Source organism: Natrialba swarupiae (assembly GCF_008245225.1).
Taxonomy (GTDB): Archaea; Halobacteriota; Halobacteria; order Halobacteriales; family Natrialbaceae; genus Natrarchaeobius; species Natrarchaeobius swarupiae.
Genome location: NZ_VTAW01000004.1, coordinates 1 through 193345, shown reverse-complemented (window position 1 = coordinate 193345; position 193345 = coordinate 1). Strand labels below are relative to the sequence as shown.

Here is a 193345-nt window from a genome sequence, read left to right as displayed (position 1 = left end):
AGTCACCAACTACGAAAGAGGACACAATCCCGGACGTACGAAGCTCAAAACCCTGTGATCGATTCTATGACACGCTCTATTACAGCAATCCGTCTCAGTGGCTGCTATCCTCCTCGTCTTTCACACGCCGGTCGTCGACGAACATCCGTACGCCCATGACGGGAATAAACAGGAAGAACGCGAGAAGCACCGCCGAGATCATAGCGGCGTTTACGAACCGGGGGGTGAGTTCGGGCGTCATCAACAGCGACGCGAGTACGACGCCGCCCAGTACCGAGACAGCGGTCAGGATCACGATGTCCGTTCGGTTCACCGGCACTTCCTCGGGCATGGTCGGTCGTTGGGTCGAGGGGATAAAGTCCTATGAGGTTTCGGTCGGCCGTCGATAGGTCCTTTCCGCTCCCCCTTGTATGTGCCTCGTATGTACGACTCGATCCTCGTCGCGACCGACGGAAGCGACGGTGCGGCCGACGCGACTGATCACGCGGTCGAACTCGCCGGCCGGTTCGACGTTCCGCTGTACGGCGTCGCCGTCCTCGAGACGCGAACCGAGTACGACAACGCGATCGTCGATCCGGAGGAGGTCGAACGCCGGCAACGCGAACGGGCAGAGGATGCGCTCTCGAGTCTCGAGGCCGCAGCTACCGATGCGGGCCTGTCGGTCGAGACCGTGATCCGGTCGGGCGTCCCACACGAGCAGATCCTTGCCGTCGCCGCCGACCACGATGTCGGCGTGATCGTCGTCGGCGCTCGCGGGCGGTCGTCGCTTAAGGGTGTCCTGCTCGGTAGCACCGTCGACGGGGTCGTCAGGCTCGCAGACCGACCAGTGTTGGTCGTAAGCGACGAGTCGTCTCAGTCGGCTACGGAGGACGAGCCGTTTCGGTAATCGTCGTCCGGGCCGTCCCTCCGACCGAACATTTACCTCCCCCTGTCATGTGAGTCAGGGGTATGACGCTACTCGTTCCGTTCGACGCCTCGCCGCTTTCGACGACGGCGCTCGAACGAGCAGTGACGTTCGGTGACTGTCTCGACGAACAGGTCGTGGTCCTGACGGTTATCCCCGACGATCCGGAGTACGCTCGCGGTCGAGGGTGGATCACCCGCGGCGAACCGTTCGATCCGAAGACGATCGAAACAGGACTCCGGTCGCGCGCCACCGACGTTGCACCGGACGCGACGTTCCGGACCGAGCTGGTCGATCCCGACGAGCCGACCGCGACGTCGACGACCGAAGTCGTCCGCGAGATCCGCCGCGTTGCGAGCGAGATCGAAGCCAGCGTCGTCTTCGTCGGTTCGGAGAACGCGGGATCAGTCATCGCACCGCAATCGAGCGTCGGAAAGCCGGTCGCGAGCGATCACCGCTACGACGTCTACGTCGTCCGCCAGCCTGGCGGATCCGTCGACCAGGAGGAACTCACAGACGTCGACTCGACGACGGAGTGATACGGGCTGTCGTACGTCAGTACTACCGTACCAGGGACCTGTCCTCCGGGTACGGCGGTAAGCGGTTACAACAGCCCGTCTGACGCGGGGCGGACCTCGCGTTCGGATCGTCGTCGTGTGACGCCGGTGTCTCACTCAGGCTTTCGAGCGAGGGAGCCATACTGCGTCAGCGAGAAGAACGTCCCGCCGGTCGCCTCGAGCGCCCGGAGATCCTCGGTCCACGCCTCGGCCGTTTCAGGGCCGACGACGTCGCGGTCCACGACGTAGTTCGCGACGCCCACCATCAGGTGGTACGCGAACGTTCCCTCCTCGAGGCGGGTGTCGAGGAGGCAGGTCGGTTCGACGCCAGGCCGCCCTCGCGAAGCGGCTCGGCGAGTTCCGATCAAAGGTGCGGACGTGGACAGTGGTTGGAAACCGCCTCGAGGACCCGATTTGCCCGCGACCGGTTCGTCGATCGCCACACGAGCGAGTCCCAGTCGGTGTGATAGACCACCGCCCGACCGCCGGGGCGGAGCACGCGGGCGAGTTCGTCGATCGCGGCCTCGAGGTTGTCGACGTCGTACTCGACGCCGTCGGGGATCGGGAGCGTGACCTCTTGCTCGCCTCGGCCCATCGGTCGGCCTCCGTGTCTCAGCGGACGGTGATGGCGCTCTGGACGAGTCGCGTGTCGTCGCTGGTGCGCTCGAGCGGGTCGTGGATCGTGACGAGTTCCCAGCCGTCGGACTCGACGACTGCGGTCGTCACGCTCGCCGTGAGACGGCCACGGTGGGCCTCGTTCGGCGCCCAGGTGTCGAAATAGATCCGAACGCCTCCGCGCCCGTCAGGGCTCGCAGAGACCTCGACGCCCTCGGTGCTCGATCGGCGGAGGTTGCGCTCGACGTCGGCGAGCTCGTGCATGACTTCGCGGTCAGTAGCCGGTTCATCACTTCCGAACTGGTAAGGGGTTGCCATAGAGTCCCGGACCGGAGTCGAACCGGGAGCCGCGCTGATCGGGGCCGACCGCGCCGCGTCGTCAGTATCCGCGCTTGTGGTACGCTCGAGCGAGTCGCAATGCCTTCTCTGGATCAGTCTCGGCGACCTCGAGGGCGAACTGCTGGGTTGTCGTGTCGGGCTCGACGTGGTGCTCCTCAACCTGTCCGTCCTGTTCGATGAGTCCGTCCCCACAGCGGTACGTGAGGACGTCGACGGTCTGATCGTCGATTCGGTTGATAGCCCAGACAGTCGCGTGCTGGCCGTCGTCCGCGTAGGCGTAGACGTCGGCCGTCGTCGGGACGTCGCTGTCTGTCTTGGTGCCGGTCTCGATCTCGTCGTCGGCTGGGTTGGGTGCCATACCCTATCGTTCCCCAGACTGCCGCATAAACTCATTGGGGAATTCCCCACTATTCGTAATCGACGGGATCGGGGTCCTCTACGGTCAATTCCCGAGCGTCGTCGGAGGTGAGAACGGCGATGTAGACGTCGCTGTCGGCGTACTCAAGGGTGTCAGCGTTAGCACCTCGCATTGTGAATGAAGGCGAATGCTTTCGTCCAGCAGTCAACTGACTGCCACGAACTTCGATACGGAAACCGATCGAAAAACCGCCGTATTCGGAGTTTGAACGGGCTGAACCACGATTTCACGGTCGAACGATCACCCCACGTTTCTCGGCGTGACTCACACGGCAAATCGAGATCGTCGAGGCCCCAGTTGTCCCAGGGACCGCGATCGACGACGACTTTTGTCTCGTCGACGACCACTGTACCGTGCTCGCCAGGTTCCGGCTCGAACAGGTCAGCCAACGCGGTATACCACTCGTGGACCGCCTAGTGGGAGTGGCCAAGCCACTCCCCCACCCAGGCGGTACGAAAGCCCCAGATGGTACAGAAACGCCGCTTCAACCCGCTGTTCGTCGGTGTGTCCTCGCGTGAAAACACTCTTTGCTCGCGTGCTTGTTTGACTAGCTGGTCAAGCATTGAGTTCACCAACTCCCACTAGCTCGACCATTTCCATACTCCCATCGCTGACACCCCTTATGTACCTGCCCGCCGTCTCTTCGCACAACTCGAACGCCCCCTCACGCGATCGGCGATGACAGTAGCCGCGCCGACGCTCCCCGTCGACGATCCGATCCTCGTCTTCGGGATCGCGACGTTCGTCTTTCTCACGGCACCGCTCGTCCTCCAGCGGTATCGGCTGCCTGGGATCGTCGGCATCATCCTCGTCGGCGCGGCGATCGGTCCGAACGGCCTGTCGGTACTCGACCGGGGCGAGACGATCGTCTTGCTCGGCGAGGTGGGGCTCGTCTACCTGATGTTCGTCGCCGCCCTCGAGATCAACCTCACGCAGTTCGTCGAGTACCGCGACCGGAGCCTCGTCTTCGGGCTCCTTTCGTTTGCCGTTCCGCAGGTGATCGGGACGGTCGTCGGCTACGCACTCCTCGATCTCTCGCTCGGAGCGGCCGCGCTGTTCGCCGCGATCTTCGCCTCCCATACGTTGCTCGCGTACCCGATCGTCACCCAGCTCGGGATCGCGAAAGCGGAGAGCGTGACGGTGACGATCGGCGGGACGATCGTGACGGACACGCTGGCGTTACTCGTCCTCGCGGTCGTCGTCGCCGCCGAGGTCGGCGATCTGGGACCGCTGTTCTGGCTCGAGCTCTCCGCCGGCCTGGTGATATTCTTCGTCGGCGTCTGGGTGCTCGTCCCGCGGATCGGCCGCTGGTTCTTCCGATCCGTCCGCCGGGAGAGTTACTTCGAGTTCCTGTTCGTGATGACGATCCTGTTCGGCTGTGCCTACCTGGCAGAGCTCGCCCAGGTCGAACCGATCGTCGGTGCCTTTCTCGCCGGACTCGCGCTGAACAGACTGATCCCCGAACGCGGCACGCTGATGAACCGCATCGAGTTCGTCGGAAACGCGCTGTTTATTCCCTTCTTTTTGCTGTCGGTCGGGATGCTCGTCGACGTCCGCGTTCTCGTTGCGGGCCTCGAGACCGTGACGCTCGCGGCCGCGTTTCTCGGCCTCGTCGTGGCGACGAAGTATCTCGCGGCTCGGCTGACGGCGAGGCTGTACGGCTACTCCCACGCGGAGACGATGACGATGTTCGGGCTCTCGGTGGGCCAGGCCGCGGCGGCACTGGCGATCGTCCTCATCGGGTTCGACGTGGGGCTGTTCGGCGACGCCATGTTGAACGCCGTGGTCGTGATGATACTGGTCGTCAGCGTCCTGAGTCCAGCGGTGGTCGACCGATTCGGGCGACGGCTCGTTCGCGCCACCGGTCGGCTGGACAGTCGGCGGTCGCTCGCGCCCGAACGCATCATGGTTTCGTTCTCCCGGGACCCACAGTACCGGGACCGGCTACTCGATCTCGCCGTGATCGTCCGCGAACCCGAGCACGAACAGCCGCTGTACACGGTTACGGTCGTTCGGTCCGCCGCCGACGTCGATCCGACTGCAATCGAGACCGAGGTCGCCGATGTCGAAGCCGTGCTCGCGGACGCCGAAACCTACGGTGCCGGCTCCGAGGTTCCCGTCGAGGCCCGAACGAGCGTCGAGCGCGACGTCGCATCGGGGATCGTCCGAACGGCCATCGAGAACCGGATCACGACGTTGATCGTCGGCTGGGATGGCCGCCCCTCTCGAACCGGCGGAACGTTCGGTACCGTGATCGACCGCGTCGTTCGGCGGAGTCGACAGCTCGTAATGATCTCACACGTTCGACAGCCGCTCAACGCGACGAGCGAAATCGTCCTCGCGCTCCCGAGGGGAATCGAACGAAACGCGGGATTTTACGGCACTCTCCGGACGATCGACAGGATCGCGACGCAACTCGGCGCACCGATTCGGATCGTCGTCGTCGGCGACGACCCGGCCCAGTTCGAGCGCCTCGTCGAACTCCTCGAGCCCGACGTCCCCGTCTCGTTCGAGCGCGACGCGGACTGGACCCAGGCGCTCGATCGGCTTCGAGACGACGTCGACGAGACCAGCCTCTTCGTGACGCTGTCGGCGCGGCGGGGGACGATGGGGTGGGACCCGGAACTCGAGGCGCTGCCGAGGCGCCTCTCCGAGCGGGTCGACGGGAACCTCCTCGTCGTCTATCCGGCGGTCAGAGATCGCGACGACGACCGACAGTTCCTCCGATTCGACTGATTCGGAGTCGCTCGACCGGAGATCTCCCTCCGCTGGCGAGTCGGCATCCGATTCACCGGTGCAGGAACGTTTATTCCGCTGACCGACTTCGGTCGGAACGAGATATGGTCGATCGGAACGAGCGGGAGACGGATCGACCGATCCCCGCCGATACGTCTCGCAGCCCACCGGAGCAGTTCGTCGAACAGGCGAACGTTTCCGATCCGGCGATCTACGACGAGTTCGAGGACAGTTGGCCGGCGTGTTGGGAACGTGCCGCCGACCGCCTCTCGTGGCGCGAGGAGTACGACACCGTCCTCGAGGACGAGGACGCTCCCTTCTATCGCTGGTTCACCGGTGGGACGCTGAACGCCTCGGAAAACTGCGTCGACCGCCACCTCGAGTCGGGACGGAAGAATCACGTCGCGATTCGCTGGGAGGGGAAACACGGCGAGCGCGAGACATACACCTATCGCGACCTGTACGTCGCGGTCAACGAGTTCGCCGCGGCCCTGCGCGAGCTGGGCGTCGAGGCCGGTGACGTCGTCACGGTCTACCTGCCGATGATCCCCGAGTTGCCGATCGCGATGCTCGCCTGTGCCCGGATCGGTGCGCCTCACAACGTCGTCTTCGCCGGTCTCTCGGCGGATGCGCTCGCGACCCGGATGGACGCTGCGGGAAGCGAGATCCTCGTCACCTGCGACGGCTACTATCGGCGTGGCGACGCGTTCAACCAGAAGAGCAGGGCCGAAAACGCCAAACTCTCGCTCGAGGCCGACGTTCGGACCGTCGTCGTCGACCGTCTCGGGGCGCAACTCCCCCACGTTCTCGGCGAGGACGAGTGGGACTACGACGACCTCCGCGAGGAGTTCTCGGGCGAGACCGTCGACCCGGTCGCACGTGAGTCGGAGGACATGCTGTTTCTGATGTACACCTCGGGGACGACCGGCGATCCGAAGGGCGTCGTTCACTCCACGGGAGGCTACCTCGCACACGTCGCCTGGACCACCAGGGCGGTCCTCGACGTCGAACCCGAGGACACCTACTGGTGTGCGGCCGACATCGGCTGGATCACGGGCCACTCCTACATCGTCTACGGCCCGCTCGCGCTGGGGACGACGACGGTGATGTACGAGGGGACTCCCGACTACCCCGACCGAGACAGGCTCTGGGAGATCGTCGATCGGAACGCAGTCGACGTCTTCTATACGGCGCCGACGGCGATTCGCTCGTTCATGAAGTGGGGGGAGAAGTACCCCGACCGTCACGATCTCTCCTCGCTTCGCCTGCTCGGGACGGTCGGCGAACCGATCGGGCCGCGTCCGTGGAACTGGTACTACACGCACGTCGGCGGCGAGGAGTGTCCGGTCGTCGACACCTGGTGGCAGACCGAGACGGGCGCGGTGACGATCTCGACGCTCCCCGGAGTCGATGAGATGAAACCCGGCGCAGCGGGTCCCGCGCTGCCCGGAATCGGCGTGGCGGTGGTCGACGAGAACGGGGTGTCGGTCGATCCCGGCGAGACGGGGTATCTCACGCTCACGCGGCCCTGGCCGGGGATGCTCCGAACGCTGTACGACAGCGACGACCGGTTCGTCGAGGAGTACTGGGCGCAGTTTTCCGATCCGGACGCCAACGAGTGGCGCTACGCGAGCGGTGACACGGCGACGGTCGACGAGGACGGCTACGTCACCATCCTCGGACGGGTCGACGACGTCATCAACGCCGGTGGGGGGCGACTCAGCACGATGGAGATCGAGAGCGCGATCACGGACGTCGACGGCGTGGCCGAATCCGCAGTGGTCGGTCGCTCGAGTGACAGCGGCGACACGAAGATCTACGCCTACGTCAGCACCGGCGGCCGGTCGGAGGCGAACGCCGAGTTGCGCCGACTGATCCTCGAGAGCGTCGAGTCGGCGATCGGGCCGATCGCAAAACCTCACGAGATCGTGTTCACGCCGGAGCTGCCGAAGACGCGCTCGGGCAAGATCATGCGCCGACTCCTCGAGGACATCGCGAACGACGAGGAACTGGGCGACACGAGCGCGCTTCGAAACCCCGAGATCGTGGGTGAGATTCTCACCGATCGCGACGGCGGATAGCTGATTTCGCACGATATAGAAAACCGAAACAGATTTTCGAGGGAGTTCGGTTCATTTCCGGGTATAGTGTGAGTCTTCGGATAACAAACGGCCGAAAGGCGACGATCTTCCACGGTGCTCCCCCGACTACCGATACAATTATGTTCGCAACTCTTGAATAACCGAAAGATGGGCGTAAGGTCCGACCAGTCGCCGCTCTCGAGTCGGGCGTACGAAACGCTGCTCGACGGTGCCGAGACGTACCGCGAGGCGCTCGTGGTTCGCCTCTGTGGCGAAGTCGGGTTGGGGCCGGCGGAACTCGTCCGGCTGACGGTCGACGACGTCGAACAGGTCCGGATCGATCCGCCGCGGTATCTCGTTCGAGTTCCTGGCGACGACGACCGCGAGCGACGCACGGCCTACCTTCCGACTCACGTCGAACGAGAGATTCGGCGGTACGCCCGCAGCAACGGACTCACCGCCGACGACCGGATCTTCTCCGTGACGCCGCGTCGCCTCCAGATGCTCGTCTCCGACGTCACAGATCGGGCGAGTGAGATCCACGACGAACCCGCCCTCGCCGACGTCTCGACGAACGATCTCAGGCGATTCTTCGCTCGACGTGCGCTCGTCGACCACGACGTCAACCCGCGGGCGGTGAAAGCCGCCGGCGGCTGGCGGAGCTTCGAGGCACTCGAGTCCTACCTTCGCGAGCCAACCGATTCAGAACTCGTCGATGCCTTCGAGGCCGTCGAACGTCCGTCGCCCGCACGCTCCGGGGAGAACGTTGGGCGGCCCGGTTCGGTGGTCAGCGACGACAGCGTCGTCCGCCTGTTGCTCGCCGCGAGCGATCGGTACGCGCTCGTCCGTCTCGACGCCGAGGGGTACGTCGATCGCTGGAACCGCAGCGCGGCCGCGCTGTTTGGCTACCGTGCCGGCGAGATCGTCGGCACGCACGTCTCGACGTTTTACACCGACGACGCCGTCGACGACGGCGTTCCCGACCGCGTCCTCTCGTCGGCCATCGCGGAGTCCGGCCACGAGGTCGACGGCTGGCGCGTCCACGAGGACGGCTCCCGGTTTCGGGCGACGGAAGTCGTCGTCCCTCTCCGGGGCGAACGTGGCCGTCACAGCGGGTTCGCCGTCTTCGTTCGAGACGTCTCGCGGACCCACGACCGCCTCGAGGAACTCAGGACGGAACGCGAGGAACTCGAGCGCCGAACGGCAATCGCCCGTTGTCACCGCGAGATCACCCAGGCACTGCTCGACTCGGCGAATCACGAGGAACTCGAGACCAACGTCTGTACCGCTCTCGCAGCCGGTGACGCGTACTCGTTCGCCTGGATCGACCGGTCGACGCTGACGGACGGCCGCCGAGAGTGGCGCGCCTCGAGTGGAATTCCGCCCGCGTCGGCCGACCGGATCATCCCGGAGGAGTGGCGAGGCGACGGGGCGAACGAGGTTAGCGAGCCCGAACGGCGGATAGCGATCGTAAACGGCGTCTCGGATACGCTCGAGGGCGAGGAGTTCGACGGTTCGCTCGCGCGAGTCGCGCTGTCGACGGGCGAGACGACGTACGGAACGCTGACAGTCGGCACCGATCGCACCGGCGCGTTCGACGGGGACGAACGCCGGTGGCTCGAGACGGTCGGTCGTCAGATCGGCGCGGCGATCGGCGCGATTCGGCGGCGAACGCACATGCTCTCGGATCGCGTCGTCGAACTCGAACTGGCCTGTCGCGACGCGGGTTCGTTTTTCGTCGACGCGTCGCGCCGACTGGGGTGTCGGTTCGAACTCGATTCACTCGTTCCGGTCTCCGAGTCGACACAGCTCTACTACCTCCAACTCGAGGGGGCGTCCCCCGGCGAGGCGTTCGATCTCGCGGTCGAAAACGCAAGCGTCGAGGAGTTCCGGCTGATCGACGCCGGCGAAGGGCGTTCCCGCGTGGAGTTCGTTCTCGACGGTCGATCGCCGGCGCTGACGCTAACTGGGTACGGTGCGACGGTCACGGATGCTGTCTTCGACGACGGGGTCGCGACGATCACCGCCGAGTGTGGCGTCGACGCCGACATTCGAACGATCGTCGACGGCCTCCGGGCCGTCTACCCGGACTCGAGTTTGATCGGTAAACGCGAGACGGAGCGAGCCGTTCGGACGGCACGCGAGTACAGAGAGGGGATCGCAGATCGACTTACGGACAGACAGGAGGCCGCACTCCGGGCAGCGTACTTCGGCGGCTACTACGATTGGCCCCGCGAGAGCACGGCCGAGGAGGTGGCGGATGCGATGGGGATCACGTCGCCGACGTTGCACAGCCACCTGCGGAAGGGCCAACACGAACTGCTGCGAACGTTCTTTGACGATCCCGCAGCGACCGAGACCGACCAGTCGTGACGGCCCGTTGCGGAACTAACCGTCTAGAGTTCGATGACCGTTCGTCACCGACTGTACCCGTGGTATCTCGCGATAGAAAACGTCTCGAGCGATAGCCGGCGATTCTGCGGCGAGTATGGTCGGCGAACGGTGTCCCGCCTGGCCCGGCAGCGCGATCGATTTTGTACAACTAGAGGTCAGTTTTACTATCACGGTTGTGCATTGAGTGAACGGAACATGACACAGGAGGATGCCAGCCTCGAGGCGAGACTCGAAGAACAAGAGCAATTCGAGCCGCCCGAATCGTTCGTCGAGCAGGCGAACGTTTCGGATCCGGGGGTATACGAGGAATTCGAAGAGAACTGGCCCGAGTGCTGGGAACGGGCGGCGGATCTGCTCTCCTGGGACAGCGAGTACGACACCGTCCTCGAGGACGGCGATGCGCCGTTCTACGAGTGGTTTACGGGTGGGGAGCTCAACGCTTCGTACAACTGTCTCGACCGCCACGTCGAGGAGGGCGCGAAGAATCGGGCGGCGATCAAGTGGGAGGGCGAACTGGGCGAGACGCGCACCTACACCTACGGCGACCTGTTGAACGAGGTCGAGGCGTTCGCGGCGACGCTTCGAGACCTCGGCGTCGAGGAAGATGACGTCGTCACCCTCTACATGCCGATGGTTCCCGAGTTGCCGATCGCGATGCTCGCTTGCGCCCGGATCGGCGCGCCACACAGCGTCGTCTTCGCGGGCTTCTCCGCGGACGCGCTCGCGACGCGGATGAACTCGGCCGACAGCGAGTATCTGGTCACGTGCGACGGCTACTACCGCCGCGGCGACGCGCTCGATCACATTTCGAAGACCAACGAGGGCCTCGAGGACGTCGACCACGAGGTATCGGACGTCGTGGTCGTCGATCGTCTGGGAGACGCACTCGATCACTCGCTGTCGGCGAACCAGCACGACTACGACGACCTGGTCGACGAACACGCGGGTGCGTCGGTCGAGCCGGTCTCACGCGACGCGGAGGACATGCTGTTTCTGATGTACACGTCGGGAACGACGGGCCAGCCGAAAGGCGTCAAGCATACGACCGGCGGCTATCTCGCGTACACCGCCTGGACGAGTCAGGCGGTTCTCGATGTCAAACCCGAAGACACCTACTGGTGTTCGGCGGACATCGGCTGGATCACGGGTCACTCCTACATCGTCTACGGGCCGCTCGCGCTCGGGACGACGACGGTGATGTACGAAGGGACCCCCGACTACCCCGAAAAAGACCGACTGTGGGAGATCGTCGAGAAGAACCGGGTCGACATCTTCTACACCGCGCCGACGGCGATCCGGGCGTTCATGAAGTGGGGCAAGCAGTATCCCGAACGGTACGACCTGTCTTCGCTTCGGCTGCTCGGGACCGTCGGCGAACCGATCAACCCACGCGCCTGGAAGTGGTACTACCAGCACATCGGCAACGAGGACTGTCCGGTCGTCGACACCTGGTGGCAGACCGAGACGGGCGGGATGATGATCACCACGCTTCCGGGAATCAACACGATGAAACCCGGATCCGCCGGGCCACCGTTGCCAGGCATCGGTGCCAAGGTGGTCGACGCGAACGGCGAGGAAGTCGACGCTGGCCAGGCAGGCTACGTAATGGTCGACAAACCGTGGCCAGGGATGCTTCGGACGCTGTACCAGAACGACGACCGGTTCATCACGGAGTACTGGCAGGAGTACTCCGATGAGGACGCTGACGAGTGGACATACTTCCCCGAGGACGGCGCAAAGATCGACGACGACGGCTATATCACCATCCTCGGGCGCGTCGACGACGTGGTCAACGTCTCCGGCCACCGGCTGGGAACGATGGAGATCGAGTCGGCGGTCGTCGGCGTCGAAGGTATCGCCGAAGCCGCCGTCGTCGGCGGCGACCACGAGATCAAAGGCGAGGCCGTCTACGTCTATGCAATCCCGGAAGACGGCTACGACGCCGGTGACGAGTTAGCGGAGCGCGCGATCCAGGGGGTCGTCGACTCGATCGGCCCGATCGCTAAACCCGAGGAAGTGATCTTCACGCCGGAGTTGCCGAAGACGCGCTCGGGCAAGATCATGCGCCGACTGTTAGAGGACATCGCGAGTGGCAACGAACTCGGAAACACCTCGACCCTGCGAAACCCCGACGTCGTCGACGACATCGCGGAACAGGCCGAGAGCAACTGACCCCGGCTTCTTCCTCGTCTAACAGCGGAAGACCGGATATCGAACAAAACATGTCAAATGACTGTTTAAATAATGGTAGATGATAACAACCACGATTCGACGGACGCCGTCGAAACCGATGGCGGCGCAACGACGGAAGCGTACCTCGACGAGGAAATAAATATATTCAAACCGGCCACCCCGTTCATGCGGGATCACTTGCGGGTAATCTGGCTCTCGTTTTTCGCGTGGGTGGTCGTCGTCTTCGGACCAACGACGGCGATCCTATTTGCGAGCGATTTCATGGTCGAGACGACCGTGCTCGGAGGGTTTCCGCTTCATTTCTTCCTGGCGGCGATCGTCACACCGCTCGGTGCGCTGTTGCTGTCCGTCGCCTACGCGACCCAGCGTGACAGACTCGATACCAAGTACGGCATCAGCCACGAGGCGGATACCGACTCGAGCGGAGCCGTCGCGACCGACGGGGGTGACGACTGATGCTCGGGACGATAGCCGGGGCGCTCCCGGGAATACTCGAGCCGGTCGTTCTCCAGGAGACGGCACTCGACGTGGGCGAGTTCAAGCTCGTTCCGGCGCTGATGGTCGTCGTCATGCTGGCGGTGTTTCTCGGCGTCGGCTACTTCTTCCGGGTCGCAGCGGTCGACGAACTGTGGGTCGCGGGACGGTCGATCGGAAGCATCGAGAACGGGATGGCGATCGGCGCGAACTGGATGAGCGCCGCGTCGTATCTCGGCGTCGCCGCGCTGGTCGCGACGCTGGGCTACTTCGGGCTCGCGTACGTCGTCGGCTGGACGACCGGCTACTTCATCCTGCTCATCTTCATGGCCGCGCAGTTTCGCCGCTTTGGCAAGTACACCGCCCCCGACTTCGTCGGCGATCGGTTTTACTCGGACTGGGCCCGCGGCATCGCCGCGTTCACGACGCTCGCGATCGCCTTTACGTACGCGATCGGTCAGGCAAGCGGTATGGGGCTGATGGCTCAGTACATCTTCGGCGTCTCCTACGAGGTGGGCGTCATTCTACTCATGGCCGTCACGATCGGCTACGTCGCACTCTCGGGCATGCTCGGAACGACGAAGAACATGGCCATCCAGTACGTCATCCTCATCATCGCGTTCACGCTCGGACTCTACGCCACGGGCTGGGCGGAGGGGTGGTCGATCGCGTTACCGTACCTCGAGGCCGGCCCGCAGGTCGCAGAGGCGGCGAGCCTCGAGGCGCAGTTCGTCGAGCCGTTCGCGAACGTCGGCTACTACGGCTGGATCGCGCTGGCCTTTAGCCTGATCGTCGGTACCTGCGGACTCCCGCACGTCCTCGTTCGGTTCTACACCGTCGACAACGAACGGACCGCCCGCTGGTCGACCGTCTGGGGGCTGTTTTTCATCTGCCTGCTCTACTGGGGGACGGCGACGTACGCCGCCTTCGGCGGATTGCTCTACGACCGCGAGGTCACGGACGGCGGCGGATTCACCGGGATGTCCGGGGAGGAAGCCGACGCGCTCGTCGTGTTGACCACCCAGCTCGCCGGACTGCCGGAGTGGCTCGTCGGACTGGTCGCAGCGGGTGCCGTCGCAGCGGCGCTCGCGACGACCTCTGGGCTGTTCATCACGGCCTCTTCGGCGGCGGCACACGACATCTACACGAACCTCTACAGGGAGAACGCGACCCAGCGCGAGCAGCTGATCGTCGGTCGAACGACGATCCTCGGGATCGGCGCGCTCGTAACCCTCATCGGACTCAATCCGCCAGCGCTCATCGGCGAACTCGTCGCGATGGCGTTCGCGATCGCCGGCACCATCTTCTTCCCGGTGTTCTTCCTCGGTCTCTGGTGGGAGAATACGACGAGAGAAGGCGCAATCACGGGGATGCTCGTCGGGATGCTCGTCTCCTTCGGCGCGATCGTCAACGATACCGTCGTTCCGATGTACACCGGCGTCGACGAGGCGATGATCCCGGCGCTTGCGACCTGGGTTCCGGGAACGTCGTCGGCGTTGGTCGGCGTCCCGATCGTCTTCGCCGTCATCATCGTCGTCTCGATCCTCACCGACGACCCACCACGGGACGTCAAACGTCTCGTTCGGCAGTGTCACAGCCCCGAGCCGATGCAACAGATGGAAACAGCGGAAGACGTCGCCACCGACGGCGGCACCACGGATGAGTAACCATGTACCATACGATCCTCGTTCCGACGGACGGAAGCACAGTGGCGGAGAACGCGATCGAGCACGCGATCGACCTCGCGGCGACCTACGACGCCGACGTACACGCGCTGTACGTCGTCGATATCAGCGCCATGGACGTCGCCATCGGCACCGAACAGGTCGATCGTCTGCGACAGGGTGATCTGGACGACCTCCCGGAGCTCCGCGAACGGGCGACCGAGGCCGTCTCTGAGGTCAGCCAGGCGGCGGCCGAACACGACCTGAACGTCACCGAGGCCATCGTCGCCGGCAACCCCCACAAGCGAATATCGACGTACGCAGACGATCACGCCGTCGATCTGATCGTCATGGGCTCTGCGGGCCGCGGCGGCGTTCGACGCGCCCTCCTCGGTAGCGTCGCCGAACGAACGCTCAGGACGACTGACGTTCCGGTACTCGTCGTCGACGTCCGCCAGGACGGCTGATCGACTCCCTCGAGGAGAACGGATACGGTTGTGCGTTCGGCCTCGAGAAGCGAACGCAAACTTAGTTCTCCGGTCGGTCGCGTTCGCCCGTCGCGTGCTCGAGGCTCGTGACGAAGCCGAAGTAGGCGACGATCCCCGCGAGCATGAACATGTAGTAGGCCCAGTCGGGTCCCTCGAGCACCGCGAAGAGCAGATGAACCATCGTCACCCAGCCGACGGCGAACACGAGGTCGACGAACATCCCCCACCGCTGGGCTCTGGCCTCCTCGAGCCAGTCGCGAACCGTCGTCACGGCCGTCCTCCACCCGTTCGCTCGGATTCGGTCATCGACCGATCGATTCGGCGGGGTCGCGAAAAAGCCTGTCGGGAAAACGAAACCCCCTAACCTCGCCCCCGTCTGGGTCCTGGTATGCACGAGGAACCCGAGGTCGCCGTCCTCCGACTGGGTCACCGCCCCGGACGGGACGAACGGATGACGACCCACGTCGGGTTGACCGCCCGCGCCCTCGGTGCGGATCGCGTCTACTTCCCCGACAACGCCGGCCAGTCCCTCGAGACGGTCGCGGACATCACCGACCGCTTCGGCGGGCCGTTCACCGTCGAACTCACGGACTCCCCGAACGCCATCATCCGGGAGTGGGACGGTCGGGTCGTCCACCTGACGATGTACGGCGAGCAGGTCCAGGACGTCGAGGAGGAGATCCGAACCGTCCACCAGGACGAGGGCGCGCCGCTGTTGCTCGTCGTCGGCTCCGAGAAGGTCTCCTTCGACGTCTACGAGGCCGCCGACTGGAACGTCGGCGTCACGAACCAGCCCCACTCCGAAGTCGCCGGTCTCGCCGTCTTCCTCGACCGACTGTTCGAGGGCCGTGAACTCGAGCGCGAGTGGGCCGACGCCGAACACCAGGTAATTCCGATGGAGACGGGCAAACGCGTCGAACCCGTCGACGACGATCGGTAACGCCTCGAGTCACCCCCACGCCGGTGTGTCAGGCTGTCTTCGCGTCATACGGTTTACTGTAAGTCAGTACCGCCGCTCCCGGAGAACGGGTCCCGGGCGCGGCGGTACACAGTTACAGCAATCCGTATCAGGCTCGCCGCCCCGGTCGAAGCACGCGAACCGGCCGGAGAAGCCGTCGTCCGATCGTCCGCAGGATGCCCGTGAGACCCATCTCCCGCTCGTCGAGTCTGTAGCCGGTCCCCAGGCGGTCGATTGGACCCGACTCGCCGTGGATCTCGCGCAGGCGGTCGAACTCTGCCGGAGTGAGGTTCGCGCGGGATCGGATCTCGTCGGCGGACAGTGGACGGTCGGCGTCTCGGGGCGTCTCGGCCAGCCGGCAGTTGCACTCGTTCAGTTTCGCGAGTTCGGCTCTCGGGAGGTCGTCCGTCTCGTCGGACGTGGCTCTCACGTCGTCTATTCGACCACCACCGGCGTCGTCGGTTCTATCGTCACGAACGAACCGATCGAGTCCCTCGAGACAGAGCCATCCGCCGAGCGCGAGCAGGAGCCAGCCGAGCCAGCCGACGCCGTCCTGAAGGTGGCCGTACCCTCCCCAGCCGACGACCACTCCCAGCGCGATTACGAGGAGACCGAGGTCGATGTCGACGCCGGAGCGCTCTACGAGGTATCCGAACAGTGGGGCGATGACGGCGACAGCCACGACCGTACGGACGACGTCGGTCGAGGATACCTCGAGACCGGGCAGGGAGAGGGCGGCCACGACGAGTACGGCGACGACGACGCGTCCAGGGTCGAACCGGTCCCGAATCCGTCGGGCGACTGAACGGGACATCTGTCGGCGGTACGACAATTTCCCAGGTAAGCGTACCGGTCGCCCACGTTCATCTCATCACCGCATCGCCCACGTTCATTTCATCACCTCGGTATGTCGTGCCGTGACCGGGTCTGCTGGCCGGACGGCGGTTCCGCCGAGCCCGTTCGATCGACCGTCGTCGAACCGGGGTACTTTTTCATCGATCCGGACCGCACTCTAGGTATGAGTTCGATCGCGTCGTTGCCGGGAACGGCGATAGAGTGGTACATGCTCGGGGCGATTCTCGTCGTCGTAAACGTCGTCGGCCTGCTCGTAACCGGGCACACACTGCCCGCCGCGTTCGCGATGGGGCTGACGTCCGGGCTCACGCTGGCGCTCGTGGTCGTCTTTCTCGTCATCGGGTGGCGAACGATCCGGGACGGAGACAGTACCGAGTAGCGGGACCAAGATCCGTTCCGTAACCGCAGTCCCGACCGACCCGAGAGGGCGACGCGGGCCGATACGGAGCGGTGGCCCACTGCCCCGGCGTGACCGCCCCAGGGGTCGCGAGTGGGCTGGAACTGACGGACACCAGACCGGCTGACGGGGGCCTGGCGCTTCCCAGCCAAGCTATTTGTGTGCGTTCGGTGTCGCTCGATCCATGGCCGAGACCACCGCCCACGACGAGGACGTTTCGCGAGACGAGGCAGCCGACTTGCTCCAAGAACTCGCACGGGAGCTCCGAGGCGACACTCACGCCGAGGTTCGCGTCGGTAACAAGACGTTGACGCTCTCGCCGAGTTCCGTCCTCGAGTACGGAATCGAAGTCGACGAGCGCTCGCCGATGCTCGGCGGCGACCGCGAGGAGGTCACCGTCTCCCTCGAGTGGGAGGTACACGCCGGAGACGAGGCCTGATCGGCGGGGAGTGGGTTCCTCGCAGCCGTCGACGGAGGTCCACGCCGCGACGCGACGTCGGTCGACGAACGGTAGTCGCCCCAGGCGTCCCTCAAAAGACTTAATGGCGATATGGCGCTACGGGTAAGTAATGGCTTTTGAGGACCTGCTCGAGGATCCGGTCATCCAGAAGTACTTACACGAGCTGGTCGGTCCAAAGGGGATGCCCGTCGCGGCCGCACCCCCGGACGGAGAAGTGACCGACGAGGAACTCGCCGAGGAGCTGGATCTCGAGTTGAACGACGTACGCCGGGCGCTGTTTATCCTGTACGAGAACGATCTCGCCACCTACCGCCGGCTGCGTGACGAGGACTCGGGGTGGCTCACCTACCTCTGGACGTTCGAGTACGACAACATCCCGGAGAACCTAGAAGAGGAGATGTACCGCCTCCACGACGCCTTAGAGGACCGTCAGGAGTACGAACGCAACCACGAGTTCTACCTGTGTGAGATCTGCTCGATCCGCTTCGAGTTCGGCGAGGCGATGGACTTCGGCTTCGAGTGTCCCGAATGTGGCTCGCCGCTCGAATCGATGGACAACGACAGACTCGTCACCGCGATGGAAGACCGCCTCGCAGCGCTCGAGGACGAACTCAACATCGACGAGAGCGCGGACGCCTAATGGTCGTACTCGCAACGAAGCTGTACGTGGAAGGCGACGCCCGCGAGCGCGCGCTCGATTCGCTTCGGTCGCTGGTCGACAACGAGATCGGCGACCTGGCCGCCGAGTTCGACCTCGGCGTGCGACACGACGAGTTTCCGTCGGTGACGATCGAGGGCGACGACGCCACCGTCGCGCGCAACGTCCTTCGCGAGGAGTTCGGCGAGATCGTCCCCGATCTCGAGGCCGGCGAGACTTACGTCGGAACCCTCGAGTCGTGGGACGACGACGGGTTCGTCCTCGACGCCGGTCAGGGTGACGGCGTTCGAATCCCGACGGACGAACTGGGGCTCGGTCCCGGTTCCCCTGAGCAGATCCGCGACCGGTACGGCCTGGTCCAACACGTCCCGTTGCAGTTCGTCTACGGCGGCCCGAACGGCGACGGGAGCGAGCCGTCACGGCTCGCGGACGCCGAACGCGATCGCCTCTACGAGTGGAGCCGCGGCGACGGTCGACTCAACGTCAACAGCGCGACGCGCGCGGAGGTGCGTGCGACGCTCAACCGCGCGGGTCACGCCCAGGACTACGTCACCGTCGAGCGACTCGGCCTCTTAGAACAGAGCGTGGTCTGTACCGAGGGGACCGATCCGCCGGGCTTGCTCGCGAGCGTCGGCGAATATCTGCCAGCGGAGCTCCGCTGTGTCGTCCCCTAGTATGAACAAACGGCTCGTTCTCGCGGTCGTCGCGGTCGGATTCCTGGTCAGTTTAGCCGGCTGTTCGATGATCTTCGGCGGCATCTCCGACGAGGAACTCGACCGCGACCAGGAGTACGACGACCTCCGCGATCGGGACGCCGACGTCGCCGTCGACATCGAAGACGGCGGAATCATCGGAAGCGGCGAGTTCCGGGCGGTCTACGACCTGAACGAAACCGAGGAGCTGTCGATGCATCGGTCGAACATCTACCGCGACGAGGCTCTGGACATCCACAGCGTTCGCTACTGGTACCCAAACGGGACCGAACTCACCGGCTCGGAACTTGAGGTCGATCAGAGTCGCTCGAGCACCGAGGTTCGAGTCCCGGACGGGAACGGGACGCTCGCGGTTTCCGGCGATGCAGGGTCACGGACGTTCCAGCTTCCGGCGTACGTCGACGGCTCGTACGACGTCACGATTCCGCAGGGGTACCGAACCTCGAACCTGCTGTTCGGCGACGTCAACCCCGGCGGATACGAGCGGGACATCGTCGACGACCAGGAACGGCTAACCTGGGAAAACGTCGACAGCACGGTCTCGGTCCGGTTCTACCGAACGCAGGATATCCCACTGTTCGCGGGGCTCGTCGCCGTCGCGGTGTTGCTCGGGGGCGCGGGGATCGGCTACTACTACCGCCAGGTGAAACGCCTCGAGGAACAGCGGGAGGAACTCGGCCTCGACATCGATATCGAAGACGACGACGGGCCGCCGCCCGGCCTCCGGTGAACGTGTGGGAAAACCTGTGAAAGATCCTAGTCGTCGGCCGGGGCGAGCGGCTCCGTCTCCGTCGCGAGCAGTCTATCGAGAGCGTCGACCATCGCCTCGACGCTCGCGCGGGTGATGTCAGCCTCGCTGCGGGCGACCGTGACCGAGCGATCGTCTTTGGCCATCGTCACTTCGACCGTGACGACGGCGTCCGTCCCGCCGGTGACCGCATCGACGTGGTAGGACTCGAGTTCGGCGTCGGCGGCCGAGCCGAGCGCCTCTCGCACCGCGGAGACGGCGGCGTCGACCGGTCCGGAGCCGGTGCCGCTTGCGACGCGTTCTTCGCCGTCGACGGCCAGCCGGATGCTCGCGGTCGGGACGGCCCCGCCGCTGGTCGCAGAGAGGTCGAGCAGTTCGACGACGCGCTCGCGGTCGTCGCCGGTGACGTCCTCCGCCACCGCCAGCAGGTCAGCGTCGGTCACCCGACGGCCGCGGTCACCGAGTTCCGTCACGCGTTTCGCGATCTCGGCGATCTCGTCGTCGTCGGCGTCGACGCCGTGTTCTTCGAGCGTCGCCTTGACGCCCGCACGGCCGGTGTGTTTACCGAGTGCGAGCCGGCGTTCGCGTCCCACGGTCTCGGGTGCGTAGGGCTCGTACATCTTGTCGTCTTTAAGCGTCCCGTCCGTGTGGATCCCGCTCTCGTGAGTGAAGGCGTTCTCGCCGATGACGGCCTTGTTCGGTGGGAGTTGGACGCCCGTCGTCCGCGAGACCAGCTGTGCGAGATCGTACAGTTCCTCGAGGTCGACGGTGTCGACGTCGTAGACGTGGTGGAGCGCGATCGCGACCTCCTCTAAGGCGACGTTTCCGGCACGTTCGCCGAGCCCGTTTACCGTACAGTGAACGAGGTCGGCACCGGCGGAGACGGCTGCGATGGCGTTCGTGACGCCGAGTCCCAGATCGTCGTGGGTGTGGGCGCTGACGGGGCCGAGCTCCGCGAGCCGGGAGACCGCCTTCGCGGTGCGCTCGGGACCCGTGTGACCGACGGTGTCGGCAAAACAGGTTCGGTCGGCACCAGCGTCGAGGGCGGTTCCCATGAGATCCTCGAGGTAGTCGAGGTCGGCCCGGGAGCCGTCCTCGCCGATGACCTCCACCCAGAGGTCGTGGTCGGTGGCGTACTCGACGAGTTCGGCCGTCGTCTCGAGGTTGTCCTCGCGGGACGTGCCAACCTTCCCTTCGACGTGGCGGTCACTCGCCGGCACCACGATGTGGACGCCGTCGACGCCGCAGTCCAGCGCCAGGTCGATGTCCGACTCGAGGCCGCGACAGAAACTCGTCACGGTCGCCTCGAGGTCGAGGTCGGTCACCCGCGAGATTGCCTGCCGTTCACCCGCGCCGGTACAGGCGCTTCCGGCTTCGATGACGGCGACACCCGCCCGCTCTAACGCGCGAGCGATCTCGACTTTCTCGTCGGGCGACAGCGAGACGCCCGGGGCTTGTTCGCCGTCACGAAGGGTCGTATCGAGAAGGCGCACTGTACGGTCGGATGGAATCGTCTGGTCGGCGGAGTGTTGTACAGGCAAGAGTGATGAACTGCGATCAGTGTCGTCGCGGAATTTCACGCCCAGCCGGGTTGCCCCGACTTCCTCTATCCTCGTCCGGCGTTGAGAACGAATCTCGTGGCATGTACTTCTCCCTATCGAACAGCCGTAACTTAAAGCCGCCGGTTCCAACGCTACGACGCTGACGGAATCGAACGGGTTCCCGGCGACGGCGAGTCCGATTATATAGTAACAACTGCAACGATTTACACACTGATCGCCGACCCGTCTGGCGATCAGGTGTGCAATGACTTGCAGTGGCTACTATAGCACACGTTGAAACGAGTACTATCGGACATCTTCGTCCTCGCGACGCGAACGTTCCTCTCGCGGTACCGACGTTCGTCCTCGAGGTACCTGTCCAACATGTTGGACGAAAACGTATCGGCGATGGGACGAAATCGCCGACGATGATCGAATCGAACGGCGATATGGACTCGTCTCTGGGCGACCGAACGCCCGGGTCAAAAAGCGTCGATCGCAGGCTTTACGCGTTGCTCGGACTCGCGACGATCCTCGGTGTCGGACATCACGTCGACCACGTCGTCAGGGGAAACCACGTCGGTTGGCCGTTGATTCCGGAGGTGACAGGTTTTACCGTGAGCCTCCTGATCTATCCCCTGATCGCCGTCGGACTGTATCTAACCCTGACGGAGCGGGTTGGGGCTGGCTACTGGGCGGCCGTCATCACTCCGGCCGTTCTCTACGTCACGGCCGCCCACTTCGGCCCGTGGGCGCTCGAGCCGCCGGCCGACGTGATCGGTCCGTACGAGAACGAGGTGGTCGGATACGCCGCTTTCGCGTGGCTTCTCGCCCAGGTGGCGACGATGTTCGTCACCGCGGTCTACGCGACACACCGGTGGTGGCTCGCTCGCGAGGCGGCGATTCCGCAGGGCAGGGGAAACGATCGCATCGACGGCTTCGACCACGAGCACGATGAACGCTGACGAGCCATTCGACGGAGAGGCGACGATAGAACTGATCACGGCGGGTGCCGTGACGACGCTGACGCTTCTCGTCGGCTTCGGATTGCTATTCGCGGGCGTCCGGTTCTTTTGGATCGCCTACGTCGTCGGATTCGCCGGCGTGCTTCCGCTGGCGGTGGGCTATGCGAGAGCGTATCGGCTTCGGGCGCATCGAGCGAATACCGACACCAAAACGCGAGAGAACACGGAGCCGCTCGAGGAACTGCGTGAACGCTACGCACGGGGAGAACTCACCGACGAGGAGTTCGACCGACGAGTCGAACGATTGCTGGCGACCGCCGCCACCGAGAACGCGGGGTGGAACGGCGGGCGCGGACGCGGCGAGCGACGGACGCCCGACGAGGATCGCGAGCGGGAAGGTGGTGTCAAAACCGGATCGTACCACCCCTGAGTGCTCGATCGAGACGGTGGCCGAGACCGGTTACTCGAGGCGGCCGTTGGCGCTTCCCGTCAAATGCCACTTGACCAGGCGGCTCTCCCCCCGGCGGATCACGACGCTCGCGGTGGACGTGTCCACGCCGAGGTCGTCGGCTAGTTCTTCGAGCAGACACTCCCGCGGAACGTCGAAGTACCCCTCCCGAACCGCCGCCTCGAGAACTTCTCGCTGACGGTCGGTCAGGGGTCCCTCCGATTCGGCGGACCCGACGAGCGAGAGCAGTTCGTACGACAGCGAGGCGGAGTCGAGCACCTCCTGAAGCCGATCGAGTTCTTCGCGGGTCCCGGTCAGGTCGAATTCGAACCAGCCGTTTCGGACGTCGACGGGGAACTCGATCGTCAGCGACGACAGTTCGACGAACTCGTAGAGATCGGTGTCGCTCGTCTCGTACTTCGTCAGCGCGCGTCCATCTTCCGACTGTAGACGGTCACAGTCGTCTATCGAAGGGTGTGAGCGAATCGCCTCGACGACGTCCGCTGGGCGTTCGGCGGTCACCTCGCCCAGTTCTAGGGCGGTGTCGTCGGTCCGGTATCCCGAGAGTAGCCTGAACGTCGCCCGAGGGAACTCGTCGGAAACCTCGGCGATCCACACCGTTTCCGGTAACTCGATGCGAAACCGTGCGTTAATCATCCGTCTCCACCATGTTAGCGCGTTCATCCGTTACGGCCGTCACGGTATCAGTCTACCGTGCTCGAGCGTTCCGCGGTACACGCCTCACACCTCGGAACCGACGCCATCCCCACCTCGAGCGCTCGAGGGTGGGCCCTCGATTCCATCGGCTGGGCACACCCGAGTATCGGAGTCGACAGTGGTTCGACCAAAACGCCCATCCTGTCGGTCCGTGTACGGAGCGTATGGACCCCACCCTCGAACCGCTCGCCCGGTCACTCCGCGAAGCGCCAGTCGTCGAGCGAAACGGGTACGACTACTTCGTCCACGGCGTCACCGACGGAATCCCGCCCGTCGAACCCGACGTGTTGCGCGCGATTGCCGACGCGATCGCAGAGCGGATCGATCCCGCGTCCGTCGATAAACTGGTCGCCCCCGAGGCGATGGGCATCCACCACGGGACGGCACTCGCGCTCGCGGTGGACCTTCCGATGGTCGTCGTCCGCAAGCGCGAATACGGATTTCCCGACGAGGTCGCGGTCCACCAGGAGACCAGTTACGGCGACGACGAGCTCTACCTGAACGGTGTCGACGTCGGTGACCGCGTCGTCGTGATCGACGACGTCTTCTCCTCGGGCGGCACGGTCGAGGCGGTCTGCGACGCGCTCGAGACCGTCGAGGCCGATATCGTCGACGTCGTGACGGTCCTTCGACGGGTGGACGCCGCCGACGACGATATCTCACACGAGGTCACGAGCCTGCTCGACGTCCGCGTCGAGGACGGCAAGGTCGTGATCGTCGACTGATCGGCGATCCGACGCCGCTGGCGTCAGCCCGATCGGGGGCCGTCCTCGAGCGCCAGCCGATCTCCCGGTTCGACGTCAGCGGCGCGTCCAGCGGGGAGTTCGACGACCAGGTCGGCCGTCTCTCTGGCGATCCCGAGCCACGGGCGAAGCCGCTCGACGCGCTGGACGGTTCCGTCGACGATCCAGACCACGTCGATCGGGAAGAAGACGAACAGCATGTGGACGTCGCGTTTTTTCGCCCCGCCGAACCGGAACGCGAGCGCGTAGTCGTCCGGAATCGACCGACGAAACATGAGCCCCCGCATCTGGGCTGGGATCGAGTCGGCGAGGTCGACGCTCGAGGCGAGCACCCGCGGGTCGCCGCTGTCCGGTTCGTGGACGAGTTTCACTCCCTCGAGTCGAGGGCGGGTCGGCAAAAACCTCACGACCGAGGCCATCCCCCTGGGAGTTCCGATCTCGAGGGCGAAGCACCTCGTCCTATTCGTCCCGTTTTTGGTCGGGCGATGCGGGATCGATCCCCGTCTCGTCGGTGTCGTGGACGTCTGCGTCGTCGAACTCGAAGGGCGTCGACTCCTCGTCTTCGGGAACCTCACTTCCGCCGTCGGATCCGTCGCTCGCATCGTCGGAATCCTCCTTCGAGTCACCACTGGAGCTGGAGCCACCCGGAGCGTTCCCCTCGGAATCCGATTTCGACGAATCGCCGTCCGTGGGCTCGGGTTCCGGGACCCGACCGAGGTCGGCGTCGGTCGCCCTCGAGTTAGTCTCGAACCGATCGAGCGCGGCCGAGAGCGCGTTGGCCTGCTGGGAGAGATCGTCCACCGATCCCGACACCTCCGTCAGGGCGCTCGTCTGTTCCTCGGCAGCAGCGGCGACCGACTCGGCTTCCGCCGTCGTCTCGTCGGAGATCGTCGCCACCTCGTCGACCATGGCGGCGACCTCCTCGCTCGAGGCCGCCTGTTCCTCGGTAGCCGCCGAGATGTCCTCGAGACCGGCGTTGGTCGCCTCGGCGTGATCCGCGATCTCCGTCAGGGCCGTCGCCGCCTCGGCGACGAGGTCGGTGACGCGTTCGACCTCCTCGCTCGTCCGATCGATCGTCCGCGCGGAACGCTCGGTCTGGCCCTCGACCGACTCGAGGCGGTCGTCGATCCGGTCGGCGGCGTCCTTGACCTCCTGGGAGAGTTCCTTGACCTCGGCGGCGACCGTGGCGAACCCGTCCGTCTCGTTGTTCCCCGACGAACGGGCCGCTTCGATGTTGGCGTTCAGCGCCAGCATGTTCGTCTGTTCGGCGATCTCGGCGATGGTGTCGGTCAGTGACGTGATCCGGTCGACTTCGGTTCGGAGATCCTCGAACTCCTCGACGACCGCGCCGTGTTCCGCGACGAGGTCGTCGCAGGCGTCGATCGCTTCCTGGGCGGCTCGGTTCCCCTCCCGGCTCGCTCGCGCGGTCCGATCCGCGACGCCTGCGACCTCGTTCGAGGAGGCGGCGATCTCCTCGGTCGTCGTCGAGAGGGCGTTCGTCTCGGTCTCGATCGACTGCAAGGCGTCGTTCTGGCGGTCGGCGCCGTCGGCGATCTCCTGGATTGATCCGCTAACCTCCTCGCTTGCGGCCCGTACTTCCTCGCTCGAGGCGGTGACCTGTTCTGCGGCCGTCGCGACGTCGGTCGCGAACCCGGACAGTCGGCCGACCGTCGCTTCCATCTCGGCGAGCATCTCGTTCGCGTCGGTGGCGATCGCCGCCATCACCTCGTTCTGGCTCTCGGGGTCCATCCGCGCGGTGAGATCACCCTCGGCGGCCGCCTCCATCGCGTCGCTGTACTCGTCGGCTTTCGACTCGAGATGTCGATTGAGTCGCTCGAGACGATCACGCTCGGCTTCGGCCGCCGCCCGCGCGTCTTCGGCCTCGGCGATCGTCGCTTTCAGTTCGGTCCGCATCGCGTCGAACCCGTCGTACAGCCGACCGATGTTGTCGATCCGGGATGACTCGAGGTCGACGTCAAGATCCCCTTCCTCCATCCGGGCGGCCTTCTCCGTGAGCCGGTCGATCGACGCCGCCGTCGTCCGGCCGATTGCCGCGCCGAGAACGCCGACGAGGACGACACCGACGAGCGTGGCTAGTGCGCCGACCTGGGCGATCGAGTCGACCAATCCGAACGCCTGCTCCTCGGCCGTGTGGACGAGGACGATCCATCCCTCGTTGGTCGTCTGGTAGCCGACGATGTAACCCTCCGGCGTAAAGTCGTACGGCTCCCCTCTCAGGAGGTCGCCCGGCGGTTCCGCGATCCGCATCGCACCCGGCGTCCCGTCCCGGACCGCCTCGAGTACGCCGTCATTCTCGTACGGTTCCTCGAAGACGACCGTCTCCCTGTTCTCGCGGTAGCCGAGGTAGGCATCGTCCGCGACGAGCCACCCGTCCTCGTCGAGGATCGTCACTGTCGTCCCCGAGCGGGTCGCAACCGGCATCTCGCTCGAGCGCTCGGCGAGATCGAACGTGAAGACGAGCGCTCGATCATCCCCATCGACGCCGATGTAGTAGGATCTGACCGCTCGGTGATCGAACGCCAGCGACGTCTCGTCGGGCATCGCGTAGGCATCCGTGCGCTGGACCACGTACTCCGAGAGATCGTCGTCGAGTTCCTCGCCGTCCGGGAACGCCATTCCCTCGAGTGTATCGGGGTCGTCACCAGCCCCCGCGAGCACCTCGCCGGTCTCCGTATCCACGTAGAGGGCGTTCGTCCGAGCGTTGTCGGGTAACTCGCCGTAGACGTCCGCGAGGTAGGTTTCGACTTCGCTTTCGTTTTCTTCGCCGCCGAACACCGGTGCCTGGGCCGCCGAGAGCAGAAGCTGGTCGTTTCGATCGTTCCACCGCTCGAGTGCCGCCGCCTCCTCGACAGCGCTCTGGCGTTGGTCCGCCAGCACCCGCTCCTCGACGCTGTCGGCGACCATCGCCGTCTCCACGAGGCCGATAGCACCGACGGAGAGTGCGATCACCAGCAAAACCAGTCCGAACTTCAGCGCGTACCGCCGTCTGAGAGCGGCCGGGACGAGTCGTCGGATCATAATATATGATGAAATAATTCTTCTAACTATTATTTTTACTGGCTCGTCGATCGTCCGCCGAGGGGTTGAAGCCGTTCGCGGACGAGAGGTCGATCGACGATGGAGCGAACGCCGAACGGGACGGCCGTCGGGGTCGACGACCCCTACGAGTTCGCCGGCCTCTGTGACTATCTCACCGGCGACGGACAGTGTCGGTACGCCTACGACCACTACGAGCACGATCCGGCGTTCGCTCGAGAGCGTGCACAGGAGGGGTACGCCTGTCCGATCGTCGATCCGGACCCCGACGCCGAGTCGGATCCAACGTGGAGCGAGTGTCCGCACTTTCGCTCGCGCAATCGCGACCGGGAGTGTGTCCGCTGTGGGCTCGAGGAAAAACGGATGGCCCAGTCAGAGGAGCGTCCACTGCTCGAGGAACACCACCTCTCGTACGCCCGCGACGGCGAACAGTTGAGCCACGAGATCACCGTCTACCTCTGTCGGTGGTGTCACGCGAAAGTCCACAACTCGTGGGCGAGGATCACCGACGACGTCGCCCCCGATCCGGAAGCGATCGCAGCACTCGAGAACCGACGCGGGCGCGAGTTCGATGAACTGGGATTCCAGTCGGCGGCGGAACGCTACGAGAGCGACGACGCGTGACGACGGACGGCTTCGCCACCCGTGTGGCGGTTCGGCGACACAGACGGACAGGAAACTGAATTAGTCGAGGATGTCGCCGACTCGACGTGGTTCGCCCTGTAGATTCGGCTGTTCGGCGACGATCTTCAACACTTCGTGGTCGGTGACGTCGTGGTAGGATTTCTCCGTTGCCTCCTCGATCAAGTCCCGCTCGAGGCGGAACTCGGTTCCTTCGTAGACGACGTCGACGCCGTCGTCGTCGAACGCGAGCGTTGTCATAACCGGCCGTATGCGGCGGGGGGGTAAAAGGGAGACGCTCTGGCTCCTCGAGTTCCGCCGTGCGATGTCGAAGTCGGTGTCGTCAGACGGGCGACAGACGGTCTGGAGCCAACGACGAAGTTTATTACGAGGGGGTCACATTGGATCGGAGTGTGGCCGTACGCAGGGACCCGCTCGACGAACTCGTCGTCCCCGACGGGACGGAAGCGAAGGAAGTCGCCCTCGAGACCGACGGGGACGTGCTCGTCGGCGCGCGCTCGACGATCGAGTTCGGCGTGCGCGGTCGGAACGTGATCGCCGGCGAGAGCGTCGAGTTCGGCGGCGAGATCGAAGCCGGCGCGGACTGTCGACTCGACATGTGGTGTGACGTCGCGGAGAACGTCCTCGTCGGCCAGGACGCCTACATCGGCGAGCGCGTCCACATCGGCGGACGGTTGAAAGTCGCCGGCGATCTGGACATCGGCGACGACGTCGACATCGAGGAGGGGTTCGAAGCCAACGGCTGGATCGTCATCCGCAATCCGATGCCGACGATCGTTTTCTTATTCGTCTACCTCAAACACCTACTTCTGATCGGCGAGGAAGACACCGCCCAGCGGCTCATCTCCGAGATGGTCGACGACGAGGAGGGCGAACCCGACGCCGAACCGCTCGTCATCCCGCGAAACGCGACGGTCGGTGACGACGCCTGGCGGGTGTCGACCCCGGCGACGATCGGCGACGGCTGTCGGCTCCACGGCAACGTCAGAGCCGAGACGATCGACGTCGGCGACGACTCCAACGTCTTCGGGAGCCTCCGCGCTCGAGGCGAGGTGTCGGTCGGCGACGGCACGCGGATCCACGGCGATCTGACGACGCGAAACGGCGACGTCGTCGTCGGCGAGGACGCCCGAATCCTCGGCGACGTCTCCTGTGACGATCTCGAGCTCGGGCCCGGCGCAGAAGTCGACGGCTCGATTCGGGCCAACGGCGAGATCACGATGGGAACGACCGAGCGCGACCGCGAGTGACTGCCCGACGAACCGCGCACCTTCTTGCGGTCGGGTCGAAGTGACTGACACCGGACCGTCTCGGCCAAACCGGTTCGTACTCGAGTCTGCCCGGCTCAAGATCCGTCGCTTCCGCTGGCGATTTTTACCCCTATTCTTAATAGATGTTGTCACGTTAGGGAAAGACAGGCATGAGAACGATAGACACATCACGACGATGGAGGTGGCCATGCGATCGATCGCGCTGACCAAAGGCGTTCCCGACTTCTCGGAGGGGGCAGTCTCGTTCAACGAGGAGGGACATCTCGAGCGCGGGAAGACGCCGACGGTGATGAACCCGAACGACGCGTTCGCACTCGAGGCGGCCCTCCAGACGAAGGTCCGCCACGGCGGCCACGTCACTGCCACGAGCATGGGGCCGCCCGGATACGCGAGCGTGCTCGAGGAAGCAATGGAGGAAGTGTACGCCGACGACACCTACCTGCTCTCGGATCGCGAACTCGCCGCCTCCGACACGTGGGCGACGGCGATCACCTTGAGCGCCGGCCTCGAGAAGTACATCGAGGAGGTCGCGGAGATCGATCTCGTCTTCGCGGGGTTCAAGACGGCCGACGGCGAGACGGGCCAGACCGGCCCTCAGACGGCCTGGGCGATGGACTGGCCGATCGTCACCCACGTGATCGCACTCGACATCGATCCGGACGAACGCGTTCTCCGGGCGAAGCGACTCGTCGAGGGCGATATCGACGAGATCGAGACGGTCGAGGCACCGCTTCCCTGTTTCGTCGTCACCGACCCCGAGTTCGAACCGACCTACCGCAAGGCTTCCCACCGGCTGACGCACAAACAGCTCCGGGCGGACACCCAGGAGCGGGCAGCCAACCACGAAGACCACCTCACCACGTGGGACCACGTCGATCTGAATCTCGACCCCGACTACATCGGGCTCGACGGCTCCCCGACGATCGTCTCCTCGGTCGACCCGATCCCGAAAGCGCCCTCCGAGCGCGAGGCGACGATGATCGACGCCGACGACGAGGAGGGTATGACCGAACTGCTCGAGGAGATGCAGCCGTTCGCGGCAGGTGAGACAGGATGACTGATTTCGATCCAACCGAACACACCGTAGACGAACTGGACGACCACCTCGAGACGGTCGACGACGAGGAGATTCTGCAGACGATTCTCGAGGCCGAACAGGCCGGCCAGGACCGCAAGACGGCCCGCGAGGCGGTCCACCGCCGGCTCGAGGCGATCGGTGCCGTCGACGACGACCGCGAGGGCGTCGAGGAGGGAACCGAGACGGAAGGCGAGTACGAGGAGACGAGAGAGGACGTCGGCGAGGAGGCCGAAGGTGAAGACGAGGCTGCAGAAACCGCCGCCGAGGGCGAACCGGACGAAGATGCAGACCAAGAAGCCGAAGAGGACGACGACCTCTCCCATCCGACTCGAGACAAACGCCACGTCCGCGCCCTTGAGGACGGCCACTACGAGGACATGTGGGTCTTCTGTGAGACCCAGGGCGGCGAGTTGCTCGAGGTCGCAAAGGAGATGCTCGGCAAGGCCCGCGAGCTAATGGATGGGTTCGCCGAAGACCACGACGAGGAACGCGTCGTCGCGTTCCTGATGGGCGACGACTGTGAGGGACTCGCCGAGGAGTGTATCGCCTACGGTGCCGACGTCGCAGTGTATCACGACGATCCGCGCCTCGAGCGGTTCCTCCACAAACCCTACACCGAAATTGCGTCGCACATGGCCCGCGGCGAAGGGACCGTCGAGAGCACGGACTGGCGCGAGTACGACAAGCCCCGGTACGTCCTGTTCCCGGCGACGAACAACGGCCGGGATCTCTCGGCGAAGGTCCAGGCGGAACTGGACTCCGGGCTCGCCTCGGACTGTTCGGATCTGTTTATCCAGGAAGAAGAAGTCTCGAACCCCGTCAAGACGGGCGAACCCGGCGTCAAGAAGACCTTCGAAAAGGTCTTACACATGAAACGGCCGGACTTCTCTGGGTTCGAGTACTCGACGATCCTCTGTCTCGATAACCCCGGCCGGGAGTTCCACCCGCAGGGGGCGTCGATCATCCCCGGCAGCTTCGAGCCGATCGAACCCGATCCCGATCGGGAGGGGCTCGTGATCGAACACGACATGGATCTCGAGGACGACTGGTTCCGCGTCGAGATCACCGAGTACGACCAACTCGAGGCGGGGATCGACCTGACGGGCCACGAGGTGATCGTCTGTCTCGGCCGCGGCATCGCAGACGACCCGACCGAGGGGATGGAACTCGGCCTCGATCTCGTCGACGCCTTCGCGGACGCCGAGTTGGGGATCACCCGCGGGATCGTCACCTCCTCTTACCAGTTCGAGGGCCACGTCGAGGAGTACGCCAAGGAGGAGCGCCAGATCGGCGAAACCGGGCAGGTCGTCGCACCGGAGCTCTACGTCGCCGCCGGCGTCTCCGGAGCGGTCCAGCACAAGGTCGGGATGGACGAGTCGGACACCATCATCGCGATCAACACCGACACCGACGCGCGCATTCGCGATTTCAGCGATTACTTCGTCGAGGGCGACCTGTTCGAGGTCCTCCCCCAGCTAACCGACGCAGTCGAATCGGGCGAGGTCGAACTCGAGGCGATTGCGGATGGAAGCGGCGACGGAGGTGACGACTGATGGCAGCCGACTCGAGCGAACACGAACACTACGAGGCCGTCGTCGTCGGCTGTGGGCCCGGCGGCGCGGCCGCGGCGGCGCGTCTCGCCGACCACGACATCGAGACGCTCGTCTTAGAGCGTGGCACGGAGGCGGGTTCGAAGAACGTCTCCGGCGGGCTGATCTACGGCGAGGAGTCCGCGCCGTACACGATCGACGACCTCTTCGAGGGCTTCCGCGAGGAGGCGGCCGAACGGCCGGTCACCGACTACCGAATCCACAACGTCGCCGGCAACAGCGTCAAAACCTACGACCTCAGGGACCTCCACGAACACGACACCGAGTGGTGTGACGCCGTGCTTCGCCGGACGATGGACTCCTGGCTCGAGAAGCGCGTCCACGAGAAGACCAGCGAGACCGGCGGCGGCGTGCTGACGGACGTCCGCGTGAACGGCTTGCTGCGCGAGAACGGCGAGATCGTCGGCGTTACCTGCGACGAACTCGATCCGATCGAGGCGGACCTGATCGTCGCGGCCGACGGCGTCAACTCCGAACTCGCCCGCGACGCCGGGTTGATGGACTGGGCGGAACCCGACGAGTGGTTCCAGGGCGTCAAAGCCACCGTCGAGATGGATCCGGACGTCATCGACGACCGGTTCGGACTCGAGTCGGACGAAGGGGTCGCCCACCTCTTCTCGGGCGATCTCTTCTCCGACGTCCGCGGCGGTGGCTTCCTCTATACGAACGAGGACTCACTGTCGATCGGCACCGTCTTCCACCTCGATAGCCTCGTCGAACAGCGGGCGGAACCACACGAACTGCTCGACGCCTTGCTCACCCACCCGTTGCTGGCCACCTGGCTCGGCGACGAGTACGACGAGCGCGAGTACGCGGCGAAACTCGTCCCCGACTCGAAGAAGGTGGCCCATCCCGAACCCCACCAGGGTCGGCTCGTCCTCGTCGGCGACGCCGCCGGACAGATGCAGGCCCAGGGCCCGATCATCAAAGGGATGAACCACGCCGTCACGGCCGGCGCGCTCGCTGCCGATGCCTTCGCCGTCACCCGCGGCAACGCCGATCCCGCCGCGGCCGGACGACGGTACGCGAAGATGCTCGAGGACTCGGGGACGATGGACAAACTCCGCCCCCGGCGGTACGACCTCGCGCGGACCGTCGGCGAGCGCGACGTGGTGACGAGCGTCGTCGACAGCGTTCTCGAGTCACCGATCGGTTCGATCGCGGTCGGCAACCCGATCGCCGACCGGCTGCTCAAGCGGGCGTACAACTCCCCCTTCCTCGTCTCGATGCTCCCCGACACCGCCACGGGCTACGTCACGCTCCCGAGTGTCATCGGCGAGACCCACGGCAAGACCATCCACTGGGAGAACGAGGTCGACCCGCCGTCACTCGAGGAACGGATCGGCGATCTCACCTACAACACGGACGTCGGCAACCCCCACATCGAACTCGTCGACGAATCCTACGAGGCCAGCGGCGCGGCGGTCGCCGCTTGTCCGGTCAGCGCCGAGGAGTTCGGCGGCGGCTGTTATCGCTCGGAAACCGTCGAGACGAACGGCACCGAAGAGACGCTGGTCAGCCTTGACACCCAGCCCTGCGTCGAGTGTGGCACCTGCGCCGTCGTCGCCGACACCGAGTGGGAACACCCCCGCGGCGGCAAGGGCGTCGAGTACCGGGAGGGATGACCCGACGAACCGCCGGTCGCCTCCTACCGTGACCGTGAGCCGATACGGGCCGCGAATCGCCGCCCTCGAACGCCGGGCCGAACGAGACCGGAAACGACTCGAGCCCGAAGACGAGCAGCCAGAGCCAGACGACGCCACAACCTACCTCCGGGAGGGTGCTGGCCGCGCGATCTGGCTCTACGTCGAGGGGCGAACCGGCGGGCGGATGGTTCGTTTCTCGCCCGCGGAGTTGGACGCACTCGAACGCGCGATGAACGCCTGGCTCGAGTGCTATGCCCGTTGTTACGGCGTCAAACTCGAGGCCGACTTCTCGATTCGCGAGGCGGCCGAACTGTTACTCGAGACGCGAAACGTCGACGACGTCGGCCAGTTGCTCACTGACGTTCCCTCGCGGTGACCGCCGGCGTAAACGGGGTCGTCACCGGCGACCGAACGCGGAGATAGAGCGGAGGCAAACGATAACGGTCTCGAGGTGGTACCGAACGCGTGAGTCTCATCGTCGAGTTCGAACTGGAGACGCCGATCCTCCGTGTTGCCTCGGGTGCGATCGACCGCATTCGGTTCGAGGAAGTGTACGAAACCGAATCCGGCGAGTCGAAGCTCCTGTTCTGTGCGTTCGGGGAGGGGTTCGATCAGTTCGAATCCGCACTCGCGGACGATCCGACCGTTCGGGAGTTTACCCGCATCGAGGAGGCACTGGATCGGCGCCTGTACAGCGTTATCCTCACCGAGGAGGCGGCGGGACGACTGACGTATCCCGTCGCCGCCGAGTACGACGTCTCGATCCTCGAGATCGTGGCGACCGACGAGGCGGTCGTTCGCGCACGCGTTCCGTCCCGGGAAGCGCTTACGGCCTATCGCAACCGCTGTCTCGAGAAAGGTGTCGGGTTTCAGGTGCGACGCCTCTACCGGGAACAAAACGCCGAGACCGAACGCTATGGGCTCACCGATCCTCAACACGAGGCGCTCCGTCTCGCCCTCGAGGCCGGCTACTTCGACGTCCCACGCGAGACGACGCTGTCGGTGCTGGCGTCGGATCTCGAGGTGTCCTCACAGGCGCTGTCGGCACGCCTCCGCCGTGGCCAGGCGTCGGTCCTCGAGCGCGCACTGGGTGACGACCCGACTTAAATAGTTGACCACTCAACGCGGTTCCTTTCCGGTGTCAGTGGCGTTCATCAAGCATGAACACAAACCAGCGGATCGCTGACGAGCATTCGCCCACCGGGGTGGAGGGCAACGATTGCGAGCCGTTCGTTCACCAGGGGGAGCCGGATCGACCACTCAGCGAAGCCGTTACCGTCGCCGTCGCGGAGAAAACGGGACTCGACGACCCACTCGCCGTCGCCAGCGAGTTCGGACCGTTGTACGACGCGGTCGATCCCGCTGCTCTCGATGCGCTGTTCGAACCCACCTCGACGGGCAACCGCTCCGCCGGGACGATTACGTTCACGTACGCCGGCCACGACATCGAAGTCGACACGAGCGGTCGGGTACGGCTCTCCCGACTCGAGTAAACGCCCCGCGAATGGGTCGGCGGAAACTCAGTAGATCAGTTCGTCGTCGTTTTCGACCATGTAGAGCGTCCGCGCGGCGATGTTGACCGCGTGATCGCCGACCCGTTCGAGGTCACGGATCGTCAACAACAGCCGCGAGACGTCCTGAAGCAACCGCTCGACTTCGTCCGCCGACTCGAGTTCGCGTTCGATCAGGTCCCGGACGACGATCTCGCTCGCTCGTTCGGCGAACTGATCGAGATCGTCGTCGCGAACGGCGAGTTCCCGGCAGGCCTCGACGTCTTCGGTGTCGTACGCCTGCATCGCGTCCTCGACCATCGCGAGCGTCAACGTCCCCATCTCCTGGACGTCGACGTCCGGAAACAGGTCGTGTTCGGCCTCGAGGGTGTACTCGCCGAGGTTGACCGCGAGGTCGCCGATACGCTCTAAGTCGGTGATGATCTTGAAAGAGGCGGCGATAAAGCGAAGGTCGGACGCGACCGGCTGTTGGAGTGCGAGCAGTTCGACACAGTCTTGCTCGAGATCGAGGTACATGCGGTTGACCTCGCCGTCACCCGTGATCACCTCGTGGGCGAGATCCTCGTCTTTCTGCTCGAGGGCGTCGAGGCCCATGCGAAGTCGCTCCATCACGACCTCGCTCATGTAGAGGATATCCTCGCGGAGTTCCGCGAGCTTCTCCCGATAGGATTTTCTGGCCATAGTTCAGCCACCCGTCCGGGTAGGGATATAGCTTGTGTCCACTGCAAAATGATCGTCTCCAGCCGCGTAGTAGGGCAGTGTACCGATTTTCCGGACTCTCCGGAGACCTGTCACGACGGACGGTACTGATAGACTGCACTCCGCTGGGCCGGTTCACAGGCGAACGACTTCGTGACGCCCACACCAGAACTGATGGGCGAAATCGACACCAACCGCATGATTTCGCCCCTCAGTCGACTCGAACCAGACCATCGAATTCGACCCTGCAGTGCAGGCTTGCCAAAGCACTAGAAAAAGTCGTTTAGGCCGGACTGGCCGTCGTCGGTTTCGTCACGGTTCCCGGTTTCGTCATCATCGGTCGTTCCGTCTGACGCAGCCGCGGCATTCGTCCCTGACGTCGACTCATCGCCGTCGGCTGTCGATGCGAGCGTCGCTTGTCCGTCCCGTTGTGCGGCCTCGGACTCGGTACCCTCGTCCGGTTCGCCCCCCACACTCGAGTCCGTGTCTCCCGCGTCGAAAAACGCCGACCCGGAGTGTTCGACCGCCTCCTCCTCGAGCAGGTCCTCGGCGTCTTCGACGATCGACTGGACCTTGTTGGTGTCTTTGCCGCTGCCGGTGACGAACGAGAGCTCCGACTCGTCCAGGTCGTAGGTCGCCGCCATCCGAACGGTGAGGTCGCGATTTCGGCAGTGGTGAGTCATCGCGGAGAGATACGGGAGCACTTCCCGCCGTGCGGTCGCGACGCTCGTTCCCTCCCGTTCGGCGATACGCTCGGCGATGGCGTCACGAGTGTTTCGCGTCCCCTTCGTGCGCCCGAGTTTCGACCAGTAACTCGGCGGGCCGTACCGGGTCCAACCCCCCTTCTCCTCGCGCCGCGAGGCCGCGACGCCCGCGGTCATGTTGTCGGTCGCGTACCGCCAGAACGAGTAGTTTTGCGTGGCGCGAACGCGGCCGAGCCAGCGGTCTGCGTTCGAGAGGTAGCCGTAGGCGTCGGCGAGTTCCTCGCCCGCGTAGTCTTTCGGCACGTTGTCTTCGATCCAGTTGAGCAACTCGTCGGGCGTCTCGTCGACGTCGTAGGACGCCCGCAGCGCTCCCTCGGCGTCCTCTTCTTTGATGAGCGCGTCGAGGAAGTCGAAGATCCCCTCAGTCCGGTCGCGTTCACTGGTCACGACGTCGTCGGCGGTCAGTCGCTCGGCTTCCTCCGCGACCGCCTGCAGGTCGTTGACCGCAGACCGCAGGTCGCCGCTGGTCGACTCCGCGATTTTCTCGAGGGCCTCCTCCTCGAACTCGACCCCTTCGCGCCGACAGATGTCCCGCAAAACGGGGACGATCGAGCGCTTCGAGACGTCGCGAAACTCGATCGTCTCGCAGGCGTTGCGAAGCGAATTGCTCATATCGTAGAACTCGTTGGCCACGAGGACGACCGGCTGGTTTGCCTCCTTGACGACGCGGGTGACCTCTCGAGAGCCGCCGTAGTCGGCGTTACCGTGGAAGTTGTCGGCCTCGTCCAAGATGACGAGCCGTCGCCCCGATTCGCCGCCGGTGAGCGTCCCGCTTTTCGACGCTTCGCCGGCGACCCGTTCGATCACGTCGGCCCCCCGGCTGTCGCTGGCGTTGAGTTCCATCACCGGCCAGCCCATGTCGTTCGCGAGCGCGTGGGCCGCCGAGGTCTTCCCGACTCCGGGGCTGCCGTGGACGATCACCGCCTCCCGGTGGTCGTCCCACGTCTTCGCCCACTCCTCGAGGTTGTCGCGGGCCTTGTTGTTCCCCCGGACCTCCGACAGCGTCGTCGGCCGGTAGGTCTCGGTCCAGTCGCTCATTGGCGGTGATAGGGAGGAGCGGCGTTTAGTGGTTGCGGAGCGTCACTCCTCGTCGACGGTGTTCGGGTCGAGTCGAGACGTGGACGACCGCGCGGCCGAATGCGTCGGTGCCGACGACCTCGCCGCTGCGCTCGAACGCGCCGCCGGTGCTGCGGGATTCGGTCTCGAGGCGGACAGCAGTCGAAACTGGTTTTCGACTAGACCGGCGCTTTCGGTGCGAATCGAGCGACTCCGAAATCGCGCGGTCACGGAATCCTCTCTGGAGTGATCGTCTCGAGGACGGAACCGGCCGCCTCGGGCCTGTCGCGTTCGACGCGCCTCCGAGAACGGTTCTGGGCGCCGCGGGGAGGGGCTGCGGTCGGACGACGATCCGAGGGAGGCGTCACCGGTAGAGCGAGAGATAGAGCATCCCGAATCCGACGATGAAGGGGACCGTCTCGGCGATGTAGAAGACGGTCATCGGGTCGGAAAGCTGTGAGACGATCGTCGTCAGCCCCACACCCATGCTGAGAAACGCGAAGCCGATAAACGCCGACTCGAGCCGTTTCGACGGGTTTTGTCGGTAGGACTGAAAACTGATGAGGGTCAGGCCGAGCGCGAGCGCGAAGACGATCATCTGCATCAACATCAACAGAACGTCTATCAATTCATTCATACTGAGACCCGTTGGGTAGCGTTCGCATCGGCTCTACTTAACACCAAGCTCGTCCCAGAGCTGGGTAAACCGGTCCGGGAGGTTCTCCTTTCGAAAGATGCGAACGTCGTACTCGTCGTCCTCGAGCGAGATTACCGTGCTGTCGAAGTTACACCGGTACTCCTTGTAGTGGTTCCCGTCGTCGGCGACGAGCGTTCGCTCCTTGACGAGGTCGTGTTCCTGGAGAACGTCGAGACGTCGGTAGATCGTTGGCTGAGAGAGTTCGAGCCGCTTGGCCAGCTCCTTTGCGGAGCCGGATTCACGGCTGATCGAGGCGAGCACAGTGCGTGCGTGCTTGTCCCCGATCGTATTGAGGATCTCTTCGATGGGGGTTTCATCCTCCATGTATATTCGATACTGTAATTCCCATGCAAAAGGTTTTCTGGGTTGTGAAAATACTCGTTGCGTCTTGCGATTTCGTTGACGAGTTCCGATCGAGACGCCACCAGCAACTATCGTAGCCACTGCACGTCTTGCACACCGGATCGCCAGCCGGTTCGGCGATGGGTGTGTGAGACGGTTTGCAGTCAGTCGGTACCGGCGAACCCGCAGACAGGTCGCGGGTTCGCCAGTACACAGGGGCAGCAATCCGTATCAGTGGCTCCGGTAGAACGGTACCCCCGGTGATACCAGCCTTGATTTCGCCAAGGAACGTCTCAACGAGTCGGGCGTTCTCACATCGAGAAAATACCTTTATATAGTAATTATCCGCGAACGAAGTCACTGACCGTGATATATGATGGGTGGGTGTGATACATCGGTATGGCAACGACTAATGACGTCTCAAACGGGATGACCGAACCATGTGAAGTGTGTGAGATGGATACGTTACACGAAGTGACGGTCCAACTCGTAACCGAGGGCGACGAAGGGGAAAACGCGCGGTACTCCCGCGAACCCTACCGCGTTCGGGAATGTCAGCGGTGTGGGAACCGCGAGAGTCAGCGCATGAACAACGCCTGATACGGATTGCTGTACCGATGGACCGGCGAAACCCGCAGACGGATCGCGGGTTCGCCGGTACCGACTGACAGTAAACCGTATCAGTATCGACTCACGGACGGCCGGCGGCCCCCTGTCAGCGGCCAACTGCCGCCGGTGTCGTCCGGAGGAAAACGCTCCATTGCACCCATCGGTCGTCCGCGCACTCGCGCGGGTGGCCGTTTTTCCGTTACCCGACGTTCGAGTAGCGACGCTTACGTTCGCGACTCCGCTCGAGCAGAAATCACAGGTCTCACTCGGGTCGAGACCCGCCACCCGTCGCGTCCCGATTGTAATCGGAACGTTGACACTCGAGCAGACGCAACGTTTTTGAGAGAAACAGCCGTGAGACAGTCGAGAGCGAATCGCGTGATTGTCGCGGGAAGAAGCACTTTTCGCCGGTTCTGGTCGCTTCTCGTAGCAGTCGCGATGGGGCTGTGCGCGATCGCGTTCGTCCGCGTCGAGCCGGTGTTTTCGCTGCTGTACGGCGTCGTTGCCGTTCTGTCGGCCGCGGCGTTTGTCTCCGGGCGATTTCAGGCGTTCGTCGACGACAACCGAGCGGCCGTCTTCGGTTCGCTCATCGCGTTCGTCGGGATCGTTCTCGCCGCCATTGTCGTCCTCAGGTAGCGTCGTCTACCCGGTCGTTCGAACGAATGGGAGCTAAACACCGAACACCCAACTGGTGGTGTCGGCTCCGATCCTCTCGTTTCCGCAGTCGGATCGGAACGCTCGAGACGGGTAACTCGAGGGGTACAATCTTTCCTCGCCTGCGTACGGTCGAATCGAACGGACGCCCCCGTTGACGAACACTTGGCCGGGTGTGGGACGGCACGACGGACGCGATATGGTCGGAGCGACCGCGGTTTCCGATCACTCCTCGCTACGCAGATCCTCGGCGATCCGAAAGAGTACGGTCCCAAAGCCGGCAACCGTGAGGACGAACCGCTCGCCCGTCCCCGCGATCGGGAAGATCCGCTCGACGTCTTCAGGCGGTTCGTCCCGCGTCGGATCGAACCCAGTCGAGTAGTGCATCTCCTCGGTCGTCCCCCGGGTCGTCGACTCGGCGACGCCGCCCGTACTCGAGTCGAACTCGACGAACGTCTGGACGAGTCCGCGCTGGTTGGTGTACATCAGCTTCCCGGAGAGGTCGTAGAACCGGTCGTGGACCGGCCAGAAGAGGTTGACGCCGTTGAAGAAGGCGTCGAGTAGGATGTGTGCGAACAACACCGCGACGAGTGTCACCCACGCGACCCGGTAGCCGTAGGCACCCCATCGATTCAACACGTACGACTCCTCGCGAAACTTGACGTCCCAGAGGAGGAGCGCACCCGGAATCAGGACGACCCAGACGTTGTGGAACGCCGCCCGGTGTGTCCCCGGCACGTATATCCCGATCAGCGTATCGAGGTCGATCAGTGCCGTCGCCCCCATGACGACGAGGATCGCCCTCGTGTCGAACCGATCTCCCAGCAGCGCAACCCCGAGCAGGCCCGCGATCGCGACGTGGACCACTGTCGATGGCATACCAACCGTCTCGAATCGAGACGGCTTGATTGTTTGCTCGAGCGTCGGTCGTGTTCGTCCGATGACGCTCCGGTAGCTACTTGAGGTGACCGTACGACCGCTCCCTCATGGGTGGACGTGGACCGAAACGGGAGCTCGCGGAGAAAATCGCCGGCGAAATCACGCTCAGCGACGACCCCGGTGCGACGCTGCGCAAGTGGCGGACCGACTTCGACGTCTCACAGACCGATCTGGCCGCCGAACTCGAGGTCTCCTCGTCGGTGATCTCCGACTACGAGAGCGGCCGACGGGAGAGTCCCGGCATCGGCGTCGTCAAACGACTCGTCGACGGCCTTCTCGCGATCGACGAGCGCCGCGGCGGCGATCGCATCCGCCAGTACGGTCGCGTCCTCTCGGCGGGGTTCGAGAGCGACGTCGTGTTGGACCTCCGCGAGTACGCGACGTCGATCCACCTCACTCAGCTGTACGACGAGATCGGCGCGAGTGAAGTCGCCTCCGGGAGTACGGACCGGATCAGCGGTCACACCGTCATCGACAGCATCGAGGCGATCACCCGCCTCTCGAGCGAGGAGTTCTTTCGGCTGTACGGCCAGAGTACGAACCGCGCGCTGATCTTCACGAACGTCACCCGCGGCGAGGGCGTCGGCATCGCGCTCAGAGTCCTGAACCCGACGCCCAACGCCGTGATCCTCCACGGAATCGAGGAGGACGAACTGTGGGAACACGCCCGCGATCTCGCCCGGATCGACGACTACTCGCTCGCGGTGACGAACGATCCGCTCGACGACGTCCTCGAACGGCTCGTCACCCTCGAGTGAAGACGCTCGCAGAATCGACGATGACACCGACGAGTCTCGAACCCCGACTGAATCGCACTGAGTGGCGCACGCTCGGACTGTTCGTCGTCTACGTGCTCTCGCTGTCGGTCGTCTACGCCGTCGGTGACGTTCGCCTCTGGCTCGCGTGGGCAATCGGGGCGGTCATTCTGGTCGCTCTCGTTCTGATCGCGTACAATCGGTCTCCCCCACCTGAGTGACGACCGATTCACCGAGACGTTTCGACGCGAGGGAGAGCTGTACGCCGACCTAACCCGGCGGAGAGCCAAACGCTGACATCGACCATCCGTCTCAGGCGATCTGGTCCTCGTACTCCTCGGCCGAGAGCAACGCCTCGAGTTCGTCCGTATCGTCGGCGTCGATCTCGAGCATCCAGCCCTCGCCGAAGGGGTCGTCGTTGACGAGTTCGGGCGAGTCGAACAGCGCCTCGTTGACGGAGACGATTTCGCCGCCTGCCGGCGCGTAGAGGTCCGAGACCGCCTTGATCGACTCGATGACGCCGAACTCCGCTTCCTGTGTCACCGAATCGCCCTCGTCGGGAAGTTCGACGAAGACCACGTCGCCCAGTTCGTCCTGGGCGAACTCCGTGATCCCGACGCGGACGACGCCGTTCGTCTCGTGTGCCCACTCGTGCGATTCCAGATACCGTCGATCCTCGGGTACGTCGAATGTCATTGTTATACAGTTTCGATGAAGGGTGTGGTTTCGACTCGCGTCTTTTTCGACTGGCCGCGGACGACCACCTGCAGGGTCGTTCCGGGCTCTGCGTACTCCGTCGGCACGTAACCAAGCCCGATCGGCTGTTCGAGCGACGGGCTCATCGTCCCGCTGGTCACGGTGCCGACGACGCGACCGTCGGTGTTCGTGATGTCGTAGCCGTGGCGGGGAACGCCACGGTCGATCAACTGGAAGCCGACGAGTTGCTCCTCGTGGCCCGCCTCCGTCGCTCTCGCGAGGGCGTCCCGGCCGACGAACTCGGTCTCGAGGTCGACCGTAAAGCCGATGCCGATCTCGTAGGGGGTTCGGGGATTCGACTCGTGATCGAACTCCTGGCCCGCGAGGACGAGGCCGGCTTCGATCCGGAGCGTATCCCGGGCACCGAGCCCGCATGGCTGGCAGTCGTAGAGCGACCAGACCCGCTCGGCCTCCGCCTCAGGAACGAGTAGCTCGAAGCCGTCTTCACCGGTGTAGCCGGTGCGTGCGACCCAGCAGTCGACGCCGTCGACGGCCGCGTCGGTAGCCTCGAACCGGTCGAGTTCCGTCACCGGTTCCTCGGTGACCGCGTCGACGAGGTCGGCTGCGTTCGGTCCCTGGACCGCGAACATGGCGTACTCGTCGGTTCGGTTGTCGACGGTCGCCTCGAGATCCCACCCGTTTCGGTGGCTCACCCAGCGTTCGTGGGTCGCTTCGTCGGTCCCGGCGTTGGGGACGAACAGGTAGGTCTCGTCGCCGTCTTCGTCCGGCAGCCGGTAGATCACGGTGTCGTCGATGACGACGCCGTCCTCGTCGGTGATCGCCGCGTACTGAGCGTTGCCGACGTCCAGCCTCGTGACGTCGTTCGTCGTGAGCCGTTGCATCAACGCCGTCGCGTCCGGGCCGGTGACGTGAATCTGGCCCATATGCGAGACGTCGAAGATCCCCGCGTCCTCGCGGACGGCCGCGTGTTCGGTCCGAATCGAGTCGAACTCGACTGGCATGTCCCAGCCGCCGAACTCGGTGAACTTCGCACCGCGTTCGTCGTGGATCCCACGCAACGGCGGCGTCTGTAACGGCATACTCGGCTCCACACCCCGGGAACAGTAATGTCTTTTGTCGCGCCTCCGGCGGGAACCACGAGAGTGGGCTCGAGGCGGGCAGTTATCGACTGAGGTAGCCGCCGTCGATCGCGACTGCCTCGCCGGTCGCGAACGATGCCTCGTCCGAGCAGAGCCAGACGATCGCGTCGGCGATCTCCTGTGGTTCGCCGAGACGACCCTGTGGATGCTGTTCGCGAAGGTTCTCGACCGTCTCCTCGTCGTCGTACAGTCCTGCTTCCTCGAGCATCGGCGTCTCGATGTAGCCCGGACAGACGGCGTTGACGCGGATGTCGTCGGTCGCGTAGTCGAGCGCGGCGACCTTCGTGAGACCGACGACGCCGTGTTTCGAGGCGGTGTAGGCGGGCGTTGCCTCCGTTCCGACCCGGCCGAGGATCGAGGCGGTGTTGACGATCGCGCCGCCGCCGTCCTCGAGCATGGCGTCGATCTCCGCGCGCAGACACCGCCAGACGCCGGTTAGATTCACGTCGATCACCATCTGCCAGTCGTCCGCCGACAACTCGGCCGTCGGCTCGAGTTGGCCGCCGACGCCGGCGTTGTTGACGGCGACGTCGAGACCACCGTACTCCGAGACGGCGGTGTCGACCATCTTCTCGACGTCGTCGCCGTTCGTGACGTCGACCTCGACGAACGTCGCTTCGCCGTCGGTTTCGTCTTCGATCGCGTCCACGGTCGCTTCGCCGCCGTCGCGATCGAGGTCGGCGACGACGACGGTCGCTCCCCCGTCTGCTAACGTCTGGGCCGTGTTACGTCCGATTCCCGATCCGCCACCGGTGACGATCGCCGTCGTGTCTTCGAATCGTGCCATCTGAGATACCTCGGTTATACCGTCACCCCGACTGACCAAAAACGCACGCCTCGATTACGGGTGACGCGAACGCAATCGTACGATGCGATCGACGACCCGAGACGGCGATCCGATCCGTCACATCTATTTCGTTACTCGGGAAAGAACGGACATGTTCGAACGCGTTTGTGCCCGCTTTTCGAAGTCCGTCGACGGTCGGACCGGTGAGGCGAGCGTCGGACTGTTCGTCGACGGGCCGAACGTGTTCCGCGACGAGTTTGACGTCGACTTAGACGACCTCCGGGACGCCGCCCGCGATCTCGGTCGGGTTGGCGTCATCCGCCTCTATCTCGACGAACACGCGACGCCGGGGCTTATTCAGGCGGCCGAAGCGCGCGGCTTCGAGGTCGTCATCACGAGCGGCGACGTCGACGTCAAACTCGCCGTCGACGCCACGGCACTCGTCAGCGACGGTGCCGTCGACCGCCTGGCGATCGCCTCGCGGGATACGGACTTCAAACCCGTTCTCGAGCGCGCCGGCGCGGCCGGCGTCGGCACCGTCGCGATCGCTCCCGGTTCCCACGGTCGCTCCGACGCCCTCCAGAACGCGGCCGACGACGCGATCACTCTCGAGACGTGACTCGGGACCGGTGACGTGGCGGTCGCCGGTATCCGCGCCGGTTCGAGGAACCGCTCCGACTCCCCGCGTTTTTCCGTTTCGGGAGACGGTCATCGCCGTATAGTACAATCGTACGCTCGAGGAGATACGAGGCTTCCCCGAGGATCGCTGATGAGCTCCTGAGCGTTTCGATGACCTTTCCTGACTCCCAGGGCTAGCAGCGAGTATGATCGACGACGAGACGCCGGTGCTCGACAATCACCTCCACCTCGATCCGGACAACCACCGCGGGATCGACGCGGTCTCGGATTTCGCCCGGCTGGGCGGCACCCACCTGCTCGTGGTCAACAAGCCCTCCTGGCACCTGGGGGTCGAGGCCGAAACCGGCGAGGACTTTCGCCCGGTGTTCGAGCGGACGCTCGAGATCGTCGAGGCGGCGAACGAGGAACTCGAAGGACGAGCCTGGCCAGTGCTCGGCGTCCACCCCGGACTGATCTCCCGACTCGTCGACGACCGCGGTTACGACGCCAACGACGCCCGCGAGATCATGCAGGGCGGGATCGACGTCGCGGCGGAGTACGTCGCAAACGGTGAGGCGCTGGCGCTGAAGTCGGGCCGGCCACACTACGAGGTCGACGACGCCGTCTTGGAGGCCTCGAACGCCGTCATGCGCCGTGCGTTCGAACGCGGAGCCGAACTGGACTGTGCGGTCCAGCTCCACGCCGAGGCGAGCGAGGAGATGACGGAGCTGACCGACTGGGCCGAGGACGCCGGCCTCCCCGCACACAGGGTCGTCAAACACTACGCTGGTGGCCGCCTCGAGGGGCCGATACCGAGCGTGATGAGCGAGAAAGATCGCCTCGAGGTGGCGGCCGAACGCGGCGAGCCGTTCCTGATGGAGACCGACTACGTCGACGATCCCGATCGACCCGGTGCCGTCCTCGGACCGAAGACCGTCCCGCGACGCGTCGCCTGGATGCTCGAGAACGGCCTGGACGACGCGGTCCGGATTGCCCACGTCGAAACGCCGAAGACGGTGTACGGGATCGACACCGTGGAGACGCTGGAACGGCCCTGAACGCGGGAGCTCGGGTTCAGTTGGATCGTCGTACAGGTAGAGAAAGGCATTTCAAGCGGCCGGTGTAGGTGTTCGTATGAGCAATCCGCCGACCGAGTTCTACTCGGAGGAACGTTGGCAAAACTGGATCGGTCGAATCAAAGACGAGGAGATCGATCCGGAAGACGAGTCGTCGGCTCGGCTGCTGTTGAATCTGCAGGACGATACGGCGATCGCCATCGCGAAGATCGTCGCGGCCTACGACGACGGCGAACTCGAAGACGAGGAGGCGCTCTCGGAGATCGACGAGGTCCGCGAAATCGTCCTGGGGGAAGTTGACATCGAAGACGAGGAGAAGCTCATTCTGGTCGACGGCGTACAGACGAGCCTCGTCTGCGTCTTCTTCGCGGCCGAGGAGTACGTCGTGGGCGGACCCGCAGAAGACGGAAGCGTCGGCGACTACATCGGCGCTGCAGCCGACGCCGAAGCCGAGGAAGACCTCGACGCGGCACTCGGCTACGCGGCACAGGCCGGGACGCTCATCATCGACGGCGAAGAACTCGACATCGAAGTCGCCGAAGACCTCGAGTACGGACTCGTCACCGAGTGGATCAACGGTCTGGACAGTCTCCAGAGCGCGATGAGCGACCCCGAAGTCGTCGAAGAGGACGAGTAGCCCTCGAGACGCGCGAGTAACCCCCGGCACAAACCAGAACGTTTTCCGTCCGATACGCAGACGGGGTAGATACTTCACCGGACCTGTCATGATACGCTCCTCTCTCCCGGAACCCAGCCGTTCGATCCTTCTAATCGCCGTTCTCTCGTGTGTCGTCGCCGGCGGGCTCCTCGCGTCCACCGACTCGGTCGAGGCGACCGAACCGATCGTCCTCGAGGAGGGCGATGACTTCGTCTACGAGGGACAGGACGTCGAGATCGACGTCGCCGATCGGTTCGACGTCTCCGAGGGCGACGAACTGTACCTCTACGAACTCGACGGTGGCGAGATCGAGACGGTGGCCGAGCGTCCGACAGTCGACGACGACGGGCGAATCTTCCTGGAGACGGGTGAGATCGACGAGGACGGACCGCAGTTCGCGGTCACGCCCGACTCCGGGTTGGACGGCGACGAGCTCGTACTGACGATCGACGAACAGGAGTTCGACGTCGAGTGGGCAAGCGAGACGGTGACGAGCGGAACCAACGCCGTTTCCCTCGAGGTAGACAGCACTCGTGCGGGCGGCTACAACGTGACGATCAGCGCCGACGACTTCGAGTACGAGGAACTCCGTGCGACGTTCGTCCACGAGGGCAGTGACGTCGAGGAGGTGACCGATCCGGCACACCTCCCGCTCGAGGAGCTCGGCTACGACCGGGACGATGGCGACGACGTGACGGATCTTCGGGGCGACGACTACATCACGCTGAACGTGGCCGACTCCGAGGCGTTCAGGGACGACGGCGAGATCGTCGCGAATCTCATGAGTCTGGACGAACGAGAGGGGCTCCCCGACGAGGGCGAGTACGAGTTCGACGTCGTGGTCGCGGACACGGGCGTCGAGGACAGTTCGACCCTCGAGATCGGCGAGACCGCGGCCTCGTTCGACGAGGACATGTACGTCAGGCCGGCCGGCGACCTCCTCGAGATCACCGTCGAACTCGAGGCGGCCGACGAGGCGTGGCTCCAACTCGGCGACGAGAACGTCGGCTTCGTCGACGTGCTGTACGTCGAAGACGACTCCGACAACGACGAGGTGACGTTTACGATGAACACGCGCCTCGCTGGGATCGACCACGGGGAAGTCGACGGACTCAGGCCGGCTGACGCCGATGCGGTCTACTACGCCGAGGACGACGTCGTGGAGAGTCACATTCACCACGAGGACGTCGCCGGCGAGGAGACTCGCGTCTCGGATGCGAGTTTCTACGACGGATCGGAGCTCGAGACGGCCTCCCAGCTGTCGTTTTCGGAGTATCTCGAGCGGCTTGGGACGATCGACGCCGGTCAGGAGCCCACCGAACAGATCGATCGGCCGATCCAGCCCGGAAACTACGATCTCGTGGTCGACAGGGGACAGAACTTCGTCGTCGAGGACGGCGAATCGAGCGCAGACGACACCATCGGCTCGGCGGAGTTAGGGCTGATCCAGCCGTCGGTCGACGACGTCGATACGTGGACCGCCCCGCAAGCGGAGGCAAACGCCGAGGACGACGTCGAAGAGCTACCGGACGAACTATCCGAACGCGACACGGTCGCGATCGGTGATCGCGCAGTCGCCCGGTTCGAGGCGACCGGGATCACCGGGGGGCTGGCGACGATCGACTACGCCGAGAACGGTAACGATATCACGGACGGGACGGAATCGGGATTCTCGGCGAACGTCCTCGCCGAACTCACGAGCGACGAGAGCGACTGGCTCGGCGAGGGCGTCGAGTTCAGCTTCGACGGCCCCGACGTTCCCAATCAGGAGCCCAACGCTGTGGCGCTCGAGGACGCCGCGAACACCGAGGCGTACGTCCTCGCGTCGCCGCCAGAGTCGGACGACGACGACGGCGAACTCTACGTCGTCGTCGACACCGAGGACGGATTCGTCCAGGACGTCGACGACGGGGACGAGTTCACCGTCACCCTTGCGTACGAGGGAAGCGAACACTGGTACCAGTTCGACGGCGAAAGCGGATCGCTCGGCGGTGCGGATGGCGACGCGGACGCCCCCGCCTACCCGTACTTTTCCTCGGAGCGAACGGAGAGCGCCACGACGACCCTTACGTTCGAACGGGCGTCGATCACGTTCGACCGGACGGACGACGGCCTCGTCGCCCTCCCCACGGATTCGGACGGGAACGTGTCGGGAACGACTAACGTCGCACCGGGAACCGAGGCAACGCTCAACGTCCGGAGCGGGCCGCCCGAGGAGGTCGCGTCCGACGGCGACTCGAGCTATCTCGATCGCCAGTCGATAACGATCGAGGAACGCGGCTCGTTCGCGACCAATCCGGGTTTCGACGAGTACGGCTCGTTCGAGGTGAGTCCGGCCGTCGACAGCCGTACTGAGGGGGAACGGGCGTACGTCGAGTTCCGCCTCTGGGGGGAGATCGTCGCCGAGGGAGATGCCGTCTTCGCCGATCTTTCGGACGATCGGCCGGCGTACTTCGAGCCGACGATCGACGTCCCCGCGTCGGTCTCCGCGGGAGACACGTTCGACCTGAACGCGACGATCCGAAACGCGGGCGACGAACACGGCACCCTCGAGGTACGGACGACAGTCGGATCGGCCGTCGAATCGAACGACGAGATCGAACTCGGCCCTGGCCAGAACGAGACGGTAGAAGAGACCGTCGGGGCGACGAACGAAACCGAGGAACTCCTCGTCACGATCAGCACGCAAGACGAGGTCGCTTTCGCGACGGTGGGCGTCGACGACGCCGACGAATCGGCGTCGAACGCGAGCGAGAAACCGGGCGAAGCGAACGAGACCGACGACGAGAACGCGACGACTGGAGTGTTCGACGACGGAACCGACTGGAACGACTCGAGCGACGAGGGAGGGTTCGAAACGGACAACTCCTCGAGCGACGACGAATCGCCCGGGTTCGGGTCGGCCGCCGTAGTGGTTGCTCTCGCCGCGTCGCTGGCCGCGCTGACGGCGCGGCTCGGCGACGGAAGAGCGGAGCGGAACCAGCAGTCCTGATGCCGGAGCCAGCAGAAGTATACGTCGCCACGATCATTCGAGAGTATGATGCGTCGCGGGGGCGACCGGGCCGTTACGGTCCAGATCGGGGCAGTGTTACTGCTCGCGATCCTCTTTTCGGCGTTGGCGCTCTACCAGGTCAACGCGGTCCCCGCGGAGAACGAGGTCGTCGAGATCGAACACAACCAGGAGATTCACGACGAGATGCAGGACCTTCGCAACGCCGTTCGTGCGGTCGGCGCGGGCGGAGGCTCTCAGCCGACCACGGTGACCCTCGGCACCCAGTACCCGACGCGCACGCTCACCGCGAACCCACCGCCACCGGCGGGAACCCTCGAGACGAGCGAAGCCGGGTCGCTCGAGATCGAGAACGCCGAAGTGAGCGAACGCGTCGGTGAGTACGACGAGAGCCAACTCGAGGCGCTCGTCCTCGGAACACACGACACCAGAACCCTGTCCTACGAACCGGGGTACAACGAGTACCGGGGCGCGCCGACGACACGGATCGAACACTCCCTCGCGTTCAACGACTTCGGGGATGCGACTGTCGTCCTGCCGGGGGCCGACCAGCGACTCGTCGACGGCGACTCGATCACGGTCGTCTTACTCGAGGGGAACCTCTCGGCGACGTCGACCGGCTCGGTGACCGTCGATCCCGTCGCCGACGGGCCGACGGATCCGGTTCCGATCGAGTCCGACGGTGGACCGATCACGATCACGCTCCCGACGGAGACCCCCGCGGCGTGGAACGAGACGTTCGCCGACGAGTCGGACGTCACTGTCGACTCCTACGACGAGACGGCGGGAGCGCTCACGATCGAACTCGACGGGGACGAGTACGACCTCCAGGTCTCGAGGGTAGCCGTCGGCGACGGCGATCCGGGAAGCGAGTTCGGCGGGGTCGAGGACAGAGCCCCGTCGACTGGCGGCGACGAAACCCTGCCGGGCCCTCGAGTCAGCCCAACAGTCGACGACGAGGTCGAAAAAGGGGACGACGCGACGGTCACAGTCGAACTCGACAATCGCGGCGATCCGAGTGATCCGGACGACCGCCGCGGCGGCGTTGCGCTCCTCGAAGCCGACTGGGACCTCGAGGGGGAGCCCCAGGGTGAGACGGTCGAGATGACCGATCCGCCCTCCGACGGTTCGCTAAGCGATAGCGTCGAGTTGATCGAGCCGTCGGGCGGCGGAAACGAGATGTCGTACGCCGAGCTCTCGATCGAGGTCGACACCAGCGGACTCGAGGTCGGCGAGACGTACACGGTGTCCGTCGGCGCGGCCGACACGCGTGGCATCGAAGAGGCACGCGCACTCGTGTCGTTCGAGGTCATTGACGACGAGGACGATGGCGACGACGGTGATGATGGGGACAATGGCGATGACGGCAACGGTGACGATGGCGATGACGACAACGGTGACGATGGCGACGACGACAACGGCGACGACGAGGAACCGAGCAATCTGGAAGTCGTCGGTTCGCCGTGGACAACGGGAGACGACCACAGCGAGGTCGTATTCACCGTTCGAAACGTCGGCGAGGAGTCTGCCGAGATAGACGCGATTTCGTTCGATTCGACGTCCTCGAACGCGGAAAACGTCAACAACGCTGGAAGCAACGAGGTGACGTTCTCCGTCGGTGGCTCCCTGAACAAGGGCGGAAACGATCGGATCCCTATCGACGGCGAACCGGCCAGCCTCGACGAGTCCGCGACGCTCGAGCCGGGCGAAATGACCGACGTGACAGCCGAGGAGTTCGAAGCCGACCAGGGGCAGGGCCAGGGTCGCGGTGACCGGATTGATATGCGCGAGCACGATCTGACGCTGACGTTGTACGTCGGCGATGAGAGCCACCAGTTCGAACTCGAGATTCCGAACTGGACTGCCGGCGATGTAACGCTCAGTGACCACTGGCAATCCGATGATATTTACACTACCGGTTCCGTCGACATCGATAATTCGGATATCGAAGCCGACGTTCACGCCGTTGAGGAGATATCAATTACTTCGAGTTGGATTTCAGGACACCTCGAATCGGGCGATTCAGTCGATGTCGACGATTCGGACGTCGGCAGTGATATCCATGCTGTTGGGTCTGTATCACTTTCCACAGCCTGGATTGGTGGGACCCTCGAGTCAGACGAATCAATCGATATGGATGGGTCGGGTGTCGAGGGAGATCTGCGTTCGGCTGGATCCGTCGACATGGACGATTCGGACGTCAACAACAATCTCGAGTCAGGCGGATCGGTCGACATCAACGGTGGAGACGTTGGCGGCGATGTCTACGCAACCGAGGATATTTCGGCTTCGGCCGTGTGGATTGGGGGCGACCTCGAGTCGGATGGGACGATCGAAATTGACGGAGAGGGCGTCGGTGGAGACGTTTGTGCAGTTAATGACGTGACGATCACGGACTCGACTATCGAAGGGAACGCGACAAGCATCTCTGGCGAGGTTACCACGACGGAGAGCTGGGTTGGGGGGACCGAACAGAGCGAAGCCGGAGGAACGTGCTAGTGGCGTTCCAAGCCTGAACTGATGAGCGAAATCGACACCCACCGCATGATTTCGCTCATCAGTCGACGCTTGGGAGGGTACTAGGATCACTTCGATCGTGGCGGGGAATAGGGGTACGTCGAAGGCCCGGTTCAGCGGCCTACAAAGCTTTAACCCCACTCGAGACTTTGTCCCCTACGAGAGGTCATGGATCCGGACGATACCGACGACCACCAGGAGCGTGGAGACGACGGGGAGTACCGGGCACACGACGTAGAGGACATCTTCGAGGGCGACGAGCGAACCACGGCTGACGAGGTCGACCAGCGAATCGTCGATCTGCTCTCGTGGATTCTCGATACGGAGACGCGAGCCAAGATCTACATTCACCTGCTGGCGAACCCCGGCAGCACCTCCGAGGAGGTCGCGAAGGGGACCGGTCTCTACCCGAGTACGGTTCGGGAGGCGCTCGCGGAACTCCACGAAGAAGACCGCGTTACGCGTGAGAAACGTGCAAGCGAGGGTGCCGGAAACAACCCCTACGAGTACACCGCGATCCAGCCGAGTGAACTCGTCGGCGGCGTCGCCGATCAGGTCCAACAGGAGCTCAACACGATCTTCACGCTCGACCGCGTCCTCGAGCGTCGGAGCGAACCCGACCCGGCGTTCGACGACGACGTCGAGCCGGTGACGATCACGGTCGACGACGTCTCTCCCCTCGAGGACGAGTCGTCCGACGCCGATACCGACGAACCGACGGACGACGAAGACGACACGAACGCCGACGGCGACGACCCCGTCTGAGAAGAGCCTCGGGCCACCGGGCCTGGGTTACGCGTCTCCAGTCTCGAGGAGACACCAGCCTCGAGACGGTCGTTCCCGGTCGATCGCTACGGGTACCGTCCGGATATCGTTTTGACACCGACCAACTTTCGACGGAGACAGTCGACCCGATCAGTCCTCGTCTTCGAGCACCAGCGGTTTCGGCCGCTCGAGCGTGAGATCCCGATCGATGGCCGTGACGCTCGCCGTCGGCCAGTTGCCCGATCGGGTCAACACCTCGAGTTCGCCGTCGGCGACGAGGACGGTGTCCTCGCTTTTCGCGCCCTGTACCGTCGGGTTCCAGGCGTACGCCATCGGTTCGACGACTGGCTCGTCGCTGTCTGGGGTTGCGATCCACTCCCGCCCGGCGAAGCCGGCCGCACCGCCCTGGTGGTGATGTTCCCACTCGCCGTCGTAGCCCACGTCGGCGTAGGCGTCCTGGATCGCCCCGAATACGTCAGCCGCAGCGCCACCGGCCTTCGCAACGTCACGGGTCGCCGCCAGCGCCGTCGTCTCGACGCGGGTGGCGGCCTTGTGGCGCTCCTCGAGCCACTCGGGTGGGTCGAACGCGACGGTCCGAGTACAACTCGCGTGGAGTCCCCCGCGCTGTGCCGTCACCGAGATGAGCGCGTAGTCGCCGAGTTCGTCCGCCGTCGGCGTGTAGTGGCGATACTGCTGTGCGCGCTCGGTGCCGCCGACGAGGACGACCGGTGCCTCGATATCGCGTGCCGAGAGCGAAACCAGCAGGGCCGAGGCGACCTCGTGTTCGGTGTCGGAGGAGCGAAGCTGTCGACAGACCGACTCGACTGCGGCGGCGGTATCCTCCCCGAGTTCGCGATAGCGCTCGCGGTCGCGGTCGGTCAGCGGCTGGCGAATCGACGCCATATCGACGTCTTCGAGGCCTGGGACGTCGATGTCCGCCGCCACTCGTTCGTCGGCTCCGACGCGGCCCCCGATCGTCTCGGCGAGTGACGAGGCGTGCCACGGGAACTCCTCGAGCGTGACGTCGACCGACTCGAGGTCGGGGAGTTCCTCGGCGGCGATCCGATCGGCCTCGATGTTGTCGGTCAGGACCGTCACGGTCTCGCCGTCGTAACCAGCGGCGGCGACGCCGGCGTCACCTTCGCGGTCGACGACGTTGTTCCCGCCGGTAAGCCAGGCGAACGAGTTCGGGCGCGCGAACCAGATCGCGTCGAGATCGTGGCGCTCGAGGAACGCCTCGAGGCGCTCGCGTTTGTCCATGCCGGGTGGTCGGGAGGCCGACTCTTGATACTGTCGGACACCAGTCAATGGCAGGCGGTTGCCGGACGAACGCGAGTTCGACGAGACGATTCCAGCGAACTGAGAACGACTCGAGACACCTAAATATGGCAGGTCCTAACCTCGGATCGAACGATCGTGTCGTCAGAACGTCCATCCGGCGGTTCGCGGTTCCGTCAGCTAATCGCTCGAGTCGGCTTCCCGCACCTGCTCGCGACGACGCTCGTGCTGGTCGCCGCGACGATCTTACTCGGCGTCGCGGCGAAGGCGACCGGTTCTGGGCTGGCCTGCGAGGCCAACTGGCCCCAGTGTGACGCCGGCCCGTTCGACCTGTTTCCGGCGAACCTCCCGAGTTTCTACGAGTGGTTCCACCGGTTCGTCGCGATGTTCGCCGGCTTTGCGATCATCGGCTCCGCGCTGGCGGCCTGGCGGAGTCCGAGTATCGATACGCGCGTCGCCGCGCTCGTCGTCCTCGGCATGGTCCTGACGCCGATTCAGGTCGTCCTCGGGCGCGAGACGGTCCTCCAGTACGAGATGACGATCCTCTCGTTGCACTTCTGGACGGCGGTGCTCATCTTCGCGCTGTTCGTCGTCGCGACCGTTCTCGTCTGGGAGTCGTCGCTGACGAGACGTCACCTGCGAGGGGCGCTGGCGCTCGGTGCCGTGTCGTTGCCACTTCACGTCGCGTTGAGTCCGATCGTCGTCACCGACATCACCGAGTACTCGCCGTCCGTCCAGATGGCCCAGTACGGCGTGACGCTCGCGTTGCTCGCCGCAGCAATCGTCGCGGTCATGATCGGTCGGCGACGGCTCTCGAATCGACGGCTACTCGGACTGTTGGCCGGCGTGGTGATGCTCACGTTCGTCGTCGTCTTCCTCGGTCGACGTGCCGTGATGACGCTCAACCCCGTACTCGACGACCTCTATCTCGTGTTCGCCGCGATCCTCATGGTCGCGTTTCTCGCCGGTATCTGGCTCGTCCCGTCCGCCTCGAGTCGGGAGGCGAACGCACTCTCGCGGTAACGACGTCCGCTTTCGATCGCCGAATCTTTCTCCACGTCGCCCGAAGGGGAGCGTATGCGAACGAGCCTGAACGTCCCCGAGGAGATGCTCGCGGAGTTCGACCGAACCTGGCAGGCGGAAGGGCTGGACTCTCGCTCGCGGGCGCTGCGTGAGGCGATCCAGGAGTACGTCGAGTCCCATCACCGACTCGAGCGCGCACGCGGACAGGTCGCGGCGACGGTCGTCTTCGACTACGTCCACGACGAGATTATCGAAGACCTCCACGAGATCCAACACGAGTTTCAAGCCGAGATCGACACCACCTGTCACGTCCACCACGGCGAGTGGTGTCTCGAGACCGTCTTCTGTCACGGCTCGGCCGACCAGATCCGATCGCTCGTCTATCGATTGAAGGACTTCGACGCCGTCGGGCGCGTCTCCGTAACGCTGTTACGAACCGATCCGTAGCCGATCTCTCACGCGCTGTGAATCTCGAGGGGTATATCACCGAGCGAATCGGCCATGTACCGCTGTACTCCAGATCCACTACAAACGCAGGCGAGGAACTGCGGTCGAATCGGACGGTCACGACCGACAAATACCATCGCGACAGTTGCCGTTCTGGCTGCAGAGTGTCCGCCGGGATCGGTCACCGATCCGGAACTCGACGCGCCACTTTCGGTCTCTTCGCCAGCCCGACCACAACCGCGACCGTTATGACCGATGGGATCGTTCCCGGAGCCGTGAAGAACGTCACCGACAGGACGAGCAACCCGTTCGGCCTTCGTCCACCGTTCGATCGAACCGGTCCAGACGAACGCACGGCTGCGTTCGGCTACGGTGACGCCAACGCCGACTTTCACGTTATCGGCGATCATCCCGGCGTTCACGGCGGCAAACGAACCGGCGTTCCCTTTACAGAGACGGACTCTGGACTCGCGATCCAGGACGTCTTCCGCGAGACCGGATTCGTCGACGGCTCAGAACGGGAGCCCGACCTCGAGAACCTGTATTGGAACTACGTTCACATGTGCTGTCTCCCGAACGGCCACGAGCCGACCCAGGCGGAGTACGACGAACTGGAGCGGTTCTTCGACGCCGAACTCCGCGCGATCAACGCCCACATTCTTCTTCCGGTCGGCGAGCGAGCCACCGATCACGTTCTCCGCGAGTATACGACCCAGCGGGGCCGAATCGAACTCGACATGGCCGATCTGCACGCCCGAGAGATCCGCGGGCGAGGATTCATGGTCGTCCCGATCAACGACCCCTCGGCGTGGGAGGCCGGGGATCGGGAGGCGCTTGTCGAGCGCCTCGAGGCGATTCTCGCCAGCGATTACCGCCAGACGAAAGGCGTCGCGACGTTGGTCGGGTAGCGTCCAGCGCCACGACTCGACGGGATCCCGTCACGAGTGGCCGGTACAGTCCCAGAGACGGGACAGTCGAGCCAGAACCGGAACTGAAAGGCGTCTCAGCGGTTGAAGTGTTTTCTGACGGTCGCCCGGAGCGGCAATCCGAGCGCGCCAACGACGGGCAAAACGACGAACGCGACCAGTTCGATCGGAAGCGTCGCATAGCCGGCCGCCGAGACGACGAAGCCGGCCGCTGGGGCGAGGACCGGGAGGACGTACAGATACGACGGCGTCCACCCCGGTCCGCGTCTCGTGTGATAGACGACGACGCTGAACAGAAACGGCATGAGGATCGCACCCGCCAGCAGTGGACCGCCGATCAGCCCCGTCGAAACGACGAGCGCGGCGGAGACGAGTATCGTCTCGTCCATCGATATAGGCGCCCAGAGACGCTCCCGACGGATCGGACGCGTCAGAACGACCGCCACGGTGGCGGCCACGACGACCCCGGCGAGCACGAGATACCACTGTGGAGACGCGAGCATCGGTGTGACGGGCTCGACCGTCGTGACGAACGAAAGCGGCGTCTCGAGGCCGTACCGATCGCTCGAGAGGACCGTCCACAGGCCGCCGGCACTCGCGCCAACGGCGGCGAGTTCGTCGCGGAGGCTCCCGACGGCCGATTCGTTCGTCAGAGCGTACTGTCCGAGCCCGATCGCGTAGACGAGCACCGAGAGCCAGATCAGCGGGAGCGCGAAGTTCTGGCGGCGCCACCAGCGAACGACGGGGTTCCTGCCGGCCGCAGGCGAGGCATCGACGCTCGCACCGGCAGTGTCCCGGCTCGAGTGAGACGCCGCTCCTCGACTGGTCGCGTCCCCGCCCGGTCGGTGGCCCTTCGCCGTCCCTCCGTCCGTCGAACTGACGCTTCGTCCCGACGACGCTGTCCCACCGGTTTCTGCCGTCTTCGCCCCGCCAGCCCTGGCTGTACGTGTTCCGGTGTCGGTCGACGCGGTTCCGTCCGTGTTGGTTGTCCCCGACTCTCCGTGCCTGGTGGAACTCGTTCTACCTGTGTTGGTCGTATCCGTCCGTTCAGTTCCGTCCGTCTTCGTCGTCGTACCGTCGTCGGCTCCGGACCTGCCGACCGATTCGGTCCCCCGCGAGTCGAACCGCGACCGGGTCGTTCGACTCGAGTCGGACGGTTCGTCGGCCTCCGTTTCTCGGTCGCCACCTCTTCTCTCGCTTCCGTTCTCTCCGCTCCCGTTGGACGCCCCTCCGTCATCGTCGGCCGCCTTGGGTTCGTCGTCGGTCGACGAGTCGGAATCCGTATCCGCCCAGACGTCGGGCGAGGGAATCCCGCTCGTTCGTTTCGCGACGTACGTCTCGTGTCCCAATCGGTCGTAGGCTCGCCGTTCGACCGGATCACCGAGAACGTCGTTTGCCTTCTTGACCGCGGTGAACTGCGACCGGGCCCGGTCGTCGTCGTTGACGTCCGGGTGGTAGATCCTGACCTTCTCGCGATAGGCCTCTTTGACCTCCTCGGCGGAGGCGTCGGGAGGAATCTCGAGAAGATCGTAAAAGTCTGCTGTCATGACGGATCGGGAACCTTGGTCTGCTCCTGAATTACAAGCGGAGGGTTATAATTTCGATGTTCTGTCGGACGACGTCCACGAGGGAGTGGTCGTCGATCTCGTCAGACTAGTTACGAGAAGTCGTTCAACGACGTTTGTCCGTCGGTCGTGGCCGGCCGCGTCGGTTCTCCGTCGTCGGATTCAGCCTCCCCAGTCTCTGGTTCGTCCGCCGTCGCCTCCGTCGACGCCGCCTCCCAGCCATCCAGACTCGCCTGATCGGTCGCGGCGAACTCTAAGTTCGAGACTCTCACACCGAGCTTTCGAACGGGGGCTGAGTCGAACTCCGCGAACAGCTGCCGGGCGATGCGGTCGACGAGGTCGGGATCGTCGACCGGTCCGGGGAGAGAGCGCTCGCGCGTATTGACGTCGTACGGCGGGAGAACCGCTTTGACGCCGACGGTCCGGTAGAGTGCACCCTCGCGGCGTGCGCGATCGGCGACGGCCGAAGCGAGCGTTTCGATCTGTTCGTACTTGGGGTCTGGCTCCGCCACCGCGTCGGCGAACGCTGATTCTCGCGAGAAGCTCTTGGGCTCGCCTTTCGGCTCGACCCGGCGGTCGTCTTCGCCCCGGGCGCGGTCGTACAGTTCACGGCCGCGCTCGCCGAAGCGATCGATCAGCGGTTCGGGATCCGTCACTGCGACGTCGCCTGCCGTCTCGAGGCCCATCTCACGGAGCTCTCGCGCCGTTACCGGGCCGACGCCGTGGAGCAGGTCGACCTCGAGGGGAGCGAGGAACTCCCGAACCTCGCCGGGTCGGACGACGGTGAGCCCGTCGGGTTTATCGAAATCGCTGGCGATCTTGGCCGCGCTCATCGTCGGCGCAACGCCGACGCTCACAGTGACGCCGACCTCCCGCCGAATTCGGTCCGTGATGTGACGAGCGAAGCCGTCCGCGACCTCCCAGGCCGTTCGCTCGGTCACGTCCAGGTACGCCTCGTCGATGCTCACCTCGCGAACGACGTCGGCGCAGTCGTGGAGGATCTCCCGAACGTCCACAGCAACCGACTCGTAGTAGTCCATGTCCACCGGGCGATAGTAGCCAGTCTCCGACCGCTCGAGGTCCGTATCGTTCGCCCCGTTCTCGAGCGGTTTCCGCCGGGGGAGTCGCTCGAGCGCCGTCGAGATCGCCTGTGCGCTCTCGACGCCGAACTCGCGGGCCTCGTAACTCGCGGTGGCGACCGCGCCGACCGTGTCGCCGGGTTCGTACCCCATGCCGACGACGACCGGTTCCCCGCGCAGGGCAGGTTCGCGCAGTCGCTCACAGGAGGCGTAAAAACAGTCGGCGTCGACGTGACAGACGATCCGGTCGTCGTTCTCGGATCGCTCGATCCCGGGCAACTGCGCCTCGTTTACCATCCTCTGCAGTCGCTTGGACCGACGCGCTGTTGAACGTTCCGTCCGACTACCGCCACCGGCGGTCGACAGCCGCCTTCGACGGTATGCGTTTTTTACACCGTCCGAGCGGTTCGGTCTCGTGGACGGTTGACACGAGTCTCGACGGGACCACAGCCATCAGCGACAGCAGTGATACGTCGACACGGTAACCAGTTCGACGAGCCGTACGCCGGACGAACAACATTTATTACTGATTCGTTACTTCGAGAAGTTATGGGTGAGTTACTGGAGACGGACGGGCTACGGCGACGAGCGTTCTTACTCGGATCGAGTGGTGCCGTCGCTGGACTGGCTGGGTGTCTCAGCGACCGACTCGATCAGGGCAATGGCGGCGGGAACGGCAACGGGAACGGCAACGGGAACGGCGACGACGAAGCGGAAGACGAAGCGGCGGAGACCGACGAGACCGAACCGCCCGAACCCGACTTCGTCGTTGGCTCGAGTGCAGAGGCGGACTACGAGACGTTACAGGACGCGTACGATTCCCTCGACTCCGGCGACGTCATCGGCATCGAGTCGGGAAAGTACACGGTCCAGCCGGACGTCGAGTACGCGGACATCGAGGGCGAGTTCCTGACCAAGACGTACACCTACGTCGGAGAGTCCGACGAGGACACCGTGATCGAAATCGTGATGCCCGAGGCCAGATCGTTCACCGTCCGGGGGACGCTTCACTTCCTGCTGGGCGATGGCCCGCCGGGGTTCTGGAACGCGACCCTCGAGATCCCCGACGAGATCGAGTACTCCCGTCTCGTCGCGTACGACGAGTACGACGAGGACGTCGAGGACGAGTACGAGGACGAAACGCGGGAGGCCTACGAGGAGTCAGTGATGGACCTGAACTACTGCACCGTCAACGGATCGCTCGGCGGCCCGACGAGCGCCCACGAGAGCGTCTTCAACGACGAACTGGTCCACGAACTGTCGGCGAGTGAGTGCCGGTTCTACGACGTCGTCCGTGGTCCGTCTATCAACGCTCAGGACTGCCGGTTCTACAACGATCTTCGGAGCAACTCCGGCTGGGTCGTCGACAGTACGATCGAGGGGACAGTGGGCCTGAACAACGTGCTTTTGCGTGACTGTGAAGTGAGCCAGGGAATCAACGTCACCGGAAGCGGCGACGTCGAAAGCTGCGTCGTCGACTCGAAGCCCGACTCGAACCTGGCGATCGACATCAGAAGCGAGTACTCGGCGACCGTCACCGAGTGTGAGATCAACGGTTCGGTTCGGTCGAACGAGGACGGTGCCTTCATCGACCGGTTCGAACTGAACCGGTTCGAGTCGTCCTCGAGCTACATCATCGACGGCGCGCCCGCGACCGAGATCTTTCTGAACGTCTTCGAGGGAGGTGACGTTCGAATCACGACCGATACCGGCGATCTGAACTCGTTCCCCGCCGAGGAACTCACGTTGTACGATCCGGAGCGACAGTTAGGCAACTACTACGCGGAGTGGGGGGGCGTCGACGAGGCCGACGAGGGCGTTCTCGAGACGCGGACGCTTCCCGGCGAAGACGGAGCGATGGACCGGTTCCCGCTCGCGAACGACGACATCGAAGCCTACGCCGCGGATGCAGCCGAAGAGGAAGAAGACGACGACTGATCCGGTTTGTGATGACTGGTACGGACTGCTGTAACGATGGACGGTCGGTCGCAGAACGTATTCCTCGTAGCTAGCTGCGAATAGCCGCGTTTCCGGAACCGAACGCACCGACGAAATCCGAACCAGCTGTACCCGCAGCCATCCGTCCGATGTAATACGCGCACCTGACGGTTCGGCAAGAGGTGGAAGTCAGCGAGGGGTACGACGGTGTTATCCGTGTGGACCTCGGTGTTCGGTGGGTAGCAACGTCGGTGGCGTTGTCATCTTCCAACACCGAGTTCCACGGCGAAGAGATTCGCCGTATCCGCCGTCATCATCACGACCTCCACACTCGTCTGCAAGAGAAGGGAGCCTACGACACGCTCCAGTCGGTCAAGGCAAAGGAGTACCGTCGAGTGAACGACCGCCTCCACAAGATTTCTCGCGCCATCGTGGAGGAAGCAAAAGAGCGTAACGCGCTTATCGTGGTCGGAAATCTCGAAGGTATCCAGAATCGAGACCTCGGCGCAGTCTGTGAACCTGCACTCGAACCGAGCGGTGCTGACCAAGCCTCTGCCACGGTACGCTTCCAAGCTGACTTGGAAGCCCCTGTCGCAACGAAGCGAGCCGTTAGGCGAGCGAAGTAGGCAGGGCAGTTCACATCAGGTGTCGCGGTACCGCGACTCACGAAAGTGTTATCCGCGTTCTGGTCGTACGTCTATTCGCAATGGCAAACGGAAAGGTTGATTTCTTCAACGACACTGGCGGTTACGGTTTCATTTCGACTGACGACGGCGATCTCGACGACGACGAAGACGTGTTCTTCCACATGGAGGACGTCGGCGGAGAGGACCTGACGGAAGGGACTGAAGTCGAGTTCGACATCGAGTCCTCACCGAAGGGGCCTCGCGCCGCGAACGTCGTCCGACTGTAATACCGAGAGATACTCGTCGCTTACAGCGACAAATAACACTCTCGATTTTTTGGGCGCTCACACCCTGCAGCCAAAGCTATGGCGATTTCAGATTTTTGTTCAGTTGTACTCACGCCACCGGTAGCCACACTCGGTGCACTTGAAAAAGCGCGTCGGCGGTTCGTCTGCCGACGCCGTCTGCTTGATCGTGTACCACGCTTCTTCGGTCCCACACTCGTCACAGACGACGTCAGTCGCTTTCGGCTTCCCCTCGAAGTTGGCTCCCTCGTCCGATTCGATCACGTCGTCGAAGATCTGTGACTCGGTCGTCACGAACTCGTCCTCGCGGTCGCGGTCTCGCTCGCTCGAGGCGTCACAGTCGTCGTTCGTACACACCATGCGCTCTCCGTGGGCTTTCATCATCGAGCCACAGTCGTCACAGAACTGCATATACGCGCATCTACGGCGTCGGAAACAAAAACGCTCCCGTCGAGATCGATCACCGATCCGAGCCGCCGCTCCGTCGCTCGAGGTCGTCGTTTTCGCGGACGACCGGGCAGTCGACGACCCGAAACGTCTCCAGGGTCGGCATTCCGAGGATATCCGTTCCGTCCCGACCACAGCCGACCTCCGGCGGCGACGAGAAGTGATCGCACTTATGACAGTAAACGTGCTTGTCGACGGTCCGAACGTCTCGGCTATGGTCGGACGTATCGGCCGATCGAACCTCCTCGAGACGTCGCCAGAGACGCTCACCGTCGATCTCCGTGACATCTTCGCGTGTGAATAGGTCGTCGAACTCGGCGTCTGTGTCGACGGCGTACTCGAGGTGAGCGTCGGTATCACCATCGAACTCGGCGTCTGCGTCGAACTCGAGTTCGGAGTCGGCGCCGTGCTCGCTCGAGCCCTCCGAAACGGTCGCAGCGAGATCGGAGAGCGGCTCGTCGCGGTCCGTCATCGGCGTTCGTCCGTCGTCGAGTCCTTCTGATCAGTCGGTTCTGGGCGGCTGGGGCCCTCCCCGTCAGTCGGTTCTGGGGGAGCCGACTCGTCAGGGTCGCCGATGACGAGTCTGTCGGAGCCAAAGAGAGACGAGTCCCCGACGACGTCGGCGATCGGGCTCTCACAGTGTGGACACTCGGGGACGTTCAACAGGGCGAGATCGACGCTCGAGTCACAGTTTTCACAGGTCGCGGTTCGAATCCCCTGTCGGTTCGCTCGGCGTTGGAGACGGTCGACCGCGTTCCGACCGCGTTCTCCGTCGGGTCGATCGCGTATCGCTGCGACCGTTTTCGCGAGAATCGTCGATCGATCCTCGAGAACCTCGATCCGATCCAGTAACTGTTCGACGATCTCCTCGTAGTTGTCGAATCCTGTCTCGAGGCGACGCTCGAGTTCCTCGAGGTCGTTTTGAAAGTCGGCGACATCCTCGCGCGGGGCGTACGATTCGTGTTCGTGATCGGCCGGCGCTTTGTCGTCGGTCTCGCGTTTGACCTGGACGACACGCGATCGGACGTCCTCGAGGAGATCCGTAAACTCCTCGCGTTGGGCCTCGATCCGGTCCTCGAGGTCGTCGGTGTCGGCCGGTGCTGTGACCGAGACGCCGCCGCTTTCGTGGTTCTCGCCGGCCATGCGTTCCAATTACGGCTGATCGCCTGATAAGGATTGTTGCCGACTCGATCCGCGATGGGCCCGCTCCCGACCGATTACCGAATCTTTCGAACGTTGCTGATATCGAAGCCGGCGTCGTGAATCTCGGTTTCGAACCGGGCGACGTTCTCGTCTTCGAGTCGCGAGAGTACGCTCCGGAACTGTTCGACGACGAGCGTCCGTGCGCGCTCGGACCCTCCGCTTTCCCACTCGAAACGGAGCGTTCCGTCGGCGGCCTCCTTCAGCCGGCCGAGCTGTGTCGGTGTGAGCGTGTCGGCGTTGACAAGCAACAGTACCACGCCGTTCCACTGATGGGACGCTCGAGCGAGCCCTTTCAACGCGACCACGAGTTCCTCCCAGCTGAGCTGGTCGTCGACGGAGACGACGAGATCGGTGATCGAGTCGACGACGACGAGGTTTTCCGACGCGTGAGCGGTCAGGTAATCGGCGAACGCCTCGAAGACGTTGCTGTTACCGGTGTACTCCCCGAGGTCAGTGAGGTCGGTAGGCTGATCTGTGTACCACTCGGTCGGAACCGGCGTCAACTGAAAGTACTCTCGCGCCAGGTCGACGAACTCGACGTCGGTCATTCCTCCCTCGACGATCTCGTCGTCGATTACGACCGACATCTCGTCGACGACTGCCTCCCGTCCGTCCGTAAACGAGACGTAGTGGACTTCCTCCGGAACCGTCGTTCCCGGTTCGAGGTCCCCGTAGTGGAGGTCGAACAGCTCGGAGTCGGTCGCCGCGAGCCCGTTCATCACCGCGCTGGTGTAACAAAACTCCCGGGCACCCCCACCGGAGTCCCCGGCGAGCAAGACGACGCTTCCGGCCGGTGCACCGCCGCCGATCATGCGATCGAGCCGAGAGATGCCAAGGGGGAGCCGTTCCATACCACTCTGTTCGGAGCGAACCGCTTACCTGTTCTGGCGGATCAGCTCCAGCGGAGCATCATCCGGTACCGACCTGCGGAGCCCGATACGCTCAGCTCCCCCGGCCAGAACCACCCACATCACCCGATTCCGAGCCGCGTTCGTCGTTACAGTGTCCTCAAGCGACGGAAACCGGCTGCCAGCCGTATCCCCGAATCGAGCGCCCACCTCGAGTTACACTACGCTCGAACAGTCACCGCGAGTGGCAATAGTCCTCTTTGATTGTCGGTGTCCAGAGATTTCTCGTCTGGGGATCGACACACGGTGTCGCCAGATACGCGGCGACACGTTCGACTGGCCACGATACCCCCTGCGAAGAATGGGCTCGACGGCGAGTGTTCGGGCTCATACGGGTTGTTCCGATACGAGTCACTGTCCCGATGGACCTGCGTACCCGCGAGCCATGCGGCGGATACGTCGGAACGGACCCACAGCAGACCGCACGATTGGCGGTCGATCGGAGAACGGTCGGCGATCGACCGGGACAGACTCATCGCAGTCGGTATCACTCACCGGTCGGTGTTTGGAACGCTACGGATGGATCTCGCGCTCGTCGAGCCAGACGAGTTCCCGGCCGTCGAACTCGAAACTCCCTTTGACGAACCGCGCACTCCTGCGAGCCGGCTCGAGGTCGATCGTCGACACAGTTCTGGTTACGTCGACGTCGTCGACCAGCCAACCGTACCGAGCGTCGGATTCGTCCATCTCCGAGAGGACGATCAGTTCGGACTCGTCGGCGCGATTCGGCGTCTGGTTCGTCGGCCCGAAGATACGCTGGAGGTCGACGACGCGGACCTGGTCGCCGTCGACCGTAATCGAGCCTGCATTCCACGGATCTTCTGCGGTGTCTACCGTGCTCGTGTCTCCGACGCCGAGAACGGATATGACGGCGTCGACTCGAACGCAATACTGCCGATCGGCGAGTGAGAAGGCGAGGACCGCAACCTGGTCCGATTCGCTGTCGTTTCCACCGCTGTTTGAGAACGATGCCATCGTCATCTAACGCGATCCGACAGTGTAAATAAGTGTTTTGATCAGAGCGGGTCGAACACGCTATCGAGACGTTCAGCCGAGAGTCAACGTTTTATCGCTGGGATTAGATACACGAACAAGAACGATGGCCCCGGACCTACCCGAGAAGCTCCTCGGAATCGATATCGGTGCCGCGGAGAACCGAACGCAACGCGAGTCGCCGGATCGGGCCGAAGAAGAGCAGGAACTCCTCCGGTTCGTGCTGTTTGGAATCGGCGAGCATAGACTGGCGGTGCCAGTCGACGACGTCAGAACGATTACCGACGTTCCGGACGATTTGACCCGTGTACCCCGGACGCCACGTGCCATCGAGGGAATGATGGATCTTCGTGGAGAAATAACGGCAGTGATCGACATCACGGACCACTTTCCCGTCACCGAGGAGCGTCCGGGTCGAGAACAGCTACTCGTCTTCGATACGTCCGGCGACGAACAGTCGGCGGCGGCCAGAATCGACGACGTTCTCAGCGTCGACGCTATCCCCGAACGGGCCGTCCTCTCCCCGGACAATGTCGAGCAACGGGGTTACTCGAGCGAGCCGCTCGAGCACCCACTGGTGGACGCACTCCTCGAACGCGAACACCGATCGACGCGACGAAGCCGGGGCGACGGATCGGCACAATCGACTGCGGAGGACGTCGCTCCGGTGGCGGAGTCGATCACGCCGACCGATCGCGGCGGCGAGACGGGCGACGACTCGGAATCGGTCCGTACAACGGCACAGCTCGTCGTCGATGTGATCCCGCTGATCAACGTAGAGAATCTCCTCGCTGCGTCCGGCCACCTCGTGTCCGATCGGGCCACAGATCAGGGCTAATCGTGGTCCAACTGAACTGATGGGTGAAACCGATGGCTGTCGTCCGGTTTCACCCATCGGCTGACGGTTGGAACGGTATTAGTCGCGTTCCTTTCGTTGACTCACCACAGGACAGAGAGCGCCGAGTATGGTGTTATCTCACTGTTATCACGATTGATAACCGGGAGACAGCATTTATAGTAGTTCTTTTTGTATTATCGGCCGGTGTACTACTAAATGTCGACAGGGGTTCTCATCGTAGACGACTCTCATTTTATGCGGAATCTACTGCGACAAATTTTAGAGCAGGATTACCGCATCATTGGAGAGGCAACGAACGGTGCCGAGGCCGTAAAGCTGTACAAAGAACACGATCCCGACATCGTCATGATGGACATCGTCATGCCGAAGTGCAACGGGATCAAGGCGACCGCTGCGATCAAAAAGATCGATCCAAACGCCCGCGTGATCATGTGTACGAGCGTCGGGCAACGCGAGAAGATGAAACTGGCGGTGAAAGCCGGTGCGGATGGCTACGTGACGAAACCGTTCGAAGAACCGAGCGTCAGAAAGGCTCTCACGGACGTCGCTGCGGCATGACGCGAGTACTCGTTGTCGACGACTCCCGGTTCATGCGGACGGTTATCGACAACGCACTCACAGGTAGTGGATACGAGGTCGAAACGGCTGTGAACGGGACCGACGCCCTCGAGACGATGTCGGCGTTCGATCCGGACGTCGTGACGATGGACGTCGAAATGCCCGAGATGGACGGGATCGAAGCCGTCGAGCGAATCATGGCGACGAACCCGACACCGATCGTCATGCTCAGTGCGTATACGGAAGCCGGGGCGGAAGCGACCCTCGACGCGCTCGAACGCGGAGCGGTCGACTTTCTCTCGAAACCCGACGGATCCGGGTCGAGAAACGTCGCACACCTCGTGGACGAACTCGTCGACAAGGTCGACGCACTCGACGATGCCGACGTCTCGTCGCTTGCGGTCGCTCGAACGACGTCGACCGCGCGAGCGGTTCGGTCGACCCAGTCCGGACAGGTGACCGCATCCGGAACCGTCACGTCGACCGGAAACGACGGCGTCGATTCGAAACCGAGTGCCAGTCCAACCGGAACGCAGTCAGCTCAGACGCCGACGGTTCGCCCCGTCGACGTTCCCACGGAATCCGACGCCGAGCCAACGATTGTCGTCGGCGCATCGACTGGCGGTCCGAAGATCGTCGAACACGTGCTCGAACGACTCCCCCTGGAACTGGGGGCGAAACTGCTGATCGTCCAGCACATGCCGGCGGCGTTTACCGAGCGGTTCGCACAGCGACTCGAGACGGTCAGCGAGTACGACGTTCGAGAAGCGGCCGACGGCGACAGAATCGGCCCAGGAGAGGTGGCGGTCGCCCCAGGAGGGGCACACCTCCAGGTATCGAACAACGTCGGCGGGAACCTTCGGCTCCGTCTCGACGACGACGATCCCGTCCACGGCGTCAAGCCGTCGATCGACGTCACGATGCAAAGCGTCGCAGATCGGGTCGCCGACCCGATCTGTGGCGTCGTCCTAACCGGCATGGGACGGGACGGTGCGGCCGGAATCGAAGCGATCGACGCCGCCGGCGGATACACGATCGCACAGGACGAAGAAACGAGTCCAGTGTTCGGAATCCCCTGTCAGGCAATTCGGACCGGCTGCGTCGACGACATCGTTCCTGCAACGGAACTCGTCGAGAAGATCACCGCCACGTTCACGGGTGAGACATATGACTGAGTACTGGACGGAGTTCGTACAGGAGAGTCACGAACGAATCACGCAGTTGAACAACGCGCTGTTGACTCTCGAGCGGAACCCCGACGACGAGGATGCGATCGAGAACATCTTTCGGATCGCCCACACGCTCAAAGGCAACTGCGGTGCGGCCGGGCTCGAGTCGGCAAGTGACCTCGCACACGGCATAGAGGACCTCCTCGATGCGGTCCGTGCTGGCGATATCGACGTCACGGCCGAACTGATGGACGACGTCTTCGACGCCGTCGACCAACTCGAGACGATGGTCGACGAGGTCGACGCCGACGGCGAAATCGAGACGGACCCGTCAGCGACGATTCGAACGCTTCGCGACCACCTCGAGACGTCGGTGACGACGTCGGTCGACGCGCCGTCGGACGAGGAAGTCCCGTCGATTCTGTCGCGGTTCGATCCGCCGGCAGACGAGAACCACGATGCGTATCTCGCCCGGATCGCGATCGACGAAGCCGGCGTGGACGAGGGACCGACGAACGGATCGTTAGTCGTCGACGCGTTGATCGACGCCTTCGACCTGATCGGAACGGTTCCGTCCGCCGACCGGATCGACGATGGAACGTACGGCGGCCAGTTCGACGCGGTCTTCGGCTGTGCCGTCGGTGAGCAGGCGATCGTCTCAGGCCTCGAGTCCGTCGAGGAGGTGACCGCCTTCGGGATCCGCGAGGTAACCGTCGAGTTCGAGACCGCGTCTCGAGAAGACGGTGATCTGGATCTGCCAACCGAAGCTGGAATGCTCGCCGAAGACGTCGACCGCGCGGACATCTCCTCGGACGAAGCTCGAGATCTCGGCGTCGACGAACTTCTCGATGAGTTCGACGAGTTCGACGACTTAGACGAGAAAATCAAGGAAGTCGAAGCCGACGAGGATCTCGACGTCTTCGACGAGATGGGCGAGGCCGGTTCGTTCGATGACCTGTTCGACCAGGCGGACGAACAGGCCGAAGACGAGTCAAGCGGGGCTAGCGACCCTACCACTCGAGACGAGACGTCCGCCGCCGACGCCACTTCGGCCGCCGACACCAGCTCAGATGAAGAGGTCGAGGACGCCGAGTCCGTCTTCGCGGAACTGAAAGAAGAGGTCGATACGGTCGGGTTCGACGAACTCCAGGACGAACTCGACGAACTCGAGTTCGACGAGTTCGACGACGAAGAGGAAGTCAGCATGGACGAACTCCTCGGCGACGAACTCGAGGAAGACGACGACGCTCTCGACGAGACGCTCGAGGAAGATCTCGGCGACGATGGAGCGCTGGACGAGCCGGTCGATGTGGAAACTGCTGAATCGCCATCAGAACCGTCCACGAAAGCGGCTGACGAGTGGACAGTACGCGACGACTCGGTCTCCGCGGATTCGACGGTCCAGGACGATCCCCTCGAAACCGATCCGGCCGACGACGGCCCGGTCGACGACGAACCGGCCGGAGAAACCCTGGTCGAGGCCGATATCGACTCGAGCGACCACGACGAAAGCGAGGAGTCCGAAGAGCCAACGGATCTCAAGGAGTCCGAAGAGCCAGCGGATCTCGAGGAGTCGGATGAATCCGACACGTCAGTCGAAGACGAGTTAGCGGACGAGGAGTTCACGGACGTCCAAGACACCTACGACCCCGAACCCGTCGATACGACGGTGTCGTTCGACGACGAAGAGGAGACGACACACTCGCCAATCGACTCACCCGATGACTCCGTCGGCTACATCGAGGACGATGCGTTCGAAGACGTCGGTAGTGGGTTCGGGGACGATGCCGAATTCGGTGACGAGTCCGTAAGCGACATCGAAGACGGCGGCTTCGGCGAACCCGCTGACGAGTTCTCGAGCGTCGACGACGACTTCGGCGAAATCGAAGACGACGGCTTCGGCGATAGTACTGTCTCTTCGGCATCAGTTGACGATGAGTTCGACGAATCGGCCACCGCGGATTCGGGCGGATCGACCGACTCGAACGAACCGGCCGACGAGGCAGTCGATCCGCTCGATCTCGTCGACGACACCGAAGACTCCTTCGAAGAAACCTTCGGTGAAGACGCCTTCGACGAGGTCGACGATACGGAGTTCGGAGTCGGAATCGACGACGAGTTCCACCCCGCCGAGGACTCGAGTAAATCGACCGAACAGACGGACGAAAGCGAGGACGGAACCGACGAAGAAGTGCCCCGGATCGTCGACGAGCCGTCACTCGAGATCCCGGATATCACGGTTCCGGACACGTCCGAGGACCCCGATCGTGATCGTGACGACGACGCTATCCAGTCGGTCCGAATCGACGTCGATCAGATCGACGAACTGATGACGCTCGTCGAGGGGCTGGTTACGAGTCGCGTTCGACTCCGTCACGAGGTCGAATCCGACCGTGACTTCCAGGCGATCGAGGCCGAACTCGACGATCTGGAAGGGCTGACGACGGAGCTCCAGGAGACCGTTATGGACGTCCGGCTCATCCCACTCGAGACGGTCGTCAATCGGCTTCCGCGGATCGTCCGAGATATCGCACGTGAACAGGACAAGGAAGTCGCTTTCGAGATACGCGGCGAGGACGTCGAACTCGACCGGAGCATTCTCGATCGGATTCGCGATCCGTTGATTCACCTGGTCAGAAACGCGGTCGACCACGGTATCGAACCGCCGGACGAACGGGAAGCGGCCGGAAAGCCACGCGAAGGCAGCGTCGAACTCACGGCTAGTCGATCACGAAACCGGGTGACGATCACGGTCTCCGACGATGGAAGCGGTCTCGACCCCGATCGACTTCGGTCGGAAGCGATCGAAGCCGGCGTCCTCTCGGCCGAGGAAGCCAATGAGCTCAAAGACGAACAGACAGCACGTCTCATCTTCCAGTCGGGCCTCTCGACGGCGTCGGAAGTGACCGACGTCAGCGGCCGCGGCGTCGGGATGGACGTCGTGAAACGAACGATCGAGGATATGGAAGGAACGGTCTCGATCGACAGCAAACCCGGAGACGGGACGACGGTTACGATGACGCTTCCCGTCTCGATCGCGATCGACGACGTCCTGTTCGTCCAGAGCGGCGACGAGGAGTTCGGCATCCCGACCGAGGCCGTTCACGACATCGAAACGGCGAACCAAATCGAAACGACCGGTGACGAGCGGGTGTTCCCCGTCGGTGACGAGATGTATCCGGTGATCGATCTCGAGGAGCGCCTCGAGACGCCGGGGAGCCACGCAAACGGCGACGGCGTCGCGGTTCGCATTCGAGACTCCGTCCGCCCGGTTGTCCTTCACTGTGACGACGTGTACGGACAACAGGAGGTCGTCGTCAAACCCTTCGAGGGATTCATGAGCGACGTTCCCGGCCTCAGCGGCGCGACCGTCCGAGGCAGAGGAAAAGTCGTCAATATCATAGACGTAACAACACTATGAACGAGTACGAACATTCACGGAGTATCCAATGACGTTGATGGTCGACATCCGAAAGTTGAGTTTCATTAACGAAATGGCGAAAGTCGGGACGAACGGCGTCGCCGACAACATGAGCAAGTTGACCGGCGAGAACGCCCAGATGGAGGTGACGAAGACGAACTTCGTCGACGTCGACGATATCGAGACACAGCTCGATCCCGGCAAACGCGTCGGCGTTCGAGTTCGTCTACTCGATCCTCCACACGGTCACATCCTTATCCTGTTTCCCGAGGCGAGCGCGAAGAAGATCACGGCGATCATGCTCAGCGACGTCGTCGACGACATGTCCGACGTCTCCGGCAAGATGGCCAGAAGCGCCGTCGAGGAGATGGGGAACATGATGGCAAGTGGCTTTATCGACGGCTGGGCCGACGTACTCGGGCGGGTAATCGATATCGCCGCGCCACAGCTCGTCTACGCACCCGGCGGCGACATCGTTACTCGAACGGCCGGTCTCGGGGGCGACGACCTCGCCCTCTTTTTCGACTCGGATCTGACAGTCCCGAGTTACCAGATCGAGGCCGAAATTTACGCGTTTCCCGACCTCGAGGAGTTCGTCGAAATGGTCAACGGTATCGAAGTTCAAACTGCATGAGACTCGACGTCAACGCACTCGGAACGTTCTATCGAATGGCCCGGGAAGGGACGGGACTCGCTGCGGGTCGGTTGACCCACATGACTGGCGTCGAGACCCGGGTCGGAGTGACGAAATTGAACTTCATGCGCGGTCAGGAGATTCGCCGAGATTTTCGAACATCGAAAACGAAAGTGGGTGTCCGGGTCGAACTCACCGGTGCGATCGAGGGGTACTCGTTGATCGTCTTCGACCGCGAGAACGCGATTCGGATCGTCGAAACACTCCTCGACGAAGCTGACTCGGATGCCGAACTCGACGTCGAAACTGACGAGTTCGATCGAATGAGTCGGAGCGCAACGACCGAGGTCGGCCACATCATGAACAGCGGCTTCATCGACGGCTGGGCCGACGTATTAGAGACAGTCATCGACGTCTCGACTCCCGAGTTCATCGAAGGAGAGTCCGCCGAACCGTTCTTCGACGGGGTATCCGGTTCTCCTGGGGACGACGACCTCGCATTGCTCTTTCAGAGTCGGATCGAGGCAGTCGACACCGAAATCGGCTTCAACCACTACCTGTTTCCGAAACGCGAGTCGATGGGAGCGCTACTCGATCAGCTTCGAACGAGTGAGGGTATCGAGTACGACAAACTCGATGGGTTCGATCGAATGGCCGAACGTGGTGCCGAGGAAGTCGCCAAAACCGCGACGACGCTTACCGGTATCGAAACCAACGTAGAGATCCGCCGGCTAAACTTCGTCTCCCTCGAAACGATCCCGGAACAGGTTCCCGACGAGAAACTGGTAAGCGTCGCGTTCGAGTTCGAGGGCGTCCCAAGCGGATACCTCATCTTTCTGTTCGACGAGGAGTCCGCACACGAGATCGTCGACGCGATGGTTCCGTCGTCGGTCGACGAGGACGGGTTCGGAGAGATGGGAACAAGCGCGATCAAGGAACTGGGAAACATCATGGCCAGTGGCTTTCTCGACGGCTGGGCGAACGTCCTCGATACCGCGATCGATCACTCGACTCCCGAATTTGTCCACGATATGGGCGCTGCAGCCGTCGATCCCGTCATCGTCAAACTCGGTTCGAACCAGGAGTTCGCGTTCGTCTTCGACACCGTCGTCGTTGCCGACGGCCGGGAGTTCGACTGTGAAGTGTACGCGATCGCGGACGAATCGGACCTCGAACGCGCATTGAACGATCTCGACGTCGATCGAATCGAGGAGACGCCGACGACGGCGGAGTTTCAGGAAGTCGATAACGCATGAAGACGTACGGAAGCGAACCGGGCGCGCCGTCTCCAGTCCAGGTCGGTATCTCCGAACTGGCCGTCAGCGACGGCGACGACACACTCAAGTCCTACGGCCTGGGATCGTGTCTCGCGATCGCGTTGTACGATCCCGAAGACGAGATCGGCGGGCTCGCACACGCGATGTTGCCTGACGGCGACGCAGCCGACAACAGCGACAGAAAACCCGGAAAGTACGCGGACACCGCAATCAGAGCGCTCCTCCGACGAATGGTCGAACGTGGTGCAAGCTACACCTCCGTCGAGGCGAAGATCGCCGGCGGAAGCGACATGTTCGAGTTCGATAGCTTCGGAGAGGGAGTCGGACAACGAAACGCCGACGCCGCCAGGGAGGAACTCGAGAAACTCGGCGTACCGCTCGTTGCGGAGGACGTCGGCGGTGACCACGGGCGAACCGTCGAGTTCACTCCGGGGACGGGACGGCTTCTCGTCAAGACGTCCGACGAGGAGGAAAACGGAGTGACGGAGTTGTGAGCGAGGACACACTGGAGGATCTTCTCGCGTTCGTCGAGGACGAACTCGCGTTCGCGACGAGTCATTACAACGATAGCTACCTCGACCGGCGCGTCTCCTCTCGAATGCGTCGAACGCAGTGTGAGACGTACGAGGAGTACTTCGAAGTCCTCCGGACGGACGCCGACGAACAGACGGCGCTTCTCGAGGCGATGAGCATCAACGTTACGGGATTTTTCAGAAATCCGGATGTCTGGGCAGGGATTCGAACCATCCTCAGGAACGTCGCCGGATCCGACGACGAGATCACGGTCTGGAGCGCCGCGTGTGCCGACGGTCGGGAACCCTACTCGCTGTCGATGTTAGCGCACGACGATCCAGCAATCGACGCGTCGACGGTTCGGATTCTCGGGACGGACATCAGCGAACCGGCACTCGAGACGGCTCGTCGTGGCGTCTACACCGAATCACGGACCGTTGACATCCAGGATCAACTCGAGTTTCTCGACGAGTACGACCAGTACGTCGAGGTCGGAGACGACAGTACCTACCGGATCAGCGACGACACGAAGCGAAACGTCTCGTTCGAACGCCACGACCTGATCAACGACGATCCGAAATCGGGATTCGACCTGGTCGTCTGTCGCAACCTGTTTATCTACATCGACAACGAGTACAAACAGCCCATGCTCGAGACCATCGCCCAGTCGCTCCGGTCGAACGGATATCTCGTGATCGGCAAGGCCGAAACGATTCCTCCGACCCTGAACTCCCAGTTCGCCGTCCGCGATGCACGGCTTCGGATCTATCAACGGGAACCAACACCCGAATCGTCGGCCGATCGCGCCGAACCGGATGCGAGTCGCTGAGTATAGCTCGCTCTCTCCCCGTGAATGACGACCGACCATTACATGATCGTCGACCATCTATCGGTGGACGATGACCGGCCCGGACCTCCCTTCGTTCGTCGCTCGCTCGCGGACGGTGATCGACTCCTCGCCGCCGACGACCGAACGCGAAACGCGAACCTGGATCGTCGAACCCCTCCTCGAGACGCTCGGCTGGGACGTCCGTGCGGATTCGACGACGGACGTCAGTATCGAGGACGTTCGGATCGAATACGTCCTCTCGGCGGACTCGATTCCAGCCGTATTCGTCGCCATCGAACCCTACGGAGAGCCCCTCGAAGAACCCCGAGCACGGAACCTTCTCGAGGCGATGTCGTGGACCGGCGTCGACAGGACCGTCTACACGAACGGACGCGAGTTCTTCTTGCTCGCGGGGACGACCGACGTCGACCGACTCGCCTGTCGTCTCCCGTCGTTGGCCGACCACGAATCGTCGCTTGCACACTTCTCGCGGGATGCTGCGAGACGGCGTCTCGAGCGTCACTCCCGCGAAGACGTCGCCCGGCAACTCGCACTCGAGCGCGACGAACTCGTCGAATCGATCGTCGACCAGGTAACGTCGACGCTCCGGAACGGTGGGGCGTACGACGGGGAGATTCAGTCCGCGACCAATCGGTTTCTCGACCGGCTGGTCGTCTCGTTTTCCGGCGACGAGAACGATCGGTTCGATCCCGAACCCGAGGCTGTCTCGTTGCGATTTACCGAACCGACGGACTCGGACGACGGGCACCTGCCGCCAGAAGCGGGAACCGGCCAAGATGGACCGTCTCCCGAGGACTCGACGCCACCGACGATCGATCGGTCGGACGACGGCGAAACGCAGTACGTCGAGTCTGAGTCCGCCGACCAGGCGAACGACCGAACCGACGTCGGAACGCACGAGCAAAGCGACAGTGCCGACGGGAATGCGACCGAAGACGACGAGGAAACGTCCGTGGAGGGCGACGGCGAGTACGTCGCGCGCTTTTTCAACGAGCGCGGTTCGATCGGGGCGATCGGCCACTCGCGATCCGATCGGGCGCTCGTCCACGCGGCGGAGTACCTCTTCGAACGCGGACTCTCCGGAATCAGGCTTCCCTGGGGACCCGACGACGGTAACACAGTCGTCAACGACGAGCCACGGCGAGCCGACGACACGCCGATGGACGCCGACCGACAGCTCTCGAACGGACTCTACCTCGAGACCGGCGGCGACGTCGACGATCACTCGGCTCGTGTCGAAGCGCTCACCGCTCGAGCGGGCCTGCGCGTGTTGTTGACCGGTGACTGGGATCAATCGTCGTCCGGCGATTCGTAGTCGATGTCGATCTCGACGATATCGATTGAGACGCGGTCGAGATCATTAGATGGATCACCACATCGCCACTGGTTCGAACCCATCGACTCCCAACTATCGTCGTTCTCGAAGTACATTTCCCAGCCGTCTGCATACGGGCCGTCGTTGACCTCGATTTCGACGGAATCGATATCCTCGTCGAAGAACTCTCTCGTACTGTCTCGGTGTTCTATCTCGAACTCGGTCGCTTCGGCGCTCTGGATCGATCGGCTATCGTCGTCGATTTTCACGAGCGATATCATCGCCGTGTCCGTCTCCTCGCGGCAGGTGAACATCGGTTCCGAGACGACTGCACTCGAGCCGTCGCTCTGGCGGAAGACGCCGCCACCGACGTACGCGATCGTTTCGGAGGCGTCACCGCTATCGTAGACGAACGCACCGAGGTCGTCGGAGCCGTATTCGTCGTTCCACGACCAGAGTTCGGCTCCAGAGTTGTCCTGAACCGTAACGTCGAGATCCGTCCCTTCCTCACCCGGTGAGATCGTCCCGCCTCTGACCCTGACGTCACCGGATCGGTGTGTCACGGCGTCACTTCGCACAAATTCGTTACCGTTGGTGGCGAAGGTATCGACGGCGCGCTCCGCGTTCGCGAGTCGTTCGTTTTCGTGATAGTCCTCGACGGCCTGAAACCCGACGAGTCCGACGAGAACGACTGACGTGAGGACGATCGCGAAGATCAGGATGAAGCTGAGCAGTTCGGTAACTCCTCGCTCGTCCTGGCTCCCTTGATTGATTCTCGGTGGCGAATTTCGGATCATTGCAGGCGGATTTCATCCTCGCTCTGGTCGTACCCGATTTCGATGGTTCCGGACGATGCCGAACTATCGTAATCGATCTCGAGGTCCTCCGGGAGTGGAACGAGTACTTGCGTCCCCCCGCTTCCCGTCGTCAGGTTGAGACACTGTACGTCGTCTCTCAGCAACGGATCACTCCCACAGTCCCCCGATGGGTGGACGCGATACGTCGACCCCGCGATCGTTCGGGGATGCTCGGTCGTAACATTCACCGCACCGCCATCGTCAGCCAACCGATCGACGTGGGCGATTTCGCCCGCCAACCGCTCGCCGATCGTCTCGAGTGACTGCTCGGTACTCATTTCGGTCTGGGTCTCGAGCATCGCACCCGAACTCAAGAAGAGTCCGGCGATGAGAATTGTCGTCATCGCCATCGTGAGGACGTGGGTGATGGCACTCGAGAGGGCACGGTCGTCTGTGAATTGGTTGCGTTTCATAACAGATCACGGTACAGATCGACTTCAATCGCCTGTTCTGTCTGGACCTCCATCGACTCGTACGTGTACTCAATCTCCAGGGTTCCGGGGACCTCATTGTCTGCCTCGGGAACCTCGCCAAGGCCGATGATTTCGTACTCGGGATTCCCGGGCATACTAATGTGTACATCGATCGAATTGTAGATGGCGTCAGGGTCGATTACCGAAAAATCATCCTCATCACAGGATCCCCCAACCTGATCTGTTACCTCACCGGTTACTAAATCGATCTCACCAGTATCGCTATCGAACGAACACGTTTCTCCGTCAACAGTCACCTCGAACGGATCGGTTCCGCCACCCCTGGAGTACTCTACCGTGACGTCAGCACCGCTTTCATTATTAATTTCGTATTCCCCAGCGACGTTGGCAGACGTGGAACCCGTGAGGCTGAAGTGATAAACCTTCCCTCTGTCAAAATCATCTGCATCAAAAATGTCGAAGGTACCAGTAGTGCCACCACCTGTGTTTCTGCCATCTAAATTCACACCAAGAGTTGCCCCCTCATTCGCACTCTCTATATCGAAGACAACTGAGCGATTCTGGGCTTTCGCTGATCGGTATTCGGGTTCGTAGTTATCCTCGACCATGCTCTGCCATTCGGCTTCCGTTAAGAACACGTCCTCCGCGTCTTCGTTTTCGAGGACCTCTCCGATGTCGTCATCTTCGTCAATTTCGGGACTCTTGACGGCAATCGTCTGAAGATCCTGCGTGATTTCGCTATTCATTACCGATACGTCGGTTGCGCTCTGGCCCGTCGAACTCGAAGAAAGTTCTTCGGTGTGAACTAACCCGTTAAACGCGACGATCGTCGCGAGGATGACAAACGCGATGACGATACCGCCTATGAGGATCATCTGCGCCCGGTCGTGGGATTTGTTCGTCACCATGACGTCACCCGCACCTCCACGACGTTGTAGATAGGATCCGAATTCGGATCGCCCCTTGGGAGTTCGCTGTCCACTGTGTGGATCGGTTCATCACTATCCCTGAGCGTCCCGTTATCCATTTCGGTCATATTCTGGTCCTCGTGTATCGTTATCATGTAACTCGCAGTTACGGCACCCGGATCGTCCGATGTGTACGTATCTTCCTTTATGTAGTCAGATTCCGTGTTTCCCGTACTTTCGTTTTGGTAGACGAACTCGATCGTGTAATCATCGCCAATTCCGGACCCCGAGAACTCCTCCTCGAGAACTTCAGCCAGGGCGAACGGGTACTCGCCGCTCTGGTTTTCGTCCTCGAAGTGTTCGTTCTCGAGGTATCCGTTCTGTGCCCAGTACAGAACCATCGACGAAAGATTTCCTTCCTCGGCGTGTGCCGAGACGACGAGGCCGTCCTGCAGTTGCTGTTGCTGTTGTGCCTGGGCCGTCCGGTCGACCGCACCACCGGTCCCCGGTGCGATGACTACCGACTGCATCGCGAACAACAGTGCGAACAGTACGACCGCAGCCGCGGCGAACCCCTCGAGGGTGTACATCTGTCCGCGGTCGTCGCCGTCGTCGTTTCGTGATCGTCGTTTCCCGTTCATGTTACCACATCCGCACCTCGAGTCTCACCGGTTTTCCGTCGTAATCCTCCTCGATGTCCCGAACCGTGACGATTCGGTTCACCTGTACGGCAGATTGGTTGTTGTACTCGTCCCCGAATGCAAGTTGCTCGCCATCCATAGCACCCGGAAGATCCGCCTCTAGGGGGCCATCGTCCGCCGTCGCGTTCAGCGCCCTGACCGTCACGTTCACTCTATCGAACCGATCGTTGTCGCTGGTTTCCCGCAATCCGAGATCTTTGTGCAAGTCACCGCTGTCGTATTCGAGGATGTCCCTCCCGTCGAGTTCGTTCGGTGTTTCCGTTTCGGTGTCGTCGACGATCGTCGCCGCAACTCGGTCGCCTTGAGCGAGATCCCCTCCGTCGATCGATCCCGTCGGGGTTGCGATGAAGTTCGGAACCGTCATGAAGACGAACGCGACGGCGAGGACGAACAGCCCCAGTCCGACGACGAAATCCTGGGTCGTCTGCCCGCGTTCGTCGAGCCCGACCGAAACGGTTCGTGATCGTTCTCGGCTCATCTCAAGCCACCATCGACCAGCCAAACAGCGCGACCGTCGACAGGATTACCACGTATTTCAACCCGCTCGTGAGATCCGCGTTCCGGATATACCCACAGATGAATCCGGAGATAATTCCCTGGAGCGTAATCGCGTGGAAGAACAACACCGACAGCATCCGAACGTCGACGTTCTCGCTCAGGTCGGCGTCCGCGAGTTCGCCGTCGCCACCGGATGCACCGCCGTTACCCGTCTCGAGGCCGGCCATCGTGTCGATGAACTGCGTCTTGAGGATCGCGATCACGGCCAGAACCGTAATAAACGTCATGATGATGATGACGACCTGCATCCGGGTTCGAGAGCGCCGTTCTCGCTCCAGATCGTCGTGGTTCTCGCTGGCCTGGGCGGCCGTCCGAAGCACGTCGGAGATCTGATTGGACGCCTCCTGTGCTTCGGTGATGAGTCGAGTCGTCCGGGCGAGTCTCGGAATGTGATACTTGTTGTTGAACTCGATGAGCGACTCCTTCAGGCTCATCCCGTAGTTGACCTTCGCGTGCATCGTCTCGAACTCCTGGGCCAGTTTTCCGCTGGTCGTATCCGAGACCGTCTTGAGGGACTCGAGCAGGGTCAGTCCGGTGTCGTTCGAACTCGAGAGCTTTCGAAGGTCCTCGGACAGTTGGCTGACGACCGCGTTTCGGTGTCTGAGGTTCCACTCGCTGAAGATGGCGAGTGGGATCGCCATAACGTACAGGGGGATATAGACGTAGATGACCGTTCCCCAGATGGGATGGTCTAGCAGTCCATCCGTTCCACTCCATGTCGTGGGCGCGGATCCGATGACGACCGCGACGGCGATGATCGCAATCGAGATCGGCGCAGTCAACGCGAGCGTGTAGAGTGGATTGTCACGGAAGAAAATATGCGGCCGTCGCAAGACGTTCACCGTCTCGTGTGCGCCTTCCCGGTTTTTGATCCGGTCGAAGACGCTTCGCTCGCCGGCAAACTGGTTGATCAGACCGAGGTTGAGCACGCCTTGATCGCGGGGATCCTGTACGCGTCGACCGGTGCCACCCATCGTCAGGTAGCCGTCGCCGGGCTCGTCGTGTTTGACCGTTGAGACGAGAACGATGAACGCGACACCGATCAACGGAATCAACGCGTAGACGGTCATAAAGAGCAGACTATCCGCCACGTCGGCCTGGGGAATCATCTGCATGACGACCATGATGATGATCAACAGCAACGGGAACAGCGACAGCGTCATATACATCTCACCGAACAGTTCGAGCGTCTCGAGTGTGATTTCCTGTTCCTGTTTGGCGGTTCGCATATGCTTTTCTTTCTTGTCCTCGAGGAAACTCTGCATGTCACCGCCGCTGTTGACGATCGAGAGCATGTCCGTCAAAAACTGCGACAGTTCGTCGCTCGGCGTCTCGATCGCCTGTTTCCGAATGGCAGTCCGGTAGTCGACGCCGAAGTAGTCGGTCTCCTTGACGATGCTTTGGAACTCCTTTGATACCTCACCGTAGGTGTCGTCAGCTTCAGCCATCGCCTCGATGATCTCGAGTTGATTGAGTCCGCCGACCGACAGCGCGTACATAAACGAGACCGAATCGGTGAGCAACATGTTGATCTCGCGTTTGCGATTCGAGACGCGCGAGTAGGGGATAGCAACGAGCGAGCCAAACCCGAGGACGAACCCGACCGTCCCGAATACGAGTCCAACGATGATCACGAGCGCGGGTGCACGGAGCAGGTCGATGAGTGTAAGTGCAGTTTCGTTTCCGACCGGAATGCCGATGAGGTAGTCGACCTGGACTAGACCTGTTCCGAAGACGGCCCAGCCGAGGACCAGCCCGATCAGCCAGAGGGCAAATCCAGAAATGACGCCGATACCGAGCGCCCGTGAGAGGTAGAGCTCGACTGTATCGGTCATTCGGGCCTGAGAGAGTTTTGTCTCGACGTCGGCGACGAACTCGCTGTTCTCGTCGAACAGGCGACGATACAGCGGGAAGAACGCGTCGCCGAGTGCATCCGTCCCGCCGGAGAGACCGTCGCTCTCACCGATCCCTGCGTCGTCGGTTTGAAGGCTCATGTGTCGGTCTCCTCGTCGTCAGTCGTACCGTTCCCGCGGCCGAACAGCGATTCGTCGTCGTCCGAATCATCTCCGAACAGAGAGCCTTCGTCGCCAGCACCGTCGTCTACGTCGTCGCTGAACGGTGAACTCGGATGCGTCCCGAAGATTGATTCGGGATCCGATCCCTCGACAGCCTCCGATTGATCCGTCTCCGCCCGTCCAGTATTTCCAGCGGGCGTATCGTCGAGTTCGCTGCTGAAGTCGGCGGATGTCTCTTCGCCGTCTTGCTCTGGATCGAAGACAGCGTCAAGTTCTCCCTCGGGGAACATCGGATCGCTCTCACCGGTGTTCGGATCGTCGTCGGAACGACGGTCACCCATCGATTCCAACGTCTCGTCCATGTCGTCGAACAGGCCGCCCAGCGTTTCGTCGTCAGGAACGTCCGCTTTGCCGGTCGTCTCCCCGGACGTCGGTTTCGTGTCGTCGGATTCCCAACTCGGTGAATCAGCGCGTGCTGTGTCGCCGGATTCGGATACATCGGCGGGATCCGTTTCGGTCGACGCCGCCGCTGGTTCCCCGGTCGAGCGATCAGCCGATCCATCGACCGGCTCGAGTGCCTCGGTGTCGGCCGGCGATCCGACCCCATCGTCCTCGCCGAACCACTCCGGTTCGCCCTCGTCGTCAATGCCTGCGTTCGAGTCGGCATCGGAACTCTCGTCTTCGAACGCCCACTCCGCCTCGTCGAGTCCGCTCGTGAAGTCGAACTCGTCGTCCGACTCGACCTCGACTGTTTCCTCGGCTTCGACGTCGCCGAGTGCACTCGCGAGCCCGCTCGGAACCTTTCCGCGGTACTCGTCGAACAACGACTCCTCCGCTCGCTCCAGGATATCCATCGAGAGATTGTACGTCTCGCTCGTCGCGGATGGGCGGGGAACCAGTTCCTCTTTCTCCTGGTCGACGTCGATCAACACGCTTTCCATCTCCCGGAGGTCGTTCAGGCTGTCCTCGAGTTGGCCGTTGGCGATGAGTGTGAGGATCGTGTCGGGGTCGTTGATAAACGCCTGAACGGTCGCCGCGACCTCGGCGTAGGTGTTGAGTTCGTTTTTGATGAGGTACGCGAGGATCACTTCGCGTTTGAACAGTTCTTCCTGCAGTTTCTCCGTACTCCATCCACGGTCGAACTGGACCTCCTCTAAGGTGTTCGAGTCCCCCATCTTGAGGAACTCGTCGGTTTCGGCCTGCCACTGGTAGACGTCCTGAACGTTGATCTCGTCGTGTTCGGCCTCGTAGTGGTTGATCTCGGTAAGTGACTTGTTTCGACGGACTTTCGTCCCCTGGACTCGCGTCTGCGTCTGAATCGAGACCAGATCCAACGCGGTGAACATCGTCTTCGAGACGTTGATCGGATCCGTCGTGAACCGTTTGAGGACCTCGTCGACGGAGTCAGCGTGGAACGTCGTGTACGTAGTGTGACCCGTCGACATGACCTGGAACAGCGTTCGACCCTCCTCACCACGGATCTCACCCATCACGATGTAGTCGGGGCGTTGACGAAGCGCGGCCTCGAGGAGGTCGAACTCGTCGACGTCACCCTGTGCATCGTCGTTGAACGACGGGCGTGTGACGCTCGCGATCCAGTTTCGCTGTGGGAGTTCGACCTCGCGGGTGTCCTCGATGGAGACGATCTTCGCGTTACTCGGGATGAACAGCGAGACGGCGTTCAGCGAGGTCGTTTTCCCGGATGCAGTACCGCCAGCGAAGATCAGGCTCTTGTGGTTCTCGATCGCCAACCAGAGAAACGCCATCTCGTCTAAGCTGAACGTGTTCCAGTTGATGAGGTCGATCGGGGTAAACGGAACGTCTTTGAACTGACGGATGGTGTAGTTGGTTCCGTGGTCGGAAACCTCCTTGCCGAGTGTCAGTTGTGCACGAGAGCCGTCCGGGAGCGTCGCGTCGACCTGTGGCAGTCGTTTACTGATCCCTTTCCCGGATCGCTGGGCAAGTTTGACGACGAAATCGTCGAGTTCGTCCTCACCGTGGTAGATGTTGGAGATGATCTGCTCGTACTCGGAGTGGTAGACGAACACCGGCGAGTTGTAGCCGTCACAGGAGATGTCCTCGACGTTGATGTCGTGTTTGATCCCGTCGATTCGCTCGTAGCCGATGAAGTCGCGCTTGAGTAGGTACAGCAGCTTCTCGACCTGGTACTCGTTTAACGTGTCTGGGTCCTCATCGAGGATGAGCGGTTCAGGGCGAACCTCGATCCCTTGGAGTTCATCAGCTTCGCCGTCGATGTCGCCGTCACTCGAAAGCGCCGACCGCAGCGAGGCGAGGAACCCGGCTTTCGTGTTCCCTCCCATCGCTTCGAAGAGGTCGTACCGCTTGAGGAGCTTTCTCGTTTCGTCTTCGATGACGGTTCGACGGCCGTCCTCGCTCGTCTTTTCTTTGACACCCTCCTCGGAGTACTTGATCGCTCGTCGGAGTTTTCCGGTGAGAAACTCCTTGAGTTCCAGTTCGATCTCGTTTAAGTACGGTTCGATAACGTAGTACTTCTTCTCGTTTTCCCGTTCGGAATGGAAGATGATAACACAAGCGTAGGGTTTGTTCACCCAGTAGCGCTCGACTTCCCTGAAGTGGCTCTTTTTCTCGAGTGGAACTGCCTTCTCGAGGTCGTACCGGTTGGTGACGGTCGTGTTACCGGCGTCGGTCGAGAAGAACTCGTCTTCGTCGATCTCCTCCTGGATGGAAACCGTCCGTTCCTCGATGACCTCGTCTAAGGCCATCGCGATATCGTCGCCGAGCGAGAGCTGTTCCTCGACGTGGTCGGGGTCGAATCCGAGCGCTTCTTCCCCGTCGAACGGGACGATCTCACCGCTACTGTCGCGTGGTCGGTTGCCGTTTTCGTCGTAGTACGTTTCCCACTTGTAGTGTTCCCACGACCAGACATCCTTGACGACCGGTGTCGTCTCGGGATCGCAATGCTCGAGAAACTGGTCCTGAAGGCGTTCGGATTTGGTTCCACAGATCGGGAGAACCTGTTCAGGAAGCTCGTCCGGTTGATACCCGAGATATGCCTCGGGATCGAACGTCACGCGGTCCCAGTCGTCGGCGCGTGGAACCGCGCCACTGCCTTCGTCGGTATCCAACCCGAGTTGGTCGCTGGGATCTCTGGAACCGGCTCCAGAATACAGGGTCGAAACCTCGTCACCGTACCCGTACTCCTCCATGAAATCGGCCCACGTATACTCGCCAACCCGGACGTGTGAGCCCACACCAGAATCCGATCGTTCCTCCGACGCGGGATCGGATGCCTCGCCCTCGGAAAATTCCCCGGCATCCGACTGGTCGGCCTCATCAATAGCCATTGGTACCACCCAAACTCCCACCCTTCAAAAAATTCATGCGCCTATTATCACCCATGATAATTGGACTAAAACCTCATTTTGACGAGCCATAGTTACAGAGTGGGGCCACTATCCTACAATTACCTGAACAAATATTGTTCCAGTAACCGACACATTATATAATTTCCTATTTAGAAGTCGAAAATACATATTTGGCGGTGATAAATTCACATGTGGGATTTTGTTGTTTAATTGTAATGTTTGTCGGACGAACGTGACCCGAATATCTGTGAGACGGTATCTGGCTGTCGGTCTCGAGACGACTCGCCCGCGATTACGGAAAACCGAAGTCGTCCATCGGCTCGAGGAAGTACCGTCGACACGGTACCTGGAACCGCCGTTTCTCCTTCATCGTAGTCCACTCTCAGTCGGGGGCAACCCGGGATAGTCCACTCGTCGCATGCGGCGCTCGCTGCCGAACTCATGACAGTTACTGGTGATCGCTCGGACAGAGTCGGCAATATCCGGTAGAACGAGACAACAGTCCGTACGACTGGACTCGAATCACGGTCGTTGCGCTTCTCCTCTCCCTGATTCGAATCCGCCGTGCCGGTTCGCTCGCCATTGCGTGGCTCGCTGCACGGGCGTGGCGGGATTCGAACCCACGATCAGAAGGTTAGGAACCTCCTGCCCTCTCCGCTAGGCCACACGCCCTTCCGAGAAAATACGTCAGTTCGATTCGGTTTCAGTTTCGGTTTCGGTTTCAGCGTCCGTCTCCTCGGTCGTCACCGGCTCCGTATCGACGAAGTCGGCCTCTTCGTCCTCCTCGAAATCTCCATCACGCATCTCCTCCAGTTCCGTTTCGACCTTTTCACGCCCTTTCTGGAACTCCCCCATTGCCTCACCCGTCGATCGAGCCAGCTTGGGGATTTTGTTTGCCCCGAACAGCAAGATGGCGATGAAAAGGATGATCAGTAATTCCGGACCCCCGGGTGCACCAGGGATGAACAACGGTGCAATTTCGGCTACCATCTCTATGCGTGGCTTACCGGCTGGCAATTATAACCTTTTTGCCTCGGACAGCTATCGAAGAACGTCCGAAAAAGTTGTTCGAACCCGAACACGCCGAAATTGATCCCCGAGTTACCGAGTTGGAAATCGGTATCCACGGTCGAGAGCGGCTCGTGTTTGCGCTTAGCGTGGCCGGTCCGTTCCGGGACCGAACCGTTCTGGGAACGAAACAATCTTTCCGACGTATACGTAAGGGACAGACGATGTCTGAAACTGGCGACAGCGCACCCGATTTTACCGCACCGCTCGCAAACGGCGACGTCGATTCTTTTACGCTCTCCGAACGCCTTGAGGAGGAGGCACCGATCGTCCTCGCGTTCTTCCCTGCCGCGTTCACCGGCGTCTGTACGGACGAGATGTGTACGTTTCAATCGCGCCTCGCGGAGTTCGAAAACGTAAACGCGTCGGTCTACGGCGTCAGCCGAGACTCCCCGTTCACGCTCAACGAGTTCCGCGACCAGAACGACCTCGAGTTCGGGCTGATAAGCGACTTCAACGCCGAGATCATCACCGACTACGGTATCGAGATGGACTTCGAGGACCTCGGCGTCTACGGCGTCGCCAAGCGCTCGGTGTTCGTCGTCGACGACAGCGGTGAGATCGTTTACTCGTGGGTGAGCGACGACCCAGGCGTCGAACCGGAGTACGTCGAAGTCGAAGCTGCGGCCGAGGACGCGGCCTGATACGGATCGTTCTCGTTCGGTACCGGTAATCGATGATCCCGGACGAACGGTCGACGGAACCGACGCCACTCTGGCAAGCGATTGCCTCGCCGCATCGTTTTTTACGTTACCGACTGACGACTACGTATGAACGAACCCGACCCTGGGACTGATTCCAAGCGCGTCTACGATCCTACTGAAGAACACGAGTTCCCCGACGAGAAACTGAACGCCATCCTCGAGTTCGTCGACGAGGACGAGGAGATCACGACCTACCTCGAAGCACAGAACATCAATGCGGTCGATCGGATGCAGTACAACGATCACGGGACCAAACACATCGAGATCGTCCGAAATCGGGCGCTCTGTCTGTACGATCTCCTCAAAGCCGGTGACGTCGATTTCAACGGTGCACGCCAGCAAGGGCTCGACGAGGAAGACGAGTCGGTAATCATCGCGCTCGCGGCGACACTCCACGACGTCGGCCACGTCGTCCACCGCAACGAACACGTCTACTACTCGATCCCGCTGGCCGCCGACATCCTCGATCGAGTCTTAGCGGAGTTCTACGACCTCCCCGACGTCGTGCGAATGAAAGGCGAGGTACTCCACGCAATTCTCTGTCACCACACGGCCGAGACGCCGCTGACGACGGAAGCCGGTATCATCCGCGTCGCCGACGCACTCGACATGGAAAGTGGCCGTTCACGGATTCCCTACGAACACGGCGGCCGCGGGATCAACACCCTCTCGAGCCAGGCGATCAAACGGGTCTCGCTGTACGAGGGCGAGACCAGTCCAGTGATGGTCGAAATAGCAATGACGAACGCGGCAGGCGTCTACCAGGTGGACAATCTCTTGAAGGCGAAACTCCGTGGCTCCGGACTCGAGGACGATATCCGTATCGTGGCCGTCAACACGAACGAAAACCACGAACAACTCGTCGAACGGATCGAGCTTTAGTCGGCGAGTTCGTACCGTCCATCAACCCGTTTGACGTGGCCGCGCTCCCGTAACGTTCCAACGATCGAGAGAACGTTCCCCTTGCTGATGGCGAGATCCGACCGAAGGTTGTCAGCCGTCGCGCCGTCTTTCGTCGCGAGATAGTAGTAGACTAATTTCGCTCGCGGCGTAGTAACATCAGTTGGCACTGACACGTCGGTTCCCTGCTCCACTGTCGAGGTCATATTCGATCTCTGAAGTTCGACGATAATAAATCTGTGTTTCAACGATCGTCGATAATGGGACCCCGTCACCGTGTTTCGACGAGCCGAACAGCGACGACCGATCCGAAACGACACCGATTCGGAGCGATACGACCGATTTCGTCGCGTTGTACCGATCGTCGTATCGTTTTTGTACGTCCCCTGGGACAGGAGACACGATGTCGACCCAGATTACCATCCTCGCACTCTTGACCGGATTGCTGACCGGTGCCCTGTTTCGGTTTCTGAATATCCCGATCCCCGCACCACCGGAGCTCCCCGGCGTGATGGGTATCATCGGGATCTACGTGGGATACAAGATTATCGACCACTTCGAAGTCGGTGTCGATTTCCTCGAGTTACTCGGTGCCTGACCGTCTCCGAGACACCCTATAACCGCTGTACACGCTGATCGCGTCGTATTCCGGCGATGGGACCGGTTTCTCGGGCGGAACCTCCGGAGACCGATCGGGAACGGCCGCGAAAACGAGTCGACGGAGCGTCGTCAGTAGCTCCGAACTTTCGGCTCGTAGGTCTTCTCCTCGCCCTCGAGGATGACTGGGCGGTAGAAAATATTCGGTTCGCCGCCGTCCCAGGAGATGAGCGTGTGTTTGAGCCAGTTCTCGTCGTCGCGAACCTGGTTCTCCTGACGCCAGTGAGCGCCACGGAACTCGTTGCGCACGAGCGCACCGAGTGCGATCGTCTCGGCGACGTCGATCAGGTTGCGCGTCTCGTAGGTCTGCTGGAGGTCGGTGTTGAACGTCCGCGAGGGGTCGTCGACGTAGACGTCCTGGTACTGCTCGCGGCAGTCGCGAATGATCCGGAGTGCCTTCTTGATGCCCTCTTCGGTCCGGAAGACGTTGACGTAGTCGGTCATTGCGTTCTGGAGCCTCGAGCGGATCTCGGCGTGCTGGATGCCGCTGTCTTTCTCCATCAGCCGCTCGACGCGCTCGCGTTCGCGTTCGACGGCGCGCTCGAGGGAGTCAACGCTGGCCGTGACGCCACCGTCTGCGGCGACGTCGCCGCTCGTCTCGAGACCGGTTGCGCCGGGCTGGACGGGGAGGTCGGCGTCGGTCTCGTCCTCGACATCGTCGCCGTATCCCGTCTCGATCTCGGGTTCACCGAGGGTCTCGCCGGCCGCGTGACGACCCGCGCGTTTTCCGAAGACGATGAGCTCAGGAAGGGCGTTGCCGCCCAGGCGATTCCCGCCGTGGACGGAGACGCAAGCGCACTCGCCGGCTGCGTAGAGGCCGTTGATGCAGGTCTGTCCGTTCTCGTCGACATCGATGCCGCCCATCGCGTAGTGTTGACCGGGTTTGACCGGCATCGGCTCGACGAGACCGTCGACGCCCTCGAAGTCCTCTGCGAGGTGAAGGATGTTCTCTAAGCGGTCGATGATGCGTTCCTCGCCCAGGTGGCGCATGTCGAGGTGGACGTACTCGTCGTCGACGCCGCGTCCTTCGTTCACTTCCGTGAGTTCGGCCCGCGCAACGACGTCACGAGAGGCGAGTTCGCCGTCGTTGTTCGCGTAGCCGTACTCGAACATGAACCGCTCGCCGTCGTTGTTGTAGAGGATGCCACCCTCGCCGCGGACACCCTCGGAGATGAGGACACCCGTCGACGGCAGCGAAGTCGGGTGGAACTGGATGAACTCCATGTCCTCGAGTGGTGCGCCGGCGCGATAGGCCATCGCGTGACCGTCGCCCGTACAGGAGACGGCATTGGTGGTGTGATCGAACGCTTGACCGGGGCCGCCGGTCGCGAGAACGACACCGTTGTTTGCCTTGAACCCTTCAATGTTTCCGGACTGGACGTCGTAGGCGACGACTCCGTGGCACTCGCGGTCGTTCGGGTCGGCCTCGTCGCTCGTCGCCAGGTTCATCACGTACCACTCGTCGTAGACCTGGATGCCGCGTTTGACGACCTGTTCGTACATCACGTGAAGGAGGTGGTGGCCGGTCTCGGCACCGGCGTAAGTCGTCCGCGGGAACGAGAGACCGCCGAACGGCCGCTGGGAGACTCGACCGTCGTCCTCGCGGGAGAACGGCATTCCCCAGTGTTCCAGCTGGATCGTCTCGTCGGGGGCGTCCTGTGCGAGGGTTTCGACCGCCGGAGCGTCACCCAGGTAGTCCGACCCCTTCATCGTGTCGTAGGCGTGGAGTTCCCAGTCGTCGCCCTCCCGAAGCGCGGCGTTGATCCCGCCTTCGGCCGCGCCAGTGTGACTGCGAACTGGATGGAGTTTCGAAACGATGGCCGTATCGGCCCCCGCCTCGTTCGCTGCGATTGCCGCCCGGAGGCCGGCGCCGCCAGCGCCGACCACGATGACGTCGTGTTCGTACATATTACCAGAATTTCAGGTTCTTCTTGACTGCTTCGCGCTTGAGCTCCTGGATGTGCTCGGTGAGCGGAATGTCCTTCGGACACACTTCGGTACAGGAGAACTGGGTCTGACACCGCCAGACGCCGTGTTCCTGCTCTAAGAGCCGGAGCCGGTGTTCTTTGATCTCCTCGTCTTCGCGTTCGTCCATCGCGAACCGGTAGGCCTTGTTGATCGCCGCCGGCCCGAGATACTGGTTGTCTCCCGCCGCGACGTTACAACTAGACATACACGCACCACACCAGATACACCGCGTCGACATCTTGACGTTCTCGCGGTTCTCCCGGCTCTGGCGCTGTTCCTCGAGTTCTCCCTCGGGAAGATCTTCTTGCTGGAAGTACGGCTCGACGGCGTGCATCTGGTCGTAGAAGTGATCCATGTCGACGACCAGATCCTTGACGACCTCCTGGTGGGGAAGCGGTTCGATCCGAACCGGCTGCTCGAGTTCCGAAATCTGGGTCTTACAGCCGAGTTGCTGTCTGCCGTTGACGAAGAAGGCATCGGAGCCACAGACGGCCTGGCGACAGGAGTGTCGGAACGTCAGCGAGGAGTCGAACTCGTCGCGGGCGTACATCACCGCGTCGAGGACGGTCATCCCCTTCTCGAAGGGGACGTAGAAGTCGTCGAAACGCGGTTCCTGTTTTCCTTCGACTTCGGGGTCGTAGCGGAACACCTTGATGTGAACCGTCTCGCCCTCGGCTTCGGCTTCCGATTCCGATCGCTCGTCGACCATTCGTTCCTGTTTTTCGTCGAGTCGCCGCTGCTGTGGCGACTCCGCCCCTTTCATCTCGGGGTCTTCCGGTGCTTCTTGCGTCTCCGGTTCTTGGGTTTCCGGCTCCTGTTGTTGCGTGCTCATGTTAGATCATCCCCGCCATCGCGAGTGCAACCCAGATTCCCTGGACGATCAGTGCCACACTTGCAATCGTCAGGACCGCGAGCACTACCTTCTTGGGGGTGCCGCTGAGACCCTGATTGACGAGTGCGTTGTAAACGCCGTTGACGCCGTGGAACGTTCCGGCGATGAGAAACAGCACCATCGTCAGGAAGTAGCCGACGTTCTCCATCCGGGCTCGCGTACCCATGAACGTAACCTCGGCCGCGTGGTTAACGAAGTGAAGCTGAAAGAAGTGGAAAGCGAGAACGACGACGAGAAACGCTGCCGTGATGCGCTGGAGCAGCCACGCGGTTCCGCCCGGCGCGAACGAGGAGTATCGTTCAGCCATCTAAAAGCCCACCCCTTTCAGGAAGGTCGGAACGCTCGCAACGGTGATGATCCCCGTCAGGATCAACGAGGCGTAGAAGCTCTTGTCCTGGGCCTCGAGTCCGATTCCGAGGTCGATCATCAACAGACGGAGCCCGTTCAGGATGTGGAAGACTGCCACCGCGAGCAGGCCGACCTCGAGGAGCCGAACGATGAACAGGCCCTCGAGCCCGCCAAGCGTCGCCGTGTAGATGTCGACCTCGGTGAGGCCGGTCCCCTCGACGTTCGGCAGATCCTCCGCGAACACTTCGACCGTCTCGCCCTGTGCTGCCCCGATTGCCGTACTCAACACGGCGATGTGAGTGAACAGATAGCCGATCAACATCCACCCGGTGAACTTGTGGAAGATCCACGCCCACATGCCGGCCGAGAACTCTTTCCAGCGGCCGTAGTCCTCGATAAGGCCGCGATTGTAAGACTGACTCATGCGCTCGTGTGGACGGTTAGACCGTGGAGGTATAGAAGTTACTTTTGTCACTCCTGGTAGAGAGTGGCGAGAATATTCATTCGGAAAGGAATGAATCGGTCTCGCTAACAAAACACCAAGTTGTCTGATCGCCACAGCCGTGTGGCTCTATCGTAACAACTGAAACGATTTACACACCGATCTCCGACTCCCTGGCGATCGGATGTGCAATGACGTGCAGTGGCTACTACCAACGATCGAATACTCGTGGTGTCATTAGCTACCACGGTCACAGTTCGGATTGGGACCGCTCCATCGTTCGTTCGCGCTCGAGTGCCGTCAGCGTATCCGAGGAGAGACCGACGAGGTGACACAATGGGTTTCCGGGGTAGACCACGGGATTCTCGAGGACACCGACGATGAGCCCGGTAAACGGAGCGTCGACGGTGACGATGTCGTCGTCCTCTTTGAACGGGTTGGTGATCGTACAGATTACCTCATCCTCCTCGACGAGCGCGCCACGCCCCCGCTTCATATCGACGATTCCGCCCGCGTCAGCGCGAAGCCAGGTTTTCTCGTCTTCGTCGCGAATGATCGTCCGCCAGCCGGGCCAGTGGACCGACGACTCCGGATGACAGCCGAACTCCGCGAGCACGCTGGCGACGCCGGTCAGCGCACGGTCGATCAACGGGCGCTGGAAGCGGTGTGCCTCACCCATCTCGACGGTGATCGTCGGAACGCCCGCCTCTGTTGCCTCCCGTCGAAGGGTTCCGGACGGACCCTCACCACCGATGATGACGTTCGAACTGAACGCCTTAGCGAGACGACCGACTGTCGGATCGTCGACTGACGCGCGGACGTGGAGCATGTTCGTTCGTCCGCGCGTCGACGTGTGAAAGTCGATCCCGAGGTCACAGGGCTCGATGAAGTTCGTGAAGATCCGATTGGCCATTCGTCGAGCGCTCGTCGATCCCTCGCGTCCGGGAAACGATCGATTCAGATCCCGGTCGTAGATCGGGAGGTACCGTTCCTGGGCCAGAAAGCCGGGAACGTTCATCACGGGCAGACAGACGAGCGTCCCGTGGAGTTCGGAGTGATCCCAGTCGTGGGCGACTTCGCGGACGACTTCGATCCCGTTGAGTTCGTCGCCGTGTGCCGCCGCCGACAGAAAGACCGTCGGTCCCGGCTTCGAGCCGTTGATGACTGTCACAGGGATCTTGACGGGATCGCCGAGATACGTTTCACTGATGCTGTACCGGATGTTTGCCGACTCGCCTGGGTCGACCCGTCCACCGTTGTACGTAAACGCCTCGTCGTCGACGTCTGTACGTTCGTCGGGCGGTTCGTCGCTCGAGTCGTCGTTCATACACCACTCTCGGAGAGCAACGACGAGAACCTTGTCGTTACGGATCGCCTCGACCGACGACTGCTGGCGCGGGTTGGTGATGGGTTCTACAGAGAGACAGCGAGAGTGCCTCGGGGCTTGACCCCGAGGGTGAATCGCGTAAGCTTTACTACTCATCCAACCGTACTGAAGGATACAGTTGCGACGGGGATTGAAGACCTCAATCCGAAGCAACTGCTGGCAGTTGCGAGGAATGCGACACCTCTCAAAACCCGCTATGGCGGTGAGACGGGTGTTGTCGGGCGGGGTGGAGCCGTCGACCCTCACGGACGCGCCGGGCGTTCGGGTGTTAATTCCAACCGACCCATCGCGGGGAGGACGAGGGGAATTAAATTCGCCTGCGACAGCACGGCCCGTTTTGGGACGTGCGGTCAAAACGGTGAAGCCGCGGGGCTTGCCCCCGCGGTACTTCACTGCACCGACGCCCTGGTGCAACCGCGATCCGTCTTTCGTTCGCTGCCTCTCACTCCCCATGGCGAAGGTGACTCCGTGACGACGCTGATCCGTAACTGGACAATCAAACCGTGGGCATACGTTTTGTACTTTGCCATGTTACAGCTACGCATGGACATCCGTGAGGCCACCGAGTCGGACGTCGATGCAATCCGCTCGATCGCCAGTCAGTCGCTCCGATCGACCTACACCGACTTTCTCGACGAGGATACCGTCGACGATGCGATCGAGCAGTGGTACGGCGAATCGTTCGCCGAAGAACTGATCGACGATCACTCGCTCGTTCTGGTCGTCGAGCGCGACGGAACGATCGTCGCGTTCTCCCAGAGCGATCTGATCGGCCAGCAACATCGCACAGGTCGGATCCTCTGGTTGCACGTCGACCCCGACCAGCGGGGAAGCGGAACCGGGGTTCGTCTGCTCGTACGCACCCGCGAGAAACTGCTTCAGGAGGGTGCCGAACGGATCCACTGTTTCGTCCTCGAGGACAACGAGGGCGGAAACGAGTTCTACCGCGAGCACGGCTTCGAGCAAGCCGGACAGCGCGAGGTCGACATCGGCGAGGAGACGTTCGTCGAGAACGTCTACGCCGAGAGTGAGATCGACGGCGAAGGCTGGGGCGCGACCGACGAACTCGAGGTCGACGGCCAGCGACTGTACGTCAGCTACGGTGAGGCGGCTCGCGGCTCGAAGTCTCCGTTTTACACGGTCTACGAGACAGCCGACCGGGACGAACGCTACGCGTGGCTCTGTGGCCACTGCGATTCGATCGACAACGCGATGGATGCGATGGGCCGGATCGAGTGTAACACCTGTGGCAACCGCCGGAAGGCGACCCGATGGGACGCCTCGTATCTCTAGTCCAGCCTCCCGAGTCGCGTTCCGAGCCAGCTAGTCTGGGACGATATTCACGATCGGACGGGACACAGTCGTACCGTGACCGTCCCAATCAGGGTCGTCTCTCGAGGTACAGCACTCTGTAGGTGATCCTTACCTCCCGAGTCGACACAGGGTCGGTGGACGTCGCCGGGTTCGACCGTCGACGCGTTCGGGACGGGTTCGGACGGATTGCTGTACCGTTGTACCGCTGAAACCGCAGACGGGTCGCGGATTCGGCGGTACCGACGACAGTAAACCGTCTCACTGTAATCGTCGACTATCGTTCGCTGTCGAGCCTCACTCGACTGTTGTATCCACATTACAATTGTCCGATTGCGCTTTCTCCCCTACTGGTCGGACCGTCCGAATCCGCCTTAGTTAGGTCACATCCCCACGCCGACCGCCGTCGAGTACACGAGACTGGCACCTACCATGAGTACACGAGAACATATCGTCCGCGGATTCAAAGCGACGCTCGTCGCTCGAGCGATTTATATGATCTCGAGCGCGCTGTTGATGTTCGTTCTCGCACGCTACCTGCTCGACCCGGACGGCTACGGCGCGCTGTACTGGGCGATCGGTATCCTGGCCGTCGTCCAACTGTTTGCCGACGTCGGTCTCGGGAAGTCGGCCGCGCGATACATCTCCGAGTATCGCGAGACCGATCCCGGCCAGATCCCACACCTGCTACGGTCGACGGTCGCGTTCAAACTCGTTGTGCTCACCGTCGTCGCCTCCGCCCTGTTGGTATTTCACGAACGGATCGCAGTCCTCCTCGGCGACCCGAGCGCCGCCCCGTTTCTCGCGGCCGGCGTCCTCTACATCACGGTCAACTCCTTTAACGTCTTCAGTCAGATCGCCTTCCAGGGATTCAACCGCCTCGAGTACAGCGCGGCGGTCCAGGCTATCGGCGGCACAGCCCGTCTCGTCTTTGCGGTTCTGTTCGTACTCATGGGCCTCGGCGCGCTCGGAGCCCTGTTCGGCTACATCGTCGGCTACGCGATCGCCGCCGTCTTCGGGATGGCCGTCCTCTATTACCGGTTCTATCGTCCCACGGATCCCGCGCCGACGTACGAGGAGGGACTCTCGAGACGCCTCGCCGAGTACAGCGTGCCGCTTACCGCGACCAGAAGCGCCAACGTGGTCGACAAGCAGATCGACACCGTTCTCGTCGGCGTCTTTCTCACACCCGCGGCCGTCGCCTTCTACACCCTGGGCAAACAGATTACCGACTTCGTTCTCGCGCCGGCCGAATCGCTCGGTTTCACGATCTCGCCGAACTTCGGCGAACAGAAAGCCGCCGGGAAACTCGAGGAGGCCCGTCGGATCTACGAGACGTCGCTGACCCACACGATGTTGGTGTACGTGCCGGCGGCGGCCGGCCTGGCGATCGTCGCCGAACCGTTCATCACGCTCGTCTTCGGGGGGGACTACGCGGGAGCCGTTCCGGTGCTCCAGATCCTCGCGGCGTTCGTCGTCCTCCAGGCGATTACGAACCTGACGAGTGACAGTCTCGACTACCTGGGCCGGGCGCGGGCTCGCGCCGTCGCGAAAGGCGTGACTGCGGCGGCTAATCTCGGGTTGAACCTGCTGTTGATTCCGACGATCGGCGTCGTCGGTGCCGCCCTCGCCACGGTCGCAACGCACTCGGTGTACGTGGCGGTGAACCTCTACATCGTCCACACGGAGCTCTCGCTTCGACTCGCTCGTCTCGGGCGCTCGATGGCGATCATCTGCTCGATCACTGGTGCGATGGCTGTCGCCGTCTTGCTGGTGACGCCGATGGTTTCGACCGTCCTCATGCTGTTTGCCACCATCGGCCTGGGTGGCCTCGTCTGGGCCGTGCTCGTCCTGGTCAGCGGATTCGTCGATCTGCGCGACGTCAGATCGGTCGTCGGCTGATCGAGACGGTGTGTCGCCCGCCACTGGCTCGCTTCCGTCGGATTAACTACGAATACTTATCCGCCAGCTTTGTGTTGGATACGTATGAGCGATGCTGACGCCGTCACGGTCGGGGTATTGAGTTTACACACGAGCAAGGAAACCAAGGCCATTCTCAACGCTGTCGAGGCGTTAGGTCACGACACCGAGTGGCTTCGAACCGAGAACACCGCGATCAGCGTCACCGACGGGAGCGTCGTCCTCGAGCCGGCGGTCGACGTGATCGCAAACCGGATGTTGCTCTCGAACACCGAACAGCCGGCCGAAGAGCTCGGACTTGCGAACACGTTCGCCCAGCTCGTGCCGACGCTCAACGAGCCGAAGTCCGTCCTCACGGCGATTCACAAGCTCTCGACGGCCACGACGCTCGCGGCTAACGACGTCCGGACCCCCGACGTCACCCTCGCGCTCAACAGCGAAGGGTTAAACGCCGCTCGAGAACGGTACGGCGAGGAAGCGGTGTACAAGACCGCGATCGGCACACACGGCGGCGGCACCTGGAAGGTTGGCCGGGACGAGCCGGTCAACGCCAAGGTCGGGAACCGATACGCGTTCTTACAGGAACTCGTCGACCACGACGACCTCAGACACCGGGACGTCAGAGTCTACGTCGTCGACGGCGAAGTCATCAGCGCGATGTACCGGTACGCGCCGGACAACGACTGGCGGACGAACGTCGCTCTCGGCGGCACCGTCGAGAACGCGACCGACGACCTCCCCGACGATGTTCGAGAGATGGCCCAGCGAGCGGCCGACGCTGTCGGGCTCGACTACGCTGGCGTCGACCTCGTCGAGAGTGAAGAGGGCTGGTTCGTCCTCGAGGTCAATCCGACCGCCGGCTTCAAGGGGCTCTACGAGGCGACCCACATCAGTCCCGCCCCCTACATCGCGAAACTCGCGATCGAACGTGCTGGCGGTGAGGTCGACGACCAGCGGGTCGAGGAGCTGTCCGCGGTGCTCGACGACTCACAGCCCACGGCACAGCCGGTACAGACCACACAGCCGAGCGAGGAAACGGCCGTGATCGGCTACACCGAGGAGGTCGTCCTCTCGGGGACGAGCGGGTCGAAGTCGATCATCGCGAAGTCCGACACCGGTGCGACGCGGACGAGCATCGACACGGCGCTCGCCGCCGACATCGGCGCCGGTCCGATCAAATCGATCACACGGATCCGATCCGGGAGTTCGAAGACCGCGAAGAGTCGTCCCGTCGTCGACGTCGTCGTCGGCGTCGGTGGCAACCAGCACACCGTCACCGCGAGCGTCGAGGACCGAAGCCACATGGATTACCCCGTCCTCCTCGGCCGGGACATCCTCGAGAACTACCAGGTCGACGTCAGCCGACGAATCGACGGCAATCCCGCCGACACGCCCGAAGAGGAGGAGTAACGGACCGCATTACGTGGGGCCAGTCCCGGGTTACCGATGGATGACTGTTCCCACCGGTTATTTTATTGTTCAGTTGTGCTAACACGTAGGCGCATGACGACGGTCCTCGCATCCACGCTCTCCAACAAACCGGTGATGGGATCGGACGGCAAAGAACTCGGAACGGTGCACAACGTCACGATGAACGTCGAGACCGGTGCACTCGAGTACGTCCTCGTAACGCCGAAAGCGGACGACGTTCACCGCTTCGAGACGGACGACGACGGGACGTTGCTCGTTCCCGCCGACAAGATCCAGAACGTCGACGACTACCTGATGGTCGAGTGACCGACGGCCCGTAGACGCCTGGCGGAACCTAGTACCCTCCCAAGCGTCGACTGCAGGCGCGCCAAAGCACTAGCCGGAGTGGTTGGCGAAACCCGTTTGGGGTAGCGACCGCCATAGCGGTCGGCCACGACCCTCGCCGCGGTTCCGGGTCCGCCCCGATTCCCGCGACCAGTCCGGATCCGTAAAAGAGCAGTATCGATACTCGTTACTCGGAGAGCGAACCCGGAGTCCACGATCCGTCGAAGTCCTCGTGACGGTACTCCGTCCCGTCGGCGCCCGCGTAGGTGCCGACGCAGTGGCCATCACCTTGGAGGTAGTACTGGTAGGTGGTCAGCCCCTCGAGGCCGACCGGGCCGCGGGCGTGGATCTTGCCGGTGCTGATGCCGACCTCGGCCCCCAGGCCGAACCGGTAGCCGTCGCTGAATCTGGTCGAGGCGTTGTGAAACACCGAGGCGGAGTCGAGACTCCGCATGAACGTCCCCGCACGGTCGGCGTCGTCGGTGACGATCGACTCGGTGTGTTTCGAGCCGTAGGTGGTGACGTGCTCGAGTGCAGTCTCGAGGGAGTCGACGACGCGAACGGAAAGAATCAGGTCGCCGTACTCGGTCGACCAGTCCTCGTCCGTGGCGGCTCCGACGTCGACGATCGATCGCGTAGCCTCGTCGCCACGGACCTCGACGTCCGCCTCGGCGTAGCGCTCGGCGATCGCGGGCAGGAACTCCTCGGCGACGTCCTCGTGGACGAGCATCGTCTCGACGGCGTTACAGACCGCGGGATACTGCACCTTCGCGTCGTAGGCGATCTCCTCGGCCATGCCGAGGTCGGCCTCGCTGTCGACGTAGACGTGACAGACGCCCTCGGTGTGGCCGAGGACGGGGATGCTCGTGTTGTCCTGGATGTAGGAGACGAACTGGGAACTCCCGCGGGGCATGACGAGGTCGATGGCGTCGTCCATCTTGAGGATCGTATCGACGTCTGCGCGGGCCTCGATGAGCTGTGCCCAGCCGTCGGGTGCGTCTGCCGTCGCCTCGCGGATGATCTCGTACAGGACCCGGTTGGACTCGCTCGCCTCGCTGCCGCCTTTCAGGATGGCCGCGTTTCCGGACTTCAGACTGAGTGCGGCGATCTGGACGAGCGCGTCGGGCCGGGACTCGAAGATCGTCCCGACGACGCCGATCGGGACGGTCTGTTCGTACAGTTCGAGCCCGTCGTCGAGTTTCCGCGCGGTCCGCGTCCGCCCCAGGGGATCGTCCTGCCCGGCGACGCTCCGGACCATCTCCGTGATGCTCTCGAGTTTTGCCGGTGAGAGCTTCAGCCGGTCGACCAGCGCCTGGCTGTACTCGCCGGCCTCGAGCAGTTTCTCGCCCTCGCGGACGTCGACTTCGTTGGCCTCGAGGATCTCGTCGTGGCTTTCGTCGATCGCGTCGGCGATCGCGTGTAACGCCTCCGAGCGTCGGTCGTCGGAGTACTTCGCGAGCTCCAGGGCCGCGGCCTGTGCCTCCTCGACTTTCGTCTCCGTCGATTTCTCAGTCATCGATGACACCGTTCGTTGGAACGAATATGGTCCCGACCGCCTTCCCACCAGCGATTTTTTCGAGGACGTCTTCCTCGGTCGACTTCGCGATGACGGCGGGGATGCCGTGTTCGCTGACCGAGCGCGCGCCGGCTACCTTCGTCTGGATGCCACCGAAGGTCGCGCTCGCACTGCCGTCGACGATTTCCTGAACGTCGGCGTAGTTGCGGCCGACGGCCTCGATGCGTTCTGCGTCCGGGTCTTCCTTCGGGTTGCCCGTGTAGACCCCGCCGACGTCGGTGAGCGTGACGAGCAACTCGCTGTCGACGCCGACGGCGACCGACGAGGAGAGCATGTCGTTGTCGCCGATCCGGATCTCCTCGGTCGCGACGGCGTCGTTCTCGTTGATGATCGGGACGATATCCCACTCGAGCAACGTCTCGATCGTGTTCTTGAAGTTCGTGAACCGATCGGGGTTGTCGAGATCGTTCTGTGTCAACAGGATCTGGGCGACCTTCCGGTCGTAGCGCTCGAAGCTTTCCGTGTACCGACGCATCAGGTGAGATTGCCCGACCGTCGACAGCGCCTGGGATTCCTCGACGGTCTCGTCGGTGTAGCCGACCCGTCCCTTTCCGGCGCCGACCGCACCGGAGGAGACGAGGACGACTTCCTTCTCGCGTTCGAGCAGATCGACGACGTCGTCCACGAGCTTGTCGAGTTTCTCGTCGTCCAGATTCGACTCGTCGTCAGTCAAGGAGTTCGTCCCGGCTTTGACGACGACGCGATCGGCGTCGGCTGCGAGCTGTCGGGCCTCTTCGACGACGCTCAGTTCGACGGCGTCAGTCATCGTCGAACTCTCGTGCTAACTCCGCGGATCGTTCTTCGGCGGCCGATACCGCTTCGGCGACCGCCTCGTCGGCCGTACTCTCCCAGAGGACTTCCATCCCCTCGATGGTCGTCCCCTTCGGCGAACAGACCGCATCGATCAACTCGTCGATATCCCGCTCCGAGCGCAGGACCGTCTCCGCGGCCCCCTTGAACGTCTGGGCGGCGAGCACTGCCGCATCGTCGGGCTCGAGTCCGGCGTCGACGCCGGCGTCGCGCATCGCGCCGATCAGATAGAAGACGAACGCCGGGCCGCTTCCGTTGACGGCGGTCGCAATATCCATCTGGGTCTCCTCGACCTCGACGAACTCGCCGACGTCGTCGAGGAGCGTCCTGACCTCGTCGGGGATCTCCGCTCCCGTCGCCGCGGCCGCCATATTCCCCGTCTCCGCGGCGAGGTTCGGCATGATTCGGACGACCGTCGCGTCGGTGTACTCCGCGAGGGTCGACGTCGGGACGCCGGCGGCGATCGAGACGAGCGTCTGCTCCGGCGAGAGATCGAGATCGCTCACGACGTCGACGACGAGCCCCGGTTTGACGGCGACGACGACGACGTCGGCCTCGGTGGCGACCGCGGGATCGGTCGTGGTCTCCGCACAGTCGTCCGACACCGCCTCGAGCGCCGCCTGATCGACGTCGCACGCGATAACCGTGTGCTCTCCAGTTCTCGAGAGCCCCCGTATCAGGGCGCTCCCCATGTTGCCACACCCAATGACGCTGGCACGTACCATTCTATATACACCACACGGATCGAGGGGGACATAGCAACTTTGATTTCGCCCCGAACCGCGGCCTGCCCGCTCGAACCTATCGACGACGAGGGTTCGCTGATGTGAAAGAAAGTTTTCTTTAAGCCGAAGAGTTCGTTACCGAGTTAGACAATCTTAATAGGGAAACCCAGCAATTGGTAGCTGATGACTGGATCAAACCAGGACTGGTGGCCGAATCGGTTGAGCGTTTCCATGCTCGATCAGAACGTTCGGCCGTCCGACCCGATGGACGAGGAGTTCGACTACGCCGAGGAGTTCGAAGCAATCGACTTCGAGGAACTGAAAGCGGACATCGAGGACGTGATGACGACGTCCCAAGATTGGTGGCCTGCCGACTACGGCCACTACGGCCCGCTTTTCATCCGGATGGCCTGGCACAGCGCCGGCACCTACCGCACCAGCGACGGCCGCGGCGGTGCTTCCGGCGGCCGACAGCGCTTCGCGCCGCTCAACAGCTGGCCCGATAACGCGAACCTCGACAAGGCACGGCGGCTGCTCTGGCCGGTCAAGCAGAAGTACGGCCGTCAGCTTTCGTGGGCCGACCTGATCGTGCTGGCCGGCAACGTCGCCCTGGAATCGATGGGATTCGAGACGTTCGGCTTCGGCGGCGGACGCGAGGACGACTACCAGCCGGACGACGCCGTCGACTGGGGTCCCGAAGACGAGATGGAAGCGTCCGACCGCTTCACCGAGGAAGGTGAACTCGAGGGGACGCTCGCCGCGACCGTCATGGGCCTGATCTACGTGAATCCGGAGGGGCCGGACGGTGAGCCGGATCCGGAGAAGTCCGCGGAACGAATTCGAGAGTCGTTCAGCCTGATGGCGATGAACGACGAGGAGACGGCCGCGCTCATCGCCGGCGGACACACCTTCGGGAAGGTCCACGGCGCTTCCGACCCCGACGAGCACGTCGGTCCAGAGCCGGAGGCTGCCCCGATCGACAAGCAGGGGCTGGGCTGGGAGAGCAGCCACGGTTCCGGGAAGGGAGCCGACACGATCACCAGCGGGATCGAAGGACCATGGACCACCGCGCCGACCCGGTGGGACACCGGCTTCATCGACAACCTGCTGAACTACAAGTGGTGGCCCGAGAAGGGGCCCGGTGGCGCGTGGCAGTGGACCACACAGGACGGCGAACTCGACGAGGCCGCACCGGGTACGGAAGATCCGTCGGAGAACGAGGACGTGATGATGCTAACGACGGACGTTGCGCTCAAGCGCGATCCCGACTACCGGGAGATCCTAGAGCGCTTCCAGGAGAACCCCCGGGAGTTCCAGGAGGCGTTCGCGAAGGCCTGGTACAAGCTGATCCACCGCGACATGGGCCCGCCGGAACGACTCCTCGGCCCGGAAGTTCCCGACGAGGAGATGCTCTGGCAGGACCCGCTCCCCGACGCCGACTACGATCTGATCGGCGACGAGGAGATCGCCGAGCTCAAAGAGGAACTCCTCGCCTCGGAGCTCTCGATCTCTCAGCTCGTCAAGACCGCCTGGGCGTCGGCGTCGACCTACCGCGACAGCGACAAGCGCGGCGGCGCAAACGGCGCGCGCATCCGCCTCGAGCCCCAGCGGAGCTGGGAAGTCAACGAGCCCGAGCAACTCGAGACGGCACTCGAGACCTACGAGGAGATTCAGGCGGAGTTCAACGACTCCCGATCCGACGACGTGCGCGTCTCGCTTGCCGACCTGATCGTGCTGGGCGGCAACGCGGCCGTCGAGCAGGCAGCGGCCGACGCCGGCTACGACGTCGACGTTCCGTTCGAGCCGGGCCGGACCGACGCGACCCAAGAACAGACCGACCCCGAGTCCTTCGAGGCGCTCAAACCTCCGGCTGACGGGTTCCGCAACTACTACAGCGACGAGGCCGACCGTTCCCAGGAAGAGCTGTTGGTCGACAAGGCGGATCTCCTGAACCTGACGGTCCCCGAGATGACGGTGCTGGTCGGCGGGATGCGTGCACTGAACGCGACCTACCAGGACTCCGAACTCGGCGTCCTCACGGACCGCCCGGAGACGTTGACCAACGACTTCTTCGTGAACCTGCTCGATATGGACTACGAGTGGGAGGCGGCCGAAGACTCCCAGGACATCATGGGATGGGAAGCCCCGACGGACACCAGAGATGGCGAGGTCTTCGAACTGCGAAACCGCGAGACGGGCGAACTCGAGTGGACGGCGACCCGTGCCGATCTCATCTTCGGTTCGAACTCCCGGCTTCGCGCCTCCGCGGACGTCTACGCCGCCGACGACGCCGAGGAGAAGTTCGTTCGCGACTTCGTCGACACCTGGAGCAAAGTGATGCAACACGACCGGTTCGACCTCGAGTAACGCTCGAGACGCTCGCTGCGTCCCTTGGTCGACGCGTTTTTGTTCACTCGAGTCCACCTCCCGTCGAACGCGAATGACGGTCGATTCCGCCGCAGACACCGATCCCGAATCCGTCCTCCGAGCCGACCCCGTGATGGCGCTGGTCGTCGAACGCCGCGACCCACACCAGATCGATCCGAACGTCGACGAGTTCGAGCGCCTGTGTGTCTCGATCGTCAACCAGCAGCTCTCGACGGCGAGCGCAACGGCCGTTCGCGAACGGATGTTCGAGGTGCTCGAGGGGACTGTCACTCCCGATACTGTCCTCGCAGCCGACCGCGACGACCTCCTCGGGGCCGGCCTCTCCCGGTCGAAAGTCGACTACGTCAGGAACGTGGCTCGCGCGTTCCAGAAACGGGATCTGACCCGTAGGGGTCTGACCGACCGGACGAACGACGAGGTGATCGCCGAACTGACCCAGATTACGGGCGTCGGCGAGTGGACCGCGAACATGTACCTCGTGTTCGTCCTTCAGCGTCCGGATGTCCTCCCGCTGGGTGACCTCGCGGTTCGTCGCGGAATCGAACGGCTCTACAACAACGGCGAGGAACTAACTCGAGCCGAGATGCGCGAGATCGCCGAGCCGTGGCGGCCCTACCGCAGTCTCGCGACGCGGTACATCTGGGCGGAGTACGAGGCCTAATACGGGCTGTCGTACGTCATTCCCGGCACACAGCGACACGTCCAGTGGCGTCCCAAGCCTGCACTGATGGGTGAAACCGTGTGTGGGTGACTGATTTCACTCATCAGTCGACGCTTGGGACGGTACTAGTGCTTTGGCACGCCTGCACTACAGCGTCGAATTCGATGGTGTGGTTCGAGTCAACGCTGCAGTCGACGGTTGCCGAAGTACTAGTTTCTAACTCTACTCGCCGATCCCCGACGACTGCCGACTGCCGTCGACCCCGGTCGCCGACTCGCGAATGACGTACGTCCCGAGACCAGCGATTCCGGCGACTGTCACCGCTAGACTAGCCGAGACACCCGTCTCGAGAAACGCCAGCCCGGCCTGGGCGAGCGAGCCGTACTCCCCGCCGAGTGTCGTCGCGAGGGCCAACTGCGCCAGTACGCTTCCGAGGGCCGCTCCGACGAAGAGAGCGAACGCGAGCGCGGCGTACGATCGCGCCACGTCGACGGAATCGGCGATCAGGTAGCCGGCTGCGAAGACCCCGACCGGCGTGACGAGTACCGATCCGAGGCTCGCGCCGAGGGTGAACAGACCGAGCATCTCGACGCCAAACTCGAAGTACGTGTGTCCGATCACCGTCGCCTGGCGAGGAAAGACCTCGACTACGCCGGCGATCACCGCAACGCCGAACGCGCCGATGGAACCGTTCGAGGGCATACTGAACGACGAGGAGACAGTCACAAAAACGTATCTGTCGCTCAACCGGACCTGCCGTCGGAACGTACCAGTCGGCTCGAGTCGATTCGCCTCGAACCGAGTCACTTCGAGCGGCGTGGGCGAGGATTTTCCCGTCGGGGAGACGTAAGACGACCGAATGCAGCCGGTCGTTCACCTCGCCGTCGGCTACCTCTGTTATGCGGGCTACGTCCGGTGGAGAGGGGGCACGTCGCCGGGCGAAGGCCCTGCACTGGCCGCGGTTTTCGGGGCGGCGCTACCCGATCTGATCGACAAACCGATCTGGTTCGTTGGTGTCGTCGACGTCGGTCGAACGATCGGGCACTCGCTTTTGTTCGCGGTTCCGCTCGTCGTCCTCGCGTGGGCGGTCGCGCGATCGCGCGGTCGGGAACTGCTCGGCGTCGCGTTCGCCATCGGCTACCTCTCACACGTCGCGACGGACGTCCCCTGGCACGTACTCTCCGGTGACTACCACGAACTCGGCTTTCTCCTGTGGCCGATCACGCCGATGCCGGAGTACACCGGCACGAAGCCGCTCGGAACCGTGCCAGGGCTCGAGGTGACGGTGACGACGCTCTGGCTCGAGGCGGTCATCCTCGTCGCTGGCGTCGGGTTGTGGTGGCGACACGGCCGACCGGGACTCGAGCCGATTCGGCGTAGGGTTGGGCGATAGCGGAGGGGAAAACACGGCGAACGCGCCGCCTGACACCCTACTTCTGGAGCGACTCCGGGTCCGGCGTCTCGGGTTCGACGTTCGCCAGTCGCATCGCGTTCCCGGTCACGCCGAGGCTCATCCCCATATCGCCGATGACGACGGCGTGGATCACCGTGACGAATCCGGGCGGTGCACCCGCGGCGAGGACGGCCTTGACGGCCAGGCTCGTCCAGATGTTCTGGCGAATGACGCCGTTTGCCTTCCCCGAGAGATCGTAGAGGTACGGGAGACGAGTCAGGTCGTCGCCCATCAGCGCCACGTCGGCCGTCTCGAGGGCCGTGTCGGTCCCCGCGGCACCCATCGCGATGCCGACGGTCGCGGTCGCGAGCGCGGGCGCGTCGTTGATCCCGTCGCCGACCATGGCGACGTGAGCGTCGTCTCCCTCGTCGCCGTGTGTCTCTTCTAACCGCTGGATCCACTCGAGTTTCTCGTCGGGCAGGAGTTCGGCGTGATACTCGTCGATCCCGACCTCGTCGGCGATCGCACGGGCCGTGCCCTCGTTGTCGCCGGTGAGCATCACGACGCGGACGCCCTGCTCGTGCAGCTGCGAGACGGCCCACGTCGCCGCCGGCCGAACGCGGTCCGCGACGGCGACGACACCGAGCGGTCGGTCTTTCGTCCCGACGATCACGACTGTCTTCCCCTCGGACTCGAGGTCGGGGACGACGTCCTCGAGGACGTCCAGACAGCGGCCGCGTTCGCACTGGGGCGTCGTCTCGTACCCCATCTCTGCGAGGCTGACTCCCCCGTCCGTCGTTGCGTGGACGTGCTCGAGGTCCGCGAGCCCGTCGAACAGGTCCGGCTTGCCGACGTAGTGGGTGTCGCCGTCGATCTCGGCGCGGACGCCCTTGCCGGTCAGGGCTTCGAACTCGGAGACGTCGTGGTCGTCTCCCGCGACGCCCTGTTCCTCGGCGTAGCCGACGATCGCCTCCCCGATCGGGTGCTCGCTGCGTCGCTCCGCGGCGGCCGCGCGGCGAAGAACATCTTCCTTATCGGCCACCTCGAGTCCGATCACGTCGGTCACCGAGAGGTCGCCCGTGGTCAGCGTCCCCGTCTTGTCCACCGCGAGGACGTCGCTGTCGCCGACCGCCTCGAGGTGTTTGCCGCCCTTGATCAGGACACCGTTTCGGGCGGCGCTCGTGATCCCGGAGACGACGCTGACGGGTGTCGAGATGACCAATGCGCAGGGACAGGAGATCACCAGCAACGTCAGGCCGACGATAAACCAGTAGCTCCAGGACGCGCCGACGAGCAGGGGCGGGACGACGGCGGCCGCGACAGCGAGGACGACCACGATCGGCGTGTAGACGCTCGCGAAGCGGTCGATGAACTGCTCGCGGTCGGTCTTCTCGCGTTCTGCGTCCTCGACCATGCGGATAATGCGGGCCAGCGTCGAGTCCTCCGCCGCGCTCTCGACGTCGATCTCGAGATAGCCCGACTCGGCGATCGTCCCCGCGTAGACCTCGTCGCCTTCGATCTTGTCCTCGGGAACGCTCTCGCCCGTGATCGGCGACTGGTCCACCGCGCTTTCGCCCTCGAGGACGGTGCCGTCTGCCGGGATCTTCTCTCCCGGGCGGACGACGACGGTGTCGCCAACTACGAGTTCGTCGGCCGGTATCGTCTCCTCGCTGCCGTCCGCGCGCCGGACGGTTGCGGTGTCGGGAGAGAGATCCATCAACTCCCGCAAGGAGTCCCGAGCGCGGTCCATCGAGAACCGCTCGAGCAACTCGGCGACCGAGAACAACACGGCGAGCATCGCCCCCTCGAAGGGATGGTGGGCGGCGACGCTCGCGACGATCCCGACGCTCATCAGGAAATCGATGTCGAGACTCCGATTGCGCACGGAGTAGTAGCCGTTCCGCAAAATCGGCGTGCCGGCAACGACTACCGCCGTAACGAACAGGAGATGTGAGAGTTCGTACGTTCGGTCGACGGGCCCGGCGGCGATCGAAACCAGCGTCGGATCGGCAGCCGAGAAGACGAACTCGAGGGCCATCCCGGCGGCGACGAGCACGGCTCCGATCGCGGTGCCGGCGGCGCGGCGGCTCTTCCAGACGGCCCGCTGGTCGGCGAGCTGAGTGTCGTCGCCGGTCGCGGTGGCCTCGTAGCCGGCAGCTTCGATTGCGGTCGTGACGTTCCCGGCGTCGGCCTCCGTCGTCGTTACCGTTACGCGCCCCGACGCCGGCCGGGTCTCGATTTCCTCGACGCCATCGGTTTCCTCGAGGGCGTTTTTGACCTTGTTCGCACACGAGGCACAGTCCATCTCGGGCACCGACAGCGTCAGTTCCGACGCGTCGCTCTCGATCGTGTACCCCGCAGCCCGAACGCGCTCTCGGATCGCGCCCTCAGTCGTGACTGCCGGCTCGTAGTCGACGATCAGCCGGCCGCTGGTCACTCGCGGTTCGATCCGATCGATCCCGTCGAGACGGTCGACGCTGTTTCGTACTTTTCCGGCACAGGACGGACAGTCCATCTCGGGTACGCGCAGTTCCAGCGTGCGACTCGAGTCCCTGGTGGGGGGCGACTCGCTCATCACCCGTCACTAGACGACGGATCGTGATACGGGTTATTTGGCGTGCGCCAACCCGGGCGTCGTCGCGGTCCGATTCGGACCTAGAGACCCGCCACCAACTGTTCGATCGCGTCGTCCGCGTCGACGAACGTCCTCGCGAGGGTGGATTCAGCGCGCCGGAGCCGGTAAGAGAGCGTCGACCGGGGGACCTCGAGCCGATCGGCGAGCTCCGAGAGTTCGATCTCACGGGGCGTCTCGTAGTAGCCGTATTCGACCGCCGCCTGCAACGCCTCCCGCTGCTCGGCGGGCAACGATTCGTCGCGGTCGGAGTCGGGCTCGATACCGTTGCGCGCCGGATCGAGTTCGGTCAGTCGGAGCATCTCGATCCCCGTACACTCGCCGACCTCGTCGCCGAGTGCGTCGAAAAAGTCGTGGATCGGCGCGTCGTTGCCGAGGACGATCCGCCAGCGATACCGGCGACCCTCGCGGTAGGTCTCGAACAGCAGCCCCTCGCCGAGGTGTTCGAGGGCGACGTGAGGGATGGACGTACAGACGTCAGTTCGCTCCCAGTAGGTGTAGACCACGAGCGTGTCGTTCGACCGGTCGAGTACCTGCACCTCGCAGTCCGCGCCGCAGTCGTCTTTGACCAGACAGTCGGCGAAGTAGTCGGCCGTCTCGTAGGCCCGCTCGAGCGCCTCGAGTGCCTCGGCGGACCCGCTGGCGTGATCGACCCGCCAGAGGCTGTCCGCGCTGACGTGACACGACAGCGACCGAATCGACGTCCCCGGATAGTCGGCGAGTACGTCGGCGACCGGATTCGTCCCCGGCTCGTACTCGAGGGCGAACACGAACTCTCTCATACGTGGAGGGAGGGACTCGTCGACCAAATGGTTTCCTCGTGACGAGCGGACGCGTCAAAACAGCTTTGTCGATGAAACCTAACCAGCGCGTATGGCCGACGGAACTGTCGAGGGAATCTATACGGCACCGGATTCCGGCGAACCAATGGCCCACGTCGAAACCGTCGAGGCCGTCGCCGGACGAGGACTTCGCGGTGACCGATACTTCCGCGAGCAGGGTCTGTACGATCGCCGCGAGGACCTCCCGGAGGCCACCGACGTGACGCTCGTCGAAGCCGAAGCGCTCGAGGCCGCGATTCGCGACGAGAACACGGCGATGCAGCCGCGACAAACGCGGCGTAACATCCTGACACGAGGCGTTCCGTTGAACCACCTTGTCGACCGCGAGTTTCGAGTCGGGGAGACGACGCTCGTCGGCGTTCGCCTCTGTGAACCGTGCAGTTACATGGAGTCGCTGGCCGAGACCGACGGTGCCGTCAGTGCGCTGGTCCACCGCGGCGGACTCAACGCCAACGTCGTCGACTCGGGGACGATCGCAGTCGGCGATTCGATCGAGTACTGAGACGGGTTACTGTCCGTCAGTACCGCTGGGCCCGGGACCCGTTCTCCGGGAACGGCGGGACACAAGTACAGCGAACCGTCTCAGGTGTCACTGCGATTCGATAGGAGTGGAAAGAACGGGCGACTGCATCGATCGAGCGTGGCCCGATTCACTGAACCGCTTGGAACTGGTTCGACCCGCAGGAACATTGCTCGGTTCCGATCGGGCGAATACGCCCGTCCAAGAGTTTCTTTGCTGCATACACTGTGCCACAGCGATCGCACACGCCCACAACACGGTTGTGGTCGCGCAAGGCAATCACCCGGTCGATATTGGGATGACCGTCCCTTCAATCCTCGTGAGCGCATTCGTGTACTTCGTCGAGAACTGACGGTCGTTCGACCGAGAACGTCACCGTCGTCCACCGGGAGGTTCGTTCCAACCGAGCTAGCCATCCGCTCGACCTGCGTCTCTTCAGTCTGTACACGAGTTCCGGCTCGAGACCGTCCGATAGTAGCCACTGGACGTCATTGCACATCCGATCGCCAGACGGATCGTCGATGGGTATGTGACTCGTTTCAGGTGTTACGATAGCGGTATTTCTCGGTTCGCGCTGAGACTTTTGCTTTCAGTCGACGGTTGAACTCGTCGCCATCACAGCCCTCGTGGACCCGTCGGTGACAGTTCGGACACAGCGCGATCACGTTCGCCGGGTCGTCCGGGCCGCCATCGCTCCGCCGCGTGAGGTGGTGCACCTCGAGGAAGGGCTCTTCTTTTTTGTTCAGGAAGGGGGCGTCTTCCTCACAGCCCTGGCAGACGCCGTCCGCGACTCGCAGTGCGAATTTGCGGACGATATCGGATCGAGGGTAGGATCGGGTGCTCGAGGACGTCGACGTGGGTGCGTTTGCTGTGGTCGTGGGTGCGCTCTGCGTTGCTTTTTCGAAGAGTTCCTGCTCCGAGAGTGAGTTTGGGGTGACCTCGAGTTCGATGTCCGTGCCGTCGACGGGAGCTAACTGGAACCGGAACGCCTCTCGCAGGTCGCCGTTCTCGTCGGGTAACTCCGTCGTGCGGTGGCCGACGTACTCGTACTCGCCGAGGTAGGTGACGATCCAGGGCCGGTCGGTATCCTCGAAGAGATGGAGTTTATTGTCGTTCGCTTTGTGGGTGCGGATCGCTTCGTTCCCGTCGTCCATCGTCATGTCGCCTTCGGTTCCCTCACCCGTGTAGAGGAAGGTATCGTCCTCGAGGAACTCGTCCTCGTAGCCGTGGTCGTGTCCGGCGTCACCAGTGAAGATGAACAGTAGTGGCTGGTCGTTCGTTCTCGAGATTCCTCTGTATCGCTCGCCCCCGAGGACATCGTGGATGAACCACCGGCTGTAGGTCTCTCCGACCTCGAACGTGCCGTCCTCGATCGGGATGGAATAGGTTCCGTCTCGGTTGGTGACTACGTTGAGGGCCTCGAGCCACTCGAGATGGCGCGAGACGACGCCTTTCGGAAGTACGTGGTCGGGATAGGCTTGCTGGAGTTGGTCTTGGATGGCTTCGATTGTTCGATGGCCGTTCGGGATCGCTCGAGCGATTTCTCGGAAGCCGTCGACAGCCGTTGCGAGCCCCTCGTACATGACCAGGGGCTCGTCGTGTCGCCAGAAGGCCTCGCCCTTGTTCGTGGGCTGGTAACCGTCGGCGGTGTGGTCGAGGAGATCGATCGACTCGAGGAAGGAGATATTTCTCTCGATGGTTGCTGTTGTGTTTGCGGGTGTGTTCTCGAGTATCCAGTCGATTAGTTCATGATCTGTTGGGTTCTGCCTCGAGACAAATTGGAGGGTAGAATGGAGATTTTCAATTCGTTGGTCCGTGCCGCCGAAAAATCGTTCAGCGGTCATTCGAGTCATGACTCACAGCATATTCCGTATTGTAGATAAATCTGTTTGAGAAGAACGTATATTATTGGTTATATATCCAACTATCGCTTTATAGTTTATCTATATCGAACATTAGTATAGAAGGAGAGTACTTTCTTATTTACCGTACAATATAGGCCTGCCAGTAGGAGACTACCCCAGTAGAACCACCTCCGAAGCCCTCGGCGCTCTCGTGACACCGGGCCTCGCTGCGCTCGCTCCCTTCGGTCGCGTGCTTGCGTCGTCCGGGAGCCACCGAGAGCGCCTCGCCCTTCGAGTCCACCAGGAGCATGGATTGGTCAGCCGACACCTGGCGGACTCGAAGGGCGAGCGTCGCTTCGGGAAGCACGACGACGTAAGCACCGCAGCGCAAGCGAGGAGCGCAGCGAGGCGCGCGACTGAAGCGACGCGAGGGCTTCGGAGGTGGTAGTGATTCCAGAGCGATCAGGAGAATTGCTCGTTACGTATACACTCATATCCAACAGTTGGTCAGGTCAAGACAGCGGGAACACAATCCCACGAGATCGATTCCATGACATACTCTCATGTACTGTTTTCCTATGAGATCAGATCTCCAGCGTGATTCAGTTATCTCTCCCCATTATTATCCCCGTTCGGTACATCAGGACGACTCGTCCTGCCCGCCGACGCATCGATTCTGGGCGACTCGAGTCGATCAACACGGGATCCCTCGACCGACCGGGATTCCGACCCGAACCCGGAGACAACTGACGTCCACGGCTAGGTCTGTCCACACGCTCGAGAACCCCCTCGAGAGAGGTCTCTGATCTCGTTCGGCACGCACTCCCCCAGCAGACCGCGGCTGTTCGATGGGTTCGGTAGCGATGGGTCCGTCTCTCGAGCGGTCGTTGGCGGTCAAAGATGAGGACGCTCGAGGTGGTCCTGTCTGCGGACAACAACTGTCTCCGGTGGCAGTGACCGATATGACGGGAACTCTCCCGGCTCAGCACTCGCAACCGGCCACTGCCGACGATCGTGACGTCTGTTCTGTCACGGATGATTCTTCAGTGCGTCCGCTTCTCGGGGTCGGTTGCGTCGTCGAACTCTGTCGCGGTGGCCGCCGAGTCAGCGACGTGACACCGCGACGCAACCGCGCCGGTCTCCTCGAGTGACGGTTCCGACTCCCGAGATTACGCGTCCCATGCTCGAGCACAGCAACGGTCAGCCGGGGACCGTCAAGATCTATCGCGAGTACCACGAGAAACTCCGACGGCACGACGGGTGGTACTGTTTCGTCGTCTATCGACCGCATGGATGCTCGGGACTGACGGTCGTTCGGGACAAGATGACTCGAGCGTGCGATCTCCCACTGCTCCGGTGGTACGGCGGCGGCGATTACCGCGAGACCGAGCAGCCGAAGATCCCAATCGACGATATTTTTTGAAATACAGTCCGATTTAGATAAGATCTTGCGGCCGTTCCGCACCGTGGTCTCTCAGTTCGTCGTCAAACGAAACGAGTGTTGCATCGATGGCGTCCGACGCGGCTAATACGAGAGCATCCATTGGATAGAGAAGGGTCTCGTCTTGGAGGTGATTCGCGTTCACCATATCTGACGCGTCGGGAAATGTCACAGTTGTTCTGGAACTAACTCGCTGCTCGATTTGCTCGACGCGCTCGCGTTCGAACTATTTCTTTTTTGTGAGCACTGTGCGCAGTTCCATGAGATTGAGTACCGAGGTATAGGTTTCGTCGAAGTCGTTGAGAACACGAACACCGGTTTCAGAGCGCTCAGTATCCTTTGTAACGGCTGCGACGATAACGTTTGTATCGAGAAAGAGTTTCATAACCGTTCGCGGACATCACGGACCGCTTCAACGGAGTCCACTTCCTCGTCGACAGCTAACTCTTGGAGCGCATCGCCGAGCGGAACGTCTTCGTCGTCCTCGGGGTCACCAGCCATGAATTCGGCGAAGTCGTCGGTTGTGAGGCCCATACAGACCAATTACCGACCTGATTGCAAAAGCCTACTGGTGATTCGAATCGCGGCTTCGATCGACTCCTGATCGACGGTCACCGTCTGCTCGACCTCGAAACTCGGTACTCGAGTCGAGACCGTCTCGGCGATCTCCTGGCGCTGCTCTATCGTGAGGTCGTCGCACTCGAGGACAACGAGGACGTACCAGCCGTCGGCCTCGACGAGCCGCTCGTGGTTTTCTCGGCGGATCCACCAGCGACCGGCGCGGCCGTCGTACGTCTCGTCACAGGACTTCGCCTCGGCGACCTCGTCCGCCGTCGCGATCACGCCCGCGTGCTCACCGCCGACGTCCTGGATGTACTCGAGGTCGTACCACTCAGCCCGATCGTCGTCGACTCGCTCGAGTGGCCAGCGGTCGCAAGCCGCGGTATCGACATAGTGGCCCCGCTCGCGGTTCTCCGCGACCGTCACGCCGACCACCTCCCTCTACTAATCGCAAGACAGCGGAAGGGCGCGTGCGGGATCCGGATGAACTCTTCTGCAAATGGACCGTCTTCAAACGGGAGTTTCGACGATACCGGAAAGAACAGCGTCGCTACTCGAAGTGTAGTAACCCTCGGAACGGCAGTAAAATTCGAGTGGACTCGTCGGGATTGAGCAAACCCGACAGGGTTTGCGATGTTCGGCGAGTCCGCGACTGAACGAGCGTCACGACGTGAAGAAGTGGACTCGCCGGGATTTGAACCCGGGGCCTCTCCCATGCCAAGGGAGTGATCTACCTCTGATCTACGAGCCCTCGTTCGTACTCACTTCTTTCCCGGGCGAATAAATAAACCCCTCGAAACGCTCGAGCCGCGACACGGAGCCACAGGGCGACCCACATGACAACGCTTTAGTCCGCGCCGACGGTATCCCACGTTGGGAAGCGCACGGCCGCAAATCTGACTCGCTGTCCACTCTTTCGGGCGGCTTGGGATTGCGGAAGTGCACCGGCAGCCGTGAGTCGGCTGTCGCACAGTCGAGCGGTCAGTGCGATTCCTATCCTCGATATATGGCACGAATGCACACGCGCCGTCGCGGCTCGTCCGGTTCGGACAAGCCGACGGCAGACGAACCACCGGAGTGGAGCGACGTCGACCCAGAGAACGTAGAACAGCGGGTCGTCGAACTGGCGGAGCAGGGTCACGATCCGAGTCAGATCGGGATCAAGCTTCGCGACGAGGGCGTGACGGGAACGCCCGTCCCGGACGTCAAGCTGGCAACTGGGAAGAAGATCACCGAGATTCTCGAGGAAAACGACGCGCGACCGGACGTTCCCGAGGATATTCGGAACCTGATGGAGCGCGCAGTGCGTCTGCGCGAGCACGTCCGAGCGAACCCGCAGGACTATCAGAACAAACGCGCCCTGCAAAACGCCGAGTCGAAGGTTCGACGCCTCGTCGACTACTACCGTGGCGACGAACTCGATCCCGACTTCACGTACTCCTACGAGGTCGCGACGGAGATTCTAGACGAGAACTAGATGTCTACAGACGGTCGTTCCACGGACGCGTCCGCCGGTTTCGACGTGGGGAGTGCGAACTTCGTTCGACTCGTCACCCGAGCGGACGGTGACGCGCTGGCGGCGAGTGGCCTCGTCGCGAGAGCGCTCGCTGAGCGTGGAACGCCGTTTCAGCTGACCGTTGGGAGGACCGTCGCGGAACGAACCCATCGATCGCAGGCAGTGGCGGACGAATCCGCCGCCGGTCGCGACCTGACGCTGGTCGTCGGCGCGGTCGATGCGGACGTTCCCCGACTCGACACAACGGATCGTCCCGCGACGCTCGCGGCCGTCGATCTGGTCCGTGTTCTCGACGTCGATCCCGATCCGGTCCTGGCGCTCGCCGGACTGGTGGCCGCCGGGGTCGATCCTGGGGCTGGCGAAAGCGAGTGGATCCTCGAGACTGCCCAGGAGCGGGGACTCGTCGAGCAACGGCCGGGGGTCGCAGTTCCAACTCGGGATCCGGTCGACGGAATCACACACTCGACGCGTCTCTGCGCGCCGTGGTCTGGCGATCCGGACGCGGTTCGAGAGACGCTCGAGTCCGCCGACGTACCGGTCGACTCGGTCACGGATCTCGACGGCGACGATCAGCGGGCAATCGGCTCGCTCGTCGCACTCGACGCGGTTGGCACCGACGAGGCGACGGCGACTGCCGCCGAGTCGGTCGAACGAGTCTTACGGCCGTACGCGACGCCCGACGGGCCGTTCGAGACGGTCGGCGGCTACGCCGACGTCCTGGAGGCGAGCGCACGAACGGAACCCGGAACGGGTGCCGCGTTCGCGATGGGACACGGGGCTCGCGAACCGACGCTCGACGCTTGGCGTGAACACGGGCGAAACGCCCACGACGCACTCTCGGCAGCGTCGACTGGCCGGTACGATGGTCTGTTCGTCGTCGGCGTCGACGACGGCCCGGTCGAGACGGTGGCACGGATCGCCGCCGCCTACCGCTCACCGGAGCCGGCCGCTCTCGCGGTCGGCAACGGCGAGGTAGGGCTCGTTACCCGCGCTCGCGATTCGATCGCGGCGACCGTCGAACGCATTGCCCGCGATCTCGCGGACGCGACGCTCGACTCGAGCGAAGCGGGCGACGGGAGCGAGCCGACCGTCGAGTACGACGTCGGACGTCGTCGGGGCTATCTGAGATACGACGGGTCGCTGGACGATTCGACGGTCATCGAGACGGTACGGGGTGTTCTATGAGCCGGCGAGCGACGATCCGGACGAGACACGACGAGCCCGAACTCCTCGCCCGGACACTGCGTCCGGACAACACCGACGAGATGGAGACGAGCGTCGATCGAACGGGCGACGCTGCTGCGGTCGTCACCCTGATCGAGCGCGAGACGATCGCCGGATTGCACTCGACGGTCGACGACTACGTGGTCAACCTCGAGGTGGCGATGGATGTCGTCCGGCACGGACGAGAGACGCGGGACGACCGATCGGAGGACGATCGATTCGAGGGACAGAGCGACCGACCGACGGACACGGGATCTGTGTCCGACAACAAATACGAACACGATACACAATGAGTGAACGATCAGTTTCACGTGCGAAACAGGAAAAGCGGTGGTACACCATCCTGGCACCCGAGCAGTTCGACCGCCAGGAACTCGGTGAGACACCCGCTGACGAACCGGAGAAAGTATACGACCGAACGATCGAAACGACGCTCGGCGAGTTGACCAACAACGCCAGCGAGAACAACACGAAGCTCACCTTCAAGGTGACCGATGTCGGCAGCGACTCGGCGTACACCGAGTTCAAATCGCACTCGCTGACTCGCGATTACCTGCGTTCGCTGGTCCGACGCGGCGCTTCGAAGGTCGAGGCCTACGTCACCGTCCTCACGACGGACGACTACCGCGTCCAGATCCAGCCGGTCGCGTTCACGACCAAGAAGGCAGACGCGAGCCAGGAACGAGCCATCCGCGAGCAGATGGTCGAGATGGTCGAAGAGGCCGCCGCGGAGCGAACGTTCGAGGAGCTCATCTCGAGCGTCGTCGAGGGTCGACTCTCCTCGGCGATCTACGGCGAATCGAAGACGATCTACCCGCTTCGACGCGTCGAGATCCAGAAAGCGACGCTCGAGGCTCACCCCGAAGAAGTCGCCGAAGAGGAGGCGACCTCCGTCGACGTCGACGAAGAGGAAGTCGCGACAGACGACTGAACTCGACCAGTGGACCCACACCGATCCTCCGGTACCGATCGAGTGTGGGACCACTCGTCGTGTACCCCTGACCACACGGCGTGTTGAACTGAACGGCCGTGAGTTGGGTGGTCGTCGCCCAGTTGGGACGGCGAGACCCGTCGCAGTCGTGGCTCCGGCCAGAACATTCATCGGTGCCGCTCCCCAACCTGTAAGATACAGTAACTAAAGTGAGTTTTGCCGCATTATATGGACATGAGAGCCGATTTACGACCGGAATTGGATGCCGTAATGATGGAGGGGAACCCTACGGATGATTGATAATACTGCCGACATACTCTCGTCGCTTTCGGCGCGTTCCCTTCTCGAGGCGACGGATCAGCCGTGTCTGGTCGCGACGGCGACCGATCGGCGGATCGTCTGGGCGAACGAGGCTGCAGGGGCCTTGTTCGACCGGCCGGCGGCGGAGCTGACCGACCGATCATTGCTCTCGGTTCACCCGGCCGAGGAGCGTAAAGCGTACCGGCGCGCACTCGCAACTGAGGGGAAAGTCGAGCGACTGCCGGACGGATCATCCCTTTCGGTCGAGTGTGGTGACGGCCGCAAGCGGGTGAGCGTCCGAACGACTCGCGTGGATCACGACGAGGGGCTGGTCGTCCGATGGTTGGACGTTCACAGCGACGGCGACGAGCGATACGCGGACAGTGACGAGAGTACCGGCGGAGATGGTCCGAGCCACGCGGATAACGGGCCGCCTGCGGGAGTCGCGTCGGTCGACCGACCGTCGTCGGTCGGAGAAACAGGACACACATCCGAGGCTAGCTGGTCGCAACTCGATGCAGTCGAACGGCGATCACACCTGTTCGAGACGCTCCAGGAAGTCGTCGACGTCGGCGTTTGGCTGTACGACATCGAGTCGGAGTCGCTGTGGTGGAGCGATCACGTGTTCGAACTGTTCGGCCGATCGGCCGACGACGAGTCGGTGTCTCACCCCGACCTCGAGGAAGCACTCGAGGGGTTTCACCCGGAGGATCGGTCGACGGTCAGGGAAGCGATCGAAGGGGCGATCGAGGACGGCGAGCCGTACGACGTCGTCGTGCGGATCGTAACCGACGACGGCGAGACTCGCTGGGTTCGTGCCAAAGCCGAGTCTCGGTCGGTGGGCGATATCGACGCCGGCTCCACTTCACTGATCTGTGGGACGATCCACGACGTCACCGACAGGAAGGCTCGCGAGCGCGAGCGAGAGCGAGACCGGGAACGGCTCGAGGTGCTGTTCGACGAATCGCCGAACGTGATAATCGTCCACGACCTCGAGGGCAACGTAATCGACGTCAACCAGAAACATCTCGAGAACCTGGGCTACGACCGAGAGGAAGTACTCTCGATGCACGTCAGCGAGTTCGAGACGGGGACCTCGAGGGAGGAACTCGAACAGCTGTGGCGGGAGATGGACGTCGGCTCGCATCGGGAGCTGAGAGGTCATCACAGACGAAAGGACGGATCGACGTTCCCGGTCGAGGTCTGGTTGAACAAGATCGAGATCGACGGCGAGGAACGGATCCTGGCCGTCAGTCGCGACATTTCGGAGCGAAAGCGCAGGGAGCGAAAACTCGAACAGTTCCGCAAGGCGATCGAATCGGCTGGCCACGCGATCTTCCTGACCGATCAAGAGGGAACGATCGAGTACGTCAACCCTGCCTTCGAGGAGATCACGGGCTACGCGGCGAGCGAGGCCGTCGGCGAGACGCCGTCGATTTTGAACTCCGGACGGATGGACGAACGATACTACCGGGAACAGTGGGAGACGATCCTCGCGGGCGAACAGTGGGACGAACAGATAATCAACCGGCGCAGATCGGGGGGGACGTACCACGCCCACCAGACGATCGCCCCGATTACGGACGGGGACGCCGAGGACGAGGATGAGGGGGGTAGTGACGGCACCGACGGTGGCCCCACAGTGACCGGGTTCGTTTCGATCCAGACGGACATCACCGAACGGATCGAACAGGAACAGCAGCTGAACACGCTGGATCGCGTCCTCCGTCACAACCTCCGGAACGGACTCAACGTGGTCAACGGCCACGCGGAGGTCATTCAGGCAGATGGCTCCGACGACGTCAAATCTCACGCGACGGCCATCCTCGAGAACACGACCGAACTCCTCGAGACTGCGACCAAGGGGCGGAAGGTGACGACGGTGCTTCTCGAACCGGATCGGAAGAAACCGATCGACGTCGCCGCGGCCGTCGAGAACACGGCCGCGGCCGTCGCCGACGCGGAGCCAGAGGCGGACGTGATCGTCGACGCGCCCAGTCAGGCGGTTGGGACCGCCACGGAACGGATCGCCGACGCCGTCGCGGAACTGCTCGAGAACGCGATCCGTCACACCGATCGGGAGCGCCCGAGCGTTACGGTTTCAGTCGACGTCGACGAGACGGTTCGAATTCGCGTCGCGGACGACGGTCCCGGAATTCCCGAGATGGAACGCGAAATTCTCGACGAGGTCAGGTCCGAAGACGACCTCTACCACGGGAGCGGGCTCGGCCTCTGGTTCGTCTACTGGGTCGTCCGCAAATCCGGCGGTCAGCTCGAGTTCGAGGAGAACGACCCGCGCGGGAGCATCGTGACGATCAAACTCGATCGGGCACGCTCGAGCAAGGGACTCACGTCGGGGTAGGATAGACCGGGACGTGGAAACGTGTGTCCCGACGAAACGCCCCCTCGCGGGTCGAACTCAGTGTCGTTGGTGAGCGTCTGCAGGCCGGAACTCGAACCGCGCGCCGCCTGTCGATCCCTCTGTGACCGAGACAGTGAGACCGTGGGCGTTGGCGATCTGGTCGACGATCGCGAGTCCGAACCCGGTGCCGCTCTCGTCGGTCGTATAGCCGCGTTCGAGGACGGTTTCGCGATCGTCGGGCGCGATTCCCGGCCCGTCGTCTTCGACGTAGAAGCCCGCGACTCGCTCGAGGGGGCCGACCCGGACGTCGACGTCTGCTCCGGCGTGTTCGACCGCGTTTCGAAACAGATTCGAGAGGAGTTCTCGCAGCCGGGCGGGATCGGCCTCGACGGTCGTCTCCTCGATCGCCAGCGAGGCGTCCGCTGCATCGACCTGTCGCCAGGCGTCTTCGGCCGTGGCTTCGAGTGAGACCGGTTCCGGATCGAGGACGAGCTGTCCCTGTTCGGCCATCGTGAGAAGGTCGTCGATCAGCTCTCGCATCCGATCGACCGTCTCCGAGAGGTTCGAACAGGCCTCGAGGACGGTTGCAGACTCGACGTCGTCGTCAGCCGTCTTCGCGACGTGTGCCAGATTCTCGAGGTCGCCCTCGAGCAGCGTGAGCGGATTTCGCAGGTCGTGTGCGACCGTCTCGCCGTACTGTTCGAGTCGCTCGTTCTGGGCCTCGAGTTCCGCCCGGTAGGCTTTGAGTTGGCTCACGTCGCGGTTGATCGCGACGAAGCCGTCGATGTCGCCGTCTCTGTCGGTGATTGGCGCGATCGTCTGGTCGACCGCGAAGTGACTCCCGTCTTTGCGCTGGTTTATTACCTCTCCGTGCCAGACGCCACCCTCGAGGATCGTTTCCCACAGTTCCTCGTAGAACGCGTCGTCGTGTTCGCCGGAATTCAACATCGCCGGCGTCTCGCCGACGACCTCGCTCGCCGCGTAGCCCGTGATCTCCTCGAAGGCCTCGTTGGCGTACTCGATCGTCGCGTCGACGTCGGTGATGAGGACGCCGTGGCCGGCGTGTTTCACGGCGCTGCGGAACCGCTCGAGTTCCTGTTCGCGTTCCTTGCGTTCGGTGACGTCGCGGTTGATCGCGACGTAGCCATCGGTCGATCGGCCGTCGGTGATCGGAGAGATCGTCTGGTCGATCACGTACTGAGTGCCGTCTTTGCGCTCGTTGATCACCTCGCCGTGCCAGACCTCGCCGTTGCGGATGGTCTCCCACAGCCCCTCGTAGAACGCGTCGTCGTGTTCGCCCGACTGGAGGAGTGCCGGCGTCTCCCCGAGCAATTCTGACTTCTCGTATCCCGATAGGTCGCTCATCGTCGGGTTAGCGTAGGTGATCTGTCCCGTTTCGTCGGTCACGAAGATCGCGTGCCCGGCGTCCTCGATCGCGTCGTAGAGTTCGTCGAGCTGGCGTCGCTGTCTGGCGATCGTCACGCAGTGGCGGATCCGGTTGGCGAGTAGATCGTATCTGGCGTCACCGGTGTCTTTCTGCAGATAATCGTCCGCCCCCTGCCGGATCGCCCGACTCGCGACCGCTTCCGATCCTTGCCCGGCAAACATGACGAACGGAAGGCTCGGGTACGCCTCCGTGATCATCTCGAGGAACGCGAGCCCGTCGGCGTCGGGCATCTGGTAGTCGCTGACGACACAGTCGACGGTCTCGTCGTCCTCGAGGTGGTCGAGTGCCGCTGTCGGGCGCGTAACGGTTACCGTCTCGAAGCCGTGTTCGTCCTCGAGATAGTCCGCGACGAGCTGGATGAACGCCTCGTCGTCGTCGACGAGCAACACCGTCGGCGACTCCACGAATCCCGACGAATCGTGGGGAAGCGAATCGATCGGCGTCGTGGTCCGTCTGACCGAGGAGTGAAACGGTGTCATCGGTTACTCGCCGGCGTGTGAGCGGGTCTGCGATGGCTGACTCCCAGTCGACCGCTCGCCGGTCTGCGACCGACCGGGACTGAGACATAGCGGTCCGTACGGCAGGGTGGTCGGCGACTCGGGCGATGGCTGGTGTCACAGGTCGACTGGCAGAGTCCTCCCATCTATTTATACCGGCCTTTGTACCGGCCTCGTATGAAGACACCGGCTACGAACCCAACCAGTCGCGACGGCGCGTCTCGCTCGAGGCGATCGCCGAGCCGAACTCTTCGATTCGAGAGGTCGACGACGCGAGCGCGAGATCAGCCGAGCGAAACGGGGTCGACCTTCAGATACTCCCGGGCAACCACGGTCGCGTACGACCCCTTCGGGAGCGCAAAGGACAGCGACAGCGGCTCGGTCTCGATATCGAGGTCGGTCCGAACCAGGATCGCCCGGCGGGTCCCACTGGAGTAGAACTCGCCAGGGAGATCGAAATCGGCGGGCCCGAGGTCGAGGTCCGCGAGCACATTCCGCTCGATTTCGCCTTGCTCGCCGTCGGCGAGTTCAGTCTCGGTCCCCACGAGCGGCGCGGTGACGAACGCCCGGCCGCGCTCGCAGTGGCGCGTGACTGAACGCAGGCGACGCTCGTCGACTCGCTGGAGACGGTCCGTATCGGGCATCTCGAGTCCGTCGGGGGCGTCGGTGTCGGCGAAGCAGACGACGTCCCCCGCGACGGGTTCGTCGAACGGCAGCCCGCGCTCGAGACGCTCGGAGAGCATCAGGTTGAACGCGTAGGACTGGGCGGCGTGGACGAACAGCCGCTGGAGATTCGAGGGGACGCGCTCGAGTGCGGCTCGAAAGTCGTCGGGACCGGGTTCGCCGTCGCACTCGGCGAGTTCGTGCAGCATCGAGCGTTCGTACCGCAGACGGTTGGGAAACCGCTCGAGGGCCTCTTGCCAGTCACGCGTTTCCTCGACGAACGTTCTGGCCTCCTGTGTCCCCTCGGGTTCGGCCTCGGTCGGACGACCCAGATACGCCATCACCGCGCCCTCCCAGTCGTCGCGGACGATCTCGAGGCCGACCTCGTGGGTGACGGGCCGGCGACTGCCGAAGCGCTGCTGGCCGAAGAAGTTGGGGACGCCGACGGACGTTCCCGCTGCGTCCTCGGAACCGGAAGCGTCCTCGAGGTCGCCGAACGCTGCCAATTCCTCAGTAATTTCCGCGGCGTTATCGGGACGGTCGAGATCGGTAACGACAAGCGTGAAGGCGTTGCCCGCCAGGTCGCCGAACTCGAGGTTTCGCCCGGCGCGTCCGAGCACCTCGAGATCCGCGCCGTCGACGTCGGGGAGCTCCTCGGGATCGGCGCCGTAGACCGAGAACAGCTGTGTCGTCACGGCGTATTTGTCCTTGGTACCGGCCCAGTTGACCCGCTCACGGGAGATGCCCAGCGCGTCGGAGAGGCGAGCGGCGAAGTCGTTCGTATCCCAGCCGCGAAGGGTCGCCCGGAAGACGAGGTGGGGGTAGGCGTCGGTCGGGGCGTCGATCGGTTCCGTTTCGAAGCGCTCGAGTTCGCGCACCCGAAACTGTTCGTCGTCCTCGCGCAAGCGGCCGCCGACGCCGTCGGCGTCACTGACGTAGTAGTGCATGCCGACGGCCTGCTCTGTGGGATGTGCCGGGCGCATTCGTGGGACACTCCGGGCCGCCGGCGCAAAGAGTCGGCGGTTCGGGCCGACCGGACGCGCTCTGGCGCGTCATGGCTTATCCACAGGTCGATCGGGGTCAGATCGGAGACGGAGTCGACGGGCCGTATCAGCCGCCGACAGTCGAGTTTGGCGCGCCGACACGGTTATTATCGCTGCTGACTTCCGGACGTCACGAGATCGAACCGGTCTCGATCGACTCGTGCTATCATGGATTCGAACCCCACTCGGACGAACCGAACTGAAGCGACGACCGCCTTCGAAACGGAACTAGAACAGCTCGTCACCACGGCGTTCGCTCGAGGCGCCAGCATCGAGGCGACCTGGGAGATCGCGACACCCGTCTCGGGCGCTCCCGACTGGCTCGTCACGGTCGAAAAGCGACCGACGAAAACGAACGGGGAGTTCGAACCACAGTTTCTCGAAGAATAACACGAACGAGTGTCACTCAGAACAACTGATGTGTATATTCCAGCCAGCGAAGTGGGGAAAAGATTATGAGCGTTGCGGACTAGCCAGAACTGTACTCTGCTGAAGTCGGAACGCGAGAGTTGTCGGTATCCGGGAGCCGTGTAGGTGAAGTACGGAGAGACCATGAAGCCACAGACACGCAATCCCAACGGTGGAGAGACAGACACACCCCAGATCGATGCGACGGATATGTTCGGCATCTTCTCTGCAAAGCGCCGTCAGTACGCCCTCGCGTATCTCAGACAGAAGCCGGCGGCGATTCCGATCGGTGACCTCGCCGAGTATATCGCACTGAAGGAGGGAGAACCCTCCTACGATCGATACGAGCGGATTCTGACCGATCTCTACCACAATCACCTGCCACGGCTGACCGGACTCGGAGTCGTACGCTACGACGAGTCGGAAGAACTCGTCGAGCTCGCGGTCGATCGGTGTGTAATCACACCGTACCTCCGTCTTACGGAGCACGCAGACGCCTAATCGAGTGTTTTCGAACCGATAATCGTCTTCGATTTCCGGGAGTCAGAACAGGGCGAGATCGCCCGTAACCCGATCGACCCGGTCGTCCGCCGCCGGGCCGACGGCCAGCGTGGTCACGGTGCCGGGCTCGAGTTGGGTGTGTCCGGCGTCGCGGACGACGGCGTGTGGAATGCCCTCGCTGTCGGCGATCGCCGCGAGTTCGTGGAGCTCTCGCTCGCTTTCGCCTTTGAGGACGACTTTCTTCTGCCCGCCGCGTTTCCACTGGTCTCGAAGCTGGCTGTCGGCGTTCTCGTATGCGGACAGCGACGCGTGAGCGACCTGTGCGGCGAGTTTCCCCTGGCCCATGCCGATATCGGTTCGGGCGACGATGGCCTGTTTCATGGCCGAACGGACGCGGCCGTCGAGTATAATCCCGGTGATCCGACTCGCGGGCTACCCCGTCGGGGACTGTCGATTGGGACGCCGGTCGCGGGCCACAACGTTTCGTGGGGTTTTACGACGGCCCGATTCCACTGACCGCCTAATGATCCTCTCCGACGCGGACATCCTGAAGCGCCTCGAGGACGGCGATCTCGTCGTCGATCCCGTAGACGACCTCGAGTTACAGATCCAGCCGGCGAGCGTCGACCTCCGACTGGGCCGGGAGTTCCTCGAGTTCCAGCGGACGAACATCCCCTGTATCCATCCGAACTCGGAACGGGAAGTCGACGAATACGTGACCGAGACGGTCGTCGAGGAGGGCGACGATTTCATCCTGCATCCGGGCGATTTCGTCCTCGGGACGACGTACGAACGGGTCGAGATTCCGCCGGACCTGATCGCCCACGTCGAGGGACGGTCGTCGCTGGGACGCCTCGCCGTCGTCGTGCATGCAACTGCGGGGCTCTGCGATCCCGGGTATCGGGGTCAGATCACCCTCGAGCTGTCGAATCTCGGAACTGCCCCAGTCGCCCTGACGCCGGGTATGCGCATCTCACAGCTCACCTTTACCGAGCTCAAAACCGAAGCCGAGCGGCCCTACGGGAGCGAGCGCGGATCGAAGTACCAAGACCAGGATGGTCCACAGGCCTCGCGCATCCAGAGCGACGACGAGTTCGGCGGCGACCAACTCGAGCGCGAAGAGTAACTCGTCGAATCTCGAGGGTGATCAGCGTCGCGGGCCAGCACGAGGGTCCGTTTCGGCGGAGAGACCGACGGACCCACAAGTTATTCCCGGTGAGGCCGTAGGCACCGGTAAGAGATGCAATTCGTCGAAGAGATCGTCGTCGACGAGTTCCTGCCGACGGTGCGCTCGATGCTGGCCGCAGCGCTCCGCGAGCGGGGACTCACCCAGAGCGAAGTCGCAGAGATGCTCGGGATCAGCCAGAGTGCCGTCTCGAAGTACGCCCACGGCGACGTGACGACCAACGATCGGGTTGTCTCGGACGAACGAGTCGAAGCTCTCGTCGAGGAACTCGCAGACGGGCTGGCGGCCGGTGACGTGACACCCGTTCGAGCGTTGATCGAGATCGAAATTCTCATTCGAGAACTCGAGGGGGGCGGGGACCTGCTCGCACAGCTCCACGAGGAGGCCGTCCCCCAGCTCGGAGAACACGACGCGAGCTTTCGTGTCCACGACCCGGAGAACGAGCTCCGGACGAGCGAGCGCGTGCTCTCGTCGCTCCGACGGGGACTGCGCATTCTGGAGAACGCGAGCGGCTTTACGACGTTGATCCCCGCCGTCGGCTCGAACCTGGTCGCCTGCACGCCGGGCGCAGAGGACGTCGACGACGTCGCCGGCGTTCCGGGCCGAATCTTCGACGTCAAAGGGCAAACGACGGTACCGGCGAGCCCGGAGTTCGGCGTCTCCGAGCACGTCGCGACCGTGTTGCTCGCAGCGAGATCCCGCGGCGCGGAGGTCTCGGCGGCGATCAACGTCACCTACGACCGCGAACTGCTCGGGGCACTCGAGGAACGCGGCCACGTCGCCGCCGAGTTCGACGAGTCTGAAGACATCGCCTCGAGCGTCGCCGCCGCGATCGACGACGAGCCAGACGCGACGGTGCTCTACCAGACCGGCGGGATGGGAATCGAGCCGCTGATCTACGTGCTCGGTTCGGACGCCGAGTCGGTCGCCGACGACGTCCGGTCGCTCTCCTGAGACGGACCGAGTAACACATGACTCTCGAATCGATGACTACGGAAGGCGCACAGGAGTTCTACGGCCGCTGGGCAACTCCCTACGACGTGATCGCCCGACGGACGCCGGGGATCCAACGTCTCCGTCGGCGGGTGGCTGCTGCCTGTCAACTCGAGCCCGGCGACACCGTCGTCGAGATGGGCTGTGGGACGGGCGCGAACCTGCCGTACCTACGCGAGCGGGTCGGTCCCGAGGGGACGGTAGTTGGAATCGACTTCACCGGTCCCGTCCTCGAGCGGGCGCGGGAGGCGACCGCTGCGTACGACAACGTCCACGTCCTTCGCGCCGACGCGACGACGCCGCCGCTTCCCTCGAGCGACCGTTCGGCGGCCAGCGACGACGAGGCTTCGGTGGACGACACCGGGCGAAGCGACGTGGAGGTCGCTGGCGTCGATCCAGGCCCGATCGACGCGGTTCTGGCGACGTTCGTCGTCGGCATGCTCGAGGACCCCGCGGGCGCGGTCGACGACTGGTGTGAGTTCGTCCGACCGGGCGGTCACGTCGTCCTCGCGAACGCCGCCCGAAGCGACGAGTGGTACGCGCCGCCGGTCAACGCCGTCTTCAGGACGATCGTCGTTCTCTCGACGCCGCCGACGGCGAAGCTCCGGTACGAGGACGATCCCCACCTCCGTCTCGACGAGCGGATCGACGCCGCACACGCTCGCCTCCGTGAACGATCGGTCGCCGTCGCCGACGAAACGCACGTCTTCGGGGTCGTTCGGCTCACCGGCGGACGACTACCGGACTCGGAGTAGCGGGTTCGGTGAGATTGGTGTGGAAGCGACGCGAATCGTCTCGTACAACAGGCCATCTCAGACGTCCGACTCGAGTCCCTCGTACTCGGCGATCCGGCTTCGAACGTCGTCGGGGTATGGCACCGACCGGTTCGTCTCGGGATCGACGTAAACCATCACCGTCTGGGCGGTCGAGACGACGTCACCGTCGACGCGGATCTCGTAGTCCATCGTACAGCTCGTCTTCCCCAGTTCGGAAACCCAGATGGCGACGACCGGCTCGTCCCCGAGCGTGATCGGCTGCTCGTAGGAGATCTCGAGGTTCGCGACGACGAACGGGAGGTCGTCCTCGGCGAGATCGAACAACTCGTCCATGTATGCGACGCGGGCCGCCTCGAGGTAACTCACGTAAACGGCGTGATTGACGTGGTCGAACGGGTCGAGGTCGCGGTATCTGAGCGGAACCTCGACGGTGAACTTCTCGGTCATCGTCTCGTCGAACGGAACTGCGGGAAAAGTACGCTCCGGTTCCGAGGGAAGTTACCACGATCGAACTCCTGTGACAGTTCGGTTCGAAGGGCGAACCAACCCGTCAGTATCATCCATCCTCGGACCGGTCGTGACGACCGACACGATCGGGCCACGGCCACCGGCCGAGGTGTTCACACACCCGCATATATTCACGTGCTTGTATACCGAAACCGGAGCCAGGACAAAAACTTTTAAACCGTCACTCTATCTATGCTCGAGCATCCAACATGGGGGCATCCGATCCGATCGCGAACTACTTCGGGTTCGACGAGTACAGCACAGATTACGGGCGGGAGACGCTCGCGGGCGTGACGACGTTTCTGGCGATGGCGTACATCATCGTCGTCAATCCGGCGATCCTGAGCAATGCGATCCTCTTCAACCACGAGACCGGTGAGTTCGAGTCAGAGACGGTGATAAACGGGACGGCCTACACCGGTGCCGAGGTCGTCCAGATGCTCACCGTCGTCACCATCCTCGCGTCGATCGTCGCGATACTGGTGATGGCGCTGTATGCCAACCGGCCGTTCGGACTAGCGCCGGGAATGGGGTTGAACGCCTTCTTTACGTTCACCGTGGTCGTCATCCTCGGCGTTCCGTGGCAACTCGCACTCGCCGCCGTCTTCGTCGAGGGGATCATCTTCATCGCGCTGACCGCGGTTGGTGCCCGAAAGTACATCATCGAACTGTTTCCCGAACCCGTGAAGTTCGCCGTCGGGGCCGGTATCGGTGTCTTCTTGCTGTTTCTCGGGCTACAGGAGATGCAGGTCGTCGTCCCCTACGACGCGACCCTCGTTACGCTCGGTAACGTCCTCGAGAGTCCCGTCGCGGCGCTCTCGCTGGCCGGTCTGTTCCTGACACTGCTGTTGTACGCACGCGGCGTTCGCGGATCGATCGTGATCGGTATCGTGACGACCGCGATCGCGGGCTGGGGGCTCACGCTCGCCGGAATCGTCACGCCGGGCGTTCTCACGCCCCCCGGATCCTACGAACAGGCGACGAACGACGGGATCCTCTCGATGCTTCTCTCCGTCCAGTACGACTTCACGCCGCTGTTCTGGGGCTTCGTCGAGGGACTCGGCATGATCACCGACGATCCGATCATCTTCGTTCTGGTCGTCTTCACGTTCTTCTTCGTCGACTTCTTCGACACCGCGGGGACGCTCATCGGCGTCTCTCAGATCGCCGGCTTCCTCGACGAGGAGGGTGACCTCCCCGACGTCGAGAAGCCACTGATGGCCGACGCAGTCGGCACCACCATCGGTGCGATGATCGGAACCTCGACCGTCACGACGTACATCGAATCCTCGACCGGGATCGAAGAGGGCGGCCGTACCGGGTTTACCGCACTCGTCGTGGGTATACTGTTCTTCCTCGCGTTGCTGATCGTTCCGATCGTCCAGGCGATCCCGCAGTACGCGACCTACCTCGCGCTGGTCGTCGTCGGCATCATCATGTTACAGGGCGTCGCCGACATCGACTGGCAGGATCCCGCGTGGGCGATCAGCGCCGGGTTGACGATCACGGTGATGCCGCTGACTACGTCGATCGCAAACGGCCTCGCGGCGGGGATCATCAGCTATCCGCTGGTCAAAGCCGCGACCGGCGACGCCCGAGACGTCTCGCTCGGCCAGTGGGTTCTCGCGGTCGCGTTCGTCGCCTACTTCGTCGTCTACTTCGCCGTCGAGGCTGGAATGGTCGTCTTCTGATCGAGACACGACAGCCGGCTTTCGACGCCGACCGATGCGCTCTTAGGTTTCAGCGAGCTACCACGTCCTATGGCAGATATCACGATGTACGACCTCCCCGGCTGTCCGTTCTGTGCGAAAGTCCGCTCGAAACTCGAGGAACTCGACCTCGAGTACGACGTGATCGAAGTCCCTCGCTCACACGGCGATCGGACGGAAGTCGAGCGCGTGAGCGGACAGACGGGCGTCCCGGTTATCACTGACGAAGCAAACGACGTCGAAGGGATGCCCGAGAGCGACGATATCGTCGAGTACCTCGAAGAGACGTACGCCTAACACCGATATCGATTGCGACCCCGGTACCGGCATTCGCAGCGGCAGTGACTCGAGTTTCTGAAGGGTGTACAAACTGCAACCCCGGGTACCAGTGAAATCGTCGACGACGTAGCCACGCAACTGAAAACCGGGAAACTGCGGGGCGTCAGACCGCTTCTTCGCGCTCGGCGCGCTCCCGGATGACGTCCCGGAGGTCGTCGGCGTCGCGGAACTGCTCGAGTTCCTCGCGCTCGATGAGTGCGGTGCCGTCGACGGCGTCGCGTTTCGCGCGGTCGACGACGTACACCGACCGCGTTCGGGTGACCCGACTGATCGAACTCATGATGCGGGCGCGTTTTTCGGCGGTCTTGGTAAACTCCGAGTGGCCGGTGAGGACGACCGACTCGTCGACGTCTTCCTCGTCCCGGCTGATTGCCTTGAACGGCGACCTGACGGTCGGGTGAACGCTGTAGCCGGCCCGGGTAAGCACGGTGACGACCTGTTCGTCGTCCGGGTCCGCTTCCGGATCGTCGGGAGTCGCCTCGGTCTCGTGGACGTCGTCGGCTCCCTCGAGGACGTCGACGGGATTGGTCAGCGGCGCGTTGAACAGTTCCTGCAGCGCCATCGCGATCTCGACGGAGGCGTTCATTCCGTCTTCGTACTTCGAGACGGTCCGTCGAGAGACGCCGAGTTCGTTCGCGAGTCGACCGAGACTCCAGTCGCGACCCTCGCGCTCGTCGGCGAGTAGGTCGCCGTCGATGTTGACGTAGAGCCCGCCCGGGGCGGCGTAGATCAGCGGCGGGACGTCCTCGATGAACAGGTTGTACGCCGTATCGGGGCTGAAAACGGGAACGCCGTGGCGGAAGTACACCACGTCCGGTTTGAGATCCTCGTCGCGACTGCGCAGGCCGATGACCAGTGGCGTCGCCTGGAGGTACGTGCCGAGCCGGCGCATCTCGTGGCCGGTCGCCTCGTTGAACGCGTCGATGTTCCCCAGGATTTTCACGAGGATGAGATCCTCGCCGCGCCGTGCGGCGACGTCGAAACTCTTCGGACGGATCGCACACCGGTCGCTCACCACGAAGCCCGCATCCTCTAACATCGCGGTTACGTTTCCGACCAGTGCGGAACGAGACATAGGGAAACGTAAGCGATTCCTCCTATATCAGTGTTTCCCCAGGAGACCCGGATGCTGTATCGCAATTTCGGCCTCGAGGCACGGATACAGTTATATACTTCTTTCGGGCTGGACCGTTCGGGTCGCGGGCACCGTCGTCTCGGTGCGAAAGGCGTTACGTCTTCGCGACCGAACCACCGACGATGACCGTCGTCGCGCTGGACGATACGGACTCGCGGGAGCGCGGGATGTGTACGACGTACGTCGCTTCGCGGATCGCCGAGCGGTTGTGCCATCCGGCGACCGGTGAAGGGTCCGAAGGCGGGGCCGCATGCGTTCGCCGGATCCTCCTCGTCAGGCTGAACCCGGCAGTCGAGTACAAAACCCGCGGAAACGCCGCACTCGCGGTCCACGTCGACTGCGACCCCGACCGGGCGTTCGCGATCGCACGTGCCGAACTCGAGTCGCTGGCCGAAACTGCCGACGAACGAACGAATCCGGGGCTCGTCGTCGCCGACCACCCTGCCGATGCGATCCCCGAGAGCGCCGCTCGGTTCGCTCGCCGTGCGATCCGCGAACACCTCGATATCGACGACGCCGCCGCGCTCGTCGACCGTCACGGCTACCGGTCGTGGCACGCTGGCGACGGCCGCGGTCGGATCGGCGCGCTGGCCGCGCTCGGAAGCTGGCGCGAACTCGAGGGATGGACCTACGAACAGATCGCCTACCGGGAGCCCCAACGGTGGGGAACGACGCGGGACGTCGACGCCGAGAGCGTCTTCGCCGCGGCCGACCGCGGCTATCCGGAGGCCTGGGACACCGTCGACCGCGGCGAAAGCGAGACTGTCTGCGTGCCCCACACGCCGGGTCCGATCCTCTACGGCATCCGCGGCGACGACCCCGAGACCGTGCGGCGGGTCGCCGCGGGGATCGAGAGCGAACCCGTCGCCTCGAGTCGCCTGTTCGTCACGAACCAGGGGACCGACGTCCACCTCCGGGAGGGATCGATCGCCGACGTTCGCGACGGTCGCGCGTACCGACTCGACGGCCGAGTTGCAAGCGAGCCCGAAACCCGTCGCGGCGGACACGTCTTCTTCACGCTCGAGGGCGAGTCCTCGAGCGACGGAGAGGGTAATCAAGAGCGCGGTGATGTCGACGGCCTCTCCATCGAGTGTGCCGCCTTCGAGCCGACCAAGCGCTTTCGGGACCGCGTTCGCGCCCTTCGAGTCGGCGATCGAATCACCGCCTGCGGCGAGGTGTCGGACGGCACGCTCAAACTCGAGAAGTTCGCCGTCCGCGACCTCGTCCGGAGCGAGCGGGTGACGCCTACGTGTTCCGATTGCGGGCGGACGATGGAGAGCGCCGGCCGAAATCAGGGCTACCGGTGTCGCGAATGTGACACCGACGCGCCGGGGAAAGCGGAGATTCCACTCGAGCGCGACCTCGAAGAAGGGTGGTACGAAGTGCCGCCGTGTGCCCGCCGACATATCGCGAAACCGCTCGTTCGCGGTGGATTCGACGCACAGACACACGTCGAACGGTGACTCCGGGTTCGATTACGCCCCACTCGGGAGCGGCCGCTCACCGCCGAACCCGCACCCAGACGGGGCTCTCGGGACGCGACGTCAACGCTGGCGTCGGCGACAGTTCCGTCTCGGGCGTCGCCTCGAGTCGAACCGAGCGAAGGATTCGCGCGAGGACGAGCCGAAGCTCGAGCAGGGCGAATCGCCGGCCAATACACTGGCGCGCGCCGCCGCCGAACGGGAAGTACGCGTACTCGGGGAGCGACTCGCGCATTTCGGAGGTCCACCGACCGGGCCGGAACGCGAGCGGATCGTCGTAGTATCGGTCGCTGCGGTGGATCGCCCACTGGGAGAGGACGACTCGCGTCCCCGCTGGCACCTCGTATCCGGCAACGGTATCGGGTTTCGTGGTCTGGCGAAAGAGCATATACGTCGGCGGGTAGAGCCGGAGACTCTCACGAACGACGCGATCCGTGCGGGGAAGGTTCGTCTGGGGCGTGAGTTCGTCGACCGCTCGGACCTCTTCGAGGACGCGCTTACGCTCGTCCGGATGCGTTGCCAGCAATCCGAGCGCGTACGTCAACGCGATGGCCGTCGTCTCGTGGCCTGCGAGCAACATGGTGACGAGATGATCCCGGATCTCGTCGTCGGAGAGCGTCCCCGACTCGCCGGCCGACAGCAGTGCCGAACAGAGGTCGGAACTGTCGCCACCGTTCAGTTCGTCACCCGAGGCCCGTCGTCGCCGCAGTATCGACCCGATGACGTCGTCGAGTTCGTCGGTCGCGTTTCGATACCGTCGATTCGCCGGCGTCGGCACCCACAATGGGATCTCCATCGGCACGCGCGAAGGCTCGAACCGGCTCGTGATCGCGTCGGCGGCGGCCGCGATGGCGTCGGTCTCCGCGACGTCGTCGACGCCGAACATCGTCGTCGCGACGATCGACAACGTCAGTCGCGTCGCCGCCCCGTGGACGTCGATCACCTCGCCGTCATCCCATCGCTCGAGTTCGTCGGCGGTTCGATCGAGCATCTCCTCACCATACTCGCGGAGCCGACCCGGATAGAACGCGGGCTGGACGTGCTCGCGGCCGCGCTCCCAGTCGTCGCCGCGGGCGGTGAGCAGGCCGTCACCGAGCAAGTCGCCGAGGAGGTCGATCTCCCGGGGATCCTTGCGGTACCGGTCCGCCTTTCCGGCCAGCACCCGCTCGACGAGCTCGGCGTCCGTATAGCAGACGAACGAAAGTCCGGGGATCGAGACGCGAAACACCGGACCGTACTCCTCGGGAGCCCCCTCCAGAAATCGAAAGGGGTCCCGACCGATCTCGAGGGCGCTTCCAAGCACGGGAACGCGGCCGACAGTCGGAATCGTCTCGCTCATACCCGTTCGTTTCCCGCAAACTCGAGTGGCGTTACTGCCGGTCCGGACCGGTGATTTATAAGTAATGGGAGATACTGCCGAGCGTGTATGAACTACGTTCGCACCCGACTGCGGCCATCCACGCCCGAGCCGGCCGAGCGTACTGCGGAAGACGAGTCCGGCGAGAGGAGAAACGGACCGGACGATTGGAGTGACGAGTCCGGCGGCGGGGACGGGTCCGGTCGTAGGGGAAACGAACACGACGGCAGCGATGGGTCCGATGGTAGAGGAGACGAGCCCGGAGATACCGACGATCGCTCCGGTGGCGGCCGCTTCGCTTCCGGAGTCGAGGACGAACGGCAGGCCCCCACAATCGGTACCGAACAGTACGACACGCCGATCGCGGATCTCGCGGGGAGCGAGGGAGTCGACACGGTACACCTCCTGGCTGGCGGGGTTGCGGATACCGACACGCCGACGTACACGCTCTCGATCGAAGCCGACGAGGCGACGGTTCACCGGGTTCTCGAGTCGGATCCGGACGTCCTCGAGTGGGAGATCGCAAGCGCCGAGACGGGCGTCGTCTACGCGTACGTCCGGTTTCGAGCGCCGCCGGGGGTCGGCGAGATTCGCGAACGATTCACCAGCGATAGTCTCGTCGTCTTGCTCCCGGTAACGTTTCACCCCGATAGCGTCGAACTCACCGTCGTCGGAACGCAGTCGGACCTCTCGAGTGCCTTCGAGACACTCCCGTCGGCGCTCGAGGCGACGGTGCTCGAGGTCGGCACCTACCGGGAGAGCCTTCATCGGGGACGATCGCTAACCGAACGCCAGCGCGAGGTGCTCGCGGTGGCCTACGAACTTGGCTACTACGACCAGCCGAGCGAGACGAGCCACGAGCAGATCGCCGATCGACTCGAGTGTGCACCGAGTACGGTCGGCGAACATCTCCGCAAGGCGGAGAAGCGGCTCGTGAGCGAACTCTTCGAGGATTCGGCCGAGGGTATGAAGACCGGATCACGTTGACGTCGGGCAACGACGCGACGTTCACCCATCGACACGACGCCGTTCGCGTTCGATCGTCGTCACGTAGATTCCCCCGAGGACGACGAGGCCGCCGACCACGGTGACGGCGTCGGGAATCTCGGTGAGCAACGCGAGCGCGAGCAGCGTCGCGCCGACGGGTTCGCCGAGCCAGGCGACGCTGACCACGACCGACTCGAGGTGTTTCAGGACCCAGTTGACGACGGTGTGACCGAAGACGCCGGGACCGACGGCCATGCCGAGAAAGAGCAGCCACTCGCGGGCCGGGTAAGCGACGTAGTCGTGGCCCTGTGCCCCGACGAGGACGAACAGCGTCGCCGCGCAGGCGGTGTAGACGACTGTGACGTAGGGGAACAACGAGACCCGCTGGCGGATCGACCGGCCCGCCAGTACGTAGCCAGCGACGGTGACCGCGCCGAGAAGGGCGAGCGCGTTGCCGAACGTCGTCGCGTCGGAGATCGGTGCCTCGCCGGCGTCGCCAAGGGACATGATCGTCGCGCCGACGATCGCGATCACGATGCCGAGGACGGTCTCCCGGGAGACCCGCTCCCCGAGAACGAGCGCGGCCCCGAGGGCGACGAAGATCGGTTGGGTCTGGACGAGCGTGACGCTCGCGGCGACGCTCGTGTGATTCAGGCTCTCGAACCAGGCCGCGAAGTGGACGGCGAGCGCGACGCCGGCGACGGCCGCGAAGCCACCGTCGCGCCAGGAGAGGCGACGAAACTCCTCGCGGTACCACACCAGCGCGATCGGAGCGAGCAGCGCCGTGGTGAACAGGGTCCGGTAGAAGGCCGCGACCGACGACGGTGCGTGGCTCCAGCGAACCAAAATGGCGCTCGTACTCGCCGCGAACACCGCAGCGGCGAGTGCGACGTACGGCGTCGTCGATCCCTCGAGGTTCCAGCCGTTCACGTCCGAGCGCACTCGCTCATGTGAGGTACCGTTTTCGAAACGGAACTTGCCGTCAGCAGAGACCGGTTAGCGCAGGTCCGCGAACCCGGTCGCGGGGAGCCGCCGGTGTCGTCGAATCCAACCACGCCCGCCTCGTGTTCTTCACACAGATCGCCGATCGACTCCTGTGTACGACGTTATCGCTCGAGTTCGGCGTTCGTCGCCCGATGGCGTTCCCGGAACATCGCCTCGAAGCCGACGTGCGAGACCGGCGATACCGCTCCGGAGAGAGGTCCGAACGGGAGGTCGTAGGCGACGTGATCTCGAAGGACGGTCCGATCGCCGTCGGCGAAAAACGAGTGCGTGTGCACCCACCGGTCGAAGGGGCCACGGACCATCTCGTCACGAAAGTACGCCGCACCGTCGCGACGATCGACCTCGGTAATGAGGGACGTCCAGTACTGGCGTGGGCCGACACCGAACGGGCGCATCGACAGCGAAATCTCCGTTCCGACCTCGAGTCCGTTCCGACCGAGCGTTCCGTCGGGACCGATCACCGACTCGACGCGAAGACCCAGCCAGTCGGGAGTTACCGCCTCGAGTCCGGAGACGTCGGCCGAAAAGGCCCAGACGTCCTCGATCGGGGCGTCGATCGTCGTCCGTCGTTCGTAGGTGGGCATACTCGACCGTACGGTGGGGACGGTCAAAACACCGGCGTTGACGCGGGTGAGAACACGGCGACGGCCGGGCGAATGGACCGGAAACCGTCGGCCCGAACGTCCGGAACGAGAATCGACGCGTTCGAAGACGAGAGGCGGTTACTTCAGTCGCTCCTGGAGAAACGAGGGATGTGCCGCGGTCACACCGTCGATCTCGAGGAGTTCGTCGGAAATAAACTCACCCAGGGCGTCGCCGTCCTCGGCGCGGACCTCCGCCATCAGCATGTGGTCGCCACTCGAACTGTACAGTGCCTCGATCTCGTCGAACCCTTTCAGCGCCTTCGTCGCTTCGACGTAGCGTTCGCTCGCGACGTCGAAACCGACGAGGGCGATGGTCTGACTCGCGAGTTTCTTCGGGTCGACGTCTGCCGAATAGCCGACGATGACTCCGTCCTCTTCGAGTTGTTTGATGTACTTTCGAACCGTGGGTTTCGAGACGTCCGCCCGATCAGCGATCTCGGTGTAGGATGCCTGGGCGTCCTCCTCGAGAACCTGGAGGATCCGATCTTCCGTCGCCTGCGTACTCATACTACTCCGTTTTGCTCCGACGGGAAAATATCTTTTGTATACGAAAACGTTGGGTTCACCGACGGGAGCGGCGTCGATCGCTGGACTTATTCGAACGCTTTCCCCACGTCCGCCAGGAGGATGGTCGATTTCAACGTCGTCAGCGGTCTGGTCTGGCTCGGCTGTGGACTCCTCATTCTGTATCTCGGCTATCTGATCGCGTTTCGCGGGCGGGCAGAGCTCCACGGTAACTACGACGAGTCTGTCGATCCAGCGTACGTCTCGCGATGGGCAGGTGGCACCGCGTTGCTGATGGGCGTCCTCGTCGTGCTCTACGGTATCCAGGAGATCTACTACGGGTTTCGGCCGTACGCCTTGGTCGGACTCGTCGTCGCGTTGCTCGTACTGAGCTACGTCTCCAAGCTCTTCGCGGGCGGCTTCGGCTACCAGGAGTAGTCCCCGAGGTGACAGACGACTGTTCCCCCGTGTACTGTTCCATACCATCGAGTCGACACGTGCGAACGATTCGTCGATTATTTGGTCGTTCACGTCAGTCACCCGAGTGATGCCCTCGAGTCCCCGCTACCGACGGTCGCTTCCGATCGTCGTCCTCGTCGTCGCCCTCCTGACAGCCGGCTGTGTCGCAGTCCCCGGCGATAGCGTCACCGGCGAGGAGATCGCAGACCGCCTCGAGAACGACGAAGTTCCGAGCGAGGTTAGCGCTACGCTCGAGGTCCGGACGGTCGTCGACGGCGAGACGACGCAGTACGAGGAGGACGTCTGGCTCCGCGAGGAGGGAACGACACGGATCGAGACCGGCGACGGCGACCTGATCGTTTCCGACGGCGACCGACGCTGGCACCACGAGCCCGAAACCGATTCGGTACAGTACATCGAGGTCGATCCCGACTCGCAGTCGATGCTCGAGGGGCTGTACGGACAGCAAGAACGGTATCTCACCGACGACTCGTACGCCCTCTCCGACGTCGAGGAAACCACGCTCGACGGCCGCGAGACGTATCGGCTCGCGTTCGATCCGCCGGAAGACGAGACGATAGAGCGGTCGATCGACGTACTCGTCGGGGACACCGAGTACACCGTTCCACTCGAGACGAGCGAGCACGACGTCGAGAATCGACACGCCGAACGGGTGGAGGTCTGGCTCGATCGGGAAACGCTGTTCCCCGTCAGTCACCGCGTCGTCGGCGACAGCGCGGAACTCGAGACGACGTACACCGACCTCGAGATCGAACCCGGTCTCGAGGACGACCTGTTCGAGTTCGATCCGTCGTCGGAATCGGACGAGGCGAACGGCGAAATCGACGATGGTGGCGACGGTGACGAGTTCGAAGCGATCGTTCTCCCATCGATCGAGGAGTTCGAATCCGTCGACGAAGCAGACGAGACCGTTTCCTTCCCCGTCGGAGCGCCCGACCCCGACGCCCTTCCCGATGGAGTCGAACGCAACGGCGTGAGCCGCTACGAGTTCCCCGACGAGAACCGAACGCAAGTATCGGTGTTCTACCGCGGTGCGAATGGGACAGTGTCGACCACCACGAGCGACGGTCCGCGAACGTTCGCGACCGGCGGCGAGTCGATCGAGATCGGAACCGCAACGGGATCGATCGCGACGACCGACGAGGGAACGGAACTCCAGTGGTCGTGTGAGGATCGATACTACTCCGTCTTCGCCGACGACGCGTTCGGAGACGACGTGGCGGTTGACCTGGCGGAATCGATCGCGGACGGCTGCCCGTAGAGCAATCGTCGAACCGATTCTCACGATCGCACTCGAGTGAGAGTGCGGTGACGGTCACCGGCCGATTACGAATCGGTTTCGTTCGGTTCGGTTCCATCCTCTCCGTTCTCATCGTCCTCGCGCACCTCGTCGTCGGCCTCGCTATCGCGGTCGCTCGAGTCGTCGTCCTCGTCGGATTCGACCGCCGACTCCGGGGCGTCCTCCGTCGGAGTCGGCTCGGGTTCGGTCGCTTCGGTCTGTGCCGGCTGAGCCTGCTCCGGGTCCGGCCCCGTCGCTTCGCTCACCTCGTCGGCCATCGCCGGCTCCGAGACGTCGATCTCGACCGGATCGTCGTTCACGGTCCGCCGCGGATCGCGGGACTCCTCACCGTCGGTTGCCGGCCTCGAGCGTGGCTCCGAGACGCCCTCCTCGTCGACGAACTCGACCCGAGACTCCTCGGCGTCGTCGTCGCTCGGCTCGAGTCGACCCTCGCGTCCCGAGTCGGGTCGATCCGAAGCGGCCGCCGCCTCGGCCGACGGCTCGGACTCCCCACGTCGGTCAGGTCCAGCGTCCGAAGCCGCCGATTCCTCGGTCCGCTCGCTCGAGCGACGCTTCCGAACGCCGTATCGGAGCAGTGTGGCACCGACGATTCCTTTCGGGATCGCACGAAGCTGTCCGCGGATCGCCGATCGGAGTGCCGACAGGAGCAACACACCGCCGCTGGCCAGCGGAATCACCCCTGTTTCTACCCCCTCGGTCACCGTCGACCGGACGGTCCCCGTGGCTCGATCGGCCGTGACCGGTGGTTCGTCGTCGGACGAAACATCTACTGCTACGTCGTGATCGTGTTCTTCAGTCATCGTATACACCGAGCGATCGTGCCCGCGGAGAACGTCCACGTCCAGACGGTTCAAGCTTCGACCGGCAGACGAACGCCGAGGGGAGTTCTCACCGAACCGAACTCAGTACGCGACGTGCAACAGGCCGTAAACGACGATCCCGAGCGAAAACGATATCAGCCACAGACCGGCGGCGAGACGTCCCACTCGAGCGTGATTCGTTCGGCGGAGTCCATCGACCGGGCACGCGAACGCGAGCAACAGCGCGTAATAGAGGAGGGGGATACAGACGACGGCGAGGAGAATGTGGATCGCGAGGATGGGCAGGTAGACGAACTGGTAGAGCACCTCGGGACCGGGAAACGGCTGTGGACCGCCGGTCGCGACGAGTCGGTAGAGATAGAGCGTGAGAAACGTCACAAACAGTGCAAACGAGGCCAGCATTGCGGCCCGGTGTCTCGCGACGTCACCCCGGCGGATCGCTCGCCACCCGACCGTGATCGTGACGATCGCCGTCGCACTGATGGCCACGTTCGCGTGCGGAATCGCCGTCAGCACCCACTCCGGTGCCCCCGGAACCGCCGACTGAGGGAGCCGACCGCCGGCTGCCGCGAAGACGACAGCCAACGAGACGACGCTCAACACCGCCGCGATCGGACGGACTCGCTCTCGAGAGACGTACTCCATACGTGGTCGTTCGCTCGAGATGGGAAAGGAGTTACTGTCGGTCCTCGCGGACGACGACGCCTTCGAGGTGTACTGGGGAGGGCCCTCGCTGTTCGGTGTAGTTTCCTGAAGGATTATGCGTGGGTGATGTCCACGAAGGGAGATCACCTGCATCGTGTGTTCGCGGCAGTGCCGCGATTTTCGGTGGACATTGTCCACCCATGCGATGCGTGGGACCGGATTCGAACCGGCGGACCCCTACGGGACAGCGCCCTCAACGCTGCGCCGTTGGCCTGGCTTGGCTACCCACGCTCGCGTTCTCTGTCTGCACTCGAAGGTATCCAGCGTGATTATAAAAGCCCTTTCCTTTGGGTCCGTGCCTGCGGCGAGGTCACATGGAATCGCCCGAGCGGTGATTTGAAATGCGACAGTTGCCAAAAGGTACCATGGCTAAGTACTCGACCGGTTCGTCCTCCGGCGGCGGCGGGACGAACTGCGAACTCTGCGGAGCGGAGAGCGACTCGCTTCGGCTCGCGTCGGTCGCCGGCGCTGAACTCGAGGTCTGTCCGGACTGTGCGCCCCACGACGATACGCCGACCAAAGGACAGGGTCGGGGCTCGAGCGGGTCGTCAGGCTCGAGTGGCTCCTCGAGTGGCTCCTCGAGCGACGGTCCGAGCCGAAAGCAAAAGGCCGCACAGAACGTCGCGAAGGCCAACCCGGTCTGGGATGGCGACTCCGAACACTGGGAGAAAGAGGGGACGAACTACGACGATGACCCGCTCCCGTATCTCGTCTCCGGGTACGGCGAGACCGTCGTCGACGCCCGCCAGGACGCGGGTCTCCAGCGCGAGGAACTCGCGGACGAACTGGGTATCCGCGAGCAGGATCTGCTCGCGGTCGAGCAAGGCCGGGCGACCCAGGCCGGAATCGGTGGCGGCGTCATCGCCGCACTCGAGGAACGTCTCGACGTGACGCTCTCGGAGTGAGGGAATTGTCGACGGTTAGTTCGAACCAGCGGCGAGCAGACTTTTAGTTCCGGACCGTGGAGTGAAACCGATGAGTGGGCAACTGGCGGCGGCGGAACCGTACGCCACGCGATTCGAAACAGAGGTGACGGCGGTCGACGGCCGACAGGTCTGGCTCGAGCGAAGCTACTTCTACGCCGAGAGCGGGGGCCAACCGGCCGACCGTGGGGTGATCGGCGACGTCGACGTCGTCGACGTCCAACTCGTCGACGGCGAGCAAGTACACGTCCTCGAGACCGAGCCGACGTTCAAGGCGGGACACCGCGTCCTGTGTTCGGTCGACTGGTCGTTTCGAATGTACTGTATGCGTGCCCACACGGCAAGCCACGTTCTCTATGGGGCGGGCCGACGGCTACTCGACGATCTCGGCTACGGCGGGTTCGACATCGGCGAGCGAGCGGTTCGAGTCGACCTCGAGACGAGTACGACGGTCGACGACGACATTCTGATCGAACTCGACGAACTGGTCAACCGAGCGGTCTGGAAATCGCGCCCGGTCTCCTGGGAGGACGTCCCGGTCGCCGACGCCCGCGAACGCGAGAACGTCGCGTTCAACGAAGCGACCGAAGACGGGGCGCTCCGGAGGGGGCGCGTCCGACTCGTCACGATCGGCGAAGACGACGGGGGCGGTGGAAACGCCACCGCGATCAGAACCACGAGAACCGGCTCCCGAGCGGAGCCGTGGGACGTCGCGGCCTGTGGCGGAACTCACGTCAGAAACACCCGCGAGATCGGACCCGTCACCGTCCTCGGCCGGTCGAATCCCGGCGAAGGGCTGACTCGGATTGAACTCGCGGTCGGCCCGCGAGCGATCGACCGCCGAACTGTGGAGAAACGAGCCCTCTTCGACGCCAAACGGAGGCTCGGTACGGGAGCCAAAGAGGTCTCGACCGAACTCGAGCGGCTGATCGAAGACCGTGACGACCTCGAGGATCGACTCCGGCGTACGGAGTCCGAACTCGTCTCCGCTCGACTCGATCGCGGCGAGTCGTTCGAACGCGACGGCGAACGATGGCACGTCGCGACGGTCGGCGACGTGGAGACCGAACTCGTCAGTGACGTCGTCCGGAGCCGAATCGACGTTCGAGCGGAGACCGCCGAGGGAGACGACGTGATCGTCGCCATCGGCGAAGCCGGCAGGCCATTCGCCGTCGTTGGGCGGGCCGGCTCGAGGTCGGCGACCGGGATCCTCGACGACCTGACGGATGCGTTCGGCGGCGGCGGTGGGGGCTCGGAGACGATCGCACAGGGTGGCGGATTCGACGCAACGATCGACGACCTCCGGGATTCACTGATGGAGTAACTCTGAGAGGACGGTTCGACGGGTTCGGCGGCTCGTCGACCGGCGGGACGGCGACTCGAGTATCTCGAGTCGAGAGACGAATGCGGGGACGAAGAGGCATGACCCGCACGCACAACCATTGCCGACGGAAATAACTAAGTGTTTTGGTTTCGGTGCGTTCCCGGCGACCGACCGAGAACCACCACGCTGCGGTGCCGTCCGCCCCAGAACGTCGTGGGGACACGCGGCCTGGTCGTCGCGTCTCGCCGGAGTGGGTGTTTTATGGTTCTCGTCGGGGTGGATCTCGGCATGTCGCCAGACCGATCCCCGTGCGGTCGTCGTCGGTTTCTCGAAGTGGGGTCCGGAATCGCCGCGCTGGTCGCCACGGGCCACTCCGCAGTCGCGAGCAACGCGACACAGGACGAAGACCAGCCCGACGAAGCGGATTACGCGAGCATCTACGAGGAGAGCATCGGCGACGTCGTACTCGTCACCGTCCCCGGAGACGAGGGGGCCCCCGGTGGCCTCGGTTCGGGGTTCGTCCTCGAGGAGGGGGACGTCGTCACGAACCACCACGTCGTCGCCGGGACCGACGAGGTCGAGTTGCAGTTCACCGACGAGGCGTGGCGAACTGGGGAAGTCGTCGGCTCCGACGTCCACAGCGACCTCGCCGTCGTGTCCGTCGACGACGTTCCCGACGTCGCCACGGGACTCACGCTCTCCGACGACGACCCGGTAGTCGGCCAGGAGGTGCTCGCGCTCGGAAATCCCCTCGGACTCGACGCCTCGATCTCACAGGGGATCGTCAGCGGCATCGACCGGTCGCTGCCGAGCCCGACCGGATTCGCGATCCCCGCGGCGATCCAGACCGATGCGCCGGTCAATCCAGGTAACAGCGGCGGCCCGCTGATCTCCCTCGAGGGCGACGTGCTGGGCGTCGTCTTCGCGGGTGCCGGCCAGACGATCGGCTTCGCCATCGCCGCCCGTCTCGCGAACCGTGTGGTCCCCGCCCTGGCGAGCGAGGGAGAGTACGAACACCCGTACATAGGTGTCGGCGTCGATCCCGTCGGCCCGCAGGTCGCCGAGGCGAACGACCTCGAGGAGGCAGGCGGCGTGCAGGTAACCGAGGTCGTTCCGAACGCGCCCGCCGACGGCGTCCTCGAGCCGGCGACCGAGACGACGACCATAGACGGCGAACTCGTTCGTACCGGTGGCGACGTGATCTTGGCCATCGGCGATCGCGAGATTCCGAACCAGGATCTGCTCTCGTCGACGCTCGCACTCGAGACGTCGCCCGGCGAAACGATCGAGATAGAGATCGTCCGCGACGGCGAACCGGGAACGGTCGAGTTGACACTCGCCTCGCGACCGGACGTCGACACCCCCTGAAATTCCAGATTGGACAGTCCGTTGTGGGCGTTCGGTGGCCTCGATCTGCGCTTTCCCTTCAGCCGACCGTGACCAACGGCGCTCGGCAGGACACGAAAGACAGATAAAAGGTGCCGGGCTGTGAATAGACATATATGGACGTTCCGTACGACCTCACCTCGTACGTTCGGGTGTTGAAAATGGCGACGACACCCACGACTGAGGAGTTCCTTCAGGTATCGAAAATCGCCGGTGCAGGCATCCTACTCGTCGGGTTTATTGGTTTCGTCATCGGCGGAATCATGCTCCTGTTGACCGGTGGTCTCTGATGGGGATCTACGCGGTCAAGACGACAGCGAGTCAGGAACAAACCGTCGCGGACATGATCATCAACCGTGAGGAGGCCGAGATCCACGCCGCGCTCGCGCCCGACTCGCTGACGTCGTACGTGATGGTCGAAGCCGACGACAACGCCGTCTTGGAGCGCGTACTCGAGGAGATTCCCCACGCACGAAGCATCGTTCCCGGCGAGTCCGACATCTCGGAGGTCGAACACTTCCTCTCGCCGAAGCCGGACGTCGAGGGGATCGCCGAGGGCGACATCGTCGAGCTCATCGCCGGACCGTTCAAAGGTGAGAAGGCCCAGGTCCAGCGCATCGACGAGGGCAAAGATCAGGTGACGGTCGAACTGTACGAGGCGACGGTGCCGATTCCGGTGACGGTGCGAGGCGATCAGATTCGAGTCCTCGACAGCGACGAACGGTAGTTCCGCGACTCGAGTGGGCAACACACCGTGGTCGCGACCGATTCCGACGAGCAGTAGCGAGTTTCAACCCGCCGTTATCGGGTTAGTTCGTTCGCGATTAGTTCCATATCTGCGACCTCCTCGATCTCCTCAAGGAGTTCCTCGCGTTTGCGGACGTCCTCGGAATCAGCGCCGTAAGCGCGGACGTACTCCGCGCGGCTGTGTTCGTTGAACGTGTGGCGAAGCGCGAGGTAGCCGTCCGGAACGATCGTTCCACACACTTTACACTCCGGACGCTCGTGCTCGGTCGCCTGATGGATCACTGCCGATTCGACGTCCTCGAACACCGCACCACAGCCGTCGATTCCGCATTCCCAGGCCATTGAATGCTCGTAATCGATTGTCAGACCTCTTGGTTTTTTCGCAGTATCCCGTCGCTGGTTTGGGTTCCGAACGACCGTCGTCGAATCAGAATCCATAACTCGACCGTCCCGAAAGGGGCTCTCGTGAACGACGGCGGAGTCACTCGCGTGGACTGTCACGTCAAGGTACTCGACGACGCGATCGTCGAGCGAGCCACGCGCGTCGGTCTCGACGTCGTCGTCTACGCGCCACACTTCACCCGTCTTCCCGACATCAGAGAGCGTGCCGCCGCCTACTCGAGCGACGAGTTGCTGGTCGTCCCCGGCCGCGAGGTGTTTACCGGCGCCTGGCACGATCGTAAACACGTCCTCGCGCTCGGCCTCGAGGAGCCTGTTCCGGATTTCATCCCGCTGGAGACGGCGATGGCGGAGTTCGAACGCCAGGACGCGACGGTACTCGCCCCCCATCCGGAGTTCGCGACGGTGAGTCTCACGGGTGCGGACGTCAGACACTACGCCGAGACGATCGACGCGGTGGAGGTGTTCAACCCGAAACACCTCCCGTGGCACAACCGTCGGGCACGCGAACTCGCGGACGAACTCGCCCTCTCGCCGTTTACGTCGTCGTACGCCCACCTCCCAGACACCGTCGGGGTCGCCCACACTGTCTTCGAGTCGGCGATCGACACCGAGGCGGACCTGCTCGAGGCGTTCGAGGCGGAGATCGCTCGGCGGATCGTCTACAAAAACGGCCTACAGCGGGTACGAACGACGGCGCGCGAACTCACACACCTCTGTTACGAAAATACCTGGAAGAAGGCCGATCGGCTCTTTCTGTCGGGGCTCGAGCCGACTCACCCGAGACACATCGCCTACGACGGTCGGTTCGACGACGTCGCGGTCTACTGATCCTCGAGGGCATCGGCGATCCGCTCGAGTTGGATGCCGACGTAACACAGTGCCTGCGTCTGCATGATCGCGGGGTCGTCGCTCCACTCGTTGGTGATGTACGCCGCCTGTTTTCCGGCTCGGTCGAGATGGTCGTCGTCGGACATCGGTCCTGCTTCCACGTCGAAACGTGAAACGATTCGGGGTCGCTCGGAAACGGGCCCGCGACCGTCCCACTACCGAGTGTCGACGCTCGAGAGCGTTTCCTCGACCCGATCCCAGTGGCTCCCGCGCCAGAAGTGCTGACCGCAGGCACGACACCGCCAAACTGCCGTCTCCGCGGGGTCGGGAGCGTACGTCGGTGTCGATGCCGACTCGCCGACGGGCTCGAGTCTCCCGTTACACCGACCGCACCGTTCGGGCTCGTCGGGGAGCGTGAGATCGACGCCGACGGCCGCGAGTTCGGCGAGTTGGCCCTCGAGGTCGCGGGACTCGAGGAGAATCGACCGCTCGGCCCGGTTCGAACACGCAACGTCACGGGTGAGGATCGTCCGACCTTCGTCGCGGGCGACTGCGAGCAAGTCGTCGTCGGCCTCGAGACCGCGGTCGCCGGCGTACGCTGTATCGTAGTTGCACATCCGCAGGTACGAGACGAGGCCGCCGCACATGACGTCGAGGAGGAGTCGCATGGGTTCGGAATCGAATCGGTATGCGGGAGGAATTACTCGAGGAACGCCCGAAGCTCCTCGAGTTCCCAGGTGTTGATCACGTCGGCGGGCTCGGCCCAGCCGCGACGCGCCGTGTGGACTCCCCAGCGGAGGTACTCGAGCGTCGAGGGCTGGTGGGCGTCGGTGTTGACGGCGATCGGTGCACCCTCCTCGATTGCGGCCTGGACGGCGCTGCCCCAGAGATCGAGTCGTCGCGGGTTGCTGTTGATCTCCAGGGCGGTGTCGTGGTCGGCCGCGGCCCGTGCGAGGGCCGTCGCGTCGAACTCGAGCCCGGAGCGTTCGTTGAGCAGTCGGCCGCTCGGGTGGCCGAGGATATCGACTGCCGGGTTCTCGACGGCGCAGACGAGTCGTTCGATGGCAGTCTCGGCGTCCTGATCGAGCGCGCTGTGAGGCGAGGCGACGACGACGTCGAGGGCGTCGATCACCGCACTCGAGAGGCCGATATCGCCGTCGGCGTCGACGTTCGCCTCGATTCCCGCGAGGACCGCGATATCGCTCGCTGCATCGACTTCGCGGATCGCTTCGACCTGCTCTAAGATCTCGGTGTCGGAGAGACCCATCCCCCCGACGACGCCGGGGCCCTCGGCGTGGTCGGCGACGGCGTAGTAGTCGTACCCTCGGCGCTCGGCTTCGGCGACCATCGCCTCGATCGTGGTGTTGCCGTCGGACCACTCGGTGTGGGTGTGGAGATCGCCCCGGACGTCCTCGCGGGTGAGGAGATCCGGGAGTTCGCCGGCTTCGGCGGCGTCGATCTCGCCGCGGTCCTCTCGGAGTTCCGGCGGAATCCACGGCAATCCGAGCGCCTCGTACATCCCCGCTTCCGTCGGGCCGGCGACCCGCTCCCCGACGCGCTGCCTTCCGTCGGTCTCCTCGCCAGCTTCCTCGTCGCCGACTGCGCTCACGTCGAAGGCACCGTACTCGTTTAGCTTCATCTCGCGGTCGATCGCGTAGTTTCGAAGGCGGACGTTGTGGTCTTTGCTCCCCGTGAAGTACTGGAGTGCGGAGCCGAACTCCTCGGGGGCGACGACGCGAAGGTCGACGCGGATCTCGCCGACGCGGACGCTGGCCTTCGTGGGACCCGACTCGATCTCGCCGTCGACAGAATCCCAGTCGACGAACGCGTCGACGACCTCCTCGCCCGTTTCGGTTCCCACCAGCACGTCGACGTCGCCGATCGTCTCGCGCCACCGACGGATCGACCCCGCAACCTCACACCGGTCGACCGTCTCGATCGAGTCGAGGTGCGCGAGGACGTCGTCGGCGAGGGGGCGTCCCTCCCCGAGGAGGTACCGCTGGCCGATCTGGCGGGCGAACTCGAGGTTGTCGCGGATGTTCTCCTCCGTTTTGGGGCCGAAGCCTTTGACCGCCTGGATCTCGCCGGCGTCAGCCGCCGTCTCGAGGTCGTCGAGGGTCTCGACGCCGAGTTCGCGATAGAGTTTGCCGGCGGTCTTCGGGCCGACGCCCTCGACGCGGGTGATGTCGGCGATGTCGATCGGAAGGTCGGCGCGCAGCTCCTCGAGTTCCTCGATGGTGCCGGTCTCGACGTACTCGACGATCTTCGAGGCGATTGCGTCGCCGACGCCGTCGATCTCCTCGAGCGTCTCGCGGTCGCCGTTGGCGACGTAGTCGGCTACCGGCGAGGGATGGGCGCGGACGTTCTCCGCCGCACGGCGGTACGCTCGGGGTTTGTACTCGACGTCGTCGGCCTCGAGGAGGTCGGCGAACTCCTCGAAACGGCCGGCGATCTCCGCGTTCGTCGCCATCAGCGACCCCTCCGGGCGCTGGCGTCGTCCTCGCGGCCCAGCGCCTTCTTGAGAAAGGACATCCAGCGTTTCGTGTCGGCCGCTTGCTGGGCCTGCTGTTCGCGCTCTAAGTCGGTCGGGCCGAGGCTCTCTAAGGCGTTCAGCGCGCGGTCGATCCCGATAACGCTCCGGGTGAGTTCCTCGCCTTCCTCGCGGCTGATGTCGCCCTCCTCGATCCGCTCGAGGCGGGTGGTTCGCTCGCGTCTGAGGTTGCGTTTGGCCTGCTCGACGCGCTCGCGTTCGCCCGCAGGAACCGTCTCGCGACGTTTGATCTCGAAGACGAACGTCCGGAGATCGATCTCCTCACCCTGGACTGCGATCGTCTCCGGGATCCCCGCGCCGACGGTCGCCCCGTCGCGCTCGACGCGCTCGAGCAGTTGTTTGCGCTCGTACTCTTTCACGGCCGTTCGTTGGAGCCAATCGGGCAAAAGTGTGGTCGTGGTGTCTCCCGGTGGCCTGGCGAAGCGGATCACGGCCGACCGACTCTCGAGACGAAGCGTCGAGGAATTCACGACGCCTTCCGTCGCCGACCGGGACGCGATGCTCGGAACCCCCGCTCCTCGAACACTGCTCGCACAAATCTGCCAGACCAACAAACTCTTTTGTACGAACACGGGTCCGAAAGGTTTTGCACGGGTATTTCCTGCTGATAACATATACACCACACATATCATATCTCTGTAAGAACTAAATACGTCCGAGTGGCCGATAGCGACGAATGACCGAACGCACCGCCGTCGTCCTCGCAGCCGGGGAGGGAAATCGACTCCGACCGCTTACGCGCCACCGGCCCAAACCGATGCTGTCGGTTGGCGTTCGACCGATTCTCGAGCACACGCTGGACGCGCTGGTCGACGCAGGGATAACGTCGATCGTCGTCGTCGTGGGATACAAACGGACGGACGTCCAGTCGTACTTCGGACCGAGTTATCGGGACGTCCCGATCACGTACGTTACACAGGAGAAACAGCTCGGGACCGGCCACGCCGTTCTGACGGCAGAGTCGTCCGTCGACGAAGATTTCCTCGTCGTCAACGGCGACCAGGTGATCGACGCCACACTGGTTCGAGACGTTCTCGACGCACACGACGAACACGATTCGGCCGCCACTCTCGGGTTGATCTACCGGGTCGACGTCGGGGAGTACGGCGGCGTAATAACCGACGGCGAGGCAGTCGTCGAACTCGTCGAGGGTCCACAGGACGACCGCGACTATCGACTCAACGTCGGAGTCTACTGCTTCGAGCAGACGGTGTTCGAGGCGATTCGTCGAACCGCGCCACGGGCTGGCGAGCACCTGCTCGTCGATGCGATCGACCACCTCATCGAGATCGGAAACACCGTCCACGGCGTCGAATCAGATGGGTTCTGGGCGGAGGCGAACTACCCGTGGGATCTGCTGGGACTCTCTCAGACGCTCGTCGCGGAAGATCCCCTGATCGAAGAGCCGCGGATTCCGGAGTCGACGAACGTTCACGAATCCGCGACGATCAGGACACCAGTCGTCGCGGCCAGCGATTGCGAAATCGGTCCCGGGGCGGTCGTCGGGCCCTACACCTGTCTCGGGACGAACACGGCCGTCGAATCGAACGCTGTCGTCGAACGCTGCCTCGTCGACACGGACGGTCGAATCGGTCCCAATGCGACGTTGGTCGATTGTGTGATCGGCCGCGGCGTCCGCATCGGCCCCGGAACGACGGCACCCGGGGGTCCAGCCGACGTTCGCGTCGCAGACCGAATCTACGAGGGCCGACAGCTGGGTGCCCTTCTCGGGGATCGCGTGAACGATCGCGGCGGTTCGACGTACGCCCCCGGCGCGGTCGTCGGTGCCGATGCCACCGTCCGGAGCGGAGCGATCGTCGACGGCTGTAACAGAAGCGCAATCGAGGTCGACCGGTGATGTGTGGGATTATCGGCTACGCGGGTTCCGATCCCGATACGACGGAAAACGTCCTGTTGGACGGCCTCTCGAGTCTCGAGTACCGTGGTTACGATTCGGCTGGAATCGCAGTCGCCAACGGGATGCTAGACGTCTACAAGCGATCTGGTGAGCTCTCGGTGCTCGAGAGCACACTCGACGGCAAGACGGTGACGGGACCGGTCGGTATCGGACACACCCGATGGAGTACGCACGGTCCCCCGACGGACGAAAACGCCCATCCGCATACGGGTTGTTCCGACCGAGTCGCGGTCGTTCACAACGGGATCATCTCGAACGACGAGTCGCTCAAATCAACGTTAACCGATGCAGGACATACCTTCGAGAGCGACACTGACACCGAGACCGTCCCACACCTGATCGAACGGTTTCTCGACCGGGGCTACTCACCAGCGGAGTCGTTCCGGCACGCGATCAAGCGTCTCGACGGCAGTTACGCGATCGCCGCGATCTTTCACGACTCGGACGAGATCTACGCAACCCGGCGTCAGTCCCCGCTGGTCGTCGGCCTCGGAGCGGACGCCACCTATCTCGCGAGTGACGTTCCGGCCTTCATCGAACACACCGATCGGGTGATCTATCTCGAGGATAGACAGGTCGCCCGTCTTACGCCGACGGACGTCGTAATCACGGACGATGACGGAGAGCGTGTCGATCCCGCTGTCGACGTGGTCGACTGGGACCCCGAAGACGCCGGCAAGAGTGGTTACGACCACTACATGCTAAAGGAGATCTACGAGCAACCGCAGGCGATCCGCCAGAGTACGAGGGGGCGGATCTTGGAACTCGACGGATCGGTCACCTTGCCGGATCTTCCCGAGTCGATCGTCGAGGAAACCGACCGCGTGCAGTTCGTCGCCTGTGGCTCCTCGTACTACGCGACCCAGTACGGCGCGGCGTTGCTTCGCGAACGCGGCATTCCAACACAGACGTTCGTTGCGAGCGACTACGACGTCGAGCGGATCCCCCTCGAGTCCGGCACGCTCGTCGTCGGCGTGACCCAGAGCGGCGAGACTGCAGACACGCTCGGCGCGCTCAGAGACGCAAACCGCGCCGGCGCGACGACACTCGCCGTGACGAACGTCGTTGCCAGTTCGGCAGCACGCGAGTGCGATGCCACGGTCTACATCCGTGCCGGCCCCGAGATCAGCGTCGCAGCCACGAAGTCGTTCGCGAGTCAGCAGGCGACAGTGGCGATACTCGCGAGCGTCCTCGATGGCCGTCGCCCGAACCCCTTCCTCGGCGGGCTCCGTGATCTTCCATCGGACATCCAGCGGGTGCTCGATACCTCGAACGCGCGTGAGATCGCGGCGGAGATCGTCGACGCCGACGCTTACTTCTTCATCGGTCGGGGCTACCAGTGGCCGGTCGCGCTCGAGGGGGCGCTCAAGATGAAAGAGATCACGTACGCACACGCCGAGGGATTTCCGGCGGGTGAACTGAAACACGGTCCGCTCGCGCTGGTGACCGAGCGAACGCCGGTCGTCGCGCTCGTAACGGGTAGCAACGAGGTCGTCGAAAAGACGGTCGGCAACGTCAGGGAGGTCGAATCCCGCGGCGCACCGGTGGTCGTCGTCACCGACTCGCCCGAGGACGTCGCTCACCTCGCGGACTTCGTTCTCGAGGTTCCCGAAACCAACCCGGCCCTCGTGCCGGTGGTGACGAACGTGCAGTTACAGCTACTCGCCTACTGGACGGCGTACGAACTCGATCGACCGATCGACAAGCCGCGGAATCTGGCCAAAAGCGTCACCGTCGAGTGAGACGGCCTGCTATCGACCAATTCCGGCACAACTACCGCGATTGGATCCGACCGCCCCGATCCGCAATAGCTATCCGTCGACCGGGGGATACGGACGACTGTACAGCAGTTCCGAAGCGCCGAGAGACCGGTTCCGGTCACTTCGGCGGATGGCAACAGGACGCTCAAGCCGATCCGATGAGTTCGCTCGAGACGATTACCCCCGCCGCCAGCACGCCCTCGATCCCAGTCGAGCAGTGGTTTCTGTTCGCTATCACGCTCGCGATCCTCGGAACGTTGCTGGTTCGATTGCTCCGCGCGACGACGTTTACAACCGACACCGACCGCTACCAGTACGTCATCGTCGGTGCAGTCTGGCTCGTCGCCACCGGGGCCTACGTCCTCATCGACGTTCCCGGCGCGATCGCTGAACTCTCCGCCCTCGAGGCGCTTCCAGACGTCGCGGTGACGATCGTCGCGTGGCTTCCGTTCCCCGCCGGACTGTGGATCGCGACCGTGGGAACGGATCTCGGCAACGTCGCGGTCCACGAGGACCGGTCGGCACACTCGGTCCGAACCAGAGTCTACAGACGGGCGCGGTACCTCGCACTCGGCATCGCCCTTCTCTCGGCCGTCGTCGCGACCATCTACGTGCTCGTCGCCACGCTCGGCGTTCTCGGCGGCGCACTCGTCGGCATCGCCGTCTTCGTCCTCGGTTCGGAGTGGGTCGAACCACACTCGCTCGCCCAGTCCGGAACCCTCCGGGAGCCGACCGAGAACGAGCGACGGCGCCTCGAGACCCTGCTCGCGGACGCGCCGAAGGTCGACGTTCCGATTCTCGTCTACGAGAATCCCGACTGGACGGACCTGGGGGTGCTCTCGGTCGGACTGCCTCGCCGTCGGCGGCTGGTCGTCGCCGCTGAACTGCTCGCGGACGAACCCCTCGCCGAAGGGCTTCTCGCGATACAGGCGGCCCGTCTCGAGTCGGGCGTCCACGATCGACGCCTCCTCGCGGAGATCCTCCGCCTGCAAGCGCTCGTGGGTGGTGTCGTGGTCGCGGTTCCGCTCGTCTCCCCGACCGTAGAACTCGAGCCGCTGGTCGCCGTGGTCGTCGGCATCGTCGGCGTGTTGTGGGGTCTCGACCGGTGGGTTCGGGCAGGGCTGTACGACGCGGACGGGCGCGCGGCACGGGCACTCGACCCCGAGAAGATCGCTGACGCCGTCGAGCGCACCGCGAACCGACTCGAACTCCCGCGCCGGCGGAACCGGATCGGCGAACACGTCCACCTGGCACCGTCGATCAACGACCGCCTCGAGCGGCTTCGCGGACTCGAGGCCGGAGATGACTCGAACCGGTTCGGGAGTGACGACGAGCCGCCGGTCGGGAACGCGGGCGACTGCCACGAGCCGTAGGCGGGAGATTGGACGTCTCGAGAGTTCCCACTTCGGCGCGACGATGATGCGGTTCGCGGAGGCGTGAGGACGGCGCTGACGCGCTCCGGGACGTTTACCTTCGGCGCGTTCACATCTTCCCGGAATGACGCTGTACTCGCGGGTCCGTCCGCTCGCGTTCACGCTCCCACCCGAGCGAGCCCACGCGCTCGGGAAGCAAGCGCTCAGGGCGGTCCAGTCGACGTATCCGACCCGTGCCGCGGTTTCCTACGCCTACCAGTACGACCACCCGGCACTCGAGGTCGACGCCTTCGGAACCCGGTTTCCAAACCCAGTCGGCGTCGCGGCCGGCTTCGACAAGAACGCCGAGGTGACTCACGCGCTCGAGTCACTCGGGTTCGGATTCGTCGAGATCGGAACGGTGACGCCGTACGCCCAGACGGGCAACGACCGACCACGGCTGTTCCGGCTCAGGGAGGACCGAGGAATGATCAACCGCCTGGGCTTTAACGGTCACGGGATGGAAGCCATCAAGTCCCGCCTCGAGCGCGACGGCGTCCCCGACGTTCCCCTCGGCGTCAACGTCGGCAAGATGAACACCTCGAGCGAGGCAGAAGCGATCGAGGACTACCGGCGGGTCTTCGATCGTCTCTCACCCTTCGCCGACTACGTCGTCGTGAACGTCTCCTGTCCGAACACGCCCGAGACGTTCGACGAATCCTCGCCCGAACAGCTACGGACGATCTTCGAGACGCTCGAGGCCGAAAACGAGGCGGAGAAACCGATTCTGGTGAAAGTTGGACCGGACTCGCCCGACGAGTCGGTCCTCGAACTCGTCGACATCGTCCGCGAGTTCGACGTCGACGGCATCGTCGCGACGAACACGACGACCGAACGCGAGGGTCTCGAGTCGCCGAATCGCGAGGAGCGGGGCGGGCTGAGCGGCGAGCCGCTGGCGGATCGATCGACCGAACTCGTCCGAACGCTCGCGGAGTACACCGACGGCGAACTCCCGATCGTCGGTGTCGGCGGCGTCGACTCCGCCGAGCGCGCCTACGAGAAGGTCCGTGCCGGCGCGTCGCTCGTTCAGCTCTACACCGGCTTCGTCTACGAAGGACCCTCGACCGCGAAACGAATCAACCGGGGGTTGGTCGAGTTGCTCGAGCGCGACGGTTTCTCGTCGGTCGAAGAGGCCGTCGGAGCCGACCTCGAGTGACTCTGCATCGGCCTCGAATGATCTCGGAACCGATCTCAGTGGACTGATACGGATTGCTGTACCGTGTTACCGCTGAAACCGCAGACGGGTCGTGGGTTCGGCGGTACCGGCCGATCGTAGATCGTATCCGGCGGGAAAAGCGAACACGTTCGTCGGCGATCAATCGAAGTGATAGGAATCGACGGTACGGACTGCGTGGCGAGCCGAGAGTGCGCCTACGGAGAGCGCGATAGCACCAGTCACGGCCGTGCTCGCAGCCGCCACGAGAGCGTGTGAGGTGCCGAGCAGTGACGCGATCCCACCGCCGACGAGGACGCTATGGCCTGCGAGCAACGGAACGGCGATCACGGAGAGAACGACGGAGAACACCCCGAACGCGACGACGCTCGGAACGACCGCACGGGTGCTCCGGGAGACGTTGACCGCCTCGAACTTGGGGATGGACGCACCGATTCCGGAGGCGATCAGCCCGGCGCACGCGACGAGGACCACGGTTCCGAGCGTCAGCGAGAGCGTCGTTCCGATCGAGTGTGGGCTGAGCAGGGACAGGGCGAGCGTTGCGGGGGCCGCGATCGGTGCGAGGAGCGCCGCGCCGGCGAACGCGTGTCCGACCACGACCGCCCGCCCGGGCTCGTCGCTCAACAGCGTCGTCGGGAGCACCGCGCCCTCGCTGCCGACGACGTTCAACGAGAAGAGAACGCCCGCAACCCAGGCGCTACAGAGTGCGATCCACAGCGGGAACGAACTCCCGACCGTTCCGGTTCGAACGACCGTCAGGATCGGATTGATCAGCAGGACTAACGGATAGAGCACGAACGAGAGCGTGATCGGTGCTCGTTTCGCCCGCCGCCAGTCGGTCCAAACGACGCCGACGGCCGAACGTGGGAGGACCGCCGCGAGACGAGACTCCGCGGTCGCCGGTGATCCAGTCGCCGACTCCACCTCGTGTTCGACGTGAATACCATCGGTGTACCAGAGCAACTCGGCGAATCGTGGGAGAACGGAGACACAGGCGAGCAAGAAGACGACGCTCGAGACGACAGCCCCGATCGCCCGCACCAGCGAGACCTCCGAGGCCGTCCCCAGGAGCGCCAGATCACCGTACCAGCCGACCGGCGTCGGCTCGAGGGCCCACAGCAGCGGATCGAGAACGGCCGCGAAGTTCTGCGTGAAGATGACTGCGAAGTACACGAGACCGATCAGAATGAAAACGACAGTTCGCAGCCGGGTGAGCAGTCTCGATCGAACGCCGGCGTTCCGGACAGCGAGAGCGACGAGGTGTCCGGCCGCGAGGGCGGTCGAAAGCGCCAGGGCGAACGCCAACAAGAAAAACGGTATCGCCGCCACGGAACGCACACCGGCGGCGAACGCGATCGATGCGAGGGCGCTGTAGACGACCGCCGGAATCCCCCAGAGGAGCACTTCGGAGTAGACAAGCCCGCCGAGAAACTCCCGGTGGGAGACGGTCGTCAGCATGCCGTCGAGTCGATCGGGTCGAAGCGCCGTCGAGTACGCTCGGTAGCCGCCGAATCCAGCGGCGAATATCCAGGCGTAAACGAAGACGAGCCGACCCCACGACCGAGGCGACTCGAGCGAGCCCGATGCGATACTGTGACCGAAGAAGAACGCGCCGGCCAGGCCGCCGAATGCCATCGGGATGAAAAAGATCCCGGCAAACAGGAACGCGACGAGCTGGGTCGGGTTCTCCTGGATCGCACGCCACTGCCGTCGGAGCTCGATTCGGCCGATCGCGTGGACGTGGCTCAACGACGTCATTGTCACTCGGCTGGCCGCGCCTGGCGGGAGCCGTGGTCGGTCGTCACCGTAAGGAAGACGTCCTCGAGCGTCGAATCCGTCTCGCTTTCGACCTGTGCGGTCAACGCGTCGGGGCTCCCCTCGGTGACGATGTGTCCATCGGAGAGGACACCAACGGTATCGGCGAGTTTCTCGACGACGGGCAGGATATGCGTCGAGAGGAAGATCGTATGACCATCCTCGGCCATCTCGGCGATCGCGTCGACGACCGTCCGTGCGGCACGCGGATCGAGTCCGCTCGTCGGTTCGTCGAGGAAGACGACCGCCGGCTCGTGTAACAGCGCCTGGACGAGCCCGACCTTCTGTCGCATCCCCTTCGAGTAGTCGTCGATCCGCTTGCCGGCATCCTCAGCCAGCCCAAAGCGCTCGAGCCAGGCCTCAATCCGGGCGTTCGCCCGTTCGGCGGGAATGTCACGAAGCCGCGCGACGTACTCGAGTTGTTCCCAGCCGGTGAGTTCCTCGAAGACGGGGGGTTCCTCGGGAAGGTAGCCGATCGATCCGCGGACGGCGTCGCGGTCAGTGATGGGATTGCCGACGATCCACGCCTCGCCGGAAGTCGGCCGCGTCAGCGTCGTTAGCATCCGCATCGTCGTCGTCTTTCCGGCCCCGTTCGGGCCGAGAAAGCCGTAGACCGTTCCGCGGTCGACGGCGAGGTCGACGCCGTCGACGGCGACGTCGCTCCCGAAGCGTTTGGTCAGTCCGTCTGCCTCGATTGCGAACGGAGAGGAGGGCATTCGTCCCCCGATTCGTGACCGATCCACACTAAAGTTTGGTTATCCGACACGGGTCGAAGGCGGCGATCCGCGAGTCCGACCGGGCCACGGACCCCGTCGAGTGGGGAGGCGACAGCGAAATTGCTCGAACGCGAGTCCGACGCCCACGATCGTCGAACGCGACGCCTCCAATGCGCTGGCGCCGTTGGCTTCGTTCTACCCGCTCAGTAGGTTCGACTCTGAACCGAACTGGCCCCAGTCTCGAACCCAACTGGACCGATACCGGTCGCGTTAGGCGTATCCTTCCGTGAATCAGCGAGATCTATACACTCCTCAAGCGATTCGTGTCGTGAGCGATGAATTACCACATCGAGCATAACTAACAGCAGCTAATGTGTCGTATCGGACATGGCGGGTACACCGAGACCGATCAGCGTGTTCTGATCGCCGAAGTCGTAGTCGTAGTCGAGCCCGCAGTACTCGAGGACGTCGTCGTCGAAGTTCCGCGATCCGTTCTGCGTATAGGTGTAGAACGGTCCGTCGACTTCGATATCGTCGTCGAGAACTCGCTTTTCACCGATCGATTGCTCGCCGTCGCCCTCGTCGTCCGGGTGGGCGTTGACGAACTCCCACTCGTCGGTCGGGCCGAGGTAGTGTTGTTGCCAGTCGAGTTTGAGGTCGAGTTCACCGGTAACCAGCTGGTCGTCCTCGAACTCGACGTCGTCGCTGAACATCGCGTTCGTACCGGCACCGACGGGTGCGGCGCCGATGCCGGCGGTACCGAGTCCTGGGAGTACGTTGCGTCTGGAGATCGAATTGCGTTCGTCAGACATGATCGGTCACCTCCCGCGCGGAGGGCCACTCGACGGAGTCGAAACGCCCGCCGCGACGCGAGTCATCACAACCGATCCCCCGAACAGGAGTATATATACACAGCCAGGGAAGATCCTAGAACGAGCCTCGTTCCAGGGTCACACTCCTAGACGGAGCCTGGTCTCGCGTACTGACTACCCATCCCGTGGTTTGTGGTCGGTAACCGTCGACTGATACGGATTGCTGTAACGATGTACCGGCGAAACCGCAGACTGGTCGCGGTTTCGCCGGTGATGACTGACAGTAAACCGTATGATACGGACCGCTACGAGTCGGTGCCGGTCGAGCGCAGACCGGCGAGCGATCGACAGCAACCAGTCGTCGGAAACCGTATCTGTTTACTGCAGTGTTGGAACGCCACTGTGGCAAACCGGCAGCTCCCGTCGGTCGACGACCGCCGCCGTGACATTCCCGAGGGACATCGATACCGCTTCTATTGGATTTCGAAGAAGACTGCCGAAAACCCGAATCGTACCGTCGAGTGCTCCTGGGACGCTCCCTTCGTCTCCCCGCTGGCGTGGAGTAGGAGCCGGTTACGACGCGCTAAGGATTCCATACTAAACGGACCTCGGATACTCGAGCCAACAATGGGATCGCCAGCGATTCGCGACAGCACGGTACTCGTAACCGGCGGTGCAGGGTTCGTCGGCAGCCACCTCGTCGACGCCCTCCTCCCGCACAACGAGGTTCGCGTCCTCGACGACTTCTCGAGCGGTCGCCGGGAGTACGTCCCCGACGACGCGACGGTGATCGAAGGCGACGTCGGCGACGAGGACGTCCTCGCGCGAGCGATGGACGACGTCGATCTCGTCTTCCACCAGGCGGCGATCGTCAGCGTCACCGAGAGCGTCGACGATCCACAGCGGAGTCACGAGACGAACCTCGAAGCGAGTCTCGAACTCCTCGAGCGAGCACGTCGGGAGGATGCCCGGGTCGTCGTCGCGTCGAGCGCTGCGATCTACGGCCATCCGGACGAATTGCCGGTAACTGAGTCCGCATCGATGGATCCAACCTCACCCTACGGCATCCAGAAACTCGCGCTCGATCAGTACGCACGACTCTACGCCGATCTGTACGATCTGGCGACGGTGACGTTGCGCTACTTCAACGTCTACGGACCCCGACAACAGGGCCCATACAGCGGGGTCATCTCCATGTTTCTCGACCAGGCGCGCGCGGGAGAGCCGATAACCGTCGAGGGCGACGGATCACAGACACGTGATTTCGTCCACGTCAGCGACGTCGTCCGGGCGAACCTCCGTGCGGCGACGACGGAGACGGTGGGCAGAGCGTACAACGTCGGAACTGGTGAGCGAACGGCGATCCGGACGCTCGCCGAGACGGTTCGAAACGTCGTCGACTCGTCCTCGCCGATCGTCCACCGTGATCCGCGTCCCGGCGACGTCAGACACAGTCGTGCCGACGTCTCGAAGGCGCGACGCGAACTCGACTTCGAGGCACGTGTCAGGCTCGAGACGGGGCTTCGAGCGCTCGCAAACGAAACGGAACTGGCGGCTTCGACCGACTCCACCGGACTGGTCGCCGACCGCACACCGGATGGCTCCTGATCGTGCTTGGGTTCGGGTTGCTCCGACGCGTAACTGGGGATAAGTTCCGGCAACCGTTACGGAAGCACTGACACATTTCGCTCGACGCAGTCGGCTTCGACCCACGGCCGGATCGACGTTCGACGCGTTGAAATACCGTACTGGTTCCTGTAGGTGAGAGATAACTATCGGTATCAGGCGGCCTACCCAAGAGTATGATCGACAGCCTCATTGTGTTCGTCGTCAGCCTCCTGATCGGCGCACTCGGAATATTCGTCGGAGCGAAAGTGATCGTCGACGCGGAGGACTACACCTACGCGGCTATCACTGCGTTGATCGGTGCAATCGTCTGGGGCCTCGTCGGGTTCTTCTTCGGATGGATCCCGTTGCTTGGGCCACTTCTCGTGTTCGTCGCCTACCTCGCAGTGGTCAACGCACGATACCCAGGCGGTTGGGTTGACGCCGCTGCGATCACGATCGTCGCCTGGCTCTCGGTGCTCGTCGTCCTGTACGTTCTCGCGCTCGTCGGCGTAACGGGCTTCGATGCAGTCGGCGTCCCCGGGGTGTGAACCGAGCTCGTCCAGACACTATGCCGTCCCGAACGGATCGCGGTTACGACGGAACTGGGACAGAGTCCGTATCGACAGCAGCTGACACTATCGGACACCAGTCAGTGAAGATTTACGATCCTCCGTTCGGTCGAAAACCTGCGACTCGTTTTGTCCGACAATGTGAGAACGCGCTCGAGAACCGAGTGACAAGACGACGAGAGCGCAGTCTCCACGGCGTTACTCATTGAATTCCCGAACTGTTCATTAGATATGATATATAGATAAAACAAAAGAGCAAATGACCAATAATAACTACTTAGGTGGTGGCCACCGATCGTACCGTATCGAGTGACTGCATTCGAACACGTATAGACGATATGACTGTTCATTTCAGTGGACGGATAGCTTCGAACCCGTCCACCACGACACTGGCCGATTCGGTTCTCTACGTGCTCGAGACTGGGCAGTGGGTCGCGATCGGGACCCTCGTCCCGCTCGTGGCCGGAGAGGAATCACATCTCGCAGCGATAGTCGGGATCGTGGCACTCGCAGTGTTCGGCGGCGCACTCGTCGTTCGGAACCGCCTCGAGAGTCGCCAGTCGGTGACGGGAGTCGGTGACTCCAACCGCGAGGGGTTCATGACCGATCGGGAGAGAGTTCAGCAACTCGTCAGTGAAAACGGTGGTCGGATGAAGCAGTCGAAGATCGTCGACTCGGTCGACTGGTCTAAAGCGAAGGTTAGTCGGCTGCTGGCGGAGCTCGAAGAGGACGGTCGGATAACGAAACTCCGCCTGGGTCGGGAGAACCTCGTCTGTTTGCCAGACCACGAGCCGACCGCTTCGAAGTCGCCGGAACAGTCAAAAAACGAGTGATCGGTCACACGCCTAACCACACATTTCCCGGCATCCCTCTCACGCGGAATCGACCGCCTGATGCATAGTGATCTGTTTCTCGGCGAAATTGATGTGCCGGTTTATGCGGTGATAGAGCGTTGATCCGCTGCCTTCACGGCAACTATGAACGCACGCAAAAAGCTACTCGTAGTACTCACTGTGCTAATGATGGTCGGCTCGACGGGGGCGATGGCCGTGGGAGCGCCCGCGGCGCTCGACGAGCACGACACTGACGCCAGTGACGAGGAACTCGCGGATGGCGAATCGTGGACAGTAACGATCGAACACGCGGACATATACGTCGTACACGACGTCGATGATATTCCGGACGAGGATGAACTCGACGAGGATAACGACGTCGATGACGACGCCGTCGACGACAACGACGATGGCGTCGATGACGATGCCGACGACAATAACGGCGTTGACGACGCCGACGACAACGACGATGGTGTCGACGACAACGACGCTGATGACAACGCCGTCGACGACAACGACGATGGTGTTGACGACAACGCCGAGTACGCAGATTACACCGCAGTCGGAATGAGTGACGTCAGCCTCGACGTCACAATCGAGCAGGCCACCGTTACGACGATTGGAGACGACGTCGATCACGACGAGAACGATCTCGATGACGATGACAACGGCGTCGACGACGAAGACAACGACATCGATGACGACGCCGTCGACGAAAACGACATCGATGACCACACGGACGTTTCGATCGATCAGGCGACCGCGTTCGTCGTGCTCGAGGACGGCCTCGTGCAGGACGAGCATGCTGACGACGAAGCCGACGATAACGACGTCGACGACGAGAACGACGTCGAGGACGACGACGCAACCGCTGACGATGAGATGGACGTCACTGCCGAGCAGGCCACGATCTTCGTCGTCGCAGATGGCCTCGAGGACGACGAACTCGACGACGAGGACGACCTCGCAAACGATGACAACGGCGTCGACGACGATGCCGACGACAACGATGTCGACGATGCCGACGACAACGACGACGCCGTCGACGACGAGAACGACCTCGAGGACGACGAGCGTCAGGTGACGATCAACCAGGCGACGATTTTCGTCGTCCAGCATCTCGACGACGTGCCGGACGAGGAAATGCTGGCTGACGACGAGAACGACCTCGAAGACGACAACGGTGTCGACGACAACGACAATGATGTCGACGACAACGCCGTTGACGACAACGACGAGCACGAGCAGGAAACCTACGAGGACCTGCGACTCGAGGTAACCATCGAACAGGCGAACGTCTTCCTCCTGATCGAACTTCCGGACGAACCCGTCCTAGAGGAGCCGGTCGAGGAGGAGCCTGAAGAGGAACCGGTTGAAGAAGAGCCCGAAGAACCGGTCGAGGAGGAGCCTGAAGAGGAACCGGTTGAAGAAGAGCCCGAAGAGCCGGTCGAGGAAGAACCGGCTGAGTCGTTCACCGTTGACGCGCTCGACGCACCGGAATCAGCGGAAGTCGGTGAGACGATCACCGTAACGGCCACGGTCACCAACCCAGGTGACGACGAAGCGACACAAGACGTACAGTTCCGACTCGAGGGTGACCTCGTCGAAGCACAAGAGGTAACACTCGACGCCGGTGAGACCGACGACGTCGTCTACAACGTCGAGACTGACGAACTCGAGGCTGGAGAGTACATCCACATGGTACTCACCGACGAGTTCGGTGAAGTGGCGATCCTCGAACTCACCGACGAACCCGAGGAGGAACCGGTTGAGGAAGAACCCGAAGAACCGGTCGAAGAAGAGCCTGAGGAAGAACCAGTCGAAGAGGAACCCGAAGAACCAGTCGAGGAGGAAGAACCGGTTGAGGAAGAACCCGAGGAAGAGCCGGTCGATGAGGAACCTGTCGAAGACGAACCACAGCCCGCACAAGTGACGTTCGAAGACCAGGCCTCCGACGGCCAGACGGTCGTCGTCGACGAGGTCACGATGGCAAGCGGCGGGTTCGTGGTGATCCACGACAGCAGCCTCCTCGTTGGAGAGGTCATCGGAAGCGTCATCGGTGTCTCGGAGTACCTCGAGGAAGGAACCCACGAGAACGTCGAAATCACGCTCGACGAACCACTCGAGGAAGATGAGACGCTGATCGCGATGGCTCACCGCGACACCAACAACAACCAGGAGTTCGACTTCGTCGAATCTGACGGCGCTGACGACGGTCCGTACGAGGTAGCCGGTGAACCGGTGACCGACGACGCGGTCGTCACCGTCGACGGCGAATCGAACGAGGAGCTTGCGAACACCGAGCAGTCAGCGAACACCGAACACGCCGATAATCAGAACGTCAACAACAAGGACGCTGACGACAAGGACGCTGACGACAAGCACGTTGACGACAAACACGTCGACGACAAACACGTCGACGACAAGGACGCTGACGATAAACACGTCGACGACAAGGACGCTGACGACAAGCACGTCGACGACAAAGACGACGACAAGGGAATTGTCGATAAAATCGCCAAGCCGATGATCAACGCCCCCGCCTGATCAGCCACCAGTCCAACGGACGGAGCGTAAACGGATTTTCTTGTCGGAGTTTCCGTCGTTCTTCTCGGCACTCACCTCGTACGATCTACCGTTCTCCGGTTGATCCTCAGCCTGTGGTTCTACCGGTACAGCAATCCGTATCAGTCGTCGCTCAACTCGCTGACGAAGGATCAGGAAACGGTAGGCGAACTCAACTCAACTCAACAGCCGATAGATGCTACTGGCGGCCACCACGAGTAACACCAGAACGCTCGAGAGGACCGGATCGAGAGTCGAGACGACCGGAAGATCGAGGCCGGCGAGTGCGATCACGATCAGCCCCAGCAGACAGATCGCGAGATGAAACTGGAGGATCGACGGTCGGTCGTCTTCGTGGCCGTTGATGTAGGTCAGGACGGACTCGAAGTTGCTCCCAGGCTCGATCGTCTTCGCTTCCGAGTCATACTCGATGACGCGGTCCTCCTCGAGTTGCGGGAGGTGGGTCTGCTGTAAGGAGACGTAGACGCTCTTGTATAGGTTGTTCGGGACGGATGACGTATCCGACTCGGTTGCCGCGATCTCCGTTGCGACGTCCGAGACATCGACCTGACTCGATTCCTGTGCGAGAAGCTGGACGATCGCTCGACGGCGGTCGTTACCCAGAATGTGAAAGACGTCGCTTTCCGCCAGCGAATCCGATCTACTCGTCTGGACAGACATCGTCAAGAGGAACGTGAAACCGCGTTCTCGACAGGCTGTCCGTCATTGACCGTCATACATGGCTTGGATTTCACCGACCATCGACTTTAACCTCCGGTATCTTTTTCAGGCCAAATGGTATGGAAATATAGTCATTCAACTCGGCGTCTGTACACCAAAACACATCGAGGGGCGACTGGAGTGAGCTATCGGGGTTCGTCACCTGGAAGGTGATCGCCGGATTGCATCTCACGATAGGTCGTACAGGACGGACAGCCGTGGACGACGTCGCCGTTGTCGCCGAAGACGCGTGCAAACTGCTGTGTGACGTGTGTACCACAGTTTCGACAGCGCGCACCTGCCGTCGACGATTCCATCGGTCGCCAGTCGTGTTGTGTGGATTTCATGAGTGGTGGGGGTGGAAACTCGGACGATCAGTGTCTGGTTCGACGTATCGGTGCTCGTCCGGGCGTCGTAGGAGTCAGGGGAGTAGACGCGAATAAAGGACACAGACTGTTCACTCACTGCGGTTCCGGATAGGGTGGGAAACGTCCAGTTTCTATGCGATTTCGGCGACTTCACCCGGCACAGTGTCGGATACCGAAACGAACCGTCGATCGACCTCAACGTGAGTTCAGACAAGTTGCGCCGTATTCGACCGACAAAGTAGGTCTTGTTCGGCGGCTCCGAGGAGGGAAATACGTGATTTCGTAGAACAAATACGATATTTCACGAGAGAATGAGTGACCTTCGATCGGGAAGGCCCATCGTTATAAAATACCACTATCGCTTACCGATCGTTCCGTTGGAACGCTATGATGTCAACGAACGCGGCCTCACGACGGTCCGGAGAATCCGCACTGAATCCCCTCACAGCGGAGGGTGAACAGAACGTTGCGTTCGAACCGAGGAGCAACAATGTCCACGAAAGCAACTAATACCCAGACGGAACCGTCCGTCGATCCGGCGACGCAGCTCGACGTCCTCGGGGATACATGTGCTCGGACGATTCTCGTCGCGACGAGCGACGGGCCGAAGACGGCAAAAGAGCTGACGGATCGGACCGACAGCTCGTCCGCGACAGTGTATCGACGAATAAGCAACCTGCTCGAGAGTGATCTCCTCGCCGAGTGTATCCGGTTCGAGGACGATGGCTCTCACACGACGGCCTACGAGGCGACGGTCGAGCAACTCGCCGTGAGAATCGACGAAGGTGGAATACGCGTCTCTCTGTCACGTACCGACGACTGATACGGATTGTTGGAGCGTGTTACCGGTGATCGTTCGGACGGGGTCATCGATCGCCGATACCGAACGACAACGGTCCGTACGAGAAGACGGTCGGACAGGTATCGTGTGCGCATCTCCGAAACGTCGGGCCGGAACCATCCAGCGAACTGGGAATCGAAGTCACTGTCCGAGAGAGAGAGATCCTGGGGACGGCGACCCACTGGTACCGGACAGATCAACGCGTATCGTCGATCCGACGTTTACGAAACCGAGACGTTCTCGAGAACAAACACTTTAGTTCCAGAAACAAATTGTGAAAGATGGCTGTACAACCCTGTATGATACGGATAACAAACATCTACTCAGTGGAACGGTCACTGTGATTGAGCAATGCACGATCTGACTGGCTTTCAGCGAGACCTGTTGTACGTCATCGCGGGCGCAGATCGTCCGTCGGGCCAAACCGTCAAGGACGAAGTCGAGAAATACTACAGTTCCGAGATCAATCACGGGCGACTGTATCCGAACCTCGATACGCTGGTCAACAAGGAACTAGTAGAAAAGGGACAACTCGACAGACGCACGAACTACTACGCGATCACCGACGACGGCCGCCAACGTATCGACGAACGTCGCGAATGGGAACAACAGTACGTCGAATTCTGACGATGTCCGCGCTGGATCGGCGTTCTCTTGTGTGCTGACTCCACAGCTGGGGATACTTCCATCGGATTCACTTGCGTGGGTCCACGGACGGTATCTCGTCTTGCAGACGTACAGTCGAGTGGTTGATATCCTCCCCGCACTGAAGCGCAAGGTTTTGTGCCTGTTCATCCCATAGCTCGGCCATAACAAAACGGTGGAGCGTGGAAGGTCCCACCCAGAATGGTACGGGCACCGTCTACAGCAGATCGGAAGAGACCGGATACAACCGAGGTATTCGGCCGATGAGTTTTCGAAAGTATACGCGAACTCGACTGGCGTCCGTGCTCTCCTATCCTGCGGACCTCGCAACCGTCTCGGCACTCGCCGTCCTCTCGTATTTCGTCATCACATCCGTTTCGGACGGGGGAGCCGCCACGCTATTTTTTGCCATTCCGCTCGCGTTGTTTCTCCCGGGATACGCGTTGGTATCGGTGCTGTTTCCGACCGCAAAGCGATCGTCTCGAGAGACGCCAGCGGTGGCTACGAATCGGCGTGGAATCGACGCCACCGAACGGATCGGACTCGCGTTCGCCCTGTCACTGGCGATCGTTCCACTGGTCGTTTTGACGCTCCCGGTTACCGAGTGGGGCCTCGAGACCGAACCGTTGGCTGCCAGTCTCGCGGTGTTTACCGTCGGTTTCGCACAGCTAGGTGCCATTCGTCGTCTCCGGAGACCGGAGCCGGAACGGTTTACCGTTTCGCCGATCGCCAGCGTGATAGCCGTTCGACGAACGGACGATGCTGTGCTAACGGCGTCGTCGATACTCCTCACGGTCGCGGTCGCGACCGCGATCGGGGCGTTGATCGTCGGATTCTTGATCCCCGCATCGGCGGGCGGGTTCACCGAACTCGGCCTCTACACGGCGGACGAGGACGGTGAGTTAGTCGCCGGAGACCTCCCGGACGAGATCGAGCCCGGGGAGCAGGTGCCCGTTACGGTCTCGATCGAGAATCAAGAAGGCGAACGGACGGCGTACATGGTCGTCGTCCAGCAACAGGTCCTCGAGGACGGTGACGTGGTCGATCGGACAGAGCTACAGGAGGTCGACGCGAACGTTTCGGACGGAGCGACGGTTACCAGTCAGCGCCAGATCGGGCCGACTGCCGAGCCCGGAGAGACCGTTCGAATCAGCGTTCTTCTGTACGAAGGCGATCCTCCAGTCATCCCGACGAACGAGAACGCAGACGAGGACACGTACTTCTGGGTGACGGTAACCGACGACCCGCAGATCGACGAGGGATAGGCAACGAACGTCGACCCGGAACGATCGCACACGAGGGGGAAACGACGGTCGACACCGACTCGAGGCGAAGATTCGGCGACGGGATGACGGACACGGTAGCTGACGTCGAGGCGAGGTGGACACTCCGAGTCCGATGTTCAGACGTCACGACAAGATACGGTACCGATCGGCTCCGTGGAGGGCGACGAGAATCGGTCGTTATCGACTCGCACGGCCGAGCGGAAACTGGCGGTCGGGCCGTCGCGAGACGTGCTGTACGATCGAGAGCGCGAGGACGACGACACAGACCGCGACTGCGACGAGTGTCACGATTGCGGTCGTACCGGTCAGAGCCCAGGCGAGTGCGAACACCGACGTGCCGCCGATCGCGACCGCGAGATAGAGACGGTGCCACTCGCGTTCTCTCCCGAGGTTTCGATCGAGATAGGGTTCGAACACGTCGTCGTTCGGCAGGAGTTCGATCAGGTGGGCGTCCGGATCCCAGTCGACGATTCCGTGGTCCTCGAGCATCGGCAGGTGCGTCTGGTACAGCGAGATGTACACCCGGCGACGCTGTGTTCGCGTGATCTCTTCCGGTGGTGCATCGTTTTCCCAAGCGGCGACTCGTTCGACGAGTTCCGTGAGGTCACAGGAGCCGCCCTGTCGTTTCAGGAACTGAACCGTCCGCCGGCGTCGGGCGTTGCTGAACACGTCGAACAACTCAGCCTGGGAGAGGTCGTGTTCAGCCATGGATGCCCTCGCGTTCCCGAGTCGAGCATCGATCGGGTGTGATCGGATACCTCACACGAACACGTGTCACACCCTCTCCCTTTACTATCGCACGGCTACCTCCTGATAATCGAATTGTACCGGTTAGCGGGCGTGACTAACGGGTAATCCAATGTTTCGGGCGGTCTCGACCGCTCGGTGGTGACGATCGACGGATCGATCACCGTTAGCGACGGCCTCCAGATTGTACTCCCGCCGTTCGGTACGAGGTCGACTCCGTCCACCGTTCAGTGTCGCGTTTTTCCCGCAGTTCGCTCGCCCCGAACGTTGTCGTCGGTGTGTACACTACGTTCCGGTCGGTTCTCGCGATCCGGTCACCTTCGAACCACAACAGTCATCGAAACCGACAGTTCAGTGCATGCAGGTGGCCGCTTCCCCTCCGGTCACGGTCATCACCGAGACTGTAGTTCGTGGCTACGGACCCGTCAAGCCAGGGATAACAAAACCTCGTTACCGGCTGTATCAGGACGATTCCCACCCGGGTATCGAGCTACCGATGACACAGCAACACCGACGACGACCACGAGTTCGAGTGCGTACGAGATCTCCCTCGAGACGCTCGAGAACTGACGGAGGTGAACCGTGACGGGCGAACTCGTCCAGGGAGCGGACTGTACGATCGACGACGACGTGACCGTCGGCTACGGCGAGTTCGCCGAGCCGACCCGGCTCGGGCGCAACGCGACGATTCGATCCGGGTCGATCGTCTACGGCGACGTGACGATCGGCGACGACTTCTCGACGGGTCACGACGTCCTCGTTCGCGAGGAAACCCGAATCGGCGACGACGTGCTCGTCGGCACCAAGACGGTGATCGACGGACAGACGACGATCGGTTCGCACGTGAGCCTCCAGACGAACGTCTACGTGCCGACCCAGACGACGATCGGTGACAACGTCTTCGTCGGGCCCGGTGCCGTTCTCACGAACGACGAGTATCCGGTTCGAAGCGACGCGGCGCTCGAGGGGCCAACGATCCGCGACGGCGCTTCGGTCGGAGCGAACGCGACGCTGTTACCGGGCGTCGCCGTCGGGGAGAACGCGTTCGTCGCGGCCGGCGCGGTCGTCACGTCCGACGTCCCGCCGAACACGCTCGCCGTCGGGTCGCCCGCCGAAACGCAGCCCTTACCAGCCCCACTCGAGGGGCCGAACCAGATCGCATGAGCGAAACGACCGACCCCGACCTCGACGATTCGGTTCGGATCGCGGATCCTTCGATCGACACCGACGTGATCGATCGGATCGAGTCGGCACTCGAGGAGGGAGCGCTCGCCGACGGCCCCGAAGTGCGGGCGTTCGAATCGGAATTTGGAGCCTACTGCCGAACCGACCACGCCGTCGCGACGTCGAACGGGACGACGGCACTCCACGCCGCACTCGAGGCCCTAGACGTCGAGGACGGTGACGCGGTGATCACGACGCCGTTCTCGTTCGTCGCGAGCGCAAACGCCATCCGACTCGCCGGCGCCACGCCGGTGTTCGCCGACATCGATCTCGAGACGTACACGCTCGATCCCGCGGACGTCGAGCGGGTCCTCGCCGAACGCGACGACGTCGTCGGTCTCCTGCCGGTCCACCTCTACGGACTGGCCGCCGACGTCTCGGCGCTGTGTGAACTCGCCGACGAGCACGATCTCTTCGTTCTCGAGGACGCCTGCCAGGCCCACGGCGCGGCGGTGCGTGGCGACCGGGTCGGCGGCTTCGGCGACGCCGCCTGCTTCTCGTTTTACCCGACGAAGAACATGACGACCGGCGAGGGCGGCATCGTCACCACCGACCGCGAGGACGTCGCCGAGCGGGTCGCGAGCTACGTCAACCACGGCCGAGCCGAGAACGGAACGGGCGACTACGACCACGTCCGACTCGGGCACAACTACCGAATGACGGCACTCGCCGCCGCGATCGGTCGGAGCCAACTCGAGCGGTTGCCCGAGTTCAACGAGCGCCGGCGGGAGAACGCGGCGTACTACGACGACCGGCTGGCCGATCTCCCGCTCGAGACGCCGACGGAGCCCGACGGGTACAGACACGTCTACCACCAGTATACGATTCGAACGGACGACCGGGACGCACTCGCCGACGGACTCGCGGCCAGAAACGTCGATGCGGCGATCTACTACGAGACGCCGATCCACCGACAGTCGGCCTACGAGACGGTCAGCACCGCCGCGGCCGAACTTCCGCGCGCGCAACGGGCGGCCGAGACGGTTCTCTCCGTGCCCGTCCATCCCGCCCTCAGCGAGCGCGACCGACGTGTCGTCGTCGAAGAAATCTGCGACTATTTCCACAACCAATGAACACGGAACCAACGAGGACGTCGCCCAGACCGGTGCAGGTGGGCGTCGTCGGTGTCGGAGCAATGGGGGAGAATCACGCACGCGTCTACAGCGAACTCCGAAGCGTCGACCTGGTCGGCGTCACCGACCACGACGTCGACGTGGCGAGACAGGTCGCCGCCGAGTACGGGACGGAGTGTCTCGATATCGACTCGCTTCTCGACCGTTGTGATGCGGTGACGGTCGCGGTGCCGACTCACGCCCACTACGAGACGGTCTCGCGGTGTCTCGAGGCGGGCGTTCACGTGCTGGTCGAGAAGCCGATCGCTGAGACGATCGAGCAAGGCCGGACGATGGCCAAACTCGCCCAGAACGCCGGGGTCGTCCTCCAGGTCGGCCACATCGAACGATTCAATCCGGCAGTCCAGACCGTCGGCGATCTGATCGACGATCTCGACGTGATCTCGATCGAGGCGGAGCGACTCGGCCCGCCGATCGATCGGTCGGCGCCGGGGAACGTCGTCTTCGATCTGATGGTCCACGACGTCGACATCGTCGCCTCGTTGCTCGAGGACGACCCCGAATCGATTTCGGCCATGGGCACCGAGGACAGCCGATACGCCACCGCGACGATGGGCTACGGCGACGTCGTCGCGACCGTGACGGCGAGTCGCGTCACCCAGAAGAAGGTGAGAAAGCTCACCGTCACCGCCCGCGAGTGTCTCGTCGAGGTCGACTACCTCGAGCAGTCCGTCTTGATCCACCGCGACTCCTACCCGGAGTACCTGATCGACGACGGCCAGCGCCGGTATCGACACGAGAGCGTCGTCGAGCGACCGCGGGTCGACAACGGCGAACCGCTTCGCCACGAACTCGAGTCGTTCGTCGAAACCGTCCGCTCCGGATCCGAACCGGTCGTTACGGCCGAAGACGGCATCGCGGCGCTCGAGACCGTCCAACGGATCGACGCGCTCGTCTCGGGGGAGGAACCGCCGAGACGACGGGAACGCGAACGGGAGGTGGAGATCTGATGTGCAGTGGCGATCCGAACGCCGACTCCGTCGCGTTGTACGACTCGACACACTCCGATCCCCTACAGCGGGAACACCTGACGAACGGCCAAACTCCGGTCGCCGTCTACGGTCTCGGAAAGATGGGACTCCCGCTCGCGGCAGTCTACGCCGAGACGACGGGGAACGTGACCGGCGTCGACGTCGATCCTACCGTCGTCGAGACCGTCAACGCGGGGCGGAGCCACGTCGTCGGGGAGCCGGGGCTCGAGGAGCTCGTCACCGAACAGGTCGAAAGCGGCCGGCTCGAGGCGACGACCGACGGCCCGACGGCCGCAGAGCGCGCACGGATCCACGTCATCATCGTTCCAACGCTCCTGACTGACGACCGCAAACCGGATCTCGCGACGGTCGAAGCGGTCGCCGACGATATCGCGGCCGGGTTGGCCCCCGGCGATCTGGTCATCGCCGAATCGACCCTGCCGCCGGGAACCTGCCGAGACGTCCTTCGACCCCACCTGGCGGCCGAAAGCGGCCTCGAACTCGACGAGTTCGGGGTGGCGTTCTGCCCGGAGCGGACCTCCTCCGGAACGGCCGTGCGGGACATCCGGGGGCAGTACCCAAAGGTCGTCGGCGGCGTCGACGGCGAGAGCACTCGAGCCGCCACCGTCGTCTACGACGAACTGTCGACGAACGACGTCCGACAGGTATCGGACGCGACGACCGCCGAGGCGGTGAAGGTGTTCGAGGGGGTCTACCGAGACGTCAACATCGCGCTCGCGAACGAACTCGGCACCCTCGCGGACGAACTCGGCATCTCGGTTCGCGAGGCGTTCGCCACCGCGAACGACCTGCCGATGTGTCAGCTCCACGACCCCGGTCCCGGCGTCGGCGGCCACTGCATCCCCTACTACCCGTACTTCCTGCTCTCCTGGCTCGAGACCCCGCTTGCGCTGACGGAGACCGCTCGAGACGTAAACGACGGGATGGCGGGGGCCGTCGTCGACAGGCTCGCGGCGGAACTCGAGGCCGACGGGACCGCGCTCGCGGAGGCGTCCGTCCTCGTCCTCGGCCTCACCTACCGCGCCGGCGTCGAAGAAACTAGGGCGTCGCCCGCACTCGACGTGGTCGCGGAACTCGAGGAGCGCGGCGCGGACGTCGCCGCCGTCGACCCGCTGGTCGATCCCGACGCGTACGGCGTTGGCAGGGTCGAACTCGAATTGTTGACCGGTGACCGAGCGGGTGAAACCCCCGCGTTCGACGCCGCAGTACTTGTGACGGCCCACGAGGAGTTCGACCACATCTCGTGGGGTGACCTGGAGCCGAGCGTCGTCGTGGACACGCGGGACGAACTGGATCTCGCCGGGACGGACCACCGGAGCTACACCCTCGCCGGCTCGCGAAACGGTCGGCCGCCTGCGGGCGACCGCGAGAGCGTGGCCGGAACAGCGGTCGACGCGCTCGCTCGAGAGGACGCCCCCGTCACGGCGGGGGCGACGTCCGCCGAATCCCGTCTCGAGGAATCCGCAACCGATCTGCGCCGCACGGACGGAACCGATCCGCGACGCACGGACGGGGGTGACGATGTATAAGGGCAAGTCGGTCGCGGTGGTCGTCACGGCCTACGACGAGGAGGCGTTCGTCGGCCGCGTCATCGAGACCGTCCCCGACTTCGTCGACCGGGTCTACGCCGTCGACGACGCCTCTCCGGACGGTAGTTGGGCGGTCATCCAGCGCGTGGCCGCACAGATCAACGAGACCGTCGAACCCGAACGCGCGGTCACCGACGGCGGCGACGCTCGGCGAGTCGTACCGATCCGCCACGAGGAAAACCGCGGATACGGCGCGGCGGTCAAGACGGGATACGAGCGCGCCGCGGCCGACGGGATGGACGTCGTCGCCGTGATGAACGGCGACGGCCAGATGGATCCCGACATTCTCGACCGGATCGTCGACCCCGTCGCCACGGGAGAAGCCGACTACGCGAAGGGGAACCGACTGCTCAGCCGGGAGGACCGCGAGGGGATGTCGACGTTCCGGTTCGTCGGCAACGCGATGCTGACCGGTCTCTCGAAGTTTGCCTCGGGCTATTGGACCGTCGGTGACCCCCAGAACGGCTACACCGCTATCTCGCGGGAGACGATCGAACGACTCGACCTCGAGTCGATCACCGACCAGTACGGCTTTCTCAACCACATCCTCACCCACCTCAATCTCGAGGGGTGTCGTGTCGCCGACGTCTCGATGTCGGCGGTCTACGGCAACGAGGAGAGCAGTATCCGATACGTGCCGTTCGTCCGTTACGTTTCGCTTTTGTTGCTCCGGAGTTTCCTCTGGCGGCTCAAACGCCGGTACGTCCTCGAGGGGTTTCACCCGGCCGTCGTCTTCTACGGCGCGGGATCCTCGGGGCTCGCAGTTGGGGTACTCGGTGTGGTCGGCTCGCTCGGCCGGTCCCTCCGCGGATCCGACGGCTTCACCGGTGCGCTCGTCTCGTTCGTCGCCTTCCTGATCGGGCTCGTCTCCCTCGGTATCGCCATCTCGATGGACGCCGAGGAGAGCGCCCCCCTCGAGGTGACACGCTACGATCGGCGTGGCGGACCAGCGGCCGCCGACCCAGGCGACGGCGAAGACGGCGTGGACGAGGACGCCCTCGAGGAGACGACCGACGACGTCGTCGGAGACAGCTGCGTCGACGAAACGGACGCAGCGGCGGACACCGAGTCGCCGCTCCAGTCGTCCCAGTCGATGGACTAACCGTTTTATGGGTTCGGCGACGACGACCGACGATGGCAGAACTCGCGCTCGAGGACGGCACGATCTGGTACGACACGACGGGCGAGGGCCATCCCCTCGTCTTCGTTCACGGCGGGTGGCTAAACGGCCGGACCTGGCGATCACAGGTCGAACACTTCGCCGACGAGTACCGGATCGTCACGGTCGACGTCCGCGGCCACGGCCACACGGGTTCGACCGATCCCAAGCGGTACTCGGTCGAACTGTTCGCCGACGATCTCGAGGCGGTGTGTGCCGAACTCGACCTCGAGCGCCCGATCTTCTGTGGGCTCTCGCTTGGTTCGATGGTCGTCCAGGAGTATCTCGCCCGTCACCCCGATCGCGCCACAGGGGCGATCCTCGCCGGTGCGCTCAGATCGATGCCCTCGATGGCCGTTCCGCCGTCGATGAAATTGGTCGTCTCGCCGACGCCGGCGCTCACCGCGACGCTCTCGATGATGGGGCCGACCGCGACCTTTCGGTCGATGCTCGGCTCGATTCGGGCGATGACCGGCGACCGCTGGCTGACCGTCGATCCGACGGTTCGATCCGAGGCCCTCGAGGCCGTCGGAGACGTCTCACCCGCGGAGTTTCGGAAGGTCTTCGATGCACTCTACCGGTACGACCCACCGAATCTGACGGGTGTGAAAACCCCGACGCTCGTGATCCACGGCGACCGGGAAGCGCCGGTCGTCGCGCGCCAGGGCCAACGGATCGCGACGATGGTCGACCACGGCCGTCGGATCGTCGTCGACGACGCCGGTCACCTCGTCAATCAGGACCAACCTGCGGCGTTCAACGACGAGAGTGAGACGTTCCTCGCGGACCTCGATCTTCCGACCGAACCGGAGCCGACCAGGGCGTGATCGGCGACACAGATTCCGTCCCACGAGAGAACCACCACAACGGCGCCCTGGCCAGGTTCCAGGGGTAACGATCTGCTCTCCTCGGACCTCGAGTGAGCGACGTCCGACGCAGAACACATCGAATCATCTGGACGTGTCGGGTGCTAACGAACTGGTTCGGGTCGAACTCCCGTGTTCGATCGACGATATCCCCGTGTTTGACGTCAGCCGGCGATAGAAGCCCTACTCCTGGGTAATCCCCACGATTACCTGTAGCTCACCTTGATCTTATTACTCCCTAATGATGATTTTATTTCATGTCGGGAAACCGGAGGAGCTGTGACGAACCGATCGAGAGCAGTGGGGCAGAACGCGGCCAGCGACAGAACATGGTTCCGAGAGTGAACCGTCGCCGTATGCTTGCGGGACTTGCGGGAACGGGTCTCGCCGGATTCGCTGGCTGTTCCGAACTGACGGAGTTGACCGAACATACGTTCGAGGCCGACCCGGTGGCCGTTCCGCCGGACGGCCTCGAGCGGTTCGGCTTAGAGGGGGTCGAGGACGACGAGATCGTCGTCGAGGAAGAGCGGACAGTCGGCGGCGAAGACGTCCGCGCGGAGATGACGAGCCACGTCGTCGGATACGAGACGACGGGAGAGGCCGGAGGTGAGGCCCAACTCCGGACGACGCGGGACGTCGCGGCCGAGGAAGTGTTGGTGACGATCCCGGGCGAGGAGTTGGCGGGAACGAATCCCGACGACGCCATCGACGAGGCACTCGACGTCGGCCGGTTGATGGTCCCCGGCGACCTGTTGGTCGAAGACGGTGAGTTCGACCCCGAATTGATTCCAGGAGGTTTTGGTTTGGGTTTTCAGGAGGAAGGGGAACATGCGGGAGTCGTCTTGTTCTCCGAAGTCGATGGGGGCTACGATGAAGGCGACCTCGGCGAACTTCGCTCCGCCATCGAGGACGACGTTATGCCGCCCCACGAAGGGATGCTCCTACCCAAGCGAGGGTTACTGAACGAGGACCTCGAGGCCGTCCCGCTCGAAGCCCTTGGGGACGCGCTCGAACGCGGGGTCTCCGAGGAACAGGTCGGGAGACTCGTCGGAAACGGCGTCGTCATGTATCCAGAACCTGGGCTTGCCGTTGACGAAGATCCGGAACTCCTCGAACAGAGTGTGGTAATGATCCCCGGCGACTCCTGGTTCCCTGGCGACACCTGGTTCCCCGGCGACACCTGGTTCCCCGGCGACACCTGGTTCCCTGGTGACTCCTGGTTCCCCGGCGACACCTGGTTTCCCCGCGACACGTTTGACGAAGATGCAGCGTTTGTCGAGGGCACCGGTAGGCTCGAGGACCATCACGAGATCGAGGTCGGTCGGCTCGACCTTCTGGAAGCTGGTGGCGTTCTGATTCCGGCTGGCTCCTACGAGGAAGCTGGAGACGACCAGGTAGGAGGGGCAATTTGGACGACGCGGAACGTCGGGGGTGAGGAAATACTGGTGACGATCCCGGGCGAAGAGTTGGCGGGAACGAACCCCGACGACGCCATCGACGAGGTGCTCGACGTCGGCCGGCTGATGCTCCCCGGCGATGCGTTGCTCGGTGACGACGGAACGCTGGAGACCGGTGAGTATCCGGCCTCGGAGCTCACTCCAACAGCGACAGACGTCTTTTTCCCGGGTGATAGTTGGGACGAGTTGGATCTCGGTGAACTTCACCACGCCGTCCACGACGATGTCCAACCCTTCGCGTCGGCGACGGACCTCCCCACGGAGGGAATCATCGACCAGGACTTCGAGGCCGTTTCGTTGGAGGCGCTAAAGGTGGCGCTCGAACGCGGCGTCTCCGAGGAACAGGTCGGCCGACTCCTCGAGAACAGTGGGTTGATGCCCCCACAGGATTGGGAAGACCCACAGCCAGAACTACTCGAACAGGGAGTGGTAATGATCCCGGGTAACAGGTACGTTCCATCTGGTTGGAGCGACTGGTACCCGGCCGACTGGAGCGACTGGTATCCGGCTGGCTGGAGCGATTGGTACCCCCAAGGCTGGAGCGACTGGGCCGAATTCATTACGAGCGACGCGGCGTTCGTTGAGGGCACCGGTGGGCTCGAGGAACTCCACGACATCGATAACGGGCGGCTAGAACTGCTCGAACAGGGTGGCTTCTTCCTGCCCGAGGGGAGTTGGGAAGAAGTCGAGTCGGACACCGCTTCGCAGTGGCCGTTGTGGGATCCCACCGGTGTCGGCGCGCTGTCGACCCCGAAGGCGGAGGTGATGGGCCAGACGCTCAATCCGGTCGCAGACTCGTCGTCAGCGGAACTGCTCACCGATGAGGAGACGCGATCGTTCGTCGGTCGACTCGGCCTCGACGGCGTCGAAGACGGCTGGGTCGAGGGTCCCGAGCACGTGAACTCGGAGACTGGGCGGCTTCTCGGCGAGGATACTCCCGTCGAGACGTTCGTCGGTCTAACCGGCTCCCGCGAGGACCCCGAATTCGCGATCGTTCACGTCGGCCGACTCGAAACCGGCGACGACGTCGTCTTTGCGGCCGTTAGTTCGACCACAGAAGTCGACCAGGTCGGCCGAGTGTTCGTCGGCGACGACGGCTACGTGACCGAGGGTGACCTCGAGGCCGGTATCGAGACAAGCCTCGAACTATTCGGAACAATCGAACGCGAGTAAGCGGACTCCAACGGTCCGAGTTGCTGGACCGAATCACTGGACCGGCTGCTCGAGCAGTCGATCGCCGCTTTCGGCACAGACGACGGAGACGACCTCGTAGCTCGAGCAACAGGACTCGCGGGTCTCCGTGGCAAACTCGACCGGTCCGCCGTCCGGACACTCCTCGAGAAAGATCCGGACGCCAGCGACGAGTTCGCTACGGGAGGTTGGCTGGAGCTTACGCCAGTAGGGGACCCGATCGGCGATCGGACCGGACGCGGCAGTATCCAACCGGAGGGCCGTCGCCGAGGGCCACTGGCCGATTCGTCGTCCGTCGCGTTTGACGGCGACCGCGTCGTCGTAGCGCTCGACCTCGACGTCGTCGGACTCGATCCCCAGTTGATCGAGCAACGCCGCCGGGTCCGGCTCCTCCTCGACTGCCTCGAGTTCCGTCCGCCACTCCCGGTCGAACGCCGCGGTCAGACAGAGGTCGTCGACCTCCGCACAGGGTTCGAGAACGCCCGCCTCGAGCAACGTCGCCTCGGGATCGATTTCGTCGGGCACCGCGACGTTCTCGAGCGGGTCCTTGCCGAACCACGACAGCATTCGCCGCGGCAGATATCGTTTTGTCAGCGTCGGCGTTCCCGGTACGAGATAGCCCCGAAGCCAGATGAGACACGACGAGAGACCGAGAACCAACGCACCCGCGAGAACGCCCACGGCGGCCGTCCACGTCCAGGCCAGCACCGTCCCGATCAGCGCGCTCACACCGAGGGCGATCAGTACGTTCACGATAGTGCAGGGGCCGCATCGATTTTCGCCGGTATACTCCGGATTTCGAAGCGAACGAACGACTGTCATATTGTGTCCCTCGATCTCATTGCACGAATCGGTTTCCCTCCCGGATCCACCTCGCGATGGGGAAACGACGTGGGCCGATCAGACGAAGTGAAATCGAAACTGCTCGGACCATCTCCGACCGGCAACGATCGTCGTCCGCTCGAGTCGGTTCACTCTTGCTCCGGTCTCACGCCACCAACTACAGGAATAGAACGCGCGAGTGAGAGACAGACCGTTCGATGCGACGAGGATACCACCGTCCGTTCAGCGCGACAAACCGTCGATACTTAGGTGTCGTCTCACGAACGGATCAGGTATGACCAGCGCTGACGACGCCGACGGAGCCGACGAGCGGGTCGACGGGGCCGAGGATTCGGTCGGCGACGAGCCGGAGCGCGAAACTGAGAGCGACCACGACCGCTCCGAACCGCCGGAACCTGACGATCGATCCGAGGAGTCGGAATCGGAACCGGACACCGAGCCGGATCCCCCCTCCGACGACGAGTCCGCGGGGGACGGTACCGGACCCGCCTCGAGTGACGTCGACTCCGATGTGCGCGATGCTGAATCCGACCGGACCGAAGACGAATCGGCCGAAAGCTCCGACGAGCGTGACGGAGCGTCCGGCTACTCCACTGCGCGTACCCCTCCCTCGGACGATCGGTACGTTCGAAAGGACTGCGTGTTGATCACCGGCTGTTCCTCGGGCATCGGCCGGGCGAGCGCCCGTGCCTTCCTCGCGGAGGAGTGGCAAGTGATCGCGACCGCCCGGAACGTCGCGGACATCGAGGAGCTCGATGAGGCAGGGTGTACGACACTCGAACTGGACGTCACCGATCATGATCAGGTGCTCGACGTCGTCGAACGGACCGTCGAAATCGGCGGCGCGATCGACTGTCTCGTCAACAACGCCGGCTACGCCCAGATGGGGCCGATCGAGGACGTCCCGATGGCCGACCTCCATCGCCAGTTCGACGTCAACGTCTACGGCCCCCACCGACTCACTCGGGCGGCGCTTCCGCACATGCGCGCCCAGGGTGAGGGGCGGATCGTCAACGTCTCGAGTGTCACCGGACGCGTTTCGTTTCCGGGATCGGGCGCATACTCGGGGTCGAAACACGCACTCGAGGCGATGAGCGACTCGCTGCGGGCGGAAGTCGAGGAGTTCGGCATCGACGTCGTCGTGATCGAGCCGGGTCCGGTGGAAACGAACTTCTCGGACCGGGTCGACGACGAACTCCCCGAGGCCGGCCGGACGCCGGCCTACGAGTCGCTGTACGAACTGTACGACGATATGCAGCTAATCGGCGGGGGAAGCGGCGGTCCGTTCGCCTCCCAGCCGAAGGACGTCGCAGCAGCGATCCTCGAGGCCGGCACCCACCCCGAACCGCCGGCGCGATACCCCGTCGGCCCGCTCGGCCAGTTCGGCGTCTACGCCCGATATCTCCCGGACAGCCTGCGCGATGCCGGATACGCGTTGCTCCGCAAGCTGAGTTGACTCGTTCAGGTGAGTTCCTCGGAATCGTCGTTACGAGTTCGCTGGCTGATCGAACGGGCGCGTTCGACGCCGAACTGGTCCGATTCCGGAACAGCTCGGGTCCACGGTCACGTCAGTGTGGGAAAGTATTTGTTCTCGACGGGGATATCTTCGCACATGTCGGAGTCGACACCGGGCGTCGTCGAACTCGCCGACGACGTTTCCGCAGTACTCTACGGCATCGCGGGCTGGCTCTCGATCGGATTCGGGCTCCTGCTCGCCGGTAGTGCCGTTCTGAATCTGATACTCGGCGGACTTGCCCTCTCGGGCGCGTCGGCCGTATTCGCGGCGATGATGCTTATCGTCGCTTTCGTCTTCGTCGCCCTCGGTGCGTTCGTCAATCCGCGGATGCGTCGTCGGCTGAACCGTCGTCACGCGCCGACGACGTTCGGGCGAGTCCACAGTGTCGATCAGCGGGTCGTCCGCGCGAACGAGGAGTGTCCCGAACGGTGTGTCTCCTGTGGCTGTCGGATCGAGGAGGGTCTCGTCAGGCGGTACCGCGAGGAGTTCGCGCTCGCCGGCGTTCCCGTCTACACGACCGACGTTGGCTACAACCACTACTGTCTCGAGTGTGCAATCGAGGAGTTCCTCGGAGAGCGTGTCGAAAGCGAGACGCGGACCGAATCGGTCGAAATCACCGATCGCGACGACCCGACATCCGCTCGAGCCCGATCCGTCGAACGCGAGTGAGCGGCCATCCAGTCGCCTCGGGCGTGTTACGCGTTTGATCTCGGTCAGTAGCCCGGTCCCAGGTGTCGGTAACCGTATGATCGCTCGAGGGGAACCCGCACGCGACCTCGTAAGGATATCTCTCGAGGGGCTGCGGTACGAAGGGGGACGAATTTGAACCACGGTCACAGCGAAGCTGCTCCCTGGTTCAAACTGCCGACCATTTTGGCGACACGGGCTCGTCGCTACGCTCCTCGCCGTTGTATCGCTAAAAATGGGTTGGGGCAGATTTGAACTGCCGGCCTCCTCCATGTCAAGGAGGTGTCATAACCAGACTAGACCACCAACCCGCCTGGTTCGTGCCGTGGCGTCTGCGCCACGTCATCTGCAACTGTTCGTTGCCCGCCACCATAATTGAAGGTTTCGAATCGGGATCCGTACGCGAGCGTTCACCACGGCCCACTCGCTCCGATACGTTTAAATTGATGTACTGATTCGATCATTGTAGGACAACTACGTACATTGGTGTTCACAATGAAGGAGTACGTTCGCCGGGTGACCGACGGCACAGATCTCACACAGTCGGAGGCTCGAGCCGCGTCGTCGGCCGTCTTCGAGGAGTCGACGGAGGCCCAGATCGGCGCGCTACTCGCCGGATTGCGCGCGAAGGGAGAAACCGAAGCCGAAATCGCCGGCTTCGCGGAAGGGATGCGCGAGGCGGCCCGAACGATCTCCCCGGGCCGAAGTCCACTGGTCGACACCTGTGGCACGGGCGGCGACGACTACGATACGATCAACGTCTCGACGACCAGCGCGATCGTCGCCGCGGGTGCCGGCGTTCCGGTCGCGAAACACGGCAACTACTCGGTCTCGTCGTCCTCCGGGAGCGCGGATGTTCTAGAGACAGTCGGCGTGAACGTCGAGGCGGAACCGGCGGCCGTCGAGCGTGCGATCGAACGGACAGGTATCGGATTCATGCTCGCGCCGGTGTTTCACCCCGCGATGAAAGCCGTCATCGGCCCCCGCAGGGAACTCGGCATGCGGACGATCTTCAACGTCCTCGGCCCGCTTACCAACCCTGCCGGTGCCGACGCCCAACTCGTCGGCGTCTACGATCCGGAACTCGTCCCCGTTCTCGCGGACGCGCTCGCACGGATGGATGTCGATCGTGCCCTGGTCGTCCACGGCTCGGGAACCGACGAAATCGCGATCCACGACGAGACGGTGGCCGCCGAGGTCGACGGCGAGAGTGTCGAGCAATACTCGCTCGAGCCGAGCGATCTCGGGCTCGAGCGCCACGACATCTCGGCGATCGCGGGCAGTTCGCCCGAGGCCAACGCCGAGGATCTCCGCGGGATCGTCGAGGGCGAGGTCACCGGTGCGAAGCGAGACGTCATCCTCGCGAACGCAGGCGCAGCGATCTACCTCGCGGGCGAAGCCACGTCGCTCGAGGACGGCGCCGAAGCCGCACGCACGGCGATCGAATCCGGCGACGCCGCGGCGAACCTCGAGAAGCTACGAGGAGAGACACCGGAAATCGAGGGCCAATGACCCGTGTGAAGATCTGCGGGCTGACGACCGAGAGCGACCTCGAATTGGTCGTCGGGGCCGGTGTAGACGCCGTAGGTATCATCGTCGACGTTCCGGTCGAAACGCCCCGGGAGGTATCGGTCGATCGCGCGGCCGAATTGGCCGATGCCGTCCCCCCGTTCGCAACGAGCGTTCTGGTGACGATGCCCGACACCGTCGATCGAACGGTACACGTCGCCGACGCGGTCGAACCGGACGTCCTCCAACTCCACGGCGAGTTCGGGGTCGACGAACTCGCCGACATCCGCGAGCGAACCGGCCGCAGTCTCGTCCTCGCCGTCGACGCCGACGAGGCGTCGAACGCGAGGCGGTACGACGGAACCGTCGACGCCTTCCTGGTCGACACGCCGGCCGAAGACGGCGGAGGCGGAACCGGTCGCACCCACGACTGGGGGCGGACGAGATCGGTGGCCGCGAATCTCGAGTCACCCGTAATCCTCGCCGGCGGGCTCACGCCCGAGAACGTCGACGCGGCCGTCGACGCCGTCGATCCGTTCGCCGTCGACGTCGCCAGCGGCGTCGAAGTCGAAGGCGGAGTCAAAGACGGCGACGCCGTCCGGTCGTTCGTCGAACACGCGAAACACAGCTACGGGACGGAGGCAAGTCCACAACCATGACCGACACCGACTCGAATCGGTCCGATGCGACGTCGACGGCGACGTTCGACGTCGACCGGGAGACGTTCCACGTACTCGCTGGCGATCGCGACGATCGGCCGACGGTCGTCCGAGTCGCCGCGACGCTCGACCTCGAGACGTCGCCTCTCACCGCGTACGCGGCGCTCACCGGACGCACCGAGACGACCGACGGCGACCGAACGCCGTACGCCTTCCTCCTCGAGAGCGCAGAAAAGACCGCCTCGAGTGACCCCGACGGCGCGTTTCGTCCGACCGCGGTGGGTGCCAAGCGCCACGCACGCTACTCCTACGTCGGCTACGACCCGGACGCCGTCGTGACCGTCGGACCGGGAGAGACCACGGTCGAGGCGCTCGCTTCCGATACTCCACTGGACCTGATCGATACCGACGTCGACGGTGACGCAGTCGACGCGCTTCGGGGAGCGATGCCGGACGTTCGGCTGGTGAACTTCCCCGACCACGATCGACAACACCTCGAGGGAGGGCTGGTCGGCTTCCTCTCCTACGACGCCGTCTACGACCTCTGGCTCGAGGAGGTCGGCCTGGAACGGCCTGAATCTCGGTTTCCGGACGCACAGTTCGTCCTGACGACCAAGACGCTCGCGTTCGACGAGCGCGACGGAACGGTGTCGCTCGTCTGTACGCCGGCCCTCACGGCGGACGACGACCCCGACGCGACGTACGATCGCCTGCTCGCGGAACTCGAGACGGTCGTGGAGACGCTTCGAGATGCCGAACCGCCGGAGACCAACGGGTTCGTCCGAGAGAGCGAAATCGCCGGTCCCGCCGGCGACTACGAGGAGAACGTCCGCCGGGCGAAAGAGCACGTCCTCGACGGCGACATCTACCAGGGAGTGATCTCCCGGCGACGGGAACTTTCCGGTGACGTCGATCCGATCGGATTCTACGAGGCGATGCGCGAGGTAAACCCCTCGCCATACATGTATCTGCTCGACCACGACGATCTCACCGTCGTCGGAGCGAGCCCGGAGACGCTGATCTCCGTGCGCGGACGCGAGGTCATGTCGAACCCGATCGCGGGCACCTGCGATCGCGGCTCGAGTCCGGTCGAGGATCGTCGTCTCGCGGGCGAGATGCTCGCCGACGGGAAAGAACGCGCCGAACACACGATGCTGGTCGACCTCGCGCGAAACGACGTCCGCCGCGTGGCGGAGGCGGGGACGGTTCGCGTCGAAGAATTCATGAACGTCCTCAAGTACAGCCACGTCCAGCACATCGAGTCGACCGTGACCGGCAAACTCGCCGCCGATGCGGACGCCTTCGATGCGACGCGAGCGTCGTTTCCCGCGGGAACGCTTTCAGGCGCGCCGAAGGTTCGGGCGATGGAGATCATCGACGACCTCGAATCCGAACCTCGCGGACTCTACGGCGGCGGCGTCGGCTACTACTCCTGGACCGGAGACGCCGACTTCGCGATCGTGATCCGGACGGCGACCGTCGAAGACGACGGAGATCGCGACCGTATCACCGTCCGCGCCGGCGCGGGACTCGTCGCCGATAGCGATCCCAGAGCCGAGTACGAGGAGACCGAAAAGAAGATGGGTGGCGTGCTCGCGGCGCTCGAGCGGATCGAAGTACCAGCCGACGAGTCGGAATCGACAGGGAACGATCTCGAGACGCCGGAGGTGAGTCGATGAGCGTGCAAGGGAACGAGGGCGGTCCCGAGGCGGTCGACGAGCGGACGATCCTGTTCGTCGACAACTACGACTCGTTTACGTACAATCTGGTCGAGTACGTCAGCCAGCAGCCCGGCACCGACACCGAGGTCCTGAAGAACACCGCTACACTCGAGGACGTGTACGCGGTCGATCCCGACGCGATCATCGTCAGTCCGGGTCCGGGCCATCCGAAGAACGACCGCGACGTCGGCGTCACGATGGACGTCGTCCGGGAGCTCAGCCCCGACGTGCCGACCCTCGGCGTCTGTCTCGGCCTCGAGGCAGCCGTCTACGCCTACGGCGGCTCGATCGGTCGCGCCCCGGAACCGGTCCACGGGAAGGCGTCGGCCGTCGAGCACGACGGAAATGGCGTGTTTCAGGGGATAGAACAAGGCTTTCGCGCCGGACGCTACCACTCCCTGGTCGCCACCGAGGTGCCGGACTGTCTCGAGGTAGTCGCCACGGCAGAACACGGCACGGAACCCGATTGTGCCGACTCCGCGGCGGAGCCACAGACCGATGGCGAGACGCTCGTCATGGGCGTCCGACACCGCGAGTACCCCCTCGAGGCGGTTCAGTTCCACCCGGAGAGCGTGCTGACAGCGGTTGGCCACGACGTGATCGAGAACTTCCTCGAGTCGCTCGAGGACGCGTAAGTCGCCAACACCGGACGGCCCAGTGATCGAACACCACGTACTGTTACACTTGATCAGTACTGACCAGTCTCGGACGACGTACGCCGCCGCTATGGAATGCACCGGTAGAAGACGGCGAATTGTTCAAGGGGTGACTCGTACGGTTTACTGTCCGCCAGTACCGCCGCGCCCGGGACCGTTCTCCGGGCGCGCCGGGACACAAGGACAGCAATCCGTTTCGAGCAGCCTCACCGATCGCCGACTCGGACGGACGAGAGCGGGGTCGTGGCCGGGTCAGCCGAGAGGGAGCAACTCGAGCGTTCCAGTCGCGTACAGCGCCGCGAGGACGACTACGGCGACGATTCCGACGCGAATCGCCAGTTTGATCGCGATCCGAATCGCGATGATGGCGACCGCGATGGCGGCGAGTACTGCCAGGACGAGGAGGATTGCCGTCCCGGACGTCAGTGCTTCGATCATACTTCGTCCCCGTAGCGAAGGGACGTAATCTTTCTGGAAACCGTGACTGAATCGGATGTTGATCGATTTGTGGGAGTACTAGCGTAGTAGAGCGAAGATCGAATATCATTGTCACATATCAAAATTTTTCGCCATCGTTGCAAAATCCCCTAAGAATTGATCGACAGAAAAATAGATCAACAGTCTTTATCACTACCAGATAGATGGCTTCCAGCGGTCGATAAATTCATAGGTGATTGTCGCGGAAATAGTAAGGACGGATTTAAGGTAACGGACCTATTAGATACAGCTACTACTTGATAGAGCCATCTCTGGATACAATCTCTATTGTACTATTACAAGTCCAGCAGTGTAGAACACCATGTTTTATGACCACTCACGGATACCGAACCTTCGTCACGAATGATGAGAGTCAGGACTCGAGCACACGTCAGAATCGGTGTACGGCGGCGGGGTCTCACTGAGGTGGGGCGCGCATGAGCGGAAGCGACCTCTCCGCGGAGGAGTTGACGCTCCCGATCAAGCGAACCGAAGGGGAGACCCTAGAGGAGCGACTGACCGGCAACGCCTATCACAATATCCTCCCTGCACGATACCTTCGCAAGGACGCCAACGGCGACCTTATCGAAGACCAGGAGGACCTCTTCGACCGCGTCGGCAAGAACATCGCGCTCGCCGAAGCCGTCTTCGAAGCGCGCAAGCACGATGTCGAGATCACGGTCACGCCGGATCAGCTCAAGCCCGACCACCCGCGCCAAGACGAACTCGCCGAGGAAGTCTTCGGCGCGGGCACCACCGCGGACGACGACGCTGAGGCGACGCTTTCTATCTACAACGTCAACAAGTTCGCCTACGACACCGTCGTCCCGGAACTCCCCGACGAGATCCGCGACCACGTCGAGTCGGTTGGCGACGAGTTCCAGCGCATGATGGCAAACCTCGATTTCATGCCGAACTCGCCGACCCTGATGAACGCGGGCGACGAACTCCAGCAGCTCTCGGCGTGTTTCGTCGACTCTCCCGACGACGACATCGACGATATCCACCAGACCGCAAAGGAGGCCGCACAGGTCTTCCAGAGCGGCGGCGGCATGGGCTATGCCTTCTGGCGCCTGCGGCCCTACGGCGACGCGGTCGGGAGCACCGGCGGCATCGCCTCCGGCCCGATCACGTTCATGCGCACGTACGACCAGATGTGCGAGACGATCGCCCAGGGCGGCGCCCGACGGGGCGCACAGATGGGCGTCATGCGTGTCTCCCACCCGGACGTCATCCAGTTTATCCACGCCAAGAACAAGGACGTCTCGCTGGCCGAGACCCTGCGCCTGAACGACCCCGACGACTACACCCACACCTCCTTCCAGGACGCCCTGGAAGAGGCCCGCGAGCTCATCGACGACGAAGGCCGAGTCCCGAAACACCTGCGCAACGCCGTCGAAGGCCACCTCTCGAACTTCAACATCTCCGTCGGCATCACCGACGACTTCATGGAAGCTCTCAAAGCGGGCGAGGAGTTTACCTTCACGAACCCGCGCACGGAAGAGCCACACATCGCCACCGAGGAGACCAAGGAACTCTACGACATGTTCGGCCTCGGCGACTACGTCGAGGTCGGCGAGGAACTGTCGATCCCCGCAAAAGAACTCTGGGACGACATCGTCGAGGGCGCCCACGAGAACGGCGAACCCGGCGTGATCTACCTCGAGCGGGTCAATAAACAGCACTCGTTCGATATAGATAAGCATCCTGAACATAGAATATTAGCGACAAATCCATGCGGAGAACAGCCGTTGGAGGAGTACGAGGCCTGTAACCTCGGCCACATCAACCTCTCGACGCTCGCGGATCTCGAGGCGCCCGACTGGCGCGTCTGGTACGACGAGCACGGCGAGGAGTACGACGACCTCGAGGACGCGGTTGATGCCTTCCTCGGGGAGGCCGTCGACTTCGAGGAGTTCGACCACCGCATCGAGATGGGGACGCGATTCCTCGAGAACGTCGTCACCATGTCGGACTTCCCGGTCGAGAAGATCGAACAGAAGGTCCGAGAGATGCGCAAGATCGGCCTGGGCATCATGGGCCTGGCACAGCTGTACATCCAACTCGGCATGGAGTATGGCAGCGAGGCCTCCAACGAGGTCGCGCGCCAGCTGATGACCCACATCAACCACACCTCGAAATGGACCTCTCACGAACTCGCCGAAGAGCGAGGCAGCTTCGATGAGTGGGACAAGTCCAAGTACGCGAACCCGACGGAGTACCGCGAGTGGTTCGAACACCAGACGGGACTGGACGCCGACGAGTGGGCGGACGGATTCCCCATCCGGAACCACAACACGACGACCATCGCTCCCACGGGCACGACGAGCATGGTCGGCAACACCACTGGCGGCTGCGAACCGATCTACAACGTCGCCTACTACAAGAACGTCTCCGACGACGTCCAGGGCGACGAGATGTTAGTCGAGTTCGACGACTACTTCCTGCGCGTCTTAGAGGACAACGACATCGACGTCGACGCCGTCAAAGAGGAGGCCCAGGAGCAGATGGCGACCAACCAGTTCAACGGCGTCGAAGGACTTTCGACGGTCCCAGACGCCATCGGTGAACTGTTCGTCACGACCGGCGACCTCTCGGCGAAAGAACACGCCGGCATTCAGGTCGCCTGTCAGGAAGGCGTCGACTCCGCGATCTCGAAGACCGTCAACGCGCCAAACGACTCCACGCTCACGGACGCCAAGGACGTCTTCGAGTACATCTACGAACACGGCGGCAAGGGCGTCACCTACTACCGCGACGGCACCCGCTCGAAGCAGGTGCTGACGACCCGTGCCGACAACGCCGACTTCGCCGACGAGACCGAGGCCGCACAGGCGCTGGTCGAACAGATCGACGAGATCTTCGGCGGCTTAGAGCAGTTCCTCGAGAGCGAGGAGGTACGAGACGTCCTCTCGGAGGATTTCGAGCCGGTCGTCGGCGGGGACGGCAGCCGGGAGAAACCCGTCCAGGTTGACTTCACAGAGAAGCGCGAGCGACCCGACGCCCTGCAGGGTGTCAGTCAGCGCATCGACACCGGCTACGGCAAGGTCTACGTGACGATCAACGAGGACCCCGAGACCGGCCAACCGTTCGAACTGTTCGCGAACATCGGCCACTCCGGGGGCTTCACGAACTCCTTTACCGAGGCGTTGGCGAAGGTCATCTCGACCTCGCTGCGCTCGGGCGTCGATCCGGAGGAGATCGTCGACGAACTCTGTGGCACCCGCAGCCCGAAAGTCGCCTGGGACAAAGGCGAGCAGATCCAGTCCATCCCGGACGCTATCGGTACTGCAATGCGCCGGTATCTCGCCGACGATATCGACAAGCCGTACCCGACCCAACAGACCTTAGAGGAGTCCGCAGACGCCGACGGACGCGACGATCACAAAACCGACGGCGGTGCAGCAACCGCCTCGAGCGACGACGACACGACGCAGGATCTCATCGATGCCGGCGAATCCCCCGAGTGTCCCGAGTGCGGTTCGATGTCGCTTTACTTCTCGGAGGGCTGTAAGACCTGCGAGTCCTGTGGCTGGTCGGAGTGTTGATCGGCTGAACGTACCGTTCTGTTTCCGTCTCTCGTTCTGATCCGATCGCGTTGCCGGGCATCTCGGTCGACCACCAACACTTAGCATGCGCCGACGGCAATCGGATCGTATGGGATCCGATCGGACCGACGAAACCGACGCCGGCTCGAGCGAACCCGAGCGCAGCGGTTCCACTGATCGATCGTCAGGTCCAACCTGCCCGTCTTGTGAAATGTCGATGTACAAGCGCCACTGCAAGTACGTCTGCCCCCAACACGGAGTCGTCATCGACTGTAGCGATCCGTTTCTGTGAGACGGGTCGCTACGAGTCGGTACCGATCGATCGCCCGCCGTTGTACGATCGACCGGCAATCATACGGGTTGCTGTCCGTCAGTACCGCCGCGTCCGGGACCCGTTCTCCTGGAGCGGCGAGACACAGGGACGGCAATCCGTATCAGTCAACCCAGACCGTACGAGGAGTTCGATCGGCGTCGTCACCCGTCGGTCGACGGCGTTGACGGCCGCGAATCGGTCCGTGACCGGATCGCGCGGTACGCCGGGCCTACAAGGAGGAGGGCAGCGGCGAGGCCACAGGCGATCGTGAGGGCGACTCCGAGTTCGCCGAGTCCATCCATCGTGACCGTCGCGGCCGACGCGCCGACGATGACTGCGGCAACCGTCCACGGCAGTTCGCCGATCACCGTCCCGACGAGAAGGTGGCGCATTCGAACGCCGCTTGCTGCCGCCGCACACGTCGAAACGTCCGACGGAATCGGTGCCAGCCGGGAGGCGACGACGCCGCGTATCGGACCGGCCGTCCGGTAGTACTGCGTGATCGTCTCGCCAACCCGCTCGAGCGACCCCCATCGGGCAGGCCCCATCGGCGTCTCGCGGTCGGGTTCACACTCTCCGTCGGGGGCGACCCAACACGCCGCGACGAAGACGGGGGCCACCGTCACGACGACACCAGCCAGTGCGATCGGAACGCCGAGTACAATGCCGTAACCGTAGCCGACGACGACCGCGAGAGGCGTCGTCGGCCAGGCAAACAGCGGTCGGACGAGATAGAGCCCCGCAACGACGAGGCCGAACAAAAGCGGGTTCGCCGCGACCGACTCGAGAGAAGAGAGCGCCGCCGCGGGCGACACGAGTAGGCCCGCTGCAACGATCGCACTCACTGCGACCGCTCCGACAACCGCACGCGTCGACGCCGACGGAATCGACATCGGCCGGAGTTTCGCCTCGAGTACCGAAGCTTTTGTGTCTCGCGTCGCCCGCGTCGGGCGTCGACACAACGTTTAACCGCTCCGGCCCGACACCACCTATCGATGGCTGGAGACGGAAGCGACACCGGTGACGACCGCGATCATCTCGACGATCGGGTGGTCCTCGGATTGGCGCTTCTGGAGCGACTCGAACACGAATCGCTTCCACTTCCCGATGTCGTCGACCGGATCGAGACGGTCACCACGGATCCCGCAGTTACCCGAACGATCCTCGACGAGGCGGAACTCCGCGGGATCATCGACCGCGAGGACGGGATAATCCGGCCGAAGAGCCGTCAGTACGTCCGGTTCGGGCAAGACGTTGTTACGAAAGAGGGGGAGTTTACCTGCCGACGCTGTGGCTCGAGTCTGTCGACAGGGCACTTCATCGACCTCGAGGCGGGCGAACTCGGCCCGTTCGGGTCGTCGTGTATCCGGAAAGTAACGGGACGTGAGTGAGAGTCGGACGGCGAGCGAGCGGCTACCGGCCACGGCGGAGTTCGGAGATCAGTTGGTCGATCGTTTCCTGTTGGGCCTCGATGAGTTCGTTCTGGCGGTCGATCGCCGCCTCGAGGTTCTCGAGACGCTCGAGGACCTCCGGGTCGGGCCCGTCGGTCGCGGGGCGTTCGATCGTCTGCTGGGCCCCACTCTCGCCGGAGCCGGCGGAATCTTCGAAGACGTTTCCGGTCTCGACGGTCGCCGTTCGTTGGTGGCTGCCGGCGTCGCCGGACGCAGGCTCCTCACGGGTTCGTGCGGGTTCAGACTCGGCTCGACTCCCGTCGTCACGGTGGTGGCCCGTGTGAGTATCGGCGTTCAGATCGGCCGTCTCCGCCGGCGGTTCCTCCGCTGGCTCGATATCGCGGTCGTCGGGCTCGGGTGGGTTCGCATCGAGTGGGTCGACGCCATCACCGAAGTCCATCGAGGCATCCCCTCGCTCGGTCCCGTCCGCTTCATCACCGACTCGTTCGTTTAGTTCCTCGAGCGAGGAGACGTCGTGGTAGTCGAACAGCGCCCGTTTGAGCCGTTCCCGAAGATCGTTCGCCTCCTCGTTGGGCGCTTTGATCCGCTGGGGGCGACCGTCGACGACGAGGACGATCTGTGTAGCCACGCTCCCGTCCTCGAACGAGAGGTTGCTTACATCGTCGAACTGATACTCCTCGTAATCTTCGTCCCAGACAGCACCGCCGATGTGTTTGACGAGTCGATCGCTCGTGATGATGATCGTCAGTTCGCTAAACCGGTACGTCTGGACGACCGTTTCGCCAGGTTCTGTGATCCCGTTTCCGTTTAGTACGCCCGCGAGAACGGGATGAAGTGCCGAGTCGGTCTTGCTCGCCGGAACGGAAAATTCGCGACTCCCCTCGAGTGGGTACTCGAGACTGAACGTGGTTTTTCGTCGCCCTTCGGACAGCGTCAGGCGATCCGCGTCGTGTGGAAAATCGTCGACCGATTCGTCGCTCAGCAGTCCTTCAGCGCGATAGACGAGCGTACGTGTTGGAGTAATGAAAAGTGTATCCTCGCCGCCGAGAGAAACTTCCGCTGCGATCTCCTCGTCGTCGAGAGTAGACTGGACGATTCCGGGAACGCTCATGTCGCGGTAGTTCGTAAGGGCATGTGATAAATCCGTGGGTCCCCGTTACACGGCCGCGTCGAATGAGAAGCTTAAAGAAACGGACCGCACTACGGGAGAACGAGCCCGGGTGGCTTAGCTGGACATAGCGCCGCACTCATAGGGTTCAGAGATTCGGTGCGGTTTCGCCTTGGAAGCCTCCGTGTCCCTCGAGGACTCTGCCGAGCCTCGGACCTGGGACATGCGGAGATCGAGGGTTCGGAGCCCTCCCCGGGCACTGGCTTTCTATACGACGTCACGAACGGAGTGAGTGACGAGTCTGAAAGCCAGTGCCCGAACGGGCGACGAACCCGTAGGTCCTCGAGAGTGAGCATAGCGAACGATCGAGGGCACGGAAGAGCTTGCTCTTCCGGCGGCTCGGAGCCCTCCCAGGGCATGTTCCGATGGAGTCACGGACGTAGTAGGTGACGACGACGTGACTCATACGCATTGCTGTATCCGTCTTTAGCTAAGCGAGAAACCACGTGACAGCGGCGACTTATCGAGGCATCTTTTTGAGAGGAATGAGGAGGCGACGAGTGTGCACAACGAAGCCTCCTCATCTCGGATTATGCGTCGGCTCACTACATTGTTTCCCTCTGAGTTCCTCGAAGAGCACGCCGAGGAACTCGGCGTGGTCGAACGCGACCGCAAGCTCCAGATGCCTGCCTTCGTCTGGGCATTCGTGTTCGGCTTCGCCGCAGGCGAAAGCCGAACACTCGCTGGCTTCAGACGCAGTTACAACTCTACAGCCGACAAGACGATCTCTCCCGGTGGCTTCTATCACCGGTTGACGCCATCTCTCGCAGAGTACTTCCGCGACCTCGTCGAGCATGGCCTCGACGAGGTCGCTGTCCCTGACACTGTTGACGCCGATATCGACCGCTTCAGGGACGTGATGATTGCTGATG

General features: G+C 63.2%; 189 protein-coding genes, 5 tRNA genes and 4 pseudogenes. 115 read left to right on the top strand and 83 right to left on the bottom strand.

The window, feature by feature from the left end; genetic code table 11:
• Positions 1-94: 94 nt before the first annotated feature.
• A complete protein-coding gene (locus tag FYC77_RS05675) occupies positions 95-331 on the bottom strand; it encodes a hypothetical protein (RefSeq protein WP_149080533.1) in 237 nt (78 codons plus the stop codon).
• 90 nt (positions 332-421) lie between these two features.
• Between FYC77_RS05675 and FYC77_RS05670 the strand changes: the two genes are divergently transcribed.
• On the top strand, positions 422-886 hold the full coding sequence (locus FYC77_RS05670; protein ID WP_149080532.1) for a universal stress protein: 465 nt from the start codon (positions 422-424) through the stop codon (positions 884-886).
• Between the two features lie 62 nt (positions 887-948).
• On the top strand, positions 949-1443 hold the full coding sequence (locus tag FYC77_RS05665; RefSeq protein ID WP_149080531.1) for a universal stress protein: 495 nt from the start codon (positions 949-951) through the stop codon (positions 1441-1443).
• 131 nt (positions 1444-1574) lie between these two features.
• On the opposite strand, the gene FYC77_RS05660 is transcribed toward FYC77_RS05665, so the two are convergent.
• The 5 genes from FYC77_RS05660 to FYC77_RS20850 form a co-directional block, all read right to left on the bottom strand.
• Positions 1575-1829: a methyltransferase domain-containing protein gene (locus tag FYC77_RS05660; RefSeq protein WP_149080530.1), complete on the bottom strand. Its 255-nt coding sequence runs from the start codon at positions 1827-1829 to the stop codon at positions 1575-1577.
• Positions 1826-2056: a methyltransferase domain-containing protein gene (locus tag FYC77_RS05655; RefSeq protein ID WP_149080529.1), complete on the bottom strand. Its 231-nt coding sequence runs from the start codon at positions 2054-2056 to the stop codon at positions 1826-1828. The genes FYC77_RS05660 and FYC77_RS05655 overlap by 4 nt, the downstream gene beginning before the upstream one ends.
• Positions 2057-2073: 17 nt before the next feature.
• The gene (locus FYC77_RS05650) at positions 2074-2340 is read right to left on the bottom strand and encodes a hypothetical protein (RefSeq protein ID WP_149080528.1); all 267 of its coding nucleotides are present in this window, start codon (positions 2338-2340) and stop codon (positions 2074-2076) included.
• Between the two features lie 115 nt (positions 2341-2455).
• Entirely contained in the window at positions 2456-2773 is a 318-nt protein-coding gene (locus tag FYC77_RS05645; protein WP_149080527.1) for a hypothetical protein, read from the bottom strand.
• Positions 2774-2822: 49 nt separating this feature from the next.
• Positions 2823-2945: a hypothetical protein gene (locus FYC77_RS20850; RefSeq protein ID WP_274381024.1), complete on the bottom strand. Its 123-nt coding sequence runs from the start codon at positions 2943-2945 to the stop codon at positions 2823-2825.
• A gap of 566 nt (positions 2946-3511) precedes the next feature.
• On the opposite strand from FYC77_RS20850, the gene FYC77_RS05640 reads away from it, so the two are divergent.
• The 7 genes from FYC77_RS05640 to FYC77_RS05610 all read left to right on the top strand — a co-directional run bounded on the left by FYC77_RS05640 (position 3512) and on the right by FYC77_RS05610 (position 14842).
• Complete coding sequence (locus FYC77_RS05640) at positions 3512-5569, top strand: cation:proton antiporter (protein WP_149080526.1); 2058 nt, start codon at positions 3512-3514, stop codon at positions 5567-5569.
• A 104-nt stretch (positions 5570-5673) separates the two neighbouring features.
• Positions 5674-7650 (top strand): acetate--CoA ligase, encoded by a 1977-nt coding sequence (gene acs, locus FYC77_RS05635; RefSeq protein ID WP_149080525.1) that lies wholly within the window; start codon positions 5674-5676, stop codon positions 7648-7650.
• A gap of 168 nt (positions 7651-7818) precedes the next feature.
• Positions 7819-10023, top strand: a complete 2205-nt coding sequence (locus tag FYC77_RS05630; RefSeq protein WP_149080524.1) for a bacterio-opsin activator domain-containing protein — start codon at positions 7819-7821, stop codon at positions 10021-10023.
• Between the two features lie 216 nt (positions 10024-10239).
• A complete protein-coding gene (gene acs / locus FYC77_RS05625) occupies positions 10240-12216 on the top strand; it encodes an acetate--CoA ligase (RefSeq protein WP_149080523.1) in 1977 nt (658 codons plus the stop codon).
• A 72-nt stretch (positions 12217-12288) separates the two neighbouring features.
• Complete coding sequence (locus FYC77_RS05620; protein WP_149080522.1) at positions 12289-12693, top strand: DUF4212 domain-containing protein; 405 nt, start codon at positions 12289-12291, stop codon at positions 12691-12693.
• Positions 12693-14378 carry a solute symporter family protein gene (locus tag FYC77_RS05615; protein WP_149080521.1) on the top strand — a complete coding sequence of 562 codons (1686 nt, stop codon included), beginning with the start codon at positions 12693-12695 and terminating at the stop codon, positions 14376-14378. Before FYC77_RS05620 ends, FYC77_RS05615 begins: the two co-directional genes overlap by 1 nt.
• Positions 14379-14380: 2 nt before the next feature.
• On the top strand, positions 14381-14842 hold the full coding sequence (locus FYC77_RS05610) for a universal stress protein (RefSeq protein WP_149080520.1): 462 nt from the start codon (positions 14381-14383) through the stop codon (positions 14840-14842).
• A gap of 61 nt (positions 14843-14903) precedes the next feature.
• Here FYC77_RS05610 and FYC77_RS05605 read toward each other — a convergent pair whose 3' ends face one another.
• The gene (locus tag FYC77_RS05605; RefSeq protein WP_394349013.1) at positions 14904-15083 is read right to left on the bottom strand and encodes a hypothetical protein; all 180 of its coding nucleotides are present in this window, start codon (positions 15081-15083) and stop codon (positions 14904-14906) included.
• Between the two features lie 168 nt (positions 15084-15251).
• Between FYC77_RS05605 and FYC77_RS05600 the strand changes: the two genes are divergently transcribed.
• Positions 15252-15803 carry a tRNA (cytidine(56)-2'-O)-methyltransferase gene (locus FYC77_RS05600; protein WP_149080518.1) on the top strand — a complete coding sequence of 184 codons (552 nt, stop codon included), beginning with the start codon at positions 15252-15254 and terminating at the stop codon, positions 15801-15803.
• Between the two features lie 127 nt (positions 15804-15930).
• Here the strand turns inward: FYC77_RS05600 and FYC77_RS05595 are convergent, their stop codons facing one another.
• Complete coding sequence (locus tag FYC77_RS05595) at positions 15931-16635, bottom strand: hypothetical protein (RefSeq protein ID WP_149080517.1); 705 nt, start codon at positions 16633-16635, stop codon at positions 15931-15933.
• A 204-nt stretch (positions 16636-16839) separates the two neighbouring features.
• On the opposite strand from FYC77_RS05595, the gene FYC77_RS05590 reads away from it, so the two are divergent.
• The 5 genes from FYC77_RS05590 (at position 16840) to FYC77_RS05570 (ending at position 19634) form a co-directional block, all read left to right on the top strand.
• On the top strand, positions 16840-17055 hold the full coding sequence (locus FYC77_RS05590; RefSeq protein ID WP_149080516.1) for a hypothetical protein: 216 nt from the start codon (positions 16840-16842) through the stop codon (positions 17053-17055).
• Positions 17056-17257: 202 nt separating this feature from the next.
• Entirely contained in the window at positions 17258-17512 is a 255-nt protein-coding gene (locus tag FYC77_RS05585; RefSeq protein ID WP_149080515.1) for an amphi-Trp domain-containing protein, read from the top strand.
• 130 nt (positions 17513-17642) lie between these two features.
• Positions 17643-18173 (top strand): transcription factor E, encoded by a 531-nt coding sequence (gene tfe / locus FYC77_RS05580; protein WP_149080514.1) that lies wholly within the window; start codon positions 17643-17645, stop codon positions 18171-18173.
• Entirely contained in the window at positions 18173-18865 is a 693-nt protein-coding gene (locus tag FYC77_RS05575) for a DUF2110 family protein (protein ID WP_149080513.1), read from the top strand. Before tfe ends, FYC77_RS05575 begins: the two co-directional genes overlap by 1 nt.
• Before the next feature lies 1 nt (position 18866).
• Positions 18867-19634 (top strand): DUF5803 family protein, encoded by a 768-nt coding sequence (locus FYC77_RS05570; protein ID WP_149080512.1) that lies wholly within the window; start codon positions 18867-18869, stop codon positions 19632-19634.
• 26 nt (positions 19635-19660) lie between these two features.
• Here FYC77_RS05570 and FYC77_RS05565 read toward each other — a convergent pair whose 3' ends face one another.
• Positions 19661-21193, bottom strand: a complete 1533-nt coding sequence (locus FYC77_RS05565) for a (R)-citramalate synthase (RefSeq protein ID WP_149080511.1) — start codon at positions 21191-21193, stop codon at positions 19661-19663.
• 428 nt (positions 21194-21621) lie between these two features.
• On the opposite strand from FYC77_RS05565, the gene FYC77_RS05560 reads away from it, so the two are divergent.
• Positions 21622-22158: a hypothetical protein gene (locus FYC77_RS05560; RefSeq protein ID WP_235019658.1), complete on the top strand. Its 537-nt coding sequence runs from the start codon at positions 21622-21624 to the stop codon at positions 22156-22158.
• Entirely contained in the window at positions 22148-22588 is a 441-nt protein-coding gene (locus tag FYC77_RS05555; protein ID WP_149080510.1) for an SHOCT domain-containing protein, read from the top strand. Before FYC77_RS05560 ends, FYC77_RS05555 begins: the two co-directional genes overlap by 11 nt.
• Positions 22589-22618: 30 nt before the next feature.
• Here FYC77_RS05555 and FYC77_RS05550 read toward each other — a convergent pair whose 3' ends face one another.
• On the bottom strand, positions 22619-23263 hold the full coding sequence (locus FYC77_RS05550; protein WP_149080509.1) for a helix-turn-helix domain-containing protein: 645 nt from the start codon (positions 23261-23263) through the stop codon (positions 22619-22621).
• Positions 23264-23487: 224 nt separating this feature from the next.
• Here FYC77_RS05550 and hpt point away from each other — a divergent pair, with 224 nt between their 5' ends.
• Positions 23488-24048 (top strand): hypoxanthine/guanine phosphoribosyltransferase, encoded by a 561-nt coding sequence (gene hpt / locus FYC77_RS05545; RefSeq protein WP_149080508.1) that lies wholly within the window; start codon positions 23488-23490, stop codon positions 24046-24048.
• Between the two features lie 23 nt (positions 24049-24071).
• Here hpt and FYC77_RS05540 read toward each other — a convergent pair whose 3' ends face one another.
• A complete protein-coding gene (locus FYC77_RS05540; protein ID WP_238386792.1) occupies positions 24072-24437 on the bottom strand; it encodes a DUF192 domain-containing protein in 366 nt (121 codons plus the stop codon).
• A gap of 88 nt (positions 24438-24525) precedes the next feature.
• Entirely contained in the window at positions 24526-27105 is a 2580-nt protein-coding gene (locus FYC77_RS05535; RefSeq protein WP_202911776.1) for a methyl-accepting chemotaxis protein, read from the bottom strand.
• 99 nt (positions 27106-27204) lie between these two features.
• On the opposite strand from FYC77_RS05535, the gene FYC77_RS05530 reads away from it, so the two are divergent.
• On the top strand, positions 27205-27747 hold the full coding sequence (locus FYC77_RS05530) for a DUF7097 family protein (RefSeq protein WP_149080506.1): 543 nt from the start codon (positions 27205-27207) through the stop codon (positions 27745-27747).
• 60 nt (positions 27748-27807) lie between these two features.
• Here FYC77_RS05530 and FYC77_RS05525 read toward each other — a convergent pair whose 3' ends face one another.
• On the bottom strand, positions 27808-28005 hold the full coding sequence (locus tag FYC77_RS05525; RefSeq protein WP_149080505.1) for a DUF5800 family protein: 198 nt from the start codon (positions 28003-28005) through the stop codon (positions 27808-27810).
• Between the two features lie 152 nt (positions 28006-28157).
• Here FYC77_RS05525 and FYC77_RS05520 point away from each other — a divergent pair, with 152 nt between their 5' ends.
• The 7 genes from FYC77_RS05520 to FYC77_RS05490 all read left to right on the top strand — a co-directional run bounded on the left by FYC77_RS05520 (position 28158) and on the right by FYC77_RS05490 (position 34863).
• Entirely contained in the window at positions 28158-29015 is an 858-nt protein-coding gene (locus FYC77_RS05520; RefSeq protein ID WP_149080504.1) for a polymer-forming cytoskeletal protein, read from the top strand.
• A 208-nt stretch (positions 29016-29223) separates the two neighbouring features.
• The gene (locus tag FYC77_RS05515; protein ID WP_149080503.1) at positions 29224-30093 is read left to right on the top strand and encodes an electron transfer flavoprotein subunit beta/FixA family protein; all 870 of its coding nucleotides are present in this window, start codon (positions 29224-29226) and stop codon (positions 30091-30093) included.
• Complete coding sequence (locus FYC77_RS05510; protein WP_149080502.1) at positions 30090-31667, top strand: electron transfer flavoprotein subunit alpha/FixB family protein; 1578 nt, start codon at positions 30090-30092, stop codon at positions 31665-31667. Before FYC77_RS05515 ends, FYC77_RS05510 begins: the two co-directional genes overlap by 4 nt.
• Positions 31667-33349, top strand: a complete 1683-nt coding sequence (locus FYC77_RS05505) for an FAD-dependent monooxygenase (protein ID WP_149080501.1) — start codon at positions 31667-31669, stop codon at positions 33347-33349. The genes FYC77_RS05510 and FYC77_RS05505 overlap by 1 nt, the downstream gene beginning before the upstream one ends.
• Before the next feature lie 34 nt (positions 33350-33383).
• Positions 33384-33746, top strand: coding sequence for a hypothetical protein (locus tag FYC77_RS05500; protein WP_149080538.1), 363 nt, complete (start codon positions 33384-33386; stop codon positions 33744-33746).
• 89 nt (positions 33747-33835) lie between these two features.
• On the top strand, positions 33836-34477 hold the full coding sequence (locus tag FYC77_RS05495; protein WP_149080500.1) for a helix-turn-helix domain-containing protein: 642 nt from the start codon (positions 33836-33838) through the stop codon (positions 34475-34477).
• A 53-nt stretch (positions 34478-34530) separates the two neighbouring features.
• A complete protein-coding gene (locus FYC77_RS05490) occupies positions 34531-34863 on the top strand; it encodes a HalOD1 output domain-containing protein (RefSeq protein ID WP_162354477.1) in 333 nt (110 codons plus the stop codon).
• Between the two features lie 27 nt (positions 34864-34890).
• Here the strand turns inward: FYC77_RS05490 and phoU are convergent, their stop codons facing one another.
• Entirely contained in the window at positions 34891-35562 is a 672-nt protein-coding gene (gene phoU / locus FYC77_RS05485) for a phosphate signaling complex protein PhoU (protein ID WP_149080499.1), read from the bottom strand.
• A gap of 287 nt (positions 35563-35849) precedes the next feature.
• The gene (locus tag FYC77_RS05480; RefSeq protein WP_149080498.1) at positions 35850-37382 is read right to left on the bottom strand and encodes a replication factor C large subunit; all 1533 of its coding nucleotides are present in this window, start codon (positions 37380-37382) and stop codon (positions 35850-35852) included.
• A gap of 79 nt (positions 37383-37461) precedes the next feature.
• Here FYC77_RS05480 and FYC77_RS05475 point away from each other — a divergent pair, with 79 nt between their 5' ends.
• Positions 37462-37650, top strand: a complete 189-nt coding sequence (locus FYC77_RS05475) for a hypothetical protein (protein WP_149080497.1) — start codon at positions 37462-37464, stop codon at positions 37648-37650.
• 114 nt (positions 37651-37764) lie between these two features.
• Here the strand turns inward: FYC77_RS05475 and FYC77_RS05470 are convergent, their stop codons facing one another.
• Both FYC77_RS05470 and FYC77_RS05465 read right to left on the bottom strand, forming a co-directional pair.
• Positions 37765-38037 (bottom strand): DUF7521 family protein, encoded by a 273-nt coding sequence (locus FYC77_RS05470; protein WP_149080496.1) that lies wholly within the window; start codon positions 38035-38037, stop codon positions 37765-37767.
• Positions 38038-38070: 33 nt separating this feature from the next.
• Entirely contained in the window at positions 38071-38421 is a 351-nt protein-coding gene (locus tag FYC77_RS05465; RefSeq protein ID WP_149080495.1) for a winged helix-turn-helix domain-containing protein, read from the bottom strand.
• A gap of 417 nt (positions 38422-38838) precedes the next feature.
• Between FYC77_RS05465 and FYC77_RS05460 the strand changes: the two genes are divergently transcribed.
• Both FYC77_RS05460 and FYC77_RS05455 read left to right on the top strand, forming a co-directional pair.
• The gene (locus FYC77_RS05460; RefSeq protein WP_149080494.1) at positions 38839-39039 is read left to right on the top strand and encodes a DUF7835 family putative zinc beta-ribbon protein; all 201 of its coding nucleotides are present in this window, start codon (positions 38839-38841) and stop codon (positions 39037-39039) included.
• 447 nt (positions 39040-39486) lie between these two features.
• Positions 39487-39684 carry a hypothetical protein gene (locus FYC77_RS05455; RefSeq protein WP_149080493.1) on the top strand — a complete coding sequence of 66 codons (198 nt, stop codon included), beginning with the start codon at positions 39487-39489 and terminating at the stop codon, positions 39682-39684.
• Between the two features lie 243 nt (positions 39685-39927).
• Here FYC77_RS05455 and FYC77_RS05450 read toward each other — a convergent pair whose 3' ends face one another.
• On the bottom strand, positions 39928-40581 hold the full coding sequence (locus FYC77_RS05450; protein ID WP_149080492.1) for a metal-dependent hydrolase: 654 nt from the start codon (positions 40579-40581) through the stop codon (positions 39928-39930).
• Between the two features lie 107 nt (positions 40582-40688).
• Between FYC77_RS05450 and FYC77_RS05445 the strand changes: the two genes are divergently transcribed.
• Both FYC77_RS05445 and FYC77_RS05440 read left to right on the top strand, forming a co-directional pair.
• Positions 40689-41399 (top strand): helix-turn-helix domain-containing protein, encoded by a 711-nt coding sequence (locus FYC77_RS05445; protein ID WP_149080491.1) that lies wholly within the window; start codon positions 40689-40691, stop codon positions 41397-41399.
• 20 nt (positions 41400-41419) lie between these two features.
• Positions 41420-41617, top strand: coding sequence for a hypothetical protein (locus FYC77_RS05440; RefSeq protein ID WP_149080490.1), 198 nt, complete (start codon positions 41420-41422; stop codon positions 41615-41617).
• 91 nt (positions 41618-41708) lie between these two features.
• Here FYC77_RS05440 and gcvH read toward each other — a convergent pair whose 3' ends face one another.
• The 3 genes from gcvH to FYC77_RS05425 all read right to left on the bottom strand — a co-directional run bounded on the left by gcvH (position 41709) and on the right by FYC77_RS05425 (position 44039).
• Positions 41709-42092, bottom strand: coding sequence for a glycine cleavage system protein GcvH (gene gcvH / locus FYC77_RS05435; protein WP_149080489.1), 384 nt, complete (start codon positions 42090-42092; stop codon positions 41709-41711).
• Positions 42093-42094: 2 nt separating this feature from the next.
• Entirely contained in the window at positions 42095-43192 is a 1098-nt protein-coding gene (gcvT, locus tag FYC77_RS05430; protein WP_149080488.1) for a glycine cleavage system aminomethyltransferase GcvT, read from the bottom strand.
• Positions 43193-43274: 82 nt separating this feature from the next.
• Positions 43275-44039, bottom strand: coding sequence for an SDR family NAD(P)-dependent oxidoreductase (locus FYC77_RS05425; protein ID WP_149080487.1), 765 nt, complete (start codon positions 44037-44039; stop codon positions 43275-43277).
• Between the two features lie 151 nt (positions 44040-44190).
• Here FYC77_RS05425 and FYC77_RS05420 point away from each other — a divergent pair, with 151 nt between their 5' ends.
• The 6 genes from FYC77_RS05420 (at position 44191) to FYC77_RS05395 (ending at position 52683) form a co-directional block, all read left to right on the top strand.
• Positions 44191-44658 carry an NYN domain-containing protein gene (locus tag FYC77_RS05420; protein WP_149080486.1) on the top strand — a complete coding sequence of 156 codons (468 nt, stop codon included), beginning with the start codon at positions 44191-44193 and terminating at the stop codon, positions 44656-44658.
• Between the two features lie 205 nt (positions 44659-44863).
• Complete coding sequence (locus FYC77_RS05415) at positions 44864-45715, top strand: TatD family hydrolase (RefSeq protein WP_149080485.1); 852 nt, start codon at positions 44864-44866, stop codon at positions 45713-45715.
• Between the two features lie 76 nt (positions 45716-45791).
• A complete protein-coding gene (locus FYC77_RS05410; RefSeq protein WP_149080484.1) occupies positions 45792-46370 on the top strand; it encodes a DUF2150 family protein in 579 nt (192 codons plus the stop codon).
• A gap of 88 nt (positions 46371-46458) precedes the next feature.
• Positions 46459-49383: a DUF7827 domain-containing protein gene (locus tag FYC77_RS05405; RefSeq protein ID WP_149080483.1), complete on the top strand. Its 2925-nt coding sequence runs from the start codon at positions 46459-46461 to the stop codon at positions 49381-49383.
• 45 nt (positions 49384-49428) lie between these two features.
• Complete coding sequence (locus FYC77_RS05400; RefSeq protein ID WP_149080482.1) at positions 49429-51900, top strand: hypothetical protein; 2472 nt, start codon at positions 49429-49431, stop codon at positions 51898-51900.
• A gap of 186 nt (positions 51901-52086) precedes the next feature.
• The gene (locus FYC77_RS05395; protein ID WP_149080481.1) at positions 52087-52683 is read left to right on the top strand and encodes a helix-turn-helix domain-containing protein; all 597 of its coding nucleotides are present in this window, start codon (positions 52087-52089) and stop codon (positions 52681-52683) included.
• A gap of 150 nt (positions 52684-52833) precedes the next feature.
• On the opposite strand, the gene FYC77_RS05390 is transcribed toward FYC77_RS05395, so the two are convergent.
• The gene (locus tag FYC77_RS05390) at positions 52834-53943 is read right to left on the bottom strand and encodes a M24 family metallopeptidase (protein WP_149080480.1); all 1110 of its coding nucleotides are present in this window, start codon (positions 53941-53943) and stop codon (positions 52834-52836) included.
• A gap of 156 nt (positions 53944-54099) precedes the next feature.
• Between FYC77_RS05390 and FYC77_RS05385 the strand changes: the two genes are divergently transcribed.
• From FYC77_RS05385 to FYC77_RS05375, 3 genes are all read left to right on the top strand, one after another.
• Positions 54100-54984, top strand: coding sequence for a COX15/CtaA family protein (locus FYC77_RS05385; RefSeq protein ID WP_149080479.1), 885 nt, complete (start codon positions 54100-54102; stop codon positions 54982-54984).
• A 54-nt stretch (positions 54985-55038) separates the two neighbouring features.
• A complete protein-coding gene (locus tag FYC77_RS05380) occupies positions 55039-55431 on the top strand; it encodes a CopG family ribbon-helix-helix protein (RefSeq protein ID WP_149080478.1) in 393 nt (130 codons plus the stop codon).
• Positions 55432-55706: 275 nt separating this feature from the next.
• The gene (locus FYC77_RS05375) at positions 55707-56339 is read left to right on the top strand and encodes a uracil-DNA glycosylase family protein (RefSeq protein ID WP_149080477.1); all 633 of its coding nucleotides are present in this window, start codon (positions 55707-55709) and stop codon (positions 56337-56339) included.
• Positions 56340-56434: 95 nt separating this feature from the next.
• On the opposite strand, the gene FYC77_RS05370 is transcribed toward FYC77_RS05375, so the two are convergent.
• Together FYC77_RS05370 and dinB are read right to left on the bottom strand one after the other, a co-directional pair.
• The gene (locus FYC77_RS05370) at positions 56435-57904 is read right to left on the bottom strand and encodes a J domain-containing protein (protein ID WP_149080476.1); all 1470 of its coding nucleotides are present in this window, start codon (positions 57902-57904) and stop codon (positions 56435-56437) included.
• Positions 57905-58014: 110 nt separating this feature from the next.
• Entirely contained in the window at positions 58015-59298 is a 1284-nt protein-coding gene (gene dinB, locus FYC77_RS05365; RefSeq protein ID WP_149080475.1) for a DNA polymerase IV, read from the bottom strand.
• Between the two features lie 252 nt (positions 59299-59550).
• Between dinB and FYC77_RS05360 the strand changes: the two genes are divergently transcribed.
• The 3 genes from FYC77_RS05360 (at position 59551) to FYC77_RS05350 (ending at position 61852) form a co-directional block, all read left to right on the top strand.
• A complete protein-coding gene (locus tag FYC77_RS05360; RefSeq protein WP_149080474.1) occupies positions 59551-60939 on the top strand; it encodes a hypothetical protein in 1389 nt (462 codons plus the stop codon).
• A gap of 182 nt (positions 60940-61121) precedes the next feature.
• A complete protein-coding gene (locus FYC77_RS05355) occupies positions 61122-61565 on the top strand; it encodes an IS200/IS605 family accessory protein TnpB-related protein (protein WP_162354476.1) in 444 nt (147 codons plus the stop codon).
• Positions 61566-61645: 80 nt separating this feature from the next.
• Entirely contained in the window at positions 61646-61852 is a 207-nt protein-coding gene (locus FYC77_RS05350; protein WP_011323528.1) for a cold-shock protein, read from the top strand.
• Positions 61853-61951: 99 nt separating this feature from the next.
• On the opposite strand, the gene FYC77_RS05345 is transcribed toward FYC77_RS05350, so the two are convergent.
• The 5 genes from FYC77_RS05345 to FYC77_RS05325 all read right to left on the bottom strand — a co-directional run bounded on the left by FYC77_RS05345 (position 61952) and on the right by FYC77_RS05325 (position 65403).
• Positions 61952-62281, bottom strand: coding sequence for an RPA12/RPB9/RPC11 RNA polymerase family protein (locus tag FYC77_RS05345; RefSeq protein ID WP_149080472.1), 330 nt, complete (start codon positions 62279-62281; stop codon positions 61952-61954).
• A gap of 49 nt (positions 62282-62330) precedes the next feature.
• Positions 62331-62789: a hypothetical protein gene (locus tag FYC77_RS05340; RefSeq protein WP_149080471.1), complete on the bottom strand. Its 459-nt coding sequence runs from the start codon at positions 62787-62789 to the stop codon at positions 62331-62333.
• Entirely contained in the window at positions 62786-63460 is a 675-nt protein-coding gene (locus FYC77_RS05335; protein ID WP_149080470.1) for a hypothetical protein, read from the bottom strand. The genes FYC77_RS05340 and FYC77_RS05335 overlap by 4 nt, the downstream gene beginning before the upstream one ends.
• A 74-nt stretch (positions 63461-63534) precedes the next feature.
• The gene (locus FYC77_RS05330; protein ID WP_149080469.1) at positions 63535-64371 is read right to left on the bottom strand and encodes an RAD55 family ATPase; all 837 of its coding nucleotides are present in this window, start codon (positions 64369-64371) and stop codon (positions 63535-63537) included.
• Between the two features lie 570 nt (positions 64372-64941).
• Positions 64942-65403 carry a chemotaxis protein CheW gene (locus FYC77_RS05325; RefSeq protein ID WP_149080468.1) on the bottom strand — a complete coding sequence of 154 codons (462 nt, stop codon included), beginning with the start codon at positions 65401-65403 and terminating at the stop codon, positions 64942-64944.
• A 124-nt stretch (positions 65404-65527) separates the two neighbouring features.
• Here FYC77_RS05325 and FYC77_RS05320 point away from each other — a divergent pair, with 124 nt between their 5' ends.
• From FYC77_RS05320 to FYC77_RS05280, 9 genes are all read left to right on the top strand, one after another.
• Positions 65528-66259, top strand: a complete 732-nt coding sequence (locus FYC77_RS05320) for a chemotaxis protein CheW (protein WP_149080467.1) — start codon at positions 65528-65530, stop codon at positions 66257-66259.
• A gap of 216 nt (positions 66260-66475) precedes the next feature.
• Entirely contained in the window at positions 66476-66838 is a 363-nt protein-coding gene (gene cheY / locus FYC77_RS05315) for a chemotaxis protein CheY (protein WP_124196601.1), read from the top strand.
• A complete protein-coding gene (gene cheB / locus FYC77_RS05310) occupies positions 66835-68013 on the top strand; it encodes a chemotaxis-specific protein-glutamate methyltransferase CheB (RefSeq protein WP_149080466.1) in 1179 nt (392 codons plus the stop codon). The genes cheY and cheB overlap by 4 nt, the downstream gene beginning before the upstream one ends.
• Positions 68006-71428, top strand: coding sequence for a chemotaxis protein CheA (locus FYC77_RS05305; protein WP_149080465.1), 3423 nt, complete (start codon positions 68006-68008; stop codon positions 71426-71428). The genes cheB and FYC77_RS05305 overlap by 8 nt, the downstream gene beginning before the upstream one ends.
• 28 nt (positions 71429-71456) lie before the next feature.
• A complete protein-coding gene (locus tag FYC77_RS05300; protein WP_149080464.1) occupies positions 71457-72062 on the top strand; it encodes a chemotaxis protein CheC in 606 nt (201 codons plus the stop codon).
• Positions 72059-73318, top strand: a complete 1260-nt coding sequence (locus tag FYC77_RS05295; protein WP_149080463.1) for a chemotaxis protein CheC — start codon at positions 72059-72061, stop codon at positions 73316-73318. Before FYC77_RS05300 ends, FYC77_RS05295 begins: the two co-directional genes overlap by 4 nt.
• Entirely contained in the window at positions 73315-73833 is a 519-nt protein-coding gene (locus tag FYC77_RS05290) for a chemotaxis protein CheD (RefSeq protein ID WP_149080462.1), read from the top strand. Before FYC77_RS05295 ends, FYC77_RS05290 begins: the two co-directional genes overlap by 4 nt.
• Positions 73830-74681, top strand: a complete 852-nt coding sequence (locus FYC77_RS05285) for a CheR family methyltransferase (protein ID WP_149080461.1) — start codon at positions 73830-73832, stop codon at positions 74679-74681. Before FYC77_RS05290 ends, FYC77_RS05285 begins: the two co-directional genes overlap by 4 nt.
• A 70-nt stretch (positions 74682-74751) precedes the next feature.
• On the top strand, positions 74752-76017 hold the full coding sequence (locus FYC77_RS05280) for a hypothetical protein (RefSeq protein ID WP_149080460.1): 1266 nt from the start codon (positions 74752-74754) through the stop codon (positions 76015-76017).
• Here the strand turns inward: FYC77_RS05280 and FYC77_RS05275 are convergent.
• The 9 genes from FYC77_RS05275 to tatA form a co-directional block, all read right to left on the bottom strand.
• On the bottom strand, positions 75993-76814 hold the full coding sequence (locus FYC77_RS05275) for a DUF7289 family protein (RefSeq protein WP_149080459.1): 822 nt from the start codon (positions 76812-76814) through the stop codon (positions 75993-75995). The two genes, FYC77_RS05280 and FYC77_RS05275, sit on opposite strands and share 25 nt — an antisense overlap.
• On the bottom strand, positions 76811-77287 hold the full coding sequence (locus FYC77_RS05270; RefSeq protein WP_149080458.1) for a DUF7266 family protein: 477 nt from the start codon (positions 77285-77287) through the stop codon (positions 76811-76813). The genes FYC77_RS05275 and FYC77_RS05270 overlap by 4 nt, the downstream gene beginning before the upstream one ends.
• Complete coding sequence (locus FYC77_RS05265; RefSeq protein ID WP_149080457.1) at positions 77284-78216, bottom strand: hypothetical protein; 933 nt, start codon at positions 78214-78216, stop codon at positions 77284-77286. The genes FYC77_RS05270 and FYC77_RS05265 overlap by 4 nt, the downstream gene beginning before the upstream one ends.
• Entirely contained in the window at positions 78210-78857 is a 648-nt protein-coding gene (locus tag FYC77_RS05260) for a DUF7288 family protein (protein WP_149080456.1), read from the bottom strand. Before FYC77_RS05260 ends, FYC77_RS05265 begins: the two co-directional genes overlap by 7 nt.
• Before the next feature lies 1 nt (position 78858).
• Positions 78859-79395, bottom strand: coding sequence for a DUF7287 family protein (locus tag FYC77_RS05255; protein ID WP_202911775.1), 537 nt, complete (start codon positions 79393-79395; stop codon positions 78859-78861).
• A gap of 1 nt (position 79396) precedes the next feature.
• Positions 79397-81469, bottom strand: coding sequence for a type II secretion system F family protein (locus FYC77_RS05250; protein WP_149080455.1), 2073 nt, complete (start codon positions 81467-81469; stop codon positions 79397-79399).
• Complete coding sequence (locus FYC77_RS05245; protein WP_149080454.1) at positions 81466-84816, bottom strand: type II/IV secretion system ATPase subunit; 3351 nt, start codon at positions 84814-84816, stop codon at positions 81466-81468. Before FYC77_RS05245 ends, FYC77_RS05250 begins: the two co-directional genes overlap by 4 nt.
• A gap of 620 nt (positions 84817-85436) precedes the next feature.
• Positions 85437-85509: transfer RNA gene (locus FYC77_RS05240), tRNA-Arg, on the bottom strand.
• A gap of 15 nt (positions 85510-85524) precedes the next feature.
• Positions 85525-85827 carry a twin-arginine translocase TatA/TatE family subunit gene (gene tatA / locus FYC77_RS05235; protein WP_149080453.1) on the bottom strand — a complete coding sequence of 101 codons (303 nt, stop codon included), beginning with the start codon at positions 85825-85827 and terminating at the stop codon, positions 85525-85527.
• Between the two features lie 242 nt (positions 85828-86069).
• On the opposite strand from tatA, the gene FYC77_RS05230 reads away from it, so the two are divergent.
• A complete protein-coding gene (locus FYC77_RS05230; protein ID WP_149080452.1) occupies positions 86070-86549 on the top strand; it encodes a redoxin domain-containing protein in 480 nt (159 codons plus the stop codon).
• 126 nt (positions 86550-86675) lie between these two features.
• Positions 86676-87491, top strand: coding sequence for an HD domain-containing protein (locus FYC77_RS05225; RefSeq protein ID WP_149080451.1), 816 nt, complete (start codon positions 86676-86678; stop codon positions 87489-87491).
• Here FYC77_RS05225 and FYC77_RS05220 read toward each other — a convergent pair.
• Positions 87488-87715, bottom strand: coding sequence for a helix-turn-helix domain-containing protein (locus FYC77_RS05220; RefSeq protein ID WP_149080450.1), 228 nt, complete (start codon positions 87713-87715; stop codon positions 87488-87490). The genes FYC77_RS05225 and FYC77_RS05220 overlap by 4 nt on opposite strands.
• A gap of 197 nt (positions 87716-87912) precedes the next feature.
• On the opposite strand from FYC77_RS05220, the gene FYC77_RS05215 reads away from it, so the two are divergent.
• On the top strand, positions 87913-88107 hold the full coding sequence (locus FYC77_RS05215; RefSeq protein WP_149080449.1) for a XapX domain-containing protein: 195 nt from the start codon (positions 87913-87915) through the stop codon (positions 88105-88107).
• Between the two features lie 131 nt (positions 88108-88238).
• On the opposite strand, the gene FYC77_RS05210 is transcribed toward FYC77_RS05215, so the two are convergent.
• The 5 genes from FYC77_RS05210 to FYC77_RS05190 form a co-directional block, all read right to left on the bottom strand.
• Positions 88239-90074, bottom strand: a complete 1836-nt coding sequence (locus tag FYC77_RS05210; protein ID WP_149080448.1) for an FAD-binding protein — start codon at positions 90072-90074, stop codon at positions 88239-88241.
• 1 nt (position 90075) lies between these two features.
• Complete coding sequence (locus tag FYC77_RS05205; protein WP_149080447.1) at positions 90076-90966, bottom strand: succinate dehydrogenase/fumarate reductase iron-sulfur subunit; 891 nt, start codon at positions 90964-90966, stop codon at positions 90076-90078.
• Position 90967: 1 nt separating this feature from the next.
• Entirely contained in the window at positions 90968-91333 is a 366-nt protein-coding gene (locus FYC77_RS05200; protein ID WP_149080446.1) for a succinate dehydrogenase, read from the bottom strand.
• Positions 91334-91798: a succinate dehydrogenase, cytochrome b556 subunit gene (sdhC, locus tag FYC77_RS05195; protein WP_149080445.1), complete on the bottom strand. Its 465-nt coding sequence runs from the start codon at positions 91796-91798 to the stop codon at positions 91334-91336.
• Positions 91799-92066: 268 nt separating this feature from the next.
• The gene (locus FYC77_RS05190) at positions 92067-93143 is read right to left on the bottom strand and encodes a succinylglutamate desuccinylase/aspartoacylase family protein (RefSeq protein WP_149080444.1); all 1077 of its coding nucleotides are present in this window, start codon (positions 93141-93143) and stop codon (positions 92067-92069) included.
• Between the two features lie 603 nt (positions 93144-93746).
• On the opposite strand from FYC77_RS05190, the gene FYC77_RS05185 reads away from it, so the two are divergent.
• The 4 genes from FYC77_RS05185 to FYC77_RS05170 all read left to right on the top strand — a co-directional run bounded on the left by FYC77_RS05185 (position 93747) and on the right by FYC77_RS05170 (position 98171).
• Positions 93747-94496 carry a GNAT family N-acetyltransferase gene (locus FYC77_RS05185; RefSeq protein ID WP_149080536.1) on the top strand — a complete coding sequence of 250 codons (750 nt, stop codon included), beginning with the start codon at positions 93747-93749 and terminating at the stop codon, positions 94494-94496.
• Between the two features lie 450 nt (positions 94497-94946).
• Positions 94947-96416 (top strand): flippase, encoded by a 1470-nt coding sequence (locus tag FYC77_RS05180; RefSeq protein WP_149080443.1) that lies wholly within the window; start codon positions 94947-94949, stop codon positions 96414-96416.
• Positions 96417-96500: 84 nt separating this feature from the next.
• Positions 96501-97844 carry a RimK family alpha-L-glutamate ligase gene (locus FYC77_RS05175; protein ID WP_149080442.1) on the top strand — a complete coding sequence of 448 codons (1344 nt, stop codon included), beginning with the start codon at positions 96501-96503 and terminating at the stop codon, positions 97842-97844.
• 93 nt (positions 97845-97937) lie between these two features.
• On the top strand, positions 97938-98171 hold the full coding sequence (locus FYC77_RS05170) for a PRC-barrel domain-containing protein (protein ID WP_149080441.1): 234 nt from the start codon (positions 97938-97940) through the stop codon (positions 98169-98171).
• A gap of 205 nt (positions 98172-98376) precedes the next feature.
• Here FYC77_RS05170 and FYC77_RS05165 read toward each other — a convergent pair whose 3' ends face one another.
• Genes FYC77_RS05165 through proC form a run of 3 tightly spaced genes read right to left on the bottom strand, consistent with a single transcriptional unit; the run spans position 98377 to position 101300 of the window.
• The gene (locus FYC77_RS05165) at positions 98377-99705 is read right to left on the bottom strand and encodes a glutamate-5-semialdehyde dehydrogenase (RefSeq protein WP_149080440.1); all 1329 of its coding nucleotides are present in this window, start codon (positions 99703-99705) and stop codon (positions 98377-98379) included.
• Positions 99698-100531 carry a glutamate 5-kinase gene (proB, locus tag FYC77_RS05160; RefSeq protein WP_149080439.1) on the bottom strand — a complete coding sequence of 278 codons (834 nt, stop codon included), beginning with the start codon at positions 100529-100531 and terminating at the stop codon, positions 99698-99700. The genes FYC77_RS05165 and proB overlap by 8 nt, the downstream gene beginning before the upstream one ends.
• Entirely contained in the window at positions 100524-101300 is a 777-nt protein-coding gene (gene proC / locus FYC77_RS05155; protein WP_149080438.1) for a pyrroline-5-carboxylate reductase, read from the bottom strand. Before proC ends, proB begins: the two co-directional genes overlap by 8 nt.
• Before the next feature lie 183 nt (positions 101301-101483).
• Between proC and katG the strand changes: the two genes are divergently transcribed.
• Positions 101484-103667 (top strand): catalase/peroxidase HPI, encoded by a 2184-nt coding sequence (gene katG, locus FYC77_RS05150; RefSeq protein WP_149080437.1) that lies wholly within the window; start codon positions 101484-101486, stop codon positions 103665-103667.
• A gap of 73 nt (positions 103668-103740) precedes the next feature.
• Positions 103741-104349: a DNA-3-methyladenine glycosylase family protein gene (locus FYC77_RS05145; RefSeq protein ID WP_149080436.1), complete on the top strand. Its 609-nt coding sequence runs from the start codon at positions 103741-103743 to the stop codon at positions 104347-104349.
• Positions 104350-104571: 222 nt separating this feature from the next.
• Here FYC77_RS05145 and FYC77_RS05140 read toward each other — a convergent pair whose 3' ends face one another.
• Positions 104572-105051 (bottom strand): hypothetical protein, encoded by a 480-nt coding sequence (locus FYC77_RS05140; protein WP_149080435.1) that lies wholly within the window; start codon positions 105049-105051, stop codon positions 104572-104574.
• Positions 105052-105208: 157 nt separating this feature from the next.
• Here FYC77_RS05140 and FYC77_RS05135 point away from each other — a divergent pair, with 157 nt between their 5' ends.
• A complete protein-coding gene (locus tag FYC77_RS05135) occupies positions 105209-105742 on the top strand; it encodes a metal-dependent hydrolase (protein ID WP_149080434.1) in 534 nt (177 codons plus the stop codon).
• Positions 105743-105779: 37 nt separating this feature from the next.
• On the opposite strand, the gene FYC77_RS05130 is transcribed toward FYC77_RS05135, so the two are convergent.
• Both FYC77_RS05130 and FYC77_RS05125 read right to left on the bottom strand, forming a co-directional pair.
• Positions 105780-108317, bottom strand: a complete 2538-nt coding sequence (locus FYC77_RS05130) for a heavy metal translocating P-type ATPase (protein ID WP_149080433.1) — start codon at positions 108315-108317, stop codon at positions 105780-105782.
• A gap of 80 nt (positions 108318-108397) precedes the next feature.
• Entirely contained in the window at positions 108398-109156 is a 759-nt protein-coding gene (locus tag FYC77_RS05125) for a helix-turn-helix domain-containing protein (RefSeq protein WP_149080432.1), read from the bottom strand.
• A gap of 91 nt (positions 109157-109247) precedes the next feature.
• Between FYC77_RS05125 and FYC77_RS05120 the strand changes: the two genes are divergently transcribed.
• A complete protein-coding gene (locus FYC77_RS05120; protein ID WP_149080431.1) occupies positions 109248-109718 on the top strand; it encodes an MOSC domain-containing protein in 471 nt (156 codons plus the stop codon).
• Positions 109719-110275: 557 nt separating this feature from the next.
• Here FYC77_RS05120 and FYC77_RS05115 read toward each other — a convergent pair.
• Positions 110276-111589, bottom strand: coding sequence for an HNH endonuclease (locus FYC77_RS05115; protein ID WP_149080430.1), 1314 nt, complete (start codon positions 111587-111589; stop codon positions 110276-110278).
• Between the two features lie 1156 nt (positions 111590-112745).
• Between FYC77_RS05115 and FYC77_RS05110 the strand changes: the two are divergent.
• Positions 112746-113003 (top strand): annotated as a pseudogene (locus FYC77_RS05110) (hypothetical protein); the annotation flags it as partial.
• Positions 113004-113016: 13 nt separating this feature from the next.
• Here FYC77_RS05110 and FYC77_RS20995 read toward each other — a convergent pair.
• The 4 genes and pseudogenes from FYC77_RS20995 to FYC77_RS05095 all read right to left on the bottom strand — a co-directional run bounded on the left by FYC77_RS20995 (position 113017) and on the right by FYC77_RS05095 (position 114333).
• Positions 113017-113406, bottom strand: a pseudogene (locus FYC77_RS20995) (type II toxin-antitoxin system VapC family toxin).
• A complete protein-coding gene (locus FYC77_RS20345) occupies positions 113403-113555 on the bottom strand; it encodes a hypothetical protein (protein ID WP_202911774.1) in 153 nt (50 codons plus the stop codon). The pseudogene FYC77_RS20995 and the gene FYC77_RS20345 overlap by 4 nt, the downstream one beginning before the upstream one ends.
• A 9-nt stretch (positions 113556-113564) precedes the next feature.
• Entirely contained in the window at positions 113565-114008 is a 444-nt protein-coding gene (locus tag FYC77_RS05100; RefSeq protein WP_149080428.1) for a hypothetical protein, read from the bottom strand.
• Positions 114009-114261: 253 nt separating this feature from the next.
• Positions 114262-114333, bottom strand: a tRNA-Ala gene (locus FYC77_RS05095).
• A gap of 255 nt (positions 114334-114588) precedes the next feature.
• Between FYC77_RS05095 and FYC77_RS05090 the strand changes: the two genes are divergently transcribed.
• The 5 genes from FYC77_RS05090 to FYC77_RS05070 all read left to right on the top strand — a co-directional run bounded on the left by FYC77_RS05090 (position 114589) and on the right by FYC77_RS05070 (position 119915).
• The gene (locus tag FYC77_RS05090) at positions 114589-115059 is read left to right on the top strand and encodes a 30S ribosomal protein S15 (RefSeq protein ID WP_149080427.1); all 471 of its coding nucleotides are present in this window, start codon (positions 114589-114591) and stop codon (positions 115057-115059) included.
• Positions 115060-116283: an exonuclease gene (locus tag FYC77_RS05085; protein WP_149080426.1), complete on the top strand. Its 1224-nt coding sequence runs from the start codon at positions 115060-115062 to the stop codon at positions 116281-116283.
• Complete coding sequence (locus FYC77_RS05080; RefSeq protein ID WP_149080425.1) at positions 116280-116615, top strand: KEOPS complex subunit Pcc1; 336 nt, start codon at positions 116280-116282, stop codon at positions 116613-116615. Before FYC77_RS05085 ends, FYC77_RS05080 begins: the two co-directional genes overlap by 4 nt.
• On the top strand, positions 116612-117253 hold the full coding sequence (locus tag FYC77_RS05075) for a 30S ribosomal protein S3ae (protein ID WP_149080424.1): 642 nt from the start codon (positions 116612-116614) through the stop codon (positions 117251-117253). Before FYC77_RS05080 ends, FYC77_RS05075 begins: the two co-directional genes overlap by 4 nt.
• A gap of 292 nt (positions 117254-117545) precedes the next feature.
• Positions 117546-119915, top strand: a complete 2370-nt coding sequence (locus FYC77_RS05070; protein WP_149080423.1) for a PAS domain-containing sensor histidine kinase — start codon at positions 117546-117548, stop codon at positions 119913-119915.
• A 57-nt stretch (positions 119916-119972) separates the two neighbouring features.
• Here FYC77_RS05070 and FYC77_RS05065 read toward each other — a convergent pair whose 3' ends face one another.
• Complete coding sequence (locus tag FYC77_RS05065) at positions 119973-121841, bottom strand: hybrid sensor histidine kinase/response regulator (RefSeq protein WP_149080422.1); 1869 nt, start codon at positions 121839-121841, stop codon at positions 119973-119975.
• A gap of 302 nt (positions 121842-122143) precedes the next feature.
• Positions 122144-123505 carry a tRNA pseudouridine(13) synthase TruD gene (gene truD, locus FYC77_RS05060; RefSeq protein ID WP_149080421.1) on the bottom strand — a complete coding sequence of 454 codons (1362 nt, stop codon included), beginning with the start codon at positions 123503-123505 and terminating at the stop codon, positions 122144-122146.
• Positions 123506-123733: 228 nt separating this feature from the next.
• Between truD and FYC77_RS05055 the strand changes: the two genes are divergently transcribed.
• A complete protein-coding gene (locus FYC77_RS05055) occupies positions 123734-123955 on the top strand; it encodes a hypothetical protein (protein WP_149080420.1) in 222 nt (73 codons plus the stop codon).
• 162 nt (positions 123956-124117) lie between these two features.
• On the top strand, positions 124118-124474 hold the full coding sequence (locus tag FYC77_RS05050) for a DUF7344 domain-containing protein (protein WP_149080419.1): 357 nt from the start codon (positions 124118-124120) through the stop codon (positions 124472-124474).
• Between the two features lie 42 nt (positions 124475-124516).
• On the opposite strand, the gene pth2 is transcribed toward FYC77_RS05050, so the two are convergent.
• Positions 124517-124855, bottom strand: coding sequence for a peptidyl-tRNA hydrolase Pth2 (gene pth2, locus FYC77_RS05045; protein ID WP_149080418.1), 339 nt, complete (start codon positions 124853-124855; stop codon positions 124517-124519).
• Between the two features lie 142 nt (positions 124856-124997).
• Between pth2 and dcd the strand changes: the two genes are divergently transcribed.
• The 3 genes from dcd to FYC77_RS05030 all read left to right on the top strand — a co-directional run bounded on the left by dcd (position 124998) and on the right by FYC77_RS05030 (position 127408).
• Positions 124998-125600 (top strand): dCTP deaminase, encoded by a 603-nt coding sequence (gene dcd, locus FYC77_RS05040; RefSeq protein ID WP_149080417.1) that lies wholly within the window; start codon positions 124998-125000, stop codon positions 125598-125600.
• Positions 125601-125714: 114 nt separating this feature from the next.
• Positions 125715-126614, top strand: a complete 900-nt coding sequence (locus tag FYC77_RS05035) for a thiamine-phosphate synthase family protein (protein ID WP_149080416.1) — start codon at positions 125715-125717, stop codon at positions 126612-126614.
• 17 nt (positions 126615-126631) lie between these two features.
• Positions 126632-127408 carry a class I SAM-dependent methyltransferase gene (locus FYC77_RS05030; RefSeq protein ID WP_238386790.1) on the top strand — a complete coding sequence of 259 codons (777 nt, stop codon included), beginning with the start codon at positions 126632-126634 and terminating at the stop codon, positions 127406-127408.
• 57 nt (positions 127409-127465) lie between these two features.
• On the opposite strand, the gene FYC77_RS05025 is transcribed toward FYC77_RS05030, so the two are convergent.
• The gene (locus FYC77_RS05025; RefSeq protein WP_149080415.1) at positions 127466-127876 is read right to left on the bottom strand and encodes an acyl-CoA thioesterase; all 411 of its coding nucleotides are present in this window, start codon (positions 127874-127876) and stop codon (positions 127466-127468) included.
• 269 nt (positions 127877-128145) lie between these two features.
• Here FYC77_RS05025 and FYC77_RS05020 point away from each other — a divergent pair, with 269 nt between their 5' ends.
• Together FYC77_RS05020 and FYC77_RS05015 are read left to right on the top strand one after the other, a co-directional pair.
• Entirely contained in the window at positions 128146-129627 is a 1482-nt protein-coding gene (locus FYC77_RS05020) for an NCS2 family permease (protein ID WP_149080414.1), read from the top strand.
• Between the two features lie 69 nt (positions 129628-129696).
• Positions 129697-129942, top strand: coding sequence for a glutaredoxin family protein (locus tag FYC77_RS05015; RefSeq protein ID WP_149080413.1), 246 nt, complete (start codon positions 129697-129699; stop codon positions 129940-129942).
• Between the two features lie 145 nt (positions 129943-130087).
• Here the strand turns inward: FYC77_RS05015 and FYC77_RS05010 are convergent, their stop codons facing one another.
• Positions 130088-131059, bottom strand: coding sequence for a transcriptional regulator (locus FYC77_RS05010; protein ID WP_149080412.1), 972 nt, complete (start codon positions 131057-131059; stop codon positions 130088-130090).
• 182 nt (positions 131060-131241) lie between these two features.
• Between FYC77_RS05010 and FYC77_RS05005 the strand changes: the two genes are divergently transcribed.
• Positions 131242-132582 (top strand): tRNA(Ile)(2)-agmatinylcytidine synthase, encoded by a 1341-nt coding sequence (locus tag FYC77_RS05005; protein WP_149080411.1) that lies wholly within the window; start codon positions 131242-131244, stop codon positions 132580-132582.
• 37 nt (positions 132583-132619) lie between these two features.
• Here the strand turns inward: FYC77_RS05005 and FYC77_RS20120 are convergent, their stop codons facing one another.
• The gene (locus FYC77_RS20120) at positions 132620-133939 is read right to left on the bottom strand and encodes a cytochrome P450 (RefSeq protein ID WP_162354475.1); all 1320 of its coding nucleotides are present in this window, start codon (positions 133937-133939) and stop codon (positions 132620-132622) included.
• A gap of 87 nt (positions 133940-134026) precedes the next feature.
• Here FYC77_RS20120 and FYC77_RS20115 point away from each other — a divergent pair, with 87 nt between their 5' ends.
• A complete protein-coding gene (locus FYC77_RS20115) occupies positions 134027-134944 on the top strand; it encodes a helix-turn-helix domain-containing protein (protein ID WP_162354474.1) in 918 nt (305 codons plus the stop codon).
• A 21-nt stretch (positions 134945-134965) separates the two neighbouring features.
• On the opposite strand, the gene FYC77_RS04995 is transcribed toward FYC77_RS20115, so the two are convergent.
• From FYC77_RS04995 to lrpA1, 3 genes are all read right to left on the bottom strand, one after another.
• Positions 134966-135886: a DMT family transporter gene (locus FYC77_RS04995; RefSeq protein WP_394349012.1), complete on the bottom strand. Its 921-nt coding sequence runs from the start codon at positions 135884-135886 to the stop codon at positions 134966-134968.
• Positions 135887-136050: 164 nt separating this feature from the next.
• On the bottom strand, positions 136051-136533 hold the full coding sequence (locus FYC77_RS04990) for an SRPBCC family protein (RefSeq protein WP_149080408.1): 483 nt from the start codon (positions 136531-136533) through the stop codon (positions 136051-136053).
• A gap of 138 nt (positions 136534-136671) precedes the next feature.
• A complete protein-coding gene (gene lrpA1 / locus FYC77_RS04985; protein ID WP_149080407.1) occupies positions 136672-137100 on the bottom strand; it encodes an HTH-type transcriptional regulator LrpA1 in 429 nt (142 codons plus the stop codon).
• Positions 137101-137220: 120 nt separating this feature from the next.
• Here lrpA1 and FYC77_RS04980 point away from each other — a divergent pair, with 120 nt between their 5' ends.
• Together FYC77_RS04980 and FYC77_RS04975 are read left to right on the top strand one after the other, a co-directional pair.
• Complete coding sequence (locus tag FYC77_RS04980; RefSeq protein WP_149080406.1) at positions 137221-137535, top strand: hypothetical protein; 315 nt, start codon at positions 137221-137223, stop codon at positions 137533-137535.
• A gap of 109 nt (positions 137536-137644) precedes the next feature.
• Entirely contained in the window at positions 137645-138838 is a 1194-nt protein-coding gene (locus FYC77_RS04975; protein WP_149080405.1) for a LolA family protein, read from the top strand.
• Positions 138839-138903: 65 nt separating this feature from the next.
• Here the strand turns inward: FYC77_RS04975 and FYC77_RS04970 are convergent, their stop codons facing one another.
• From FYC77_RS04970 to FYC77_RS04960, 3 genes are all read right to left on the bottom strand, one after another.
• Positions 138904-139677 (bottom strand): prolipoprotein diacylglyceryl transferase, encoded by a 774-nt coding sequence (locus tag FYC77_RS04970; protein WP_149080404.1) that lies wholly within the window; start codon positions 139675-139677, stop codon positions 138904-138906.
• 102 nt (positions 139678-139779) lie between these two features.
• On the bottom strand, positions 139780-140343 hold the full coding sequence (locus FYC77_RS04965; RefSeq protein ID WP_149080403.1) for a DUF420 domain-containing protein: 564 nt from the start codon (positions 140341-140343) through the stop codon (positions 139780-139782).
• 206 nt (positions 140344-140549) lie between these two features.
• Positions 140550-140634: transfer RNA gene (locus FYC77_RS04960), tRNA-Leu, on the bottom strand.
• A gap of 134 nt (positions 140635-140768) precedes the next feature.
• Between FYC77_RS04960 and FYC77_RS04955 the strand changes: the two genes are divergently transcribed.
• The 5 genes from FYC77_RS04955 (at position 140769) to FYC77_RS04935 (ending at position 144763) form a co-directional block, all read left to right on the top strand.
• Positions 140769-141308 carry a helix-turn-helix domain-containing protein gene (locus tag FYC77_RS04955; protein ID WP_149080402.1) on the top strand — a complete coding sequence of 180 codons (540 nt, stop codon included), beginning with the start codon at positions 140769-140771 and terminating at the stop codon, positions 141306-141308.
• 70 nt (positions 141309-141378) lie between these two features.
• Positions 141379-142650, top strand: coding sequence for an alanine--tRNA ligase-related protein (locus FYC77_RS04950; protein WP_149080401.1), 1272 nt, complete (start codon positions 141379-141381; stop codon positions 142648-142650).
• A gap of 288 nt (positions 142651-142938) precedes the next feature.
• Positions 142939-144018, top strand: a complete 1080-nt coding sequence (locus tag FYC77_RS04945; RefSeq protein WP_149080400.1) for a S1C family serine protease — start codon at positions 142939-142941, stop codon at positions 144016-144018.
• 134 nt (positions 144019-144152) lie between these two features.
• A complete protein-coding gene (locus FYC77_RS04940) occupies positions 144153-144326 on the top strand; it encodes a protein translocase SEC61 complex subunit gamma (protein WP_149080399.1) in 174 nt (57 codons plus the stop codon).
• Positions 144326-144763 (top strand): transcription elongation factor Spt5, encoded by a 438-nt coding sequence (locus FYC77_RS04935; RefSeq protein WP_149080398.1) that lies wholly within the window; start codon positions 144326-144328, stop codon positions 144761-144763. Before FYC77_RS04940 ends, FYC77_RS04935 begins: the two co-directional genes overlap by 1 nt.
• Before the next feature lie 74 nt (positions 144764-144837).
• Here FYC77_RS04935 and FYC77_RS04930 read toward each other — a convergent pair whose 3' ends face one another.
• A complete protein-coding gene (locus FYC77_RS04930) occupies positions 144838-145125 on the bottom strand; it encodes a DUF7565 family protein (RefSeq protein WP_149080397.1) in 288 nt (95 codons plus the stop codon).
• Between the two features lie 123 nt (positions 145126-145248).
• On the opposite strand from FYC77_RS04930, the gene FYC77_RS04925 reads away from it, so the two are divergent.
• The gene (locus tag FYC77_RS04925) at positions 145249-146013 is read left to right on the top strand and encodes a PHP domain-containing protein (protein WP_238386789.1); all 765 of its coding nucleotides are present in this window, start codon (positions 145249-145251) and stop codon (positions 146011-146013) included.
• Here FYC77_RS04925 and FYC77_RS20340 read toward each other — a convergent pair.
• From FYC77_RS20340 to FYC77_RS04910, 4 genes are all read right to left on the bottom strand, one after another.
• Positions 146007-146159, bottom strand: coding sequence for a hypothetical protein (locus FYC77_RS20340; protein ID WP_200840340.1), 153 nt, complete (start codon positions 146157-146159; stop codon positions 146007-146009). The genes FYC77_RS04925 and FYC77_RS20340 overlap by 7 nt on opposite strands.
• A gap of 69 nt (positions 146160-146228) precedes the next feature.
• Positions 146229-146681, bottom strand: a complete 453-nt coding sequence (locus FYC77_RS04920; RefSeq protein WP_149080395.1) for a Mut7-C RNAse domain-containing protein — start codon at positions 146679-146681, stop codon at positions 146229-146231.
• Positions 146682-146713: 32 nt separating this feature from the next.
• Positions 146714-148483 carry a DNA polymerase/3'-5' exonuclease PolX gene (polX, locus tag FYC77_RS04915; protein WP_149080394.1) on the bottom strand — a complete coding sequence of 590 codons (1770 nt, stop codon included), beginning with the start codon at positions 148481-148483 and terminating at the stop codon, positions 146714-146716.
• Positions 148483-148923, bottom strand: a complete 441-nt coding sequence (locus tag FYC77_RS04910) for a DUF5788 family protein (protein ID WP_149080393.1) — start codon at positions 148921-148923, stop codon at positions 148483-148485. The genes polX and FYC77_RS04910 overlap by 1 nt, the downstream gene beginning before the upstream one ends.
• Before the next feature lie 317 nt (positions 148924-149240).
• Here FYC77_RS04910 and FYC77_RS04905 point away from each other — a divergent pair, with 317 nt between their 5' ends.
• From FYC77_RS04905 to FYC77_RS04890, 4 genes are all read left to right on the top strand, one after another.
• The gene (locus FYC77_RS04905; protein WP_149080392.1) at positions 149241-150422 is read left to right on the top strand and encodes a sugar phosphate nucleotidyltransferase; all 1182 of its coding nucleotides are present in this window, start codon (positions 149241-149243) and stop codon (positions 150420-150422) included.
• Entirely contained in the window at positions 150422-152224 is a 1803-nt protein-coding gene (gene glmS / locus FYC77_RS04900; protein ID WP_149080391.1) for a glutamine--fructose-6-phosphate transaminase (isomerizing), read from the top strand. The genes FYC77_RS04905 and glmS overlap by 1 nt, the downstream gene beginning before the upstream one ends.
• Before the next feature lie 176 nt (positions 152225-152400).
• Positions 152401-153615: a hypothetical protein gene (locus FYC77_RS04895; RefSeq protein WP_149080390.1), complete on the top strand. Its 1215-nt coding sequence runs from the start codon at positions 152401-152403 to the stop codon at positions 153613-153615.
• 124 nt (positions 153616-153739) lie between these two features.
• A complete protein-coding gene (locus FYC77_RS04890) occupies positions 153740-154810 on the top strand; it encodes a quinone-dependent dihydroorotate dehydrogenase (RefSeq protein WP_149080389.1) in 1071 nt (356 codons plus the stop codon).
• Positions 154811-154969: 159 nt separating this feature from the next.
• Here FYC77_RS04890 and FYC77_RS04885 read toward each other — a convergent pair whose 3' ends face one another.
• The 3 genes from FYC77_RS04885 to FYC77_RS04875 all read right to left on the bottom strand — a co-directional run bounded on the left by FYC77_RS04885 (position 154970) and on the right by FYC77_RS04875 (position 158171).
• The gene (locus FYC77_RS04885) at positions 154970-156586 is read right to left on the bottom strand and encodes a hypothetical protein (protein WP_238386788.1); all 1617 of its coding nucleotides are present in this window, start codon (positions 156584-156586) and stop codon (positions 154970-154972) included.
• 2 nt (positions 156587-156588) lie between these two features.
• Positions 156589-157359 (bottom strand): ABC transporter ATP-binding protein, encoded by a 771-nt coding sequence (locus tag FYC77_RS04880; protein ID WP_149080387.1) that lies wholly within the window; start codon positions 157357-157359, stop codon positions 156589-156591.
• A gap of 368 nt (positions 157360-157727) precedes the next feature.
• Positions 157728-158171 carry a hypothetical protein gene (locus tag FYC77_RS04875; RefSeq protein ID WP_149080386.1) on the bottom strand — a complete coding sequence of 148 codons (444 nt, stop codon included), beginning with the start codon at positions 158169-158171 and terminating at the stop codon, positions 157728-157730.
• Between the two features lie 627 nt (positions 158172-158798).
• Here FYC77_RS04875 and FYC77_RS04870 point away from each other — a divergent pair.
• From FYC77_RS04870 to FYC77_RS21160, 4 genes and pseudogenes are all read left to right on the top strand, one after another.
• Positions 158799-159779, top strand: coding sequence for an NAD-dependent epimerase/dehydratase family protein (locus FYC77_RS04870; RefSeq protein WP_149080385.1), 981 nt, complete (start codon positions 158799-158801; stop codon positions 159777-159779).
• A 194-nt stretch (positions 159780-159973) separates the two neighbouring features.
• The gene (locus FYC77_RS04865) at positions 159974-160327 is read left to right on the top strand and encodes a hypothetical protein (protein ID WP_149080384.1); all 354 of its coding nucleotides are present in this window, start codon (positions 159974-159976) and stop codon (positions 160325-160327) included.
• Between the two features lie 359 nt (positions 160328-160686).
• Positions 160687-161181, top strand: coding sequence for a helix-turn-helix transcriptional regulator (locus FYC77_RS04860; RefSeq protein WP_149080383.1), 495 nt, complete (start codon positions 160687-160689; stop codon positions 161179-161181).
• A gap of 1917 nt (positions 161182-163098) precedes the next feature.
• Positions 163099-163462, top strand: a pseudogene (locus FYC77_RS21160) (DUF7282 domain-containing protein); the annotation flags it as partial.
• A 461-nt stretch (positions 163463-163923) separates the two neighbouring features.
• On the opposite strand, the gene FYC77_RS04850 reads toward FYC77_RS21160, so the two are convergent.
• Both FYC77_RS04850 and FYC77_RS04845 read right to left on the bottom strand, forming a co-directional pair.
• Positions 163924-164427: a DUF7344 domain-containing protein gene (locus tag FYC77_RS04850; protein WP_149080381.1), complete on the bottom strand. Its 504-nt coding sequence runs from the start codon at positions 164425-164427 to the stop codon at positions 163924-163926.
• Positions 164428-164612: 185 nt separating this feature from the next.
• A complete protein-coding gene (locus FYC77_RS04845) occupies positions 164613-164783 on the bottom strand; it encodes a DUF7563 family protein (protein ID WP_449406744.1) in 171 nt (56 codons plus the stop codon).
• A gap of 541 nt (positions 164784-165324) precedes the next feature.
• Here FYC77_RS04845 and FYC77_RS04840 point away from each other — a divergent pair.
• From FYC77_RS04840 to FYC77_RS04830, 3 genes are all read left to right on the top strand, one after another.
• Positions 165325-165657, top strand: a complete 333-nt coding sequence (locus tag FYC77_RS04840; protein WP_149080379.1) for a winged helix-turn-helix domain-containing protein — start codon at positions 165325-165327, stop codon at positions 165655-165657.
• Positions 165658-166026: 369 nt separating this feature from the next.
• Positions 166027-166302, top strand: a complete 276-nt coding sequence (locus tag FYC77_RS04835; RefSeq protein WP_149080378.1) for a PadR family transcriptional regulator — start codon at positions 166027-166029, stop codon at positions 166300-166302.
• 281 nt (positions 166303-166583) lie between these two features.
• Positions 166584-167585 carry a DUF1616 domain-containing protein gene (locus FYC77_RS04830; RefSeq protein WP_149080377.1) on the top strand — a complete coding sequence of 334 codons (1002 nt, stop codon included), beginning with the start codon at positions 166584-166586 and terminating at the stop codon, positions 167583-167585.
• A gap of 198 nt (positions 167586-167783) precedes the next feature.
• Here the strand turns inward: FYC77_RS04830 and FYC77_RS04825 are convergent, their stop codons facing one another.
• On the bottom strand, positions 167784-168314 hold the full coding sequence (locus FYC77_RS04825) for a DUF7344 domain-containing protein (RefSeq protein WP_149080376.1): 531 nt from the start codon (positions 168312-168314) through the stop codon (positions 167784-167786).
• 621 nt (positions 168315-168935) lie between these two features.
• Between FYC77_RS04825 and FYC77_RS04820 the strand changes: the two genes are divergently transcribed.
• From FYC77_RS04820 to FYC77_RS04790, 7 genes are all read left to right on the top strand, one after another.
• Positions 168936-169517, top strand: coding sequence for an acyltransferase (locus FYC77_RS04820; RefSeq protein WP_149080375.1), 582 nt, complete (start codon positions 168936-168938; stop codon positions 169515-169517).
• The gene (locus FYC77_RS04815) at positions 169514-170650 is read left to right on the top strand and encodes a DegT/DnrJ/EryC1/StrS family aminotransferase (protein ID WP_149080374.1); all 1137 of its coding nucleotides are present in this window, start codon (positions 169514-169516) and stop codon (positions 170648-170650) included. The genes FYC77_RS04820 and FYC77_RS04815 overlap by 4 nt, the downstream gene beginning before the upstream one ends.
• Positions 170647-171660: a Gfo/Idh/MocA family protein gene (locus tag FYC77_RS04810; protein ID WP_149080373.1), complete on the top strand. Its 1014-nt coding sequence runs from the start codon at positions 170647-170649 to the stop codon at positions 171658-171660. The genes FYC77_RS04815 and FYC77_RS04810 overlap by 4 nt, the downstream gene beginning before the upstream one ends.
• Complete coding sequence (locus FYC77_RS04805; protein WP_149080372.1) at positions 171660-173231, top strand: nucleotide sugar dehydrogenase; 1572 nt, start codon at positions 171660-171662, stop codon at positions 173229-173231. Before FYC77_RS04810 ends, FYC77_RS04805 begins: the two co-directional genes overlap by 1 nt.
• Positions 173224-174393, top strand: a complete 1170-nt coding sequence (locus FYC77_RS04800; protein ID WP_149080371.1) for a glycosyltransferase family 2 protein — start codon at positions 173224-173226, stop codon at positions 174391-174393. The genes FYC77_RS04805 and FYC77_RS04800 overlap by 8 nt, the downstream gene beginning before the upstream one ends.
• A gap of 32 nt (positions 174394-174425) precedes the next feature.
• On the top strand, positions 174426-175277 hold the full coding sequence (locus tag FYC77_RS04795; RefSeq protein ID WP_149080370.1) for an alpha/beta fold hydrolase: 852 nt from the start codon (positions 174426-174428) through the stop codon (positions 175275-175277).
• Between the two features lie 395 nt (positions 175278-175672).
• On the top strand, positions 175673-177946 hold the full coding sequence (locus FYC77_RS04790; protein ID WP_149080369.1) for a DUF6517 family protein: 2274 nt from the start codon (positions 175673-175675) through the stop codon (positions 177944-177946).
• Positions 177947-177979: 33 nt separating this feature from the next.
• Here FYC77_RS04790 and FYC77_RS04785 read toward each other — a convergent pair whose 3' ends face one another.
• Complete coding sequence (locus FYC77_RS04785) at positions 177980-178786, bottom strand: hypothetical protein (RefSeq protein WP_149080368.1); 807 nt, start codon at positions 178784-178786, stop codon at positions 177980-177982.
• Between the two features lie 532 nt (positions 178787-179318).
• On the opposite strand from FYC77_RS04785, the gene FYC77_RS04780 reads away from it, so the two are divergent.
• Entirely contained in the window at positions 179319-180263 is a 945-nt protein-coding gene (locus tag FYC77_RS04780; protein WP_149080534.1) for an SDR family oxidoreductase, read from the top strand.
• A 156-nt stretch (positions 180264-180419) separates the two neighbouring features.
• The gene (locus FYC77_RS04775; protein ID WP_149080367.1) at positions 180420-180992 is read left to right on the top strand and encodes a hypothetical protein; all 573 of its coding nucleotides are present in this window, start codon (positions 180420-180422) and stop codon (positions 180990-180992) included.
• Between the two features lie 254 nt (positions 180993-181246).
• Here FYC77_RS04775 and FYC77_RS04770 read toward each other — a convergent pair.
• Positions 181247-181321 (bottom strand) — tRNA-Val (locus FYC77_RS04770).
• 184 nt (positions 181322-181505) lie between these two features.
• Here FYC77_RS04770 and trpD point away from each other — a divergent pair.
• The 4 genes from trpD to trpG are packed head-to-tail and all read left to right on the top strand — an operon-like array spanning position 181506 to position 185534.
• Positions 181506-182522 (top strand): anthranilate phosphoribosyltransferase, encoded by a 1017-nt coding sequence (gene trpD / locus FYC77_RS04765; protein ID WP_149080366.1) that lies wholly within the window; start codon positions 181506-181508, stop codon positions 182520-182522.
• Complete coding sequence (locus FYC77_RS04760; RefSeq protein ID WP_149080365.1) at positions 182519-183178, top strand: phosphoribosylanthranilate isomerase; 660 nt, start codon at positions 182519-182521, stop codon at positions 183176-183178. Before trpD ends, FYC77_RS04760 begins: the two co-directional genes overlap by 4 nt.
• Positions 183175-184857: an anthranilate synthase component I gene (gene trpE, locus FYC77_RS04755; RefSeq protein WP_149080364.1), complete on the top strand. Its 1683-nt coding sequence runs from the start codon at positions 183175-183177 to the stop codon at positions 184855-184857. The genes FYC77_RS04760 and trpE overlap by 4 nt, the downstream gene beginning before the upstream one ends.
• The gene (gene trpG, locus FYC77_RS04750; protein ID WP_149080363.1) at positions 184854-185534 is read left to right on the top strand and encodes an anthranilate synthase component II; all 681 of its coding nucleotides are present in this window, start codon (positions 184854-184856) and stop codon (positions 185532-185534) included. Before trpE ends, trpG begins: the two co-directional genes overlap by 4 nt.
• Before the next feature lie 273 nt (positions 185535-185807).
• On the opposite strand, the gene FYC77_RS04745 is transcribed toward trpG, so the two are convergent.
• Positions 185808-185993, bottom strand: a complete 186-nt coding sequence (locus FYC77_RS04745) for a hypothetical protein (RefSeq protein WP_149080362.1) — start codon at positions 185991-185993, stop codon at positions 185808-185810.
• A 476-nt stretch (positions 185994-186469) separates the two neighbouring features.
• Between FYC77_RS04745 and FYC77_RS04740 the strand changes: the two genes are divergently transcribed.
• Both FYC77_RS04740 and FYC77_RS04735 read left to right on the top strand, forming a co-directional pair.
• The gene (locus tag FYC77_RS04740) at positions 186470-189580 is read left to right on the top strand and encodes an adenosylcobalamin-dependent ribonucleoside-diphosphate reductase (protein WP_149080361.1); all 3111 of its coding nucleotides are present in this window, start codon (positions 186470-186472) and stop codon (positions 189578-189580) included.
• 109 nt (positions 189581-189689) lie between these two features.
• Complete coding sequence (locus FYC77_RS04735) at positions 189690-189872, top strand: HVO_2523 family zinc finger protein (RefSeq protein WP_149080360.1); 183 nt, start codon at positions 189690-189692, stop codon at positions 189870-189872.
• A 182-nt stretch (positions 189873-190054) separates the two neighbouring features.
• Here the strand turns inward: FYC77_RS04735 and FYC77_RS04730 are convergent, their stop codons facing one another.
• Positions 190055-190786: a TVP38/TMEM64 family protein gene (locus FYC77_RS04730; protein WP_149080359.1), complete on the bottom strand. Its 732-nt coding sequence runs from the start codon at positions 190784-190786 to the stop codon at positions 190055-190057.
• 102 nt (positions 190787-190888) lie between these two features.
• Between FYC77_RS04730 and FYC77_RS04725 the strand changes: the two genes are divergently transcribed.
• A complete protein-coding gene (locus FYC77_RS04725; protein ID WP_149080358.1) occupies positions 190889-191284 on the top strand; it encodes a DUF5830 family protein in 396 nt (131 codons plus the stop codon).
• A 22-nt stretch (positions 191285-191306) separates the two neighbouring features.
• Here FYC77_RS04725 and FYC77_RS04720 read toward each other — a convergent pair whose 3' ends face one another.
• Positions 191307-192416, bottom strand: coding sequence for a DUF7115 domain-containing protein (locus tag FYC77_RS04720; protein ID WP_149080357.1), 1110 nt, complete (start codon positions 192414-192416; stop codon positions 191307-191309).
• Positions 192417-192519: 103 nt separating this feature from the next.
• Between FYC77_RS04720 and FYC77_RS04715 the strand changes: the two genes are divergently transcribed.
• Both FYC77_RS04715 and FYC77_RS04710 read left to right on the top strand, forming a co-directional pair.
• Positions 192520-192672, top strand: a tRNA-Met gene (locus FYC77_RS04715).
• 333 nt (positions 192673-193005) lie between these two features.
• Positions 193006-193345 (top strand): annotated as a pseudogene (locus FYC77_RS04710) (IS4 family transposase); the annotation flags it as partial.

Excerpts from the sequence above, each read along its gene's own strand:
- FYC77_RS05675 (WP_149080533.1), bottom strand. The coding sequence starts at position 331 with ATGCCCGAGGAAGTGCCGGTGAACCGAACGGACATCGTGATCCTGACC.
- FYC77_RS05670 (WP_149080532.1), top strand. The coding sequence starts at position 422 with ATGTACGACTCGATCCTCGTCGCGACCGACGGAAGCGACGGTGCGGCC.
- FYC77_RS05665 (WP_149080531.1), top strand. The coding sequence starts at position 949 with ATGACGCTACTCGTTCCGTTCGACGCCTCGCCGCTTTCGACGACGGCG.
- FYC77_RS05655 (WP_149080529.1), bottom strand. The coding sequence starts at position 2,056 with ATGGGCCGAGGCGAGCAAGAGGTCACGCTCCCGATCCCCGACGGCGTC.
- FYC77_RS05650 (WP_149080528.1), bottom strand. The coding sequence starts at position 2,340 with ATGCACGAGCTCGCCGACGTCGAGCGCAACCTCCGCCGATCGAGCACC.
- FYC77_RS05645 (WP_149080527.1), bottom strand. The coding sequence starts at position 2,773 with ATGGCACCCAACCCAGCCGACGACGAGATCGAGACCGGCACCAAGACA.
- FYC77_RS20850 (WP_274381024.1), bottom strand. The coding sequence starts at position 2,945 with ATGCGAGGTGCTAACGCTGACACCCTTGAGTACGCCGACAGCGACGTC.
- FYC77_RS05640 (WP_149080526.1), top strand. The coding sequence starts at position 3,512 with ATGACAGTAGCCGCGCCGACGCTCCCCGTCGACGATCCGATCCTCGTC.
- acs (WP_149080525.1), top strand. The coding sequence starts at position 5,674 with ATGGTCGATCGGAACGAGCGGGAGACGGATCGACCGATCCCCGCCGAT.
- FYC77_RS05630 (WP_149080524.1), top strand. The coding sequence starts at position 7,819 with ATGGGCGTAAGGTCCGACCAGTCGCCGCTCTCGAGTCGGGCGTACGAA.
- acs (WP_149080523.1), top strand. The coding sequence starts at position 10,240 with ATGACACAGGAGGATGCCAGCCTCGAGGCGAGACTCGAAGAACAAGAG.
- FYC77_RS05620 (WP_149080522.1), top strand. The coding sequence starts at position 12,289 with ATGGTAGATGATAACAACCACGATTCGACGGACGCCGTCGAAACCGAT.
- FYC77_RS05615 (WP_149080521.1), top strand. The coding sequence starts at position 12,693 with ATGCTCGGGACGATAGCCGGGGCGCTCCCGGGAATACTCGAGCCGGTC.
- FYC77_RS05610 (WP_149080520.1), top strand. The coding sequence starts at position 14,381 with ATGTACCATACGATCCTCGTTCCGACGGACGGAAGCACAGTGGCGGAG.
- FYC77_RS05605 (WP_394349013.1), bottom strand. The coding sequence starts at position 15,083 with ATGTTCGTCGACCTCGTGTTCGCCGTCGGCTGGGTGACGATGGTTCAT.
- FYC77_RS05600 (WP_149080518.1), top strand. The coding sequence starts at position 15,252 with ATGCACGAGGAACCCGAGGTCGCCGTCCTCCGACTGGGTCACCGCCCC.
- FYC77_RS05595 (WP_149080517.1), bottom strand. The coding sequence starts at position 16,635 with ATGTCCCGTTCAGTCGCCCGACGGATTCGGGACCGGTTCGACCCTGGA.
- FYC77_RS05590 (WP_149080516.1), top strand. The coding sequence starts at position 16,840 with ATGAGTTCGATCGCGTCGTTGCCGGGAACGGCGATAGAGTGGTACATG.
- FYC77_RS05585 (WP_149080515.1), top strand. The coding sequence starts at position 17,258 with ATGGCCGAGACCACCGCCCACGACGAGGACGTTTCGCGAGACGAGGCA.
- tfe (WP_149080514.1), top strand. The coding sequence starts at position 17,643 with ATGGCTTTTGAGGACCTGCTCGAGGATCCGGTCATCCAGAAGTACTTA.
- FYC77_RS05575 (WP_149080513.1), top strand. The coding sequence starts at position 18,173 with ATGGTCGTACTCGCAACGAAGCTGTACGTGGAAGGCGACGCCCGCGAG.
- FYC77_RS05570 (WP_149080512.1), top strand. The coding sequence starts at position 18,867 with ATGAACAAACGGCTCGTTCTCGCGGTCGTCGCGGTCGGATTCCTGGTC.
- FYC77_RS05560 (WP_235019658.1), top strand. The coding sequence starts at position 21,622 with ATGATCGAATCGAACGGCGATATGGACTCGTCTCTGGGCGACCGAACG.
- FYC77_RS05555 (WP_149080510.1), top strand. The coding sequence starts at position 22,148 with ATGAACGCTGACGAGCCATTCGACGGAGAGGCGACGATAGAACTGATC.
- FYC77_RS05550 (WP_149080509.1), bottom strand. The coding sequence starts at position 23,263 with ATGATTAACGCACGGTTTCGCATCGAGTTACCGGAAACGGTGTGGATC.
- hpt (WP_149080508.1), top strand. The coding sequence starts at position 23,488 with ATGGACCCCACCCTCGAACCGCTCGCCCGGTCACTCCGCGAAGCGCCA.
- FYC77_RS05535 (WP_202911776.1), bottom strand. The coding sequence starts at position 27,105 with ATGATCCGACGACTCGTCCCGGCCGCTCTCAGACGGCGGTACGCGCTG.
- FYC77_RS05530 (WP_149080506.1), top strand. The coding sequence starts at position 27,205 with ATGGAGCGAACGCCGAACGGGACGGCCGTCGGGGTCGACGACCCCTAC.
- FYC77_RS05525 (WP_149080505.1), bottom strand. The coding sequence starts at position 28,005 with ATGACAACGCTCGCGTTCGACGACGACGGCGTCGACGTCGTCTACGAA.
- FYC77_RS05515 (WP_149080503.1), top strand. The coding sequence starts at position 29,224 with ATGCGATCGATCGCGCTGACCAAAGGCGTTCCCGACTTCTCGGAGGGG.
- FYC77_RS05510 (WP_149080502.1), top strand. The coding sequence starts at position 30,090 with ATGACTGATTTCGATCCAACCGAACACACCGTAGACGAACTGGACGAC.
- FYC77_RS05505 (WP_149080501.1), top strand. The coding sequence starts at position 31,667 with ATGGCAGCCGACTCGAGCGAACACGAACACTACGAGGCCGTCGTCGTC.
- FYC77_RS05490 (WP_162354477.1), top strand. The coding sequence starts at position 34,531 with ATGAACACAAACCAGCGGATCGCTGACGAGCATTCGCCCACCGGGGTG.
- phoU (WP_149080499.1), bottom strand. The coding sequence starts at position 35,562 with ATGGCCAGAAAATCCTATCGGGAGAAGCTCGCGGAACTCCGCGAGGAT.
- FYC77_RS05480 (WP_149080498.1), bottom strand. The coding sequence starts at position 37,382 with ATGAGCGACTGGACCGAGACCTACCGGCCGACGACGCTGTCGGAGGTC.
- FYC77_RS05470 (WP_149080496.1), bottom strand. The coding sequence starts at position 38,037 with ATGAATGAATTGATAGACGTTCTGTTGATGTTGATGCAGATGATCGTC.
- FYC77_RS05465 (WP_149080495.1), bottom strand. The coding sequence starts at position 38,421 with ATGGAGGATGAAACCCCCATCGAAGAGATCCTCAATACGATCGGGGAC.
- FYC77_RS05460 (WP_149080494.1), top strand. The coding sequence starts at position 38,839 with ATGGCAACGACTAATGACGTCTCAAACGGGATGACCGAACCATGTGAA.
- FYC77_RS05455 (WP_149080493.1), top strand. The coding sequence starts at position 39,487 with ATGGGGCTGTGCGCGATCGCGTTCGTCCGCGTCGAGCCGGTGTTTTCG.
- FYC77_RS05450 (WP_149080492.1), bottom strand. The coding sequence starts at position 40,581 with ATGCCATCGACAGTGGTCCACGTCGCGATCGCGGGCCTGCTCGGGGTT.
- FYC77_RS05445 (WP_149080491.1), top strand. The coding sequence starts at position 40,689 with ATGGGTGGACGTGGACCGAAACGGGAGCTCGCGGAGAAAATCGCCGGC.
- FYC77_RS05440 (WP_149080490.1), top strand. The coding sequence starts at position 41,420 with ATGACACCGACGAGTCTCGAACCCCGACTGAATCGCACTGAGTGGCGC.
- gcvH (WP_149080489.1), bottom strand. The coding sequence starts at position 42,092 with ATGACATTCGACGTACCCGAGGATCGACGGTATCTGGAATCGCACGAG.
- gcvT (WP_149080488.1), bottom strand. The coding sequence starts at position 43,192 with ATGCCGTTACAGACGCCGCCGTTGCGTGGGATCCACGACGAACGCGGT.
- FYC77_RS05425 (WP_149080487.1), bottom strand. The coding sequence starts at position 44,039 with ATGGCACGATTCGAAGACACGACGGCGATCGTCACCGGTGGCGGATCG.
- FYC77_RS05420 (WP_149080486.1), top strand. The coding sequence starts at position 44,191 with ATGTTCGAACGCGTTTGTGCCCGCTTTTCGAAGTCCGTCGACGGTCGG.
- FYC77_RS05415 (WP_149080485.1), top strand. The coding sequence starts at position 44,864 with ATGATCGACGACGAGACGCCGGTGCTCGACAATCACCTCCACCTCGAT.
- FYC77_RS05410 (WP_149080484.1), top strand. The coding sequence starts at position 45,792 with ATGAGCAATCCGCCGACCGAGTTCTACTCGGAGGAACGTTGGCAAAAC.
- FYC77_RS05405 (WP_149080483.1), top strand. The coding sequence starts at position 46,459 with ATGATACGCTCCTCTCTCCCGGAACCCAGCCGTTCGATCCTTCTAATC.
- FYC77_RS05400 (WP_149080482.1), top strand. The coding sequence starts at position 49,429 with ATGATGCGTCGCGGGGGCGACCGGGCCGTTACGGTCCAGATCGGGGCA.
- FYC77_RS05395 (WP_149080481.1), top strand. The coding sequence starts at position 52,087 with ATGGATCCGGACGATACCGACGACCACCAGGAGCGTGGAGACGACGGG.
- FYC77_RS05390 (WP_149080480.1), bottom strand. The coding sequence starts at position 53,943 with ATGGACAAACGCGAGCGCCTCGAGGCGTTCCTCGAGCGCCACGATCTC.
- FYC77_RS05380 (WP_149080478.1), top strand. The coding sequence starts at position 55,039 with ATGCGAACGAGCCTGAACGTCCCCGAGGAGATGCTCGCGGAGTTCGAC.
- FYC77_RS05370 (WP_149080476.1), bottom strand. The coding sequence starts at position 57,904 with ATGACAGCAGACTTTTACGATCTTCTCGAGATTCCTCCCGACGCCTCC.
- dinB (WP_149080475.1), bottom strand. The coding sequence starts at position 59,298 with ATGGTAAACGAGGCGCAGTTGCCCGGGATCGAGCGATCCGAGAACGAC.
- FYC77_RS05360 (WP_149080474.1), top strand. The coding sequence starts at position 59,551 with ATGGGTGAGTTACTGGAGACGGACGGGCTACGGCGACGAGCGTTCTTA.
- FYC77_RS05350 (WP_011323528.1), top strand. The coding sequence starts at position 61,646 with ATGGCAAACGGAAAGGTTGATTTCTTCAACGACACTGGCGGTTACGGT.
- FYC77_RS05345 (WP_149080472.1), bottom strand. The coding sequence starts at position 62,281 with ATGCAGTTCTGTGACGACTGTGGCTCGATGATGAAAGCCCACGGAGAG.
- FYC77_RS05340 (WP_149080471.1), bottom strand. The coding sequence starts at position 62,789 with ATGACGGACCGCGACGAGCCGCTCTCCGATCTCGCTGCGACCGTTTCG.
- FYC77_RS05335 (WP_149080470.1), bottom strand. The coding sequence starts at position 63,460 with ATGGCCGGCGAGAACCACGAAAGCGGCGGCGTCTCGGTCACAGCACCG.
- FYC77_RS05330 (WP_149080469.1), bottom strand. The coding sequence starts at position 64,371 with ATGGAACGGCTCCCCCTTGGCATCTCTCGGCTCGATCGCATGATCGGC.
- FYC77_RS05325 (WP_149080468.1), bottom strand. The coding sequence starts at position 65,403 with ATGGCATCGTTCTCAAACAGCGGTGGAAACGACAGCGAATCGGACCAG.
- FYC77_RS05320 (WP_149080467.1), top strand. The coding sequence starts at position 65,528 with ATGGCCCCGGACCTACCCGAGAAGCTCCTCGGAATCGATATCGGTGCC.
- cheY (WP_124196601.1), top strand. The coding sequence starts at position 66,476 with ATGTCGACAGGGGTTCTCATCGTAGACGACTCTCATTTTATGCGGAAT.
- cheB (WP_149080466.1), top strand. The coding sequence starts at position 66,835 with ATGACGCGAGTACTCGTTGTCGACGACTCCCGGTTCATGCGGACGGTT.
- FYC77_RS05305 (WP_149080465.1), top strand. The coding sequence starts at position 68,006 with ATGACTGAGTACTGGACGGAGTTCGTACAGGAGAGTCACGAACGAATC.
- FYC77_RS05300 (WP_149080464.1), top strand. The coding sequence starts at position 71,457 with ATGACGTTGATGGTCGACATCCGAAAGTTGAGTTTCATTAACGAAATG.
- FYC77_RS05295 (WP_149080463.1), top strand. The coding sequence starts at position 72,059 with ATGAGACTCGACGTCAACGCACTCGGAACGTTCTATCGAATGGCCCGG.
- FYC77_RS05290 (WP_149080462.1), top strand. The coding sequence starts at position 73,315 with ATGAAGACGTACGGAAGCGAACCGGGCGCGCCGTCTCCAGTCCAGGTC.
- FYC77_RS05280 (WP_149080460.1), top strand. The coding sequence starts at position 74,752 with ATGACCGGCCCGGACCTCCCTTCGTTCGTCGCTCGCTCGCGGACGGTG.
- FYC77_RS05275 (WP_149080459.1), bottom strand. The coding sequence starts at position 76,814 with ATGATCCGAAATTCGCCACCGAGAATCAATCAAGGGAGCCAGGACGAG.
- FYC77_RS05270 (WP_149080458.1), bottom strand. The coding sequence starts at position 77,287 with ATGAAACGCAACCAATTCACAGACGACCGTGCCCTCTCGAGTGCCATC.
- FYC77_RS05265 (WP_149080457.1), bottom strand. The coding sequence starts at position 78,216 with ATGGTGACGAACAAATCCCACGACCGGGCGCAGATGATCCTCATAGGC.
- FYC77_RS05260 (WP_149080456.1), bottom strand. The coding sequence starts at position 78,857 with ATGAACGGGAAACGACGATCACGAAACGACGACGGCGACGACCGCGGA.
- FYC77_RS05255 (WP_202911775.1), bottom strand. The coding sequence starts at position 79,395 with ATGAGCCGAGAACGATCACGAACCGTTTCGGTCGGGCTCGACGAACGC.
- FYC77_RS05250 (WP_149080455.1), bottom strand. The coding sequence starts at position 81,469 with ATGAGCCTTCAAACCGACGACGCAGGGATCGGTGAGAGCGACGGTCTC.
- FYC77_RS05245 (WP_149080454.1), bottom strand. The coding sequence starts at position 84,816 with ATGGCTATTGATGAGGCCGACCAGTCGGATGCCGGGGAATTTTCCGAG.
- tatA (WP_149080453.1), bottom strand. The coding sequence starts at position 85,827 with ATGGTAGCCGAAATTGCACCGTTGTTCATCCCTGGTGCACCCGGGGGT.
- FYC77_RS05230 (WP_149080452.1), top strand. The coding sequence starts at position 86,070 with ATGTCTGAAACTGGCGACAGCGCACCCGATTTTACCGCACCGCTCGCA.
- FYC77_RS05225 (WP_149080451.1), top strand. The coding sequence starts at position 86,676 with ATGAACGAACCCGACCCTGGGACTGATTCCAAGCGCGTCTACGATCCT.
- FYC77_RS05220 (WP_149080450.1), bottom strand. The coding sequence starts at position 87,715 with ATGACCTCGACAGTGGAGCAGGGAACCGACGTGTCAGTGCCAACTGAT.
- FYC77_RS05215 (WP_149080449.1), top strand. The coding sequence starts at position 87,913 with ATGTCGACCCAGATTACCATCCTCGCACTCTTGACCGGATTGCTGACC.
- FYC77_RS05210 (WP_149080448.1), bottom strand. The coding sequence starts at position 90,074 with ATGTACGAACACGACGTCATCGTGGTCGGCGCTGGCGGCGCCGGCCTC.
- FYC77_RS05205 (WP_149080447.1), bottom strand. The coding sequence starts at position 90,966 with ATGAGCACGCAACAACAGGAGCCGGAAACCCAAGAACCGGAGACGCAA.
- FYC77_RS05200 (WP_149080446.1), bottom strand. The coding sequence starts at position 91,333 with ATGGCTGAACGATACTCCTCGTTCGCGCCGGGCGGAACCGCGTGGCTG.
- sdhC (WP_149080445.1), bottom strand. The coding sequence starts at position 91,798 with ATGAGTCAGTCTTACAATCGCGGCCTTATCGAGGACTACGGCCGCTGG.
- FYC77_RS05190 (WP_149080444.1), bottom strand. The coding sequence starts at position 93,143 with ATGAACGACGACTCGAGCGACGAACCGCCCGACGAACGTACAGACGTC.
- FYC77_RS05185 (WP_149080536.1), top strand. The coding sequence starts at position 93,747 with ATGGACATCCGTGAGGCCACCGAGTCGGACGTCGATGCAATCCGCTCG.
- FYC77_RS05180 (WP_149080443.1), top strand. The coding sequence starts at position 94,947 with ATGAGTACACGAGAACATATCGTCCGCGGATTCAAAGCGACGCTCGTC.
- FYC77_RS05175 (WP_149080442.1), top strand. The coding sequence starts at position 96,501 with ATGAGCGATGCTGACGCCGTCACGGTCGGGGTATTGAGTTTACACACG.
- FYC77_RS05170 (WP_149080441.1), top strand. The coding sequence starts at position 97,938 with ATGACGACGGTCCTCGCATCCACGCTCTCCAACAAACCGGTGATGGGA.
- FYC77_RS05165 (WP_149080440.1), bottom strand. The coding sequence starts at position 99,705 with ATGACTGAGAAATCGACGGAGACGAAAGTCGAGGAGGCACAGGCCGCG.
- proB (WP_149080439.1), bottom strand. The coding sequence starts at position 100,531 with ATGACTGACGCCGTCGAACTGAGCGTCGTCGAAGAGGCCCGACAGCTC.
- proC (WP_149080438.1), bottom strand. The coding sequence starts at position 101,300 with ATGGTACGTGCCAGCGTCATTGGGTGTGGCAACATGGGGAGCGCCCTG.
- katG (WP_149080437.1), top strand. The coding sequence starts at position 101,484 with ATGACTGGATCAAACCAGGACTGGTGGCCGAATCGGTTGAGCGTTTCC.
- FYC77_RS05145 (WP_149080436.1), top strand. The coding sequence starts at position 103,741 with ATGACGGTCGATTCCGCCGCAGACACCGATCCCGAATCCGTCCTCCGA.
- FYC77_RS05140 (WP_149080435.1), bottom strand. The coding sequence starts at position 105,051 with ATGCCCTCGAACGGTTCCATCGGCGCGTTCGGCGTTGCGGTGATCGCC.
- FYC77_RS05135 (WP_149080434.1), top strand. The coding sequence starts at position 105,209 with ATGCAGCCGGTCGTTCACCTCGCCGTCGGCTACCTCTGTTATGCGGGC.
- FYC77_RS05130 (WP_149080433.1), bottom strand. The coding sequence starts at position 108,317 with ATGAGCGAGTCGCCCCCCACCAGGGACTCGAGTCGCACGCTGGAACTG.
- FYC77_RS05125 (WP_149080432.1), bottom strand. The coding sequence starts at position 109,156 with ATGAGAGAGTTCGTGTTCGCCCTCGAGTACGAGCCGGGGACGAATCCG.
- FYC77_RS05120 (WP_149080431.1), top strand. The coding sequence starts at position 109,248 with ATGGCCGACGGAACTGTCGAGGGAATCTATACGGCACCGGATTCCGGC.
- FYC77_RS05115 (WP_149080430.1), bottom strand. The coding sequence starts at position 111,589 with ATGACTCGAATGACCGCTGAACGATTTTTCGGCGGCACGGACCAACGA.
- FYC77_RS20345 (WP_202911774.1), bottom strand. The coding sequence starts at position 113,555 with ATGGGCCTCACAACCGACGACTTCGCCGAATTCATGGCTGGTGACCCC.
- FYC77_RS05090 (WP_149080427.1), top strand. The coding sequence starts at position 114,589 with ATGGCACGAATGCACACGCGCCGTCGCGGCTCGTCCGGTTCGGACAAG.
- FYC77_RS05085 (WP_149080426.1), top strand. The coding sequence starts at position 115,060 with ATGTCTACAGACGGTCGTTCCACGGACGCGTCCGCCGGTTTCGACGTG.
- FYC77_RS05080 (WP_149080425.1), top strand. The coding sequence starts at position 116,280 with ATGAGCCGGCGAGCGACGATCCGGACGAGACACGACGAGCCCGAACTC.
- FYC77_RS05075 (WP_149080424.1), top strand. The coding sequence starts at position 116,612 with ATGAGTGAACGATCAGTTTCACGTGCGAAACAGGAAAAGCGGTGGTAC.
- FYC77_RS05070 (WP_149080423.1), top strand. The coding sequence starts at position 117,546 with ATGATTGATAATACTGCCGACATACTCTCGTCGCTTTCGGCGCGTTCC.
- FYC77_RS05065 (WP_149080422.1), bottom strand. The coding sequence starts at position 121,841 with ATGACACCGTTTCACTCCTCGGTCAGACGGACCACGACGCCGATCGAT.
- truD (WP_149080421.1), bottom strand. The coding sequence starts at position 123,505 with ATGCGCCCGGCACATCCCACAGAGCAGGCCGTCGGCATGCACTACTAC.
- FYC77_RS05055 (WP_149080420.1), top strand. The coding sequence starts at position 123,734 with ATGGATTCGAACCCCACTCGGACGAACCGAACTGAAGCGACGACCGCC.
- FYC77_RS05050 (WP_149080419.1), top strand. The coding sequence starts at position 124,118 with ATGAAGCCACAGACACGCAATCCCAACGGTGGAGAGACAGACACACCC.
- pth2 (WP_149080418.1), bottom strand. The coding sequence starts at position 124,855 with ATGAAACAGGCCATCGTCGCCCGAACCGATATCGGCATGGGCCAGGGG.
- dcd (WP_149080417.1), top strand. The coding sequence starts at position 124,998 with ATGATCCTCTCCGACGCGGACATCCTGAAGCGCCTCGAGGACGGCGAT.
- FYC77_RS05035 (WP_149080416.1), top strand. The coding sequence starts at position 125,715 with ATGCAATTCGTCGAAGAGATCGTCGTCGACGAGTTCCTGCCGACGGTG.
- FYC77_RS05030 (WP_238386790.1), top strand. The coding sequence starts at position 126,632 with ATGACTCTCGAATCGATGACTACGGAAGGCGCACAGGAGTTCTACGGC.
- FYC77_RS05025 (WP_149080415.1), bottom strand. The coding sequence starts at position 127,876 with ATGACCGAGAAGTTCACCGTCGAGGTTCCGCTCAGATACCGCGACCTC.
- FYC77_RS05020 (WP_149080414.1), top strand. The coding sequence starts at position 128,146 with ATGGGGGCATCCGATCCGATCGCGAACTACTTCGGGTTCGACGAGTAC.
- FYC77_RS05015 (WP_149080413.1), top strand. The coding sequence starts at position 129,697 with ATGGCAGATATCACGATGTACGACCTCCCCGGCTGTCCGTTCTGTGCG.
- FYC77_RS05010 (WP_149080412.1), bottom strand. The coding sequence starts at position 131,059 with ATGTCTCGTTCCGCACTGGTCGGAAACGTAACCGCGATGTTAGAGGAT.
- FYC77_RS05005 (WP_149080411.1), top strand. The coding sequence starts at position 131,242 with ATGACCGTCGTCGCGCTGGACGATACGGACTCGCGGGAGCGCGGGATG.
- FYC77_RS20120 (WP_162354475.1), bottom strand. The coding sequence starts at position 133,939 with ATGAGCGAGACGATTCCGACTGTCGGCCGCGTTCCCGTGCTTGGAAGC.
- FYC77_RS20115 (WP_162354474.1), top strand. The coding sequence starts at position 134,027 with ATGAACTACGTTCGCACCCGACTGCGGCCATCCACGCCCGAGCCGGCC.
- FYC77_RS04990 (WP_149080408.1), bottom strand. The coding sequence starts at position 136,533 with ATGCCCACCTACGAACGACGGACGACGATCGACGCCCCGATCGAGGAC.
- lrpA1 (WP_149080407.1), bottom strand. The coding sequence starts at position 137,100 with ATGAGTACGCAGGCGACGGAAGATCGGATCCTCCAGGTTCTCGAGGAG.
- FYC77_RS04980 (WP_149080406.1), top strand. The coding sequence starts at position 137,221 with ATGGTCGATTTCAACGTCGTCAGCGGTCTGGTCTGGCTCGGCTGTGGA.
- FYC77_RS04975 (WP_149080405.1), top strand. The coding sequence starts at position 137,645 with ATGCCCTCGAGTCCCCGCTACCGACGGTCGCTTCCGATCGTCGTCCTC.
- FYC77_RS04970 (WP_149080404.1), bottom strand. The coding sequence starts at position 139,677 with ATGACTGAAGAACACGATCACGACGTAGCAGTAGATGTTTCGTCCGAC.
- FYC77_RS04965 (WP_149080403.1), bottom strand. The coding sequence starts at position 140,343 with ATGGAGTACGTCTCTCGAGAGCGAGTCCGTCCGATCGCGGCGGTGTTG.
- FYC77_RS04955 (WP_149080402.1), top strand. The coding sequence starts at position 140,769 with ATGGCTAAGTACTCGACCGGTTCGTCCTCCGGCGGCGGCGGGACGAAC.
- FYC77_RS04950 (WP_149080401.1), top strand. The coding sequence starts at position 141,379 with ATGAGTGGGCAACTGGCGGCGGCGGAACCGTACGCCACGCGATTCGAA.
- FYC77_RS04945 (WP_149080400.1), top strand. The coding sequence starts at position 142,939 with ATGTCGCCAGACCGATCCCCGTGCGGTCGTCGTCGGTTTCTCGAAGTG.
- FYC77_RS04940 (WP_149080399.1), top strand. The coding sequence starts at position 144,153 with ATGGACGTTCCGTACGACCTCACCTCGTACGTTCGGGTGTTGAAAATG.
- FYC77_RS04935 (WP_149080398.1), top strand. The coding sequence starts at position 144,326 with ATGGGGATCTACGCGGTCAAGACGACAGCGAGTCAGGAACAAACCGTC.
- FYC77_RS04930 (WP_149080397.1), bottom strand. The coding sequence starts at position 145,125 with ATGGCCTGGGAATGCGGAATCGACGGCTGTGGTGCGGTGTTCGAGGAC.
- FYC77_RS20340 (WP_200840340.1), bottom strand. The coding sequence starts at position 146,159 with ATGTCCGACGACGACCATCTCGACCGAGCCGGAAAACAGGCGGCGTAC.
- FYC77_RS04920 (WP_149080395.1), bottom strand. The coding sequence starts at position 146,681 with ATGCGACTCCTCCTCGACGTCATGTGCGGCGGCCTCGTCTCGTACCTG.
- polX (WP_149080394.1), bottom strand. The coding sequence starts at position 148,483 with ATGGCGACGAACGCGGAGATCGCCGGCCGTTTCGAGGAGTTCGCCGAC.
- FYC77_RS04905 (WP_149080392.1), top strand. The coding sequence starts at position 149,241 with ATGACCGAACGCACCGCCGTCGTCCTCGCAGCCGGGGAGGGAAATCGA.
- glmS (WP_149080391.1), top strand. The coding sequence starts at position 150,422 with ATGTGTGGGATTATCGGCTACGCGGGTTCCGATCCCGATACGACGGAA.
- FYC77_RS04895 (WP_149080390.1), top strand. The coding sequence starts at position 152,401 with ATGAGTTCGCTCGAGACGATTACCCCCGCCGCCAGCACGCCCTCGATC.
- FYC77_RS04890 (WP_149080389.1), top strand. The coding sequence starts at position 153,740 with ATGACGCTGTACTCGCGGGTCCGTCCGCTCGCGTTCACGCTCCCACCC.
- FYC77_RS04885 (WP_238386788.1), bottom strand. The coding sequence starts at position 156,586 with ATGACGTCGTTGAGCCACGTCCACGCGATCGGCCGAATCGAGCTCCGA.
- FYC77_RS04880 (WP_149080387.1), bottom strand. The coding sequence starts at position 157,359 with ATGCCCTCCTCTCCGTTCGCAATCGAGGCAGACGGACTGACCAAACGC.
- FYC77_RS04875 (WP_149080386.1), bottom strand. The coding sequence starts at position 158,171 with ATGTCTGACGAACGCAATTCGATCTCCAGACGCAACGTACTCCCAGGA.
- FYC77_RS04870 (WP_149080385.1), top strand. The coding sequence starts at position 158,799 with ATGGGATCGCCAGCGATTCGCGACAGCACGGTACTCGTAACCGGCGGT.
- FYC77_RS04865 (WP_149080384.1), top strand. The coding sequence starts at position 159,974 with ATGATCGACAGCCTCATTGTGTTCGTCGTCAGCCTCCTGATCGGCGCA.
- FYC77_RS04860 (WP_149080383.1), top strand. The coding sequence starts at position 160,687 with ATGACTGTTCATTTCAGTGGACGGATAGCTTCGAACCCGTCCACCACG.
- FYC77_RS04850 (WP_149080381.1), bottom strand. The coding sequence starts at position 164,427 with ATGTCTGTCCAGACGAGTAGATCGGATTCGCTGGCGGAAAGCGACGTC.
- FYC77_RS04845 (WP_449406744.1), bottom strand. The coding sequence starts at position 164,783 with ATGGAATCGTCGACGGCAGGTGCGCGCTGTCGAAACTGTGGTACACAC.
- FYC77_RS04840 (WP_149080379.1), top strand. The coding sequence starts at position 165,325 with ATGTCCACGAAAGCAACTAATACCCAGACGGAACCGTCCGTCGATCCG.
- FYC77_RS04835 (WP_149080378.1), top strand. The coding sequence starts at position 166,027 with ATGCACGATCTGACTGGCTTTCAGCGAGACCTGTTGTACGTCATCGCG.
- FYC77_RS04830 (WP_149080377.1), top strand. The coding sequence starts at position 166,584 with ATGAGTTTTCGAAAGTATACGCGAACTCGACTGGCGTCCGTGCTCTCC.
- FYC77_RS04825 (WP_149080376.1), bottom strand. The coding sequence starts at position 168,314 with ATGGCTGAACACGACCTCTCCCAGGCTGAGTTGTTCGACGTGTTCAGC.
- FYC77_RS04815 (WP_149080374.1), top strand. The coding sequence starts at position 169,514 with ATGAGCGAAACGACCGACCCCGACCTCGACGATTCGGTTCGGATCGCG.
- FYC77_RS04810 (WP_149080373.1), top strand. The coding sequence starts at position 170,647 with ATGAACACGGAACCAACGAGGACGTCGCCCAGACCGGTGCAGGTGGGC.
- FYC77_RS04805 (WP_149080372.1), top strand. The coding sequence starts at position 171,660 with ATGTGCAGTGGCGATCCGAACGCCGACTCCGTCGCGTTGTACGACTCG.
- FYC77_RS04800 (WP_149080371.1), top strand. The coding sequence starts at position 173,224 with ATGTATAAGGGCAAGTCGGTCGCGGTGGTCGTCACGGCCTACGACGAG.
- FYC77_RS04795 (WP_149080370.1), top strand. The coding sequence starts at position 174,426 with ATGGCAGAACTCGCGCTCGAGGACGGCACGATCTGGTACGACACGACG.
- FYC77_RS04790 (WP_149080369.1), top strand. The coding sequence starts at position 175,673 with ATGCTTGCGGGACTTGCGGGAACGGGTCTCGCCGGATTCGCTGGCTGT.
- FYC77_RS04785 (WP_149080368.1), bottom strand. The coding sequence starts at position 178,786 with ATGACAGTCGTTCGTTCGCTTCGAAATCCGGAGTATACCGGCGAAAAT.
- FYC77_RS04775 (WP_149080367.1), top strand. The coding sequence starts at position 180,420 with ATGTCGGAGTCGACACCGGGCGTCGTCGAACTCGCCGACGACGTTTCC.
- trpD (WP_149080366.1), top strand. The coding sequence starts at position 181,506 with ATGAAGGAGTACGTTCGCCGGGTGACCGACGGCACAGATCTCACACAG.
- FYC77_RS04760 (WP_149080365.1), top strand. The coding sequence starts at position 182,519 with ATGACCCGTGTGAAGATCTGCGGGCTGACGACCGAGAGCGACCTCGAA.
- trpE (WP_149080364.1), top strand. The coding sequence starts at position 183,175 with ATGACCGACACCGACTCGAATCGGTCCGATGCGACGTCGACGGCGACG.
- trpG (WP_149080363.1), top strand. The coding sequence starts at position 184,854 with ATGAGCGTGCAAGGGAACGAGGGCGGTCCCGAGGCGGTCGACGAGCGG.
- FYC77_RS04745 (WP_149080362.1), bottom strand. The coding sequence starts at position 185,993 with ATGATCGAAGCACTGACGTCCGGGACGGCAATCCTCCTCGTCCTGGCA.
- FYC77_RS04740 (WP_149080361.1), top strand. The coding sequence starts at position 186,470 with ATGAGCGGAAGCGACCTCTCCGCGGAGGAGTTGACGCTCCCGATCAAG.
- FYC77_RS04735 (WP_149080360.1), top strand. The coding sequence starts at position 189,690 with ATGGGATCCGATCGGACCGACGAAACCGACGCCGGCTCGAGCGAACCC.
- FYC77_RS04730 (WP_149080359.1), bottom strand. The coding sequence starts at position 190,786 with ATGTCGATTCCGTCGGCGTCGACGCGTGCGGTTGTCGGAGCGGTCGCA.
- FYC77_RS04725 (WP_149080358.1), top strand. The coding sequence starts at position 190,889 with ATGGCTGGAGACGGAAGCGACACCGGTGACGACCGCGATCATCTCGAC.
- FYC77_RS04720 (WP_149080357.1), bottom strand. The coding sequence starts at position 192,416 with ATGAGCGTTCCCGGAATCGTCCAGTCTACTCTCGACGACGAGGAGATC.